This window comes from Pseudomonas sp. 1L-B-1-E-C1 (genome assembly GCF_057291835.1).
On record NZ_JBXAWN010000015.1, the window covers coordinates 1 to 167,537 of the forward strand.

General features: G+C 60.7%; 150 protein-coding genes, 4 tRNA genes and 1 pseudogene. 109 read left to right on the plus strand and 46 right to left on the minus strand.

Annotated features, from left to right (window positions below):
• Positions 1-619 precede the first annotated feature (619 nt).
• Positions 620-3,514 carry a ribonucleoside-diphosphate reductase subunit alpha gene (locus AC0Z4S_RS23455; protein ID WP_024013986.1) on the minus strand — a complete coding sequence of 965 codons (2,895 nt, stop codon included), beginning with the start codon at positions 3,512-3,514 and terminating at the stop codon, positions 620-622.
• Positions 3,515-4,376: 862 nt separating this feature from the next.
• Between AC0Z4S_RS23455 and AC0Z4S_RS23460 the strand changes: the two genes are divergently transcribed.
• Positions 4,377-5,099 (plus strand): response regulator, encoded by a 723-nt coding sequence (locus AC0Z4S_RS23460; RefSeq protein ID WP_056788095.1) that lies wholly within the window; start codon positions 4,377-4,379, stop codon positions 5,097-5,099.
• Positions 5,096-6,706, plus strand: a complete 1,611-nt coding sequence (locus AC0Z4S_RS23465) for an ATP-binding protein (protein ID WP_253504519.1) — start codon at positions 5,096-5,098, stop codon at positions 6,704-6,706. Before AC0Z4S_RS23460 ends, AC0Z4S_RS23465 begins: the two co-directional genes overlap by 4 nt.
• 106 nt (positions 6,707-6,812) lie before the next feature.
• Here AC0Z4S_RS23465 and AC0Z4S_RS23470 read toward each other — a convergent pair whose 3' ends face one another.
• Together AC0Z4S_RS23470 and AC0Z4S_RS23475 are read right to left on the minus strand one after the other, a co-directional pair.
• Positions 6,813-7,538, minus strand: coding sequence for a 4'-phosphopantetheinyl transferase family protein (locus tag AC0Z4S_RS23470; protein ID WP_485624773.1), 726 nt, complete (start codon positions 7,536-7,538; stop codon positions 6,813-6,815).
• Positions 7,539-7,688: 150 nt separating this feature from the next.
• A complete protein-coding gene (locus AC0Z4S_RS23475; RefSeq protein ID WP_485624774.1) occupies positions 7,689-8,480 on the minus strand; it encodes a dienelactone hydrolase family protein in 792 nt (263 codons plus the stop codon).
• Between the two features lie 142 nt (positions 8,481-8,622).
• Here AC0Z4S_RS23475 and AC0Z4S_RS23480 point away from each other — a divergent pair, with 142 nt between their 5' ends.
• The 3 genes from AC0Z4S_RS23480 to AC0Z4S_RS23490 all read left to right on the plus strand — a co-directional run bounded on the left by AC0Z4S_RS23480 (position 8,623) and on the right by AC0Z4S_RS23490 (position 11,397).
• Positions 8,623-9,228, plus strand: a complete 606-nt coding sequence (locus tag AC0Z4S_RS23480; RefSeq protein WP_039757849.1) for a membrane protein — start codon at positions 8,623-8,625, stop codon at positions 9,226-9,228.
• Between the two features lie 148 nt (positions 9,229-9,376).
• The gene (locus tag AC0Z4S_RS23485; RefSeq protein WP_253504510.1) at positions 9,377-10,054 is read left to right on the plus strand and encodes a response regulator transcription factor; all 678 of its coding nucleotides are present in this window, start codon (positions 9,377-9,379) and stop codon (positions 10,052-10,054) included.
• Positions 10,051-11,397: an ATP-binding protein gene (locus AC0Z4S_RS23490; RefSeq protein ID WP_485624775.1), complete on the plus strand. Its 1,347-nt coding sequence runs from the start codon at positions 10,051-10,053 to the stop codon at positions 11,395-11,397. The genes AC0Z4S_RS23485 and AC0Z4S_RS23490 overlap by 4 nt, the downstream gene beginning before the upstream one ends.
• 213 nt (positions 11,398-11,610) lie before the next feature.
• Here AC0Z4S_RS23490 and AC0Z4S_RS23495 read toward each other — a convergent pair whose 3' ends face one another.
• Positions 11,611-12,609, minus strand: coding sequence for an AraC family transcriptional regulator (locus AC0Z4S_RS23495; RefSeq protein ID WP_485624776.1), 999 nt, complete (start codon positions 12,607-12,609; stop codon positions 11,611-11,613).
• A 346-nt stretch (positions 12,610-12,955) separates the two neighbouring features.
• On the opposite strand from AC0Z4S_RS23495, the gene AC0Z4S_RS23500 reads away from it, so the two are divergent.
• Complete coding sequence (locus AC0Z4S_RS23500) at positions 12,956-14,290, plus strand: dicarboxylate/amino acid:cation symporter (protein ID WP_485624777.1); 1,335 nt, start codon at positions 12,956-12,958, stop codon at positions 14,288-14,290.
• Positions 14,291-14,435: 145 nt separating this feature from the next.
• Entirely contained in the window at positions 14,436-15,617 is a 1,182-nt protein-coding gene (locus AC0Z4S_RS23505; RefSeq protein ID WP_485624778.1) for a CaiB/BaiF CoA transferase family protein, read from the plus strand.
• A gap of 108 nt (positions 15,618-15,725) precedes the next feature.
• Here AC0Z4S_RS23505 and AC0Z4S_RS23510 read toward each other — a convergent pair whose 3' ends face one another.
• Together AC0Z4S_RS23510 and AC0Z4S_RS23515 are read right to left on the minus strand one after the other, a co-directional pair.
• A complete protein-coding gene (locus AC0Z4S_RS23510) occupies positions 15,726-16,220 on the minus strand; it encodes a SprT family zinc-dependent metalloprotease (protein ID WP_024013976.1) in 495 nt (164 codons plus the stop codon).
• 147 nt (positions 16,221-16,367) lie between these two features.
• Entirely contained in the window at positions 16,368-16,970 is a 603-nt protein-coding gene (locus tag AC0Z4S_RS23515) for a Yip1 family protein (RefSeq protein ID WP_253504494.1), read from the minus strand.
• Positions 16,971-17,343: 373 nt separating this feature from the next.
• Here AC0Z4S_RS23515 and ttcA point away from each other — a divergent pair, with 373 nt between their 5' ends.
• A complete protein-coding gene (ttcA, locus tag AC0Z4S_RS23520) occupies positions 17,344-18,168 on the plus strand; it encodes a tRNA 2-thiocytidine(32) synthetase TtcA (protein ID WP_485624779.1) in 825 nt (274 codons plus the stop codon).
• 135 nt (positions 18,169-18,303) lie between these two features.
• Positions 18,304-18,978: a DNA-3-methyladenine glycosylase I gene (locus AC0Z4S_RS23525; protein WP_016773632.1), complete on the plus strand. Its 675-nt coding sequence runs from the start codon at positions 18,304-18,306 to the stop codon at positions 18,976-18,978.
• 89 nt (positions 18,979-19,067) lie between these two features.
• Here AC0Z4S_RS23525 and AC0Z4S_RS23530 read toward each other — a convergent pair whose 3' ends face one another.
• From AC0Z4S_RS23530 to arsC, 3 genes are read right to left on the minus strand one after another with little or no spacing between them, the layout of a single operon-like run.
• Entirely contained in the window at positions 19,068-19,493 is a 426-nt protein-coding gene (locus tag AC0Z4S_RS23530) for a DUF2069 domain-containing protein (protein WP_485624780.1), read from the minus strand.
• On the minus strand, positions 19,493-20,089 hold the full coding sequence (gene wrbA, locus AC0Z4S_RS23535) for an NAD(P)H:quinone oxidoreductase (RefSeq protein ID WP_137213924.1): 597 nt from the start codon (positions 20,087-20,089) through the stop codon (positions 19,493-19,495). Before wrbA ends, AC0Z4S_RS23530 begins: the two co-directional genes overlap by 1 nt.
• Positions 20,086-20,439, minus strand: coding sequence for an arsenate reductase (glutaredoxin) (arsC, locus tag AC0Z4S_RS23540; protein ID WP_485624781.1), 354 nt, complete (start codon positions 20,437-20,439; stop codon positions 20,086-20,088). Before arsC ends, wrbA begins: the two co-directional genes overlap by 4 nt.
• A 113-nt stretch (positions 20,440-20,552) precedes the next feature.
• Here arsC and AC0Z4S_RS23545 point away from each other — a divergent pair, with 113 nt between their 5' ends.
• Positions 20,553-21,020 carry a TlpA disulfide reductase family protein gene (locus AC0Z4S_RS23545; protein ID WP_471880113.1) on the plus strand — a complete coding sequence of 156 codons (468 nt, stop codon included), beginning with the start codon at positions 20,553-20,555 and terminating at the stop codon, positions 21,018-21,020.
• A 261-nt stretch (positions 21,021-21,281) separates the two neighbouring features.
• Here the strand turns inward: AC0Z4S_RS23545 and AC0Z4S_RS23550 are convergent, their stop codons facing one another.
• Entirely contained in the window at positions 21,282-21,686 is a 405-nt protein-coding gene (locus AC0Z4S_RS23550) for an META domain-containing protein (protein WP_471880114.1), read from the minus strand.
• Positions 21,686-22,120 (minus strand): hypothetical protein, encoded by a 435-nt coding sequence (locus AC0Z4S_RS23555; protein ID WP_471880115.1) that lies wholly within the window; start codon positions 22,118-22,120, stop codon positions 21,686-21,688. Before AC0Z4S_RS23555 ends, AC0Z4S_RS23550 begins: the two co-directional genes overlap by 1 nt.
• Positions 22,121-22,254: 134 nt before the next feature.
• Here AC0Z4S_RS23555 and AC0Z4S_RS23560 point away from each other — a divergent pair, with 134 nt between their 5' ends.
• Positions 22,255-22,713 (plus strand): hypothetical protein, encoded by a 459-nt coding sequence (locus tag AC0Z4S_RS23560; RefSeq protein ID WP_042607168.1) that lies wholly within the window; start codon positions 22,255-22,257, stop codon positions 22,711-22,713.
• Positions 22,714-22,719: 6 nt separating this feature from the next.
• Here the strand turns inward: AC0Z4S_RS23560 and AC0Z4S_RS23565 are convergent, their stop codons facing one another.
• Together AC0Z4S_RS23565 and AC0Z4S_RS23570 are read right to left on the minus strand one after the other, a co-directional pair.
• On the minus strand, positions 22,720-23,709 hold the full coding sequence (locus tag AC0Z4S_RS23565) for a 2-hydroxyacid dehydrogenase (RefSeq protein WP_485624782.1): 990 nt from the start codon (positions 23,707-23,709) through the stop codon (positions 22,720-22,722).
• An 81-nt stretch (positions 23,710-23,790) separates the two neighbouring features.
• A complete protein-coding gene (locus tag AC0Z4S_RS23570) occupies positions 23,791-26,544 on the minus strand; it encodes a response regulator (RefSeq protein ID WP_485624783.1) in 2,754 nt (917 codons plus the stop codon).
• Between the two features lie 206 nt (positions 26,545-26,750).
• Here AC0Z4S_RS23570 and AC0Z4S_RS23575 point away from each other — a divergent pair, with 206 nt between their 5' ends.
• From AC0Z4S_RS23575 to AC0Z4S_RS23610, 8 genes are all read left to right on the plus strand, one after another.
• Positions 26,751-27,473 (plus strand): response regulator transcription factor, encoded by a 723-nt coding sequence (locus AC0Z4S_RS23575; RefSeq protein WP_485624784.1) that lies wholly within the window; start codon positions 26,751-26,753, stop codon positions 27,471-27,473.
• Entirely contained in the window at positions 27,460-28,884 is a 1,425-nt protein-coding gene (locus AC0Z4S_RS23580) for a histidine kinase sensor domain-containing protein (RefSeq protein ID WP_485624785.1), read from the plus strand. The genes AC0Z4S_RS23575 and AC0Z4S_RS23580 overlap by 14 nt, the downstream gene beginning before the upstream one ends.
• Before the next feature lie 185 nt (positions 28,885-29,069).
• Positions 29,070-30,113: a PDDEXK nuclease domain-containing protein gene (locus tag AC0Z4S_RS23585; protein ID WP_485624786.1), complete on the plus strand. Its 1,044-nt coding sequence runs from the start codon at positions 29,070-29,072 to the stop codon at positions 30,111-30,113.
• A gap of 88 nt (positions 30,114-30,201) precedes the next feature.
• The gene (gene cysM / locus AC0Z4S_RS23590; RefSeq protein ID WP_041479583.1) at positions 30,202-31,104 is read left to right on the plus strand and encodes a cysteine synthase CysM; all 903 of its coding nucleotides are present in this window, start codon (positions 30,202-30,204) and stop codon (positions 31,102-31,104) included.
• A complete protein-coding gene (gene rlmD / locus AC0Z4S_RS23595) occupies positions 31,104-32,480 on the plus strand; it encodes a 23S rRNA (uracil(1939)-C(5))-methyltransferase RlmD (protein WP_485624787.1) in 1,377 nt (458 codons plus the stop codon). The genes cysM and rlmD overlap by 1 nt, the downstream gene beginning before the upstream one ends.
• A 101-nt stretch (positions 32,481-32,581) precedes the next feature.
• Positions 32,582-34,825: a GTP diphosphokinase gene (gene relA, locus AC0Z4S_RS23600; RefSeq protein WP_039757831.1), complete on the plus strand. Its 2,244-nt coding sequence runs from the start codon at positions 32,582-32,584 to the stop codon at positions 34,823-34,825.
• Between the two features lie 109 nt (positions 34,826-34,934).
• A complete protein-coding gene (mazG, locus tag AC0Z4S_RS23605; RefSeq protein ID WP_485624788.1) occupies positions 34,935-35,768 on the plus strand; it encodes a nucleoside triphosphate pyrophosphohydrolase in 834 nt (277 codons plus the stop codon).
• Positions 35,769-35,794: 26 nt separating this feature from the next.
• The gene (locus tag AC0Z4S_RS23610) at positions 35,795-36,337 is read left to right on the plus strand and encodes a DUF2058 domain-containing protein (RefSeq protein ID WP_016773645.1); all 543 of its coding nucleotides are present in this window, start codon (positions 35,795-35,797) and stop codon (positions 36,335-36,337) included.
• Between the two features lie 67 nt (positions 36,338-36,404).
• On the opposite strand, the gene AC0Z4S_RS23615 is transcribed toward AC0Z4S_RS23610, so the two are convergent.
• The 6 genes from AC0Z4S_RS23615 to AC0Z4S_RS23640 form a co-directional block, all read right to left on the minus strand.
• Positions 36,405-36,593, minus strand: a complete 189-nt coding sequence (locus tag AC0Z4S_RS23615) for a hypothetical protein (RefSeq protein WP_016773646.1) — start codon at positions 36,591-36,593, stop codon at positions 36,405-36,407.
• Between the two features lie 411 nt (positions 36,594-37,004).
• Positions 37,005-38,225 carry a beta-ketoacyl-ACP synthase I gene (fabB, locus tag AC0Z4S_RS23620; protein WP_485624789.1) on the minus strand — a complete coding sequence of 407 codons (1,221 nt, stop codon included), beginning with the start codon at positions 38,223-38,225 and terminating at the stop codon, positions 37,005-37,007.
• A gap of 11 nt (positions 38,226-38,236) precedes the next feature.
• Positions 38,237-38,752 carry a 3-hydroxyacyl-[acyl-carrier-protein] dehydratase FabA gene (fabA, locus tag AC0Z4S_RS23625; RefSeq protein WP_024013962.1) on the minus strand — a complete coding sequence of 172 codons (516 nt, stop codon included), beginning with the start codon at positions 38,750-38,752 and terminating at the stop codon, positions 38,237-38,239.
• A 247-nt stretch (positions 38,753-38,999) separates the two neighbouring features.
• Complete coding sequence (locus AC0Z4S_RS23630; RefSeq protein ID WP_485624790.1) at positions 39,000-40,904, minus strand: ATP-binding protein; 1,905 nt, start codon at positions 40,902-40,904, stop codon at positions 39,000-39,002.
• Positions 40,901-41,833, minus strand: coding sequence for an ABC transporter substrate-binding protein (locus AC0Z4S_RS23635; RefSeq protein WP_485624791.1), 933 nt, complete (start codon positions 41,831-41,833; stop codon positions 40,901-40,903). The genes AC0Z4S_RS23630 and AC0Z4S_RS23635 overlap by 4 nt, the downstream gene beginning before the upstream one ends.
• A 1-nt stretch (position 41,834) precedes the next feature.
• Positions 41,835-43,958, minus strand: a complete 2,124-nt coding sequence (locus AC0Z4S_RS23640; RefSeq protein ID WP_485624792.1) for a TonB-dependent receptor plug domain-containing protein — start codon at positions 43,956-43,958, stop codon at positions 41,835-41,837.
• Between the two features lie 197 nt (positions 43,959-44,155).
• On the opposite strand from AC0Z4S_RS23640, the gene AC0Z4S_RS23645 reads away from it, so the two are divergent.
• The 5 genes from AC0Z4S_RS23645 to AC0Z4S_RS23665 all read left to right on the plus strand — a co-directional run bounded on the left by AC0Z4S_RS23645 (position 44,156) and on the right by AC0Z4S_RS23665 (position 48,306).
• Entirely contained in the window at positions 44,156-45,181 is a 1,026-nt protein-coding gene (locus AC0Z4S_RS23645) for an NAD(P)H-dependent glycerol-3-phosphate dehydrogenase (protein ID WP_485624793.1), read from the plus strand.
• Positions 45,182-45,211: 30 nt separating this feature from the next.
• Positions 45,212-45,559: a DUF4389 domain-containing protein gene (locus tag AC0Z4S_RS23650; RefSeq protein ID WP_485624794.1), complete on the plus strand. Its 348-nt coding sequence runs from the start codon at positions 45,212-45,214 to the stop codon at positions 45,557-45,559.
• Entirely contained in the window at positions 45,556-46,008 is a 453-nt protein-coding gene (gene sixA, locus AC0Z4S_RS23655; RefSeq protein WP_485624795.1) for a phosphohistidine phosphatase SixA, read from the plus strand. Before AC0Z4S_RS23650 ends, sixA begins: the two co-directional genes overlap by 4 nt.
• Positions 46,009-46,175: 167 nt before the next feature.
• A complete protein-coding gene (locus AC0Z4S_RS23660) occupies positions 46,176-47,831 on the plus strand; it encodes an AMP-binding protein (RefSeq protein ID WP_485624796.1) in 1,656 nt (551 codons plus the stop codon).
• 31 nt (positions 47,832-47,862) lie between these two features.
• Positions 47,863-48,306, plus strand: coding sequence for a hotdog fold thioesterase (locus AC0Z4S_RS23665; RefSeq protein WP_485624797.1), 444 nt, complete (start codon positions 47,863-47,865; stop codon positions 48,304-48,306).
• Between the two features lie 30 nt (positions 48,307-48,336).
• On the opposite strand, the gene AC0Z4S_RS23670 is transcribed toward AC0Z4S_RS23665, so the two are convergent.
• Positions 48,337-51,342, minus strand: coding sequence for an RHS repeat-associated core domain-containing protein (locus AC0Z4S_RS23670; protein ID WP_485624798.1), 3,006 nt, complete (start codon positions 51,340-51,342; stop codon positions 48,337-48,339).
• A 225-nt stretch (positions 51,343-51,567) separates the two neighbouring features.
• Here AC0Z4S_RS23670 and AC0Z4S_RS23675 point away from each other — a divergent pair, with 225 nt between their 5' ends.
• The 5 genes from AC0Z4S_RS23675 to pyrF all read left to right on the plus strand — a co-directional run bounded on the left by AC0Z4S_RS23675 (position 51,568) and on the right by pyrF (position 56,533).
• The gene (locus AC0Z4S_RS23675) at positions 51,568-52,374 is read left to right on the plus strand and encodes an alpha/beta fold hydrolase (RefSeq protein WP_253504428.1); all 807 of its coding nucleotides are present in this window, start codon (positions 51,568-51,570) and stop codon (positions 52,372-52,374) included.
• Positions 52,371-53,225 carry an alpha/beta hydrolase gene (locus tag AC0Z4S_RS23680; RefSeq protein WP_485624799.1) on the plus strand — a complete coding sequence of 285 codons (855 nt, stop codon included), beginning with the start codon at positions 52,371-52,373 and terminating at the stop codon, positions 53,223-53,225. The genes AC0Z4S_RS23675 and AC0Z4S_RS23680 overlap by 4 nt, the downstream gene beginning before the upstream one ends.
• Positions 53,226-53,340: 115 nt before the next feature.
• Positions 53,341-54,147 carry a DUF4892 domain-containing protein gene (locus AC0Z4S_RS23685; RefSeq protein WP_485624800.1) on the plus strand — a complete coding sequence of 269 codons (807 nt, stop codon included), beginning with the start codon at positions 53,341-53,343 and terminating at the stop codon, positions 54,145-54,147.
• 69 nt (positions 54,148-54,216) lie between these two features.
• Positions 54,217-55,257: an AI-2E family transporter gene (locus tag AC0Z4S_RS23690; protein ID WP_042607148.1), complete on the plus strand. Its 1,041-nt coding sequence runs from the start codon at positions 54,217-54,219 to the stop codon at positions 55,255-55,257.
• 577 nt (positions 55,258-55,834) lie between these two features.
• Positions 55,835-56,533 carry an orotidine-5'-phosphate decarboxylase gene (gene pyrF / locus AC0Z4S_RS23695; RefSeq protein ID WP_253504416.1) on the plus strand — a complete coding sequence of 233 codons (699 nt, stop codon included), beginning with the start codon at positions 55,835-55,837 and terminating at the stop codon, positions 56,531-56,533.
• 85 nt (positions 56,534-56,618) lie between these two features.
• Here the strand turns inward: pyrF and AC0Z4S_RS23700 are convergent, their stop codons facing one another.
• The gene (locus AC0Z4S_RS23700; RefSeq protein ID WP_471880135.1) at positions 56,619-57,623 is read right to left on the minus strand and encodes an NADP-dependent oxidoreductase; all 1,005 of its coding nucleotides are present in this window, start codon (positions 57,621-57,623) and stop codon (positions 56,619-56,621) included.
• A gap of 236 nt (positions 57,624-57,859) precedes the next feature.
• Between AC0Z4S_RS23700 and AC0Z4S_RS23705 the strand changes: the two genes are divergently transcribed.
• The 4 genes and pseudogenes from AC0Z4S_RS23705 to AC0Z4S_RS23720 all read left to right on the plus strand — a co-directional run bounded on the left by AC0Z4S_RS23705 (position 57,860) and on the right by AC0Z4S_RS23720 (position 62,283).
• A complete protein-coding gene (locus tag AC0Z4S_RS23705) occupies positions 57,860-58,621 on the plus strand; it encodes an SDR family oxidoreductase (protein WP_485624801.1) in 762 nt (253 codons plus the stop codon).
• A gap of 187 nt (positions 58,622-58,808) precedes the next feature.
• Positions 58,809-60,209 carry an aminotransferase-like domain-containing protein gene (locus AC0Z4S_RS23710; RefSeq protein ID WP_485624802.1) on the plus strand — a complete coding sequence of 467 codons (1,401 nt, stop codon included), beginning with the start codon at positions 58,809-58,811 and terminating at the stop codon, positions 60,207-60,209.
• 1,015 nt (positions 60,210-61,224) lie between these two features.
• Positions 61,225-61,422 (plus strand): annotated as a pseudogene (locus AC0Z4S_RS23715) (HAMP domain-containing protein); the annotation flags it as partial.
• Entirely contained in the window at positions 61,420-62,283 is an 864-nt protein-coding gene (locus AC0Z4S_RS23720) for a methyl-accepting chemotaxis protein (protein ID WP_371699606.1), read from the plus strand. The pseudogene AC0Z4S_RS23715 and the gene AC0Z4S_RS23720, both read left to right, overlap by 3 nt.
• A 621-nt stretch (positions 62,284-62,904) precedes the next feature.
• Here the strand turns inward: AC0Z4S_RS23720 and AC0Z4S_RS23725 are convergent.
• Positions 62,905-63,663 (minus strand): hypothetical protein, encoded by a 759-nt coding sequence (locus AC0Z4S_RS23725; RefSeq protein ID WP_039764159.1) that lies wholly within the window; start codon positions 63,661-63,663, stop codon positions 62,905-62,907.
• Between the two features lie 384 nt (positions 63,664-64,047).
• On the opposite strand from AC0Z4S_RS23725, the gene AC0Z4S_RS23730 reads away from it, so the two are divergent.
• The 4 genes from AC0Z4S_RS23730 to AC0Z4S_RS23745 all read left to right on the plus strand — a co-directional run bounded on the left by AC0Z4S_RS23730 (position 64,048) and on the right by AC0Z4S_RS23745 (position 64,460).
• Positions 64,048-64,123 (plus strand) — tRNA-Glu (locus tag AC0Z4S_RS23730).
• Between the two features lie 2 nt (positions 64,124-64,125).
• A tRNA-Gly gene (locus tag AC0Z4S_RS23735) sits at positions 64,126-64,201 on the plus strand.
• A gap of 104 nt (positions 64,202-64,305) precedes the next feature.
• Positions 64,306-64,381: transfer RNA gene (locus tag AC0Z4S_RS23740), tRNA-Glu, on the plus strand.
• 3 nt (positions 64,382-64,384) lie between these two features.
• Positions 64,385-64,460: transfer RNA gene (locus AC0Z4S_RS23745), tRNA-Gly, on the plus strand.
• Positions 64,461-64,588: 128 nt separating this feature from the next.
• Here AC0Z4S_RS23745 and aceE read toward each other — a convergent pair.
• Positions 64,589-67,258 (minus strand): pyruvate dehydrogenase (acetyl-transferring), homodimeric type, encoded by a 2,670-nt coding sequence (aceE, locus tag AC0Z4S_RS23750; protein ID WP_485624803.1) that lies wholly within the window; start codon positions 67,256-67,258, stop codon positions 64,589-64,591.
• A gap of 171 nt (positions 67,259-67,429) precedes the next feature.
• On the opposite strand from aceE, the gene AC0Z4S_RS23755 reads away from it, so the two are divergent.
• Positions 67,430-67,882 carry a MarR family winged helix-turn-helix transcriptional regulator gene (locus tag AC0Z4S_RS23755; protein WP_186546939.1) on the plus strand — a complete coding sequence of 151 codons (453 nt, stop codon included), beginning with the start codon at positions 67,430-67,432 and terminating at the stop codon, positions 67,880-67,882.
• Between the two features lie 9 nt (positions 67,883-67,891).
• On the opposite strand, the gene AC0Z4S_RS23760 is transcribed toward AC0Z4S_RS23755, so the two are convergent.
• From AC0Z4S_RS23760 to AC0Z4S_RS23780, 5 genes are all read right to left on the minus strand, one after another.
• Positions 67,892-68,992, minus strand: coding sequence for a transketolase-like TK C-terminal-containing protein (locus AC0Z4S_RS23760; RefSeq protein WP_485624804.1), 1,101 nt, complete (start codon positions 68,990-68,992; stop codon positions 67,892-67,894).
• A gap of 223 nt (positions 68,993-69,215) precedes the next feature.
• A complete protein-coding gene (locus AC0Z4S_RS23765; protein ID WP_485624805.1) occupies positions 69,216-70,955 on the minus strand; it encodes a dipeptidase in 1,740 nt (579 codons plus the stop codon).
• A 187-nt stretch (positions 70,956-71,142) separates the two neighbouring features.
• Positions 71,143-71,781: a LysE family translocator gene (locus tag AC0Z4S_RS23770; RefSeq protein ID WP_485624806.1), complete on the minus strand. Its 639-nt coding sequence runs from the start codon at positions 71,779-71,781 to the stop codon at positions 71,143-71,145.
• A gap of 1 nt (position 71,782) precedes the next feature.
• A complete protein-coding gene (locus tag AC0Z4S_RS23775) occupies positions 71,783-72,553 on the minus strand; it encodes a 2OG-Fe(II) oxygenase (RefSeq protein WP_485624807.1) in 771 nt (256 codons plus the stop codon).
• 90 nt (positions 72,554-72,643) lie between these two features.
• On the minus strand, positions 72,644-73,270 hold the full coding sequence (locus AC0Z4S_RS23780; RefSeq protein ID WP_253504386.1) for an alanyl-tRNA editing protein: 627 nt from the start codon (positions 73,268-73,270) through the stop codon (positions 72,644-72,646).
• A gap of 89 nt (positions 73,271-73,359) precedes the next feature.
• Between AC0Z4S_RS23780 and AC0Z4S_RS23785 the strand changes: the two genes are divergently transcribed.
• Positions 73,360-74,358, plus strand: a complete 999-nt coding sequence (locus AC0Z4S_RS23785; RefSeq protein WP_485624808.1) for a LysR family transcriptional regulator — start codon at positions 73,360-73,362, stop codon at positions 74,356-74,358.
• Between the two features lie 684 nt (positions 74,359-75,042).
• Here the strand turns inward: AC0Z4S_RS23785 and AC0Z4S_RS23790 are convergent.
• Both AC0Z4S_RS23790 and AC0Z4S_RS23795 read right to left on the minus strand, forming a co-directional pair.
• Complete coding sequence (locus tag AC0Z4S_RS23790) at positions 75,043-75,450, minus strand: PA2817 family protein (protein ID WP_039760212.1); 408 nt, start codon at positions 75,448-75,450, stop codon at positions 75,043-75,045.
• 73 nt (positions 75,451-75,523) lie between these two features.
• On the minus strand, positions 75,524-77,971 hold the full coding sequence (locus AC0Z4S_RS23795; RefSeq protein WP_485624809.1) for an acyl-CoA dehydrogenase: 2,448 nt from the start codon (positions 77,969-77,971) through the stop codon (positions 75,524-75,526).
• A gap of 247 nt (positions 77,972-78,218) precedes the next feature.
• Here AC0Z4S_RS23795 and AC0Z4S_RS23800 point away from each other — a divergent pair, with 247 nt between their 5' ends.
• From AC0Z4S_RS23800 to AC0Z4S_RS23815, 4 genes are all read left to right on the plus strand, one after another.
• Positions 78,219-78,878: a transglutaminase-like domain-containing protein gene (locus AC0Z4S_RS23800; protein ID WP_485624810.1), complete on the plus strand. Its 660-nt coding sequence runs from the start codon at positions 78,219-78,221 to the stop codon at positions 78,876-78,878.
• A 43-nt stretch (positions 78,879-78,921) separates the two neighbouring features.
• Positions 78,922-79,545 carry a glutathione S-transferase family protein gene (locus tag AC0Z4S_RS23805; protein ID WP_485624811.1) on the plus strand — a complete coding sequence of 208 codons (624 nt, stop codon included), beginning with the start codon at positions 78,922-78,924 and terminating at the stop codon, positions 79,543-79,545.
• Between the two features lie 133 nt (positions 79,546-79,678).
• On the plus strand, positions 79,679-80,611 hold the full coding sequence (locus AC0Z4S_RS23810) for an ABC transporter ATP-binding protein (protein WP_042610685.1): 933 nt from the start codon (positions 79,679-79,681) through the stop codon (positions 80,609-80,611).
• Positions 80,608-81,387, plus strand: coding sequence for an ABC transporter permease (locus AC0Z4S_RS23815; protein WP_039760202.1), 780 nt, complete (start codon positions 80,608-80,610; stop codon positions 81,385-81,387). The genes AC0Z4S_RS23810 and AC0Z4S_RS23815 overlap by 4 nt, the downstream gene beginning before the upstream one ends.
• A 149-nt stretch (positions 81,388-81,536) precedes the next feature.
• On the opposite strand, the gene AC0Z4S_RS23820 is transcribed toward AC0Z4S_RS23815, so the two are convergent.
• Complete coding sequence (locus tag AC0Z4S_RS23820) at positions 81,537-82,055, minus strand: DUF2062 domain-containing protein (protein ID WP_485624812.1); 519 nt, start codon at positions 82,053-82,055, stop codon at positions 81,537-81,539.
• A 136-nt stretch (positions 82,056-82,191) separates the two neighbouring features.
• Between AC0Z4S_RS23820 and AC0Z4S_RS23825 the strand changes: the two genes are divergently transcribed.
• The 12 genes from AC0Z4S_RS23825 (at position 82,192) to AC0Z4S_RS23880 (ending at position 93,654) form a co-directional block, all read left to right on the plus strand.
• Complete coding sequence (locus AC0Z4S_RS23825) at positions 82,192-84,426, plus strand: DNA internalization-related competence protein ComEC/Rec2 (RefSeq protein WP_485624813.1); 2,235 nt, start codon at positions 82,192-82,194, stop codon at positions 84,424-84,426.
• A gap of 101 nt (positions 84,427-84,527) precedes the next feature.
• Entirely contained in the window at positions 84,528-85,163 is a 636-nt protein-coding gene (locus AC0Z4S_RS23830; RefSeq protein ID WP_007908216.1) for a MotA/TolQ/ExbB proton channel family protein, read from the plus strand.
• Complete coding sequence (locus AC0Z4S_RS23835; RefSeq protein ID WP_042610688.1) at positions 85,160-85,588, plus strand: ExbD/TolR family protein; 429 nt, start codon at positions 85,160-85,162, stop codon at positions 85,586-85,588. The genes AC0Z4S_RS23830 and AC0Z4S_RS23835 overlap by 4 nt, the downstream gene beginning before the upstream one ends.
• On the plus strand, positions 85,588-86,598 hold the full coding sequence (gene lpxK / locus AC0Z4S_RS23840; RefSeq protein WP_485624814.1) for a tetraacyldisaccharide 4'-kinase: 1,011 nt from the start codon (positions 85,588-85,590) through the stop codon (positions 86,596-86,598). The genes AC0Z4S_RS23835 and lpxK overlap by 1 nt, the downstream gene beginning before the upstream one ends.
• 24 nt (positions 86,599-86,622) lie before the next feature.
• On the plus strand, positions 86,623-86,808 hold the full coding sequence (locus tag AC0Z4S_RS23845) for a Trm112 family protein (protein WP_003179363.1): 186 nt from the start codon (positions 86,623-86,625) through the stop codon (positions 86,806-86,808).
• Complete coding sequence (gene kdsB / locus AC0Z4S_RS23850; protein ID WP_253504366.1) at positions 86,805-87,569, plus strand: 3-deoxy-manno-octulosonate cytidylyltransferase; 765 nt, start codon at positions 86,805-86,807, stop codon at positions 87,567-87,569. Before AC0Z4S_RS23845 ends, kdsB begins: the two co-directional genes overlap by 4 nt.
• Positions 87,569-88,033 (plus strand): low molecular weight protein-tyrosine-phosphatase, encoded by a 465-nt coding sequence (locus tag AC0Z4S_RS23855; protein WP_116658088.1) that lies wholly within the window; start codon positions 87,569-87,571, stop codon positions 88,031-88,033. Before kdsB ends, AC0Z4S_RS23855 begins: the two co-directional genes overlap by 1 nt.
• Positions 88,030-89,049, plus strand: coding sequence for a UDP-N-acetylmuramate dehydrogenase (gene murB, locus AC0Z4S_RS23860; RefSeq protein WP_485624815.1), 1,020 nt, complete (start codon positions 88,030-88,032; stop codon positions 89,047-89,049). Before AC0Z4S_RS23855 ends, murB begins: the two co-directional genes overlap by 4 nt.
• Before the next feature lie 249 nt (positions 89,050-89,298).
• Positions 89,299-89,769, plus strand: coding sequence for a (2Fe-2S)-binding protein (locus tag AC0Z4S_RS23865; protein WP_485624816.1), 471 nt, complete (start codon positions 89,299-89,301; stop codon positions 89,767-89,769).
• Positions 89,766-92,087 (plus strand): xanthine dehydrogenase family protein molybdopterin-binding subunit, encoded by a 2,322-nt coding sequence (locus tag AC0Z4S_RS23870; RefSeq protein ID WP_485624817.1) that lies wholly within the window; start codon positions 89,766-89,768, stop codon positions 92,085-92,087. Before AC0Z4S_RS23865 ends, AC0Z4S_RS23870 begins: the two co-directional genes overlap by 4 nt.
• Positions 92,087-93,067, plus strand: a complete 981-nt coding sequence (locus AC0Z4S_RS23875) for an XdhC family protein (protein WP_485624818.1) — start codon at positions 92,087-92,089, stop codon at positions 93,065-93,067. Before AC0Z4S_RS23870 ends, AC0Z4S_RS23875 begins: the two co-directional genes overlap by 1 nt.
• Positions 93,064-93,654: a nucleotidyltransferase family protein gene (locus AC0Z4S_RS23880; RefSeq protein ID WP_485624819.1), complete on the plus strand. Its 591-nt coding sequence runs from the start codon at positions 93,064-93,066 to the stop codon at positions 93,652-93,654. Before AC0Z4S_RS23875 ends, AC0Z4S_RS23880 begins: the two co-directional genes overlap by 4 nt.
• A gap of 149 nt (positions 93,655-93,803) precedes the next feature.
• On the opposite strand, the gene rne is transcribed toward AC0Z4S_RS23880, so the two are convergent.
• On the minus strand, positions 93,804-97,076 hold the full coding sequence (gene rne, locus AC0Z4S_RS23885; protein WP_485624820.1) for a ribonuclease E: 3,273 nt from the start codon (positions 97,074-97,076) through the stop codon (positions 93,804-93,806).
• Positions 97,077-97,775: 699 nt separating this feature from the next.
• Between rne and rluC the strand changes: the two genes are divergently transcribed.
• Genes rluC through sppA form a run of 3 tightly spaced genes read left to right on the plus strand, consistent with a single transcriptional unit; the run spans position 97,776 to position 100,398 of the window.
• Entirely contained in the window at positions 97,776-98,735 is a 960-nt protein-coding gene (rluC, locus tag AC0Z4S_RS23890) for a 23S rRNA pseudouridine(955/2504/2580) synthase RluC (protein WP_485624821.1), read from the plus strand.
• On the plus strand, positions 98,722-99,384 hold the full coding sequence (locus AC0Z4S_RS23895) for an HAD-IA family hydrolase (RefSeq protein ID WP_083352208.1): 663 nt from the start codon (positions 98,722-98,724) through the stop codon (positions 99,382-99,384). Before rluC ends, AC0Z4S_RS23895 begins: the two co-directional genes overlap by 14 nt.
• A 24-nt stretch (positions 99,385-99,408) precedes the next feature.
• Entirely contained in the window at positions 99,409-100,398 is a 990-nt protein-coding gene (gene sppA / locus AC0Z4S_RS23900) for a signal peptide peptidase SppA (protein ID WP_485624822.1), read from the plus strand.
• An 86-nt stretch (positions 100,399-100,484) separates the two neighbouring features.
• Here the strand turns inward: sppA and AC0Z4S_RS23905 are convergent, their stop codons facing one another.
• Positions 100,485-101,063, minus strand: coding sequence for a Maf family protein (locus AC0Z4S_RS23905; protein ID WP_485624823.1), 579 nt, complete (start codon positions 101,061-101,063; stop codon positions 100,485-100,487).
• Positions 101,064-101,168: 105 nt separating this feature from the next.
• Between AC0Z4S_RS23905 and AC0Z4S_RS23910 the strand changes: the two genes are divergently transcribed.
• The 27 genes from AC0Z4S_RS23910 (at position 101,169) to AC0Z4S_RS24040 (ending at position 126,242) form a co-directional block, all read left to right on the plus strand.
• Entirely contained in the window at positions 101,169-101,696 is a 528-nt protein-coding gene (locus tag AC0Z4S_RS23910) for a YceD family protein (RefSeq protein ID WP_003204262.1), read from the plus strand.
• A 13-nt stretch (positions 101,697-101,709) separates the two neighbouring features.
• A complete protein-coding gene (gene rpmF, locus AC0Z4S_RS23915) occupies positions 101,710-101,892 on the plus strand; it encodes a 50S ribosomal protein L32 (RefSeq protein WP_003179396.1) in 183 nt (60 codons plus the stop codon).
• A gap of 4 nt (positions 101,893-101,896) precedes the next feature.
• Positions 101,897-102,907 carry a phosphate acyltransferase PlsX gene (gene plsX, locus AC0Z4S_RS23920; protein WP_485624824.1) on the plus strand — a complete coding sequence of 337 codons (1,011 nt, stop codon included), beginning with the start codon at positions 101,897-101,899 and terminating at the stop codon, positions 102,905-102,907.
• Between the two features lie 123 nt (positions 102,908-103,030).
• Entirely contained in the window at positions 103,031-103,969 is a 939-nt protein-coding gene (gene fabD / locus AC0Z4S_RS23925) for an ACP S-malonyltransferase (protein WP_024013921.1), read from the plus strand.
• A gap of 16 nt (positions 103,970-103,985) precedes the next feature.
• Positions 103,986-104,729, plus strand: coding sequence for a 3-oxoacyl-ACP reductase FabG (fabG, locus tag AC0Z4S_RS23930; protein ID WP_016770989.1), 744 nt, complete (start codon positions 103,986-103,988; stop codon positions 104,727-104,729).
• A gap of 197 nt (positions 104,730-104,926) precedes the next feature.
• Positions 104,927-105,163, plus strand: a complete 237-nt coding sequence (acpP, locus tag AC0Z4S_RS23935; protein ID WP_003175607.1) for an acyl carrier protein — start codon at positions 104,927-104,929, stop codon at positions 105,161-105,163.
• 108 nt (positions 105,164-105,271) lie between these two features.
• A complete protein-coding gene (gene fabF, locus AC0Z4S_RS23940; RefSeq protein WP_253504348.1) occupies positions 105,272-106,516 on the plus strand; it encodes a beta-ketoacyl-ACP synthase II in 1,245 nt (414 codons plus the stop codon).
• Positions 106,516-107,331 (plus strand): aminodeoxychorismate lyase, encoded by an 816-nt coding sequence (gene pabC, locus AC0Z4S_RS23945; RefSeq protein ID WP_485624825.1) that lies wholly within the window; start codon positions 106,516-106,518, stop codon positions 107,329-107,331. Before fabF ends, pabC begins: the two co-directional genes overlap by 1 nt.
• Before the next feature lie 3 nt (positions 107,332-107,334).
• Positions 107,335-108,516, plus strand: a complete 1,182-nt coding sequence (mltG, locus tag AC0Z4S_RS23950) for an endolytic transglycosylase MltG (RefSeq protein ID WP_485624826.1) — start codon at positions 107,335-107,337, stop codon at positions 108,514-108,516.
• 19 nt (positions 108,517-108,535) lie between these two features.
• Complete coding sequence (gene tmk, locus AC0Z4S_RS23955) at positions 108,536-109,168, plus strand: dTMP kinase (protein ID WP_253504342.1); 633 nt, start codon at positions 108,536-108,538, stop codon at positions 109,166-109,168.
• Positions 109,161-110,144 carry a DNA polymerase III subunit delta' gene (locus AC0Z4S_RS23960; RefSeq protein WP_485624827.1) on the plus strand — a complete coding sequence of 328 codons (984 nt, stop codon included), beginning with the start codon at positions 109,161-109,163 and terminating at the stop codon, positions 110,142-110,144. The genes tmk and AC0Z4S_RS23960 overlap by 8 nt, the downstream gene beginning before the upstream one ends.
• A gap of 42 nt (positions 110,145-110,186) precedes the next feature.
• The gene (locus AC0Z4S_RS23965) at positions 110,187-110,543 is read left to right on the plus strand and encodes a PilZ domain-containing protein (protein WP_016770983.1); all 357 of its coding nucleotides are present in this window, start codon (positions 110,187-110,189) and stop codon (positions 110,541-110,543) included.
• A gap of 15 nt (positions 110,544-110,558) precedes the next feature.
• A complete protein-coding gene (locus tag AC0Z4S_RS23970; protein ID WP_485624828.1) occupies positions 110,559-111,350 on the plus strand; it encodes a TatD family hydrolase in 792 nt (263 codons plus the stop codon).
• Between the two features lie 351 nt (positions 111,351-111,701).
• Complete coding sequence (locus AC0Z4S_RS23975; RefSeq protein WP_016770981.1) at positions 111,702-112,340, plus strand: TetR/AcrR family transcriptional regulator; 639 nt, start codon at positions 111,702-111,704, stop codon at positions 112,338-112,340.
• A gap of 138 nt (positions 112,341-112,478) precedes the next feature.
• Entirely contained in the window at positions 112,479-113,447 is a 969-nt protein-coding gene (locus tag AC0Z4S_RS23980; protein WP_485624829.1) for a GTP 3',8-cyclase MoaA, read from the plus strand.
• Between the two features lie 172 nt (positions 113,448-113,619).
• On the plus strand, positions 113,620-114,225 hold the full coding sequence (locus AC0Z4S_RS23985) for a DUF4823 domain-containing protein (RefSeq protein ID WP_253504334.1): 606 nt from the start codon (positions 113,620-113,622) through the stop codon (positions 114,223-114,225).
• 14 nt (positions 114,226-114,239) lie between these two features.
• Positions 114,240-114,800 carry a DUF1285 domain-containing protein gene (locus tag AC0Z4S_RS23990; protein ID WP_485624830.1) on the plus strand — a complete coding sequence of 187 codons (561 nt, stop codon included), beginning with the start codon at positions 114,240-114,242 and terminating at the stop codon, positions 114,798-114,800.
• A gap of 194 nt (positions 114,801-114,994) precedes the next feature.
• The gene (locus tag AC0Z4S_RS23995; protein ID WP_485624831.1) at positions 114,995-115,711 is read left to right on the plus strand and encodes a FadR/GntR family transcriptional regulator; all 717 of its coding nucleotides are present in this window, start codon (positions 114,995-114,997) and stop codon (positions 115,709-115,711) included.
• A gap of 130 nt (positions 115,712-115,841) precedes the next feature.
• The gene (locus tag AC0Z4S_RS24000; protein ID WP_485624832.1) at positions 115,842-116,717 is read left to right on the plus strand and encodes an SMP-30/gluconolactonase/LRE family protein; all 876 of its coding nucleotides are present in this window, start codon (positions 115,842-115,844) and stop codon (positions 116,715-116,717) included.
• A gap of 270 nt (positions 116,718-116,987) precedes the next feature.
• On the plus strand, positions 116,988-117,806 hold the full coding sequence (locus AC0Z4S_RS24005; protein WP_485624833.1) for an SDR family oxidoreductase: 819 nt from the start codon (positions 116,988-116,990) through the stop codon (positions 117,804-117,806).
• Positions 117,807-117,943: 137 nt separating this feature from the next.
• A complete protein-coding gene (locus AC0Z4S_RS24010) occupies positions 117,944-118,948 on the plus strand; it encodes a substrate-binding domain-containing protein (RefSeq protein ID WP_253504326.1) in 1,005 nt (334 codons plus the stop codon).
• 53 nt (positions 118,949-119,001) lie between these two features.
• Positions 119,002-120,549: an L-arabinose ABC transporter ATP-binding protein AraG gene (gene araG / locus AC0Z4S_RS24015; RefSeq protein ID WP_485624834.1), complete on the plus strand. Its 1,548-nt coding sequence runs from the start codon at positions 119,002-119,004 to the stop codon at positions 120,547-120,549.
• A gap of 12 nt (positions 120,550-120,561) precedes the next feature.
• Entirely contained in the window at positions 120,562-121,530 is a 969-nt protein-coding gene (gene araH, locus AC0Z4S_RS24020) for an L-arabinose ABC transporter permease AraH (RefSeq protein WP_042610738.1), read from the plus strand.
• A 404-nt stretch (positions 121,531-121,934) separates the two neighbouring features.
• On the plus strand, positions 121,935-122,648 hold the full coding sequence (locus AC0Z4S_RS24025; protein WP_253504322.1) for a GntR family transcriptional regulator: 714 nt from the start codon (positions 121,935-121,937) through the stop codon (positions 122,646-122,648).
• Positions 122,645-123,643 (plus strand): ADP-ribosylglycohydrolase family protein, encoded by a 999-nt coding sequence (locus AC0Z4S_RS24030; RefSeq protein WP_485624835.1) that lies wholly within the window; start codon positions 122,645-122,647, stop codon positions 123,641-123,643. The genes AC0Z4S_RS24025 and AC0Z4S_RS24030 overlap by 4 nt, the downstream gene beginning before the upstream one ends.
• A 210-nt stretch (positions 123,644-123,853) precedes the next feature.
• Positions 123,854-125,320 carry a purine-cytosine permease family protein gene (locus tag AC0Z4S_RS24035; protein WP_485624836.1) on the plus strand — a complete coding sequence of 489 codons (1,467 nt, stop codon included), beginning with the start codon at positions 123,854-123,856 and terminating at the stop codon, positions 125,318-125,320.
• Positions 125,313-126,242, plus strand: a complete 930-nt coding sequence (locus AC0Z4S_RS24040) for a PfkB family carbohydrate kinase (RefSeq protein WP_485624837.1) — start codon at positions 125,313-125,315, stop codon at positions 126,240-126,242. Before AC0Z4S_RS24035 ends, AC0Z4S_RS24040 begins: the two co-directional genes overlap by 8 nt.
• A 145-nt stretch (positions 126,243-126,387) precedes the next feature.
• Here the strand turns inward: AC0Z4S_RS24040 and AC0Z4S_RS24045 are convergent, their stop codons facing one another.
• The 4 genes from AC0Z4S_RS24045 to AC0Z4S_RS24060 all read right to left on the minus strand — a co-directional run bounded on the left by AC0Z4S_RS24045 (position 126,388) and on the right by AC0Z4S_RS24060 (position 128,275).
• On the minus strand, positions 126,388-126,768 hold the full coding sequence (locus AC0Z4S_RS24045; RefSeq protein ID WP_485624838.1) for a Rho termination factor N-terminal domain-containing protein: 381 nt from the start codon (positions 126,766-126,768) through the stop codon (positions 126,388-126,390).
• A gap of 104 nt (positions 126,769-126,872) precedes the next feature.
• The gene (locus AC0Z4S_RS24050; RefSeq protein ID WP_253504312.1) at positions 126,873-127,127 is read right to left on the minus strand and encodes a hypothetical protein; all 255 of its coding nucleotides are present in this window, start codon (positions 127,125-127,127) and stop codon (positions 126,873-126,875) included.
• Between the two features lie 44 nt (positions 127,128-127,171).
• Positions 127,172-127,513 (minus strand): hypothetical protein, encoded by a 342-nt coding sequence (locus tag AC0Z4S_RS24055; protein ID WP_485624839.1) that lies wholly within the window; start codon positions 127,511-127,513, stop codon positions 127,172-127,174.
• A 108-nt stretch (positions 127,514-127,621) separates the two neighbouring features.
• A complete protein-coding gene (locus tag AC0Z4S_RS24060) occupies positions 127,622-128,275 on the minus strand; it encodes an HD domain-containing protein (RefSeq protein ID WP_485624840.1) in 654 nt (217 codons plus the stop codon).
• A gap of 225 nt (positions 128,276-128,500) precedes the next feature.
• Here AC0Z4S_RS24060 and AC0Z4S_RS24065 point away from each other — a divergent pair, with 225 nt between their 5' ends.
• The 6 genes from AC0Z4S_RS24065 to AC0Z4S_RS24090 all read left to right on the plus strand — a co-directional run bounded on the left by AC0Z4S_RS24065 (position 128,501) and on the right by AC0Z4S_RS24090 (position 134,357).
• On the plus strand, positions 128,501-128,983 hold the full coding sequence (locus AC0Z4S_RS24065) for a GNAT family N-acetyltransferase (RefSeq protein ID WP_485624841.1): 483 nt from the start codon (positions 128,501-128,503) through the stop codon (positions 128,981-128,983).
• A 177-nt stretch (positions 128,984-129,160) separates the two neighbouring features.
• Positions 129,161-130,150 (plus strand): 2-dehydro-3-deoxygalactonokinase, encoded by a 990-nt coding sequence (locus AC0Z4S_RS24070; RefSeq protein WP_485624842.1) that lies wholly within the window; start codon positions 129,161-129,163, stop codon positions 130,148-130,150.
• 19 nt (positions 130,151-130,169) lie between these two features.
• On the plus strand, positions 130,170-130,790 hold the full coding sequence (locus AC0Z4S_RS24075; RefSeq protein ID WP_485624843.1) for a 2-dehydro-3-deoxy-6-phosphogalactonate aldolase: 621 nt from the start codon (positions 130,170-130,172) through the stop codon (positions 130,788-130,790).
• Between the two features lie 62 nt (positions 130,791-130,852).
• On the plus strand, positions 130,853-132,001 hold the full coding sequence (gene dgoD, locus AC0Z4S_RS24080; protein WP_016770960.1) for a galactonate dehydratase: 1,149 nt from the start codon (positions 130,853-130,855) through the stop codon (positions 131,999-132,001).
• Between the two features lie 180 nt (positions 132,002-132,181).
• On the plus strand, positions 132,182-133,492 hold the full coding sequence (locus AC0Z4S_RS24085; protein ID WP_485624844.1) for an MFS transporter: 1,311 nt from the start codon (positions 132,182-132,184) through the stop codon (positions 133,490-133,492).
• 61 nt (positions 133,493-133,553) lie between these two features.
• Positions 133,554-134,357 (plus strand): IclR family transcriptional regulator, encoded by an 804-nt coding sequence (locus AC0Z4S_RS24090; RefSeq protein ID WP_016770958.1) that lies wholly within the window; start codon positions 133,554-133,556, stop codon positions 134,355-134,357.
• A gap of 9 nt (positions 134,358-134,366) precedes the next feature.
• Here AC0Z4S_RS24090 and AC0Z4S_RS24095 read toward each other — a convergent pair whose 3' ends face one another.
• Positions 134,367-135,419, minus strand: a complete 1,053-nt coding sequence (locus AC0Z4S_RS24095) for an NAD(P)-dependent alcohol dehydrogenase (RefSeq protein WP_485624845.1) — start codon at positions 135,417-135,419, stop codon at positions 134,367-134,369.
• Between the two features lie 190 nt (positions 135,420-135,609).
• On the opposite strand from AC0Z4S_RS24095, the gene AC0Z4S_RS24100 reads away from it, so the two are divergent.
• Positions 135,610-136,500 (plus strand): AraC family transcriptional regulator, encoded by an 891-nt coding sequence (locus tag AC0Z4S_RS24100; protein WP_485624846.1) that lies wholly within the window; start codon positions 135,610-135,612, stop codon positions 136,498-136,500.
• Between the two features lie 184 nt (positions 136,501-136,684).
• On the opposite strand, the gene AC0Z4S_RS24105 is transcribed toward AC0Z4S_RS24100, so the two are convergent.
• A complete protein-coding gene (locus tag AC0Z4S_RS24105; RefSeq protein WP_485624847.1) occupies positions 136,685-138,349 on the minus strand; it encodes an electron transfer flavoprotein-ubiquinone oxidoreductase in 1,665 nt (554 codons plus the stop codon).
• 551 nt (positions 138,350-138,900) lie between these two features.
• On the opposite strand from AC0Z4S_RS24105, the gene AC0Z4S_RS24110 reads away from it, so the two are divergent.
• The 10 genes from AC0Z4S_RS24110 to AC0Z4S_RS24155 all read left to right on the plus strand — a co-directional run bounded on the left by AC0Z4S_RS24110 (position 138,901) and on the right by AC0Z4S_RS24155 (position 148,331).
• Positions 138,901-139,650, plus strand: a complete 750-nt coding sequence (locus AC0Z4S_RS24110) for an electron transfer flavoprotein subunit beta/FixA family protein (protein WP_253504288.1) — start codon at positions 138,901-138,903, stop codon at positions 139,648-139,650.
• A 2-nt stretch (positions 139,651-139,652) separates the two neighbouring features.
• Complete coding sequence (locus AC0Z4S_RS24115; protein ID WP_485624848.1) at positions 139,653-140,582, plus strand: electron transfer flavoprotein subunit alpha/FixB family protein; 930 nt, start codon at positions 139,653-139,655, stop codon at positions 140,580-140,582.
• Between the two features lie 80 nt (positions 140,583-140,662).
• The gene (locus AC0Z4S_RS24120) at positions 140,663-141,484 is read left to right on the plus strand and encodes a substrate-binding periplasmic protein (protein WP_485624849.1); all 822 of its coding nucleotides are present in this window, start codon (positions 140,663-140,665) and stop codon (positions 141,482-141,484) included.
• A 9-nt stretch (positions 141,485-141,493) separates the two neighbouring features.
• A complete protein-coding gene (locus AC0Z4S_RS24125; RefSeq protein ID WP_172667940.1) occupies positions 141,494-141,856 on the plus strand; it encodes a DUF4398 domain-containing protein in 363 nt (120 codons plus the stop codon).
• Positions 141,853-142,665 (plus strand): OmpA family protein, encoded by an 813-nt coding sequence (locus tag AC0Z4S_RS24130; protein ID WP_485624850.1) that lies wholly within the window; start codon positions 141,853-141,855, stop codon positions 142,663-142,665. Before AC0Z4S_RS24125 ends, AC0Z4S_RS24130 begins: the two co-directional genes overlap by 4 nt.
• Before the next feature lie 201 nt (positions 142,666-142,866).
• On the plus strand, positions 142,867-144,306 hold the full coding sequence (locus AC0Z4S_RS24135) for an aminotransferase-like domain-containing protein (RefSeq protein ID WP_024013893.1): 1,440 nt from the start codon (positions 142,867-142,869) through the stop codon (positions 144,304-144,306).
• A gap of 79 nt (positions 144,307-144,385) precedes the next feature.
• Positions 144,386-144,859, plus strand: a complete 474-nt coding sequence (locus AC0Z4S_RS24140; RefSeq protein ID WP_253504273.1) for a translation initiation factor 2 — start codon at positions 144,386-144,388, stop codon at positions 144,857-144,859.
• Between the two features lie 163 nt (positions 144,860-145,022).
• Complete coding sequence (locus AC0Z4S_RS24145; protein WP_253504271.1) at positions 145,023-145,277, plus strand: YkgJ family cysteine cluster protein; 255 nt, start codon at positions 145,023-145,025, stop codon at positions 145,275-145,277.
• A 40-nt stretch (positions 145,278-145,317) separates the two neighbouring features.
• Complete coding sequence (locus AC0Z4S_RS24150; protein ID WP_471878212.1) at positions 145,318-145,923, plus strand: START domain-containing protein; 606 nt, start codon at positions 145,318-145,320, stop codon at positions 145,921-145,923.
• Between the two features lie 314 nt (positions 145,924-146,237).
• Positions 146,238-148,331, plus strand: a complete 2,094-nt coding sequence (locus AC0Z4S_RS24155) for an LTA synthase family protein (RefSeq protein WP_485624851.1) — start codon at positions 146,238-146,240, stop codon at positions 148,329-148,331.
• Positions 148,332-148,403: 72 nt separating this feature from the next.
• Here the strand turns inward: AC0Z4S_RS24155 and AC0Z4S_RS24160 are convergent, their stop codons facing one another.
• Entirely contained in the window at positions 148,404-148,556 is a 153-nt protein-coding gene (locus AC0Z4S_RS24160) for a DUF3309 family protein (protein WP_003183939.1), read from the minus strand.
• A gap of 331 nt (positions 148,557-148,887) precedes the next feature.
• Here AC0Z4S_RS24160 and AC0Z4S_RS24165 point away from each other — a divergent pair, with 331 nt between their 5' ends.
• The 3 genes from AC0Z4S_RS24165 to csrA all read left to right on the plus strand — a co-directional run bounded on the left by AC0Z4S_RS24165 (position 148,888) and on the right by csrA (position 150,418).
• The gene (locus AC0Z4S_RS24165) at positions 148,888-149,703 is read left to right on the plus strand and encodes an SDR family oxidoreductase (protein WP_485624852.1); all 816 of its coding nucleotides are present in this window, start codon (positions 148,888-148,890) and stop codon (positions 149,701-149,703) included.
• Between the two features lie 63 nt (positions 149,704-149,766).
• Positions 149,767-150,099: a YnfA family protein gene (locus AC0Z4S_RS24170; protein WP_485624853.1), complete on the plus strand. Its 333-nt coding sequence runs from the start codon at positions 149,767-149,769 to the stop codon at positions 150,097-150,099.
• Between the two features lie 133 nt (positions 150,100-150,232).
• A complete protein-coding gene (gene csrA / locus AC0Z4S_RS24175) occupies positions 150,233-150,418 on the plus strand; it encodes a carbon storage regulator CsrA (RefSeq protein WP_024013891.1) in 186 nt (61 codons plus the stop codon).
• Between the two features lie 6 nt (positions 150,419-150,424).
• Here csrA and AC0Z4S_RS24180 read toward each other — a convergent pair whose 3' ends face one another.
• The 4 genes from AC0Z4S_RS24180 to AC0Z4S_RS24195 all read right to left on the minus strand — a co-directional run bounded on the left by AC0Z4S_RS24180 (position 150,425) and on the right by AC0Z4S_RS24195 (position 155,701).
• Positions 150,425-150,652, minus strand: coding sequence for a YheU family protein (locus tag AC0Z4S_RS24180; protein WP_003199186.1), 228 nt, complete (start codon positions 150,650-150,652; stop codon positions 150,425-150,427).
• Between the two features lie 167 nt (positions 150,653-150,819).
• Entirely contained in the window at positions 150,820-152,010 is a 1,191-nt protein-coding gene (locus AC0Z4S_RS24185; RefSeq protein ID WP_329515498.1) for an osmoprotectant NAGGN system M42 family peptidase, read from the minus strand.
• 166 nt (positions 152,011-152,176) lie between these two features.
• The gene (ngg, locus tag AC0Z4S_RS24190) at positions 152,177-153,925 is read right to left on the minus strand and encodes an N-acetylglutaminylglutamine synthetase (protein WP_485624855.1); all 1,749 of its coding nucleotides are present in this window, start codon (positions 153,923-153,925) and stop codon (positions 152,177-152,179) included.
• Between the two features lie 3 nt (positions 153,926-153,928).
• Entirely contained in the window at positions 153,929-155,701 is a 1,773-nt protein-coding gene (locus tag AC0Z4S_RS24195) for an N-acetylglutaminylglutamine amidotransferase (RefSeq protein ID WP_253504251.1), read from the minus strand.
• A gap of 363 nt (positions 155,702-156,064) precedes the next feature.
• On the opposite strand from AC0Z4S_RS24195, the gene AC0Z4S_RS24200 reads away from it, so the two are divergent.
• Positions 156,065-160,888 (plus strand): NEL-type E3 ubiquitin ligase domain-containing protein, encoded by a 4,824-nt coding sequence (locus tag AC0Z4S_RS24200; protein WP_485624856.1) that lies wholly within the window; start codon positions 156,065-156,067, stop codon positions 160,886-160,888.
• Between the two features lie 3 nt (positions 160,889-160,891).
• Here AC0Z4S_RS24200 and mnmC read toward each other — a convergent pair whose 3' ends face one another.
• Positions 160,892-162,871, minus strand: coding sequence for a bifunctional tRNA (5-methylaminomethyl-2-thiouridine)(34)-methyltransferase MnmC2/FAD-dependent 5-carboxymethylaminomethyl-2-thiouridine(34) oxidoreductase MnmC1 (mnmC, locus tag AC0Z4S_RS24205; protein WP_485624857.1), 1,980 nt, complete (start codon positions 162,869-162,871; stop codon positions 160,892-160,894).
• A gap of 227 nt (positions 162,872-163,098) precedes the next feature.
• Between mnmC and pap the strand changes: the two genes are divergently transcribed.
• Together pap and AC0Z4S_RS24215 are read left to right on the plus strand one after the other, a co-directional pair.
• Complete coding sequence (gene pap / locus AC0Z4S_RS24210; protein ID WP_485624858.1) at positions 163,099-164,613, plus strand: polyphosphate:AMP phosphotransferase; 1,515 nt, start codon at positions 163,099-163,101, stop codon at positions 164,611-164,613.
• A 103-nt stretch (positions 164,614-164,716) separates the two neighbouring features.
• Positions 164,717-165,901, plus strand: coding sequence for a thiolase family protein (locus AC0Z4S_RS24215; RefSeq protein WP_485624859.1), 1,185 nt, complete (start codon positions 164,717-164,719; stop codon positions 165,899-165,901).
• A gap of 123 nt (positions 165,902-166,024) precedes the next feature.
• Here the strand turns inward: AC0Z4S_RS24215 and AC0Z4S_RS24220 are convergent, their stop codons facing one another.
• Positions 166,025-166,228 (minus strand): DUF6316 family protein, encoded by a 204-nt coding sequence (locus AC0Z4S_RS24220; RefSeq protein WP_485624860.1) that lies wholly within the window; start codon positions 166,226-166,228, stop codon positions 166,025-166,027.
• A gap of 210 nt (positions 166,229-166,438) precedes the next feature.
• On the opposite strand from AC0Z4S_RS24220, the gene AC0Z4S_RS24225 reads away from it, so the two are divergent.
• The gene (locus AC0Z4S_RS24225; RefSeq protein ID WP_485624861.1) at positions 166,439-167,392 is read left to right on the plus strand and encodes a DMT family transporter; all 954 of its coding nucleotides are present in this window, start codon (positions 166,439-166,441) and stop codon (positions 167,390-167,392) included.
• Positions 167,393-167,537: the final 145 nt, after the last annotated feature.

The following is a 167,537-nucleotide window of genomic DNA, read 5'->3' on the forward strand; positions in this document are numbered from 1 at the left end:
CGAGCCAAATGCACAAACTCTGTACGAAGTTGCATGGTGGATGCCTCTTGCCAGGACACAGGTCATCTCCTTGATGATGAGCAATGTGCCTATTAAAAAGTGTCCACCATGTCTCCGAACACCTGTCCACCATGTGTCCGGTACATACAGGGAGAGGGTTAGGGTGAGGGGCTCTTGATCTGGCTTTTGCTTTTGCTTTGGCTCTTGATCTTTTGCCCCTTCGGCAGGCTTCGTTACGGGATCGATCCGGGGGTGGGAGCGCAGCGACCGTACGACGCAGTCGTACACAGCGAGTGTAGGTGCAGCGAAGCAAACCGGAGACGCTGCGCCCGGATCGATCCCGGAACGAAGGAACCCCGAGCCCCAGCGAGCGGGCCGTACGCCGGGGCAAAGCCTTTTGCTTACTTTTTGGCGTTTGAAAAAGTGAGTCGCTGTAAGAGCGAAACCGCCAGCCGCAGCACCGAGAAAACGGATATTCACCCAAAACCCCAATAGCCTGGTCGGCCCAGAGGCCGCCAAGGCCCGCAAAAAACAAAACCCCCAACAAACCAGAAGTCTGTCGGGGGTTTCTTTTGCCTGAAGATCCCAGGCGTCTCGCAACGCCTGAAATCAGCTCAGCTTATTGGCAAGCTTCGCAATCCGGCTCGTCAATCGCGCAAGCCTTTGGCACGGGCGCCGGACCTGCCGGAGCGGCCAGAACCGAATCGTCGCCATGGTTGCCGCCGCTGGAAACAGCGTTCAGCTTGCCGGTGTTGATGGTCGACTTCTCGGTGCTGGTCGCGGCCAGGGCACGGAGGTAGTAAGTGGTTTTCAGACCACGGTACCAGGCCATGCGGTAGGTCACGTCAAGCTTCTTGCCCGATGCGCCGGCGATGTACAGGTTCAGCGACTGGGCCTGGTCGATCCACTTCTGACGACGGCTGGCGGCGTCAACGATCCACTTGGTGTCCACTTCGAACGCGGTCGCGTAGAGCTCTTTGAGTTCTTGCGGGATGCGCTCGATCTGCTGCACCGAACCGTCGTAGTACTTCAGGTCGTTGATCATGACCGAGTCCCACAGACCGCGAGCTTTCAGGTCGCGAACCAGGTACGGGTTGATCACGGTGAATTCGCCCGACAGGTTCGATTTCACATACAGGTTCTGGTAGGTCGGTTCGATCGACTGCGAGACGCCAGTGATGTTGGCGATGGTCGCGGTCGGTGCGATGGCCATGATGTTCGAGTTACGGATGCCTTTCTGTACACGGGCGCGAACCGGTGCCCAGTCGAGGGTTTCCTTCAGGTCGACGTCGATGTACTTCTCGCCACGCTGCTCGATCAGGATCTGTTGCGAATCCAGCGGCAGGATGCCCTTGGACCACAGCGAGCCGTTGAACGTCTCGTAGGCGCCGCGCTCGTCGGCCAGGTCGCAGGAAGCCTGGATCGCGTAGTAGCTGACTGCTTCCATCGACTTGTCGGCGAACTCGACGGCAGCGTCGGAGCCGTAGGCGATGTGCTGCAGGTACAGAGCGTCCTGGAAGCCCATGATGCCGAGACCTACCGGACGGTGGCGGAAGTTGGAGTTCTTCGCTTGCGGCACCGAGTAGTAGTTGATGTCGATCACGTTATCGAGCATGCGCACGGCGGTGTTCACGGTGCGTTGCAGCTTGGCGGTGTCGAGCTTGCCGTCGACGATGTGGTTCGGCAGGTTGATCGAGCCCAGGTTGCAAACGGCGATTTCGTCCTTGTTGGTGTTCAAGGTGATCTCGGTGCACAGGTTCGAGCTGTGGACCACGCCGACGTGCTGCTGCGGGCTGCGCAGGTTGCACGGGTCTTTGAAAGTCAGCCATGGGTGGCCGGTTTCGAACAGCATGGACAGCATCTTGCGCCACAGGTCTTTGGCCTGGATGGTCTTGAACAGCTTGACCTTGCCCGGGTACTCGGTCAGCGCCTCGTAGTACTCGTAGCGCTCTTCGAAGGCTTTACCGGTCAGGTCGTGCAGGTCCGGTACTTCGGATGGCGAGAACAGGGTCCACTTGCCGTCATCGAAGACGCGCTTCATGAACAGGTCAGGGATCCAGTTGGCGGTGTTCATGTCGTGGGTACGACGACGATCGTCACCGGTGTTCTTGCGCAGCTCGATGAACTCTTCGATGTCCATGTGCCAGGTTTCCAGGTAGGCACACACAGCGCCTTTGCGCTTGCCACCCTGGTTCACGGCCACAGCGGTGTCGTTCACCACTTTGAGGAACGGCACCACGCCTTGCGACTTGCCGTTGGTGCCCTTGATGTACGAACCCAGCGCACGAACCGGCGTCCAGTCGTTGCCCAGGCCGCCGGCAAATTTCGACAGCATGGCGTTGTCGTGGATCGCGTGATAGATGCCCGACAGGTCATCCGGCACGGTAGTCAGGTAGCAGCTCGACAGCTGTGGACGCAGGGTGCCGGCGTTGAACAGGGTCGGGGTCGAAGCCATGTAGTCGAACGAGGACAGCAGGTTGTAGAACTCGATCGCACGGTCTTCTTTCTGCTTCTCTTCGATCGCAAGACCCATGGCCACGCGCATGAAGAAGATCTGCGGCAGTTCGAAACGCACGCCATCCTTGTGGATGAAGTAGCGGTCGTACAGGGTCTGCAGGCCGAGGTAGGTGAATTGCTGATCGCGCTCGTGGTTGATCGCCTTGCCCAGTTTTTCCAGGTCGAAGGTGGCCAGCACAGGGTTCAGCAGTTCGAACTCGATACCTTTGGCGATGTAGGCCGGCAGTGCCTTGGCGTACAGGTCGGCCATTTCGTGATGGGTGGCGCTTTCGGCGACTTCAAGGAAGTTCAGGCCTTCGGCACGCAGGGTGTCCATCAGCAGGCGGGCTGTGACGAACGAGTAGTTCGGCTCGCGCTCGACCAGGGTACGGGCGGTCATTACCAGCGCGGTGTTGACGTCGGTCAGGGCCACGCCGTCGTACAGGTTCTTCAGGGTTTCGCGCTGGATCAGGTCGCCGTCGACTTCTTCCAGACCTTCACAGGCTTCGGTAACGATGGTGTTCAGGCGGCCCATGTCCAGCGGCGCGAGGCTGCCGTCGGCGCGGGTGATGCGGATCGACGGGTGCGCGTTGACTGCTGCTTCGGCAGGAGCGTGAGCTGCGCGCTCTTTCGAACGGCCGTCGCGGTAGATCACGTAGTCGCGAGCGACTTTCTGCTCACCGGCACGCATCAGGGCCAGTTCGACCTGGTCCTGGATTTCTTCGATGTGGATGGTGCCGCCCGATGGCATGCGGCGCTTGAAGGTCGCGGTGACCTGTTCGGTCAGGCGCGCAACAGTGTCATGGATTCGCGACGAAGCGGCAGCGGTGCCGCCCTCAACTGCGAGAAACGCTTTGGTGATAGCGACGGTGATCTTGTCATCGGTGTAAGGAACGACAGTGCCATTACGCTTGATCACGCGCAGCTGGCCAGGCGCGGTGGCTGCCAGATCCGAAGTCGAATCGGCGGCCTGCGGCAAGGTGCCCTGCGGGTTCTCGCGAGTTGTGTCGGTTTGCATGGGGGGTGGTCTCCACATTCTCTATGTTTGTTTGGCACCGTCATGGTGCTCACCGTTCTGTACCGAAGCACTGCAACCGACGGGCGTCGGCATTACAAACTTCGGAACAGTAGGAAAAAGGCTGCAACGCCGCATCCTTGCCGAAGTTTTGGTTACGAGCCGAAGCTCGCCACCGGATTCCTTCGCGGGTCGCAGTCATGACTGCAACACCCATACCGTTCTGGCCGTTTCGGACCAAATAAAACGGTGCCATCCGCCAGTGCGGTTTGGGCTTGAAAAAACTCGCTTGTTCTACCGGAAACTGGCCATAAAGCACTTGAGTTTCAGGTCTGAAATGTGGTTGGGCGTTTTAGGTGAAAACCCTATATGTAGGGTCTCCGTTTTCGCCGTGCTACAAGATAATGCGTTTCAGGGGGGGATTGCAACGTACTACCTGTGGATAAGCCTGTGCGTAATTTGTGTAAGAAACAGGGAAAACGCGTGTAGGCCGCGAACCTGCTGAGCCAGACCGTTTGTCACTGATTTTTTGCCTGGAAAAACGCTTCAGCGGTTTTTTAAGGGCGCGAACCCTATCACAGAATTCCGCCTTGTCCGAACGCATTTACCGACTTGTTTTCCGGGTGATCGGCGTTTATACAATCGCTGGCTGCACGGGCATATTTATCCTCCATGAACATGACAAATGATCGGGAGGACTCATGTAGGAGCTGACGAGTGAAACGAGGCTGCGATCTTTTGATCTTGCTCTTGAAAACCACGATCAAAGGATCGCAGCCTCGTTTCACTCGTCAGCTCCTACAGGGAACGCGTTCATTCAGCAGAGCCTTCTCATATCAATAAAAACAGCAAGCAGAGGTCACCGGTGGAGCAACAAACCTGGCAGGTATTGATCGTCGAGGATGACCAGCGACTGGCCGAGCTCACCCGCGATTACCTGCAAGCCAATGGCCTGCGCGTGGAGATCGAAGGCAATGGTGCGCTGGCGGCGGCGCGGATCATCAAGGAGCAGCCGGATCTGGTGATTCTCGACCTGATGCTGCCCGGCGAAGATGGCCTGAGCATTTGCCGCAAGGTGCGCAGTCAGTATGACGGGCCGATCCTGATGCTCACCGCGCGCACCGACGATGCCGATCAGATCCACGGCCTCGACCTCGGTGCCGACGATTACGTGTGCAAACCGGTGCGCCCGCGCTTGTTGCTGGCGCGCATCCAGGCGTTGCTGCGACGCAGCGACACGCCCGAGCCGGTCGCGGAAAAATCCCGTCGTTTGCAATTCGGTCCACTGGTGGTCGACAACGCCTTGCGCGAGGCGTGGCTGAGCGACAACGGCATCGAGCTGACCAGCGCCGAGTTCGACCTGCTCTGGCTGCTGGTGTCCAACGCCGGGCGGATTCTGTCCCGCGAAGAAATCTTCACGGCCCTGCGCGGCATCGGCTACGACGGCCAGGATCGCTCGATCGACGTGCGCATCTCGCGCATCCGCCCGAAAATCGGCGACGACCCCGACCATCCGCGCCTGATCAAGACCATCCGCAGCAAAGGCTACCTGTTCGTCCCTGAAGCCTGCGCAGACCTGGCGCTGTGAATTCGATCTTTCTGCGCATCTACGGCGGCATGTGCGCCGCGCTGATTCTAGTGGCGGTGCTCGGCGTGCTGGCGCTGAACCTGCTCAATCAGGTGCGCAGCGAGCAATACCGCGAGCGTCTGGCCCACGGTACCTTCTCGCTGATGGCCGACAACCTGCAACCGATGAACCAGACCGAGCGCCATCGCGCGCTGCTGGTGTGGGAGCGCCTGCTGGGCATTCCGCTGACACTGAAGAAATTCGCCGAAAGCGATCTCGATCTGGCCCAGCGCACCCGCGTGCTGCGCGGTCAGGCGCTGGTCGAGCAGACCGGCCCGCACGCGGCCAAGGTCTATCGACTGGTCAGTGAGAAAGAGCAACTTGTACTGGTAGGAGAGGTGCAACAGATCAGCGAGCAACTGGCCCGGGCGACTATTTATCTACTTGCCGATGAGCTGGTGCGGGTGCCGGTCGGCGAACAGCCCAGACGTCTGGCGCAAATAAAGCAGGAAAAGGGTTTTGGTTTCGATCTGCGTCTGGTCACGGTGAATGATGCCGACATGGACGAAGACCAGAGCCGCCGCGTGGCCGAGGGCGACACGGTGATGGCGCTGGGCAAGGGCGGCGATTCGATTCGCGTGTTTGCCGGCATGGTCGGTACGCCGTGGGTGCTGGAAATCGGACCGCTGTATCAGATGAATCCGTACCCGCCGGAATGGCTGGTACTGATTGCCGCGCTCGGTCTGACCCTGATCGGCCTCATCGTTTATCTGCTGGTGCGTCAGCTCGAGCGGCGTTTGCGTGGTCTCGAAGCGGCGGCCACGCGCATTGCCAAGGGCAGTCTGGAAACCCGCGTGCCGGCGCGTGGAGCCGACTCGGTCGGGCGTCTGGCATCGGCGTTCAATGGCATGGCTGAGCACCTGCAACAACTGCTGGCGATCCAGCGTGAACTGGTGCGGGCGGTGTCCCATGAACTGCGCACGCCAGTGGCGCGGCTGCGTTTCGGTCTGGAAATGATCGGCACCGCGACCACCCCTCAAGCGCTGGAGAAATACCGCGAAGGCATGGATCACGACATCGAGGACCTCGATAAGCTGGTCGACGAAATGCTCACCTACGCGCGACTGGAACAGGGCTCGCCGGCGCTGACTTTCCAGCGCATCGATCTGGATGCGCTGGTCAATCAGGTGATCGAGGAATTGGCGCCGCTACGCGCCGAGGTCTCGGTGCAGCGCGGGTTGTGCCTGTCATCCGCCGACAACGACGGTGCCTGGGTCGAGGCCGAGCCGCGTTATCTGCATCGGGCGCTGCAGAACCTGGTGGGCAACGCGATGCGCCATGCCCATTCGCAGGTGACGGTGAGTTATCAGGTCGGCCAGTTGCGCTGTCGCATCGACGTCGAGGACGACGGGCCGGGAGTGCCGGAGGTCGCGTGGGAGCGGATCTTCACGCCGTTCCTGCGCCTCGACGACAGCCGCACGCGGGCCTCGGGTGGACATGGTCTGGGGCTGTCGATTGTGCGGCGGATCATTCACTGGCACGACGGCCGGGCGATCATTGGCAAGAGCAAGAGTCTGGGCGGGGCGTGTTTCAGTCTGAGTTGGCCGAGGAATCAGGAGCGCCGTTGAGATTCGGATTACCGCCTTCGCGAGCAGGCTCGCTCCCACATTTGCAATGCAATCCCTGTGGGAGCGAGCCTGCTCGCGAAGGGGCCATTACAGGCAGTACAAATCCTCAGGCAGGAATACTGACCAGACTCAACAACTGCCCATCCCCAACCGCAAACTGCGCCGCCAGCTCCGAACCGTTGCGCCATTCGCTCGACAGATCCGTCAATAACCGCAGCCTCACCTGACCCGCCTCAGTCCATTCCAGCACTTCGGCATGCTCGAAATAAAAGCGCTGCTGCACAATCGGGTAGAGCGCCTTGAACAAACTCTCTTTGACCGAAAACGTCAGGGTCACCCGCAGCGCCAGTTGCTCCGGAGAACCCGCCGCCATGCGTTGCAGTTCCGCTGGCGTGAGGATTTCCCCGGCCAAGCGTTCGGCGCGCTCGTGGCTCAACAGGTTTTCCAGATCCATGCCCAAGCCGCGCCAGTGTTGCTTGTTGGCGACAATCGCTGCGGCGCGGCCGGTGCTGTGGGTGATCGAGCCGCAGATATGCGCCGGCCACACCGGGGCGCGGTCTTCGCCGATTGGCGGAACGACGTTCAAGCCATCCAACTGCTGCAGCGCGGCACGGGCGCAGATGCGCCCGGCGAGAAACTCGGCCTGGCGTTTGGCTACCGAGCGCTGAATGCTCGGCGGCGCCGGCACAGCGCTGCGCTGGAAGTCATCGCCAAGCAGGCGTGCCGGGTCGAAGTGGGTACTGAGCAGCACGGTATCGGCCAGGACCGTCGGCAACGGCCAGTGGCTGTCGAGCGCGGTGCAGCAGGCGGGCAGGGCGGGGATGGTATGCATGGCGGGCATTTTGCCGGTTAGTCGGGGCAAGGTCGAGAATCGCGGTGAAGCTTTTCGCGAGCAGGCTCGCTCCCACACTGGATCTGCGTCGCGCAGAAAATCCCTGTGGGAGCGAGCCTGCTCGCGAAAGCCGCGCCGCGGTGTCTCTGATCAGCCGAAAATCTTCTTGAAGAACGCCTGCATGTCCGCCCAGGATTTTTCATCCGCCGCCTTGTTGTACCCAATGTCCGGCCCGCCATGCTCGCCATGACTCAGGCGATCGGCATCCGGATTGCTGAAACCATGCTTGGCGCCATCCAGACTGACGAACTGGTAGTCCGCCCCGGCCTTGTCCATCTCAGACTTGAAAGCGGTGACGTTGTCCTGAGTGACCATGCTGTCCAACGCACCATGCTCGACCAGGATTTTCGCCTTGACGCTGCCCGGCGTCGCCGGGGTCTTGGTCGCCAGCGCGCCATGGAAACTCACCACACCGGCCAGCGGCACGCCCTGACGCGCTGCATTCAGCACCACGGCGCCACCGAAGCAATAGCCGATGGCGGCAATCCGGTTCGGGTCGGTCTGCTTTTGCTGCTTCAGCAGATCGAGCCCGGCGGCGAAGCGTTTACTGGCGGCATCGGCGTCCTTGGTCGCCGCCTGCATGAAGGCCATGGCGTCTTTCGGGTGCTCGGTGTTCTTGCCTTCGCCATACATGTCGATGGCCAGCGCGCTGTAGCCGAGTTCGGCGAGATCCCGCGCGCGGCGCTTGGCGTAATCGTTCAGCCCCCACCATTCGTGGACCACGACAACGCCGGGGCGTGGGCCTTTGATCGCGTCGTCATAGGCGTAGTAGCCGATCAGCTTGCTGCCGTCGGCGCTTTGATAAGGGATTTCTTCAGTCTTGATCGCAGCCTGGGTGAAGCTGCTGACCGCCAGCAAAGCAAGGGCGAGGAACAGGCGCATGGTGGGTCTCCTTGTTGAACGTGGTCCGAACAGCCTAGTCGATCTGGTTCAGGTCAGGTTCAGAGACGGTTCAGGGGCCGTACAGGGGCGCCTCAGTAACCTTGCGCCATACCCAAACAGCACTGTGAAAGAGGAAATACCCATGACTCGTATCAACAAACTGCTGCTGGCTTTTACCCTGTTAGGCTCCAGCATCGCGGCCAACGCCGACGACACCAGCAACTTCGCCGGGCTGACGTTCGGCCAGACCAGCGACAAGATCGACAAGTCCCACGCACTGAACAATAACCTCGGCCACCCCAACGCCACCGGAGCCATCGACGGCAACAACACCTACGGCATGCGCCTCGGTCAGCAAAACAGCCAGGGCCGCTACTACGCCACCTACGACAACGTTTCCGGTTCGCACAATGGCGTTAAACTGCGCCAGGAAAACCTGCTCGGCAGCTATGACCTGTTCTACCCGGTGGGCGGCAGCACCAAGTTGTTCGGGGGCGCCACGGCCGGTCTGACCAAACTGACTCAGGATTCGCCAGGCTTCAGCCGAGACAGCGACATCGGTTACGCCATCGGTGGCCAGGTCGGTGTCTTGCAGCAAGTTTCGCAGAACACCTCGGTGGAACTCGGTTACCGTTACCTGCGCAGCAACGCCAGCACCGAAATGAAAGAGAGCGGCGGCAGCAAACAGGGCTCGCTGGACTTGACCAGCAGCGCGCAGACCTACCTGTCGGCCAACTACTATTTCTAAGCAGTCGCCGCCGATTGAATAGTGGGAGCGAGCCTGCTCGCGAAAGCGATGTCTCATTCAACATCATCGTTGGCTGAATAACCGCATTCGCGAGCAGGCTCGCTCCCACAGGTTGTGTCTGGAGTGTTCAAGGGATGGGGAGAAAGGTATGAAACTGTTGGTCGTCGAAGATGAGGCGCTGTTGCGTCATCACCTGCAAACCCGCCTGACGGAAAGCGGTCACGTGGTCGAGTCCGTGGCCAATGCCGAGGAGGCGCTGTACCAGACCGGCCAGTACAACTTCGATCTGGCGGTGATCGATCTCGGCCTGCCGGGCATGGGCGGCCTCGACCTGATCCGCCAGTTGCGTTCGGGCGGCAAGACCTTCCCGATCCTGATCCTCACCGCGCGCGGCAACTGGCAGGACAAAGTCGAGGGCCTTGCCGCCGGTGCCGACGATTACGTGGTCAAGCCGTTTCAGTTCGAAGAGCTCGACGCACGCCTCAACGCACTGTTACGCCGCTCCAGCGGTTTCACCCAGTCGACCATCGTTGCCGGGCCGTTGCTGCTCGACCTCAATCGCAAACAGGCCAGCCTCGATGAGCAACCGCTGGCGCTGACAGCCTACGAATACCGCATCCTCGAATACCTCATGCGCCATCATCAGCAAGTGGTGCCCAAGGATCGCTTGATGGAGCAGCTCTACCCGGATGACGACGAGCGCGATCCGAATGTCATCGAAGTGCTGGTCGGCCGTCTGCGCCGCAAACTGGAAGGTCCGGGCGGGTTCAAACCGATCGACACCGTGCGCGGCCTCGGTTACCTGTTCAATGAGCGCTGCACTTGATCCGTTCCCTTCGCGTTCGTTTGATGCTTGCCGCCACCACGTTGGCGGTGTTGTTCATGCTCGCTTTGCTGCCGGCAATGCAGGGCGCGTTCAGCCTCGCGTTGCAGGATTCGATCGAGCAACGCCTGGCTTCCGACGTCACCACACTGATTTCCGCTGCACGGGTGGAAAACGGTCATTTGGTGATGCCCTCGCAATTGCCGGACGAGCGCTTCAACCTCACCGATTTCCGCTTGCTCGGCTATATCTACGACCGCGACGGCAAGCTGGTGTGGCGTTCGAAAGCCACTCAGGAAGAGCAGATCAACTACAAGCCGCGTTACGACGGCCTCGGCAACGAGTTCGCGCGGATCCGTGAAGCCAGCGGTCAGGAATTCTTCGTCTACGACGTCGAAGTCAAACTGCTCGGCGGCAAAAGCGCAGCGTTCAGCATCGTCGCTCTGCAACCGGTCCGTGAGTACGAAACCACCCTGGAAGGCCTGCGCGAAAATCTCTATCTGGGCTTCGGCGCGGCATTGCTGGTACTGCTGGCATTGCTGTGGATCGGCCTGACCTGGGGCCTCAAGGCTCTGCGGCGATTGAGCCAGGAACTCGACGAAATCGAAGGCGGCACCCGCGAAAGCCTGACGGAAAAACACCCTCGCGAACTGCTGCGTTTGACCGGCTCGCTCAACCGCCTGCTGCTCAGCGAACGCCAGCAGCGCAGCCGCTATCGCGATTCCCTAGACGACCTCGCCCACAGCCTGAAAACCCCGTTGGCGGTGCTGCAAGGCGTCAGCGAAGACATGGCCCAACGCCCCGAAGACCGCGATCAGGCCTGGGTCCTGCAAAGCCAGATCGAGCGCATGAGCCAGCAGATCAGCTACCAGCTGCAACGGGCCAGCCTGCGTAAAAGTGGTCTGGTGCGCCATCAGGTGCGCCTGCAACCGGTGCTCAAAAGCCTGTGCGATACGCTGGACAAGGTCTATCGCGACAAGCACGTGCGGGTGACCTTTGATCTGCCCGAGCATTGTTATGTGCCGATCGAGCAGGGCGCCTTGCTGGAAATGCTCGGCAACCTGCTGGAAAACGCCTATCGCCTGTGTCTTGGCGAGGTGCGCGTCAGCGTGCGCGAATCGCTGGCCGGGGTCGAATTGTGCGTCGAGGACGATGGGCCGGGTGTGCCGCTCGATCAGCGAGCGCGGATTCTCGAGCGCGGCGAACGCCTGGATGCCCAGCATCCGGGACAGGGGATCGGGCTGGCGGTGGTCAAGGACATCATCGAAAGCTACAACGCCCGCTTGGCCCTGGGCGATTCGCCGATGGGCGGGGCGGCCTTCAGGATTCATTTTCCTGCGGTGTGAATGAAGCGGCCCTCACCCTAACCCTCCCGAAACGTCGGACCGCCCAGAGGGAGAGGGGACTGACCGAAGTGTCTTGAGATATTTATCGACCTGAGCAATTTGCAGCGAATATGGATTCACCGGATAGCTGTCAGGTCGGGCCAGATCTTCAGCATCCCCCAATCAGTCCCCTCTCCCTCCGGGAGAGGGTTAGGGTGAGGGGCTTTTGATCCTTCACAGCTCCTGCGCCCGGTAAGCCCCCGGTGTCAGCCCCGTCCATTTCTTGAACGCCCGATGAAACGCCGACGGTTCGGAAAATCCGAGCTGCTCGGCAATCTGCTGCAACGACAGATCCGCCCGGCCCAGATGATAGATGGCGATATCCCGCCGCAGCTGATCCTTCAGCTCCTGAAAACTCGTGCCTTCCTCGCGCAAGTGCCGGCGCAAGGTTTGCGGGCTGATGTGCAGATGCGCCGCGACAGCTTCCAGATCCGGCCAACTCGCAGCGTCGCGACTGAGCAAGCGGCGCAGGCGGCTGCTCAGGCTGTCGCCGTCGTCCGGGCGTGAGAGCAGGTCGGCGGGGGAGCGTTCGAGGAAGTGCTTGAGCGTGCGTTCGTCCTGCAACAGCGGCATGGACAGGTAGCGACTGTGAAACAGCAGGCTGCTCCGGGCGCCGTCGAAGGTCAGCGGGCAGGGGAACAGCAGGTCGTATTCGCTGCCGTGAGCGGGGCGCGGATAGCTGAAGGTTGCCTGCTCAAGGCGAATCCGCTGGCCGATCAGCCAACTGCCGAGGCGGTGCCAGATCACCAGCAAACTCTCGGTGAGAAAGTGATCCGGATCCCACAACTGCGCGTCATCCAGGCTCAAACGCACCCATTCGTCTTCGCGGCTCAAGCTCAGGCGCGGGGCATCAGGGAACAGGCTATAAAACAATAAACCGCGTTGCAGGGCCTTCTCCAGGTTGCGGCAGTGAATTGCGGCGTGACACATCATGGCGAAGCTGCCGGGCTTGCTCGGGGCGTTACCGAAGCCGAGGTATTCGTCGTCCAGCGCCAGCCACAACCCTTGGATCAAGCGGGTGAACTGCTCCGGCGCGATGCGTGCGCGGGGCTCGTCGAGCAACTCCGGGCTGATCCCCAGTTGCTGCAACAGCTGTGAATGATCGAAACCGCGCCGGCGTGCACCACCAAGGGCGGCACGGGCGAAATGGCTGGCGATGGTGCGTTCGCGCATAAGCGGCAATCCTTGTTCAGGCGACGATCGTAACGGCGGGCCTGCAACGCAACAAGGCGGATTTCCGCCAAATTGCAGGATGAGGGGCGGTGAGTTGGCGGAAATCCGCCATGCTCAAGTAACCGATTGGTGACAGGAAAATCCCGCAGCCCCTGATATCAAAAGGCTTGCTGCCCATCGCACCAATCTGGCACGACGTTTGCGATACAAGCGACAGAAGCGTGCATTTCACCCGCCCGGGAAGATGCCGTTCCAACAACAAATCCCTCCAGTGCAGGAGGGTTCGCAATTAAGGTTCAGCGCTCGACAGATGGATGTTGCCGCTGGACGCTTGAGGAAACCTGCAATGACGACTCGTCAGCCACTGTACAAATCCCTGTATTTCCAGGTGATCGTTGCCATCGCGATCGGCATCCTGCTCGGTCACTTCTACCCGCAGACCGGCGTGGCCCTCAAGCCACTGGGTGACGGCTTCATCAAGCTGATCAAAATGGTCATCGCCCCGATCATCTTCTGTACTGTTGTCAGCGGCATCGCCGGCATGCAGAACATGAAGTCGGTGGGCAAAACCGGCGGCTACGCGCTGCTGTATTTCGAAATCGTTTCCACCATTGCCCTGCTGATCGGTCTGATCGTGGTCAACGTTGTGCAACCGGGCGCCGGCATGCACATCGACGTCACCACCCTCGACGCCTCGAAAATCGCCACCTACGTGACGGCCAGTAAAGACCAGAGCATTGTCGGCTTCCTCCTCAATGTGATCCCGAACACCATTGTCGGCGCGTTTGCCACCGGTGACATCCTGCAAGTACTGATGTTCTCGGTGATCTTCGGCTACGCCCTGCATCGCCTCGGTGCTTACGGTCGTCCGCTGCTGGACATGATCGATCGCTTCGCCCACGTGATGTTCAACATCATCAACATGATCATGAAACTGGCGCCGATCGGTGCGTTCGGTGCCATGGCGTTCACCATCGGTGCCTACGGTGTCGGCTCGCTGGTGCAGCTGGGTCAACTGATGATCTGCTTCTACATCACCTGCATACTGTTCGTCGTGCTGGTGCTGGGTGCGATCTGCCGGGCCCACGGTTTCAGCGTGTTCAAACTGGTGCGCTACATCCGTGAAGAACTGTTGATCGTACTGGGTACGTCCTCGTCGGAATCGGCACTGCCACGCATGCTGATCAAGATGGAGCGTCTGGGCGCGAAGAAATCGGTGGTCGGTCTGGTGATTCCGACCGGTTACTCGTTCAACCTCGACGGTACTTCGATCTACCTGACCATGGCCGCCGTGTTCATCGCCCAGGCGACCGACACGCACATGGACATCACCCACCAGATCACGCTGCTGCTGGTACTGCTGCTGTCTTCCAAAGGCGCGGCGGGTGTGACCGGTTCGGGCTTCATCGTGCTGGCCGCGACCCTGTCGGCGGTAGGTCACCTGCCGGTGGCCGGTCTGGCGCTGATCCTCGGCATCGACCGCTTCATGTCCGAAGCCCGCGCGCTGACCAACCTGGTCGGTAACGCGGTAGCGACCATCGTCGTGGCCAAGTGGGTCAAGGAGCTGGATACCGATCAACTGCAAACCGAGCTGGCTTCCGGCGGTCGCGGTATCTCCGACGAGCGTGAAGAAGACGACCTGGGTGTGGCTGAAGGCCCAACCCCGAGCAATGTGAAGTAAGCATCGCTTGCACAGAAAAGCCCGCTTCGGCGGGTTTTTTCTTGCCCGCAATTTGAGCGCAACGGTCACACCTGCTGACATTTGCGGTGATTGCCGCATCGGCGATGGCTGCCTAGGCTGAGTGCATCGCCCAAGGAGTTCGCCCATGTCCGCACCGCTGGCCTCACTGAAGATTCTCGATTTCTCGACCTTGCTGCCGGGGCCGTTCGCCTCGTTGCTGCTGGCGGACATGGGCGCCGAAGTGCTGCGCATCGAATCGCCGACGCGTATGGATCTGCTGCGGGTGCTGCCGCCGCACGATGGCGGGGTATCGGCCAGCCACGCTTACCTGAACCGCAACAAGCGCAGTCTGGCGCTGGATCTGAAACAGCCCGAAGCGCTGCAGATCATCAAGCAGTTGCTGGGTGAGTACGACATCGTTCTCGAGCAATTCCGCCCCGGGGTGATGGAGCGTCTGGGTCTGGGTTATGAGGCGTTGAAGGCGATCAACCCGCGGCTGATTTACGTGTCGATCAGCGGTTACGGCCAGACCGGGCCGTATAAAGAGCGCGCCGGGCATGACATCAATTATCTGGCGCTGGCCGGGCTGGCCAGTTACACCGGACGCGCCGACAGCGGGCCGTTGCCGCTGGGCATGCAGGTGGCGGATGTGGCTGGCGGCTCGTTGCACGGGGTGATCGGCTTGCTGGCGGCGGTGATCGCTCGCCAGCAGAGCGGGCAAGGCACTCATCTGGATGTGAGCATGACCGATTGCGCGTTCAGCCTGAACGCCATGGCCGGCGCGGGATATCTGGCCTGCGGCGTGGAGCCGGGTTGGGAGGACCAGGTGCTCAATGGCGGCAGTTTCTATGATTATTACCGCACCCGGGATGGGCGCTGGATGTCGGTGGGCAGTCTTGAGCCGGCGTTCATGCAGCAACTGTGCACGGCGCTGGGCCGGCCGGAGCTGGCGGCGCAGGGATTGTCGCCCAGGCCTGAGCAGCAACAGGCGCTGAAAGAGGCATTGCGGATCGAATTCGAACGACATGATTTTGCTGAACTGTGTGAGCTGTTCGCCGGAGTCGATGCCTGTGTCGAACCGGTATTGAATCTGGGCGAGGCGTTGCGCCATCCGCAGTTACAGGCGCGGGAGTTGGTGACCCAAGTGCCGCGCGGCGATCGCACGACGCAGGTGCAGATGGCTTGTCCGTTGAAATTCTCTGAAGCGCTGCCGGCGCCGAGGCATGTCGGCGCGGGGTTGGGGCAGCATACGGATGAGGTGCTGGGGGAGTTGGGGCTTGGTGCTGAGCGAATTTCCGAGCTGCGTTCCGCCAAGGTGATTTTGTAGCGACCATACTGGCGCCTTCGCGAGCAGGCTCGCTCCCACATTTGAAATGCATTCCCCTGTGGGAGCGAGCCTGCTCGCGAAGGGGCCAGCCGATGCTCTACAAATCTGTCATTCCACCCGCATCTCACCACTGAACACCAGGGTACTGCGGCAGCGCCGGCACAAATACCGCCGCCCTTGCCGTACCAGGCCATGGCGCTGGGCGGTAAACGGGAAGTCACTGTCGGGGCACGGGCATTTGTAGATATAGCGGGTCACGCTGCGCCGCTTGATCTCATAGGTATGGCAGCGGTCGGGCGGCAGTTCGTAGACGCCGCGCATGATCAATTGCCACTCCTCGCCATGGGGCTGAATGCGGTCGCCGAACAGTTGGTGAGCGATCAGGTGCGCGACCTCGTGGGCCACGGTCTGCTTGAGGAAATGTTCGGTGTTTTCCCGGTACAGCTGCGGGTTGAAGCGCAGCAGGTTCTCGTGCAGATGCGCGACACCGGCTTTCTGCCCGCGCAGCTTGAGACTGACGACGGGGCGTTTGAAGGAACGTTTGAAAAAGGATTCAGCGAGTTGGTAACAATCTTCGACGCGGGTATTGAGTTGCTCGGGCATGCTTGATGGATCTCCAGAGAAGCCGAGTATGCCGCAACCCCGGCGACTTGCGAATCGCCGACCTGCCGAATGGTCGTCGCCCAACGAGAAGGCCGCCTTGCGGCGGCCTGTATTGGCAGATGTTGTTTTTCTCAGGGAGGAAACGGGTCAATTGGTATAGACGGGCCCGACACCCAGCCCCCAGATGATCACGGTAAACGCCATGATCGCCACCAGCACCACCAGCCCGACCGCGAGCACTGAGCTGGAAAACAGAAAACCTTCATCCGCAGGAATGTTCATGAATGTCGGCAGGCCGACGTACAGCAGGTACACCGTGTAGCAGATGGCCGCCGTGCCGACGATCATCCCCAGCCACATGTGCGGATACAGCGCCGCCAGGCCGCCGACGAACAACGGAGTCGCGGTGTAGGTGGCAAACGCCACGCAACGGGCCAGGCTCGGATTGGCGTCATAGGTGCGCGCCATCCAGTGCACGAAGGCGCCCATCACCGCGACCCCGCCGAGCATCGCCAGGTACGACATGATGGTCATCCACAAGGCGCTTTCGAACGTCAGCATCACCGGCGCGCGGTTGCCGATTACCCAGCCGACCTGGGTCGTGCCGATGAACGCCGAGACAGCGGGGATCGCCGCCAGAATCAGCGTGTGGGTCAAGTACATGTGGCTGATGCTTTCCTCTTGGTCGCCACGGATCTCCTTCCATTCCTGATCGGGGTGGGTAAACAGTCCCACTACGTGATGGATCATGCCATTCACTCCTCTTGTCATTGCCATCGCCCCCCAACGGAGCGCCTACGGGCCAAGGTGGCCGAGCAAATACAGGTCTAAACACGTGTGCGACCTTATGTCGCAGTATAGAAAGGACTCCAGCGCACCGGTATGCCGGGCTTAGAGCAAATCGCGCTGTAAACAAGGGGCTTAATCGCAGTTGTAGTTGTTGGAGCTGCGGCGGGCTGCGATCTTTTGATCGGGTTTTTTACAAGCAAAAGATCGCAGCCTTCGGCAGCTCCTACGTTCAAGGCAGCATTCCAGGTTACGGACGGTCGGGATCCATGCTTCGCGCTACTGGGGTTTTTGCGTAAAATGCCGGCCTTTCGTCACACCTCACGGATTTCGCGTCATGGGCACTCTTACGGTCAACCAGAACAAACTGCAAAAGCGCCTGCGCCGCCTGGCCGGCGAGGCGGTCGCCGATTTCAACATGATCGAAGACGGCGACAAGGTCATGGTCTGCCTGTCCGGGGGCAAGGACAGCTACACCATGCTCGACGTGCTGATGCACCTGCAGAAGGTTGCACCGATCAAGTTCGACATCGTCGCGGTGAACATGGACCAGAAACAGCCGGGCTTTCCCAAGCACGTGCTGCCGGCCTACCTGAAAGAACTGGGCATCGAGTATCACATCGTCGAGAAAGACACCTACTCGGTGGTCAAGGAGCTGGTGCCGGAAGGCAAGACCACCTGCTCGCTGTGCTCGCGCCTGCGTCGCGGCACGCTGTACACCTTTGCTGACGAGATCGGCGCGACGAAAATGGCCCTTGGTCATCACCGCGACGACATCGTCGAGACATTTTTCCTCAACATGTTCTTCAACGGCACCCTGAAAGCGATGCCGCCGAAACTGCGCGCCGACGATGGCCGCAACGTAGTGATTCGTCCGCTGGCGTACTGCAACGAGAAGGACATTCAGGCCTACTCGGACTTCAAGCAATTCCCGATCATTCCGTGCAATCTCTGCGGCTCGCAGGAAAACCTGCAGCGCCAGGTGGTCAAGGAAATGCTTCAGGACTGGGATCGCAAGACCCCGGGCCGCACCGAATCGATTTTCCGCAGCCTGCAGAACGTGGTGCCGTCGCAACTGGCCGACCGCAACCTGTTCGACTTCACCAGCCTGAAGATCGACGAGACCGCAGCTTCGCGTTTCGTCAATGTCGTCAATCTGTAAACCCGATCCAGATGTGGGAGCGAGCCTGCTCGCGAAAGCGGTGTGTCATTCAGCCCAAGTGTTGACTGATCCAACCCCTTCGCGAGCAGGCTCGCTCCCACAGGGATCTGTTCGTTTCATTCAATAGGAGAGGGCATGCGCGATTACAAGTGGCTGCACGAATACTGTCTGAACCGTTTTGGTTCGGCGGCTGAACTGGAAGCCCATCTGCCCGTTCCCAAGACCCCCGCACAATTGCGCAAGATCCGCGACGATCGCTACCTGTCGACCATGGCCCTGCGGGTGTTTCGCGCCGGGCTCAAGCACAGCCTGGTTGACGCCAAGTGGCCGGCGTTCGAAGAAGTGTTCTTCAAGTTCGATCCGGAGAAAGTCGTGCTGATGAGCGCCGAGCACCTGGAGCGGCTGATGCAGGACGCGCGGATCATCCGCCATCTCGGCAAGCTGAAAAGCGTGCCGCGCAACGCGCAGTTCATCCTCGATGTGGAAAAGGACAAGGGCAGCTTCGGCGCGCTGATCGCCGACTGGCCGGTGACCGATATCGTCGGCCTGTGGACGTACCTGAAGAAGCATGGCCATCAACTCGGCGGGCTGTCGGCACCGCGGTTTTTGCGCATGGTCGGCAAGGACACGTTCGTGCCGAGCTACGACGTGGTCGCGGCGCTGAATGCGCAGAAGATCGTCGACAAAGTGCCGACCAGCCAGCGTGATCTGGCAACGGTGCAGAACGCCTTCAATCAATGGCACGAACAAAGTGGCGGACGGCCGATGAGCCAGATCTCGATGATGCTGGCCTACACCGTGAACCATTAAGACCGAGTCGCTGCATTCGCGAGCAGGCTCGCTCCCACAGGGGAATGCATTCCAGATGTGGGAGCGAGCCTGCTCGCGAAAGCGGTTGTTCAGGCGACGCTGATCTCGCCTTCACCCGCCAATTTGCGATTCAGCTGATAGCGCCAGCGCACATACAGCAACGCCGAGCAGAACACCGCCAGGCTCGCGGCCATTTCCAGCAGGCCGAACAGCTGCCGGTTGGGGTCGTACGCCGCCAGTGCACCCTTGATGAAATACAGGTTCACCACAAAACACATCCACGAATGGCCACGGGCGCTGCCCATGATCATCGCCGGGGCGAGGACCAGCCACGGGATCAGTTCGACCAGCAGAATCACCCACGGCCGCGCGCCATGCAGGTCGGCGAACACCAGGTAATAAACAGCGAGCAACCCGGCGAGGGCGAAAAAGCTCAGCAGGCTGAGCACGCGCATCGCCTTCACCCGTGGCTCAAGCCACTCTATCGAAGGCAGGATTTTCGGCTTCTTCGCCATCAGCCCACCAGCTTCTGCGCGGTTTTCGCCAGACGCAGACCGAGTGCGCGGCACAGCGCCACTTCGTGCTGATCGAGACCGTTCTTGCCGTCAGCACCAGCGTGATGGCTGGCGCCGTAAGGCGTGCCGCCACCTTCGGTTTCGAGCAGCGCCGATTCACTGTAGGGCAGGCCGGTGATCAGCATGCCGTGGTGCAACAACGGCAACATCATCGACAGCAGCGTGGTTTCCTGACCGCCGTGCAGGCTGGCGGTGGAAGTGAACACACCGGCGGGTTTGCCGACTAGCGCGCCGGTCAGCCAGAGGTTGCTGGTGCCGTCCAGAAAATATTTGAGCGGCGCGGCCATATTGCCGAAACGCGTCGGACTGCCCAGGGCGAGACCGGCGCAGTTCTTCAGATCGTCGAGGCTGGCGTAGAGCGCGCCTTCATCGGGAATGTCCGCGGCCACCGCTTCGCACTCGGTGGAAATCGCCGGCACTGTGCGCAAACGCGCTTCCATTCCGGCCTGTTCGACACCTCGGGCGATCTGCCGGGCCATCTCGTTGGTCGAACCGCTGCGGCTGTAATAGAGCACCAGAATGTACGGCGTGCTCATGGCAACAACTCCAGCACGTTTTCCGGCGGGCGACCGATGACGGCTTTGTCGCCGGCCTCGAGAATCGGCCTCTCCATCAGTTTCGGATGCGCAGCGATGGCTTCGATCAATTGCTGCTCGCTGAGGCTGGCGTCGGCCAGGTTCAGGGTTTTGTATTCCTCTTCACCGCTGCGCAGCAGCTGCCGCGCGCTGATCCCGAGCTTGCCGAGCAGGGTCTTGATCTGCGCGGCGCTGAGCGGCGTTTCCAGGTAGCGCACGATGGTCGGATGCAAGCCGCGGGCTTCGAGCAGTTCCAGCGCGCCGCGGGATTTCGAGCAGCGCGGATTGTGATAAAGCGTCAGATCGGTCATGGCGGGTCGCTTCTGGCGTAAAGTGGCGGCTATTCTAACTGTGCGGCGCGCAATCCAGAACCGTCAGAGGCGATGGGTCGCAGGCGCTTTCGAATTTTCACAAGGAACACGACATGACAAGGCGATTGGCAGCGGCATTGACCATTATCGGGGCGTTGATGCTGGGGGGCTGCGGCAATGATTACGGGATCGACCAGAACGGCCAGAAGGTAGCGTCCGAACGTCTCGACAAACATTGGATTGTGCTTAATTACTGGGCCGAATGGTGTGGCCCTTGCCGCACGGAAATCCCCGAGCTCAACCATTTGGCTAACGAACTCAAGAGCAAGAACGTTGGTGTTTTCGGGGTCAATTTCGACAATGTGCAGGGCGCGGAGCTGAAAGAAGCCAGCGAAAAACTCGGCATCAAGTTCACCGTGCTGGCGCAGGATCCGGCAGAGCTGTTCGACCTGCCGCGCAGTGAGGCGCTGCCGGTGACCTTCATCATCGATGACAAGGGCAAGGTGCGTGAACAGTTGCTGGGTGAGCAGACGGCGGCGGGGGTGATGGCCAAACTCGAGTCGTTGCAGGCTACGCAGTAAACCGCCAGAAGCCCCTCACCCCAGCCCTCTCCCCGAGGAGAGGGGGCCGACCGAGGTGTCTTGCGTCATACGTCGACCTGAGACACCGAGTCGATCATGCATCCGCCAAAGACGATCTGATCGATTGGGGATCTGCAGAAAACAAGTCGATCAGGGATTCAGCGAGAAGCTTCCACGTCGGCGTATCTCTTCAATATTCCCCAATCGGTTCCCTCTCCCTCTGGGAGAGGGCCAGGGTGAGGGGCTTGACGATTCAAGCCATCAACCCTCTTCCAGCCACCAACGCAACGGCTTGCCTTCAGCCGGCCAGAAGCGCACCTGCTCGATCGGCGAAATGTCCCAGCGCTCGACTTTTTCCAGCGCCTGTAAAAATCGCTGTTCCTGCTCCATCAGCGCCGGGGCGCAGAGCTTGCGGGTTTTGCCGATCTTGCCGAAGGTCAGCTTGTCGCCGTCCTGCGTATAGGGCGCGAACCAATGGTTGCAGCCGCCGTTGCCGTAGGCGCGGCCGTCATCGCCGAGGGTTACGGTCAGATGGCTGTAATCCATCAACGGCCGCTCGCCGATCCATTCCAGAATGTAGCTGCGGTTGTGCTGCAGTTGCACCGGCTCTGCGGCGCAACCGACCAGGCCGACACCGATCAGTGCGGTCAGGGCAAAGCGTTTCATCACGCGGGCTCCTGGCATTTCGGGCACAGGTGTTTGTCGCCAACGGCTTTCCAGCCCAGCTCGGCGATGCGTGCGGTGGCAGCCGGTTTTTCTGCGGTTTTGCCAAGTTTGGCATCCACGGCAAATTCGAAGCTCAGCTCTTTCGCGCAGCTGTCGCAGTGGACCTGCCAGGTGTGAATGGCCAGTTCGCCGAACACCGGGCCTGTGGTCATCGCGGTCCATTGACCCGGCGGGTTGATCAGATGGCGGACTGTGTCGACGGTCAGGCGCATGGACAAATCCTTGCTGCCTTTGAGCGTGACCAACAGGGCATCGCCGATGCGGATCGAGCCACCGTTGCCGGTCACCTGATAGCGGCCCGGAACCAGGGCGCGGCATTCGGTGAGGGTGTGTTGCGGGTTCATCAGGGTGTAGCGGAAATCGTGTTCGACCATGGGTCCTCCAAATATGCGCGACATGCTAGCACGGGCTCGATTGCAGAATGATGCACGCGTGCGACCTTCGATCCGGTTCAAATGCACCGACAGTCATGGCAAACTGCCGGCCCCCGAATCTGAAGGAACGGAACATGGCGCTGATCGAATGTTATGAATGCAAGCGGAGCATCAGTTCCGAAGCGCTGGTGTGCATTCACTGCGGCGCCCCGATGGCCGAGCACGCCGCCATGCAGGCGCAGTCCATTGCGGCATCGGCGCAGACCTCGACGATTTCCTTCGGCAGCCTGCCACGCAACAAGGCTGTGCCCGAAGCGGTTGTACCGCCAGTGGCCGAGCCGTTACCGAAAGTGATGCCCGCAGCAGCAGGGCGCCGTCGTCGTCAGCAGGCGGCAGAACAGGCTCGCCAGGCACAACAACCGCTCAACGCCGATGGCAGCCGTCCGGTGGAAGGCTGGCTAAAAATCATGGTGTTTCTGTTGCCGGCGTTTTTCGTCTGGTTCTTGCTGCGCAGCGGCCATTCGAGCAAGCAGCGCCTGCTCGGTTTCGGTTGGCTGGGCTTGCTGATCCTGGCGTCTTCGCTGCCCAAGTAAGGCGCTTCAACCCTCGACCTGGTTCTGCGGCGCACCTGCCGCCCAGGTCGCGATGTTGTGCAGCGTGGTCGCGGCAATCGCGCCCAGTGCTTCGCGGGTCAGAAAGGCCTGATGCGCGGTGATGATCACGTTGGGAAACGTCAGCAGGCGTGCCAGCACATCATCCTGCAACGGCAGGTCGGAGCGATCCTCGAAAAACAGCTGCGCCTCTTCCTCGTAAACATCCAGCCCCAGATACCCCAGTTGACCGTCCTTCAGCGCGTCGATCAGCGCCGGGGTGTCCACCAGACCACCGCGCCCGGTGTTGATCAGCATCGCCCCCGCCTGCATGTGCGCCAGTGACTGGCGATTGATCAGGTGCTTGCTCTGCTCGTTGAGCGGGCAATGCAGGCTGATGATCCGCGACTGCGCGAGCAACTCCGGCAGGCTCAGATAACGCGCGCCCAAGGCCAGCACCTCGGGATTGGGATACGGGTCACAGGCCAGCAGTTCACAGCCGAATCCGTGCATGATTTTCGCGAAGGTTGCGCCAATCTGCCCGGTGCCAACGATGCCGACAGTTTTGCCGACCAGATCGAAACCGCTCAGGCCATGCAGGCTGAAATCACCTTCGCGGGTGCGGTTGTAGGCGCGGTGCAGGCGACGGTTGAGGGCGAGGATCAGCGCCACCGCGTGTTCGGCCACGGCGTGCGGTGAGTAGGCCGGCACACGCACGACGGCCAGGCCGAGGCGCTTCGCCGCCGACAGGTCGACATGGTTGTAACCCGCCGAACGCAGGGCAATCAGCCGCGTGCCACCAGCCGCGAGGCGTTCCAGCACCGGGGCGCTGAGGTCGTCATTGATGAACGCGCAGACCACTTCGTGCTGCTCGGCCAGCGCCGCCGTATCTACGCTCAGTCGCGCCGCTTGAAAGTGCAGTTCGAGCCCGGCCGGGCAGTCGGCGCCAAGGAAGCTGTCGCGGTCGTAGGTCTGACTGCTGAAAAAGATCGTGCGCATGAATCCTCCTGGAACATCGACGCGGGCCGCAATCGCCCGCGACAACTGTAGCGCTTTGCGCGCACCGTGCCTTGCCGTGGATCAGGCGCTGATACGCGCCTGCGCCGCGAGTCGGTTGATCGAGCGCTCCAGTTCATCCAGCGCGGCAGCGGCTTTCGGATCGTCCTGCTTGAGCAGGGTTTCACTGCGCTGGCAAGCCGCACGCAGTTGCGGCACGCCGCAATAACGGGTCGCGCCGTGCAGGCGGTGCACGCGTTCGAGCAAGGCATTCTGGTCGTGACTGTCACGCGCGGCGCGAATCGCTTCGCGGTCGGCTTCCAGCGAGGCCAGCAGCATTGCCAGCATGTCCGCCGCCAGATCCGCCTTGCCGGCCGCCAGACGCAAGCCCTCTTCGTGATCGAGTACCGGCAGTTCCTGCTGACTTGCCGCGCTGTCACCGCTGCGATCCGGCGCCTGATTGCGCAGGGCCAGTCCGGTCCACTTCAACACCACCTGCGCCAGTTGCCGCTCGCTGATCGGTTTGGTCAGGTAGTCGTCCATGCCGCTTTGCAGCAGCGCGCGTTTTTCGTTGGCCATGGCGTGGGCGGTAAGGGCGACGATCGGCAGCGGTGTGCAGTGCCGCTCGCTTTCCCATTGGCGAATGGTTTCGGTGGTCTGGCGACCGTCCATGCCCGGCATCTGCACGTCCATCAGCACCAGATCGAAAGATTCGCTCTGCACCGCTTTCACTGCTGCGTAACCACTTTCCACCGCGAGCACGCGGGCGCCCATGTCTTCGAGCAGGGTCTGCACCAGCAACAGATTGGCCGGGTTGTCGTCGACACACAGCACGCGCGGCGCACGACTCGACAGCGGCTCGCCCGGTTCGCTGCGGGTCTGGCGCGGATTGACCAGATCGGCCAGCGCCCGGCGCAATTTGCGCGTACACGCGGGTTTGGCTTGAAGCTGGCTGTGCGGGTTGGGCACCGACAGATGGAACAGCGTCTGCTCGGTGGTCGGGCACAGCACCAGCACTTTGCAGCCCAGGTGTTCGAGGTCCCAGATGTGCTGGTTCAAACGTTCCGGGAGCATGTCGTTGCTGGTGATGCCGATGACCGCCAGATCGATCGCCTGATCGGTCTGATGTGCGCCGGTGACGCCATTGCTCAGGCTTTCCAGGGTATTGAACGGCGTGACGTCGAGGCCGCAGTCCTCCAGTTGATGCTGCAAGGCCTGACGCGCCAGTTCGTGATTTTCCAGTACCGCCACGCGGCGCCCGAGCAATGGCGCGGCAGGCAGGTCTTCGGCGTCGTCGCGAGTCTTTGGCAGGCTCAGGCTGATCCAGAATTCCGAGCCTTCGCCCGGGGTGCTGTCGACGCCGATCTCGCCGCCCATCTGCTCGATCAGACGCTTGGAAATCACCAGCCCCAGCCCGGTGCCGCCGGGCTGCCGTGACAGCGAGTTGTCGGCCTGACTGAAGGCCTGGAACAACGCACGCACGTCCTGGCTCGACAGGCCAATGCCGGTGTCCTGAATGCTGATGCGCAGTTGCACACTGTCATCGTGTTCTTCTTCAAGCATCGCCCGGGCGACGATGGTGCCTTCGCGGGTGAACTTGATCGCATTGCTCACCAGGTTGGTGAGGATCTGCTTCAGACGCAGCGGATCACCGACCAGCGACAGCGGCGTGTCGCGATAGACCAGACTGACCAGCTCAAGCTGCTTGGCATGCGCCGCCGGGGCGAGAATGGTCAGGGTGTCCTGCAACAGATCACGCAGGTTGAACGGAATGTGATCGAGTACCAGTTTGCCGGCCTCGATCTTCGAAAAATCGAGAATCTCGTTGATGATCCCCAACAGACTGTCGGCCGACTTTTCGATGGTGCCCAGATAGTCGAGCTGGCGCGGAGTCAGTTCGCTTTTCTGCAACAAGTGAGTGAAGCCGAGAATGCCGTTGAGCGGGGTGCGGATCTCGTGGCTCATGTTGGCAAGGAATTCGGATTTGATCCGGCTGGCTTCCAGCGCCTCTTTGCGCGCCAGGTCCAGTTCGATGTTCTGGATCTCGATGGTTTCCAGATTCTGCCGCACGTCTTCGGTGGCCTGATCGACGCTGTGCTGCAGCTCTTCGCGAGCGTTCTGCAGGGTGCCGGCCATGCGGTTGATGCCGGAGGCCAGTTCGTCCAGTTCCTGACTGCCGAGGGGCGGCAAGCGGGTTTCCAGATGACCGTCCTTGAGTTGGGCGACGGCCTGTTTGATCTGGCTCAGCGGACGGTTGATGGTGCGGCCCATGCGCAACGCGAGGAGGGCGGCGCCGGCAAGTCCGGCGGCGATCAGCAGCAGGCTGGCGAACAGGCTGCGATAGCCGCGCAGCAACATGCCGTTGTGCGACAGTTCCAGCTCGACCCAGCCCAGCAGCCGTTCGGATTCTTCGGGGATGATTTCACCGGCAAGGTTGCGGTGCTTGCCGAACACCGGCATCAGGTAACGCGTTGCGTCATTGCCGCTGCGCCGTTGCAACAGAGCGCTGTCGCCGCTCGGCGCCTGATTGAGCATGGTCGGGCCAGCGTGGGCCAGTGGCGAGCGGTCCGCCGCGAGGAAGGTCACCGCACGCACATCCGGTTGTTCAAGGGATTGGGTGGCGACGCGTTCGAGCAGCTCGGCATCGCCGTGGCCCATTGCCGGTGCCACCAGCGGCGCCAGTTGCTCGGCAATCATTTCGCCGCGCTGCAGCAATTGGCTCTGCAGGTCGGTCTGCTGCGTCCAGGTGAAATAGCCACCCAGCACCAGCGCCATCAGGCTGGTCGGCAACAAGGTCAGCAACAGCACGCGACCTTTGATTCCCAGTTTCTTGAGCACGCCTATCTCCCGCATCCCGCTGATCTGTTGACACATGCGTGCATCCGGCACGCGACATGGGCGCAGTGTAGCGATTTGCAGGCGGGCAATCTTGCGGAAAATGCAGCGCCGCCCAAGCACGCGTTCGTCCGACAGGCCAAGCTTGTGTTGCCCGCTGTCGGACAATCTTGAATAATCCGCCAACTGAGAATTACTTGCAGATACTCATGACTCCTGTTTCCGCTGGCCAGCCACGCATCCTTTCCATTGAAGACGATCCGGTCCTCGGCGCCTATGTGCACGAGCATCTGGGCCGCAGCGGTTTTCAGGTGACCTGGTGCCAGAACGGCCAGGAAGGTCTCAATATCGCCCAGCGCCAGCCTTTCGACGTGGTGCTGATGGACATTCTGCTGCCCGGGCTCGATGGTCTGAAACTGTTGACGCAACTGCGCCAGAGCCATTCGACGCCAGTGTTGCTGATGTCCGCGCTGGGCGCCGAGGCCGATCGCATCAGCGGCTTCCGTCTCGGTGCCGATGACTACCTGCCCAAGCCGTTCAGCATGGCCGAGTTGCACGTGCGCATCGAAGCGATCCTGCGGCGAGTCGCACTGGATCGGCGCCCACCTGTGGTGGCTGCCGCGCAGGTCGGTGGCACCCTGCGTTTCGATGACCCACAGTGCGACGTGTTCTTCCGCGAGCAAGCGGCCGGGCTGACCCGCAGCGAATTCCGTTTGCTGGAAACCCTGCACCGCAACCACGAGGAAGTGCTGAGCAAAGCCTTCCTTTATCAGCACGTTCTGCAACGCGGTTTTGCTGCCCACGACCGCAGCCTCGATATGCACATCAGCCAGATCCGCCGCAAACTCAAAGCCATCGGTTACACCGAACGCGAAGTGCGCACGGTGTGGGGCAAGGGCTATGTCTTGAGCGGTGCCGATGAGATTGTCTGAGCTGCCGGGGCGGCATTCGCTGTTCTGGAAACTGGCGTGCCTGCTGGTGGCGTTCTGTCTGTTGATGATCTGGCTGAGCTGGTCGTGGGGGCGCTACATGGAAGAACGCAACCAGTTCCTCTCCAGTGAAGCGCGCCACACCCTCGGCCGTTATGCCGCACAAGCCGAACAGGCGTGGCAGCGCGGCGGGCGCGATGGTGTCGATGACTGGTTGCGAAGCATGGAATTGCGCGAGGCCAGTTGGGTCGGGGTGATCGGCGCTGATTTGCAGTCGCTGAGCAGCCAGCCGTTGAACGCCGCGGAGGTGCAGCACCTGACCTTTCTGCGTGGCCTCGACTGGCCGATCCACAAGAAGGGCCGGCCGTGGCTGCGCGTACCGTTTCCCGAGGATCCGGCGGCCGGCATTCTGGTCATCGAATTGCCCGAGCGCTTTGTTCCGGGCAAGTACCGGGTGTTCTGGCGCGTGATCACCAACGGCGTGATTCCCGGACTGTTCACCCTGTTGCTGTGTGTCGGCCTGTATCGCCTGCTGGTGGTGCCGCTGAACAACCTGCGCGAACAGGCCAACGCCTGGCGCGCCGATCAGTTGAACGTGCGCCTGTCGAGCGGCATCACCCAGCGCACGGATGAACTCGGTGAGCTGGCGCGGGCCTTCGATTCCATGTCCGAACGCCTGCAAACCACCGTCGCCCTGCAACAGCAGTTGTTGCGCGACCTGTCGCATGAGTTGCGCACGCCGCTGAGCCGCTTGCGCGTGGCCAGCGAGAGCGAACAGGGCCTGCCGCAACTGCGCGAACGCATCGGCCGCGAGGTGGACGGCATGCAACGCTTGGTCGAAGACACTCTGCAACTGGCCTGGCTCGACACCGACCGCTCGCCGTTACCAGAGGAAGCGATCCAGATTCAGGCACTGTGGGAAATGCTCACCGACAACGCCTGTTATGAAAGCGGCTGGCCGAGTCTGCAATTGCGATGCTCGGTCGAGGCATCGTGCTGGGTGCGCGGCAACCTCAATACCCTGGCGCAAGCGCTGGAAAACATCCTGCGCAACGCCATTCGTCACTCGCCTGAGGGCGGGATTGTGCGGCTGGATGGCCGGCGCGATGGTGAGTATTGGCATTTGTGGCTTGAAGATGAGGGCGGCGGCGTGGCTGAAGAGGATCTGCAGCGGATTTTTTCGCCGTTCATTCGACTGGACGGATCGCGGCCGGGGGATGGCGGGTTTGGGCTGGGGTTGAGCATTGCGCGTAACGCGGTGCAGCGCCAGGGCGGGTTGCTCTGGGCGGAAAATACCGGGGCGGGGTTGCGGTTGAATTTGCGGTTGTTGGCGGATGATGGTGTCGCCCATACGGACGCCTTCGCGAGCAGGCTCGCTCCTACAGTGGATTTACGTTCACCGCAGATTATTTGAACAACATAAATCCCCTTGTAGGAGTGAGCCTGCTCGCGATGTAGTCCATTCGCGCTCCCAATCCTGCTGACTTGCCGGAGTGGTCGTCTTTTTCTGTATGACATTTCCCAAGCTGCACCAGCGGTCATTTCAAGCCTCCTGAACGGTTTAGGCTCGTGCTTCACCAAACCTTCAAGGAATTGCGCATGAATGCATCCAGCCTTACCGGCAGCTCAGATGGCGATCGTTTCAATGAAGTGCTCGCGCTGATCCACAGTTCCAGACACAAGGCCATGCAAGCGGTCAATACTCACCTGATCGAGCTTTACTGGCAGGTGGGCGCGCATATCAGTCGCAAGATTGAGCGGGCGGAGTGGGGGGATTCGGTGGTTGGCCAATTGGCTGAGCATCTGGCTAAAACGCAACCGGGGTTGCGAGGTTTCACTAGGCGAAATTTGTTTCGGATGCGCCAGTTTTACGAGGCCTATCGGGGCGATGAGAAAGTGTCAGCACTGCTGACACAATTGCCGTGGACCCATAATTTGCTCATTTTGACGCAGAGTAAGCTCTCCCAAGAGCGCGAGTTTTATCTGCGGATGGCCATTCAGCAAAGGTGGTCTACTAGAGAGTTGGAGCGCCAATTCAAAACGGCGCTTTTTGAGCGAACCATCGCCGACCCAGCGAAAGCCTCCGCCGCGCTCAAACAAACGCACCCGGCAGCGCTTGATATATTCCGCGACTCCTACATGGTCGAATTTCTCGACCTGCCTTCTGCTCATTCTGAAACCGATCTGCACCAAGGGCTTTTGACGAGGCTGAAAGACTTCCTGATCGAGTTGGGTCGGGACTTCTGCTTTGTCGGCTCCGAATATCCGCTGCAAGTCGGCGGTCGGGATTTCGCTCTGGATCTTCTGTTCTTCCACCGGGGGCTCAATTGCCTGGTCGCTATCGAACTCAAGGTCGGGCGTTTCGAGCCAGAGTATCTGGGCAAGCTGGATTTCTATCTGGAGGCGCTGGATCGCAATGTCCGCAAGCCCCACGAAAATCCGGCGATCGGTGTGTTGCTCTGTGCCAGTAAAGAGGACGAGGTTGTCGAGTACGCCCTCAACCGCAGTCTTTCGCCCGCATTGATTGCGCAATATCAAACATGCTTGCCGGATAAACAGTTGCTGCAAGCCAAGCTCCATGAGTTTTATGCCTTGGATACGGCCCATATGGAAAACCCGACCAGCGATCCCTTATTCCCATAAACCATAAGCACCGCACTTTGCGTGATATGGCCTGCGCGGGTTTGCCGGTATGATAGGCGCCCCCGCACGTCTGGATTGCGAATACGCCATGACCCTGCAGTACCCAACCATCGCCGATTGCGTCGGCAACACGCCGCTGGTGCGTTTGCAGCGCCTGCCCGGCGCCACCAGCAACACCCTTTTGCTCAAGCTCGAAGGGAACAACCCGGCGGGTTCGGTCAAGGACCGGCCGGCGCTGTCGATGATCACCCGCGCCGAGTTGCGCGGGCAGATCAATCCCGGCGATACGCTGATCGAGGCGACCTCCGGCAACACCGGTATCGCTCTGGCGATGGCCGCTGCGATCAAGGGTTACAAGATGATCCTGATCATGCCGGACAACTCCAGCGCCGAGCGCAAAGCGGCGATGACCGCTTACGGCGCCGAGCTGATTCTGGTCACGCAGGAAGAGGGCATGGAAGGCGCCCGCGATCTGGCCCAGCGTATGGAAGCCGAAGGCCGTGGCAAGGTGCTCGACCAGTTCGCCAATGGCGACAACCCGGAAGCGCACTACACCACCACCGGCCCGGAAATCTGGCGTCAGACCCAGGGCAGCATCACCCATTTCGTCAGTTCGATGGGCACCACCGGGACCATCATGGGCGTCTCGCGCTACCTCAAAGAACAGAGCGACAGCGTACAGATCGTCGGCCTGCAACCGATGGAAGGTTCGGCCATTCCCGGCATCCGCCGCTGGCCGCAGGAATACCTGCCGAAGATCTATCAGGCTGACCGCGTCGATCGCATTGTCGACATGGCGCAAAGCGAAGCGGAAGACGTCACCCGGCGCCTGGCCCGTGAAGAAGGCATCTTCTGCGGCGTGTCCTCCGGCGGTGCGGTAGCAGCGATGCTGCGCCTGTCCCGAGAAGTTGAAAACGCGGTGATCGTTGCGATCATCTGCGACCGTGGCGACCGTTACCTGTCGACCGGCATTTTCGACGCGCCGAACTGATGGCCAGGCACGAACGAGGCCTGCGTTTCCAGCCCACGGGTGGCAGCAAGGCGCCGCAAATTCCGACCGGTAAAAAGCAGCGCTTGAGCATCGAGCGCCTGGCCAATGACGGTCGCGGTATCGCGTTTTTCGAAGGCAAAACCTGGTTCGTCCTCGGCGCCCTTGCCGGTGAAGAGGTCGAAGCGCGGGTGCTTGGCGCCCACGGCAAAGTGGTCGAAGCGCGCACCGAGCGTGTGTTTACCGCAAGCGACCTGCGTCGTCCGGCAGCGTGCGCGCACTTCGGCCGCTGTGGCGGTTGCAGCGTCCAGCACTTGCCCCATGCAGAACAACTCGCCCTGAAACAGCGCATGCTCGCCGAGCAGTTGTCGCGGGTCGCCAGTGTCGAACCTGAAGAGTGGGCAGCGCCGCTGACCGGCCCGGAATACGGCTACCGCCGGCGCGCACGCATCGCCGTGCGCTGGGACATGAAAGCGAAGAAGCTCGAAGTGGGTTTTCGCGCCGCCGGCAGTCAGGACATCGTCGCGATCAGTGAATGCCCGGTGCTGGTACAGCCCTTGCAGCCGATCATGACCCGTTTGCCGGAGATGTTGCGGCGCTTGAGCAAGCCCCAGGCGCTGGGTCATGTCGAGCTGTTCAGCGGTTCCTCATTGGCGGTGTTGCTGCGGCACATGGCGCCGTTGTCCGAAGCGGATCTGAGCATCCTCAAGGATTTCTGCCAGTTCCACGAGGCGCAGTTGTGGCTGCATGGCGAAGGTGAACCGCAACCGGTCGAGGCCGGTCAGAGCCTCGGTTATCGCCTGGAACAGTGGAATCTCGAGCTGGCTTATCGGCCGGGTGACTTCGTTCAGGTCAACGCCGGGGTCAACGAAGCGATGATCGCCCAGGCGCTGGAATGGCTGAGGCCGACGGCTGACGAGCGCGTGCTCGATCTGTTCTGCGGGCTGGGCAATTTTGCCCTGCCGCTGGCCAAAAGCGTACGTGAAGTGGTGGCGGTAGAGGGCGTGCAGACCATGGTCGAGCGTGCCGCTGCGAATGCCGTCAGTAACAATTTGCATAACACAAAGTTTTTTCAAGCCGATTTATCCCAGCCTTTGACCGATGCTCAGTGGATCGGAAACGGCTTTTCTGCGGTACTCTTGGACCCACCGCGTGACGGTGCTTTCGAGGTGGTGCGCAAGCTCGCGACCCTGGGCGCCAGACGGTTGGTATACGTGTCGTGCAACCCGGCTACGCTGGCGCGCGACACGCAGGAATTGATCAAGCAGGGCTACCGGTTAAAACGTGCCGGGATTCTCGATATGTTTCCTCAGACGGCACATGTCGAGGCCATGGCGTTATTTGAAGCGAGCCAGGACGGCTCGTCTGAATCCGTCTGATCTGTCCGCGCAGCGCTCGCCTGAGCCCCGCGAGCGCGAACGGACCCTGAGGATCAGCGATTTGACGCATTGAATCTGCGTCGTAGGGAAGGTAAAGCAGCATGGTACAGGTGAGAGCACACCAGCCGATCAACACCGACGGCAGTATCAATCTCGAGGCCTGGCTCGATCACGCGGTCAGTGTCGATCTGGCACTGGATCGCGAGGCCTTGAAAGAAGCCTGCGAGTTCGCCCGCGAGGCCGAACAGCAGTCCAACGCGAAGAAGAACCTGTGGGCCGAAGGCTCCGGCAGTTTCAGCACTGGCCTTGAGATCGCCGAAATCCTCGCCGACCTCAAGCTCGATCAGGATTCACTGGTCGCCGCCGTGTTGTATCGCGGGGTGCGCGAAGGGCAGATCGAACTGGCAGCAGTCGGCCAGCGCTTCGGCCCGGTGGTGGCCAAGCTGATCGACGGCGTGCAGCGCATGGCCGCCATCAGTGCCAGTCTCAGCCCACGGCAGTCAATGGTCATGGGCACGCAAGGGCAGGTCGAGAACCTGCGCAAGATGCTCGTGGCGATGGTCGATGACGTGCGCGTTGCGCTGATCAAACTGGCCGAACGCACCTGCGCCATTCGTGCGGTGAAAACCGCCGACGATGAAAAGCGCAACCGTGTCGCTCGCGAAGTCTTCGACATCTATGCGCCACTCGCGCATCGTCTCGGCATCGGTCATATCAAATGGGAGCTGGAGGACTTGTCCTTCCGCTATCTCGAACCCGATCAATACAAGCAGATCGCCAAGTTGCTCCACGAGCGGCGGCTGGACCGCGAGCGCTTCATCAGCGACGTGATGACCCAGCTCAAGGACGAACTGCAGGCCACCGGTGTCGACGCCGACATCAGCGGTCGCGCCAAACACATCTACTCGATCTGGCGCAAAATGCAGCGCAAGGGTCTGGAATTCAGCCAGATCTACGACGTTCGCGCCGTGCGTGTGCTGGTGCCGGAAATGCGCGACTGCTACACCGCGCTCGGCATCGTCCACACCCTGTGGCGGCATATCCCGAAAGAATTCGACGACTACATCGCCAACCCGAAAGAGAACGGCTACCGCTCGCTGCACACGGCGGTGATCGGCCCGGAGGGCAAGGTCCTCGAGGTGCAGATCCGCACCCATTCGATGCACGAAGAAGCCGAACTTGGCGTCTGCGCGCACTGGCGCTACAAGGGCACCGACGTCAAATCCGGCTCGAACCATTACGAAGAGAAAATCTCCTGGCTGCGTCAGGTTCTCGAATGGCACGAAGAGCTCGGTGATATCGGTGGTCTGGCTGAACAGTTGCGCGTCGACATCGAGCCTGATCGGGTTTACATCTTCACCCCCGACGGACACGCCATCGACTTGCCGAAGGGCGCGACGCCGCTGGATTTCGCCTACCGGGTGCACACCGAAATCGGCCACAACTGTCGCGGCGCGAAGATCAACGGCCGTATCGTGCCGCTGAACTACAGCCTGCAGACCGGCGAGCAGGTCGAGATCATCACTAGCAAACACGGCACGCCGAGCCGCGACTGGCTGAACCCGAACCTCGGTTACGTCACCACCTCCCGGGCGCGGGCGAAGATCGTTCACTGGTTCAAGTTGCAGGCTCGCGATCAGAACGTTGCGGCCGGGAAAACCCTGATCGAGCGCGAACTCAATCGCCTCGGCCTGCCGGCGGTGGATTTCGACAAGCTGGCCGAAAAGGCCAACATGAAAACCGCCGAAGACATGTTCGCCGCCCTCGGTGCCGGCGATCTGCGTCAGGCGCATCTGGTCAACCTTGCGCAGCAACTGGTCGAACCGGAGCGCGGCAACGAACAGTTGGAACTGATCCCGCGCAAGGCGACAGGTTACAAGCCGGGCAAGCGCGGCGATATCCAGATCCAGGGCGTCGGCAACCTGATGACGCAGATGGCCGGCTGCTGCCAGCCGCTGCCGGGCGATGCGATCGTCGGTTACATCACTCAGGGCCGTGGCGTGAGCATTCACCGTCAGGACTGCGCCTCGGTGCTGCAACTGGGCGGGCGCGAGCCGGAGCGGATCATTCAGGTCAGTTGGGGCCCGGTGCCGGTGCTCACCTATCCGGTGGACATCATCATCCGCGCCTACGACCGTTCCGGGCTGCTGCGTGACGTCTCGCAGGTGCTGCTCAACGAGCGCATCAACGTGCTCGCGGTCAACACCCGCTCGAACAAGGAAGACAATACCGCGCTGATGTCGCTGACCATCGAGATTCCCGGTCTGGATGCGCTCGGGCGGCTGCTGGGGCGGATTTCGCAATTGCCGAACATCATCGAAACGCGGCGTAACCGTACCCCTTGATGCGATCTCCTGTAGGAGCCGCCGAAGGCTGCGATCTTTTGATTTTGGTTTTTCAAGATCAAAAGATCGCAGCCTTCGGCAGCTCCTACATGGGTATATAGAGGCCTTTATGTACACCCTCGAAGACCTGCTTCATCTGATGTCCCGCCTGCGCGATCCGCAGTTCGGTTGTCCGTGGGACATCAAGCAAACCTACGCGACCATCGTCCCGCACACCCTCGAAGAAGCCTATGAAGTGGCCGATGCCATCGAGCGTGGCGATCTCGATCACTTGCAGGGCGAGTTGGGCGATCTGCTGTTTCAGGTGGTCTATTACAGCCAGTTGGCCAAGGAAGAGGGCCGGTTCGAATTCGCCGGGGTGATCGACAGCATCACGCGCAAACTGGTCCGCCGCCACCCCCACGTCTTCCCCACCGGCGATCTGTACGCGCCGCTCGACGTGCCGCGCTTGAGCGAAGAGCAGGTCAAGCAGCGCTGGGAACAGATCAAGGCGGAAGAGCGCGCCGAGAAAGCTTCGGCGCCCGAGCAGTTGTCGCTGCTTGACGATGTGCCGGCCACGTTGCCGGCACTGTCGCGCTCAGCCAAGTTGCAGAAGCGCGCCGGGCAGGTCGGTTTCGACTGGCCGGACGCCTTGCCGGTGCTCGACAAGGTCCGCGAAGAGCTCGATGAAGTGCTCGAAGCCATGTCGGAAAACGATCCGCTGGCGGTGGCCGACGAGATCGGCGACCTGCTGTTTTCCGTGGTCAATCTGGCCCGGCATCTGAAGGTCGATCCGGAAACCGCCTTGCGCGGCGCCAACGGCAAGTTTGAAAGACGTTTCCGTTTTATCGAACAGGCATTGCGCGACACCCACCGTCCCATGGAAGATTGCACCCTCGAAGAGTTGGACGCCCTCTGGGGCGAAGCCAAACGCCAGGAAAAGAATGAGCCCAGCTGCGGCTGAGCCGTTGCCCAAGTGAGTAAGCATTGATGAGCCTTTCCCTTCGCGACCAGTTGCTCAAAGCAGGCCTGGTCAACCAAAAGCAGGCCAAGCAGGTCAGCAAAGACAAGCAGAAGCAACAGCGTCTGGCGCACAAAGGCCAGGCCGAGCTGGACGATTCGCAGCAGCGCGCCGCCCAGGAAGCCATGGCCGAGAAGGTCAAGCGCGACCAGGAACTCAATCGCCAGCAGCAGGAGAAGGCCGAGGCCAAGGCCCGCGCCGCGCAGGTCAAGCAATTGATCGAGGTCTCGCGTCTGCCCAAGCTGACCACCGAGGACTACTACAACTTCGTCGACGACAAGAAGGTCAAGCGCATCTCGGTCAACACGCTGATGCGCAACAAGCTCAGCAGCGGTTCGCTGGCGATCGTGCATCACAACGGCGGCTACGAAGTGATCCCCCGTGAAGCGGCGCTGAAGATCCAGGAGCGCGACCCGCAGCGCATCGTCCAGCTCAACGTGCAGACCGAAGAGGTCAACGCCGAGGACGATCCGTACGCGGCCTACCAGATCCCTGACGATCTGATGTGGTAAATCCACGGCTGTAACAACGACGAACCCCGCTCATGGCGGGGTTTGTCGTTTTCAATGCTGTGTTGTTTCAAGCGGATTTCAATTCTCTTTGCTGTTCCTGCACTTCCAGCTCGGCCTTGTAGTTGTGGGCATCGATCTCGTTGTGAAACATGCCGACCAGCAAGTCTTGTTGATGCACGTCCCAGATACGGATACCGGCGGCCAGGCCTTCGTGGGACATATGTGAATCGTCGCGTTCAGTTACTTTTACAGTCATCTGCTAGCTCCAGATCTCAGGTTATCTGCACCAAGGCATGTGCAGGACTCTGTTATAGAATTTGTTAGCCAGCTAAGTAAACCGTTGATTGGCGCAAGGTGTTGTTGCGGATTTCGCAACAGTGCTGCAGGCCGCATAAACCGCGACATTCGGTCGCAGGGCGATTGGTTTCATGACAAAGGTTTCATTTTCAGGACACCGCAAACCCTGTGTAGGAGCTGCCGAAGGCTGCGATCTTGATCGTTCCCATGCGGAGCGTGGGAACGATCAGAGAATCAAAGTCAAAAGATCGCAGCCTTCGGCAGCTCCTACCCAGAGGATTTTTGTTGAGTCATGAGGTTTTCTGCAGGCCAAAAAAAAAACGCCCCGAACCAGTCGGGGCGTTTTCATGTGTGGCTCAGCTGCGGGGACTTACTTGCCTTCCCAGCGCTTCAGCACCAGCGTGGCGTTGGTGCCGCCGAAGCCGAAGCTGTTGCTCATCACGGTGTTGATGGTGGCGTTCTCGCGGGTCTTGGTGAGCACCGGCAGATCGGCCACTTCCGGGTCGAGCTCGTCGATGTTGGCGGAGCCGGCAATGAAGTTGCCTTCCATCATCAGCATGCAGTAGATCGCTTCGTGAACGCCGGCGGCGCCCAGCGAGTGACCGGACAGGCTCTTGGTCGAGCTGATCGCTGGAGCCTTGTCGCCGAACACTTCACGCACACCTTTCATTTCCGCGACGTCGCCGACCGGAGTCGAAGTGCCGTGGGTGTTCAGGTAGTCGATCGGGGTGTTGACGGTGGACAGCGCCTGCTGCATGCAGCGGATAGCGCCTTCGCCACTTGGGGCAACCATGTCGTAGCCGTCGGAGGTTGCGCCGTAGCCAACGATCTCGGCGTAGATCTTCGCGCCGCGGGCCAGAGCGTGTTCCAGCTCTTCGACGACAACCATGCCGCCGCCGCCAGCGATGACGAAACCGTCGCGGTCCTTGTCGTAGGCGCGGGAAGCTTGTTCCGGGGTGTCGTTGCGCTTGCTGGACAGAGCGCCCATCGCGTCGAACAGGAACGATTGGCTCCAGTGCTCTTCTTCACCGCCACCGGCGAAGACGATGTCCTGCTTGCCCATCTGGATCTGTTCCATGGCGGTACCGATGCAGTGAGCACTGGTAGCGCAGGCAGAAGCGATGGAGTAGTTCAGGCCCTTGATCTTGAATGGCGTGGCCAGGCAAGCGGAAACGGTGCTGCTCATGGTCCGCGTGACGCGGTACGGGCCTACGCGTTTCACGCCTTTCTCACGGAGGATGTCCAGCGCTTCCATCTGGTTCAGCGTGGAGGCACCGCCGGAGCCGGCGATCAGGCCGGTGCGCGGGTTGGACACCTGCTCTTCGGTCAGGCCGGAATCAGCGATGGCGTCTTTCATGGCCAGGTAGGCGTAAGCCGCTGCATGGCCGACGAAGCGATAGATCTTGCGATCGATCAGCTCTTCAAGGTTGAGGTCGATGGAGCCGGAAACCTGGCTACGCAGACCCATTTCAGCATATTCCGGGTTGAACCGGATGCCAGGGCGGCTTGCACGCAGGTTAGCGGAGACGGTCTCTTTGTCATTGCCCAGGCACGAAACGATGCCCAGACCAGTGATAACGACGCGGCGCATGCGAATAACCCTTAGAAGTTGTCAGTGGAGGTGAACACGCCGACGCGCAGGCCTTCGGCGGTGTAGATTTCGCGTCCGTCGACACTGACCGAACCATCGGCGATGGCCATGTTCAGCTTGCCCTTGAGGACGCGTTTGATATGAATGTTGTAAGTGACTTTCTTGGCGGTCGGCAGCACCTGACCGAAAAATTTCACTTCACCCGAACCCAGCGCACGGCCGCGGCCCGGCAGGCCTTGCCAGCCCAGGAAGAAACCGACTAGTTGCCACATGGCATCCAGACCCAGGCAGCCCGGCATCACCGGATCGCCTTCGAAATGGCAGGCGAAGAACCACAGGTCAGGGTTGATATCCAGCTCGGCGACCAATTCACCTTTGCCGTACTTGCCGCCTTCTTCGCTGATATGGGTGATGCGATCCACCATCAGCATGTTCGGGGCGGGCAGTTGCGCGTTACCTGGGCCGAACAGCTCACCGCGACTGCAGCGCAGCAGGTCTTCCCGAGTAAAGGCGTTTTGTTTGGTCATGCGAGCTCCTCAATAATCCCATGCGGCAGGTGGGGCAGATCTTCCCGACCGTTCAAGGCGTTCATGCCTCGAACCGGCAGCCTACTCATAGACTATTGCGTTGTGGTGAAAGTCACAGCACCAAGGACATGAATGTACACTTGTGCACTGAAATTTTTAATCAAGCCCCTTTTGGGGCTCGTTCGGGTGCCTAAGACTGCCGCACTTTCGCTTTTCACGCCAGTCGCAGATGGTCGAAAGGCCCACACTACGACACCCAGCGCTGCAAAATCTGCTGCAGGTCATTGCGTTTGAACGGCTTGGCCAGGTAATCGTTCATCCCCGCTGCCAGACAGGTTTCGCGATCGCCCTGCAAGGCGTTGGCGGTCAGCGCGATGAGCGGCACATCGCGGCGTCCGGGCAGGTCCCGGATCTGCCGCGTGGCCTCGTAGCCGTCGATGATCGGCAGCCGGCAATCCATCAGAATCACTTCGAATTCGCCCCCCTCGGCACTGCGCACCGCTTGCGCGCCATCGGTCGCCACGCTGACGGCAAAACCCAGACTGCGCAGCATCGCTTCGATCACCGTCTGATTGACCGGATTGTCTTCGACCAGCAACACATGGCGTCCCTCGCCCTGACCACTACCGTTCAGGGTGCGCGGCGCGGCCAGCGCTGGCATTGCCTGTTTATACAGTGCCAGCGGGATTTCCAGGGTGAACACCGAGCCACGACCTTCTTCGCTCTGCGCGCGCAACGTACCGCCCATTCGTTCGGCCAGGGTCCGTGCGATCGGCAGACCAAGCCCGGTGCCACCGTAACGACGGGAGATCGAACTGTCGGCCTGCTGGAAGGCATTGAACATCAGCTCCAGACTCTCAGAAGAAATGCCGATGCCGCTGTCGCGCACCGAGCAGGTGAACCACAGCAGTTCATGATCCAGCGACTGCCATTGCGCTTCGATGCTGACCCGGCCCTGCTCGGTGAACTTCAAGGCATTGCCGACCAGATTGACCAGAATCTGCCGGATCCGCGTCGGATCGCCCTGGACCTGCAAGCCGCGCATGTCCTCGGGAATGCGCAGATTCAGCGCCAGGTCTCGCTGCACCGCGCTGTGCTGGAACGACTGCGCGCAGGCGCCGATCAGCTCGGCGAGGTTGAACGGGATATGCTCAAGCTCCAGCTCCGAACGCTCGATTCGCGAGAAGTCGAGAATGTCATTGATGACCTTGAGCAAGTGCTCGGTCGACTCCGAAGCGAGAGCGGCGTATTCCACCTGCTCGTCGGTCATCTCGGTGGTTTCGAGCAACTGCAGCATGCCCAGCACGCCGTTCATGGGCGTGCGCAGTTCGTGGCTCATCATCGCCAGAAAGTCGGATTTGGCGTTGTTGGCCTTTTCCGCTTCTTCGCGGGTCTGGATCAGTTGCGCCATCGCCTGTTGCTGTTCACGACTGGCCTGTTCCAGCGCCTGGGCGAGGTTATTGATGTGCTGCGACAGCGCGCCCAGTTCGGTGTCGTCGACAATCGGCAGCGGGGTTTTGTAGTCGCCTTCCTGAATCGCCTTGACTGCGTCGCCGATGTCGCGGATCGGTTGCGACAGACTGCCGGCCAGACGCCGGGCGACGACGAAGGTGAAGAGCAGGGCGAACAGCGCGAGAATCCCGGCCTTGAACAGGATCTCCTGCTGGCGCTGACTGAAGGCATCGTTGGACAGGCCGACAATCACCCGCCCCAGATAATCTTCGCCGGCGGCGCTGTTGCTGACTTTGCCGTCCTGGAAAAAATCGTTGTGCAAGGCGATCCGCTGCAGGCGCACCGGGGCCTGGAACACTTCGACCTGATGCGGGCGGCTGTGGCTGTCGGCCGGTTGTTCGACGTACACCAGAATCCGGTTGGCGCTGTCCTGCACTTCGAGAAAACGCACATTGGGCGTGGCCAGCGTCGCTTTGAGCAGGCTTTCCAGCACTTCGTTGTTGCCGGAGATCACCCCGTACTCCGTGGCCGGGGCCAGTTGGTTGGCGATCAACTGGCCGGTGTGGTTCAGCTCCTGACGCAAATCCTGGATGCGCACGAAGGTAAAGAAGCTGATCAGCAGCAACGTCAGCAACAGCGCCGGGCCGAGGCTGATCAGCTGCGTGCGGGTGTTGATGTCCCAACGGCGACGGAAATTCATGGGCGGCGCTCTCCTTCGGCCAAGGCACTGGCGACAGATGCTTCATTCAACGGTTCGATGCCTAAGGAACGAGCCACCTGCGCATTACTTGAGACTTTGAAACGAGCGGGGTAAAGCGTTCGTGGCCATGCGCTGGTCGGCTGATCGAGCAAATGGTCGAGGATCGCGAGCCAGTCGCTTTGATCGCTGTAGGTACTGGCGAGGCTGCCAGCGCGAACGAATGCAATGTTGGGGCCGATCAGCGCAACCTGCCGCGAGTAGCTGCTGAGCAAGAGGTTTTTCGCCGTCTGCGAGTTGTACAGATCGGGATCGTCGAGGCCGAGCAAGACGTCGCTGCTTTTCAGCACGGCTTGCAGCGGACGGCTGTCGTGAATGTTGTCCCAGCGCTGGCTGACAATCTGCAGATTCAATGGCCGCGCAGCCGCGCGCAATTCGTCGATGAGGAACTCGCCGTGCTCATCGAACAGCACACCGACCCGCCGGGCCTGCGGCAGAATCCGCCGGATCAGTTGCAATTGCCGGCTCAGCGGCGGGTCGCTCCAGAGCAGGCTCAGCCGCGCCGGGTGGGTATCGGCGAAACGCTGGCGCGCCTGCAAGCGGCTGATGCGCAACACCAGCGTCGACGGGCCTTGTGAGTCTTGCAGGCGCCAGTCGAGGCTCGGCAGATCGAGCAGGATCAGGCGCAGGCTGGCCGGCAGTTTGCCCGGCGCCGGCAGGCTCGCCAGGGGCTGAAACCGCACGTTGTCGGTCGGGCGCAATTCACTCAATGCTTGTACGAACGCCTGAACGCCGGGGCTTTCCTCGGCGCCGGTCAGGAGAATGTCGGCGGCCTGCACCGCGACCCCGTGCAGCCACGCGGTCAAGAACAGGCAGAGCCCCGCCAGCCAGTGGCCAAGGGTTGGCGTCTTCCGTGACGAGCCGTTGCGCATTCTAGAACTCCAGCTCGGCGCTGAAATACATCACCCGGCGCTCGTCATAATTGTTATCGACGAAGGTGTTTGGCTGATGGTCGAGACGCTGTTGCAGCACGCCGGCCAATTGCAGCTGAGCTTTGCCAATGGCGATGCGTTTGGCGATGCGCGTGTCGACGCGTTCGAAGCGATAGCCGTTGAGCGCGTTGTCGCCGTAATAGAAGAGGGCGCTGTTCCAGCCATGGCCCCAATTGCGCAGCCAACCGGCGGAACCGCTGTGGCGCGAGGTGAACTGCCGATCCAGCGGATTGCTCGCCTCGGCGTCGACGAAGGCGTAGGTGAAACGCAAACGGTCGGCGCTGCTGAGGCGCCAGTCGAGTTGCGTTTCCGTGCCGCGAAAGCGCGAACGGTTGGCGTTGCTGGCGATGTACTGATTGTTGCGCAGCGGCTCGCTGATCATCCCGGTGATTTCGTCGTAGAACAGCTTCACGTCCACCGCCAGACCCAGCTCGGCGAAGTAGCCGTTGTAGCCCAATTCCCGCGAGCGCATGTGTTCCTGATCGAGATCGCCGGGGCCGCGGGTCTTGACGAAATAGCGCGCCGACGACTGACCATACGCCGAAGGTCGCAGGTTGTTGACCTGATAGCTCCAGTTGACGTTATTCTCGAACATGTCCGGTGAACGGATCGCCTCCGAGTACACCGCGCGCAGGCCGTGACGTGGGTTGATCAGGTAATTGACCGCGAAGCGCGGGGTCAGTGAACTGCCGATCAGTTGCGTATCTTCGAACATCGCACCGCCCTGCAGTAGCCAGTGCTCGGTAGCACGCCATTCCAGTTGGCCGAAGGCGCGCCAGGTGGTGTCGTCGAGGGTGCCGTTGAAGTAGGTCTCGGAATCGGCGCGGTCGTAGCGGTAGTTGAGGCCGCTGACCAGACGCAGGCTGTCGGACAGGCTGAGGGTGTCCTGCAGTTCGAGGTCGTAGCGCGATTCGCGGGCGCTCTGATCGATGTCGCCGCACAGGGTTCTGCTCGCGCCGTTACGCCATTGTTCGAGCACCTGATTGGCCAGGGCCATTTCCTGCGGCGTGCCGGGTGCCGCGCCGGGGCCGGTGAACTGGTTGATGTTGCGCGCCAGCCGTTCGGTGTAATTCGGGTTGAGCTGCCACAATTGCGTCAGTTCAGGGCTGAACGACACCTCGGCATCGCAGGCGCGCCAGACTTGCTGGCGATCCCAGTGCTGCGCCGAGCCTTGCACATACAGGCTGTGTTCGGGGTTGATATCAAGGTTCCAGCGCACCGAGCCGGCGTAATCCTTGGCGACCACGTCGGAATTGTTCCCGGCGTCGGTAATCCCCGAGAACACCGGGCGGTAGGTATAAGGCCGCTGATTGCTGCCGTCCTTGGCGTTGAACTGCCAGTCGAGGCTTTGTCCTTCATTGAGGTCGTGGCTGACCGCCAGACTCAGACGATTCAAGCGGCGACTGTCGCGATAATCGGTGCCGTTGCGGTCGCTGTCGAAACCGTTATCTTCCTGACCGGACAGCGACAGGCGCAGATCGCCGCCATCCCAACCGGTGCCCTGGCTGGCATAAAAGTCGTGGATGCCGCGCTGGCCGCGAGTGATTTTCAGGCGCGTGCCGTGGCTGTCGGCCGGGTGGCGAGTGATGATGTTGATCACCGCCATCAGCGCGTTGGCGCCGTAGCTGACGGTGTTCGGGCCGCGAAATACCTCGATCCGCTCGATGTCTTCCATGGCCACTGGAATATCGCTCCAGTCCACCGTGGCCAGACCGGCGCGATACACCGAGCGGCCGTCTATCAGCACCTGCATGCGCCGTGCTTCGCTGGCGTTGGTGCCGTGGTAGTTCACCGCCGGCTGATTGCCGTTGATGTTGCCGACCATCATCCCCGGCACCAGCCGCAGCAGTTCGCTGATGTCGCGGGCACCGCTGGCGCTGATCAATTCACTGTCGAGGACGGTCATGCTCCCCGGCACTTCCGCTGGCGTCTGTTTCAGGCGCGTGGCTGTCAGCACCTGCGGCAGCGCTTCGCTGTCGACGAACAGGTCGTCCGCCAGCACCAGCGGGCTGAACAGCAGCGCCAGTAGCAGGGGCGAGCGCGGGGAAGGAGGGCCAGAAAACACGACACAGCCTGTAGATAGAAGAATTGGCGCGCATGTTAACCGAGGGCGGCGACTTTTCCAGTGACGTTACAGGCATTTTCCTAGGCTTTATTGGTCTTCTTCCTACAAGTGTCGGTAATTGTTGCTGGGACTGGCCGCGGCCGGGGCGCCCCGTATAATGCCCGGCATCGCCACTGGTATGGATTAACGGATTGCATATGACTGAACAGCGCCCGATTGCGGTCCTGGGAGGCGGAAGTTTTGGTACCGCCGTGGCCAATCTGCTGGCCGAGAACGGCCATCAAGTCCTTCAGTGGATGCGTGATTCCGAGCAGGCCGAGGCCATCCGGGTCAATCGTGAAAACCCGCGTTACCTCAAAGGCATCAAGATTCTGCCGGGGGTGACCGCCGTCACCGATCTGCAAGCCACCCTCGATGCCTGCGATCTGTGCTTCGTCGCGCTGCCGTCCAGCGCCTTGCGCACGGTGCTTGTGGCCCACGCCGAGCGTTTGAGCGGCAAGATGCTGGTCAGCCTGACCAAAGGCATCGAAGCGCAGACCTTCAAGCTGATGAGCCAGATCCTCGAAGAAATCGCCCCGCAAGCGCGCATCGGCGTGTTGTCCGGGCCGAACCTGGCACGGGAAATCGCCGAACATGCGCTGACTGCCACGGTGGTCGCCAGCGAAGACGAAGAGCTGTGCAAAGCAGTGCAAGCCGCGCTGCACGGGCGCACCTTCCGCGTTTACGCCAGTGCCGACCGTTTCGGTGTCGAGCTGGGCGGGGCGTTGAAAAACGTTTACGCGATCATCGCCGGCATGGCGGTGGCGCTGGAGATGGGCGAGAACACCAAGAGCATGCTGATCACTCGCGCCTTGGCCGAGATGACCCGCTTCGCCGTGAATCAAGGCGCCAACCCGATGACCTTTCTCGGCCTGGCCGGGGTCGGCGATCTGATCGTGACGTGTTCGTCGCCGAAGAGCCGCAACTATCAGGTCGGTTTCGCCCTCGGCCAAGGCTTGAGCCTCGACGAAGCGGTGTCGCGTTTGGGCGAAGTCGCCGAAGGCGTCAACACCCTGAAAGTGCTCAAGGCCAAATCTCAGGAAGTCGGCGTGTACATGCCGCTGGTCGCCGGGCTGCACGCAATCCTGTTCGAAGGACGCACGCTGGAGCAGGTGATCGGTCTACTGATGCGTGCCGAGCCGAAAACCGACGTCGACTTTATTTCCACCAGCGGTTTCAACTGATTCAGCTGTTACACGGACAGGAAGCAAGCCATGAACGATCCGAAAACCGAAACCCAGTACGAATCCATCCTCCTGCGGGTGTTGTGGATGATCGTTTATCTGCTGGTCTGGCAAGTCGCGCAGTTCATGCTCGGCGCGGTGGTACTGGTGCAACTGATCTACCGACTGATCTACGGCGCACCGAGCGCCAGCCTGATGAATTTTGGCGACAGCCTCAGCCAGTTCCTCGCGCAGATCGGCCGCTTCGGCACGTTCCACAGTGACCAGAAGCCCTGGCCGTTCGCCGACTGGCCAGCGCCGCGCACCCCGGAAGGGGAAGCGCCGCACACCGTTGCCCCGGCCGCGCATCCAGTGCGCGATGAGGAGCCCAAACTATGAAACTGTGGGTATTGCGTCATGGTGAGGCGGTGCCTCACGGCTCGAAAATCGATTCCGAGCGCGAGCTGACCGAGCACGGCCGCAAGGAAGTCCTCAGCAGCGCTGCGCATCTGATGGGCCAGCCGCTGACAGCGATTTACGCCAGCCCTTATTTGCGTGCGCAGCAGACGGCGCAGATCGTTCGTGAAGCACTCGGCTTCGAGCCGGAGATTCGCACGGTCGACTGGCTGACGCCGGATACTGATCCCGACAAGGTGGCCGAGCAATTGGTTGCGGTGAGCAATGTACTGCTGGTCAGCCACAACCCGTTGGTGGGCCATCTGCTCAGCTACCTGCAACATGGCGCCGGGCATCCACCGGAGCGAGTCAGTACAGCGGGACTGGCGGAACTCGAGCACAGTGAACTGCTGATTGGCTCGATGAAGCTCAATAGCCTCAAGCATCCTTAAAAGCAAAGATCGCAGCCTTCGGCAGCTCCTACATTGGAATGCATTCCTCTGTAGGAGCTGCCGAAGGCTGCGATCTTTTGATCTTGTTTCTTTTGGTAAAAAATTCAACCAAGCACTTGCTTGGTTGACTACGCTTGCTCCAGACCAAAAAAACAGGAGCGAGTCGCATGTCTGCCGCCTTCCGTTTGCCGCTGGACGTGTTCTACGAACGGGAAGCCCGGCACCCGCGCCAGCGCTTTCTTGTGCAGCCCACCGGTGGCGGCCAGGTCGAGACGCTGAGCTGGGCCGATGTCGGCCATCAGGCACGCTGCGCCGCGCACTGGTTGCGCGCGCGGGAGCTGCCGCCCGGCAGCCACATCGCTCTGATCTCGAAAAATTGCGCGCACTGGATCATCGCCGACCTGGCGATCTGGATGGCCGGGCATGTGTCCGTGCCGCTGTACCCCAATCTCACCGCCGAGTCCGTGGCGCAGGTGCTGACTCACTCGGAAAGTGTGTTGGCATTCATCGGCAAGCTTGATGACTGGGCGGGCATGTCCCAAGGTGTGCCGGCGGGCCTGCCGACCATCAGCCTGCCGCTGCATCCTCCAGGCGAGTTCAATTACAGCTGGGCGGACCTGCAGAGCTGTTCGCCGATCCAGGACGATCCGCGTCCGGCCGCCGGGCAACTGGCGACGATCATCTACACCTCCGGCACCACTGGCCTGCCCAAAGGCGTGATGCACAGTTTCGCCAATCTTGGTTTCGCCACCAGTCGCGGCACGCAGCTGTTCGGGCTCAACGAGAACGATCGGCTGCTGTCGTATCTGCCGTTGTGCCACGTCGCCGAGCGCATGTTTGTCGAACTGGCCTCGATCTACACGGGACAGACGGTGTTCTTCGCCGAAAGCCTCGACACCTTCATCACCGATCTGCAGCGCGCGCGGCCGACCGCGATGTTCGGCGTGCCGCGCATCTGGACCAAATTCCAGATGGGTGTGTACGGCAAGATCCCGGCGCAGCGTCTCGATTTCCTCCTCGGGTTGCCCTTCATTGGCAAGCGGGTCGGACACAAAGTGCTGGCCGGGCTCGGGCTGGATGCCTTGCGCGTGGCGTTGTCCGGCGCCGCACCAGTGCCGCAGACCTTGCTCGCCTGGTATCAGAAACTCGGCCTCGATGTGCTGGAGGTGTATGGCATGACCGAGGGCTGCGGTTATTCGCACATCTGCCTGCCGGGCCAGTACAAGCAGGGCTGGATTGGCCAGCCGTGCCCCGAAGTCGAGGTGCGTATCGATGAGTCGGGCGAAGTGCAGGTGCGCAGCCAGGCGAACATGCTCGGTTATTTCAAGGAGCCGCAGAAGACCGCCGAGACGCTGACCGCCGACGGCTTTCTGCGCACCGGCGACAAGGGCGAGCAGGATAGCGAAGGGCGCCTGCGCCTGACCGGGCGCCTCAAGGAAATCTTCAAGACCAGCAAAGGCAAATACGTCGCGCCGGCGCCGATCGAAAATCGCCTGGCCGTGCATTCACGCATCGAACAGGTGTGCGTGGTTGGCGATGGCCTGAGTGCGCCGCTGGGGTTGTGCGTGCTGTCGACAGTCAATCAGCAAGAACCTCGTGCGAGTCTGCACGCGAGCCTGGAAAAACTTCTGGAAGAGGTCAACGCCGCCCTCGACAAACACGAACGCCTGCGCCGGCTGGTGGTGGTCAAGGACAACTGGGCGGTGGACAACGGCTTCCTCACGCCGACCCTGAAAATCAAACGCAACGTCATTGAGGACCGCTACGGCGCGCGCTTCGAAGAATGGAGCGCGCGCAGCGAGGTGGTGCTGTGGCAGGATTGAGCATCGATCAAAACAACAAAGGAAGTCTGCGATGAGCTTGTGGCGTACTACTCCCGACATCGAACAGTTGAACGCAATCCAGAAAAACACCATTGGCGAAGTGCTGGACATTCGCTTCGAAGGCTTCGACGAACAATCGCTCACCGCGAGCATGGTCATCGACCATCGCACCCATCAGCCCTACGGTCTGCTGCATGGCGGCGCATCGGTGGTGCTGGCGGAAACCGTCGGCTCGATGGCCAGTTATCTGTGTATCGATGCCAGCAAGTTCTATTGCGTCGGCCTGGAGATCAATGCCAACCACCTGCGCGGCTTGCGTAGCGGGCGAGTGACGGCAGTGGCCACGCCGATTCACATTGGCCGCACCACGCACGTCTGGGATATCCGTTTGACCAGCGATGAAGGCAAGGCCAGTTGCGTATCGCGCTTGACCATGGCAGTGGTGCCGCTGGGGCAACAGCCACCAGCACGATGATTGCGACGGCATCTGCACAACGCTTGTTGCTCAGAAATTCAGTCCTGATCGGGAATATTTTCGTTGTCCACGGCCTGTTTCACTGACGAAATTCAAGACTTCAGTGGCGGCCGGGTCAAATGCTGCGCTGCTCGAAGTCGGTGGGCTTTCTCGAACAATGCCGGCGCCGGCCTCGTTTTTCTCCAGGTCCCAGGAGGTTCGGCCCAGTTCTGCACTCAGGCCGGGCATCGCGATCGTGACAAACGTCGAGCGTATATCGCCGACTGCGCTCATGACTGCGCGGCTCACCGCTGTTCGAGTATGCACGTCCAGGGCGTTGTATCCGGGAATCTGGGCAACCGCCAGGTTGGCGATTTGCCCCAGGGACAAAAAGAAGTGGCGGCTGCTGAAGCCCACCACGGCGTTTTCGGGGTTGAAGGTCGGTTCGCTGTTGCTCGAAGGCCTGGCCGGCGTTCCGCGCATACCTCTCACAACAGAGGCACCGGCAGCGCTGGTGGCCGTTACCGCCGAGACAGAAAGAATGGACTGCAGAGCGTTTCCGGTCACATCCGTGCCAAACAGCACTGATCCGGCAAAACCGGTGGCGCCTGCTGCGGCCCCGGCAGCCCCGACACTGGCCGCTCCCGTGACCAGGTCGACACGGCCGATGGAGGGATTGCTCGGGCCGACATTGGCGAGATACTGAGCAGACATCTCACGAAACAACGTACCGAAGGCGCTGCCAATCTGATTGGCAGCCGCTGTATTGCCTCTTGGATCGGCTATGCCGAGCAGGGAGGGCGCGGCGCCCAACGCCGCACCCAATGCAGCGCCACCGATTTTTGCCGCCAGGGGGCCCCAGCTTCCCGGATCATTCACGGAGACAGCGCTTTGCGCCCAATTGCTTGCGGCATAGCCACTGATGCCGCCCGAAATGGCCCCGGCCACCGCACCGCCAATCGTCACCGCTGTGTTCGCCGCCGGTAGAAAACCCACAAAAGCCGCCTGCACGGCTGCGCCAGCGGCTGCGCTCATGAACTCCCGACCGGCTGTCGCGCCGGCTGCGCTGGCGGTATCGAATCCCGCCAGCCCTTGTCGGTCGACAAATCTGACAGGATTGCTGCGCACCATCAAAAACAGGTTGAGACCATCGACGACGCCCGCCGGATCGGGACTGATCCAGCGCATCAACCAAGGTGCGTAGAAGCGTTGTCCATAGTAATAAAGGCCTGTGGCATCGCGCTCCTGACCTGCGTAGCGACGGGTCTTGTAGCGGGCCCGTGTCCGGTCGGGTCCTGCCCACCAAGCGGTGCCACCATAGGGAAAGTAGTTCTCTTCGCTGATGGCGTCTGCCTGATCATCAAGTAACAACAGGCTCGATCCCAGGTGATTACTGAAGCCGTAGTGGTACTGATCGGCAGCCCCGCTTTCATGGGGCCAATGCAGAACATCAACCGTACACCGACCCGCCTGAACGGAAATAACGTGCAGGGTCTCGTCGGGCACTTTGCGTATTTCCAGCCCTGGCAAATAGCGCGTCTCATGCGATTTCGCGATGCCCTGCGCGTAGACGAGGCGCACTTTGCGCTTACGCTGCCCTGCGCCGTCGTACACGTAGCGTTCGCAGTCATTCGCAGCCTGCGTGCGCAGGACCTGATCAACCTGACGCAATTGCCTGCCAGCGCTCCACTGCAGGATCTGGCCGTGCTGCAGCGTTTTCCGGTTGCCGTTGGGATCGAATGCTTCGGCGATTTCATCCTCATCGGGCGGGGCGCCATCAATCGTTTGTTCCAGTCCCCGATTGCTGTATCTGGAGATCGTCGTGCGCTGCGTCCAGCTGTGGCTGACCGCACTGTGAACGAGCGTCGTGAGATTACCCGCAGCGTCATAGGTGAAGGTCTGGTGATAGTTTTCCAGTTGCGCGGAGTCTGGAGGGGAGGTGAAGACGGGTTCCTGAGGCCCGTTCGATGTGTTGCTTCGTTGCCAGCCAGTGGCTGAAATCAGTTGGTAAAGGCTGTCGTAGGCAAACGTACAGAGCGGTTCTATTTTCTGGTTGCGAAAGAAGCGCGTGGCTTGCGCCCTGTCCAGGATGCTGAGGATATTGCCCACCGGGTCATAGCGATATACCAGATGCTGCAGAGCCGACCTGCCGGGTTTCCCGGCAGTGATTTCCTCAAGTCGGCCATTGCGCGGGTCGTACAGGTTTTGACTGATCACACCATTGGCGGCCACTTGGCGCACGACTTGGTTGGCGGGGTTGTACTGCATGTCCAGCAGTAACACGCGGTATTGCGGATCGGCCGCGAGTTTCAGGCTGATCTGCTTCAGTTGTCCGGCAGTATCCAGTTGCAACACCTGGTGGTTACCCATTGGGTCATGCTGGCCGACTGTTTCCCCCAATGCGTTGTAGACGATCCGGGTTGTCGCACCGCTACCGGTTTCATGTAGCAGGTCTCTTTCTGTCACGGTTTGTGGCCAGTCGGGCTCCTCGAGTTGATCAAGGAAATGCCGAACACAAACCAGTTGATCGCCGCGCAAGCTGTAGTCCGGAAAAAATTCGCTACCGGCGCCGTCGTCATGACGCACGATTCGACCGCACTGGTTGCGCGCTGCGGTTGATGGCGTGCTGTCGCCGTAACTGAAGAATCCGCTTCTTCGGGGATTTTCCCCCTGTGCCTGCTCGACGACACTGACCGGGCGCAGCATCGAGTCGTATCGGGTCTGTGTCTGGGTCAGCAGACCATCCCAATCAAGCACGCGTTGACCGGCCGCACCTGGCAAGGACAGGCGGCTTGTGCCGTCAACGCTGACGCTGTCAAGGGGAGCACCTGTCAGGCTGGAAAGCAGTTTCAGGTTGGGCCGGGCATTCGGTTCGCGCTCTTGCAGCTTGTGCAGGCGTTGATCGCAGACGTCGGTCAGACGACCGCAAGCGTCGTAGCGTTGACGGTATGTGCGCGGTTCGGGCGATGCACTGTGTGCATCACGACAATAAGACACTGTAGCGACGTTCAGCTTTCGCGAGTCTGTCACAAAAACCGTCGGAGTCTGACTGTGCATGAACGTAGCATTCCGTAGCCTGTTAACCGGCTTCAGTTATTCGGCAACAAACGCGCACGGTCAACTGTCAGAAATTACAGGCAGGTGAAGTTTGCGACGACTGGCGCAGTTTTCACCTATGGATAAAACAACATCGCCACCATTCCTGACAGTTACGGTCATTGCCGTAAGGCGAGGTCTTGCGGACAATCAACGCCATGTTTCCCGCTCATGGATTTGCCCCGCATGTCGCAACCGATCTTTTTCGCCCACGCCAACGGCTTCCCATCGGGCACCTATGGCAAGTTGTTTGCGGCGCTGGCGCCGGAGTATCGGGTCGTCCATCTGGAGCAGCATGCCCATGACCCGCGTTTTCCGGCGGACGACAATTGGTACAACCTCGTCGATGAGCTGATCCATCACCTGCAGCAGCAGGAGCAGCCGGTGTGGGGCGTCGGCCATTCCTTCGGCGGTCTGCTGCACCTGCACGCGGCGTTGCGTTGTCCCGAGCTTTATCGCGGCGTGGTGATGCTCGATTCGCCGGTGCTGACCCGCACCGATCAGTGGGTGATTCGCGCGGCCAAGCGCTTTGGTTTCATCGATAAGCTGACCCCGGCCGGGCGCACGCTCGGGCGCCGTGAAGAATTCGCCGATCTGGACAGCGCGCGCAGTTACTTTGCCGGCAAAACCCTGTTTCGTGGCTTCGACCCGGAATGTTTCGATGCCTACCTGCAACACGGGCTGCACCAGGTTGATGACAAGCTGCGCCTGCGTTTCGACCCGGCCACTGAAATCAGCATCTATCGCGGCGTGCCGCACACCAGTCCCGGGCGCACCCGGCAGTTGCAAGTGCCGCTGGCCATGGTGCGCGGGCACAAGAGCCGTGTGGTCATGCGCCATCACACACGTTTCGTCGCGCGCCTGCCGCAAGGCGAGGCGCTGAGCATGCCCGGCGGGCACATGTTTCCGCTGGAGCGCCCGCAGGACACAGCGCGCTTGCTCAAGAGTCTGTTCACACGCTGGGAGCAGCGACAGAACAAGGATTGCGCATGAGCCCGACTTGCGAAGAAGTACGCCTGAACCTGCCGCACATCGAGTTGGCCGCGCACCTGTTCGGCCCCGAGGACGGCTTGCCAGTGATCGCGTTGCACGGCTGGCTCGACAACGCCAACAGCTTTGCCCGGCTGGCCCCGAAGCTCCACGGCTTGCGCATCGTCGCGCTGGACATGGCCGGACATGGCCATTCCGGGCATCGGCCGAACGGCGCCGGTTATGCTCTGTGGGATTACGCCCACGATGTGTTGCAAGTCGCCGAGCAACTGGGCTGGAAGCGTTTCGGCCTGCTCGGGCATTCGATGGGGGCGATTGTCTCGATGGTGCTGGCCGGTTCGCTGCCGGAGCGCATCAGTCATCTGGCGCTCATCGATGGAGTGATTCCTCCTACAGACAAAGGGGAAAACGCCGCCGAGCGCATGGGCATGGCCCTGCAGGCGCAACTCGATCTGCGGGACAAGCGCAAACCGGTCTACACCACCCTCGAGCGTGCCATCGAGGCGCGGATGAAAGGCCTGGTGGCGGTCAGTCGTGAAGCCGCTGAACTGTTGGCCCAACGCGGCTTGATGCCGGTGCCCGGCGGTTACACCTGGCGCACCGACAATCGCCTGACGCTGCCATCGCCGCTGCGCCTGACCGAGGAACAGGCCATGGCGTTCGCTCTGCGCGTCAGTTGCCCGGCCCGTCTGGTGGTCGCGGCGGATGGCATGTTGGCCAGGCATCCTGAGCTGCTGGAGCTTCTGCCCTTCAGTCACGAACAGTTGCCGGGCGGGCATCATCTGCATCTGAATGACGAGGCTGGCGCAGGTCTTGTAGCAGACTGTTTCAATCGCTTCTTCGCCATGCCTTGACTTGCTGCGGGCAACTGCCGAGGCTGGGCGGGTTGAAACAGGAGACAAACATGATGGATTTCCATACCGCTGCGACCCCGACCCGCCCAGCCATGACCGTCCGGTGAGCCTGACTATGCGGTCACTCACTTTGTTGGCGCTGTGCTGCTTCAGCGCCTTTTCGTTCGCTGCCGATGTGCCAGGCAGCCATGATCTGCAAATCGTGCCGCGTCTGGCCGATGCGCAAATCGTCGACTATCGCCCGAGCGCCGAGCTGGAACGTATCTATCCGCTGGGCTCGATCCGCAAGATCAGCGGCCAGTTGCGGTTCGACGGTCAGGTCACCGCGCGAGGCCAGACCACCTCGGTGACATACGAACTACCGCCGGAACATTCCGCCACCGAAGCCTTCACCGCCGCCCGCGAAGCGCTGCAACAGCAGGACGCCGAATTGCTGTTCTGGTGCCAGGCTCGTGACTGCGGCGAAAGCAGCCTGTGGGCCAACGAGGTGTTCGGCAATGCCAAGTTGTACGGTTCCGATGAGCAACAGGCCTATCTGTTGCTCAGGCTGGCGGCGCCAAAGGACAACACACTGGTGGCGCTCTACAGCATCACGCGTGGCAATCGCAAAGCCTATCTGCATGTCGAGCAGTTCGAGGCGACTGCGCCGTTGGGCGAGTTGCTGCCAACCTCCGCGACCCTGTTGCGACAGTTGAAAAGCACTGGCGAGCTGGATTTCCCGAAACTGGCCGATGACCCCGATGCCACCTGGCTGCGCCTGATTTCCCGTGGCCTGAACCTCGACACGACCTTGCGGGTTACGGTTTCCGGGCCCAAGGCCGAAGCCTGGCGCCAGGCACTGATCACGCAGGGCGTGCGGGCGGCGCGGATGGAAACCGGCAATCTTGAAGGCTCTGGCCTGCGTATCGACCTGTTGCGATAAGCTGTGCCGGGCGAGCACGCAATGCGTGTTCGCCTACTCTTTCGCTGACTGACATTGCCGGGACTTTCCATGCTCAATAACGATCGCCTGCTGGTGCAGATTCTGCTGCTGGTGTTGTTTGGTGCCAGCCTGTGGGTGATGGCGCCGTTCTGGTCGGCGCTGTTCTGGGGCGCGGTACTCGCCTTCGCCAGTTGGCCGCTGATGCGATTGCTGACGCGGGCGCTCAATGGCCGCGAATCGCTGGCCGCGTTGATCCTGACACTGGGCTGGATGTTGCTCGTGGCAGCGCCGCTGGTGTGGTTGGGTTTCAACCTCGCCGATCATGTGCGCGATGCCACGGCCTTCATCAAGGACGTACAGGTCGACGGTTTGCCGGAAGCGCCGACCTGGCTTGGCAGCGTGCCTTTGGTGGGTGAGCGGCTGGTGGCGATGTGGGACAGTATCGACCAGCAGGGCGCAGCGTTGATGGTCTCGATCAAACCCTATCTGGGACAGGTCGGCAACTGGCTGCTGGCACGCAGCGCGCAGATTGGCGGCGGGATTCTCGAGCTGACGCTGAGTCTGGTATTCGTGTTCTTTTTCTACCGTGACGGGCCGCGCCTGGCGGCGTTCGTGCACAGTCTACTGCAGCGCTTGATCGGCGATCGTGCCGGTTATTACATCGAGCTTGTGGCCGGAACCGTTCAGCGGGTGGTCAATGGCGTGATTGGTACGGCGGCAGCGCAGGCGGTACTGGCATTGATCGGCTTTTTGATTGCCGGCGTTCCTGGGGCGCTGGTGCTGGGGATCGTCACGTTCCTGCTCAGTCTGATTCCGATGGGGCCGCCGCTGGTGTGGGTGCCGGCCACGGCGTGGCTGGCGTGGAAGGGCGATTACGGGATGGCGGTGTTTCTCGGGATCTGGGGGACGTTCATCATCAGTGGCGTGGACAACGTGCTCAAGCCGTATCTGATCAGCCGTGGCGGCAATCTGCCGTTGGTGATCGTTTTGCTTGGGGTGTTTGGCGGGTTGATTGCGTTTGGGTTTATCGGGTTGTTTATTGGGCCTACGTTGTTGGCGGTGGCTTATAGTCTGTTGACGGATTGGAGTAAGAGTCAGGCTCGGGTTTAGGGGGCTTGGCGGCCTTTGGGCCGACCATGCTGCTTGGGGTTTTGGGTGAATATCCATTTCTGCGGTAACGGCGACTTAGGGTTCCGCCCTTACGGCGGGTCACCTTTTTCAAACGCCAAAAAGGTAACCCAAAAGGCTTGCTCCTGCGTTCGGCCCTCGCAGGCTCGGGTTCCTTCGCTGCGGGATCGATCCGGGCGCAGCGGCTCCGGTTTGCTTCGCTGCACCTACACTCGCTGTGTACGACTGCGTCGTACGGTCGCTGCGCTCCCACGCCCGGATCAATCCCTCCGCTCAGCCTTCCGACGTCGCCGGTGGATCAAGATCAAAAGCCTTACTCGAGCTAACGCTCATCGTGGGTAGGAGCTGCCGAAGGCTCGGGCCGCGATCGGACGATCTTTTGATTTTGATTTTGCTGTTCTGTGGGAGTGAGCTTGCTCGCGAAGGCGGCCTGACAGCCAACCCATCTCTCCCTGAAGCGACACAACTCCTGGGGAGCTGGCTTGCCAGCGATGGGTCCTGGCAGTCAACCAACTCTGCTACAATGCGCGCCGTTTTCGTCCAGCCTGAGAGCCCATCCATGTCCGTCTGCCAGACTCCTATCATCGTCGCCCTGGATTTCCCCACCCGTGACGCCGCACTGAAGCTGGCCGATCAGTTGGACCCGAAACTGTGCCGGGTCAAAGTGGGCAAGGAACTGTTCACCAGTTGCGCGGCGGAAATCGTTGGTACCTTGCGTGACAAGGGTTTTGAAGTGTTCCTGGACCTGAAATTCCACGACATCCCCAACACCACCGCGATGGCCGTGAAGGCCGCTGCGGAGATGGGCGTGTGGATGGTCAATGTGCATTGCTCTGGCGGCCTGCGCATGATGGCCGCTTGCCGTGAGGAGCTGGACAAGCGCAACGGTCCGCAACCGCTGTTGATCGGCGTGACCGTGCTGACCAGCATGGAGCGTGAAGATCTCGCCGGTATCGGTCTGGATATCGAGCCGCAGGAGCAAGTGCTGCGTCTGGCGGCACTGGCCGAGAAGGCCGGGCTGGATGGTCTGGTGTGTTCGGCACTGGAAGCTTCGGCGCTGAAAACCGCGCACCCGTCGCTGCAGCTGGTGACTCCGGGTATTCGTCCGGCCGGTAGCGCGCAGGACGACCAACGGCGGATTCTGACTCCGCGTCAGGCACTGGATGCCGGTTCCGATTATCTGGTGATCGGCCGTCCAATCAGCCAGGCCGCGGATCCGGCGCAGGCGTTGGCCGCAGTCGTAGCCGAAATCGCCTAAAAGATCGCAGCCTTCGGCAGCTCCTACAGGGTCATGTGAACACCTGTAGGAGCTGCGGAACGCTGCGATCTTTTGATCTTCTGTCTTAAACCTTCAACACCAACTTGCCAAAGTTCTCGCCGTTGAACAGTTTCATCAGCGTCTCCGGGAACGTCTCCAGCCCTTCGACTACATCTTCCTTGCTCTTGAGCTGCCCGCCAGCCATCCAGCCGGCCATCTCCTGCGCCGCGCTGGCGAATTGTGCGGCATAGTCCATCACCACAAAACCTTCCATCCGCGCCCGATTGACCAGCAGTGACAGGTAATTGGCCGGGCCTTTGACCGCCTCTTTATTGTTGTACTGGCTGATCGCACCGCAAATCACCACTCGCGCTTTCATGTTCAAGCGGCTCAGCACCGCATCGAGAATGTCGCCGCCGACGTTATCGAAGTACACGTCAACGCCTTTCGGGCATTCGCGCTTCAATCCCGCCACCACGTCTTCAGCCTTGTAATCGATGGCGCCGTCGAAGCCCAGTTCGTCGATGAGGAATTTGCATTTGTCGGCACCGCCGGCAATGCCGACGACGCGGCAGCCTTTGATTTTGGCGATCTGCCCGGCCACGCTCCCCACCGCGCCTGCCGCACCGGACAGCACCACGGTGTCACCTGCCTTGGGTGCGCCGACATCGAGCAGGGCGAAGTAGGCGGTCATGCCGGTCATGCCCAGTGCAGACAGGTAGCGCGGCAATGGTGCGAGTTTCGGATCGACCTTGTAGAAACCGCGGGGCTCGCCGAGGAAATAATCCTGCACGCCGAGGGCACCGTTGACGTAATCGCCCACGGCAAAACCGGGATTGTTCGAGGCGATGACTTTTCCCACGCCCAGTGCGCGCATGACTTCTCCGAGGCCGACCGGCGGGATGTAGGACTTGCCTTCGTTCATCCAGCCGCGCATCGCCGGATCCAGGGACAAATATTCGTTCTTGACCAGGATCTGTCCGGCCTGTGGTTCGCCGACCGGTACTTCCTGATAAGTGAAAGTCTCGCGGGTCGCGGCGCCCACTGGGCGTTTGGCGAGCAGGAACTGGCGATTGGTCTGGTTGGTCATGACAGGCACTCGAACGGAATGAAGCCTTGTAGATAGACCCTCGGCGGCGATGTCGCAAGGTCGGCTGATGCGGCGAATGCAGGTCGATCCCGTGCAGTGATGGTTGTGGGCGGGGTTGTATCACTGCAACGCATGGACCCATAAACGGCTTCTGGATAGTGCTGACGCGCCGTCACCGCAGCTGGCTATGCTGCAACGTCAATATCCCCCGCTTCTTTGCCTTCGAGGACATATCCATGAGCATGACGTTTTCCGGTCAGGTGGTTGTAATCACGGGAGCGGCCCATGGCATCGGCCGGGCGACCGCTCTGGCGTTTGCCGCCGAAGGCCTGAAAGTGGTGGTAGCTGACCTGGATGCGGCTGGCGGCGAAGGAACGGTGGCGCTGATTCGTACAGCAGGTGGCGATGCGACTTTCGTTCGCTGCGACGTGACACTGGAACACGATGTAAAAAATCTGATGGACGAGGTGATCAATACCTACGGTCGTCTCGACTATGCGTTCAACAACGCCGGGATCGAAATCGAGAAAGGCAAACTTGCCGACGGTTCGCTCGACGAATTCGACGCGATCATGGGCGTCAACGTCAAAGGTGTCTGGTTGTGCATGAAGTATCAGTTGCCTCTGCTGTTGGCTCAGGGCGGTGGAGCGATCGTCAACACGGCATCGGTAGCCGGGCTGGGCGCAGCGCCGAAGATGAGCATTTACGCAGCGTCGAAACACGCGGTGATCGGCCTGACCAAATCGGCGGCAATCGAGTATGCGAAGAAGAAAATCCGCGTCAACGCAGTGTGCCCGGCGGTGATCGATACGGACATGTTTCGCCGTGCCTACGAAGCCGATCCGAAGAAGGGCGAATTCGCCAACGCCATGCACCCGGTGGGGCGCATCGGTAAAGTCGAGGAAATCGCCAGTGCGGTGCTGTATCTGTGCAGCGACGGCGCGGCGTTCACCACCGGGCACTCGCTGGCGGTGGACGGAGGCGTGACGGCATTCTGAATGTTGCGCTTATATGAAACCCGCCTTCGCGCGGGTTTTTTGTGCCTCGCGCTCAATGCCGTGAATCCAGTTAAACAATGTGTATCAAATAGTTAGAACCGCTGCATTTGACGGCGTTGTCGCACAGCCTATGCGGCGTGGCTGTGATTTACTGCTGCCAGCAAAACTGACAGGAGTTTGCGAGCTCATGGAACTGAGAATTGACCGACAGGCAATGGTGCCGGTCGTGCAGCAGATTGTGGACGGAATGACTGACTGGATTGTGCAAAGCGGCGTCCCGCCAGCCACCCGGTTGCCCTCCGTACGGCAAATCGCCCGGGGTAATCTGCTCAGCCAGTCGTGCGTCGTCGAAGCCTGCGAGCGTCTGGTTTCGCAGGGCGTTCTGACTACGCGTCAAGGCGCCGGGTTCATTGTTGCGGCATCGCCGACGGTACGTGGTGCAGACCCGGAACTGGCGGCCTTCGAGGGGCGCCACGCCTGGTGTGAAGAGGTGAACGCCACGAACAATCGCTTGAAGCTGGGGCAGGGCGGCTTGCCGCCGAGTTGGCGTGAGCCCGACGATCTCAGCTACGCATTGCGCGAGGTAGCACGCACCGATATGGACAGCCTGTTCAATTACAGCTCGCCGCTGGGCCTTCCAGCGTTGCGCGAGCAAATTGCCAAGCGTCTCAAGCTGCTGAATATCGAGGCTTGCAGCAGCCGCTTGATGAGCACGTGCGGTGCCAGTCATGCGCTGGATCTGATCGTGCGCACGTTGTTCAGGGCCGGCGACTGTGTGGTGGTGGAAACGCCCGGTTATGCACCGTTGTTTGACCTGTTGCAGATGCACGGTGTGCGTATGCTCGAAGTGCGTCGGACGCCGAGCGGGCCGGACATCGAAATGCTCGAGTCCATGCTTCGTCAGTTTCGCCCCGTCGCCCTGTTCATCGGAAGTCATCACCACAATCCCACTGGCAGTTGCCTGACACCCGCCGTGGCTCAGCGCATCGTACAGTTGAGCAAGACCTACGATCTGCGTGTGATCGAAGATGATGTCTATGCCGATCTGCACACCGGCAACGGCACGCGTCTGGCAGCGCTGGAGCATGAGGGGCGGGTCATTTATGTGGGCAGCTTCTCCAAGACACTGAGCAGTTCGTTGCGGGTCGGCTTTGTCTCGGCTGACAGCGAGCTGCTGACGCGCCTGGCCGAGGTCAAGATGATCAGCGGCCTCGGCTGTTCCAGATTGGCCGAGGCGGTCCTGGCCAGGCTGATGGCAACGGGCGCATATCGCAAACTGGTGCAGCGCCAGCGGCAGCGCTTGAATGCCGATCGCGCGGCAGCCTTACAGGCCCTGGAAGATGCCGAATGGGAAGTGTTCGGCAAGCCGGTTGGCGGGCTGTTCATCTGGGCGCGCTCACGATTGAGCGATCAGACGTTGGTGCGCAGGCAGGCGCAGCGCTGCGGGATCGTGTTATCAGCGGCGGATGCCTTCAGTCCCAGCGGTGAGTCCGGCGATTGGCATCGCATCAACGTTGCCTGTGCCTGCGACCCGCGCGCCCGGCAGTTCTTTCGCAATACGTGCGCGGATCGACCTCAATCATTCTGAAAACGACACGGGCGTAGCTTTTTGCCATTATTCCGCTGCCCGAGACTTGTGCTGGTTCGAGCCCGTTGCGAATCTGCGTCAACAGACTTTGGCTGGGGACTACGCAATGATTTCCGCCGTGCAAGGACATTTTGCCAACCTCGGTATGGCGAAAAAACTGGGTATCGGGTTTGTCCTGGTCTTGCTGCTGACTGCATTGGTCGCGGCGATTGGCGTCTGGTCCCTGCAAACCATCAGTCTGCGTTTTGACGGCTTGAAGCAGATGTCCACGCTCAACAACGGTCTGCTCAAGGTGCGCCTGCTCGAGCAGGAGTACGCCCTGCGCGGCAACCCGAAAACCGCTGATGCCTTGCGCGAAGGCGTCGATGCCCTGGTTGTCCTTGCCGGTGAACTCAAAGCACAAACGCCGGCCAATGTGCCGGTGATGAGCGAGGTCGAGCAAGCATTGGGCGCGTATCGCAAAGCGTTCGATGAGTTCGTTTCGCTGAGCCAGGCCAAGGACCTCGCACTGGAAATGGCCAGTTGGTCGGTATCCAGCGTGGCCAATAACCTCGACGTGTTGCAGAGCGGGCTGGCCGACGATGGCGCCTATACCCTCAAGGACACCGAGGGCAAGGATGGCGCGCAGTTCATCGAGCAGGCGAATCAGGTCAGCCAGGTTTCGCGGCTGATGCTGCAGGCAATGAATGAAGCGCGCGTGCGCCTTGATCAAAGCCGCAAGGGCGAGTCCGACAATGCCGGCCAGGGCAACATCGAGCAGGCCGCGCAGGCACAGGAGCAGGCCGAGACGCTGAAAACCACGGTCAAGGACGAAGGCTATCTGACCGTGCTCAATGAAGTGTCGGGGCACATCGCCGGGTTCAACGAAAAACTTGCTGAATACACCGGCCTGCTGGCTCAGGAAAAAACGGTCTACGACCAGCTGCATCAGCGTGCCGCGCAGGTGGTGGATCGAGTGAATCAGGCCTATGTCGCCGAGGACGCTTCGATGCAGGCCGAGCTGAAGAAGAACGCGATGCTGATCATCGGCTCTTCGGCGCTGGCGTTGCTGGTGGGATTACTCGCCGCATGGGTGATCACGCGGCTGATCGTGGCGCCGTTACGCAGCGTGATTCGCGTGGCTCAGCAGATTGCTGCGGGTGATCTGACGGCGAAGGTCGAGGTCACGCGCCGCGATGAAATGGGTCAGCTGATGCTGGCGATGCAGCAGATGGCTGCCGGGCTCGGCACGATTGTCAGTGGCTTGCAGGCCGGCATCGAGCGTCTGGCCGGTTCCGCGCAATCGCTGTCAGCGGTGACCGAGCAGACCAATCTGGAGGTCAACAGCCAGAAAGAAGAAACCGAGCAGGTGGCCACGGCCATGAATCAGATGACCGCCACTGTGCATGACGTCGCGCGCAATGCCGAAGAAGCGGCGCTGGCAGCGCAGACGGCGGATGACAAGGTCGAGAGCGGTCAGCAGGTGGTGCGCCAGAGCATGGCGCGGATCGAGCAGTTGGCTGATTCGGCGACGTCGGCCAGTTCCAGTATCGAGAGCCTCAGCGCCGAGATTCAGAATATCGGCACGGTGCTTGAAGTGATCAAGAGCGTAGCCGAACAGACCAATCTGTTGGCGCTGAACGCGGCCATCGAAGCGGCGCGGGCCGGTGAGCAGGGCAGGGGATTCGCGGTGGTCGCCGATGAAGTGCGCGCACTGGCACGGCGCACGCAGCAATCGACCGAGGAGATCGAGCGTCTGGTCAGTGCCTTGCGGGCGGCGGCGCAGTCGTCGGTGCAGCAGATTCGCAGCAGTGGCGAATTGGTGAAGCTGGCGGTCAGTGATGCGTTGCAGACCGAGAGTGCGCTGGGGAGTATTGCGGCGGCGGTGTCGTTGATTCAGCAGATGAATCAGCAGATTGCGGCGGCGGCGGAGGAGCAGAGTTCGGTGGCGGAGGAGATCAACCGCAGCGTTACGCAGATTCGTGCGAGTGCGGATCACTCTTCTGTGGCCATGCGCGGGAATGCGGCTTCGAGTGTTGAGCTGGCGCAGTTGGGGGGGGAGTTGCGCTCGATGGTTGGGCATTTTCGGCTTTGAGCCTTGGCGGCCTCTGGGCCGACCAGGCTCTTGGGGTTTTGGGTGAATATCCGTTGCTTCGGGGGTTGCTGATTACGGTTTCGCCCTTACGGCGAGTCCCTTTTTCAAACGCCAAAAAGGAACCAAAAGGCTGTGCCCTGACGTTCGGCCCGCTCGCTTGGGCTCGGGGTTCCTTCGCTGCGGGATCGATCCGGGCGCAGCGTCTCCGGTTTGCTTCGCTGCACCTCCTCCCGCTGTGTACGACTGCGTCGTACGGTCGCTGCGCTCCCACGCCCGCATCAATCCCTCCGCTCAGCCTGCCGACGGGCTCCAGGATCAAAAGCGGAACTCGAGCTAACGCTCATCGTAGGTAGGAGCTGCCGGAGGCTCGGGCCGCGATCGGACGATCTTTTGACTTTGCTTTTCCGTGGAAGCGAGCTTGCTCGCGAAGGCGGCCTGACAGCCGACCAGGTCTTGAGTGTTACCCGATCCAACTGTAGGAGCTGCCGGAGGCTGCGGTCTTTTGCTCTTGCTTTTCTGTGGGAGCGAGCCTGCTCGCGATGGCGATCTTCAAATCACACCCTCTTTAACCCCCCCACAAAGAAGCCACCGATTACGGTGGCTTCTTTCCCGGCATTCGCCTCAGTCGTAAATCACTTTCTTCTTCCAGTCCGCATCCGCTTCGACATCTTTCAAACCGGCGGTCAATTGGTTTTCTTCACCTTCAACCGGGGCAATTTTGTCCATGACCTGGGCATTGGCACGGGCGAGGAGTTTTTCCAGGTATTGCAGTTGCTCCGCGTACATCTGCGGATCCTGTTGTTTGCGCAGGTATTGCACGCCACGTTCGAAGGCGAGGCGGGCCTGGCCGGGTTGGTTTTGTTGCAGGGATTGTTGGCCCAGGTTATTGAAGAATTCGATGTGCAGCAGCACAAGGATGTGGCGCACTTCGCGAATCCACTGTTTGGCTTCGTTTGGTGGCAGGAAGCCGTCGTGGGCGGCGCGGGTGATCTGGCCGTGCAGGGCTTCGAGGAGGAAGCGCACGTCTTTGGCTTTGGCTTCGGTCAGGATAGGCGCGGGCGGGTTGTTCACCGGGATCGATTCGCCCTGGGCCACCAGGGCACTGAGTTCGGTGATGCGGGCCTTGGTGGTCGCGCTGGTTTTTTCCAGATTGAGCAGGCGCTGGCAGACGTTGAGTTCAAGGCGGGTCAGCAACAGCTTGAGCGCCGGGGTCATGAACTGGCCGGGGAAGGTTTCGGTCAGTTCGCCGCAGCGGCGCAGGCGGTCGTTGAGTTCGACTTTGGTGCGGGCCTTCTCCAGTTTGTTGTTTTCCACCACATGGTTCATGTAGCCAATGGCGATCAGAATTGCGATCCCGGCTACGACTAGCAGGGTGATCATGAGTGGTGTCACCGGTAAGACCTCTTTATAGGGTTCGCATGCGAGTGTAGTGGCTGGGCATTTAGGCGCCTAGCGCCGCTCGACGGGTTTGATCGGCTGCTGCAATCTGTATCGGCCGCCGGCTGTATAGATGAATGCTGGCGCTTGATGTGCAGATTGCCATCACTGTGCGGTGGACTATAACGTCTTGGCGAGTGGCGGAATATAGGCGTCAGGTTTCGGATGACGGAAAAGCCCTACGCGGCCCTTAATCCAGGTCGAAGTCATTGATTTAAATAAATTTATATCAAGGGGTTGACGACCTCTCAATCCATCCATAGAATGCGCGCCACTTGCAGCGTAAAGCACACAGCGAAACGCGGCAGGGAGTGAATGTTGTAGTGTGTCCCCTTCGTCTAGTGGCCTAGGACACCGCCCTTTCACGGCGGTAACAGGGGTTCGAGTCCCCTAGGGGACGCCAATGCGGGAATAGCTCAGTTGGTAGAGCACGACCTTGCCAAGGTCGGGGTCGCGAGTTCGAGTCTCGTTTCCCGCTCCAATTTTAAACAGCAGTGCTTTCGGGCGGTGCTGAGTGAAACCAGAACCAAGTCTTCGGATGCGGATCTGGACACCGAAACACACACCATGTGTTCCGGGTAGCGTGTCCCCTTCGTCTAGTGGCCTAGGACACCGCCCTTTCACGGCGGTAACAGGGGTTCGAGTCCCCTAGGGGACGCCATTTGCGGGAATAGCTCAGTTGGTAGAGCACGACCTTGCCAAGGTCGGGGTCGCGAGTTCGAGTCTCGTTTCCCGCTCCAATTTCACAAAAACGCCGATCAGCGATGATCGGCGTTTTTGTTTGTGCGCGTTTTGTGGTGGCAACGAAAAAGGACCCTGCCCTGGAACCAGTGCAGGGTGCCTTTCCAGTTTCAATGGAATCACCCAATCATACAGCTGCAGGATTCTGCTTCTCGGGGTCAATCCCATAGAGAACAATCGCTTCGGCCACTTTTTCCCGTGCCAGCGCTCCGTCATCGGCCAGCGCTTTCAGGGCCGCCAAGGCAATGAAATGGCGATCCACTTCGAAGAACCGACGCAACGATTCGCGGGTGTCCGATTGGCCGAAACCGTCAGTGCCCAGGGCGACGAAGCGGCGATTGGGCACGAACGGGCGGATCTGATCGGCGAATATCTTCATATAGTCGGTCGCGATCACTACCGGACCCTGTGCATCCTGCAGGCAACTTTCAACGTGGCTGATGCGAGGCGTCTGTTGTGGATGAAGCAGGTTCCAGCGTTCGGCATCCTGGCCCTCCCGACGCAGTTCGGTCAGGCTGGTCACGCTCCATACGTCACTGCTGACGCCAAAATCCCGCTCCAACAACTGGGCAGCGGCGACGACTTCCAGCAGGATCGAACCGCAACCCATCAGTTGCACATGCTTGCCTTCGGCGGGCTGCGCACTGGCGCTGAGCCGGTACATGCCTTTGAGGATGTCTTGCTCGACACCCTCGGGCATCGGCGGATGGGCGTAGTTCTCGTTGAGCAGCGTGATGTAGTAAAAGATATCCTCGTTTTCGACATACATCCGCCGCATCCCGTCCTGGATGATCACCGCCAATTCATAGGCGTAAGTGGGGTCATAGGACACGCAACAGGGGATGGTGGAGGACAGGACATGGCTATGGCCGTCGTCGTGTTGCAGGCCTTCGCCCATCAGCGTGGTCCGGCCGGACGTGGCGCCGAGCAGGAAACCCCGGGCGCGGGCGTCACCTGCCGCCCAAGCGAGGTCGCCGACGCGCTGGAAGCCGAACATCGAGTAGAAAATATAGAAGGGCACCGTCATTACGGCGTGGGTGCTGTAAGAAGTGCTCGCGGCGATCCAGGAAGAAATTCCGCCGGATTCGTTCAGGCCTTCCTGCATGATCTGGCCATCCCTGGCTTCCTTGTAATAACTCAGTTGGCCGGCGTCCTGAGGTGTATAGAGTTGGCCGACATGGGAGTGGATGCCAATCTGGCGGAACAGGCTTTCCATACCGAAGGTGCGTGATTCATCGGGGACGATCGGCACGATCAGTTTGCCGATATTCGGATCCTTGAGCAGCGTGCCGAGGATGCGCACGAACGCCATGGTCGTCGAGATCGCCCGCTCGCCAGTCCCTTTGAGCTGTGTATCCAGCGCCGACAAAGGCGGGACCTGCAATGGCGCCACGGCATTGAAACGGGCCGGGATGTAACCGCCCAACTGGCTTCGCCTGGCTTGCAGGTACAGCGTCTCGACGCTGTCCGCAGCCGGTTTGAGGTAAGGCATGTCGCCGAGCTGATCATCGCTGAGTTCGAGTCCGAACCGATCCCGGAAGGCCCTCACCGCTTCGTCGCCCATCTTCTTGAGCTGGTGGTTGATATTCTGGCCTTCACCGGCTTCGCCCATGCCGAAACCCTTCACCGTCTTGGCCAGGATCACTGTCGGTCCGCCGACGTGGCGCATGGCGGCGGCGTAGGCGTTGTGGACTTTCTCCGGATCGTGGCCACCACGGGACAGTTTCCAGATGTCGTCATCGCTCAGGTCACTGACCAGCTCCAGCAGCTCGGGGTATTTGCCGAAGAAATGCTCCCGCACATAGGCGCCGTTCTGCGACTTGTAGTTCTGATAGTCGCCGTCGACGCACTCCATCATCCGTTGGCGCAGCAGGCCGGTCCTGTCCTTCTCCAGCAGGGCATCCCAGCCGCTGCCCCAGATGACCTTGAGTACATTCCAGCCGGCCGCCCGGTACAGGCTTTCAAACTCCTGAATCACCTTGCTGTTGCCGCGAACCGGTCCGTCGAGGCGCTGCAGATTGCAGTTGACGACAAAGATGAGGTTGTCGAGCTTTTCCCGGCCCGCGAGCGAAATCGCCGCCAGGGATTCCGGCTGGTCCATTTCACCGTCGCCGAGGAATGCCCATACTTTTCGCCCCTGATGTTCCTTCAGCCCGCGGTCTTCCAGGTAACGCATGAACCGGGCCTGGTACGCGGCGGTAATTGGCCCGAGCCCCATGGACACCGTCGGGAATTGCCAGAACTCCGGCATCAGCCGTGGATGCGGATAGGATGAAATACCGTCACGGTCGGTTTCGCGGCGGAAGTTGTCCAGTTGCTCTTCACTCAGGCGTCCTTCCAGATACGCCCGTGCATAGATGCCAGGTGAGGAGTGGCCCTGGATGTACACCATGTCGCCGGCGAACTGCTCGGTGCGGCCACGGAAAAAATGCTCGAAGCCGACGTCATACAAAACCGCTGCCGACGCGTAGGACGCGATGTGACCGCCCACGTTCGAATGTTTGCCGGCGCGCAGCACCATGGCCAGCGCGTTCCAGCGAATATAGGCATTGATCCGGCGCTCCACGGCCAGGTCGCCGGGGTAGGGCTGCTGGCGGTCGACCGGGATCGTATTGACGTAGGGCGTCGTCACGCGCCCGTAGAAATCACCGTGACGGTTGGCGTCGAAATCAAGCATCTGATCGATCAGATAGTGGGCGCGAGGGCGTCCTTCGACGTTCGCCACCGACTCGATGGATTCGAGCCATTCGCGAGTCTCTTGTGGATCCTCGTCAAGAAAAGCGGGTTGTTGTGCCATCGTTGTCGTCTCCTGAACATTGCAGCAGCACCGAGTCGTTTGGTGCCTGACCAAGGGGCGTGGGTCAGCGCCAGCCTTCGAGTTTGTAGTTGCATTTGCAACTACGTGAAAGAACTTAGCCTGCCGTGCGCTACAATTGCAACTAAATCGATTTCATGAAAAAGGTGATGCATGTCTTCCAACGAGCCGGATACCTGGTTCAGATTCGTCAGGGCACACCGCTGCCTGATCCGCGAGATCGAACGCCGGCTGGCGGCCGCCGGGCTGCCGGCCTACGCCTGGTACGACGCGTTATGGGGGTTGGAAAGCGGCCCCGAAGGCACCCGGCGAATGAATGAACTGGCGGATGTGATGGCCATCGAGCGCTATAACCTCACTCGCCTGGTTGACCGCCTGGAGGCCGAAGGCCTGGTCACCCGCAGCCGCGCCAGCGATGACGGTCGCGGCGCGTATGCCAGCATCACCGAGCAGGGCAAGGCGCTACGCAAGAAAATGTGGGCGATCTATGAAGGCGCGGTGGACGAACTGTTCCTGTCGCAATTCGACGACACCCAGCAACGGCTTTTCAGCGATGCCCTCGAGCGCGCGGCCAGCGCGGCGCGCAGCAGTGGGCGGGCGAAGTGAGGGAACGTCTCATTGCAGCAGGTACCGATCCATGGCCTGCTTGATGAACTCCTCGCTGATGACGCCTTCCTGAGCCAGAACCTGCAGGGCCAGCACCACGATCCAGCGCTCATCCACCCGGCCCATGGCGGACCCGATCGAGTCGGCACCAAGGGCCACGAAACGTGACTTCACATGTGCACCGATCTGCTCGGCGACATGCCGGGCATATCCGGTCACGGCCACCACCGGCCAGTCCTCGGTGTCCAGGCAGTCGAATAAATGCGCTGACCTGCGCGGCATCTGCGGATGCAGGCGATTCCAGCGGTGCGCATTGTCCGCATCGCGGGCCAGGCGGGTATAGCTGGGGCAGCTCCACAGTTCGCTGGCCACGCCCCAGTCCTCGCGCAGCAGCTGCGCCGCCGTCGTCACCGACTGCAAAGCCAGCCCCGCCCCGAGCAAGCGCACTTTAGGGCGCGCTGAATCGATATCGATGCTGCTGAGCCGGTACATGCCCTTGAAAGCCTCGCTGGCGCTGAGTCGGCTGACGGGAGCGATGAAGTCACTGGGTTCATCGTGAAGCGCCATGTAATAAAAACCGTCATTGCCTTCCACATACAAACTTTGCAAAGCCGCCAGGGTAATGGCCTGCGCCTCGGCACCGCTGGCGGGGTCAAAGGGCAGGCAGTGCGCGTTAGCGACCAGCCAGAGTGGCACCCAGGGATGAGCCCCCTTGGGCCAGCGTGAAGGCAAGGTTTCGATGTCATTGCACAGAATGCCGCGATGGGCCGATTCATTGGAAAGCGCACACAACTCGGCCGATGTCGCCGAAGTGGTCAGGTACAGCAGCGGTTTTTCACTGGCGCGAGCTGTGGCGCTCAAACGCAGGGGCCAGGCGCTGATTCGGGTGTGGGCATTTGCGCTCTGGCTTTGCTTGTTGGAGCGGATGACCCAGATATGCCTGGCCGTTCCTGGATCCCTTTCCAGGCGATTGGCGATATCGATCATGGTGAGCAGCGGCGAGGAAGAACCCGCAGTCTGCTGCGGTGAAACTGTGCGGATCTTATCGATGCAGGCCTGAGCGGCCAGGCTGGTTTCTGGCGTTTTAGTGAAGCTGGAAAACCCGATCATTCCACAATCTCCGTGCGTTCCGTCGTGCCTGCACCTTACTCAAGGCTTGAATGTGATTGCAAGTGCAACGAAGTTGAGTGCCGGCTGCAGGTGATTGACGGCCGACCTGCTCAGGGGGCTGACAGCCTCGACGCGCGCGTTTTGTGGGGGCAAAAAAAGGACCCGATGCCGGGTCCTTTCGTATGTTTAACCCGGTCACAAGCGACCGGGTTAGAACTGCGCATCAGAGCTTCGGCAACTGCCCGACACGCCCGATCATTTCCGTGACGATCTGCAGATCCAGCAGGAACTGCTCGACGGTTTTGAATTCGCCATCGGTGTGGCCGGTGTATTTGGCCTCAGGTCGCGCCAGGCCGAACTGCACGCCGTTCGGCAATTCGTGAACCGAAGTCGCGCCAGCGGAAGTACCGAATTCCGACTTCATGCCGAGGTTTTCGCTGGCCACGGCGAGCAGCGCCTTGACCCATTCACCCTCGGGATTGCGATACATCGGTTCGGCCACCGAGTAGTCGAAGGCCACTGCGACGTTGGTCTTCTTGCTCCAGGCGTCCAGCTTTTCGGCGATCTCAGCCTTGAGCTTTTCCGGGGATTTGCCCTTCGGCACCCGCAGGTTCACCGCCAGTTTGAAAGCTTTGTCGTCCTCGCCGACATAGGTCAGCGACGTGGTCAGGGGGCCCATGAACGAGTCGGAGAAGCCCACGCCGAGTTTTTTGCCCAGGTAATCCAGGCCCCAGTTGTCATCGGCATAACGCGCGGCATCGGTGAACTGGTTGTGCTTGAGCGCGACTTTGCCGTCCAGGCTGTTGATGAAACTCAGCATCCGTGCGACCGGGTTGACGCCGGACTCTGGTTCGGAGGAGTGCGCAGACACCCCGGTGACGGTCAGTTTGACGTCTTTGCCGTCAACCTTTGCAGCGACTTCGAAGTCGCCGCCGTTGGCTTTGGCATAGGCGTCGCCGGCTTTTTGCAGACTGGCGGCGAGCTCGGCAGGCTTGTCGGTTACCAGCGTGACCACCGAAGCGGACGGAATCTGGTTGGTGGCTTTGCCGCCAGTCATCGAAACGATTTCCGCGCCGTTGCCTTCGCCTTTGCGTTTGGCAAAGTTGGCCATGACAGTGCCGTAGCCTTTTTCAGCGATCACTACCGGATAACCGCCGTCCAGCGCCATGTTGTACTTCGGCGTCGGGTTGCGCTCGAAGTAGTAGGGAATGGCGTCGCCGCTGGTTTCTTCGGTGGTGTCGACCAGCAACTTGAAGTTACGCGCCAAGGGCAGCTTCTCGTCCTTGATCACTTTCATGGCGTACAACGCGACGACGATAGCGTTTTTGTCGTCTTCGGTGCCGCGACCGTACATGCGATCGCCAATCAGCGTGACCTTGAATGGGTCAAGCTTGGTGCCGTCTTTCAGCACCCAGTTTTCCGGGGTCACCGGTACCACATCGGCGTGCGCGTGAATGCCGACGACTTCGTCGCCTTTGCCGTCCAGAGAGATTTCGTAGACACGGTTATCGATGTTGCGGAATTTCAGGTTGAAGGATTCGGCGAGTTTTTGGATTTCGCCGGCAATCTTGATGAACTCCGGGTTGTCATGCTGCGCCACGCCGTCCTTGCGGAAGGTCGGGATCTCGACGAGTTGACGCAGGGTTTCCAGCGCGGCCTTGCCGTATTTCACTCGGGTGTAGATACCCAGCAGGCGATGGATTTCGTTCTGCTGTTCGGCGTTCAGGGTCTTGTTGTCGAGGAAGGCGCTGATGGACGGGTTGAGGTTATCCGTCTTGGCCAGGTCGTTTTTCGCCAGGCTGCCAAGAAAACTGCGGAAATCCGTCAAGCTCTTGCCGTCGAAGGATTTCAGGATTGCTGTGCTTTGCTCGGCAGTGATGTTGGCTTGCGCGGCGCTGGTGAACGAGGCGAGGCTGGCCATGACCAGCGTGGCGGCGGCCAGTTTTTTCAGGGAAAAGAGCATGGAACAGGCATTCCTTTGCGAAGGGTTGGAGGAAATAATTCTGACGCTTGCGACAGAAACATTTTGCAACCTAACACTGTGGGCGGGTGAAGAGGGAGTCCCAAACTTGATCTGTCGCACAGAAATGCAAAAGAGGCGCACAAATGAAAAAGTCCCGGCGGGTGATGCCGGGACTTTTTTGTAAGGGTTACATCGACAGCATCAAGCGTCCGGCAAACAGAATCAGGATGACGCCCATGCTGCGCTCGAACCAGTGTCCGAGGCGCATGAACAGCAGGCGCACTTTGTTGCTGGAGAAAAACAGCGCGACGATCACAAACCATAGCGCGTTGACGAAGCACATCCACAACCCATAGAACGCCTGGATCTGCAGCGGTGTGCTCGCGCTGATGATCGTGGTGAAGATAGCCAGGAAAAACAGCGTGGCTTTGGGGTTGGTCGCATTGGTCAGAAAACCGGTGCTGAATGCTTTGAGCAGTGACTGTTCAACCAGCGGCTCATCAGCGTTTTTTTCGCCTTCGACGCTGGTCTTCGGTTTGCTGCGAATCAGGCTAACGCCCAGATAAAGGATGTAGGCACCGCCGACAACCTTGGCGACGGTGAGCAGCCAAGGCGTGGTGTGCATCAACGCACCGACGCCGAGCAGGGTGTACAGCACATGCACGGAAATCCCCGCGCCGATGCCTAGCGCGGTGCAGATGCCGACGAGGCGACCGAAGCGCACGCTCTGGCGGATGGTCACGGCGAAGTCCGGACCGGGTGCGACCACGGCGAGAAAGTGGATGGTGGCCAACGCTAGAAACTCGCCCAGGTAATTGGAAAACATGTCAGCTCCAGAAAGTCAGAGGGGAAGCATTGCCGCGATAGCCGACAAAGAACGACAGGCTCAAACGCGGATCCGCTACGCCCGGGGTCACCGAGTGCATGCGGCGCGAGTTGAACATGATGAAATCGCCTGGCTGCGGGCGTACTTCGAGCGCTGGCGGCCCCAGCAGCGACGGCTCGATGCCGTAACTGTCGCCACGCATTTCGTCGAACTGATCGGGGGTGATGTCGTCTTCCCACATCTGCAAAGCGCCACCTTCGGTGGGCATGTTCAGGTAGACGTTACAGGCAAATTGCGCTTCGAGGCTGCGCGCCTGAAAGCTCTCCGGGGCGTCCTTGGCGAAGATGTCGTGGTGGGCGAGAAAGCACACGCCGGGTTTGACCACCCGCGACAAGCCGACATACATCTTGCGCCCATAGAGGTTTTCCAGATGCGCACCGGCGGGCCAGGATTCGTCGAGCATGCAGCGCAGGGTGTCGATCGGTGAGGAGTAGGGCGCGCAGCGCTGGCGTAATTCGGCGATATTGCGGATGGCGCGTTCGAAGTAGTCCTCGATCAGCAGCGGCTGGTTTTCCGCCTCGTAAAAGGCCATGCCGATGCGGCCGATGCTCGGTGCGTTGATGTAGCCCTCAAAGCCCGGGGCGAGAATCTTGTCACCTATCTCGATCGCCAGCGGTTCGGGCAGAAAGCGTTTGACGCGGATGGCGAGGACTTCTTCGTTGGCCAGTTTTTTTATGCACGTCTCATCGAGACGCTCGACGTCTAGCATCATTTGTTTTAGGTCCATCTATCGATAGTCAACGGAACCGGCGATTGCGGCTCCCCGGCGGCGGACGCTGCGCGATGGCAACGTCCGAAATGCTCAATCCACGCTGTAGTGGACGGATAGCGTGCCCTTCTTCTGCGAAAGCGACGCGATCGTGACTGTGCCCAGATCCTTCAGGCTGCGTACATGGGTGCCACCGCAGCCATAGGCCGGCAGTTCACCAAAACTGATTTCCCGCGCGCCTTCGCGCAGGGAGGTCAGGCGCGGCAGATCGTGTTCGATCCACTGCTCGATGCCGGTTTGCACCCTTGGCACATCGACTTCTTCAGCGCCATCACCCGGCTTGAATTGCACCCGGCCTTCGTCCGGCCAGTGATGCGCCTTGATTGGCATCCAGCCCATGGCTTGAATGAAATGTCCGATCAAGTGCCCGGCCGAGTGCATGCGCGTGTTAAAGCGGCGGCGCTGTTCATCGATGCGGATAACGGTCATGCCCAACGGCACCGGTCGGTCGACGAAATGCACAATCCGCTCCGGCTCTTGCACCACTCGCGAGACCTGGCTTTCACCGATCCAGCCGGTATCGCAAGGCTGCCCGCCGCCCTGCGGATGGAACAAGGTGGCGCGCAGCACCACGGCGAATTCGTTGTCGTGTGGTGTGCAATCGAGGACTTCGACATTCGCCTTGAGGTCATCACTGTGAAAAAACAGGCGAAGCGTCATATTCAATGCCCTGATCGAAGTTCTGTTTTTATTATATGAATCGTGCAATAACGTGATAATCCATTCGAACATCAAAGGACTTGTGCGTTGTGAGCATCAATCTTCCGCTGCCGCTGCTGGGTGAAATGGCAATTTTCGTCAAGGTTGTCGAGACCGGCAGCTTCTCTGAAGCGGCCCGGCAGATGGGGTCGTCTCCCTCAGCGGTCAGCCGTAGCATTTCCCGCCTGGAGAAGGCCTTGGCCACGCGCTTGCTGCAGCGCACCACGCGCAAACTGCGCTTGAGCGATGGCGGCGAAGAGGTGTTCAAGCGTTGCCAGGAAATGGTCAGCGCGGCCAGGTCGGTGATGGAAATCAGCGGCCAGTTCACCCACGAAGCCGAAGGGCTGGTGCGGGTCAGCGTGCCCAAAGCGGTAGGGCGCTTTGTGATTCATCCGCACATGCCGGAGTTTCTGCGGCGTTACCCCAAGGTCGATGTCGAATTGCTGTTGGAGGATCGTCAGGTCGATCTGATCGATGATCACGTTGATCTGGCGATTCGTATCACTGATCGGCCGCCGGCCGGTCTGGTCGGGCGGCAGTTGCTGACGATCGATCATTTGCTCTGCGCCACGCCGCAATACCTGGCCGAACATGGCACGCCGACGCATCCTCACGACTTGCTCAATCACAGTTGTATTTATCTGGGTGAAACGCCGAGCGATGCGCGCTGGAAATTCAAGAAGGGCAGCAAGGCTGTGACGGTCGGTGTGCGCGGGCGCTATGCGGCCAATCACACGGGCGTGCGGCTGGGGGCGGTGTTGCAGCATATCGGCATTGGCAGTCTGCCGTATTTCACCGCGCGTTATGCGTTGGAGCAGAAGCTGATTGTGCAGGTGCTGCCGGAGTGGACGTTTCTGGCTTCCTATCATGGTGGGTTGTGGTTGTTGCATTCGCCGACGCGGTATTTGCCGCCGAAGTTGCGGGTGTTTATTGATTATCTGGTGGAGTGTTTGCAGAAGGAGCCGACGTTGGGCAGGCCCGGGAAGTCGGTGGGCGGGAGCAATGTGGCTGTGGCTTATGAGCTGCCGGAGAGTGAGGGGTTGCTTTGAAGTTTTGGGTGTATATCCGTTGCTTCGGGTGTTGCTGATGGCGGTTTCGCCCTTACGGCGAGTCACTTTTTCAGACGCCAAAAAGTAACCAAAACGCTTGCTCCTGCGTTCGGCCCTCGCAGGCTCGGGTTCCTTCGCTGCGGGATCGATCCGGGCGCAGCGGCTCCGGTTTGCTTCGCTGCACCTCCTTCCGCTGTGTACGACTGCGTCGTACGGTCGCTGCGCTCCCACGCCCGGATCAATCCCCCCGCTCAGCCTTCCGACGTCGCCCGTGGATCAAGATCAAAAGCACTCGAGCTAACGCTCATTGTTGAGTGGTGAAAAGCGTGTGGTCTGCTTTGGATCTGTGGTGGATTCGCCCCTCACCCCAGCCCTCTCCCGAGGGAGAGGGGGCCGGCTTGTGGGTTGTTCATAATCTGCATTCGACTCGGTAATTCCAGGTCGGCGTACCTCATCCAAACAGCGCGGTCAGTCCCCTCTCCCTCCGGGAGAGGGCTAGGGTGAGGGGCCTTTGATCTTGTGCATATTTGCATTCAACTCGATATCCCGGGCCGGCGTACTTCGCCCAATCACCCCGATCAGTCCCCTCTCCCTCCGGGAGAGGGCTAGGGTCAGGGGGCTTTTGATCTTGAAAAAAAGCCCGCATGGAATCTCCAATGCGGGCCTTTGATTACCTGTCGAAAATCAGTGCTTGCTGTCCTGTGCGGACATGGCCAGCAGTTGTTTTTCCTGGTTCCAGTCGAACGGTTCGTCGTTCTGTTCGGCTTCGTAGCGGCGTTCTTCGAGGGCCTGGTACAGGTCGATTTCTTCGTCGGAGAGGTAGTGCAGGCAGTCGCCGGCGAAGAACCACAGCAGGTCGCGGGGGATCAGGTGGGCGATTTGCGGGTAGCGGCTGATGACTTGGGTGAGGATGTCCTGACCCAGGTACTGGCTTTCGATAGGGTCGATCGGCAGGGAGGCCAGCAGTTCGTCGAAGCGCTCGAGGAACAGGGCATGGCTTTCTTCGGGCACTTGTTCGGCCTCACCTACGGCGACCAGGATACTGCGCAGGTGGTCGAGCAACACGAGATGATCGGCAACGACGTTGGACACGAGATAAGTCCTCAAGAGCAAAACGGGCGCGGGAGTATAAAGCTCTCGCGCCGTTTTTTCACAAAAACCGGGATCAGCGGACTTTGCCCGCTGCCTGGGTCAGTTCCTCTTTGTCGAAGTCATCGACGTCGATCACCTTGCGGCGGGCCGCTTCGGCGTCGCGCAGGCTTTGCGCTTCGACGGCTTGCAGCACACCGGCTTCCAGCGCGGCATCGATGGCGTGCTCGCCTGCTGCCGGTTTGACCTGGCCGCTTTTCAGTGCGATGTGCAGTTTTTTGTGCAGCGGTTGCGCAGCGTTAAGCAGGTCGCTGGCATGCTGCAGCGCGCCCACTGCATCGTCCGCCGATTGCGGGCGGTAGCAGCCGGCGAGCAGTTCTTCCAGTGCCGGATCGCCTTTGGCACGACCGATGACGGCAGCAACTTCGGCGCCAAGTTTGTCCGACGGGCCTTTGTGACGGCGGCCGAACGGGAACACGATAACCCGCAGCAGGCAGCCGAAGACCTTGTTCGGGAAGTTGCTCAGCAGTTCATCCAGCGCGCGCTCCGATTGGCCAAGGCTTTCTTCCATGGCCCAGCGGAACAGCGGTTCCATGTAGGCCGGCGAATCCAGGTCGTGATAACGCTTGAGCGCGGCGGAGGCCAGATACAGGTTGCTCAGCACATCGCCGAGCCGCGCCGACAGGCGTTCGCGACGTTTCAGTTCGCCACCCAGAAGCATCATGCTGAAGTCGGCAAGCATGGCGAATGCGGCAGCCTGACGGTTGAGCGCGCGGAAGTAGCCTTGGCTGATCCTGTCGCCCGGTGCATGTTCGAAGTGACCGAGCCCGAGGTTCAGCACCAATGTACTGGCGGCATTACTGACGGCGAAGCCGATGTGCTTGAGCAGCAGGCCATCGAACTCCTTGAGTGCCTGTTCCTTGTCCGCACGACCAGCCAAGGCCATTTCCTTGAGTACGAACGGATGGCAGCGGATTGCGCCCTGACCGAAGATCATCAGGTTGCGTGACAGGATGTTTGCGCCTTCGACGGTAATGAAGATCGGAGCGCCGTTCCAGCTGCGGCCGAGGTAGTTGTTCGGCCCCATGATGATCGCTTTGCCGCCATGCACATCCATGGCGTGGCTGATGCATTCGCGGCCGCGTTCGGTGAGGTGATATTTGAGGATCGCCGACAGTACCGACGGCTTTTCACCAAGATCCACTGCGTTAGCGGTAAGCATGCGGGCGGCGTCCATCATCCACGCGTTGCCGCCGATGCGCGCCATGGCTTCTTGGATGCCTTCGAACGCCGACAGCGGCACATTGAACTGTTCACGAATCTGCGCGTACTGGCCGGTCACCAGACTGGTGAACTTGGCCGCGCCGGTACCCACCGCCGGCAGCGAGATCGAACGCCCGACCGACAGGCAGTTCATCAGCATCATCCAGCCTTTGCCGAGCATTTCCTGACCACCGATGAGGTAGTCCAGCGGAATGAACACGTCCTTGCCGGAGTTCGGCCCGTTCATGAATGCGGCGCCCAGCGGCAGGTGGCGACGACCGATTTCCACGCCGGCGGTATCGGTCGGGATCAGCGCCAGACTGATACCGAGATCTTCCTCTTCACCGAGCAGGTGATCCGGGTCGTAGGCTTTGAATGCCAGACCGAGCAGGGTGGCGACTGGGCCGAGGGTGATGTAGCGCTTTTCCCAGTTCAGACGCAGGCCGATGACTTCTTCACCTTGCCACTGGCCTTTGCAAATGATCCCGGTGTCGGGCATCGCGCCCGCGTCGGAACCGGCCAGCGGTCCGGTGAGGGCGAAGCACGGGATATCGTCGCCACGGGCCAGGCGCGGCAGGTAGTGATTGCGTTGTTCGTCAGTGCCGTAATGCAGAAGTAATTCGGCCGGGCCGAGGGAATTCGGGACCATCACGGTGGATGCGAGGTCGCCGCTGCGAGTGGCGAGTTTCATTGCCACTTGCGAGTGGGCATAGGCAGAGAAGCCTTTGCCGCCGAATTCCTTGGGAATGATCAGGGCGAAGAAGCCGTGTTCCTTGATGTGCGTCCAGGCCTCGGGCGGCAGGTCCATCGACTGGCCGATCTGCCAGTCGCTGACCATCGCGCAGAGTTCTTCGGTCGGGCCATCGATGAAGGCTTGTTCTTCTTCGCTCAACTGCACCTTGGGATAGGAGAGTAATTTGTCCCAATCAGGACGGCCGCTGAACAGCTCGCCGTCCCACCACACGGTGCCGGCATCGATCGCGTCGCGTTCGGTCTGCGACATCGGCGGCAGGGTTTTCTGAAACCAGTTGAACAGCGGCGCGGTGAAGTGTTTGCGGCGCAGGTCAGGCAGCAACAATGGCGCGGCGACAACCGCAAGCAAGACCCAGAAGATTAACAGCAGCCAGCCCGGCGCATGACTGAAAATCCCCATCGCCACCAGATAGGCAGCAACGATGCCCAACGCGGGCAGCGGGGCGATGCGTCGATGGGCGAGATACGCCACGCCGACGATCAAAACCAGTATCCACAACAACAGCATATTCAGTCCTCCGTGAACCAAGGCAAATCGACCCTCCAGAGCTTAGACGGCATCTGTAAATCCGGGTGGTCAGAGCATGGTGATTGAAATCGTGGGAAACCCCGGATGGTTTTCGTAGGTTCGGTGGGCAACCCGTGTGGGAAATCGTTCGTTGCTGCGCAGCTTTGCTTTCAGGTTTGGCCGAAACGTCGTTATCTCTGTGCTCAGGCTGTCGCTAGACTCGTGGCTTACCCAGGAGATCGCCGTCATGCACGAGTATCTGAGCCCCGGCCGCTTCATCGATAGTGACCACCCGGCAGTGGTGGAGTTCGCCGAGCAGCATCGCGGCGCCAGCAATGATCCGCGTGAGCAGGCGATCAGTCTTTATTACGCCGTGCGCGAGGCGGTGCGCTACAACCCCTACACCTTCAGCCGTGATCCGCAAACCTTGCGCGGCAGTTACGCACTGACAGCGGGGCAGAGTTACTGCGTGCCGAAAGCCACGCTGCTCGCCGGTTGCGCGCGGCATTGCGGGATCCCGGCGCGCATCGGTCTGGCCGATGTGCGCAATCATCTGTCGACGCCGCGTCTGCTCGAGTTGCTCAAAAGCGATGTGTTTGCCATGCATGGCTACACCGAGCTGTTTCTCGATGGCCGCTGGGTCAAGGCGACGCCGGCGTTCAACCAGCAACTGTGCGAATTGTTCAACGTCGCCGCGCTGGAATTCGACGGGGTCCACGACAGCGTTTTCCACCCGTTCAACCGTGACGGCGCGCAGTTGATGGAGTACCTGCTTGATCACGGCCAGTTCACCGATGTGCCGGAAACTTTCTTCTTCGAGCACCTGCAAAAGTGCTATCCGCATCTGTTCAGTGAGCAGCTGCCGGTCTTGCTGGGCGATATGCAGACGGATTTGAGTCGCACCTGATCCGGCGTATGCTGGCCGTCCACTCATGTGCAAAGAGGCGGTCATGCTGAAGATCTGGGGACGGAAAAATTCATCGAACGTCAGAAAGCCCCTGTGGGCTGCCGAGGAGCTGAGCCTGGCTTACGAGGCCATCGATGCCGGGGGCGCGTTCGGTGTGGTCGACACCCCCGAGTACCGCGCAATGAACCCGAATGGCCGGGTGCCGGTGATCGAGGATGACGGTTTCGTGCTGTGGGAATCCAACGCAATCGTTCGCTATCTGCTGGCCAGACATGCACCGGGCAGCGCCTGGTATCCGGCGGATGCGCAAGCCCGCGCCACGGCGGACAAGTGGATGGACTGGACCACTTCCAGTTTCGCCGGGCCGTTTCGCACGGTGTTCTGGGGTGTGCTGCGCACGCCTGCGGAGAAGCAGGACTGGAAGGCGATCAACGCCGCGATCAAGGAATGCGATGAATTGCTGAACATGGCCGACCATGCCTTGATCAGCCAGCCTTATCTCTCCGGCAATGACATCGGCATGGGCGACATTCCGCTGGGCAGCTTCATTTATGCCTGGTTCGAAATGCCCATCGAGCGCGCCCCGCAACCCCATCTGCAAGCCTGGTATGAACGTTTGAAGCAGCGTCCGGCCTATCAGAAAGCGGTCATGACCGCGTTGACTTGATAATTACTATCGACACACTTGACTGTACTTGTGCGGCGGCGGCAAGCACCATTGCGAACTTGCGCCGCGGTTGTTTCCCTCGCCGCCCGCCCTTATTTATTCCTTTCCTTCCTTCTTGGTGCGTAAATCCGATATGAGTTCCGCTCTGTCCATCCGGCAGCTAACCAAAACCTACGGCAACGGGTTCCAGGCCTTGAGTGGTATCGATCTGGACGTCGCCGAAGGTGACTTTTTCGCCTTGCTCGGCCCCAACGGCGCCGGCAAATCCACGACCATCGGCATCCTCTCGACCCTGGTCAACAAGACCAGCGGCACGGTGAATATCTTCGGCCACGATCTGGACAAGAACCCGGCGGCGCTCAAGCGCTCGATCGGTGTGGTGCCCCAGGAATTCAACTTCAACCAGTTCGAGAAGACCTTCGACATCGTCGTGACTCAGGCTGGCTACTACGGCATTCCGGCGAAAGTCGCCAAGGAGCGCGCCGAGCAGTACCTGACCCAGCTCGGCCTGTGGGACAAGCGCGATGTGCCGTCGCGTTCACTGTCCGGCGGCATGAAACGTCGCTTGATGATTGCCCGCGCACTGGTGCACGAACCGCGTTTGCTGATCCTCGATGAGCCGACTGCGGGCGTCGACATTGAGCTGCGCCGTTCGATGTGGACCTTCCTCACCGAGCTGAATCAGAAAGGCATCACCATCATTCTGACCACGCATTATCTGGAAGAGGCCGAGCAGTTGTGCCGCAACATCGGCATCATCGACCACGGCACCATCGTCGAAAACACCAGCATGAAACAGTTGCTGGGCCAGTTGCACGTGGAAACCTTTTTGCTGGATCTGAAAAACGATCTGCATGCGGCGCCGCAATTGCTCGGTTACCCCGCCCGGTTGCTCGACAGCCATACCCTGGAAGTCCAGGTCGACAAATCCATGGGCATTACGGCGCTGTTCACCCAGTTGGCGCAGCAGAACATCGAAGTGCTGAGCCTGCGTAACAAAACCAATCGCCTCGAGGAGTTGTTCGTGTCCCTGGTGGAGAAAAATCTGTCGAAGGTGGCGGTATGAGTTCCGAATTCGGTCCCAACCTGGTCGCCCTGCAAACCATCGTCTACCGCGAGGTCAAACGCTTCATGCGGATCTGGCCGCAGACGCTGCTGCCGCCGGCGATCACCATGGTTCTGTACTTCGTGATCTTCGGCAACCTGATCGGCCGGCAGATCGGCGACATGGGCGGCTTCACCTACATGGAGTACATCGTGCCGGGCCTGATCATGATGTCGGTGATCACCAACTCTTACGGCAACGTGGTTTCGAGCTTCTTTGGCAGCAAGTTCCAGCGTTCGATCGAAGAGCTGATGGTCTCACCGGTGTCCCCGCACACGATCCTCATCGGCTTCACCATTGGTGGCGTATTGCGCGGTCTGGCGGTGGGTCTGATCGTGACGATTCTGTCGCTGTTCTTCACCGATTTGCAGGTCCATCACCTCGGCGTGACCATTCTGGTGGTGGTGCTGACCGCGACGATCTTCTCGCTGCTGGGCTTCATCAACGCGGTGTTCGCGCGCAACTTCGATGATATTTCGATCATTCCGACCTTTGTGCTGACCCCGCTGACCTACCTGGGCGGCGTGTTCTATTCGATCACTTTGCTGCCACCGTTCTGGCAGACCGTGTCGCTGGCCAACCCGGTGCTGCACATGGTCAACGCCTTCCGCTACGGCATCCTCGGGGTCTCGGATATTCGCATCGGCATCGCCATCACCTTCATGCTGGTGGCGACAGTGGTGCTGTATCTCGGCTGTGCGCGGTTGCTGGTGAGTGGGCGCGGGATGCGTACCTGAAGCACGCGATATCGTGTAGGAGCTGCCGAAGGCTGCGATCTTTTGATCTTGATCTTTTGTAGCAACATCAAAAGATCGCAGCCTTCGGCAGCTCCTACAGTCGACGTCCGACAAAAAAACGGCCTCCTATCGCGGAGGCCGTTTTGCATTCACTTCTGCCGACTTTGCCTGCGCCGCCGCCATTGCCGCGCCACCCACCAGCGCCAGTACAGCATCACCAGGAAGTAGGCGAGGATGCCCAGCACCAGGCCGACGACCACCGAGCCCAGCAGAAACGGTTGCCACAACGTCGACAATTCGCCGCTGATCCATTCCCAGGTCAACTCGTCCGGCAGATGCCGCGCCGGCACATCCATCAGGAACGCCCCGGCCTGATAGGTGCAGAAAAACACCGCCGGCATGGTGATCGGGTTGGTCAGCCAGACCAGACTTACCGCGATCGGCATGTTGCCGCGCACCATCACCGCCAACGCCGCCGCGACCAGCATTTGCGCGGGGATCGGCAAGAACGCCGCGAACAGGCCGACCGCCATCGCCCGGGCCACCGAGTGGCGGTTGAGGTGCCAGAGGTTCGGGTCATGCAGCAACTTGCCGAGAAAGCGTAAGGATTTGTGTTCCCTGATGCTCGTCGGGTCGGGCATGTAACGTTTGAATAAGCGCCGGGGCATAAGGCTTCTCGGTCGGTTAAGGCGGCAAGTATGTCTGGATTCTACGAACCGCCCATTCAGACTTTGTGACAATTGTTGACGACGGTGGTGCCGCATACCCGCTATGCCTAGGGAGGGGACTCTCAAGGACGGGCATATGCGCACAGGGATGATGGCGCTGGCAGTCGGTCTGCTGGCCCCGGTTTTTTTGCCGGCCTTGCCGCCGGTCGGTTGCTTGGTGGTACTGCCGGTGGTGGCGCTGATGCTCTTGCCGTTTCGCAGCTATCCACTGGCATTTTTGCTGTTTGGCTTCACGTGGGCCTGCATCGGCGCGCAGTGGGCCTTGAATGATCGTTTGCCGCCGAACCTGGATGGCGAAACCCGCTGGCTCGAAGGGCGCGTGGTCGGCTTGCCGCAGCACGGCGACGGTGTGGTGCGTTTCGAGCTGGCCGATGCACACTCACGGCACGAGAAACTGCCGTCGCTGCTGCGCCTGGCCTGGTTTGCCGGGCCGCCGGTCAACAGCGGCGAACGCTGGCGCCTGGCGGTGAAGTTGAAGCGTCCGAGTGGCTTGCTCAACCCTGACGCCTTCGATTACGAGGCCTGGCTGCTCGCCCAGCGCATCGGTGCGACCGGTACGATCAAGGATGGCCAGCGTCTGGCTGAGGCCCGACAGGCCTGGCGCGACGGTGTCCGTCAGCGCCTGCTAGCCGCCGATGCGCAGGGACGGGAGGGCGCGTTGGCGGCGCTGGTGCTCGGTGATGGCTCCGGGCTCAGTCGCGAGGACTGGCAGGTACTGCAAGACACCGGCACCGTGCATTTGCTGGTGATTTCCGGCCAGCACATCGGTTTGCTCGCCGCGGTGATGTATCTGCTGGTCGCCGGGCTTGCGCGGTGCGGTTTGTGGCCGTTGCGCTGGCCATGGCTGCCCTGGGCATGCGGCCTGGCCTTTGCGGCGGCGCTGGGTTATGGCTTGCTTGCCGGTTTCGATGTGCCGGTGCAGCGCGCCTGCGTAATGGTGGCTCTGGTGCTGTTGTGGCGCCTGCGTTTTCGCAATCTCGGCGCGTGGTGGCCGTTGTTGTTGGCGTTCAACGGCGTACTGCTATTTGATCCGTTGGCCAGTTTGCGTCCCGGTTTCTGGCTGTCTTTCGCGGCGGTGGCGGTACTGATTTTTACTTTCGGTGGGCGGTTGGGCGCCTGGCGCTGGTGGCAGACCTGGACCCGCGCGCAGTGGCTGATCGCGATTGGTTTGTGTCCGGTGTTGCTGGCGCTCAGCCTGCCGATCAGCGTCAGTGGCCCCGTGGCGAATCTGTTGGCGGTGCCGTGGGTAAGCCTCGTGGTGCTGCCACCGGCACTGCTTGGAACATTATTGCTGCCTGTGCCTTATGTTGGCGAAGGGTTGTTGTGGCTGGCCGGTGGTTTGATCGACTGGCTGTTTACCGGGCTGGCGCTGATTGCCGGGCAATGGCCGGCGTGGATACCTGCCGCCATTCCATTGTGGGCGCTGGCCCTGGGTGGCCTCGGCGCCTTGTTATTGCTGTTGCCCCGTGGTGTGCCGCTGCGTCCATTGGGCTGGCCGCTGATGTTGCTGTTGGTGTTGCCGCCCCGAGAGCGAATAGAAGAAGGGCGAGCCGATGTCTGGCAACTCGACGTCGGCCAGGGCCTGGCCATCCTTGTCCGTACTCGTCATCACGCGTTGCTCTATGACGCCGGGCCGCGTTTCGGCGAGTTCGATCTTGGCGAGCGGGTGGTGCTGCCAGCGCTGCGCAAACTGAATGTCCAAGCACTCGACCTGATGCTGCTCAGCCATGCCGACGCCGATCACGCTGGCGGCGCCGGGGCGGTGATGCGTGGATTGAACGTGCACCGAATCGTCAGTGGCGACCCGCCAAACCTGCCTCCGGAGTTGAGCGCCGAAGCCTGCGCAAGTGGCGAACAGTGGCAGTGGGATGGCGTGCAGTTCCAGCTCTGGCAATGGTCGGCGGCCGATGACAGCAACCAGCGCTCCTGTGTCTTGCAGATCGAAGCCAACGGCGAGCGCCTGCTGCTCACCGGCGACATCGACATTCACGCCGAGCGCGTTCTGCTCGACAGCCCAGTGGCGGTGCCGACGCAATGGCTGCAATCGCCGCATCACGGCAGTCGCAGTTCATCATCGATGGCCCTGCTCAAAACCTTGCAGCCGGAAGCGGTGCTGATCTCCCGCGGCCACGGCAACTCCTTCGGTCACCCGCATCCGACCGTACTTGCGCGCTACCGCAAGCAAGGCCTGCGCATCTATGACAGCGCCGAACACGGCGCCATCTTTCTGCAACTGGGCAGCTTCAAACCGCCGTGGACGATGCGTCACCAGCGGCGTTTCTGGCGCGAGCCGCCGGCGCCCGGCCGTTGATCGGTGCCAGCATGAGTGCCACCTCACGGTCGTCGGGGCGGCGGGTCTTAATCGCGGATCGGTATGGTAAAGTGGCGCACTTTTTCGAGGGGACTGTCACTGTGTGGGAATTGGTCAAATCCGGCGGCTGGATGATGTTGCCGATCATTCTGAGTTCCATCGCGGCCATGGCGATCGTCGCCGAGCGCCTGTGGACACTGCGCGCCAGTCGCGTCACCCCCGAGCATCTGCTGGGTCAGGTCTGGGTCTGGATCAAGGACAAGCAGCTCAACAAGGAAAAACTCAAGGAATTGCGCGCCAACTCGCCGCTGGGGGAAATCCTCGCCGCGGGCCTCGCCAACTCCAAGCATGGTCGCGAGATCATGAAGGAGTGCATCGAAGAGGCTGCTGCGCGGGTCATTCATGAACTCGAACGCTATGTCAACGCGTTGGGCACCATCGCCGCGATGTCGCCGTTGCTCGGTCTGCTCGGCACGGTGCTGGGCATGATCGACATTTTCAGTGCCTTCACCGGTTCCGGCATGACCACCAATGCCTCGGTCCTGGCCGGCGGTATTTCCAAGGCGCTGATCACCACGGCGGCGGGCCTGATGGTCGGTATTCCGGCGGTGTTCTTCCACCGTTTCCTGCAACGCCGTATCGATGAGCTGGTGGTCGGCATGGAACAGGAAGCGATCAAACTGGTGGAAGTGGTGCAGGGCGACCGTGATGTCGATCTGGCCGAGGGCCGCGCGTGAAATTCCGTCGCAAGCCTCGGGAAACCATCGATATCAACCTCGCGTCGCTGATCGACGTGGTGTTCATTCTGCTGCTGTTTTTCGTGGTCACTACCACCTTCACCCGTGAAACCCAGTTGCGCGTGGATTTGCCGGAAGCAGTCAGCGGTTCGCCGGCCGAGGATCAGCAAGTCAAACAACTGGACGTCGCGATCAGCGCCGAAGGCGTGTTCTCGGTGAATAACAGGATTCTGCCGAAGAATGATCTGCCGACACTGATGGAAGCCATGCAGAAAGAATCCAACGGTGATACCAGCATGCCGTTGTCGATCAGTGCCGATGGCAAGGCCCAGCATCAATCGGTGATCACCGCCATGGACGCGGCCGGCAAGCTCGGTTTCAGCCATCTGCGCATGACCACGGTCGAGGCGGCGCCGAAATCCTGATGAGCCTCTCCGATCGCCTGCTCGCCGCGTGGTATCAGGGGCACCCGGCCCTGACGCTGCTGAGACCGCTGGAAATGTTGTATCGCCGTGTGGTGATCAACAAACGTCAGCGCTTTCTCGATGGTGAGGGTGAAATTTATCAGTCGCCGGTGCCGTTGATTGTGGTCGGCAATATCACCGTCGGCGGCACCGGCAAGACACCGATGATTCTCTGGCTGATTGAGCATTGCCGACGCCGTGGACTGCGTGTCGGTGTGGTCAGTCGCGGCTATGGCGCCAAGCCGCCGCACCTGCCGTGGCGCGTCGAGGCTGCGCACAGCGCCGAGGTTGCCGGTGACGAGCCGTTGCTGATTGTCCAGCGCACCGGCGTGCCACTGATGATCGACCCTGATCGCAGCGCCGCCGTCAAAGCCTTGATCGCCAGTGAGCCATTGGACCTGATCCTGTCCGACGATGGCATGCAGCATTACCGCCTCGCGCGGGATCTGGAACTGGTGCTGATCGATGCCGCGCGCGGGCTGGGCAACCAGCACTGTCTGCCGGCCGGGCCGTTGCGTGAGCCGGTCGAGCGCCTGCAAAGTGTCGATGGCGTGCTGTTCAACGGTGCCTTGGCTGATCGCGACGATGGGTTTGCCTTTCGCCTGCAACCCACCGCGCTGGTCAATCTGCGCAGTGGCGAACGTCAGTCGCTCGAGCATTTTTCGCCCGGCCAGGCGCTGCACGCGGTAGCCGGGATCGGCAATCCACAACGTTTCTTCAATACCCTCGAAGCGCTAGACTGGCGCCCAGTCCCGCACGCGTTCGCCGATCACGCCGAGTACAGCGTGCAGGCCTTGAATTTCACCCCGTCATTGCCCTTGGTGATGACCGAAAAGGACGCGGTGAAGTGCCGTGCCTTCGCTGCTGCCGACTGGTGGTATCTGGCGGTCGATGCGCTGCCGTCGCCGGCCTTCGTGGCCTGGTTCGACACGCAGCTGATGCGCCTGTTGCCGGATCGTCTGTTGCCTTAACTGTTTTTATTTCTGGGAATGTTCATGGACACCAAACTGCTCGACATCCTTGCTTGCCCCGTGTGCAAAGGCCCGCTCAAGCTCAGCGCCGACAAGACCGAACTGATCAGCAAGGGCGCCGGCCTGGCCTACCCGATCCGCGACGGCATTCCGGTGATGCTGGAAAGCGAAGCGCGCACCCTGACCACCGACGAGCGCCTGGATAAATGACCACAGCCTTCACCGTTGTCATCCCGTCGCGTTTCGCCTCGACCCGTCTGCCGGGCAAGCCGTTGCTGGATATCGCCGGCAAGCCGATGATCCAGCATGTCTGGGAACAGGCGAGCAAAAGCAGCGCGACCCGCGTCGTGGTTGCTACCGATGACGCGCGCATCGTCGAGGCGTGCAACAGCTTTGGCGCCGAAGTGGTGCTGACCCGTGAAGATCACAATTCCGGCACTGATCGTCTGGCCGAAGTCGCGGCGAAACTCGGTCTTGCGCCTGATGCGATCGTGGTTAACGTGCAAGGCGATGAGCCGTTGATTCCGCCGAGCGTGATCGATCAGGTCGCCGCCAACCTTGCTGCCCATACCGAAGCGCGCATGGCCACGCTGGCCGAGCCGATCGAAGATGTGGAAACCCTGTTCAACCCCAACGTTGTGAAGGTTTCCAGCGACATCAACGGTCTGGCCCTGACGTTCAGTCGTGCAACCTTGCCGTGGGCTCGCGATGCGTTCGCCAAGAGCCGTGAGCAACTGCCGGAAGGCGTGCCCTATCGCCGCCACATCGGTATTTATGCCTACCGTGCCGGGTTCCTCCACGACTTCGTGAGCTGGGGCCCATGCTGGCTGGAAAACACCGAATCCCTTGAGCAACTGCGTGCCCTGTGGCACGGCGTGCGCATTCATGTGGCTGACGCGCTGATCGCGCCGCCGACCGGCGTCGACACCGTCGAAGACCTTGAGCGGGTTCGTCGCCTGCTGGGGGCCTGATGCGCGTTCTGTTTGTGTGCCTGGGCAACATCTGCCGTTCGCCCACCGCCGAAGGCGTGTTGCGCCACAAGTTGCGCGAAGCCGGATTGGCGGACGTGGTCGAAGTGGCCTCCGCCGGCACCGGTGACTGGCACGTCGGCAACCCGCCGGACAAGCGCAGCCAGGCCGCGGCGAAACTGCGCGGTTATGACCTGTCGACGCAACGCGCGCAGCAGGTCAGCCGGGCGGATTTCGCCAGCTACGACCTGATCCTCGCCATGGACAACAGCAACCTGCGCAACCTCAAGGCCTTGCAACCGTCTACTGGCAAGGCCGAGCTGGACCTGTTCCTGCGCCGTTATGCCGGGCTGGTCGATGAAGTGCCGGATCCGTATTACGACGGCGATCAGGGTTTCGAGCAGGTGCTCGATCTGATCGAAGCGGCCTGCGATCAACTGCTGATCGAAGTGAAGGGGCGCTTATGAGTTTGCAGGTCCAACCGCAGGTATCACTAAAAGCCTTCAACACTTTTGGCGTCGATGTGCGTGCGCAGCTGTTTGCCGAAGCCCACAGCGACGACGACGTCCGCGAGGCGCTGGCCTATGGCGCGTCCCATGACGTGCCGTTACTGGTGATCGGCGGCGGCAGCAACTTGCTGCTGACGGCGGATATTCCGGCGTTGGTGTTGCGCATGGCCACTCGCGGCATTCGCGTGCTCAGCGACGATGGCAGTCACGTGGTTGTCGAGGCGGAAGCGGGCGAGCCATGGCACCCGTTCGTCCAGCACACGCTGGCCCAGGGTCTGGCCGGGCTGGAAAACCTCAGCCTGATTCCCGGCACCGTCGGCGCCGCGCCGATGCAGAACATCGGTGCCTATGGCGTCGAGATCAAAGACGTGTTTGCCGGCCTGACCGCGCTGGACCGCGAGAGCGGCGAGCTGCGTGATTTCAGCCTGGAAGAATGCAACTTCGGCTACCGCGACAGCCTGTTCAAGCAGCAGCCGGGACGTTGGCTGATCCTGCGGGTGCGCTTCAAGCTCGATCGCGCCGCCCATCTGCATCTGGAATACGGCCCGGTGCGTCAGCGCCTGAGCGAGCAGGGCATCGAGCAGCCGACGCCCACTGACGTCAGCCGCGCAATCTGCAGCATCCGCAGCGAAAAACTCCCGGACCCGGCGGTGCTCGGCAACGCCGGCAGCTTCTTCAAGAATCCGCTGGTGCCGGCCGCGGTGGTCACGCAGATCAAAACGCAGCACCCGGATCTGGTGGCTTACCCGCAAGCGGACGGGCAGATGAAACTGGCCGCTGGCTGGCTGATCGAGCGCGCCGGCTGGAAGGGTTTCCGCGACGGCGATGCTGGCGTGCACAAGTTGCAGGCGCTGGTGCTGGTCAACTACGGCACGGCCACCGGCCTGCAACTGCTCGACCTGGCGCAACGTATCCAGAAAGACATCACCGAGCGCTTCCATGTCGAACTGGAAATGGAGCCCAACAGGTATTGAGGCTACGCTTGCCTGACGTCAACCAAAGCCCTGCACTGATGAAAAAGTGCAGGGCTTTTTTGTTAATGCTGGGTTAACTTAGCGACCTAACGATACCTACCATTTGCTCCACCCAAAGGCCCGGTGCAGACGTTCCCGTCGGCGCAAGAGAGCCTGATTAGCCTGAGTCGATCTGCGCGAACCCACCGCTGATTTTCCGGCGGCAGATTGCTCGACCCCATAACCACTAAAAAATATGCGGGCGTGCCCATGATTACCCTGAAACTCAACGGTCAAGACTACTCCCTCGATGTCACCGAAGACATGCCGCTGTTGTGGGCGATTCGTGACGTCGCCGGTTACAACGGCACCAAGTTCGGTTGCGGCATGGGCCTGTGCGGCGCCTGCACCATCCACATCGACGGCTTGCCGGCACGCAGTTGCATCACCCCGATCGGCTCGGTGATCGGCCAGAACGTCACCACCATCGATAACCTCCACGCCGATCCGGTGGGTAAGGTCGTTCAGCAAGCCTGGCTCGACAGCGCGGTCGCGCAATGCGGTTATTGCCAGGGCGGGCAGATCATGTCTGCCACCGCTCTGCTGAAAACCAACCCCAACCCGAGCGACGAGCAGATCGAAGAGGCCATGGTCGGCAACATCTGCCGCTGCGGCACCTACAACCGGATCAAAACCGCGATCCGCCAGGCCTCCACGCACCTGAAGGAGGTGAAGGCATGAGCCGCGTCCCGAATGATTTCGCCCTGAGCAACCTCAGCCGCCGTGGCTTTCTCAAAGGCGTCGGCGCCACCAGCGCGCTGGTTCTCGCCGCGAGCTGGGGCTGGCAGGATGCGCTGGCCGATAACGCGGCGAAGAAGTTCGGCGCCGACGGCATGCCCAATGGCTGGATCGACGACCCCAAGGTCTACGTGAGCATCGCCGCCGATGGCAGCGTCACCGTGGTGTGCAACCGTTCGGAAATGGGTCAGGGTGTGCGCACCAGTCTGAGCATGGTCGTTGCCGATGAACTAGAGGCCGATTGGGCGCAGGTCAAAGTGCAACAGGCGCCGGGTGACGAAGTGCGCTTCGGCAACCAGGACACCGACGGTTCGCGCAGCATGCGTCACTGGTACGAACCGATGCGTCGTTGCGGCGCGGCCGCGCGGACCATGCTCGAGCAGGCTGCCGCTGTGCAATGGAAAGTGCCGGTCGGCGAATGCCATGCGCAGTTGCACAAGGTCATTCACAAACCGTCCGGCCGCGAGCTGGGGTATGGCGAGCTTGCCGCTGCGGCCAGTGCGTTGGCAGTACCGGCGCGTGACAGCCTGCGTCTCAAGCAGCCGTCGGAATTTCGCTACATCGGTAAGGAAGGCACCAAGGCCATCGACGGTGCCGATATCGTCAATGGCCGCGCGGTGTACGGCGCCGACGTGCATTTCGACGGCATGCTCTACGCCACCATCGCTCGCCCGGCGGTGTATGGCGGCAAGGTCAAAAGCCTCGATGACAGCGCCGCACTGAAAGTCCCCGGCGTGCTAAAAGTCATTCAGATCGAAGGCCGGCCATTGCCGTCGGAGTTTCAGCCGCTGGGCGGCGTCGCTGTTGTCGCCAGCAATACCTGGGCGGCGATCAAGGGCCGCGAGGCGCTGAAGATCGAGTGGGACGACGGCCCTAACGCCAGTTACGACTCGATTGCCTATCGCAAGGAACTTGAAGCCGCGTCGCTGACAGCCGGCAAAGTGGTGCGCAACACCGGTGACATCGACAAGGCCTTGAGCAGCGCTGCCAGCACCCTCGAAGCCTCGTACTACCTGCCGCATCTGGCGCAGGCACCGATGGAACCGATGGTCGCCATTGCGCGGTTCAAGGACGGCGTGTGCGAAGCCTGGGCGCCGAGTCAGGCACCGCAGGTCACCCGTGAGCGCATCGCCGAGCGCCTGGGCGTACCGTTCGAAAAGGTCACTTTCAACGTGACGCTGCTGGGCGGTGGTTTCGGGCGCAAGTCGAAACCGGACTTCGTCGTTGAAGCGGCGATTCTCGCCAAGGAATTTCCGGGCAAGGCTGTACGGGTGCAGTGGACGCGTGAAGACGACATCCACAACTCGTATTTCCACACCGTCTCGGCGGAATACCTGAAGGCCGGCATCGATAAGAACGGCATGCCGTCCGGTTGGCTGCATCGCACCGTGGCGCCAAGCATCACTGCACTGTTTGCGCCGGACATGAACCATGAAGCAGCGTTCGAGCTGGGCATGGGCTTTACCAATATGGCCTACGCGATTCCCAGCGTGCGTCTGGAAAACCCTGAAGCCAAGGTGCACACGCGGGTCGGCTGGTATCGCTCGGTGTCGAACATTCCCCATGGCTTTGCGATTCAGAGTTTCGTTGATGAACTGGCGCACAAGGCCGGTGAAGATCCGCTCAAGTACCAGATCAAATTGCTCGGGCCGGATCGGCAGATCGATCCACGCACCTTGAGCGAAGAGTGGAACTACGGCGAATCGCCCGAGCGTTATCCGATCGACACCGGGCGCATACGCACGGTGCTGGAAACAGCCGCCAAGGCTGCCGGTTGGGGACGCAAACTGCCCAAGGGCCGCGGCCTCGGTCTGGCGGTGCATTACAGCTTCGTCACCTATGTGGCGGCGGTGATCGAAGTCGAGGTCAAGGACGACGGTTCGCTGATCGTGCACAAGGCCGACATCGCCGTGGACTGCGGGCCGCAGATCAACCCTGAGCGCATCCGTTCGCAGTTCGAAGGCGCGTGCGTCATGGGCCTGGGCAATGCCGTGCTCGGTGAAATCAGCTTCAAGGACGGCAAGGTGCAGCAGGACAACTTCCATATGTACGAAGTCGCGCGCATGTCGCTGGCGCCGAAGGAAGTCGCCGTGCATCTGGTCACGCCGCCGGGTGACGTGCCGTTGGGTGGCGTTGGTGAGCCGGGTGTGCCGCCGATCGCTCCGGCGCTGTGCAATGCGATCTTCGCCGCCACCGGCAAGCGTATCCGCAATCTGCCAGTGCGTTATCAGTTGCAAGGCTGGCAGAAGGCGGAGGCGTAATGGACAGCGTCGATCTCAACGTCCTGCGCAGCGTCCTCGAATGGCGCCGCGCCGGGCAGCGGGTGGTGCTGTTCAGTGTGGTGCAGACCTGGGGCACCGCGCCGCGCTCGCCCGGGGCCATGCTCGCCTTGCGCGAGGACGGCGTGGTGATCGGTTCGGTTTCGGGCGGCTGTGTCGAGGATGACTTGATCGCGCGGCTGCACGACGGCCGTATCGCCACCGATGGCCCGCCGGTGCAGATGATTACTTACGGCGTGACCCGCGAGGAGGCCGCGCGTTTCGGCCTGCCATGCGGTGGCACGCTGCGGCTGACCGAAGAGCGCGTCGGCGACCCGGCGTGGGTGGCCGAGTTGCTGCAGCGTTGCGAAAACCATGAAATCGTTGCCCGGGAACTGAACATTGAAACCGGCGAGGTGCTGTTAACTCCGGCGACTAAATCCGACTCACTGGTGTTCGACGGCAAAGTCCTGCGAGCGATTTATGGGCCGCGTTGGCGCCTGTTGTTGATCGGCGCCGGGCAGTTGTCGCGCTACGTCGCCGACATGGCGCGGCTGCTGGATTTCGAAGTGCTGATCTGCGATCCGCGCAGCGAGTTCGTCTACGGCTGGGAAGAGCAGCACGGCCGTTTCGTTCCCGGCATGCCGGACGAAGCGGTGCTGAACATCCAGACCGACGAGCGCACGGCGATTGTTGCCTTGACCCACGATCCTCGGCTGGACGACATGGCGTTGCTCACCGCGCTCGACTCGCCGGCGTTCTACGTCGGCGCGCTGGGCTCGCGGGTCAACAGCCAGAAGCGCCGGGAAAACCTCGCTCAGCTAGGCTTGTCGCAAACATCGATTGATCGCCTGCACGGGCCGATCGGCCTGCACATCGGCAGTCATTCGCCAGCGGAGATCGCTTTGTCGTTGCTGGCGGAAATTGTCGCGATTAAGAACGGTGTAGAGCTGAAACAGAAGAAACCGCTGGAGGGTGCATGAGCCAATCCATCGCAGTGATCGTGCTGGCAGCGGGCGAGGGCAAGCGCTTTCGCCAGATCGCCGGCCCCGACAAAGACAAATTGCTCGCTGACTGCACCGGGCGTGACGGCGCGGTGCGCTCGGTGATCGAGCAGGTGCTGGTCAATCTGCCGGCCAGTCTCGACAAGCGCGTACTGGTCACGACCGAAGCGCGACCGCAGGCGATGCGCATGGCTCAGGCCTACGGCTGCGACGTGGTGTCGATCGAGTCGACCGGCATGGGCGACAGCATTGCCGCAGGTGTTGCGGCCAGTGCTGATGCGGATGGCTGGTTGATTGTGCTGGGAGATATGCCGTTTATCTTGCCGTCGAGTATAGAAAGAGTGGTCGCGGCGCTGGCTGATGATGCGGTAAGCGTGCCGGTCCTGAACGGCGAGTTTGGCCATCCGGTGGGGTTTGGCCGTGGGTTTGGCGCGCAGTTGCAGGCATTGACTGGCGACAAGGGCGCCCGGCCGTTGTTTGCGCAGGGTCGGGTGGTGGAAGTGGCGGTGGATGATCCCGGGGTGTTGTGGGATATCGATGTGCCAGAGGCTTTGGTTTTCAAATAACAGCAAAATCAAAAGATCGCAGCCTTCGGCAGCTCCTACATTTATCTGTGTAGGAGCTGCCGAAGGCTGCGATCTTTTGATCTGATAAACAGACAATAAAAAGCCCCGCCAGGCTTTCACCAGGCGGGGCTTTTTAACGGCTTCAGGAATTACACGAGTGGTTTAGGCTCGTGCTCTTTTTCCTGAGCTTCTTCGCGCTGCTCGACCGCATCCTGAACGGAGCGGGGTGCTTCAGCGATCACCGCTTCAACCGATGCTTCTTCCGCGACCGGGGCAGGGGCTGCCTCGACCACTTCAGCCGCAGGGGCAGGTTCGGCAGCCACTGGCGCCGCAGCGGCAGCCAGTTCGGCTTCCTTCTGCAGACGCTCGGCTTCACGCTTGCGACGACGCACTTCACGCGGGTCGTTTGGCGCGCGGCCGTTTGGCGTCAGGGCGCTGACCGGTGCCGGAGCTTCAACCACTGGGGCTGGTGCTTCGACAATGGCTGGAGCTTCGACAGCCGGTGCTTCGACTGCTGGAGCTTCAACCGCAGGCGCTGGAGCAGGCTCGGCCGCTGCGACCACTGGCTCGGAAACCATGGCCTGCGGTACTTCGGCTTCAGCGACCGGCGCTGGAGTCTCAGTGACGGCTGGCTCGGCAACCCAGTTGAACGCAGTCTGCTCTTCGCGAACTTCACGCACGGTTTTGGTCACTTCTTCAGTGACGGTTTCAACCGCTGGCTCAGTGGCGGCAGCTGGCGCTTCAACGACAGTTTCCGGTTCAGCCGCTGCTTCAACCTGAGGCTGAGCTTCGCGGACCGGGGCGACTTCGATCTCCGGCGCAGCGGTCACTTCCACAGGAGTGGTGGCTTCGACAACCGGCGCTTCGACTGGAGCAGTTTCCAGTGTGGCGGCGGTAGCGCGCTCAGCCTGCTCGTGGGCCTGAGCTTCAGCCGGAGCGCTGATGGTGCTGCTGGCAACGGCGGCGGTGACGGCCAGGCCAGCGGCCAGATCGGCAGTGCTTGGCTCGCCAGCGTTTTCAGCGGAGTCGGATTCTTCCGAACCTTCGATCACATTGCCGTTGGCATCACGCTGACGCTCGCGGCGGTTGCTGCGACGACGCTGACCACGGGAGCGACGACGTGGACGATCGCCTTCGGCGTTGTCCTGACCGTCTTCCGGCAGTTGCTCTTCGTTATTGGTGTTCACTTCTTCTTCAGCGACGGCAGCAGCGGCTTGTTCGGCGCGCGGTTGACGTTCTTCACGCGGCGGACGCGGAGCGCGTTCTTCGCGTGGCTGACGGGCCGGACGCTCTTCAGTCGACACGGCAGCGGTGGCTGCGGCTGCGACTGGTGCGGCGTCCAGAGGCTCACGCAGTTCACGTACGCGTTCTTCACGCTCGCCACGCGGCTTGCGATCTTCACGCGGTGCGCGCGGTGCACGTTCTTCGCGCGGGGCACGTGGTGCGCGCTCTTCGCGGGCTACCGGCGCTTCGCTGCGGGTCTCACGCGGCTCACGGGCTTCACGTGGCTGACGCTCTTCGCGCGGCTCGCGTGGTGCGCGCTCTTCACGTGGAGCACGTTCTTCGCGCGGCTTGCGTTCTTCATCGCGACGACCGTTACGGTTGCGGCTCTGCTGACGACCGTTGCGACGTTCTTCGTTGCGGGCAGGACGCTCGGTGGCAGCCGGTTTCGCAACAGCGACCGGTGCGGCTGGCTCTTCCTTGGTGGCGAACAGGCTGACCAGCGACTTCACCAGACCCTTGAACAGGCTTGGCTCAGGCGCGGCAGCTGGTGCTGGAGCTGGTGCGGCAGGTGCAACTTCAGTCGGCACCGGTGCGTTGGCACGGGCCGGGGCAGTTTTCACCGCAGCTTCCTGGCGAACCAGAGTGCGGGTCGCAGCGGCAGGCTGGACTTCTTCGACTTCGGCAGCGGCGGCAGCGATTTCGTAGCTGGACTGGTTGGTCGCGGCTTCCGGGCTGTCGTCACGCAAACGCTGAACTTCGAAGTGCGGCGTTTCGAGGTGGTCGTTCGGCAGAATGACAATGCGGGCGCGGGTGCGCAGTTCGATCTTGGTGATCGAGTTGCGTTTTTCGTTGAGCAGGAACGCGGCGACAGGGATCGGCACTTGCGCGCGAACTTCGGCGGTGCGGTCCTTCAGGGCTTCTTCTTCGATCAGGCGCAGAATGGCCAGCGACAGCGATTCAACGTCACGGATGATGCCGGTGCCGTTGCAACGCGGGCAGACGATGCCGCTGCTTTCGCCCAGCGATGGACGCAGGCGCTGACGGGACATTTCCAGCAGGCCGAAACGCGAGATACGACCGATCTGCACACGGGCGCGGTCAGCTTCCAGGCATTCGCGGACTTTCTCTTCCACGGCGCGCTGGTTCTTGGCCGGGGTCATGTCGATGAAGTCGATGACGATCAGGCCGCCGATGTCGCGCAGGCGCAACTGACGGGCGATTTCTTCGGCGGCTTCAAGGTTGGTCTGCAGGGCGGTTTCTTCGATGTCGCTGCCTTTGGTGGCGCGCGCCGAGTTGATGTCGATGGACACCAGGGCTTCGGTCGGATCGATGACGATGGAACCGCCGGAAGGCAGTTCGACGACGCGCTGGAACGCGGTCTCGATCTGGCTTTCGATCTGGAAACGGTTGAACAGCGGCACGCTGTCTTCGTACAGCTTGATCTTGCTGGCGTACTGCGGCATCACCTGGCGGATGAAGGTCAGGGCTTCGTCCTGGGCTTCAACGCTGTCGATCAGCACTTCGCCGATGTCCTGGCGCAGGTAATCGCGGATGGCGCGGATGATCACGTTGCTTTCCTGATAGATCAGGAATGGCGCGGAGCGATCCAGCGAGGCTTCTTTGATGGCGGTCCACAGTTGCAGCAGGTAGTCGAGGTCCCACTGCATTTCTTCGCTGCTGCGGCCCAGGCCTGCAGTGCGCACGATCAGACCCATGTCGGCCGGAGCAACCAGACCGTTCAGCGCTTCACGCAGTTCGTTGCGCTCTTCGCCTTCGATGCGACGGGAGATGCCGCCGGCACGCGGGTTGTTCGGCATCAGCACGAGGTAACGACCGGCGAGGCTGATGAAAGTGGTCAGGGCGGCGCCCTTGTTGCCACGTTCTTCTTTCTCGACCTGGACGATGACTTCCTGGCCTTCGCTCAGGACGTCCTTGATGTTGACGCGGCCTTCGGGGGCTTTCTTGAAGTATTCGCGGGAGATTTCTTTGAGGGGCAGGAAGCCGTGGCGCTCGGAGCCGAAATCGACAAAGGCAGCCTCAAGGCTTGGTTCGATGCGAGTGATACGGCCTTTATAGATGTTGGCCTTCTTCTGCTCGCGTGCACCGGATTCGATGTCCAGGTCGTAGAGGCGCTGGCCATCTACCAGTGCAACACGCAACTCTTCGGGTTGAGTTGCGTTAATCAGCATTCTTTTCATGTAGTACCGTCGGTTTCCGGGCTGCCGGAAACGGCGTTCGGCACACACGACTTCTCACGGTCGGTGTCAGGTGCGTCGGGAGTGGTTGGCCATTCCCGTGTCCAGCGATGTGCGGCCAATTGGGCCGATACCGCGACGTACGCGTCCTGCTTGCTGTGGCTACTTAAGCACTCAGTCAGGAGGAGGAATCAACCAGCGGCTGTGGACGAGATGAAGCGTCTTGATCAAAGCTTGTTGCTACACAGTCCGGCGGTTGTGCATCTCCACCCTACACGTATCCCTGATAATTCGGGTGCTGCCGCGCGCAGAATCCGCAGCGGGTTGGCATTTACCGTGAGCTCCGAAAGGGGAGGTCACGCATCATGGCTAATTCAGGCGATGTTTCCGAAGCAATCGCTCGGGGTCATTCGCAGTCGACTGCACTTTGTGAACTGGCCTTGAATGTTGCCTGCCGGGCGAGTGAGAACTCTGCTCGGCGGTGTAATTCAGGCCTCATGTCACCTGCGCTCGTTACAACCGCAAACTCCACCGTTACGTAGCGAAAGCCCCGTAGGACGGCCTCGCGCCCTGGTGAATTGCGTTGGTCAGGGCCGGTCTTTGACCGTGGTTCCGCTGTCCAGGCCGCTTTTGGCGGCGTTCGCGACTATAGCAGCAATGATTAAGTGCTTCAATTCCATAAAAATTGTTATCATCCGCGGCATGACAACTACTGCCCCTTCGACTCCAGGCGTTCAACTGCTTGAAGTCTCGCCGGAGTATGCCGGCCAACGAATCGACAACTTTCTCCTCGCCCGGCTCAAGGGCGTGCCCAAGACCTTGATTTACCGCATTTTGCGCAAAGGCGAAGTGCGCGTGAACAAAGGTCGGATCAAGCCCGAATACAAGCTGCAGGCCGGCGATATCGTGCGTGTTCCGCCGGTTCGCGTGCCTGAGCGCGACGAGCCGGTGCCACTGGCCCAGGGGCTGTTGCAGCGCCTGGAAGCGTCGATTGTCTACGAAGACAAAGCCCTGATCGTGATCAACAAGCCCGCCGGCATTGCGGTTCACGGCGGCAGCGGGCTGAATTTCGGTGTGATCGAAGCCTTTCGTCAGTTGCGTCCCGATGCCAAGGAGCTGGAGCTGGTTCATCGTCTGGACCGTGACACCTCCGGCCTGCTGATGATCGCCAAGAAGCGCAGCATGTTGCGCCACCTGCACGAGCAACTGCGTGGCGATGGCGTCGACAAGCGCTACATGGCGCTGGTCCGTGGCAACTGGGCGACGTCGATCAAGCAGGTCCGCGCACCGTTGCTCAAAAGCAATCTGCGTTCCGGCGAGCGCATGGTCGAAGTCAATGACGAGGGCAAGGAAGCCCTGACGATGTTCAAGGTGCTGCGCCGCTTCGGCGATTTTGCCACCATGGTCGAGGCGAAACCGGTTACCGGTCGTACCCACCAGATTCGCGTGCACACCTTGCATGCTGGCCATTGCATTGCCGGTGACAGCAAGTATGGCGACGAGGATTTCACCAGGGAAATCCGCGAACTGGGCGGCAAGCGTCTGTTCCTGCACGCTTACATGCTGACCGTGCCGCTGCCCGATGGCGGCAAGCTGACCCTGCAAGCGCCGGTTGACGAAATGTGGGCCAAGACCGTGGAGCGATTGAGTGCGCCCATCTGATTACAAACTGCTGATTTTCGATTGGGACGGCACCCTTGCCGATTCCATCCATCGGATCGTCGAGGCGATGCACTCCGCGTCCGGGCGTTCCGGCTTCGAATTGCGCGATGACTTCGCCGTCAAAGGCATCATCGGTCTCGGCCTGCCGGAAGCGATTCGCACGCTATATCCCGAAATCAGTGACGCAGAGTTGCTCGCGTTTCGCGAGTACTACGCCGATCACTACATCGCTGCCGAAGCCGTGCCTTCACCGCTGTTCGAAGGCGTGGTCGAGTCGATGGCGTCGTTTCGCGAACAGGGTTATCACCTGGCGGTGGCGACCGGCAAGAACCGGCGCGGCCTTGATCGCGTACTCAAGGCCAATGGCTGGGAAGATTATTTCGATATCACCCGTGCGGCCGATGAAACTGCCAGCAAGCCGCACCCTCTGATGCTTGAGCAGATCGTCAGCCACTGCGGCGTACGCCCGGAGCAGGCGTTGATGGTCGGTGATTCGTCGTTCGATCTGCTGATGGCGCGCAATGCGGGAATGGATTCGGTGGCGGTCAGTTATGGCGCGCAATCGATCGAGTCTCTGCAGCAGTTCGAGCCGCGGCTGTCGATCGACCGTTTTTCTGAATTGCATGCCTGGCTGGGTCAGCGGGCTTAATACGTTTTTGCTGGGGTAGATGGCATGACCGACGAATGGAAAGCACCGGCCAAGGCAAGTGCCGACGACGGTGACGCGAAAAGCTGGAAGCTGTTGGAAAAAACTCTGCTGGCTGGCGTGCAGGAACAACGCCGTTCACGGCGCTGGGGGATTTTCTTCAAGCTGCTGACGTTTGTTTATCTGTTTGTTGCGCTGCTGTTGTTCACGCCGCTGATGGACATGGAAAAAAGCGCCACGCGCGGCCCGAACTACACGGCGTTGATCGAGATCGACGGCGTAATCGCCGACAAGGAACCGGCCAGCGCCGACAACATCGTGGGCAGCCTGCGCGCGGCCTTTGAAGACAAGAAGGTCAAAGGCGTCATTCTGCGCATCAACAGCCCGGGCGGCAGTCCGGTGCAGTCCGGTTATGTCTATGACGAGATCAAGCGTCTGCGTGCTCTGCACCCGGAGATCAAGCTCTACGCAGTGATTTCCGATCTAGGTGCCTCCGGTGCTTACTACATCGCCAGCGCGGCGGACCAGATCTACGCCGACAAGGCCAGTCTTGTGGGTTCGATCGGCGTCACGGCGGCGGGTTACGGTTTCGTCGGCACCATGGAAAAACTCGGGGTTGAGCGTCGCACCTACACCTCGGGCGAGCACAAGGCATTCCTGGATCCGTTCCAGCCGCAAAAGCCTGAAGAAACCGCCTTCTGGCAAAGCGTGCTCGACACCACGCACAAGCAGTTCATCAACAGCGTCAAGCAGGGTCGTGGTGATCGCCTGAAGGACAAAGAGCATCCGGAGCTGTTTTCCGGGCTGGTCTGGTCGGGTGAGCAGGCGCTGCCGCTGGGCTTGATCGATGGCTTGGGCAGTGCCAGTTCGGTGGCGCGTGATGTGATTGGCGAGAAGGAGCTGGTGGACTTCACCGTGCAGGAATCGCCGTTCGATCGCTTCTCGAAAAAGCTCGGCGCCAGCGTGGCCGAGCAGGTGGCCATGTGGATGGGTTTCCACGGGCCTTCGTTGCGGTAAGACGGTTCAAGATCAAAAGATCGCAGTCTGTGGAGGCTCTTGCACGGATCGGTGTAGGAGCTGCCGAAGGCTGCGATCTTTTGCATTTAAGGGATTTGCACACCTTCGACTAACAACATATCGATCAGGCGAATCAGCGGCAGGCCGATGAGGCTGGTGGCATCAGGGCCTTCGGTCGATTGAAACAGGCTCACGCCCAGTCCCTCGGCCTTGAAGCTGCCGGCGCAGTCGTACGGTTGCTCGATGCGCAGGTAGCGTTCGATGCGCGCCTGATCCAGCTGACGCATGTGCACGGTAAACGGCACGCAGTCGACCTGGCATTGCCCGGTCTGGCTGTTGAGCAGTGCCAGGCCGGTCAGGAAGGTCACGCTCGCGCCGCTGGCGGCCATCAGCTGATCACGGGCCTTCTCGAAGGTGTGCGGCTTGCCGATGATTTGTTCGCCCAGCACGGCAACCTGGTCCGAGCCGATAATCAGGTGAGCAGGGTGGCTGACCGCCAAGGCCCGGGCTTTTTCTTCGGCAAGACGTTTGACCAGATCGATCGCGGACTCGCCCGGGCGGTGACTTTCGTCGATGTCCGGCGAGCTGCAGACGAACGGCAGGTGCAGGCGGGCGAGTAATTCACGGCGATAAGTCGAGCTTGAAGCGAGTAATAGAGGCAGCATGGACGTCTCCTGAGGCAGGTGCGAATTCTAGCGGAGGCGCGCAAGTGACGGACAGGGCACAATTTCCTTTGACATGGGTGGGTGCATCCCTATAATGCTGCGCCTATGTTGAATGACCCGATTCCACCTCACGTTGACCCGCGCAAATTGGCTGACCGTGGCACCACCCTTCAAGGTGAACTGCTGCTGGCCGATTTGAAGAGACTCTGCGACCCGCTTTCCGACGATGTCGGTACGGTGCAGGCCAAATTCGTTTTTGAACGAGATGAACGTAAGTCTGTGGTCATCCACAGCTTTATCGACACCGAAGTCAAAATGGTTTGCCAGCGTTGTCTTGAGCTGGTCACCCTGCCGATCCACAGCGAATGCAGTTACGCGGTGGTGAAGGAGGGTGCGAATACCCAGTCGTTGCCGAAAGGTTATGACGTGCTGGAACTGGGCGAAGATCCATTGGATCTGCAGTCACTGATCGAGGAGGAGCTTCTGCTCGCCTTGCCCATTGTGCCTGCTCATCATCCGGAAGAATGCCAGCAGCCGGCGGGAGCAGATGAGCCCGAACCGAGCGAGGACGAGGTAACGCGGTCCAACCCGTTCAGTGTATTGGCGCAGTTAAAGCGTGACCCAAACGTTTAGGAGTTAATCAATTATGGCTGTTCAGCAGAACAAAAAATCCCGCTCTGCCCGTGACATGCGCCGTTCGCACGACGCTCTCGAGGCTAGCACCCTGTCTGTAGAAAAAACCACTGGTGAAGTTCACCTGCGTCACCACGTATCGCCAGAAGGCGTATACCGTGGCCGTAAAGTGATCGACAAGGGCGCTGACGAGTAATCACTTGTCCGCTCAAGTCATCGCGATTGACGCAATGGGCGGGGACTTCGGTCCCCGCAGCATTGTTCAGGCCAGTCTCGCTTGCCTGTCTGCTACGCCCTCGTTGCACCTGACCCTCGTCGGTCAACCCTCCCTTCTTGAAGAACTGATCCACGGCCAATCGGCTGCCGATCGCGCGCGCCTGACGATTGTTCCGGCCAGCGAAGTCATCACCATGGACGAAAAACCTGCCCAGGCCCTGCGTGGCAAGCCGGATTCGTCGATGCGTGTCGCCCTCGAATTGCTCCGCGATGGCAAGGTGCAGGCCTGTGTCAGTGCCGGCAATACCGGCGCGTTGATGGCGTTGTCGCGTTTTGTCCTGAAGACACTGCCCGGCATTGATCGTCCGGCCATGGTCGCGGCGATTCCGACGCAGACCGGTTATTGCCAGTTGCTCGATCTTGGCGCCAACGTCGATTGCAGTGCCGAGCACCTGTTGCAGTTCGCTGTGATGGGTTCGGTGGCTGCGCAGACCTTGGGGATTGCCCGTCCCCGTGTGGCACTGCTGAACATCGGCACCGAAGACATCAAGGGCAATCAGCAGGTCAAACTGGCCGCAACGCTGTTGCAGGCTGCGCGCGGGATCAACTACATCGGCTTCATCGAAGGCGACGGCTTGTATCGCGGCGAGGCCGATGTGGTGGTGTGTGACGGCTTCGTCGGCAATATCCTGCTCAAGTCCAGCGAAGGCCTGGCGACGATGATCGCGGCGCGCATCGAGGCCCTGTTCAAGAAAAACATCGCTTCTCGTGCTGTCGGCGCGCTCGCGATGCCGTTGATGAAGCGTCTGCAGGCCGACCTGGCTCCGGCGCGACATAATGGCGCAAGCTTTCTCGGCTTGCAGGGCATCGTCGTGAAGAGTCACGGAGCGGCCGGTGTTCAGGGCTTTCAGAGTGCGATTCAACGGGCACTGATCGAGATCCAGGAGAACCTGCCCGAGCGTCTCCACGGCCGTCTGGAGGATCTGTTGTCTTAGGCGTTTTCGTCGGACAATGCTTAAATGTGACCGCCCGGTTCAAAGGGCCATCCAAACTGTCAGTTTCTCCCGTCCCGAGCGGGACGATATTTTCCGACGACAAGATCATTAGGGGCTTGTTACATGTCTGCTTCCCTCGCATTCGTCTTTCCAGGACAGGGTTCGCAGTCCCTCGGCATGCTGGCCGAGTTGGGCGCGCAACACCCGCTGATCCTCGAAACATTTCAAGAAGCCTCTGCTGCGCTGGGCTACGACCTGTGGGCACTGACCCAGCAGGGCCCGGAAGAGTTGCTCAATCAAACCGATAAAACCCAACCGGCAATCCTGACCGCCTCGATCGCCCTGTGGCGTCTGTGGCTGGCCGAAGGTGGCGCGCGTCCGGCATTCGTCGCCGGTCATAGTCTGGGTGAATACAGTGCGCTGGTTGCCGCCGGCAGCCTGAGCCTGGCTGACGCGGTCAAGCTCGTCGAGCGCCGTGGCCAGTTGATGCAGGAAGCGGTGCCGGCCGGGCAGGGCGGCATGGCTGCGATCCTCGGTCTGGAAGACGCCGATGTGCTGGCAGCCTGCGCCGAAGCGGCGCAAGGCGAAGTCGTCAGCGCAGTGAATTTCAACTCGCCGGGCCAAGTGGTGATCGCCGGTGCCAAGGCGGCCGTCGAGCGCGCCATCGAGGGTTGCAAGGCCCGTGGCGCCAAACGCGCCATGCCGTTGCCGGTGAGCGTGCCGTCGCACTGTGAACTGATGCGTCCGGCTGCCGAGCGCTTCGCCGAATCCATCGCTGCAATCGACTGGCAAGCGCCGCAGATCCCGGTGGTGCAGAACGTCAGCGCACAAGTGCCGGCCGATCTGGAAACCCTCAAGCGTGACCTGTTGGAACAACTCTACAAGCCAGTGCGCTGGGTTGAATCGGTGCAGACCCTGGCGGCGAAGGGCGCCACGAATCTGGTCGAATGCGGCCCGGGCAAAGTCCTGGCTGGCCTGAACAAGCGTTGCGCCGAAGGCGTTTCGACTTCCAACCTCAATACCCCAGATGCCTTCGCTGCCGCTCGCGCAGCGCAGGCCTGAATCAGGAGAAACTTGCATGAGTCTGCAAGGTAAAGTTGCACTGGTCACCGGTGCAAGCCGTGGCATCGGCCAGGCCATCGCACTGGAACTGGGTCGTCAGGGCGCCATCGTTGTTGGCACCGCGACCTCCGCGTCGGGCGCCGAGCGCATTGCCGCGACCCTGAAGGAAAACGGCATCCAGGGTGCCGGTTTCGAACTCAACGTCACCAGCGACGAATCGGTCAGCGCCGTGCTGGCGGGCATTCAGGAGCAGTTCGGTGCGCCGGTGGCGATTCTGGTCAATAATGCCGGTATCACCCGCGATAACCTGATGATGCGCATGAAAGACGACGAATGGTACGACGTGATCGATACCAACCTGAACAGTCTGTATCGCCTGTCCAAGGGCGTTCTGCGCGGCATGACCAAGGCTCGCTGGGGTCGAATTATCAGTATTGGCTCGGTGGTGGGTGCCATGGGCAACGCCGGCCAAGTAAACTATGCAGCCGCCAAGGCCGGTCTGGAAGGTTTCAGCCGGGCGATGGCGCGTGAAGTCGGTTCGCGTTCGATTACGGTCAACTCGGTAACCCCAGGGTTCATCGACACCGATATGACCCGCGAGCTGCCTGAAGCACAGCGTGAAGCCTTGCAGACGCAGATTCCGCTGGGTCGTCTGGGACAAGCTCAAGAGATCGCGTCCGTGGTCGCTTTTCTTGCATCCGACGGTGCGGCATACGTTACCGGGGCTACAATCCCGGTGAACGGTGGGATGTACATGTAAGTAAAATGTGACGGATTGCTTCAAAAAAATGTCATACGAGCTGTCTAAAATCCGTTATAAAGCTGCAATCTATTTTATAGGCAGAGGGCCGCAGGGTTTGAGGAGTGAAGCTTTCAGTTGAAAAACTGAAAAGGCTTTCTATACACTTACCCACTGGCCAGCTGCCTGAATTTGTCCATTAGGAGTGAAAACAAGGTATGAGCACCATCGAAGAGCGCGTCAAGAAAATCGTTGCCGAGCAACTGGGTGTTAAAGAAGAAGAAGTGGTCAACACCGCTTCCTTCGTAGAAGACCTGGGTGCCGACTCCCTTGACACCGTTGAGCTGGTGATGGCTCTGGAAGAGGAATTCGAGACCGAAATCCCTGACGAAGAAGCTGAAAAGATCACTACTGTACAAGCTGCAATCGACTACGTTACCAGCCACCAGGCGTAACAGTTTGTAATCGTTGCTTGCTGTCATGGAAAAACCGCACTGCCATCATGGCGTGCGGTTTTTTCTTTAGGCCTGATGCAAAGTCGTCATTTGAAAAAGGAGAGTGCTGTGTCGCGTAGACGCGTCGTAGTCACCGGTATGGGTATGTTGTCGCCACTGGGCACGGATGTGCCGAGCAGTTGGCAGGGCATTCTGGCTGGCCGCAGTGGCATTGGTCTGATCGAACACACCGACCTTTCTGCCTATTCGACCCGCTTCGGCGGTTCGGTCAAAGGCTTCAATGTCGAGGAATACCTGTCGGTCAAGGAAGCGCGCAAGCTCGACCTGTTCATTCAGTACGGCCTCGCCGCAGGCTTTCAAGCCGTGCGCAATGCCGGTCTGGAAGTCACCGATGCCAACCGTGAACGCATTGGCGTGGCCATGGGCTCGGGTATCGGCGGTCTGACCAACATCGAAGAAACCAGCCGCACCCTGCACGAGACCGGTCCGCGACGGATCTCGCCGTTCTTTGTGCCTGGCTCGATCATCAATATGATTTCCGGCTTCCTGTCGATCCATCTGGGCGCACAGGGACCCAACTACGCCATCGCCACCGCGTGCACCACCGGTACGCACTGCATCGGCATGGCGGCGCGCAATATCATGTACGACGAAGCTGACGTGATGATTGCCGGCGGCGCGGAAATGGCCGCTTGCGGTCTGGGCATGGGCGGCTTCGGCGCGTCCCGTGCACTGTCGACCCGCAACGACGAGCCGACCCGCGCCAGTCGTCCATGGGACAAGGGCCGCGACGGCTTCGTCCTGTCCGACGGTGCCGGTGCTCTGGTTCTTGAAGAACTCGAGCACGCCAAGGCGCGCGGCGCGACGATCTACGCCGAGCTGATCGGTTTCGGCACCAGTGGCGATGCGTTCCACATGACCTCGCCACCCGCCGATGGCGCCGGTGCCGCGCGCTGCATCACCAATGCCCTGCGCGATGCGAAGATCAACGTCGACCAAGTGCAGTACATCAACGCCCACGGCACCTCGACCCCGGCCGGCGACCTTGCCGAAGCCAACGCGATCAAGTCGGTGTTCGGCGATCACGCCTACAAGCTGGCGGTGAGCTCGACCAAGTCGATGACCGGACACCTGCTGGGTGCAGCGGGCGCCGTCGAGGCGATCTTCAGCGTGCTGGCGATCAACAGCCAGGTGGCACCGCCGACCATCAACCTTGAGGAGCCTGACGAAGGCTGCGATCTCGATTTCGTCGCGCACACTGCGCGCAACATGGATATCGATGTCGTGCTGTCCAACTCCTTCGGTTTTGGCGGCACCAACGGCACTCTGGCGTTCCGCCGGTTCGCGGGCTGATGGAGAGCTGGGTCGACGGTCAACCGGCTGACACGCTGTCGCTGAAAGATCGCGGCCTGGCTTACGGCGATGGTCTGTTCGAGACCATTGCCGTGCACAGCGGTCGGCCGATCCTGCTGGATCGACACCTGACGCGTCTGGCCGATGGCTGTTCGCGTCTGGCCATCGCGACCGACTTCGAGCTGATTCGCCACGAGCTGCTCAGCTATGCGGCTGCGATGGGCGAGGGCGTGCTCAAGCTCATCCTCACTCGCGGTGACGGTCTGCGCGGTTATGCGCCCGATCCTGCGGCGCAGGGCCGACGCATTCTGCAAGGCAATCCGCCGGCGGCTTATCCCGCTGCCCACGCCGAGCACGGCATCCGCCTGTTTCCCTGCAACACCCGCTTGTCCACGCAACCTCTGCTGGCCGGGCTCAAACATCTGAACCGACTGGAACAGGTGCTCGCCCGCGGCGAATGGCAGGACAGCGATCACGCCGAGGGCCTGATGCTCGATCAGGCCGGGCGCGTCGTCGAAGGCGTGTTCAGCAATATTTTCCTGGTGCGCGACGGTGGTCTGATCACGCCCGACTTGAAGCGCTGCGGCGTCGCTGGTGTGATGCGCGCGGAAATATTGTTTCAGGCCGAGTCACTGGCCATCCCTGCGCAAATCGCCGATATCAGCCTCGATCATCTGCAATGGGCTGATGAAGTGTTTGTCTGCAACAGCGTTTATGGCGTCTGGCCGGTACGCGCCTGTGCTGCACTGAGCTGGCCGGTTGGCCCGCTCACCCGTAAACTGCAAACCATTGCCCGCGCGCTACTGGATGCTTGATTCGTGAGACGTAAACTTTTGCTGCTGCTGGAAACCGGACTGGTTCTGGCAGGGCTGCTGTTGGGCGCCAGCGCCTGGAAAATTCATTCGGCACTGGAACAGCCCCTGAACATCCCGCAGGAGCAACTGCTGGATGTGCCGAAAGGCTCCACTCCGACCCGTACCTTCCTTGAACTCGAAACCGATGGCGTCATCAAGGACGCGTTCTGGCTGCGCGTCTACTGGCGCTTCAACCTCGCCGGCACGCCGATTCACAGCGGCGAATACCGCATGCAGCCGGGCATGACCGTCAACGGTCTGATCGATTCGTGGAAGCGCGGCGACGTGGTTCAGTACAGCCTGACCCTGGTCGAAGGCTGGACTTTCCATCAAGTGCGCGCCGCCCTGGCCAAGGACGACAAGCTCGAGCAGACCCTCAACGGTCTGAGCGACGGCGATGTCATGGCGAAGATTGGCCACAAGGGCTTGTTCCCGGAAGGCCGGTTCTTCCCGGACACCTATCGTTTCGTGCGCGGCATGTCCGATGCCGAGCTGCTGAAGAAGGCCTTTGACCGTCTCGACGAAGTGCTTGCCAAAGAGTGGGCGCAGCGTTCCGCCGATGTGCCTTACACCGAACCTTATCAAGCGCTGATCATGGCCTCGCTGGTCGAGAAAGAGACCGGCGTACCGCAGGAGCGCGGCCAGATCGCCGGCGTCTTTGTGCGGCGCATGGCGCTGGGCATGCAGTTGCAGACCGATCCGACGGTGATTTATGGCCTCGGTGATCGCTACACCGGCAAACTGACCCGCGCCCATCTGAAAGAGCCGACGCCTTACAACACTTACGTGATTCCCGGCTTGCCGCCGACGCCGATTGCCATGGTCGGGCGTGAAGCGATTCATGCTGCGCTCAACCCGGTGGAAGGCAGCAGCCTGTATTTCGTCGCCCGTGGCGATGGCAGCCACGTGTTCTCCGATGATCTGGATGCGCACAACAACGCCGTGCGCGAGTACCAGCTCAAACGCCGTGCCGATTACCGCTCCAGCCCGGCGCCAGTGAACGCGCCGCAAACAGCGCCGGCCACCGATGAAGCGATTCCGGCGGCCTCGCCGAACACCGCGCCCGAGGTCCTGCCGCAGGTGTCGCCGCAAGAACCTGCGCCAGCCCCGGAACCCGACGCCGCTGCACCGCAGAACGCGCAATGACTTTGATGAAGGACTGCCTGTGACTGGCTTGTTTATTACCCTGGAAGGCCCGGAAGGCGCGGGCAAGAGCACCAACCGCGAATACCTCGCCGAGCGGCTGCGCGCCGCCGGTATCGAAGTGGTGCTCACCCGTGAGCCGGGTGGCACGCCACTGGCCGAGCGGATTCGCGAGGTGTTGCTGACCCCGGCCGACGAAGTGATGCACCCGGACGCCGAGCTGTTGCTGGTATTCGCTGCACGCGCGCAGCATCTGGCAGAGGTGATTCGCCCGGCGCTGACCCGTGGCGCGGTGGTGCTGTGTGATCGCTTCACCGACTCGACGTACGCCTATCAGGGTGGCGGTCGTGGTTTGTCGCTGGAACGCATCGCCACCCTGGAAACGTTCGTGCAGGGCGACTTGCGGCCCGACCTGACGCTGATTTTCGACCTGCCCGTGGAAATCGGTCTGGCCCGCGCCAGTGCCCGTGGTCGACTGGACCGTTTCGAACTCGAAGGCCGGGCGTTTTTCGAAAGCGTGCGCAATGCGTTCCTGAAACGCGCCGAAGCCGACCCTTCGCGCTATGTGCGCATCGATGCCGGTCAGCCGTTGGCCAAAGTGCAGCAATCGCTGGACACCCTGCTGCCGAACCTGCTGGAGCTGGCCCGTGGCTGAGGCCTATCCATGGCAGGCCAGCCTCTGGCAGCAACTGGCCGGACGCAGTCAGCATGCCCACGCGTATCTGCTGCACGGTCCGGCCGGGATCGGTAAACGTGCGCTCGCCGAACGCTTGATGGCCAGCCTGCTGTGTCAGCGCCCGACGCCTGAGGCCTGTGGCGAGTGCAAGTCCTGCCTGCTGCTCAAGGCCGGCAGTCATCCGGACAATTACATCCTCGAACCGGAAGAGGCGGACAAGGCGATCAAGGTCGATCAGGTCCGTGATCTGGTCAGTTTCGTCGTGCAGACCGCGCAGCTCGGCGGGCGCAAAGTGGTGTTGATCGAGCCGGTCGAGTCGATGAACATCAACGCTGCCAACGCCTTGCTCAAAAGCCTTGAAGAACCGTCCGGTGATACTGTGCTGCTGTTGGTCAGCCACCAGCCGAGCCGTTTGTTGCCAACGATCAAGAGTCGTTGCGTGCAGCAGGCCTGCCCGTTGCCGGGCGAGGCGATGAGCCTGCAATGGCTGGCTCAGGCGCTGCCGGATTGCGCTGAAGAAGAACGCGTCGAACTGCTGACGCTCGCCGCCGGCTCGCCGTTGATGGCGGTCAGCCTGCAATCCCAGGGCGTGCGTGAACAGCGCGCGCTAGTGGTCGAAGGCGTGAAGAAGCTGCTCAAGGGGCAGCAATCGCCAACGCAGCTTGCGGAAGAGTGGAAAAGCATTCCGATGCTGCGTCTGTTCGACTGGTTCTGCGACTGGTCCAGCCTGATACTGCGCTATCAGTTGACCCAGGACGAAGCCGGCCTTGGCCTGGCCGATATGCGCAAGGTCGTGCAGTACCTGGCGCAGAAAAGCGCGCAGGGTAAAGTGCTGGAGATCCAGGACTGGATTCTTGCCCAGCGGCAGAAGGTGCTGAGCAAGGCCAACCTCAATCCGGCCCTGTTGCTGGAAGCGTTGTTGGTGCAATGGGTGGGATTGCCTGGTCAAAGATAAGAATGTGTACCTAGACTCTGAAGATCAGCAGTGGAGGTGAACATGATTGAACCTGTCAGCCCGGGGCCGCGTAACGGCATCTTGTCCCTGACCATCAAGGACAAGTCGGTGCTCTATGCCGCGTACATGCCGTTCATCAAGAACGGTGGTCTGTTCATCCCGACCAATAAAAGCTACCGGTTGGGCGACGAGGTGTTCATGCTTTTGCACCTGATGGATGAAGCGGAAAAAATTCCGGTCGCCGGCAAAGTCGCCTGGATCACTCCCAAAGGCGCACAAGGCAATCGCGCCGCCGGCGTCGGCGTGCAATTCAACGACGGTGACGACACCGCGCGCAGTCGCATCGAAACTCATCTGGCCGGAGCGCTGAAATCCGACCGTCCCACTCATACGATGTAAGTTGCAGTCCTTTTTATGCTCGTAGATTCCCATTGTCACCTTGATCGTCTCGACCTCGCCGCCCATGACGGCTCGCTGGATGCCGCACTCGCTACGGCCCGCGAGCGCGGAGTCGGACACTTTCTGTGCATCGGCGTCAGTGCCGACAACGCCGCCGACGTCAAAGCCCTCGCCGAGCGTTATGCCGACGTCGATTGCTCGGTCGGCGTGCATCCGCTGGATGTGCAACCGGGCGCGGCACCAGCGCTCGACTGGTTGTTGCACGAGCTCAATCACCCGAAAGTGGTGGCGATCGGCGAGACCGGCCTCGACTATCACTACGAGCCGGAAGCCGCCGAGTTGCAGCAGGAATCGTTTCGCCTGCACTTGGAAGCGGCGCAGCAGACCGGCAAGCCGGTGATCATCCACACTCGCGGCGCGCGTGCCGACACCCTCGAACTGCTGCGCGAAGCGGCGTTGCCCCAGGCCGGCGTGTTGCATTGCTTCACCGAAGACTGGGACATGGCCAAAGCGGCGCTGGACATGGGCTATTACATTTCCCTGTCAGGCATCGTTACGTTCCGCAACGCCGACGCCCTGCGCGATGTGGCGAGCAAGGTGCCGGCCGATCGCCTGCTGGTGGAAACCGATTCGCCGTACCTGGCGCCGATCCCGTATCGCGGCAAGCCGAACCTGCCGCAATACGTGCGCGAAGTCGCGGAGTTTCTGGCGATGCTGCGTGGTGAGAACTACGAGCGCTTTGCCGAGCAGACCACGGAAAACTTCAAGCGCCTGTTCCCGCTGGCGAGTGTTAAATCTGCCCTGTGACGGCTGACTGAATCGCAGGCAAAAAAAACCCGGGTTCTGGGGGGTGAATCCGGGTTAAGACCATTAGGAGTAAAACAAAGGCACGCGGTCCGTTGGTACCTTTACCGGCGCGACACTTGGGGGAGATGTCGGCCGACAGTTCAAGTATTGATCAGTCTGGCGTTCAGTCCAGTGAGCCGGTCGGGGTTTTTAAACAAATTTGGAATACGTTTGCTTCAGTTGAGTTCTCATTGCAGTCCATTCGTTCTCAAAATGAACAAGAAACACAGATTTGGTCGATGAACCGTGCTTTTTTGCGCAAGTTAGGCATAATACGCGGCTTCGAATTTTGACCCTTCAGACCTTTTTCTTATGCATAAAGAACCTCGTAAGGTCCGTGAATTTCGTCGCCGTGAGCAGGAAATTCTCGATACCGCGCTCAAGCTGTTCCTCGACCAGGGTGAAGACAGTGTCACCGTCGAGATGATTGCTGATGCCGTGGGTATCGGCAAAGGCACGATCTACAAGCATTTCAAATCCAAGGCCGAGATCTACTTGCGCCTGATGCTCGACTACGAGCGCGATCTGAACGAGCTGCTGCATTCGGCCGATGTCGACAAGGACAAGGAAGCGCTGTCCCGCGCCTACTTCGAATTCCGCATGCGCGACCCGCAGCGCTATCGCCTGTTCGACCGCCTCGAAGAGAAAGTGGTCAAGGGCAATCAGGTGCCGGAGATGGTCGAGGAGCTGCACAAGATCCGTGCCTCGAACTTCGAACGCCTGACCCTGCTGATCAAGGGCCGCATCAGCGAAGGCAAGCTCGAAGACGTGCCGCCGTACTTCCACTACTGCGCATCCTGGGCGCTGGTGCATGGCGCGGTGGCGCTGTACCACTCGCCGTTCTGGAGCAATGTGCTGGAAGATCAGGAAGGCTTCTTCCAGTTCCTGATGGACATCGGCGTGCGCATGGGCAACAAGCGCAAGCGCGACCCGGAAACGCCGAGCACATAAGTCATTCAGCGCGATGATTGCGCCGTGTTTTCGCAACATGGCGCAATAGCGCAGGAATATACTCAGGCATAGGGCTTGCTAAAACCTGATTTGTCAGTCAAGTTTTGCGCGCTCGATTATCTTTCGCCGGAGTGTTTCATGATCGTTGACCGTCAAGGCAGGCGTTTTCGCAATCTGCGCATCAGCCTGACCTCTGCCTGCAATTACGCCTGTACCTACTGCGTGCCCAACGGCAAGCGGCTGGTGGCTGCGCAGGACGAACTGTCGGCCGAGGCCATGGCGCGCGGTGTCGAATATCTGATCGAAGCGGCCGGCATCGAGCGCCTGCGCATCACCGGCGGCGAGCCACTGGTTAGCCCCAAGCTCGAAGCGTTCATGAACGCCGTCGGCCAGATGGGCCTGGACGACATCAGCCTGACCACCAACGGGCAACTACTGGCAAAAAAACTCCCGCTGCTGGTGGACGCCGGTCTGCGTCGGATCAACGTCTCCCTCGATACCCTTGATGCTGCGGCCTTCCGCGGCATCGCCCGTGGCGGCGATCTGGCCAGTGTGCTCGATGGCATGGATCAGGCTGCCGCCGCCGGGATGAAGATCAAGGTCAACATGGTGCCGTTGCGCGGACAGAACCTCGATCAGGTCATGCCGCTGCTCGATTACTGCCTGGAGCGCGGCTTCGAGCTGCGCTTCATCGAGCTGATGCGCATGGGCCATCTGGCCAGGGATTCCAATGCCTTTCTGCAGCAGTTCGTCAGCCTTGAGCAGTTGCTCGGCCTGATCGGCGAGCGTTATGAATACGCTCAGACCGACGCGCCGGTGGACGCCACGGCCGTACGCTACGCGATTCCCGGTCGCGGCAACTTCGGGGTGATCGCCAACGAAAGCGTGCCGTTCTGCCGCACCTGTTCGCGCTTGCGCCTGTCGTCGACCGGTTGGCTGCATGGCTGCCTGTCGTCGAGCAACCGCCACTATGTCGGTGATCTGCTCGACAAGCCGCGGCATCAGGCATTACCGGCGCTGCAGCGTTTGCTGGTCAAGGCGTTGGGGGACAAGCAGGAGCTGGCGTTCTCTGGCGGCGCTACGGTCATGAAAATTATTGGCGGCTGATCGACCGCTTTCGCGAGCAGGCTCGCTCCCACCATTGAAAATGCATTTCAATTGTGGGAGCGAGCTTGCTCGCGAAGGCGATCTATCAAACGACGAAAATCCCGAGCTGGCGCAAAAGCTGCATCCAACGGCCATTCGCCGGTTTTCCGACACCGGCTTCTGGAGGAATAGGATGCGTAGCCTGGTTTTGCTGCTGGCCGTTTTGGCGCTTGGCGGCTGCATGAATGTCAGCGATATGGCCGAAGGCACGCGCTATCACATGAGCGATGCGGGACTTCTGGACCACAGCGACAGCCGCCGGGTGAACAATGTCCGCATTCAGCCGGACTCGTTCATCTTCATCGCCCAGGGCGCGTTTGCACCGCCCGGTGGTTCCTATCCACGGCCGAACGTGGTCGCCGAAGAAGCCTTCAAGGGCTTTGTCGAATACTTCCCGATGGTCCGCCGCGCCCGAGCCCCGGAAGGCCTCGATCAGGCCATGGGCGAAGCCCGCGATGCCGGCGCGCATTACCTGCTCTACACACGTTTCGCCAAGGCTGATGACCGCATCGGCAACTCCGACGAGTGGCTGGATCAGGAAGCCGTGGATCGCCTCGGTATCGACGGCGGCGTGATTCAGATCATGTTGATCGAGACCAGCACCCAGTATTTGATTGATACTGCACGGATCAAGAGTCGTGGCGGTTTACTGACGTTCCATGACTCCAAACCCGAAGACCTCATCGGTCCGCCACTGGCGCAATACGCACGCAGCCTGCTGGGGATCGGCGACCAGTAATCAAGGAGTACGCCATGAGTGACCCGCAAACAGCCAATGACCTGCTGGGGCAGATCCCCAAGACCAAAGGCCTGCCACCGGTGCATTTGTGGAACCCGGATTTCTGCGGCGACATCGATATGCGCATCGCCCGCGACGGCACCTGGTATTACCTGGGCACGCCGATCGGGCGCAAGCCGATGGTCAAATTGTTCTCCACCATCATCCGCCGCGACGGCGATGATTATTTTCTGATCACCCCGGTCGAGAAGGTTGGGATCAAGGTCGATGACGCGCCGTTCGTAGCGGTTGCCGTGGAAGTGGAAGGCGAGGGCGAGACGCAGCTTTTGCGCTTCACTACCAATGTCGAGGAAACCACCGAGGCGGGACCCGAGCATCCGATTCGCGTCGAGATTGATCCTGAGACCCGGGAGCCTGCGCCTTATGTGCATGTGCGCAGCAATCTCGAAGCGCTGATTCACCGCAATGTGTTCTATCAGTTGGTGGAACTGGCGGTGAGCCGCGAGATTGATGGCCAGCGCTGGCTCGGCGTGTGGAGTGGCGGCGAGTTCTTCCGCATCGGTCTCGAACCCTGACACAAAAACAAAATGTGGGAGCGAGCCTGCTCGCGAACGCGGTGTATCAGTCGCCAGCAATGTTGACTGACACGACGCTTTCGCGAGCAGGCTCGCTCCCACAATGGTTTGTGCAAACTGAAAAAAATCCCGGTTGACTGTTATTCATATGATGATTAGCGTAGGCACCCATCGCGATTCGCCTTGAGGTGTTCATGTCCAGCAGCTTTCATGCGTCGACCGTTGACTGGCTGGGCAGCTGGATTGCCGCTGGCCAGGTCAAACCGGGGCAGACCATCAAGGTCGAAGCGGATCTGGGCGAGCAGCTTGGTGTCAGCCGTACGGTGATTCGCGAAGCGATCAAAACCCTCGTCGCCAAAGGCATGCTTGAAGTCGGGCCGAAAGTCGGCACGCGGGTCTTGCCGGTACGGCGCTGGAATCTGTTCGATCCGCAAGTGGTTGGCTGGCTGTCGCGCAACGGCTTGCCGGAAAATTTCGTCGATGACTTGCTGGATTTGCGCCGCACCATCGAGCCGATGGCGGTGCGCTGGGCCTGTGAGCGGGCGACACCGGAGCAGATCGAAGCGGTGCAACTGGCCTTCAACGCACTGGAACGTGCGGTCGATAGTGGCATCGATTACAACCGCGCCGACCAGGCTTTCCACGAATGCATTCTTGCCGCCAGCCATAATCAGTTCATCGAACAAATGGTCCCGGCCCTCGGCGCGTTGCTCGCGGTGTCGTTCGAAGTCTCCGCCGCCGACCCCGATGAACTGCGCCGCACGTTACCGATCCACAGAGACATGGCCGATGCCATCGCCGCGCGCGATTCGACCCGTGGCGTTTGGGCGTGCATGACCTTGATCGACAATGCCGATCTGGCGATAAAACGCTTTTACCCGAAAGTCATGGCCAGTAAAAAAGCTAGCTGAATACACCGAGATATCCTGTGGGAGCGAGCTTGCTCGCGAATGCGTCAGGTCAGATGAATCATCATTGACTGACACTCCGCCTTCGCGAGCAAGCTCGCTCCCACAGTAAAACAACAAAGAAGGACTTGATATGCCGTTCACCGCCCTGACCCAACACCGCGCGCAACTCGGCGAAGGCCCGTTCTGGGATGCGCCGACCCAGGCGTTGTACTGGGTCGATATCGCCGGTAAACAAGCGCTACGGCTGATCGGCCAGAACGTGCAGATCTGGCAGATGCCCGAGCACATCTCGGCATTCATTCCCTGTGCCAGCGGCGATGCGCTGGTCACCCTGAGCAGCGGTGTCTATCGACTGGATCTCGATTCTCCGGGGCTTGAGCCACGCTTGACCCTGTTCTGCGTTGCCGACCCGCAACCCGGCAATCGACCCAACGAAGCCCGTTGCGATGCCTTGGGCCGGTTGTGGCTGGGCACTATGCAGAACAACATCGGCGAGCACGGCGATGACCTGCCGATCGTGCGGCGTTCCGGTGGCCTGTTCCGTATCGATGCCGATCAACGCGTAACGCCACTGCTGCTCGGTCTGGGCATTCCCAACACCCTGCTGTGGAGCGACGACGGCACAACGCTGCTGTTCGGCGAAAGTCTCGACAGCACACTCAATCGATATTTCATCCGCACCGACGGCAGTCTCGATGCGCCGCAGGTGTTTTACTCATCCGATCAGCACGGCGGCCCCGACGGCTCAGCCATGGATGCCGAAGGCTATGTGTGGAACGCGCGTTGGGACGGCAGCTGCCTGTTGCGCCTGACGCCGGACGGGCAGGTGGATCGCAAGATCGATCTGCCAGTCAGTCGCCCGACCAGTTGCGTATTCGGTGGTGAAGACCTGAAAACCCTATACATCACCAGCGCAAAAAGTCCGCTCAACCATCCACTGGATGGCGCAGTGCTGACCATGCGCGTCGATGTTGCAGGAAAACTCTGTACGCGTTTCGCAGGGTAAATCCCAAAATATGGGATGCAAAATTATATATTGAGATTATTTGGCGGTCGGGTTTATAGTCGGCTCCAGCAGTAACACGCACTCACACTTAAAAAGAACAAAACAGGTGAAGTGATGCAGCGAATTCTTGTCGCCCGCTTAGGCGGGATCCGCCTTTCGCCACGGCTCGATGCCGTTGGCGACGCTTGCCTGTTTCTTTTCCCAAGCGGTGAAAACCGGACATCGACCGATGCCCGGTTTTTTTGCGCCTGCGCGCGGGAGGCCTGAGTCATGCCTCAAGCGCTGACATTGCCTGCCGTGCCGCCACCGCCAAAAGGCGAGCGTCTGAAAAACAAGGTCGTGCTGCTGACCGGTGCCGCTCAGGGCATCGGCGAAGCGATTGTTGCCGCCTTCGCCTCGCAGCAGGCCAGATTGCTGATCAGCGATATCCAGGCCGACAAGGTCGAGCAGGTCGCCGCGCACTGGCGCGGTCAGGGCCATGACGTGCAAGCACTGAAGGTCGACGTGTCGAATCAGCAAGATCTGCACGCTCTGGCCAGACGCGCCGTGGAATTGCATGGCCGCATCGATGTGCTGGTCAACTGCGCCGGGGTCAATGTGTTCCGCGATCCGCTGCAGATGACCGAAGAAGACTGGCGCCGCTGCTTCGCTATCGATCTGGATGGCGCCTGGTATGGCTGCAAGGCCGTGCTGCCGCAAATGATCGAGCAGGGCGTGGGCAGCATTATCAACATCGCCTCGACCCATTCCAGCCACATCATTCCCGGCTGCTTTCCGTACCCGGTGGCCAAGCACGGCTTGCTCGGCCTGACCCGCGCGCTCGGCATCGAATACGCGGCCAAAGGCATTCGCGTCAACGCCATCGCGCCGGGCTACATCGAAACGCAGCTGAACGTCGACTACTGGAACGGCTTTGCCGATCCGCACGCCGAACGGCAGCGCGCCTTCGACCTGCACCCGCCCAAACGCATCGGCCAGCCGCTCGAAGTGGCGATGACTGCAGTGTTTCTGGCCAGCGATGAAGCGCCGTTTATCAACGCGTCGTGCATCACCATCGATGGTGGTCGCTCGGTGATGTACCACGACTGAATTGAACGGATTTCCAGCGCTGAACTACGCTTGAAATCCAATCATCATACGATATGACTATTTTCAAACAGCTTCACTGAGAACACGCTTCAACGCTTTTCAAACCTTGCTCAAAAAAAATAACAAGGAGTCATCTGATGAAACGTCGTTTCGGGATTCGTACCCTGTGCAGCACTGCCCTGGCGGTCACTGCGTTCAGCCTGAGCAGTGCGCTGCTCGCCGCCGACGCGGTGAAGATCGGTTTTCTGGTCAAGCAGGCCGAAGAACCGTGGTTCCAGACCGAATGGGCTTTTGCCGAAAAAGCCGCCAAGGACAAAGGCTTTGAACTGATCAAGATCGCGGTGCCGGATGGCGAGAAGACCCTCTCGGCGATCGACAGCCTGGCCGCCAACGGTGCCAAGGGCTTTGTGATCTGCCCGCCTGACGTGTCCCTCGGCCCCGCCATCATGGCCAAAGCCAAGATCAACGACTTGAAAGTGATTGCCGTCGACGATCGTTTTGTCGATGCCAACGGCAAGTTCATGGAAGACGTGCCGTACCTGGGCATGGCCGCGTTTGAAGTGGGCCAGAAGCAGGGCGCCGCCATGGCCGCCGAAGCGAAAAAGCGTAACTGGGACTGGAAAGACACCTACGCGGTGGTCAACACCTACAACGAACTCGATACCGGCAAGAAGCGCACCGACGGTTCGGTCGATGCCCTGAAAAAGGCTGGCATGCCGGCGGATCACATCCTCTTCGCCGCGCTGAAAACCCTCGACGTACCGGGCAGCATGGACGCCACCAACTCGGCGCTGGTGAAACTGCCGAGTGCGGCGAAGAACCTGATCATCGGCGGCATGAACGACAACACCGTGCTCGGCGGCGTGCGCGCCACCGAAGCGGCCGGTTTTGCCGCGAGCAACGTGATCGGCATCGGCATCAACGGCACCGACGCCATCGGCGAATTGAAAAAGCCTAACAGCGGCTTCTTCGGGTCGATGCTGCCAAGCCCGCACATCGAAGGCTACAAGACCGCCGAGATGATGTACGAGTGGATCACTGCCGGCAAAGAACCGCCGAAATACACCGCCATGGATGACGTCACCCTGATCACCCGCGAAAACTTCAAGCAAGAGCTGGAAAAAATCGGCTTGTGGAACTGAGGCAGCGACGGCCCGGGCAGCCGGGCCGTTTTTCGGTGTAAAGAGGTGGCTTTATGCACGCGCAAGTACAGACACAAGAACAACACGGCGCCAGCGGCAGCCTGCGCTTCAACGGGATCGGCAAGACCTTTCCCGGCGTGAAAGCGCTGGATGGCATCAGCTTCGTCGCTCACCCAGGCCAGGTTCATGCCCTGATGGGCGAGAACGGTGCGGGCAAGTCGACGCTGCTGAAGATCCTCGGTGGCGCCTATATTCCGAGCAGCGGCGAGCTGCAGATCGGCGAGCAGGCGATGGCCTTCAAATCGACTGCCGACAGCATCGGCAGCGGCGTCGCGGTGATTCACCAGGAACTGCATCTGGTTCCGGAAATGACCGTTGCCGAGAACCTGTTTCTCGGACATCTGCCGGCCAGTTTCGGTTTGATCAATCGCACTGAGCTGCGCCAGAAAGCCTTGAATTGCCTGAAAGGCCTCGCCGACGAAATCGATCCGCAAACCAAGGTCGGCCGCTTGTCGCTGGGCCAGCGGCAATTGGTGGAAATCGCCAAGGCGCTGTCGCGCGGTGCCCACGTGATCGCTTTCGACGAACCGACCAGCAGCCTCTCGGCACGCGAAATCGATCGTTTGATGGCGATCATCGGGCGCCTGCGCGACGAAGGCAAAGTGGTGCTTTACGTTTCCCATCGCATGGAAGAAGTGTTCCGCATTTGCGACGCCGTGACGGTGTTCAAGGACGGCCGCTACGTGCGCACGTTTGAAGACATGAGCCAGCTGACCCACGATCAACTGGTGACGTGCATGGTCGGTCGCGACATTCAGGACATCTACGATTACCGCCATCGCCCGCGTGGCGCCGTGGCGTTGAAAGTCGACGGTCTGCTTGGCCCGGGCCTGCGCGAGCCGATCAGCTTCGAAGCGCACAAGGGCGAAATCCTTGGCTTGTTCGGGCTGGTCGGGGCAGGGCGCACCGAGCTGTTTCGCCTGCTCAGCGGCCTGGAGCGCAACACTGCTGGCCGCCTTGAACTGCGCGGCCATGAGCTGAAACTGCGTTCGCCCCGTGATGCAATTGCCGCCGGCATTCTGCTCTGTCCGGAAGACCGCAAGAAGGAAGGCATCATCCCGCTGGCCAGCGTTGCCGAGAACATCAACATCAGCGCCCGCGGTGCGCATTCCGGGCTCGGCTGCCTGATCCGTGGCTTGTGGGAAAAGGGCAACGCCGACAAGCAGATCAAAGCCCTGAAAGTGAAAACCCCGCACGCCGGCCAGCAGATCAAGTTCCTTTCCGGCGGCAACCAGCAGAAGGCCATTCTCGGCCGCTGGCTGTCGATGCCGATGAAGGTTTTGCTGCTCGACGAACCGACCCGTGGCATCGACATCGGCGCCAAGGCCGAGATCTACCAGATCATCCATAACCTCGCCGCCGACGGTATTTCGGTGATCGTGGTGTCCAGCGATCTGATGGAAGTGATGGGCATTTCCGACCGCATCCTGGTGCTGTGCGAAGGCGCCCTGCGTGGCGAAGTCAGCCGCGATCAGGCCAATGAATCCAACCTGCTGCAACTGGCTTTGCCACGCCACCGCGCTGACGGCGTGGCGAACTGAGAGGTGACTATGATGACTACCCAAAACGAAACCCTGCCGACCGAGCGCAAACCGCTGGACATGCGGCGCTTCCTCGATGACTGGGTCATGCTGCTGGCGGCGATCGGCATCTTCGTCGCTTGCACGCTGCTGATCGACAACTTCCTCTCGCCGCTGAACATGCGCGGTCTGGGCCTGGCCATTTCCACCACCGGCATCGCTGCGTGCACCATGCTTTACTGCCTGGCGTCGGGGCACTTCGACCTCTCGGTGGGCTCGGTAATTGCCTGCGCCGGCGTGGTCGCGGCGGTCGTGATGCGCGACACCAACAGCGTGTTTCTCGGGGTCAGCGCGGCGCTGGTGATGGGCCTGATCGTCGGGCTGATCAACGGCATCGTGATTGCCAAGTTGCGCGTCAACGCGTTGATCACGACCCTGGCGACCATGCAGATCGTTCGCGGTCTGGCCTATATCTTCGCCAACGGCAAAGCGGTCGGCGTTTCGCAGGAATCGTTCTTCGTCTTCGGCAATGGCCAGCTGTTCGGCGTGCCGGTGCCGATCCTGATCACCATCGTCTGCTTCCTGTTCTTCGGCTGGCTGCTGAACTACACCACTTATGGGCGCAACACCATGGCCATCGGTGGCAACCAGGAAGCGGCGCTGCTGGCGGGCGTCAACGTCGACCGCACCAAGATCATCATCTTCGCGGTGCACGGTGTGATCGGCGCGCTGGCCGGTGTGATTCTGGCGTCGCGGATGACCTCCGGGCAGCCGATGATTGGCCAGGGTTTTGAACTGACGGTGATCTCGGCTTGCGTACTGGGCGGGGTTTCCCTTAGCGGCGGTATCGGCATGATCCGCCATGTGATTGCCGGGGTGTTGATTCTGGCGATCATCGAGAACGCGATGAACCTGAAGAACATCGATACGTTTTATCAGTATGTGATTCGGGGTTCGATTCTGTTGCTGGCTGTAGTGATTGACCGCCTGAAACAACGCTAACGTCAAGAGCTACCCTCACCCCAGCCCTCTCCCGGAGGGAGAGGGGGCCGACCGAGGTGTCTTGCGTAATCCGTCGACCTGAAAGCTCTGGTCGATTATGGATTCGGCGAAGCACTTTCAGGTCGGCATACCTCTTGAGCATCCCTTTCCCTTTCCCTTTCCCTCCGGGAGAGGGGGAGGGGGTCGACCGAGGTGTCTTGCGTAATCCGTCGACCTGAAAGCTCTCGTCGATTATGGATTCGGCGAAGCACTTTCAGGTCGGCGTACCTCTCGAGCATCCCCCATTCAGTCCCCTCTCCCTCCGGGAGAGGGCTAGGGTGAGGGTGCTTTTGACTTTCAACCTTCTGTCTCTTCCCCTAGATTTTCCTTGCTCGCCCGCACCCGTTTCGGTTATCAATTTGTACATGATTAGACAGGTACGATTCGACAAGAAACAAAGGGTGGTCGACGAGCTCGTCCGACGCATCGAAAGCGGCCTCATGGAGGACGGCTTTCTGTTGCCCGGCGAACATCAGTTGGCTCAAGAATTCCAGGTCAGCCGTGGCACCTTGCGTGAGGCGCTGGCCGAACTGAAGCGGCGCAAGTACATCGCCACGCAGAGCGGGGTCGGCTCCATCGTCACCTTTGACGGGGTTGCGCTGGATCAGCGCAGCGGCTGGGCACAGGCGCTGGCCGACAGCGGGGCGCTGATCAATACCGAAGTGTTGCGCCTCGAAGCCGTGACTCGCCCGGATCTGCTGGTGCGTTTCGGCACCGATCAATTCATCACCCTCGACCGTCGCCGGCGCGCCACCGACGGTACGCTGGTGTCTCTGGAGCGTGCATTGATGCCGGCCAACGGCGGCCTGGAAAGCCTGCCCCGCGTCGGTCTGATCGACAATTCCCTGACCATCACCCTGGCCGCCTACGGCTACATCGGCGAGCGCGGCGATCAGTGGATCGGCGCCGAGCCGCTGAATGCCGAAGACGCCGAGTTGCTCGGTCGCCCCGCCGGCACGGTGTTCCTCAAGGCCCTGCGCACCACCTACGACCGACAGAATCGTTTCATGGAACAGGTCGAAAGCCTGCTCGACCCGGTGCACTTTCGTCTGCACCTGCAATTCGGAGAATCGAAATGACCGCGCTCAACCGTGCGCTTGGCGCTTTCTACGGTCTGGCCCTGGGCGATGCGCTGGGCATGCCGACGCAGTCGCTTGATCGCGAAACGATCAAAGCGCGTTTTGACGAGATCACCGATCTGCAGGACGCAGGTCCCTTGCAACCGATCGCTGCAAACATGCCCAAGGGCTCAATCACCGACGATACCGAACAGGCGATTCTGGTCGGCGAGTTGCTGGTCGAAGGCCAAGGCCAAATCGAACCCGCCGTGCTTGCCCAGCGCTTGATCGAATGGGAAGCCGAGATGCAGGCCAAAGGCTCACAGGACTTGCTCGGCCCGTCGACCAAACGCGCCATCGAAATGATCCTCGCCGGCCATTCCCCGGAGGAAGCCGGGCGATACGGCACTACCAACGGCGCGGCGATGCGCATCACCCCGGTGGGGATCGCCGCGAACGTGGCCGATCCGCAGCGCTTCATTGCGGCGGTGGTGCAAGCCTGTCAGGTGACCCACAACACCACATTGGGAATTTCCAGTGCGGCTGCGGTGGCGGCGGTGGTCTCGGCCGGGATCAACGGCGTCGATCTCGGCGAAGCGCTGAACCTCGGTCAGCAGATCGCCCAGCAAGCCGAAGCCCACGGGCATTGGGTCGCTGGCGGGCGCATCGCCTCGCGGATCAGTTGGGCGCGCAGCATCAGCGTCGACAGCGACAAGGCGTTGCTCGCCGATCTGCTCTACGACGTGATCGGTACCTCGGTAGCCTCGCAGGAGTCGGTGGTGGTTTCATTCGCCCTGGCCCAGCAAGTGGCCATTGGCGAGATGACTGCATTCGAAGCGCTGTGCATGGCTGCCAGCCTGGGCGGCGACACGGATACCATCGCGGCGATTCTCGGCGCCATGCTCGGGGCCTGTCTGGGGCTTGAGTGCTGGCCGGTACAGATGATCGAGACGGTGAAAGCTGTTAATCAGCTGGAGCTCGAGCCGTTGGTGCAGGGGCTGTTGGCCCTGCGCTGATTGGGCTGCCGCCTTCGCGAGCAAGCTCGCTCCCACAGGGTATGTGAACGCCACAAATCCAATGTGGGAGCGAGCTTGCTCGCGAAGGCCGCACCGCATAGTCGAATACTTAACCCGCAATGGATCGCACAGACAGGCCTCGGAAGGCCGGTTGTCTTGTCGTTTTGCATCATTGCCACAACCACAAAAAAGGCAAACAGGAGCATCTTCATGAGTTCATCAACCGCCGGGCAAAGCGTCGGGCAACTGGAAACCCGCGGCATCGAGCCGGTGCCGGAAGCCGAGTGCAACGGTCATCCGCTGCAACTGTTCTGGGTCTGGTTTGCTGCCAATATTTCCATTCTCGGCTTGCCGCTGGGTGCCACGCTGGTAGCGTTTCGCGGACTGGCGATCTGGCAGGCGATCATTGTCGCCATCCTCGGTGCCGCCGGTTCGTTTGCGGTGGTCGGTATCATTTCGATTGCCGGACGTCGTGGCCGCGCGCCGAGCCTGACGCTGTCGCGGGCGATCTTCGGCGTACGCGGCAACATCGGCCCGACACTGGTTTCGCTGATGTCGCGTCTGGGTTGGGAAACCGTCAACACCACCACTGCGGCGTTCGTGCTGCTGTCACTGTGTTCGATTCTGTTCGGCTCGCCGGTCGAGGCGAAAAGTGCGCCGGTACTGACGCTGATCTTTATCGCTATCTTCGTCCTGCTGACGTTGGCGGTGTCCGGCCTCGGCCACGCGACGTTGTTGGTGATCCAGAAGTGGGCGACCTACGTGTTCGGTGCGCTGAACATTCTCGTCGGTGGTTTTCTCTGCGCAACCATCGACTGGAGTGCGGTGTTCAACGCCACGCCGGCGCCGCTGAGCGCGATGATCATCGGTATCGGCACCATGGCTGCCGGCACCGGCATCGGCTGGGCCAACGCCGGCGCCGACATGTCGCGCTATCAGCACCGCACCGTCAAGGCTGTGCGCCTGGTGGCGTCGGCAGCATTCGGCGCGGGCATTCCGCTGGTGCTGCTGATCACCCTTGGCGGCTTGCTCTCGGTGGGCAACAATGACTTGGCTTCGGCGACTGACCCGATCGTCGCGATCCGCGACATGCTGCCGACCTGGATGGCCGTGCCGTACCTGATCACCGCATTCGGTGGCCTGCTTCTGTCGAACAACCTGTCGGTGTACTCCGCCGGCCTGACCACGCTGACCCTGGGCCTCAAGGTCAAACGCGTCTATGCGGTGGTGGTGGATATCGTCGCGATCTTCGCCGGCTCGATCTACTTCATGCTGATCGCCGAGAGTTTCTACGGTCCGTTCATCACCTTCATTTCCCTGCTGGCGGTGCCGATCACAGCGTGGGTGGGGATCTTCGTCGTTGATCTGATTCACCGTCACTACTACAGCCCCAAAGACCTGCTCGACGTCAGCCCGAGCAGCGCCTACTGGTATCGCGGCGGCATCGAGTGGCGTGCGTTCGGCGCCTGGGCGATTGCTATTGTGCTCGGCTTCAGCTTCACCACCATCGGCACCACGGCGGAAAACGTCTGGTTCAAGGGCTTTCTGTCCGACTCCTGGCTGGGCCACAACGGCCTCGGCTGGATCGTGACCTTCGTCGTCGCCGGTGGCCTTTACCTGATACTCGGCGGCGCGAAAGATCGCCGCGCCGCGCAACCCGAGAATGCTCATGCCTAAGATGTTGCACACCGGCCAGGTGATCATCGACCTGGTCATGGCCGTGGATAAACTGCCGCAGATTGGCGGCGATGTGCTGGCGCAGTCGGCGGAATTCGAAGCCGGTGGCGGCTTCAACGTGATGGCCGCTGCGGTGCGCAACGGCTTGCCAGTGGTCTATCTCGGTCGCCACGGCAGCGGGCGTTTCGGCGATCTGGCACGGCAGGCGATGCAGGCGGAAGGGATCTGCATCGGCATCCGCGAACCGGCCGAGCGCGACACCGGGTTGTGCGTAGCGCTGACCGATGCCTCGGCCGAACGCAGTTTCATTTCCTACATCGGCGCCGAAGGCGAGGTGACCGCGGAGGATCTCAACAGTGTGCCTGCCGAGGCCGGCGATTACGTTTATCTGAGTGGTTACAGCCTGCTGCACGAGGGCAAGGCGCAGGCGTTGCTCGACTGGACGCTCGCGCTGCCGGGATCGGTCAATGTGGTGTTCGATCCGGGACCGCTGGTGGAATCGCCTGAGGCGCCGATGATGCAAATGTTACTGCCGCGCATCGATGTGTGGACCAGCAACAGTGTCGAAGCGCTGCGCTTTACCGGCGCAGATAAGATCGGCGTGGCAATGGATCGTCTCGCGAAATTTTTGCCTGAAGATGTGCTGATGGTGGTGCGCGACGGGCCGCAGGGTTGCTGGATTCAACAGCGTGGCGAGCGTCGACAAGTGCCGGGGTTTGCTGTGAAAGCAGTGGACAGTAATGGTGCTGGCGATGCGCATGCCGGGGTGTTTGTTGCCGGGCTGGCGCAGGGGCTGGATGCGCTGGAAGCGGCGCGGCGGGCCAATTCCGCGGCAGCGCTGGCGGTGACACGCTGGGGGCCGGCGACATCGCCGGGGGCGGCTGAGGTTGATGAGTTTATCGGTCAGTCCTGCGGCGACTGACCTGAGGCCTTCGCGAGCAAGCTCGCTCCCACAATGGATCTGTGTCGTACACAAATCTTCTGTAGGAGCTGCCGAAGGCTGCGATCTTTTGATCTTGAAAAGCAAAAGATCGCAGCCTGCGGCAGCTCCTGCAGTGGGCGTCGTTCTAGCCCGCTTTGCGCAACGCCTCGATCAATTCCTGCTTGCGCATCGACGAGCGCCCCGGAATGTTCTTCGCCCGGGCTTCCTTCATCAGGCTATCGACCGTCTGCGTATCCTTTGAGGTCTCGCTGTTGCGCGAGTGGCCCTTGCGACTGGCCACCGCACGGCGCGATGACTCTTTGCGATCTTGCGACTTGGAACTCGCAGGCTTCTTGCGCCCCGAGCCACCGGACTTCTCGCCGCCACCGGACTGTTTGTTCACTGTCGCCCAGGCGCGCGCCTCGGCTTCATCCTTCGACACGCCCTTTTTCTCGTAGCTGTCTTCGATGTGCTCGGCCTTGCGCTTCTGTTCTGTGGTGTATTTGTCTTTGCTTCCACGAGGCATGGGATTTCTCCTTGCGTCAGGATGTGGTGCGTTGCGCCGAAGGCTGCGAATCTCTCGAGACGAATCACACGTTCGAAGTCGGAAATCCGCAGCCCCAATCAGCGTCAGCTATCGAGTTTCTTCGCCGCTTCAACCCCGGCTGAACTGAGCTTGATCGGCAGGTTCAGCGAATGTTCGCCCGCTTCGCTCAGGGTCACATGACCATGGTGAATCAGCCCGCGATCCTGCAGGGCGGCGAGGGCGCTGGCCACGACTTTCTCGCCCCGGTAATTGTCCAGCACCTCCTTGCCCAGACCATTGGGATGCGCGTGGAGCAGGCGGGTGAGGACTTCTTTTTCCAGGTCTTTGTCGACGTTCATGGTTACCTCTTCATGGGAGTGAATAGGGCGCTCGCGTCGGCGAACTACTGACCGGCACCTTCGGAACCGGAGCCACCGGTGGTGGTTTTCGAGCCGACACCCGGGCCGGCATTGTCAGGCGTGGCGGCAGGGGAGTCTGGCGTGTTCATGCCGCCCTGACGTCCAGGATCGCTGCCCTGGGTGCGCGGGTCGGTGCCGGTAGCTGGCGGCTGATTGATCAGCGGCACGCCGGAGCCATCGGTGTTCACACCGGGGGCACTGTTGATGGCGGGCGCACGTGGCGGGGTCGGATCGGTAGGGCCAGTGCCTGCTGCCGTAGAGGCGGCGAACACCGCGGGGCAGAGCAGGGCGCTGAAGACTAAAGCGGTCAACCTTGACGAGATCATAGGGCTTCTCCAGTGATTGGAATCCATACACTTGGTTGGTCAGCCCTTGTGTCGGATTGGTGCCTGATGATCGACGAACGGTCTTCACTGATGTTGCGTGTGCGCCGTTCAGACGATGCCGATCTCTTCCTTGAACTGCTCCATGAAAGCCTTCAGTCGCTGATGACGAATCTGTGCCAGACGCTGGCCGGTCGCGGTCTGAAAGCCGTCGGCCAAATGCAGCAGTTTGGTCTGGAAATGATCGAGGCAAAAACGCGTGTCGTCGTACTCGCGTTCACGCGCTTCGGGATCCTGCGGATCGTACAGCGCCGAGCCCATGCGCCCGGCAACGTAGAATGTTCGGGCAACGCCGAGCATGCCCAGCGAGTCGAGGCGATCGGCATCCTGGACGATTTTCGCTTCGAGGGTCAACGGGGTGATGTTGGCGGAAAAACTGTGGGCTTCGATGGCGTGGGCAACGTTGCTGATTTTCTCGTCGGGCCAATTCATTTCCTTCAGCACGGATGAAGCTTTGTCCGCCGCCAGACGTGAAGCCTGCGAGCGCAGTGGCGAGTTTTTCTCGACCGCTACGCAATCGTGCAGCAGCACGGCGGCGAGCAACACTTCGAGATCGCCGCCTTCGGTTTCATGCACGGTGCGTGCGTTGTGCCAGACCCGTTGCAGGTGAGCGAGGTCGTGGGCGCCGTCGTTCGAGGGTTCAAGTGCGTGCCGAATCAGCGCTGATGCCAGTGTTTCCATCGGCGCAAAACAGTTAACGGTCATAAGCATCCTTTCAGAATGTGCGGTATCAATTGTGGGAGCGAGCTTGCTCGCGAAGACATTATGTCAGTTGACTCGAGGCTGACTGGAAGGACGCTTTCGCGAGCAGGCTCGCTCCCACAGGGGCAGCAGTGTTCACCAAATTGGGCAGGTCAGGATGTTTTGCCATGTGACGAGCGCCGCTGAGCGACTTAGTATGGCGCTTTAATTTGCAGACAAGGCCCGTCCATGACGATCGAAATCCGCGCGGCGACTCCCAGCGATGCGCCGCAAATCCTCGCCTTTATCACCGAACTGGCAGATTTCGAGAAGGCCCGTCACGAAGTCATCGCCAGCGTCGCCGACATCGAACGCAGCCTGTTCGGTGAAGGCGCTACCGCCCATGGCCTGATCTGTCTGCGCGACGGCTTGCCCATCGGCTTCGCGGTGTTCTTCTTCAGTTACTCAACCTGGCTGGGCAGCAATTGCCTGTACCTCGAAGACCTCTACATCACCCCCGAACAACGCGGCGGCGGCGCCGGCAAGACCCTGCTGCGCCACTTGGCGAAAATCGCCTGCGCCAACGACTGCGGCCGCTTCGAATGGAGTGTGCTGGAATGGAACACCCCGGCCATCGAATTCTACAAATCCCTCGGCGCGCAACCGCAGGAGGAATGGGTGCGGTATCGCATGGATGGCAAGGTGTTGCGCGAGTTCGCTGCAGGTAACTGACGCCTGAAAGATCGCAGCCGTCGGCAGCTCCTGTTCGCCTCTGTAGGAGCTGCCGAAGGCTGCGATCTTTTTTTGCTTTATCCCAAAATATGGGATTGATATTTATATATTGAGATTTTTGCCCGCCCGGGTTTATAGTCCGTCGCACTCACTGCCAAAAACAAAACAGGTGAAGCGATGCAGGCGCAATTGATCGCGCTCGATTGGGGGACAACCTCATTACGTGCTTACAAACTCGCGGCGGACGGTGTGGTGCTGGAGCAGCGTGCGCTGTCGTCCGGGATCATGCAGTTGCCCAAGACCCCGCGAATCATCCACGGTCATGAATGCGCCGATGGTTTTGAACTGGCCTTCGACGAGGCCTGCGGTGACTGGCTCGACGCTCAGCCGGATTTGCCGGTGATCGCTTGCGGTATGGTCGGCAGTGCCCAGGGCTGGCGCGAAGCGGCTTACTGCGAGACGCCGGCCGACGTCGCCCATCTCGGAAATTCCCTACAGACCGTTATCAGTCTTCGCGGCACGCCAGTGCATATCGTCCCGGGCGTGATCCAGCGTTCGCGCCTGCCGAATGTGATGCGTGGCGAAGAAACCCAGGTCCTCGGCGTGCTGCAAAGTCTGCCGGCCGAGGCGGGTAACGATCTGCTGATCGGCCTGCCCGGCAGCCACTCGAAATGGGTGGAAGTCGTCGATGGCCGCATCACGCATTTCGACACCTTCATGACTGGCGAAGTCTTCGCCGTACTCAGCGAACACAGCATTCTTGGCCGTACCCAACAGCCGAGCGCGACCTTCGATGCGCAGGCGTTCGATCGCGGCGTGCAAATCGCGCTGTCGGCGGATGCTGAGCTCGGTGTGCTGTCGACCCTGTTCAGCGCCCGTACTCTCGGCCTGACCGGCGAACTGAGCCCGAGCGCGCAGGCGGATTATCTGTCCGGTCTGATGATCGGCCATGAGCTGGCCGCGCTCGCCAGCGTGCAGCGGCGCCGGCGCAACCAAGCGAATCTTCCAGCGATCGTGCTCATCGGCAATGCGCAATTGTGCACGCGCTATCAACGCGCGCTCGATGCCTGCGGCTTTGCTCGGGTGACGCTGGCCGAGCAGGCGACCGAACGTGGCCTGTGGCAACTGGCGCGCGCCGCCGGACTGATCGATTCCTCATCCTGTTAACCCTGACTGGAGGCCTGACATGCTCAAGCAAGCACTGGCACAAAACGGTCTGATCGCGATTCTGCGTGGCCTGCAACCGCAGGAAGCGGCGGCTGTCGGAGAAGTCCTTTATTCCGCCGGATTTCGCGTCATCGAAGTACCGCTCAATTCCCCATCGCCGTACGAAAGTATCCGCATCCTGCGTGATGCGCTGCCCGCCGATTGCCTGATCGGTGCCGGCACGGTGCTCACCCCCGAGCAGGTCGAGCAGGTCAAAGCTGCAGGCGGGCAAGTGATCGTTATGCCCCACAGCGATGCCAAGGTGTTGCGCGCGGCGAAAGCGGCGGGGCTGTACCTGTCGCCGGGCGTGGCGACGCCGACCGAAGCCTTCGCCGCGCTGGCCGAGGGTGCGGACATTCTCAAGCTGTTCCCGGCCGAGCAGATGGGGCCGGCAGTCGTCAAAGCCTGGCTCGCGGTGTTGCCGGCCGGCACGGTGCTGGCGCCGGTCGGCGGCATTACCCCGGACAACATGCAGGCCTTTATCGACGCCGGCGTGAAAGGCTTCGGCCTCGGTTCCGGCCTGTTCAAACCGGGCATGACGCCGGAACAGGTGGCCGAGAATGCCAAGGCCTATGTGGCCGCATGGAAAGCCCTGCGTTAAAGACTTTTTGGCGCTGTGTGCGCTGCATCTAATAAAAGCTGCATTTACAAAAGAGAGCAGAGATGAAAATCACCAAACTCACGACCTTCATCGTTCCGCCGCGCTGGTGCTTCCTCAAGGTCGAAACCGACGAGGGCGTGACCGGTTGGGGCGAGCCTGTGGTCGAAGGGCGCGCGCACACGGTCGCCGCTGCGGTGGAAGAATTGTCCGACTACCTGATCGGCAAAGACCCACGCAATATCGAAGACATCTGGACCGTGCTCTATCGCGGCGGCTTCTACCGCGGCGGCGCGATCCACATGAGTGCGCTGGCCGGTATCGATCAGGCCCTGTGGGACATCAAGGGCAAGGCCCTCGGCGTCTCGGTCAGCGACCTGCTCGGTGGCCAGGTGCGCGACAAGATCCGTGTCTACTCGTGGATCGGCGGCGACCGCCCGGCCGACACCGCGCGTGCGGCGAAAGAAGCAGTGAGCCGTGGTTTCACTGCGGTGAAAATGAACGGCACCGAAGAACTGCAGTTCCTCGATACCTTCGAGAAAGTCGACCTCGCCCTGGCCAACGTTGCCGCCGTGCGTGATGCGGTCGGGCCGAACGTCGGTATCGGCGTCGACTTCCACGGCCGCGTGCACAAGCCGATGGCCAAGGTGCTGATGAAAGAGCTCGACCCGTACAAACTGATGTTCATCGAAGAACCGGTGCTCAGCGAAAACTACGAAGCATTGAAAGAACTGGCGCCGCTGACCAGCACACCGATTGCCCTGGGCGAACGGTTGTTCTCACGCTGGGACTTTAAACGGGTGTTGAGCGAAGGCTACGTCGACATCATCCAGCCGGACGCGTCCCACGCCGGCGGCATCACCGAAACCCGCAAGATCGCCAACATGGCCGAAGCCTACGACGTCGCGCTGGCGCTGCATTGCCCGCTGGGGCCGATTGCGCTGGCGGCGTGTTTGCAACTCGACGCGGCTTGTTACAACGCGTTTATCCAGGAGCAGAGCCTGGGCATCCATTACAACGAGAGCAACGACTTGCTCGACTATGTGAAGGATCCGCGCGTGTTCGACTACGACCAGGGCTTCGTCAAGATCCCGAACGGCCCGGGGCTGGGTATCGAGATCAACGAGGAATACGTGATCGAACGCGCCGCCGTCGGCCATCGCTGGCGCAACCCGATCTGGCGCCACGCCGATGGCAGCTTTGCCGAGTGGTGATCTCCTGATTCAGCACTGATCCCTGTGGGAGCGAGCCTGCTCGCGAATGCAATGTCACATCCGCCGTCGATGTGGACTGACCCGGCGCTTTCGCGAGCAGGCTCGCTCCCACAGTTTTTGATCTCCAGGGAGAGGAGATCTGCGTCATGACCTCAACAAACATAAAAAGAGGCATCTCTCATGCAAACGCATACCCTCTCCGGGCAGGCGTCTTTAGTCACGCCTAGCCGCAAGCGATTTTTCATCATGGTGTTGCTGTTCATCACCGTGGTCATCAACTACCTGGACCGCAGCAACCTGTCGATTGCCGCGCCGGCGCTGACCAGTGAGCTGGGCATCGATCCGGTTCACGTCGGTCTGATCTTCTCCGCCTTCGGCTGGACGTACGCCGCGATGCAGATCCCCGGCGGCTGGCTGGTCGATCGCGTGCCGCCACGGATCCTTTACAGCGTCGCGCTGCTGCTGTGGTCGGTGGCCACGGTGATGCTCGGTTTCGTCAGCAGCTTCATCGCACTGTTCGTGCTGCGCATGGCCGTCGGTGCGCTGGAAGCGCCGGCCTATCCGATCAACAGCCGCGTGGTCACCACCTGGTTCCCTGAGCGCGAGCGCGCCACGGCGATCGGTTTCTACACCTCCGGGCAGTTCGTCGGTCTGGCCTTTCTGACCCCGGTGCTGGCGTGGTTGCAACATGAATTCGGCTGGCACATGGTGTTCGTCGCCACCGGCGCAATGGGTATTCTGTGGGCGCTGATCTGGTACGCGGTGTATCGCGAGCCGCGCGATTTCAAAGGCACCAATCAGGCGGAAATCGACCTGATCCGCGAAGGCGGCGGGCTGGTCGATATCCAGGCCGAGGCGGCCAAGGTCAAGGCCAGATTCAGCTGGACCGATCTGGGCATCGTCCTCACCAAGCGCAAGTTGTGGGGCATCTACCTCGGCCAGTTCTGCCTGAACTCGACGCTGTGGTTCTTCCTCACCTGGTTCCCGACCTATCTGGTGAAATACCGCGGCATGGACTTCATCAAGTCCGGCCTGCTTGCATCGCTGCCGTTTCTCGCCGCGTTCGTCGGTGTGTTGTGTTCGGGATTCTTTTCCGACTTCCTGATCCGGCGCGGCTACACCGTGGGCTTTGCGCGCAAATTGCCGATCATTGGCGGTCTGTTGATTTCGACCTCGATCATCGGCGCCAACTTCGTCGAGTCGACGCCGCTGGTGATCGCCTTCCTCGCCCTGGCATTTTTCGGTAACGGTCTGGCGTCGATCACCTGGTCGCTGGTGTCGACGCTGGCACCAGCGCGCTTGCTCGGTCTGACCGGTGGCGTGTTCAACTTCATCGGCAACCTCTCGGCGATCGCTACGCCGATCGTGATCGGCTTCCTCGCCAGCGGTGATTCGTTCGCCCCGGCGATCACCTACATCGCCGTGCTCGCGCTGGTCGGTGCCTTGTCCTACGTGCTGCTGGTGGGCAAGGTCGAGCGTATCGAGTTGTAGTGCTCAGCGTCGGGCGACCATAATGCCGCCCGTTTCTTCGCTCAACGGTAAAAGGCTGGATATGCAGGAAGACGCCCCGGAAAAAACCAAGGACGCCGCGCCCACCGGCACCCAGACGCTGTTGCGCGGCCTCGGTGTAGTCCAAGCGGTGGCCAGCGGCGCGCGTGATCTCAAGGAGATTGCCCGGCTGATCGGCACCACGCGCAGCACCACCCATCGTCTGGCCAGTTGCCTGGTCGATGAGCGCTATCTGCGCGTGGTCCCGCAAATCGGATATCTGCTTGGGCCGAAGCTGATCGAACTGGGCTTTCAGGCCCGCGAAGAGTTGCCGCTGGTGACCCTGGCCGGGCCGTATCTGGATGAGTTGTCGGCGCTGACCGGCGATACCGTGCATCTGGGCATTCGCGAAGGCGACGAGGTGTTGTATCTGCTGAAGAATCCTGGGCGCAACGGCCCGGAAATGCGCTCGCGGGTTGGCCATCGCATGCCGCTGGTGCGCACCGGGATCGGCAAGGCGTTGATGCTCGATGATTCGCCGCAGGATTGGCGGCGGCTGTATGACATCAGCCTGCCGGCGGGTGGCAAAAGTCAGTTCTGGCCGCAGCATCCCCAGCAGTCGTGGGAACAGCTCGAACAGCGCATGGGCGAGTACGTCGCCGGTGGCTACGCCTTCGATCTGGAAGACAACGAACCGTCGATCCGCTGCGTGGCGGCGCCGATTCGCGATGCGAGCAAGGGCATTGTCGCCGCGATCAGTATCGCCAGCACCGTGCCGTACATGCCGCTGGAAAAAATGGCCGAGTTGATCCCCCTGCTCAAAGGGGTCACAACCCGGCTGTCGGCGGAGCTTGGCTTGAAGGTCTAGCCTTGAGGTTCAGGCCCTCAGCGTCGCCATGTCGATGACGAAGCGGTACTTCACGTCACCGGCAATCATCCGCGCGTAGGCTTCGTTGATATTGCGGATGTCGAGCATTTCGATGTCGCAGGTGATGTTGTGCTCGGCGCAGAAATCCAGCACTTCCTGGGTTTCGGCGATACCGCCAATCAAGGAGCCGGCCAGCACGCGACGGCTCATCACCAGTTTGCCGGCGTGGACGGGCGGGTTCACTGGCTCGATCAGGCCCACCAGGATGTGCACGCCGTCGAAACGCAAGGTGTCGAGGTACGGGTTGAGGTCGTGCTGCACCGGAATGGTGTCGAGCAAAAAGTCGAAGTAACCGGCCGCGGCCTTCATCTGCTCGGCGTCGGTGGAGACGATCACATGATCGGCGCCCTGACGACGACCTTCTTCCGCCTTGCTCGCCGAACGCGTGAACAGTGTCACTTCCGCGCCCATGGCCTTGGCGAACTTGATGCCCATGTGGCCGAGGCCGCCCATGCCGAGAATCCCGACCTTGTCACCGGCCTTGACGCCGTAGTGCTTGAGCGGCGAGTAGGTGGTGATGCCGGCGCAGAGAATCGGTGCGGCGCTGGCCAGTGCCAGGCGTTCCGGGATACGCACGACAAAGTGTTCGCTGACCACGATGCTGTCGGAATAACCGCCCATGGTGTTGCTGCCATCGACCCGGTCCGGGGTGGCGTAAGTCATGGTCGGGCCTTCGAGGCAATATTGCTCGAGGTTCGCCTGGCAGGCTTCGCAACTGCGGCAGGAGTCGACCATGCAGCCGACGCCAACCAGATCGCCTACCTTGTGACGGGTGACATTCGCACCGACAGCGGTGACTTTTCCGACGATCTCATGGCCGGGCATCAGCGGATAAACGGCGATGCCCCATTCATTGCGCGCCTGATGGATGTCGGAATGGCAGACGCCGCAGTAGAGAATTTCGATCGCCACGTCGTCCGCGCGCGGGCTGCGGCGTTCGAATTTCATCGGGGCGAGGGGAGTGGTGGCCGATTGGGCGGCATAGCCGATGGCGGTATACATGGGTGACCTCGCAAAAACAGTGACAAGTGAGGCGGTGAATTCTGGGCGCCAGACGCGGGTGCGGCCATGACGATTTCTCCGGGTCTCATGCCTAATCCTCCGGGATGCGGGTTGCGGCGGTCGCATTGGTCAGCGGATCTGCGATGATGTTTTCATCCCTTTTTCTCAGATTTTTACGAAGACCTATTCGATGCAGTTGACCCGTCATCTTGATGCCAATGCCCGCCTGGTTTCGCTGATCGAACCGCTGGCGCTGCGCGATGGCTACAGCCAGACCGGCCTGCCCGGTGTGCAGATCTTGCGCGCCAGTTGCGACGTCGCCCGTGGCCCGCATATCTACGAGCCGAGCCTGATGATCATCGCCCAGGGCAGCAAACTGGCGTTTCTCGGCCCACGCACCATGGAATACGGCGCCGGGCATTACCTGATCCAGGCGCTGCCGGTGCCGTTCGAATGTGAAACCTTTGCCTTGCCCGATGCGCCATTGCTCGGCGTGTCGGTGGCGATCGATCGCGTGCTGCTCGGCGAGCTGGTGCTAGCCATGGGATTGGCGTCGGGGCGGCATATTCCGGCGCAGACGCCGGAGTCGATGACCTCGGTGGTGCTCGATGATGGCATGCGCGGTTGTGTCGAACGGCTGCTCAGCTGTCTGCACGATCCGCTGGAATGCCAGATTCTCGGCCCGGCGCGGGTCCGCGAGTTGTTGTTCGTTGCGCTGCGCGGGCCGCAGGCGGATGTATTGCGTGCGCTGGTCGAGCAACAAGGGCAATTCGCCCGGGTGGCGGCGTCGATCAGCCACCTGCATGCGCACTACACCGAGCCGCTGAATGTCGAGACGCTGGCCGGATGCGCGAACATGAGCGTGTCGACCTTCCACGAGCATTTCAAACGCAGCACATTGTTGTCGCCGGTGCAGTATCTCAAGCGCTTGCGCTTGTTGAAGGCGCAGACGCTGCTGGTGGCGGAAGGGCTGGGTGTGGCACAGGTGGCGCATCGGGTGGGGTATCAGAGCACGTCGCAGTTCAGCCGCGAGTACAAGCGTTACTTTGAACGCAGCCCGGGAGATGAACGCGCTGCCTGATCCGCCGATAATCCCCTGTGGGAGCGAGCCTGCTCGCGAAGGCGGTGTATCAGTCGACATCATCTTTATATGACACACCGCTTTCGCGAGCAGGCTCGCTCCCACAGTTGTTTTGTAGTGTCAGAGGAATTTTGAGCAACAAAAAGGCCCCCATTGTGGGAGCCTTGTTGTTCAGCGTGTCGACTTACATGTTCGGATAAGTCGGGCCGCCGGCGCCTTCCGGCGCTACCCAGGTGATGTTCTGCGCAGGGTCCTTGATGTCACAGGTCTTGCAGTGCACGCAGTTCTGGGCGTTGATCTGGAAGCGCTTCTCGCCATCTTCCTTGGTGATCACTTCGTATACGCCGGCCGGGCAGTAGCGCTGCGCCGGTTCGTCGTACAGCGGCAGGTTCTTGCTGATCGGGATGCTCGGGTCGGTCAGCTTCAAATGGCACGGCTGTTCTTCTTCGTGGTTGGTACCGGAGATGAACACCGAGCTGAGTTTGTCGAAACTCAGTTTGCCGTCGGGTTTCGGATAGTCGATCTTCTTGCAGTCGGCCGCGAGCTTGAGGCAGGCGTAATCCGGCTTGGTGTCGCGCAGGGTAAACGGCAGTTTGCCGCCGAAGATGTTCTGGTCCAGCCAGTTGAAACCGCCGCCGATGATCGCGCCGTACTTGTGAATCGCCGCGCCGAAGTTGCGACTGGCGAACAGTTCTTCGTGCAGCCAGCTATTCTTGAACGCGTCGACATAAGTTGTCAGTTCGACCGTGCAATCCTGCTCGGCGACCAGCGCATCGGCTACCGATTCAGCCGCGAGCATGCCGGACTTCATCGCGGTATGGCTGCCTTTGATCTTGGCGAAGTTCAGGGTGCCGAGGTCGCAACCGATCAGCGCGCCGCCCTTGAAGACCATTTTCGGCAGCGAGTTCAGGCCGCCCTTGGCGATGGCGCGGGCGCCGTAGCTGACGCGCTTGCCGCCTTCCAGGTATTGCTTGAGCACCGGGTGATGCTTGAGGCGCTGGAATTCGTCGAATGGCGACAGGTAAGTGTTGCTGTAGGACAGGTCGACGATCAGACCGACCACCACCTGATTGTTTTCCAGGTGATAAAGGAACGAGCCGCCGGTGTTCTCGGTGCCCATGATGTCCAGCGGCCAGCCTGCGGTGTGCACCACCAGGCCTGGCTGATGCTTGGCCGGGTCGATTTCCCAGATCTCTTTCAGACCGATGCCGTAATGCTGGACGTCGGCATCGCTGTCGAGGTTGTAGCGCTTGATCAGTTGCTTGCCGATGTGGCCACGGCAGCCTTCGGCGAACAGCGTGTACTTGCCACGCAGTTCCATGCCCGGGGTGTACAGGCCTTCTTTCGGCTGGCCTTCACGATCGACGCCCAGATCACCGGTGATGATCCCGCGCACCACGCCGTTTTCATCGATCAGCGCTTCCTGAGCGGCGAAGCCCGGGTAGATTTCCACACCGAGGTTTTCGGCCTGCTGAGCCAGCCAGCGGCACAGGTTGCCGAGGGAGATAATGTAGTTGCCTTCGTTGTGCATGGTCTTGGGCACAAAGAAGTCAGGAATCTTCTGCGCGCTGTCGGCGTTTTTCAGCACGAAAATGTCATCGCGTGTTACTGGCGTGTTCAGCGGCGCGCCGAGTTCTTTCCAGTCCGGGAACAGCTCGTTCAGTGCGCGCGGTTCGAACACCGCACCGGAGAGGATGTGCGCGCCGACTTCGGAGCCTTTTTCGACCACGCAGACGCTGATTTCCTTACCGGCGTCAGCGGCCTTCTGCTTCAAGCGGCAGGCGGCGGACAGACCAGCGGGGCCGGCACCGACGATGACGACGTCGAATTCCATGTATTCGCGTTCCACAGGCTATCTCCTACTCAAGGCTCAACAGTTTTTTTTCTAATATGGAGGTTTGATCTCGCATCCGTATTGCCTTTACGTTAACGTCAAAGGGAATATTGGCGAATCCACCTTTCTCTCTAGGCGGCGCATTATATCTACACCACTCCCAGCGTCCAATACAAACGTTTGTTTGAATCGCCTCCAGCCCTGATAAATCAAAGAAGCGCGGCTTATGACAGGGCATTTTGGCGTATTGACCAGAATGGGCGTTCCGGTCAAGATACGGGCGGTTTTGCGCTCGCCGTAGGCAGACTGGCGGTTTCAAGAGCACCTCTAAAGACAGGGCACAGGCAGTAGACGGTGATGCGCAGCGCAAGTCCGGCGCGCAGTTTACACAGCGTGGGAATGAATGACCCGGCAGTCACCCCTGACGAACGGTCATCAGCCTTCGCCAAAGTGAATCACCTCACATTCAAGCCGGCGTTTTTAGAGGTGCCCTTGTCGCCCGATGAGCATCATCCGCCAGGTTCGCCTAGGCGACTTTCTTTTCACCGGAGAGTAACGAGGAATCCATGAAGGTTCTTGTAGCTGTCAAACGCGTTGTGGATTACAACGTCAAGGTCCGCGTCAAGGCGGACAATTCCGGCGTCGACCTCGCCAACGTCAAGATGTCGATGAACCCATTCTGCGAAATCGCCGTGGAAGAAGCCGTACGCCTGAAAGAGAAGGGCGTTGCGACTGAAATCGTCGTCGTCTCCATCGGCCCGACCACCGCTCAGGAGCAGCTGCGTACCGCACTGGCTCTGGGTGCCGACCGCGCCATCCTCGTCGAATCTGCTGAAGACCTGACTTCGCTGGCCGTGGCCAAGCTGCTCAAGGCCGTCGTCGACAAGGAACAGCCTCAGTTGGTGATCCTTGGCAAACAGGCGATCGACAGCGACAACAACCAGACCGGTCAGATGCTCGCTGCACTGAGCGGCTACGGCCAGGGCACGTTCGCTTCGAAAGTCGAAGTCTCCGGCGACAGCGTTGCCGTGACCCGCGAAATCGACGGCGGCGCGCAGACCGTTTCGCTGAAACTGCCGGCCATCGTCACCACCGACCTGCGTTTGAACGAGCCGCGCTACGCGTCCCTGCCAAACATCATGAAAGCCAAGAAGAAGCCTCTCGAAGTGCTGACTCCGGACGCTTTGGGCGTTTCCACCGCCTCCACCAACAAGACTCTGAAAGTCGAAGCGCCGGCAGCACGCAGCGCAGGCGTCAAGGTCAAATCGGTGGCTGAATTGGTCGAGAAACTGAAAAACGAAGCGAAGGTAATCTGATCATGACTATCTTGGTAATCGCCGAACACGACAACAAAGTGCTGGCCCCGGCCACACTGAACACCGTGGCCGCTGCTGCCAAAATCGGCGGCGACATCCACGTTCTGGTGGCAGGTCAGGGCGCTGGCCCGGTGGCCGAAGCCGCAGCGAAAATCGCTGGCGTGAGCAAAGTCCTGAATGCTGACAACGCCGCTTACGCGCATCAGTTGCCAGAGAACGTAGCGCCGCTGGTTGCAGAGCTGGGCGCTGGCTACAGCCACATCCTCGCTGCCGCCACTTCCAACGGCAAAAACATCCTGCCGCGCGTGGCTGCTGCGCTGGACGTTGACCAGATCTCCGAGATCATCTCGGTCGAAAGCGCTGACACCTTCAAGCGTCCGATCTACGCCGGTAACGCCATCGCTACCGTGCAATCGACTGCTGCGATCAAAGTGATCACCGTGCGTGCCACCGGTTTCGACCCGGTTACCGCTGAAGGTGGTTCGGCTGCCGTTGAAGCGGTTGGTGCTGCCCACGACGCCGGTACGTCGAGCTTCGTCAGCGAAGAGCTGGCCAAGTCCGATCGTCCTGAGCTGACCGCTGCCAAGATCGTCGTTTCCGGCGGTCGCGGCATGCAGAACGGCGACAACTTCAAACATCTGTACGCTCTGGCCGACAAGCTCGGCGCGGCTGTTGGTGCTTCGCGTGCCGCGGTTGACGCAGGTTTCGTACCGAACGACATGCAGGTCGGTCAGACCGGCAAGATCGTTGCGCCACAGCTGTACATCGCCGTCGGTATCTCCGGCGCGATCCAGCATCTGGCCGGTATGAAAGACTCCAAAGTGATCGTTGCGATCAACAAGGACGAAGAAGCACCGATCTTCCAGGTGGCCGATTACGGTCTGGTGGCGGATCTGTTCGAAGCAGTACCTGAGCTGGAGAAGCTGGTCTAATCCGGCGGCTTCACTTATAAAGAGCCCGGCCTGTTGGTCGGGCTTTTTTTGTCTCGGATTTGAGTGGGGAGCGGTTGGCCATGGATCTGCGCTGCGGATGGTTGTTGGGATTGGCGCTGTTGCCAGGTTTGGCCACGGCCGCTGGCAAGTGCGAGCGCCTGGTCGTCACCGGCAGCCCGGATGCGCCGCCGTACCTGTGGCAGGACCCGCAAAACCCCAAGCGTTTGATCGGCGCCAGTGCCGATCTGTTGCAGCAAGTGGCCAAGGACCTCGGCATCAAAGTCGATCTGCTGTATGCCGGCAAACGCTCGCAAGCGCTCGACGAAGTGCGCAGCGGGCGCATGGACATGCTGGCCGACGCACCGCTGACCGTGAATGAGCTGGAAAACCTCGACTACATTCATCCGCCCCTGCTGGAAAACGACTATCTGGTGTGGACACGCAAAGGCTCGACGCTGACCTATGCCGAGGCGGCCGATCTGAAAGGCCATGCCGGCGCGGTGTCGGAAAAGTCTCGGATGACCCAGGCATTCGGCGCTTTCGCCGAGCAGAATCTGACCCTGACGCGGACGGCCAACCTTACCCAGGCCTTGCAGAAATTGCTCTTGGGCGAGGTGGAATATGTACTCGCCGGGCGCTACTCAGGGCTCGCCGCCGCGCAGGCATTAGGCATGAGCAACGATCTGTTGACGTTCGAGCAACCCATCGACCGGCCGGGTCTGTTCCTCGCGGTTTCCCATAACTCGGCCTGCAACGATCCGTGGTTGCGCGGACAGCTCGCCAAAAAGATGACAGAATTGCCCGCGTCCGGACTGACGGAAGCCGCGCTGCAACGCAACATCGAGCGCTGGAAGGCGCAACAGCAACAGCCGCCACAACCTGTCAGTGCCCCAAAACAGTAGGGATTCTTAGTGAGTATTCGACCTCTTTTCGCGGCTGTGGCCGTTCTGGCCCTGGCCGGGTGCGCAACCGATCCGGCACCCAGTGAACAAATGCGCTTGACCGAACAAGCCATCGTGCAGGCCAAGGCAGTCGGCGCCACCGCTGACGAAGTGCCGGAAATGCAGCTGGCCGAAACCAAGTACAACCGTGCCAAGGGCAATATGGCGGACGAGTCCTATCGCAACGCGCGCATGCGTGCCGAGCAGGCCGAACTGGATGCGCGTCTGGCCGAAGCCAAGGTGCTGACGAAAAAAAGCGAAGAGCAACTCAATGTGCTCAATACCCGCATTGTCCGCCTGCGCAAGCAGCTGCAACTGGGGGAAGCGCAATGAGCCTCAAGTCCTACGCTTTCGGCATTCTGCTTCTTGCCGGTTGCGCCAGCCTGTACGGCTGCGCCGGCCAGCATAGCGAGGCGGCGCTGCAACAGGCCGGCGCTGATTTCCAGAAGGTCAAGGAAGATTCCAACGTGCTGCGCATCGCGCCGAAAGACGTGATCCGTGCCGGTGAATCCCTGGCCCGCGCCGATCGTCTGTCGACATATTGGGGCAGCGGTGCCGACGTGGTGCATTACGCCTACCTGAGTCAGCGCTACAGCGAAATCGCTCGCGAGCATACCAATCAGGCGCTCAATGAGGAACGCGCAGCCAAGCTCGAGCTGGAGCGGCAACGTCTGCAACTGGCCCTGCGCGAATCGAAGCTGCTCAGCGTGCAGCAGCAGGGCAAGTGGCTGGAGGAACAGATCGTCGCGCTGGCCACCACGCAGACCGATCGCGGTCTGGTGATGACCCTCGGCGATGTGTTGTTCGACACCGGCGAAGCGGAACTGAAGAACTCGGCCAACCGTGTCGTGTTGAAGATCGTTCAGTTCCTGCAGCTGAACCCCAAGCGCGTGGTGCGCATCGAGGGTTATACCGACAGCACCGGCGGTAAACAGGAAAACCTCAAACTGTCCCGCGACCGCGCGCAATCGGTGGCTGACGTGCTGGTCGATCTGGGCGTCGATGAAAAACGCATTCAGGTCGAAGGTTACGGTGACCAGTTTCCAGTAGACGCCAATGCTTCCGAGCGCGGCAGGGCGCAGAACCGCCGGGTGGAAATTGTTTTCTCCGACGAAAAAGGCCAGCTCGGCGCCGCCCGCTGAGGGTTGCGTCTCTGGAAAGCCCGGCCTGTCATGCAGCGCCGGGCTTTTTTACATCTGTCGATTGCCGCGCAAAACCGTACAGATAGGGCAGACACCACACTGTACGGTCGAGTAATCTGGCAACTGTCCCAGTACACTTCTAAACTGTTCCGGTATTGTTTCAGACAAGAATAAAACGCCCGTGAAATCGAGTGCTGCGTCATGACCAATCTCTTGCTCTACCAACGTATTGCTCAGCAACTGGCCGAGGACATCCGCCGTGGTGTCTATCAACCCGGGGAGCGCGTGCCTTCGGTGCGCAAGATGAGTTCGCAGCTCAACGTCAGCCATGCGACGGTGTTGCAGGCCTACGCCAACCTCGAAGATCAGGGCTTGATCCGCGCTCGTCCGCAATCGGGTTATTACGTGCACCAGACCCCCGCGCTGACCGCGCCGACGCCGGACATCGCCCGGGTCGAGCGGCCGGGGCTGGTCACCCGCAGCAGCATCATCCAACAGGTATTGGTCGAGTCCCGGCGTGAAGGCGTGTTCCCGCTTGGCGCTGCGGTGCCGAGTGTCGATTATTTGCCGGTAAGGGCACTGCATCAGCAGCTCGCCAAGGTCACCCGGTTTCACAGTCCACGGGCGTTCAGCTACATGTTCAGCCCCGGTTTCGAACCGCTGCGCCGGCAAGTCGCGATCCGCATGCGGGACGCCGGCGTGGTGGTCGATCCGTCGGAAGTGGTGATCACCCACGGCTGTGTCGATGCCCTGCAGATGTCATTGCGCGTGCTGACCCGGCCGGGCGATCTGATCGCGGCGGAATCACCGACCTATTACGGCCTGCTGCAACTGGCTGATCTGCTCGGTCTGAAAGTCATCGAAATCCCCAGTGACCCCGCCACGGGCATGAGCCTGGAAGCCTTGCAACTGGCCGCCAACCAATGGTCGATCAAGGCGCTGGTGCTGACCACGCGCCTGAGCAATCCACTCGGCGGAACCATGCCGGAAGAGCGGCAGAAACAGTTGCTGCGCCTGGCCTCGGATTTCGACATTCAGATTGTCGAAGACGATATCTACGGCGAACTGATGTTCGAGCAAGGCCGCACCAAAGCGCTGAAAGCCTACGACCGACTGGATCGGGTGATCTACTGCTCGAGTTTCTCCAAGACCCTGTCACCGGGTGTGCGCATCGGCTGGATGATCGCCGGCAAATACCAGCAGGAAATCCAGCGCCTGCAAACGTTCAGTACCCATTCGGCGTGCAGCGTCACGCAGATGGCGATTGCCGCGTATCTGGAAAACGGCGGTTATGACCGGCATTTACGGTACATCCGTCAGGAATACCGAAAAAATCTCAGTGCGTTTCAGCTCGCGGTGCAGCAACATTTCCCCGAAGGCACGCAAATGTCCCGGCCCACCGGCGGTTTCATCCTGTGGGTGAGCTTGCCGGGACGGGTCAACACTCAGGAATTGCATGTCCGCGCGCTGCAACAAGGCATCAGCATCGCGCCGGGGCTGATCTTCAGTAACACCGAGCAGTTCAACCACTGCATCCGCCTCAATTGCGGCATTCCGTGGAACCGCGAGGCGGAGCGGGCACTGATGACGCTGGGTCTGTTGGCGACGCAACTGTGTCAGGAAACCGCTGGCGGATTCTGAACGAGGAGGGAGGTGATGCTTGTCATGTGACGCACAACAGGCGAGCATGTGGCCCTCTGCCGTTAGTCTCGTTGGGTCCATGAAAGCGATTGTTCCTGCCGCGTGGGTATTGCTGGGTTTGCTGATGATCGGTCAGGTACCGGGTGTCATGGCGGCCGCAGCCCAGGAAAAACCGGCAGCGACGGGTACGGCGAACAAAGCCGTGAAAACCGCGGTTCCCGCGAAGAAAGCCCAGGCCAAAAAAAACGCCACGGTGAAGAAGCGCCGCCCGGTTGCGTCGAAATCGAAATCCGCCAGCGAAGTGGCGAAAACCAAATTGCCGCCGGCAAAACTCGATCTCAGCCTGCCCAAGGATATGGTTGAAGAGTTGAAGCCCAAGGGTACCGTGGAGCTGCCCAAACGCGAGGCGATCCTGCCGCAGATGTTTGGCGAGAAAGACAACGGTTTTCAGCTCAACGGCCGCTTGCTCAGCAACGAAATGCAGTTGCAACTTCGCAACGAAGCGCGACGCGATGTGGAAGGCGCGGCGCTGGATTTCGAATTCAAACAATAGAACAGGCCATCTGTGATGCGCAGGGCAGACGCTTCGTCGGAGACTGCCCGGTCACTTTTACTTATCGTTGAAAACCCGCTTCCAGCAATTTGAAACAGCCGTTTTAGCGGTTACTCTGTTCCCCGTCTCTTTACACATCGCCCGTCGCGAGGATCTGTACGTCATGAAATGCCGCGAAGGCTGTGGCGCTTGCTGCATTGCCCCCTCTATCAGTTCGCCAATCCCCGGCATGCCCGACGGCAAACCCGCCGGCGAACGTTGCGTGCAACTGTCGGTCGATAACCTGTGCAGCATTTTCGGCCGCCCGGAACGTCCGGCTGTTTGCTCGGGCTTCGCTGCGGATGTCGAGGTCTGCGGCGGCAGCTCGGAAGAAGCGATCAGATTGATCGGCTGGTGGGAGCAGATGACGGCGGCGTGATGTGTTCACCAACGGAACTTCAACAATAAGGAATAACACTATGGGTTCGCTGCACCGTATCGCTGTGTTGTGTGGTCTGACTGCCGTACTCGCCACTTCGGTCGCGCAGGCTGAAGATTGGAAGGTCGCCAAGAACGAAGACGGTATCAAGGTTTCCCTGAGTGAAATACCCGGTTCAGACTACAAGTCCTATCAGGGCGTCGCGCTGATGAAGACCACCATCGCCAAATTGCGCGCCTTGCAGGAAGATGTCTCCGGTGCTTGCGCCTGGATCTACGAGTGCAAGTCCCAGAAGCTGCTCAAACATGAGGGCGATCAGAGCTGGACCTATACTCAGTTCAATACGCCGTGGCCAGTGACCTCGCGTGATTCGGTGTTGAAGATCACTACCGTTGAAGGCACCGATGGAAGCCTGACCCGCAACCTTGAAGGCGTGCCGACCTATCTGCCGGAAGAAAAAGGTTTCGTGCGGGTTCAGCAGGTCAAGGGTTTCTGGAAGTTTGTGCCTAAAGGCGATCAGGTCGAAGTGACCTATCAAGTGCACACCGAGCCAGGCGGCAGCGTTCCAGCGATGGTCGCCAACAAGTTTGTCGTTGATGCGCCATTCAATACCCTGAAAGCGCTGAAACAACGCGCCGAGAAATAATCAATTCGCTGTAGACAAAACGCCCCGACCGGTTCGGGGCGTTTTGTTTTGTCTCTAAATTGTATTTCCAGATATGCGTTGCACGAAATTTTCACAAAGCCTTCAAGACAATTCGCCCGCACTTGTTGCCTGCTACAGCGCTGCCTGCCCTTTGAATGAAAGTCTCGAAGAGCAGGGCAGTAATCAATGGCAATGGTGTGAACGATCGTGCAACATTTGCGCACCGCGCACGCCCCGGGGTCTGGAATGACCAATAGAGGGCCTGGCGCCGCTGTATTTTTGCAACTTCAACTTCCAATGGGTCCTAAAACGACATGGCAAACCCGGACGCCCTGAATCAGCAGCGATCTTCTGCTCGCCTGCTGCAACCGACCGTCAAATCGCATCTGGCCTACACGCTGCTGTGCGCACTGGTCATGATGGTCATGTTTTCCGCGCTGCGCCTCGCGCTGCTGGTCTACAACCGCGAGATGATCCTCGACACCCCGGCCGCGACCTTCCTTGAAGCGTTCGTCAATGGCTTGCGTTTCGACCTGCGCCTGGTGGTTTACCTGAGCATTCCGCTGGTGCTGGCGCTGTTCAGCGCCCGGGCCATGGCCGCGCGCGGCTTCTTTCGCCTGTGGCTGACCATCGCCTCGAGCATCGCGCTGTTCCTCGGCCTGATGGAGATGGACTTCTACCGCGAGTTTCACCAGCGCCTCAACGGTCTGGTGTTCCAATATGTGAGAGAAGATCCGAAAACCGTGATGAGCATGCTCTGGTACGGTTTCCCGGTGGTGCGCTACCTGCTGGCGTGGGTGATCGGCACGGTGATTCTGACCCTGGCGTTCAAAGGCGCCGACCGTGCCACCCGTCCGCGCGGGCCGTTCAGCGGCGGCAGCGTCAGCTCCCGGCAGGTTGCACCGTGGTACACGCGTCTGGCGGTGTTCGTGGTCTGCCTGTTGATCTGCGTGGTCGCCGCCCGTGGCACCCTGCGTCAAGGCCCGCCAATGCGCTGGGGTGACGTGTACACCACCGATTCCAACTTCGCCAACCAGCTCGGTCTCAACGCCACGCTGTCGTTGATCGAGGCCGCCAAGTCGCGCATGGGCGAAGATCGCGACAATATCTGGAAAGCCACGCTGCCGCAGGAACAGGCGCAGAAAATCGTGCGTGACATGCTGCTGATGCCTGACGACAAACTGGTCGACGCCGACATTGCCGCCGTGCGCCGTGATTACATGCCGCCAGCCGACAAGACCCTGCCGATCAAGAATGTCGTCGTGATCCTCATGGAAAGCATGGCCGGTCACTCGGTTGGCGCCCTGGGTGCTCCGGGCAACATCACGCCTTACCTGGACAAACTGTCCAAGGAAGGCCTGCTGTTCGACCGCTTCTTCTCCAACGGTACGCACACCCACCAGGGCATGTTTGCGACCATGGCCTGCTTCCCGAACCTGCCTGGCTTCGAATACCTGATGCAGACCCCGGAAGGCAGCCACAAGCTGTCCGGTCTGCCGCAGGTGCTCAGTGCCCGCGACTACGACGACGTGTACGTCTACAACGGCGATTTCGCCTGGGACAACCAGTCGGGCTTCTTCAGCAACCAGGGCATGACCAACTTCGTTGGCCGTAACGACTTCGTCAATCCGGTGTTCTCCGATCCGACCTGGGGCGTGTCCGACCAGGACATGTTCGATCGTGGCCTGCAGGAGCTCAAGGCGCGGGAAAACGGCAAGCCGTTCTACGCGTTGCTGCAAACCCTGTCCAACCACACGCCGTACGCCTTGCCGACACCGTTGCCGGTCGAGCGCGTGACTGACCGTGGCAGCCTCAACGAACACCTGACCGCCATGCGTTACTCCGACTGGGCGCTCGGCCAGTTCTTCGAGAAGGCGCGCAAAGAGAAGTACTTCAACGAAACCCTGTTCGTCATCGTCGGCGACCACGGCTTCGGCAACGAGCGCCAGATCACTGAAATGGACCTGGGTCGCTTCAACGTGCCGATGCTGATGATCGCCCCGGGCATTCAGCAGAAGTTCGGTGCCCGTGACCACACCGTGGGCACGCAGATCGACATCGTACCGACCATCATGGGCCGTCTCGGTGGTGAAGTGCGTCACCAGTGCTGGGGGCGTGACCTGCTCAACCTGCCGCAGGGCGACACCGGTTTCGGTGTGATCAAGCCATCGGGCAGCGAGCAGACTACCGCCATCGTCACCGCCGACCAGATTCTGGTGCTGCCGCGTGACAAGGACATGGGCCCGAAAATCTGGCAATACCAACTCGGTGCCAATCCGCACGCTGAAGTCGTGCCGAATGCGCCGCGTACTGCCGAACTTAAACTCAAGCTCGAGGCGTTCCTGCAAACCGCGACCAAGAGCCTGCTCGACAACACCGCCGGTGTGATTCACGGCAAGCCGGACTGATGACTCGGTAAATTCCGCGCAATAAAAAAGAGGCCCTTGAAAAAGGGCCTCTTTTTTTACAGCTTCAAATCGTCATATCTTGCCGAGTAACAACAGCACCAGCAGCACGACCAACACCACGCCAATAATGCCCGACGGGCCATAACCCCAACTTCTGGAGTGCGGGAAGACCGGCAGACCACCGATCAGCAACAGGATCAGGATGATGATTAGAATTGTGCCCATGGGTGATTTCCTTGTTCAGAGTCTGGAAGAGTCTTGACGCTCAGTGGGCAGCTGGATAGCAACTAAATTCCAGCCGGCTTACATGTTCCGACTTGCGCGAATGAAAAAAAATTCAATGTTTTTTTAATGTATTTGGATTGCTCTGTTATTTCCTTTCCAGCGAAAAGATCGCAGCCTCGTTGCACTCGTCAGCTCCTACAGGATTGGATGGTGAAGTTGGCGGGGGCAGCAATCTTTTGATCCTCCATTCAGCAATTGGATGGAGCGTGGGCGGCAGTGGAACCTTCGCTACACTCGGCGCATCTCTCCCGGAACAACAAGGCTGTCCGCTATGCAAAATCGCATGATGATCACTGGTGCAGGCTCAGGCCTGGGTCGCGAAATCGCGCTGCGCTGGGCCCGTGAAGGCTGGCGGCTGGCCTTGTCCGATGTCAGTGAGCCCGGCCTGCAGGAAACCCTGAAACTGGTGCGCGAGGCGGGCGGTGAGGGTTTCATCCAGCGCTGTGACGTGCGCGATTACAGCCAGCTCACCGCCTTCGCTCAGGCCTGTGAAGAGAAGCTCGGCGGCATCGACATCATCGTCAACAATGCCGGGGTCGCCTCGGGCGGATTCTTCAGCGAACTGTCCCTGGAAGACTGGGACTGGCAGATCGCGATTAACCTGATGGGCGTGGTCAAAGGCTGCAAGGCGTTCCTGCCGCTGCTGGAACAGAGCAAGGGCAAGATCATCAACATCGCCTCCATGGCCGCACTGATGCAGGGCCCGGCGATGAGCAACTACAACGTGGCCAAGGCTGGCGTGGTGGCGTTGTCGGAAAGTCTGTTGATCGAACTGGCGCAGCAGGAAGTGGCGGTGCATGTGGTTTGCCCATCGTTCTTCCAGACCAACTTGCTCGATTCTTTCCGCGGCCCGACCCCGGCGATGAAAGCGCAGGTCGGCAAGTTGCTGGAAAGTTCGCCGATCAGTGCAGCGGACATCGCGGACTACATCTTCCAGCAAGTCGCCATCGGCGAATTCATGATTCTGCCCCACGAACAAGGGCGCATGGCCTGGGCGCTGAAACAGAAGAGTCCGCAACTGCTCTACAACGAGATGACTTCAATGGCCGAGAAAATGCGCGCCAAGGCCAAACAAAACAACGCTTGATCTTGTTCGTGACCCGCCGCGTGGTTAGGGTGGCCGCCATGGTCACCCTGTCGAGACGCGTTCATGCTCAATTACTTGTGGTTCTTCCTTGCGGCGCTGTTTGAAATTGCCGGCTGTTTTGCTTTCTACCTGTGGCTGCGCCAGGGCAAGAGTGCGTTGTGGGTGATTCCCGCGCTGCTCAGTCTGACCGTGTTCGCGCTATTGCTGACCCGTGTTGAAGCGGCCTACGCCGGGCGCGCCTATGCCGCGTATGGCGGCATCTACATCGTTGCTTCGATTGGTTGGCTGGCGGTGGTCGAACGGGTACGCCCGCTGGGCTCGGACTGGATCGGCATGGTGCTGTGCGTGATCGGTGCCAGCATCATTCTGTTCGGGCCGCGCTTTTCCGCCGCCTGATATTTTTGTGCGAAGCGTCTGACGGCTGCGGGCGTGGGAGGCTGTAGGGCAAGACTGATTTGCTCGTCGTGCATTGTGAAGCCGCTGTAAGCCGCGCATCTTCAGGGTTTGCCAGTCCTGAAGGATGAATCCCATGCTTGTACTCAGCCGTGTGGTCGGTGAGTTGATTTCAATCGGTGACGACATCACCCTGCGTGTTCTGTCGGTAAACGGCTCCAGTGTGCGCTTCGGCGTCGAGGCGCCGAAAAAAGTCCATGTGCACCGCGCCGAGGTCTATGACCGGATCAAGCGCAAGGAGGCCGCCGCGAAGGCTGGCTGACGACTATCAGTCGAACAGATGCTTGGGCACGTCGTGTTTGAGCATCAACTGGCACTGCTCGCTTTCCGGGTCGAACACGATCAGTGCCTGGCCTTTGGTCAATGCCTGGCGCACGCGCAGTACGCGGGTTTCCAGCGGGGTGTCATCGCCGTTGTCAGTACCGTCGCGGGTGACGAAATCCTCGATCAGGCGGGTGAGGGTGTCGACTTCAAGCTGGTCGTGGGGAATGAGCATGGGCACCTCGGTCAAATCGATGTCGGGATGCTACGGGGATTGAGTTTTGCCTGCCAGTTCTGTATTGGTTGTGCCGGCCCATTCGCGAGCAGGCTCGCTCCCACATTTGATGCGATCCCTGTGGGAGCGAGCCTGCTCGCGAAGACGGTTATGTGATCACCGAAGATTCAACTGTCGGAACGCTGCCCCACCAGACTGTCCACCGGCGGCACCCGGGTTTCGCTTTCCATCTGCGTGTCATGCTCGATCTGATGACTGAAGCGATCCAGTGAGGCATTGGCCGGGGCCGCGTCGCTGGCGAACACCGGCGGGCTCAGAATGTACGCGCCGAGCAAGCGGCTGAGCGCCGCCAGGCTGTCGATGTGCGTGCGTTCGTAACCGTGCGTGGCATCGCAACCGAAGGCGAGCAGGGCGGTGCGGATGTCGTGGCCGGCGGTGACCGCCGAGTGCGCATCGCTGAAGTAATAGCGGAACATGTCGCGGCGCACCGGCAATTCGTGTTCACCCGCCAAGCGCAACAGATGCCGTGACAAGTGATAGTCATACGGCCCGCCGGAATCCTGCATCGCCACGCTCACCGCGTGTTCGCTGGAATGCTGGCCCGGCGCTACCGGCGCAATGTCGATGCCGACAAATTCACTGACGTCCCACGGCAATGCCGCCGCCGCACCACTGCCGGTTTCTTCGGTGATGGTGAACAGCGGATGGCAATCAATGTTCAGTTCCTGGCCGCTGTCGACAATCGCCTTGAGCGCGGCGAGCAGCGCGGCAACGCCGGCCTTGTCGTCGAGGTGGCGCGCGCTGATATGGCCGCTTTCGGTGAACTCCGGCAGCGGGTCGAACGCCACCACGTCACCGACATGAATGCCCAGCGATTCGCAATCGGCCTTGGTCGCGCAGTAAGCATCCAGACGCAGTTCGACGTGATCCCAACTGATCGGCATTTCATCGACCTGAGTATTGAACGCATGCCCGGAGGCCATCAGCGGCAGCACGCTGCCGCGAATCACGCCGGTGTCGGTAAACAGGCTGACCCGGCTGCCCTCGGCAAAGCGGCTCGACCAGCAACCGACCGGGGCGAGGGTCAGGCGACCGTTGTCTTTCACCGCACGGACGGCGGCACCGATGGTGTCCAGGTGCGCAGACACCGCGCGGTCAGGGCTGCTCTTTTTGCCCTTCAGTGTGGCGCGAATGGTGCCGCGCCGGGTCATTTCGAACGGAATGCCCAGCTCTTCAAGACGTTCGGCGACGTAGCGCACGATCGTGTCGGTGAAGCCGGTGGGGCTGGGAATCGCGAGCATTTCCAGCAGGACTTTTTGCAGGTAAGCCAGATCGGGTTCAGGGATTTGTGTGGTCATGGTCATGGAAACTCCTGATGGGTTGAGCACACCGATGGTTTCGATGAGAGAAAGATTTGTGGCGCCTGATGCAACCCTTTCGCGAGCAAGCTCGCTCCCACATTTGGAATGCATCCCCTGTGGGAGCGAGCTTGCTCGCGAAGGCGTCAGTGGAGGCGCTGCATAATCAAGAAACAGCCGGCTGACTGTGCGGAAACAACAGATCGACAAAGCGCTCCGCCGTCGGCTGCGGTTCATGGTTGGCCAGGCCGGCACGTTCGTTGGCTTCGATGAACACGTACTCGGGCTGATCCGCCGCCGGCACCATCAGATCGAGGCCGACCATCGGAATATCCAGCGCCCGCGCCGCCCGCACTGCCGCGTCGACCAGGGTCGGATGGAGAATGTCGGTCACGTCTTCCAGCGTCCCGCCGGTGTGCAGATTGGCCGTGCGCCGCACGAACAGATGCTCGCCGGCCGGCAGAATGCTGCTGTAGTCATAGCCGGCAGCATGCAGCGTGCGTTGGGTTTCGTGGTCCAGCGGGATCTTGCTTTCGCCGCTGGTGGCCGCTTGTCGACGGCGGCTTTGCGCTTCGATCAGCGCACCGATCGAATGCTGACCGTCGCCAACCACTTCCGCCGGACGGCGAATCGCCGCCGCTACCACTTCAAAACCAATCACCACAATCCGTAGATCGAGGCCTTCGTGGAAGCTTTCCAGCAGCACGCGACTGTCGAACTGCTTGGCGGTTTCGATGGCCTTCTGCACTTCTTCAATGGTGCGCAGATCCACGGCGACGCCATGGCCCTGTTCGCCGTCGAGAGGCTTTACCACTACCCGTTGGTGTTCATCGAGAAAGGCCAGACTATCGTCGGCATTGCCTGCCAGTTGTTGCGCCGGCAGCTTCAGACCAGCGGCTTTCAGCACCTTGTGGGTCAGGCTTTTGTCCTGGCACAGGGTCATGCTGATCGCGCTGGTCAGATCGCTCAGCGACTCGCGACAGCGCACGCGACGGCCGCCATGGCTGAGGGTGAACAGCCCGGCGTCGGCGTCATCCACTTGCACGTCGATGCCGCGTCGATGCGCTTCTTCGACGATGATCCGCGCGTAAGGATTGAAATTCGCCTCAGGCCCCGGGCCGAGAAACAGCGGTTGATTGATGCCGTTCTTGCGCTTGATGGCGAAGGTCGGCAGGTTACGAAAACCCAGTTTGGCGTAGAGGTTTTTCGCCTGACGATTGTCGTGCAATACCGACAGGTCGAGATACGCCAGGCCGCGGCTCATGAAGTGCTCGACCAGATGTCGCACCAGCACTTCGCCAACGCCTGGACGCGAGCAATGCGGATCGACCGCCAGGCACCACAGGCTGCTGCCGTGTTCCGGGTCGTTGAAGGCGTTCTGATGATTGAGGCCCATGACACTGCCGATCACCGCGCCGCTGTCCTCGTCTTCCGCCAGCCAGTACACCGGGCCGCCCTGATGATGCGGGGTGAGCAGTTGCGGGTCGATCGGCAACATGCCGCGCGCCTGATACAAACGGTTGATGCCTTGCCAGTCGGTTTCGCTCTGCGCACGACGAATGCGGAAGCCGCGAAACACTCGCGTGGCTTGCCGGTAATCGCTGAACCACAGGCGCAGGGTGTCGGACGGATCGAGAAACAGCTGAGTCGGCTCGAGGCCGAGAATCTGCTGCGGTGCGGCGACATACAGGGCGATGTCGCGCTCGCCGGGCTGCTCGTTGAGCAGTTCCTGCGCCAGTGACGCCGGGTCGGGAAAAGTGTGACCGATCAGCAGCCGGCCCCAACCGCAATGCACGGCAATCGGGGCGGTGGCAGGTTCGCTGCCGTCTTCGGCCAGGCGCGCCTGCAAACGTTCATACGAGGGGGCCTGACCACGCAACAGGCGTTGGTTGATGGACGTGGCATGGGGTTTCATCAATCAGATTCCTTGTTCACTGAGCCACAGGTTCAGGGCCGCCAGTTGCCACAGTTTCGAACCGCGCAATGGGGTCAGTTGGCCTTGCGGATCAGTCAAAAGCTTGTCGAGCATGGTCGGGTTGAACAGGCCGCGATCCTGACTCGGATCGAGCAGCAGCTCGCGCACCCAATTGAGCGTGTCGCCCTGCAAATGCTTGAGGCCCGGCACCGGGAAATAACCTTTCTTGCGGTCGATCACTTCGCTTGGAATGACTCGACGCGCGGCTTCCTTGAGCACTTGTTTGCCGCCATCGGGCAGCTTGAATTGGCCTGGCACCCGAGCCGAGAGTTCGACCAGTCGATAGTCGAGGAACGGCGTGCGCGCTTCCAGGCCCCAGGCCATGGTCATGTTGTCGACGCGTTTGACCGGGTCATCGACCAGCATCACCGTGCTGTCCAGACGCAAGGCTTTGTCCACCGCGGCATCAGCGCCAGGCTGGGCAAAATGCTCTTTGACGAAGTCGCCGGCCGCGTCGTGGTCGACCAGCCATTTCGGCTGCACGGTTGCGGCATAGTCGTCATAGCTGCGGTCGAAAAACGCATCGCGATAGGCCGCATAAGGATCCGCCGCGCCGTCGACTTGCGGATACCAGTGATAGCCGGCAAACAACTCGTCGGCACCCTGGCCGCTCTGCACCACTTTGCAATGTTTGGCCACTTCCCGAGACAACAGGTAGAAGGCAATGCAATCGTGGCTGACCATCGGCTCGCTCATCGCGCGGAACGCGGCAGGCAGTTGCTCGATGATTTCTTTCTCGTCGATGCGCAACTGATGGTGGCGGGTGCCGTAGTGCTTGGCGATCAGGTCCGAATACTGGAATTCATCGCCGCGTTCACCGCCGGCGTCCTGGAAACCGATGGAAAAGGTCGACAGATTCTCTACGCCGACTTCGCGCAACAGGCCGACGAGCATGCTCGAATCGACACCGCCGGACAGCAACACACCGACATCAACCGCCGCGCGCTGACGAATCGCCACCGCTTCGCGGGTGCTGTCGAGGACGCGATCGACCCAGTCTTCAAGGTTGAGGTTTTTCTCGTCCTCATGCGGGCCGTAGGGCAGGGTCCACCAGGTTTTCTGTTCGGTGCGGCCATCGGCTTCAACGCGCATCCAGGTGGCGGGCGGCAGTTTTTCGATACCGGCCAGCAACGTGCGCGGCGCAGGTACGACTGCGTGGAAATTCAGGTAGTGGTTAAGCGCTACCGGATCAAGGATCGGGTTGATATCGCCGCCCTTGAGCAGGGCCGGCAATGCCGAGGCAAAGCGCAGCCGCTGGCCGGTGCGCGACAGGTACAGCGGCTTCACGCCGAGACGGTCGCGGGCGATGAACAGGCGCTGGGCATCGCGCTCCCAGATGGCAAAGGCGAACATGCCGTTGAGTTTCGGCAGCAGCGCCTCGCCCCAGGCGTGATAACCCTTGAGCAGCACTTCGGTGTCGCCGCCCGAATAGAAGGCATAACCGAGCGCTTCGAGCTCTTCGCGCAATTCCGGGAAGTTGTAGATCGCGCCATTGAAGGCCAGGGACAGACCCAGTTGGCTGTCGATCATCGGCTGCGCCGAGCCGTCCGACAGGTCCATGATTTTCAGGCGTCGATGGCCCAGGGCAATCGGCCCTTGGGCATGGAAGCCCCACGCGTCTGGGCCGCGAGGGGCAAGGTGATGGGTGATTCTCTCGATCGCTGCAAGGTCTGCAGGTTGTTGATCAAAACGTAACTCGCCAGCTAATCCGCACATAAGGTCCTTACCGGTTTTTCCGTTGGGGAAGGTCAAGCCGTACCGCGCAAAAAGTGCGGGTACTCAGAAACTGACCTGTCGCGGTAAGTGGAGTTTTAGATCGATAAGTTATAAGCCAGCCGCCACGTCGCTTTGCCGGCAGTCAGGCGCGGCATCCGCAACACGCGTTGGGCGTGCGCGCCGTTACGCTTTTTCAAGTAAGCGGTTCACTGCAAAGGTTTGTGCTGGCCGGGTGGTGCAGGCGTATTTTTTCCATGACAAAAGGTGCTTGATAAGTGCGGATTGCCCACAGGATTTTGAATTGTTAATTGCTGCGCGGGATCGCTAAGGTCAAGGGCTCAACCGCAATAAAGGACTATTGCCATGCCCACCCAAGACAAGACAGATCCACAGATTAAAACGTCGATCCTGAGCACTTTGTTCGACGCAACCGGCGACCTTGAAATCGCCGAAACCCTGGAAAAGAATCTCTCGACGCATTTGCTCCAGGCTTCGCCCGCCAGCCTGGCCAGGCTGGATGAAATCAATCGTGAACTGCACGCCAAACAGTTGAAGGTCGATAAGGACCTGACCCGGCTAAAACCCTTGAACAGCTTCTGTATCAATGAGCTTGAGGCGGCGTTGAGCAAAAAATGGCCAGCGCTTTATGACGCAGGCGCGGATGTAATCAGTCTGCCGGGCGTTGATTGTGGCTGCGACGCGACCGCGACCGATCAGCCCGGGACAGATATCGTCAAACACGCTTCGCAAACCCTCTTGCAGGTAGCCATGCAGAACTTCACCGAAGACGAAGAGCAGGCTGACGCGTTTCCCGATGGCAGTCAGGTGCGCCTGACAAGCGCGCCGCAGGGCGTGAACGGCCTGACCCCGGCGGCATTTGCCGCGTTTTGTCGCCAACTGGATCTGGGCAAAAGATATCAGGAGCATCTGCAGCAAGTGTTCGGGCTGCGTGATGACAGCGGCACAGTCGTGGCGACCAGTGCAATGACCCGCGATATCGCCGCTTTAAAGCAATCGCTGCTGGAACTGGATACGCATATGGCCGCGCTCAAGGGCCATATCACCGCGACAGGTTTGCGCATGCTGCAGGATCTGATGGTGGCCGAGGGCGTGGCATCGGCGCAAACCCTGCGCTACGGCAAAGACTCGTGGATCATGCAGGGCATCAAGGTCCTCGACAGCTGCGTGTGGGGCGTGGTCGTATTTTCCAGACGCTCCGTGGAACAACACCCCGAGGACGGATGCATGGTGTATATGCCCGGCGAACCTGAGCGGCCGGTGTATGAATACCCGAGTTTCAATGCGTTCAAGCGCTACCTCGTGCAGCAACTCAAAACTCCCGAGTATCAGGAGTACTTTGCCCGCAGCCTCGACGAAGATGACAAGGCCGATTTCTTCAAGACGTTCGCTGAAAACGGCGATCTGGGCTTCGTCCAACAGTGGCCGATCAGCGTGCCACTCTTCGAGTTCATGGTGCAAAGCCATGTCGGCAAGTTGCAGATCGACGCCCGTAAACTGGCCGTGCCAACCGCGGATATCGATGAAGAGACGCGCCGCAAGCGCCTGCTGGATTTTGTTCAGCGCGGGGTGAGCATTGCCTCGGTGGCCGGGCTGTTCGTGCCGGTGCTCGGGCAACTGATGATGGGCGTGGCGGTAGGGCAACTGCTCGGTGAAGTGTACGACGGTGTCGAGGACTGGCAGCGCGGCGATCATCAGCAAGCCCTGTCGCATCTGCTCAGCGTGGTCGAGGACATCGCCTTGATGGGCGTCTTTGCCGGCGGTCAAAAAGTGCTCGGGACGCTGGGGCGCAAATTGTTGCGCGCGCACCCGGAATTCTTCGGACAATTCACCGCGATACTCAATCGGGCCGGCAAGCCGCGCCTGTGGAAAAACGATCTCAGTCGGTACGAGCATATCCTCCCTTCCGGTTTTACCATCAGTGCCGGCTCCAAAGAGCTGTACCTGATTGGCACCAAAACCGTCGCTCGTGTTGACGATCGCGTGCTGGCCGGCCGTTTTGATGCCGATGCCCGGCGCTTGTTCCTGGAGCACCCGCAACGCGCGCAAGCCTATGTTCCCGAGCTGAACCGCCACGTCGAAGGTGGCTGGCGATTGCCCGCCGAAGAACCCGAAGAATGGGGCAGCAGTGCCTATACGCTCAAACGCATCGATCCGCACTTGCACGAATTTGTCGACAGTGACCTGGACATGCTGCGTCGGCTCAGTGGCACTTCGCAGCAGGCATTGCTCGAGACGTTCAACGACAATCTGAAGCTTCCAGTGCGCCTGCGCGATACCGTCGAACGTGTACGCATCGGGCGCCAGTTACGCGAACTGACCACGGAGCTGCAGAGCGGTGAGATCCACTCTGGGCAACCTGTCGAGGAGCAGATGCATGCCCTGCCGAAATTGCCGGGCTGGCCCACTGACCGCTATCTCGAGGTCACCAATGACGAGGGCATCGTCGAGGCGACTTATCCCGCAAACAGCGTGATCGACGAGACGCTGGGGGTGGTCGTTACCCGCAGCCAGTTGGCCCGGGGCCAATTGCTGCGCACGGTTATCGATGGCCTGTACCAAAGCGAGGTCGATGCGTTGCTTGGCGGCAACGTCACGAAAAGCACCGAGGAAACCGCGCTGGCGAAAAAGCTCGGTGCGGCGCTCCAGTCGGATTACCGCGCAGTGGTCGAACGCCTGTATCAGCGCTACGACCAGAGTCAGGCGGATGATTTGCTCAAACTGCGCGCGGTTTTTCCTGACATCCCCGCGCGCTATGGACAGCGGCTGATCGACCGCGCACCCAGTGTCGAGCGTCAACACCTGCGCACCAGCGCACGGGTGCCATTGCAACTGGGGCAGCGAGTCCGGGCCGGTGCCGCCGAGGTGCGGCATGACCGCGCGCTGAGCGGATTTCACTGGCCAAGGCTGGCGAATGCCGATACCGACAAACTGGCCATTCAGTTGCTGCCACGCCTCAGCGGCTGGGATAAACAACTGCGCCTGGAGGTACGCGACAAAGCCTTGACCGGCCCGGTACTGGAAGCCATCGGCGATGCGTCGGCAACCTCTGGCAATACCTGCTATCTGGTGAAATCCACTGACGGCTATGAAGCGTTTGGCGGCGACAAAATATCCCTTGGCAAAGTAACGTCGGGGCCCAACGCCTTGTATACCGCCATCCTCAAAGCACTGCCATCACGTCAGCGTAACGCGATCGGATTTGTCGATGTCGGGCAGACCAGCAGGCAGCGCTTGCGCAGCAAATTGCTCGACGCAGGGCTGGAGCAACGCGAAGCCACCGGGCGAACACTGATCAGTGGCGAGTACGAAGCGCTGGTTGTCGAGCCTGCCTGCGTGCAAGGCGATCAGGCCCCTGCGACGAATCACCCACGCAGATTGATGCGCGCAGTGCGCAAACTCTATCCACGCCTGGACGACGCCCAGGTCCGGCAATTGCTCGATGAACTGGGCGATGATCCGCTCAGCCAGGCGATCCGGCTCAAAGCCTTGCGTCAGGATCTGCAAACCCTGCGGGACGTTCTCTTCGTCTGGAGCGAGGATGGCGTTGCCCTGAAGGCGATGGGGGGCGATCTGGCCGAAGCGCGGCACAGCCGCAAGATGGCAGCCGAGCTGATCGAGGAGAGTTTTCGGCGGTTTCACTGGATCAAGGATGAACAGGGCAGATCGGTCTGTGCCCTCGACCTTGACGGCATGCGCATCGGCAAGCTGCCGACCTTTTCACCGGGTCTGAGCTTCGCCCATGTGCAGCACTTGTCGATGCGCAACATGGCGCAGGGCGATGATGTCGCGCACTTTCTCAAATCCTTCAAACAGCTTGAGTCGCTGCAACTCGACACCAATAACATCACCCGGCTGCCCGAAGTGCTGTCGTATATGCCCAACCTCAAACGATTGAGCCTGGCCAACAACCAGCTGAAACTGACCGAGCAGACGCTGGCGAAGCTGAACCGGCTGCGCACGTTGTGGTTTCTGGATCTGAACAGGAACGCGCTGGGCGCCACCCCGGATGTCAGTCAGATGAGCAACCTGCGTCGGCTATTGCTGCGCAATACGGGGATTACCGAACTGCCTGAAGGTCTGCGCAATTGCGTCTATATCGAATGGATGGATATGGGCGAGAACAAAATCAGGGAGTTGCCCGATTGGCTGTTTCAGAAACCGCGAAAATTCACCCAGGCCCTCAACGTGGGGCTCAATCCCTTTACTGAAACCACCAAAACGTATCTGGATAACTACCGCAACAATTTCGGTATAGGAATGGGTTATCCCGCAGACGACATTGCCCGTTTCAACGAGAGCACCGCGCGCTCGTTATGGTTTACCAAAAACAGCGGAGAAGACTGGGCCGAGCAGGCGCGCATCTGGGCGGCATTTCGCGACGATACGCGTGCAGAAGGCCTGTTTCATTTGCTCGCGCAACTGGGCGATACCGCCGACGCCGCAAAGAGCAGGGCTGACATGCAGCGACGGGTCTGGGTGGTTCTGAAGGCGGCGGAGGCCGATCGCGCCCTCTGCGCTCAGTTGCTCGATGAGGCCGCCAACCCGATCAATTGCATTGACAGCGCGGCGGTCAACTTCAGTCATCTTGAAGTGACCGTTGAGGTCGACCGTATCACCAGGAGATCCGGCGGCACGGTCACTGCCAGACCACTGCTCAACCTCGGCCGCGGCCTGTTTCGGCTGGAACAACTGAACGCGATTGCCCGGGAACACGCCATCAGGGTGCCGAAACTGGATCCGCTGGAGGTCAACCTGGCTTATCGCGTCGGGTTGGCAAAGGCCCTGGACCTGCCCGGCCAGCCGCAGAATATGCTGTTCGAGGCGCAGAGCGGCGTGACTGCCACTGATCTGGACACGGCAAAACACCGGATCACCACGGCCGAACTCTCGCCCCGGTGGCTGAAATTCATCCAGGAGCAAACCTTCTGGCGTGACTACTTGAAACGTACTTTTACCCGCAAGTTCTCGCTGATCGATGAATCCTTCGCACCGCGCATGAGTGCGCTGGATGAGCAGGCGGACACACTGCCCAGTGCCGACTATTTGAGTCAGGGGGAAGCCCTCAGACTCGAAAAGGAGCAGGCGCAGGAGGCCGTGTACAAGCGCCTGTCGGAGGAGTCGATTCGCCTGATGGACCTGGGCCTCTGCGTGATGCCGGACCCGTGAAACTCACTTGCCGCGAATCAACTGGCGCAATGCGAAACGGTTGGGATGGCAGGCTTCGGCCACGCTGCGTGGTAACGGCAGCGGCTCGTTGTCCAGCCACGCGGCGAGCAGTTCGCCGGACAGCGGCGCGGTGATCAGCCCGCGAGAACCGTGGCCGCTGTTGATGTACAGGCCATCGAGCCACGGGCAAGCGCTGTCCGGCACTTGCCGGGCGTCCTTGCTCAGGGCCGCGTAGGTCTGAACGAAGGCCGCGCGGTCGGCGAGCGGGCCGACGATCGGCAGATAGTCAGGGCTGGTGCAACGGAAGGCGGCGCGGCCCCCAAGGTTCTCAAGTGGCTGCTCGCTGATGTTCAGACGTGTCAGCAGATCGCTGGAAATCTCTTCGAGCATCGCCAGATTGCCTTGGTGCTCGGCGGTCGTGGGCGTCAGGTCGTCACTGTTGAAGTCGAAACTGGCGCCCAGCGTGTGCTCGCCCAGGCGTGCCGGGGCGACGTAGCCTTCGGCGCACACCACCGTGGCCAGCGCACGACTGTCTGCGGTTTCAGCCAGGCGAGTGATCTGCCCGCGAATGCGCTTGAGCGGCAATTCGGCACTCTGCGCGAAACGTTTGATTTCCGCGGCGCCGGCCAAGACCACAACGGGTGCACTGGCGAGCAAACGCTCGCCGTCGAAGGCTTGCCACTGGTCTGCGGCTTTGCGCAGTTGCAAAGCTTCCTGATGATTGAGCAATTCAACATTGGCGTGCATCGCCTGGGCCTGACACAGCGCCGGCGGATGCACCCAGCCACCCTCGGGATAGAACAGACCGCCATGGACCACGCCGACACCGGCGCGCGCCTGCGCTTGCGGCTGGTCCAGCCATTGCAGAAGATCCTCGGGAAACGCCTCCGCCAATTGCGCATGACGCTCGGCTTCCTTGGCGTTGAACGCCAGTTGCAGCACGCCGCAGTCGTCCCAATCAGTGCCGCGTTGCAGGCTTTCCAGCAGGCGCCGGGTGTAACCGAAGCCGCTGACAATCAATTGCGACAACGCGGTGCCATGGGCGGACAGCTTCAGATAGAGCACGCCTTGCGGGTTGCCCGAGGCTTCTTGGGCTACCGCAGCGTGACGTTCCAGCAGGCTCACCCGCCAGCCGCGCGCCGCCAGGCTCGACGCCGTCGCGCAGCCGGCCAGACCCGCGCCGATCACCAGCGCCCGGCGTTCGCCGGTGAACGGAGCAGGGCGGGCGAACCAGGGTTTTGCCGGCACTGGCGCAGCCACCTCGGCGGGCCAGCCGAGAAATTCGCCACGCAGGATTTCCCATTTGTGGCCAATGCCCGGTGTGCGCTTCATCTTGAACCCGGCAGCGTTGAGCAAACGCCGGACCCAACCGGTGCTGGTGAAGGTGCTGATGGTCGCGCCCGGCGCGGCCAGACGCGCCAGTTCGGCGAACAGCTCCGCGGTCCACATGTCGGGGTTTTTCGCCGGGGCGAAACCGTCGAGAAACCACGCGTCGATCTGTGCATCGAGTTGCGGCAGTTGCTCCAGCGCATCGCCAATCAGCAAGGTCAGCGTCACCCGACCTTCGGCCAGGGTGATGCGCTGAAAGCCTGGATGAATCGCTACGTATTGCTTGAGTAATTGATCGGCCAGTGGCTTGAGCTGCGGCCACAGGACCAAGGCCCGACGCAGGTCCGCAGGTGCCAGCGGGTACTTCTCGACGCTGACAAAATGCAGGCGCGCGCCGGCCACCGCGTGCTGTTCGAACAACTGCCAGGCGCAGAGAAAATTCAGTCCGGTGCCGAAACCGGTTTCGCCAATGACCAGACGTCCATCCGCCGGCAGCGCAGCGAAACGCTCGGCCAGACAGTTCTGTTCGAGAAACACGTAACGGGTTTCCTCCAGCCCCGACTGGTCGGAAAAATACACGTCATCGAACACCCGCGAACGTGGGCGTCCCTGATCGTCCCAGTCGAGTTGGGCGTGGGGCATTTCGGCTTTCATGGCAGGCTCGGCAAACACAAGGCGGCCATTCTAGCCGATCGCGCGCGAGCTGCCTGATCCAGCACAAGACGGGATTTGGGCGTATTAGGGAAAATTTCAAAAGATCGCAGCCTTCGGCAGCTCCTACAGGGAAACGCATTGCAAATGTAGGAGCTGCCGAAGGCTGCGATCTGTTCAGGTGCTGCAATCATCCGCTAGTCTTGCTGAACCCTGGAAGGAGCCGTCCCATGTTTGAATCCGCTGAAATCGGTCACGCCATCGACAAAGACACTTATGAGGCGGCGGTCCCTGCGCTGCGTGAAGCCTTGCTGGAAGCGCAGTTCGAGTTGCAGCAGCAGAAGCGTTTCCCGGTGATCATCCTGATCAACGGCATCGAAGGGGCGGGCAAGGGCGAGACGGTCAAACTGCTCAATGAATGGATGGACCCGCGCCTGATCGAAGTGCGCACCTTCGACCAGCAAACCGATGAAGAACTCGCACGGCCACCGGCGTGGCGCTACTGGCGCATGCTGCCGGCCAAGGGGCGGATGGGGATTTTCTTCGGCAACTGGTACAGCCAGATGCTCCAGGGCAGGGTCCATGGGCTGTTCAAGGATCCGCGTCTGGACCAGGCCATTGCCGGCGCCGAGCGTCTGGAAAAGATGCTTTGCGATGAAGGCGCGCTGATCTTCAAGTTCTGGTTTCACCTGTCCAAAAAACAGATGAAAGCGCGGCTCAAGTCATTGGCTGACGACCCGTTGCACAGCTGGCGCATCAGTCCACTGGACTGGCAGCAATCACAGACCTACGACAAGTTCGTCAAATACGGCGAGCGGGTGTTGCGCCGCACCAGCCGCGATTACGCGCCGTGGCACGTCATCGAAGGCGCCGACGCCAATTACCGCAGCCTGGCGGTGGGCAAGATTCTCCTCGAAGGCCTGCAAAATGCGCTCAAGCGTGCCGAGGTCAATCCCCACGAAGTCAGTGCCGCGCCGCTGGGTACGCCGGTCGATCAGTTGAACCTGCTCGACAGCCTCGACCTGACACAGCGTCTGGACAAGAAAGACTACGAAGAACAGCTGATCACCGAGCAGGCGCGCCTGTCCGGGCTGATGCGCGACAAACGCATGCGTCGCCATGCGCTGATCGCGGTGTTCGAAGGCAATGACGCGGCGGGCAAGGGTGGAGCGATCCGCCGCGTCGCCGCCGCACTCGACCCGCGTCAGTACAGCATCGTGCCGATCGCCGCGCCAACCGAAGAAGAACGCGCGCAACCCTACCTGTGGCGGTTCTGGCGGCACATTCCGGCGCGGGGCAAATTCACCGTATTCGACCGCTCGTGGTATGGGCGGGTGCTGGTCGAGCGCGTGGAAGGCTTCTGCACCCAGGCCGACTGGCTGCGCGCTTACGGCGAGATCAACGACTTCGAAGAGCAACTGGCCGACGCCGGCGTGATCGTCGTCAAGTTCTGGCTGGCCATCGATAAGGACACGCAAATGGAGCGCTTTCAGGAGCGTGAAGAGATCTCCTTCAAGCGTTTCAAGATCACCGAGGACGACTGGCGCAACCGCGAAAAGTGGGACGCCTATCGCGCGGCAGTGGGCGACATGGTCGATCGCACCAGCACCGAGATCGCGCCGTGGACGCTGGTCGAGGCCAACGACAAACGCTGGGCACGGGTGAAAGTCCTGCGCACGATCAACCGTGCGCTGGAAGACGCGTTCGAGAAATCCGACAAGAAGGCCAAAAAACACAAGGACTGAAGCGATGGCCGCGCATACGCCGGGTGAATGATCCTCACGGTCGGCAAGAAGGTGGACTTATGCTCAGGTCCACTTTCAACCGACAACAACAATGAGGTATGCCATGCGTGAAGTGGTGATCGTCGACAGCGTGCGGACCGGCCTGGCCAAATCCTTTCGCGGCAAGTTCAACCAGACCCGCCCCGATGACATGGCGGCCCACTGCGTCAATGCGCTGCTGACACGCAACGATATCGACCCGGCCAGCGTCGAGGACTGCATCGTCGGCGCCGGCTCCAACGAAGGCGCGCAGGGCTACAACATCGGCCGCAACGTCGCGGTGCTCTCGCGATTGGGCACCGGCACCGCCGGCATGACCCTCAACCGTTTCTGCTCCTCGGGCTTGCAGGCGATTGCGATTGCCGCCAACCAGATCGCCTCCGGTTGCAGCGAGATCATCGTTGCCGGCGGCGTCGAGTCGATCAGCCTGACCCTGAAAAGCGTCAACACCGATCACCTGATCAACCCGCTGCTCAAGCAACAGACCCCCGGCATCTACTACACCATGGGCCAGACTGCCGAAGTGGTCGCCCGGCGTTACGGCGTCAGCCGCGAGGCGCAGGATCGCTATGCGCTGCAAAGCCAGATTCGTACGGCGCAGGCCCAGGCTGCCGGTCTGTTCGATGATGAAATCGTGCCGATGGCGGTGAAATACCGCGTCGAGGACAAGAACAGCGGTGAAGTGCAGATTCTCGATGGCGTGGTCGAGCGCGACGACTGCAACCGCCCGGACACCACCTATGAAAGCCTCGCCGGTTTGAAACCGGTATTTGCCGACGACGGTTCGGTGACGGCCGGCAATTCATCACAGCTGTCCGACGGTGCGTCGATGACGCTGGTGATGAGTCTGGACAAGGCGCTGGAACTGGGCCTCAAGCCGAAAGCGTTCTTCCGTGGCTTCACCGTGGCCGGTTGCGAGCCGGACGAAATGGGCATCGGCCCGGTGTTCTCAGTGCCAAAGCTGCTCAAGGCCAAGGGCCTGCAAGTGGCGGATATCGATCTGTGGGAATTGAACGAGGCGTTCGCTTCGCAGTGTCTCTACAGCCGTGATCGGCTGGAAATCGACAACGAGAAGTACAACGTCAATGGCGGCTCGATTTCCATCGGCCACCCGTTCGGCATGACCGGCTCGCGCCAGGTCGGGCATTTGATTCGGGAATTGCAGCGACGCAATCTGCGTTACGGCATCGTCACCATGTGTGTGGGGGGCGGGATGGGGGCGACGGGGTTGTTTGAGGCGGTGCGTTAACCGCTTAAAGATTTGTTGGATGATCTACCGCATTCGCGAGCAGGCTCGCTCCCACAGGGTTCAGGGTGTACATAATTTCAATGTTCACCGAATCCTGTGGGAGCGAGCCTGCTCGCGATGAAATCACCGTGGACTCTGCCTGGAACCCTGCTGCTGCATCCGCGCGATGTAAGCCTTTATTTCCTGCTCCGCCTTCTCGGGACTGTCAAACGGCCCCTCAAGGGTATTTTCCCGGGTGCTGAAATACAGTTCGCCATTGACCCGACACACGCGGTCGCTGCGAAAACGGGTGGCGGGGGCGCTGTCCTCGGCGCGCATGGCGTACATGTCGGTCTCCCTGATCAGTGTGTGGAAAAGTCTGCAATCAGCTTATGCCTGAAGGACTTGGCGCGCCCGTCCGGCCGATCAACGGCGGCGCGGCGGTTTACTGCTGCGACCTGCACAGTTTCATTCGCGGCCTGCCGGCAACTGTCCCTGTGTTGTGCGCAGCCGGACGCCTAGAATGAACGCTCTTGTCAGCAGGCTTTTGGGGTTCGCATGCACATTTCATCGGGGCGCTGGGTGTACGGACTGTTCCTGGCGCTGCTGACCGCGTTTCTGTGGGGCATCCTGCCGATCAAGCTCAAACAGGTGCTGCAGGTGATGGACCCGGTCACGGTGACCTGGTTTCGCCTGTTGGTGTCCGGCGGCTGCTTGTTTATCTATCTGGCCTCGGTCAAGCGCCTGCCGAGTCGCAAGGTGCTCGGGCCCAAGGGCGGCTGGCTGGTGCTGATGGCGGTGTTGGGGCTGGTCGGCAATTACGTGCTGTACCTGATGGGCCTCAACCTGCTCAGCCCCGGCACCGCGCAACTGGTGGTGCAAATGGGCCCGATCATGTTGCTGATTGCCAGCCTGTTCGTGTTCAAGGAACGCTTCAGCATCGGCCAGGGCATCGGCTTGCTGGTGCTGCTGATCGGCTTTGGCCTGTTCTTCAATCAGCGCCTGGCCGAGCTGCTGACCTCGCTGTCCGATTACACCGCTGGCGTGCTGTTGGTGCTGCTGGCGTCGACGGTCTGGACTTTTTATGCGCTGGGGCAGAAGCAATTGCTGACGGTGTGGAATTCGTTGCAGGTGATGATGGTGATCTATCTGTTCTGCGCGCTGTTGCTGACGCCTTGGGTGCATCCGCTGGAAGCGCTGGAGCTGAGCCCGCTGCAGGGCTGGCTGTTGCTGGCGTGCTGCATGAATACCTTGATCGCTTACGGCGCATTTGCTGAAGCGCTGGCGCATTGGGAAGCCTCGCGGGTGAGTGCGACGCTGGCGATCACGCCGTTGGTGACATTCGTTGCGGTGGCGATTGCGGCGCGGATCTGGCCCGAGTATGTGCATGCCGAGCAGATCAATGCGCTGGGCTATGGCGGGGCGGTGCTGGTGGTGCTGGGTTCGGCGCTGGTGGCGTTGGGGCCGTCGTTGATTGCCGGCCTCAGGGCGCGGCGGATGCGCATGGCCTGAAGATCAAAAGATCGCAGCCTGCGGCAGCTCCTACAATTGGAATGCGTTTCCCTGTAGATACCGTCTTGAGCCTCACCGGGCAAGCGCAAGTTGCGGGTCATATGGCAGTCCTGACTTGAGCACTCCGTAAACGAAGTGCAGCAGC

What these genes read in the sequence shown, in the direction of transcription:
- mazG (WP_485624788.1), top strand. Translation starts at nt 34,935, where the DNA reads ATGTACACCCTCGAAGACCTGCTTCATCTGATGTCCCGCCTGCGCGAT.
- AC0Z4S_RS23670 (WP_485624798.1), bottom strand. Translation starts at nt 51,342, where the DNA reads ATGCACAGTCAGACTCCGACGGTTTTTGTGACAGACTCGCGAAAGCTG.
- sixA (WP_485624795.1), top strand. Translation starts at nt 45,556, where the DNA reads ATGAAACTGTGGGTATTGCGTCATGGTGAGGCGGTGCCTCACGGCTCG.
- AC0Z4S_RS24065 (WP_485624841.1), top strand. Translation starts at nt 128,501, where the DNA reads ATGACGATCGAAATCCGCGCGGCGACTCCCAGCGATGCGCCGCAAATC.
- AC0Z4S_RS23480 (WP_039757849.1), top strand. Translation starts at nt 8,623, where the DNA reads ATGACTCGTATCAACAAACTGCTGCTGGCTTTTACCCTGTTAGGCTCC.
- rpmF (WP_003179396.1), top strand. Translation starts at nt 101,710, where the DNA reads ATGGCTGTTCAGCAGAACAAAAAATCCCGCTCTGCCCGTGACATGCGC.
- AC0Z4S_RS24165 (WP_485624852.1), top strand. Translation starts at nt 148,888, where the DNA reads ATGCAAAATCGCATGATGATCACTGGTGCAGGCTCAGGCCTGGGTCGC.
- AC0Z4S_RS23635 (WP_485624791.1), bottom strand. Translation starts at nt 41,833, where the DNA reads ATGCGCAACGGCTCGTCACGGAAGACGCCAACCCTTGGCCACTGGCTG.
- AC0Z4S_RS23985 (WP_253504334.1), top strand. Translation starts at nt 113,620, where the DNA reads ATGCGTAGCCTGGTTTTGCTGCTGGCCGTTTTGGCGCTTGGCGGCTGC.
- AC0Z4S_RS23685 (WP_485624800.1), top strand. Translation starts at nt 53,341, where the DNA reads ATGCGGTCACTCACTTTGTTGGCGCTGTGCTGCTTCAGCGCCTTTTCG.
- AC0Z4S_RS23485 (WP_253504510.1), top strand. Translation starts at nt 9,377, where the DNA reads ATGAAACTGTTGGTCGTCGAAGATGAGGCGCTGTTGCGTCATCACCTG.
- AC0Z4S_RS24140 (WP_253504273.1), top strand. Translation starts at nt 144,386, where the DNA reads ATGAAAGCGATTGTTCCTGCCGCGTGGGTATTGCTGGGTTTGCTGATG.
- AC0Z4S_RS23615 (WP_016773646.1), bottom strand. Translation starts at nt 36,593, where the DNA reads ATGACTGTAAAAGTAACTGAACGCGACGATTCACATATGTCCCACGAA.
- AC0Z4S_RS23575 (WP_485624784.1), top strand. Translation starts at nt 26,751, where the DNA reads ATGACTCCTGTTTCCGCTGGCCAGCCACGCATCCTTTCCATTGAAGAC.
- fabB (WP_485624789.1), bottom strand. Translation starts at nt 38,225, where the DNA reads ATGCGCCGCGTCGTTATCACTGGTCTGGGCATCGTTTCGTGCCTGGGC.
- AC0Z4S_RS24075 (WP_485624843.1), top strand. Translation starts at nt 130,170, where the DNA reads ATGCTCAAGCAAGCACTGGCACAAAACGGTCTGATCGCGATTCTGCGT.
- dgoD (WP_016770960.1), top strand. Translation starts at nt 130,853, where the DNA reads ATGAAAATCACCAAACTCACGACCTTCATCGTTCCGCCGCGCTGGTGC.
- rlmD (WP_485624787.1), top strand. Translation starts at nt 31,104, where the DNA reads ATGGCCAGGCACGAACGAGGCCTGCGTTTCCAGCCCACGGGTGGCAGC.
- AC0Z4S_RS24185 (WP_329515498.1), bottom strand. Translation starts at nt 152,010, where the DNA reads ATGACCACACAAATCCCTGAACCCGATCTGGCTTACCTGCAAAAAGTC.
- AC0Z4S_RS23975 (WP_016770981.1), top strand. Translation starts at nt 111,702, where the DNA reads ATGCATAAAGAACCTCGTAAGGTCCGTGAATTTCGTCGCCGTGAGCAG.
- AC0Z4S_RS23610 (WP_016773645.1), top strand. Translation starts at nt 35,795, where the DNA reads ATGAGCCTTTCCCTTCGCGACCAGTTGCTCAAAGCAGGCCTGGTCAAC.
- AC0Z4S_RS24040 (WP_485624837.1), top strand. Translation starts at nt 125,313, where the DNA reads ATGCCTAAGATGTTGCACACCGGCCAGGTGATCATCGACCTGGTCATG.
- AC0Z4S_RS23550 (WP_471880114.1), bottom strand. Translation starts at nt 21,686, where the DNA reads ATGAAACGCTTTGCCCTGACCGCACTGATCGGTGTCGGCCTGGTCGGT.
- AC0Z4S_RS23705 (WP_485624801.1), top strand. Translation starts at nt 57,860, where the DNA reads ATGAGCATGACGTTTTCCGGTCAGGTGGTTGTAATCACGGGAGCGGCC.
- AC0Z4S_RS23880 (WP_485624819.1), top strand. Translation starts at nt 93,064, where the DNA reads ATGAGCCAATCCATCGCAGTGATCGTGCTGGCAGCGGGCGAGGGCAAG.
- fabA (WP_024013962.1), bottom strand. Translation starts at nt 38,752, where the DNA reads ATGACCAAACAAAACGCCTTTACTCGGGAAGACCTGCTGCGCTGCAGT.
- AC0Z4S_RS23475 (WP_485624774.1), bottom strand. Translation starts at nt 8,480, where the DNA reads ATGCGCCTGTTCCTCGCCCTTGCTTTGCTGGCGGTCAGCAGCTTCACC.
- wrbA (WP_137213924.1), bottom strand. Translation starts at nt 20,089, where the DNA reads ATGAGCACGCCGTACATTCTGGTGCTCTATTACAGCCGCAGCGGTTCG.
- csrA (WP_024013891.1), top strand. Translation starts at nt 150,233, where the DNA reads ATGCTTGTACTCAGCCGTGTGGTCGGTGAGTTGATTTCAATCGGTGAC.
- AC0Z4S_RS23455 (WP_024013986.1), bottom strand. Translation starts at nt 3,514, where the DNA reads ATGCAAACCGACACAACTCGCGAGAACCCGCAGGGCACCTTGCCGCAG.
- AC0Z4S_RS23820 (WP_485624812.1), bottom strand. Translation starts at nt 82,055, where the DNA reads ATGCCCCGGCGCTTATTCAAACGTTACATGCCCGACCCGACGAGCATC.
- AC0Z4S_RS23725 (WP_039764159.1), bottom strand. Translation starts at nt 63,663, where the DNA reads ATGATCACCCTGCTAGTCGTAGCCGGGATCGCAATTCTGATCGCCATT.
- AC0Z4S_RS23650 (WP_485624794.1), top strand. Translation starts at nt 45,212, where the DNA reads ATGAACGATCCGAAAACCGAAACCCAGTACGAATCCATCCTCCTGCGG.
- AC0Z4S_RS24005 (WP_485624833.1), top strand. Translation starts at nt 116,988, where the DNA reads ATGCCTCAAGCGCTGACATTGCCTGCCGTGCCGCCACCGCCAAAAGGC.
- AC0Z4S_RS23815 (WP_039760202.1), top strand. Translation starts at nt 80,608, where the DNA reads ATGAGTTCCGAATTCGGTCCCAACCTGGTCGCCCTGCAAACCATCGTC.
- rne (WP_485624820.1), bottom strand. Translation starts at nt 97,076, where the DNA reads ATGAAAAGAATGCTGATTAACGCAACTCAACCCGAAGAGTTGCGTGTT.
- fabD (WP_024013921.1), top strand. Translation starts at nt 103,031, where the DNA reads ATGTCTGCTTCCCTCGCATTCGTCTTTCCAGGACAGGGTTCGCAGTCC.
- AC0Z4S_RS23680 (WP_485624799.1), top strand. Translation starts at nt 52,371, where the DNA reads ATGAGCCCGACTTGCGAAGAAGTACGCCTGAACCTGCCGCACATCGAG.
- AC0Z4S_RS23525 (WP_016773632.1), top strand. Translation starts at nt 18,304, where the DNA reads ATGCGCGATTACAAGTGGCTGCACGAATACTGTCTGAACCGTTTTGGT.
- AC0Z4S_RS24095 (WP_485624845.1), bottom strand. Translation starts at nt 135,419, where the DNA reads ATGTATACCGCCATCGGCTATGCCGCCCAATCGGCCACCACTCCCCTC.
- AC0Z4S_RS24150 (WP_471878212.1), top strand. Translation starts at nt 145,318, where the DNA reads ATGGGTTCGCTGCACCGTATCGCTGTGTTGTGTGGTCTGACTGCCGTA.
- AC0Z4S_RS24145 (WP_253504271.1), top strand. Translation starts at nt 145,023, where the DNA reads ATGAAATGCCGCGAAGGCTGTGGCGCTTGCTGCATTGCCCCCTCTATC.
- AC0Z4S_RS24225 (WP_485624861.1), top strand. Translation starts at nt 166,439, where the DNA reads ATGCACATTTCATCGGGGCGCTGGGTGTACGGACTGTTCCTGGCGCTG.
- AC0Z4S_RS24010 (WP_253504326.1), top strand. Translation starts at nt 117,944, where the DNA reads ATGAAACGTCGTTTCGGGATTCGTACCCTGTGCAGCACTGCCCTGGCG.
- lpxK (WP_485624814.1), top strand. Translation starts at nt 85,588, where the DNA reads ATGAGCCTCTCCGATCGCCTGCTCGCCGCGTGGTATCAGGGGCACCCG.
- AC0Z4S_RS23855 (WP_116658088.1), top strand. Translation starts at nt 87,569, where the DNA reads ATGCGCGTTCTGTTTGTGTGCCTGGGCAACATCTGCCGTTCGCCCACC.
- AC0Z4S_RS23660 (WP_485624796.1), top strand. Translation starts at nt 46,176, where the DNA reads ATGTCTGCCGCCTTCCGTTTGCCGCTGGACGTGTTCTACGAACGGGAA.
- AC0Z4S_RS24000 (WP_485624832.1), top strand. Translation starts at nt 115,842, where the DNA reads ATGCCGTTCACCGCCCTGACCCAACACCGCGCGCAACTCGGCGAAGGC.
- AC0Z4S_RS23970 (WP_485624828.1), top strand. Translation starts at nt 110,559, where the DNA reads ATGCTCGTAGATTCCCATTGTCACCTTGATCGTCTCGACCTCGCCGCC.
- AC0Z4S_RS24025 (WP_253504322.1), top strand. Translation starts at nt 121,935, where the DNA reads ATGATTAGACAGGTACGATTCGACAAGAAACAAAGGGTGGTCGACGAG.
- AC0Z4S_RS24170 (WP_485624853.1), top strand. Translation starts at nt 149,767, where the DNA reads ATGCTCAATTACTTGTGGTTCTTCCTTGCGGCGCTGTTTGAAATTGCC.
- AC0Z4S_RS24070 (WP_485624842.1), top strand. Translation starts at nt 129,161, where the DNA reads ATGCAGGCGCAATTGATCGCGCTCGATTGGGGGACAACCTCATTACGT.
- AC0Z4S_RS23755 (WP_186546939.1), top strand. Translation starts at nt 67,430, where the DNA reads ATGTCTTCCAACGAGCCGGATACCTGGTTCAGATTCGTCAGGGCACAC.
- AC0Z4S_RS23645 (WP_485624793.1), top strand. Translation starts at nt 44,156, where the DNA reads ATGACTGAACAGCGCCCGATTGCGGTCCTGGGAGGCGGAAGTTTTGGT.
- fabG (WP_016770989.1), top strand. Translation starts at nt 103,986, where the DNA reads ATGAGTCTGCAAGGTAAAGTTGCACTGGTCACCGGTGCAAGCCGTGGC.
- AC0Z4S_RS24045 (WP_485624838.1), bottom strand. Translation starts at nt 126,768, where the DNA reads ATGCCTCGTGGAAGCAAAGACAAATACACCACAGAACAGAAGCGCAAG.
- AC0Z4S_RS24110 (WP_253504288.1), top strand. Translation starts at nt 138,901, where the DNA reads ATGAAGGTTCTTGTAGCTGTCAAACGCGTTGTGGATTACAACGTCAAG.
- AC0Z4S_RS24035 (WP_485624836.1), top strand. Translation starts at nt 123,854, where the DNA reads ATGAGTTCATCAACCGCCGGGCAAAGCGTCGGGCAACTGGAAACCCGC.
- AC0Z4S_RS24200 (WP_485624856.1), top strand. Translation starts at nt 156,065, where the DNA reads ATGCCCACCCAAGACAAGACAGATCCACAGATTAAAACGTCGATCCTG.
- AC0Z4S_RS23630 (WP_485624790.1), bottom strand. Translation starts at nt 40,904, where the DNA reads ATGAATTTCCGTCGCCGTTGGGACATCAACACCCGCACGCAGCTGATC.
- AC0Z4S_RS23800 (WP_485624810.1), top strand. Translation starts at nt 78,219, where the DNA reads ATGCACGAGTATCTGAGCCCCGGCCGCTTCATCGATAGTGACCACCCG.
- AC0Z4S_RS23700 (WP_471880135.1), bottom strand. Translation starts at nt 57,623, where the DNA reads ATGACCAACCAGACCAATCGCCAGTTCCTGCTCGCCAAACGCCCAGTG.
- AC0Z4S_RS24195 (WP_253504251.1), bottom strand. Translation starts at nt 155,701, where the DNA reads ATGTGCGGATTAGCTGGCGAGTTACGTTTTGATCAACAACCTGCAGAC.
- rluC (WP_485624821.1), top strand. Translation starts at nt 97,776, where the DNA reads ATGACAACTACTGCCCCTTCGACTCCAGGCGTTCAACTGCTTGAAGTC.
- AC0Z4S_RS23675 (WP_253504428.1), top strand. Translation starts at nt 51,568, where the DNA reads ATGTCGCAACCGATCTTTTTCGCCCACGCCAACGGCTTCCCATCGGGC.
- AC0Z4S_RS24215 (WP_485624859.1), top strand. Translation starts at nt 164,717, where the DNA reads ATGCGTGAAGTGGTGATCGTCGACAGCGTGCGGACCGGCCTGGCCAAA.
- ttcA (WP_485624779.1), top strand. Translation starts at nt 17,344, where the DNA reads ATGGGCACTCTTACGGTCAACCAGAACAAACTGCAAAAGCGCCTGCGC.
- AC0Z4S_RS24180 (WP_003199186.1), bottom strand. Translation starts at nt 150,652, where the DNA reads ATGCTCATTCCCCACGACCAGCTTGAAGTCGACACCCTCACCCGCCTG.
- AC0Z4S_RS23515 (WP_253504494.1), bottom strand. Translation starts at nt 16,970, where the DNA reads ATGATCCATCACGTAGTGGGACTGTTTACCCACCCCGATCAGGAATGG.
- AC0Z4S_RS23990 (WP_485624830.1), top strand. Translation starts at nt 114,240, where the DNA reads ATGAGTGACCCGCAAACAGCCAATGACCTGCTGGGGCAGATCCCCAAG.
- AC0Z4S_RS24050 (WP_253504312.1), bottom strand. Translation starts at nt 127,127, where the DNA reads ATGAACGTCGACAAAGACCTGGAAAAAGAAGTCCTCACCCGCCTGCTC.
- AC0Z4S_RS23710 (WP_485624802.1), top strand. Translation starts at nt 58,809, where the DNA reads ATGGAACTGAGAATTGACCGACAGGCAATGGTGCCGGTCGTGCAGCAG.
- AC0Z4S_RS23690 (WP_042607148.1), top strand. Translation starts at nt 54,217, where the DNA reads ATGCTCAATAACGATCGCCTGCTGGTGCAGATTCTGCTGCTGGTGTTG.
- AC0Z4S_RS24030 (WP_485624835.1), top strand. Translation starts at nt 122,645, where the DNA reads ATGACCGCGCTCAACCGTGCGCTTGGCGCTTTCTACGGTCTGGCCCTG.
- AC0Z4S_RS23510 (WP_024013976.1), bottom strand. Translation starts at nt 16,220, where the DNA reads ATGCCCGAGCAACTCAATACCCGCGTCGAAGATTGTTACCAACTCGCT.
- AC0Z4S_RS23770 (WP_485624806.1), bottom strand. Translation starts at nt 71,781, where the DNA reads ATGTTTTCCAATTACCTGGGCGAGTTTCTAGCGTTGGCCACCATCCAC.
- AC0Z4S_RS23780 (WP_253504386.1), bottom strand. Translation starts at nt 73,270, where the DNA reads ATGACGCTTCGCCTGTTTTTTCACAGTGATGACCTCAAGGCGAATGTC.
- AC0Z4S_RS23545 (WP_471880113.1), top strand. Translation starts at nt 20,553, where the DNA reads ATGACAAGGCGATTGGCAGCGGCATTGACCATTATCGGGGCGTTGATG.
- AC0Z4S_RS23720 (WP_371699606.1), top strand. Translation starts at nt 61,420, where the DNA reads ATGGCTGCCGGGCTCGGCACGATTGTCAGTGGCTTGCAGGCCGGCATC.
- AC0Z4S_RS24120 (WP_485624849.1), top strand. Translation starts at nt 140,663, where the DNA reads ATGGATCTGCGCTGCGGATGGTTGTTGGGATTGGCGCTGTTGCCAGGT.
- AC0Z4S_RS23565 (WP_485624782.1), bottom strand. Translation starts at nt 23,709, where the DNA reads ATGCGCACGATCTTTTTCAGCAGTCAGACCTACGACCGCGACAGCTTC.
- AC0Z4S_RS24135 (WP_024013893.1), top strand. Translation starts at nt 142,867, where the DNA reads ATGACCAATCTCTTGCTCTACCAACGTATTGCTCAGCAACTGGCCGAG.
- AC0Z4S_RS23555 (WP_471880115.1), bottom strand. Translation starts at nt 22,120, where the DNA reads ATGGTCGAACACGATTTCCGCTACACCCTGATGAACCCGCAACACACC.
- aceE (WP_485624803.1), bottom strand. Translation starts at nt 67,258, where the DNA reads ATGGCACAACAACCCGCTTTTCTTGACGAGGATCCACAAGAGACTCGC.
- AC0Z4S_RS23825 (WP_485624813.1), top strand. Translation starts at nt 82,192, where the DNA reads ATGCGCACAGGGATGATGGCGCTGGCAGTCGGTCTGCTGGCCCCGGTT.
- AC0Z4S_RS24100 (WP_485624846.1), top strand. Translation starts at nt 135,610, where the DNA reads ATGCAGTTGACCCGTCATCTTGATGCCAATGCCCGCCTGGTTTCGCTG.
- AC0Z4S_RS23665 (WP_485624797.1), top strand. Translation starts at nt 47,863, where the DNA reads ATGAGCTTGTGGCGTACTACTCCCGACATCGAACAGTTGAACGCAATC.
- ngg (WP_485624855.1), bottom strand. Translation starts at nt 153,925, where the DNA reads ATGAAACCCCATGCCACGTCCATCAACCAACGCCTGTTGCGTGGTCAG.
- pabC (WP_485624825.1), top strand. Translation starts at nt 106,516, where the DNA reads ATGGAGAGCTGGGTCGACGGTCAACCGGCTGACACGCTGTCGCTGAAA.
- arsC (WP_485624781.1), bottom strand. Translation starts at nt 20,439, where the DNA reads ATGACCGATCTGACGCTTTATCACAATCCGCGCTGCTCGAAATCCCGC.
- AC0Z4S_RS24090 (WP_016770958.1), top strand. Translation starts at nt 133,554, where the DNA reads ATGCAGGAAGACGCCCCGGAAAAAACCAAGGACGCCGCGCCCACCGGC.
- AC0Z4S_RS24055 (WP_485624839.1), bottom strand. Translation starts at nt 127,513, where the DNA reads ATGATCTCGTCAAGGTTGACCGCTTTAGTCTTCAGCGCCCTGCTCTGC.
- AC0Z4S_RS23560 (WP_042607168.1), top strand. Translation starts at nt 22,255, where the DNA reads ATGGCGCTGATCGAATGTTATGAATGCAAGCGGAGCATCAGTTCCGAA.
- AC0Z4S_RS23775 (WP_485624807.1), bottom strand. Translation starts at nt 72,553, where the DNA reads ATGATGCTAGACGTCGAGCGTCTCGATGAGACGTGCATAAAAAAACTG.
- AC0Z4S_RS23865 (WP_485624816.1), top strand. Translation starts at nt 89,299, where the DNA reads ATGATTACCCTGAAACTCAACGGTCAAGACTACTCCCTCGATGTCACC.
- AC0Z4S_RS23795 (WP_485624809.1), bottom strand. Translation starts at nt 77,971, where the DNA reads ATGCTGTTGTTGTGGATACTGGTTTTGATCGTCGGCGTGGCGTATCTC.
- AC0Z4S_RS23585 (WP_485624786.1), top strand. Translation starts at nt 29,070, where the DNA reads ATGAATGCATCCAGCCTTACCGGCAGCTCAGATGGCGATCGTTTCAAT.
- AC0Z4S_RS23910 (WP_003204262.1), top strand. Translation starts at nt 101,169, where the DNA reads ATGTTGAATGACCCGATTCCACCTCACGTTGACCCGCGCAAATTGGCT.
- AC0Z4S_RS23905 (WP_485624823.1), bottom strand. Translation starts at nt 101,063, where the DNA reads ATGCTGCCTCTATTACTCGCTTCAAGCTCGACTTATCGCCGTGAATTA.
- pap (WP_485624858.1), top strand. Translation starts at nt 163,099, where the DNA reads ATGTTTGAATCCGCTGAAATCGGTCACGCCATCGACAAAGACACTTAT.
- murB (WP_485624815.1), top strand. Translation starts at nt 88,030, where the DNA reads ATGAGTTTGCAGGTCCAACCGCAGGTATCACTAAAAGCCTTCAACACT.
- acpP (WP_003175607.1), top strand. Translation starts at nt 104,927, where the DNA reads ATGAGCACCATCGAAGAGCGCGTCAAGAAAATCGTTGCCGAGCAACTG.
- AC0Z4S_RS23965 (WP_016770983.1), top strand. Translation starts at nt 110,187, where the DNA reads ATGATTGAACCTGTCAGCCCGGGGCCGCGTAACGGCATCTTGTCCCTG.
- AC0Z4S_RS23845 (WP_003179363.1), top strand. Translation starts at nt 86,623, where the DNA reads ATGGACACCAAACTGCTCGACATCCTTGCTTGCCCCGTGTGCAAAGGC.
- AC0Z4S_RS23765 (WP_485624805.1), bottom strand. Translation starts at nt 70,955, where the DNA reads ATGCTCTTTTCCCTGAAAAAACTGGCCGCCGCCACGCTGGTCATGGCC.
- AC0Z4S_RS23980 (WP_485624829.1), top strand. Translation starts at nt 112,479, where the DNA reads ATGATCGTTGACCGTCAAGGCAGGCGTTTTCGCAATCTGCGCATCAGC.
- AC0Z4S_RS24115 (WP_485624848.1), top strand. Translation starts at nt 139,653, where the DNA reads ATGACTATCTTGGTAATCGCCGAACACGACAACAAAGTGCTGGCCCCG.
- araG (WP_485624834.1), top strand. Translation starts at nt 119,002, where the DNA reads ATGCACGCGCAAGTACAGACACAAGAACAACACGGCGCCAGCGGCAGC.
- kdsB (WP_253504366.1), top strand. Translation starts at nt 86,805, where the DNA reads ATGACCACAGCCTTCACCGTTGTCATCCCGTCGCGTTTCGCCTCGACC.
- mnmC (WP_485624857.1), bottom strand. Translation starts at nt 162,871, where the DNA reads ATGAAAGCCGAAATGCCCCACGCCCAACTCGACTGGGACGATCAGGGA.
- pyrF (WP_253504416.1), top strand. Translation starts at nt 55,835, where the DNA reads ATGTCCGTCTGCCAGACTCCTATCATCGTCGCCCTGGATTTCCCCACC.
- AC0Z4S_RS23805 (WP_485624811.1), top strand. Translation starts at nt 78,922, where the DNA reads ATGCTGAAGATCTGGGGACGGAAAAATTCATCGAACGTCAGAAAGCCC.
- AC0Z4S_RS24160 (WP_003183939.1), bottom strand. Translation starts at nt 148,556, where the DNA reads ATGGGCACAATTCTAATCATCATCCTGATCCTGTTGCTGATCGGTGGT.
- AC0Z4S_RS23500 (WP_485624777.1), top strand. Translation starts at nt 12,956, where the DNA reads ATGACGACTCGTCAGCCACTGTACAAATCCCTGTATTTCCAGGTGATC.
- sppA (WP_485624822.1), top strand. Translation starts at nt 99,409, where the DNA reads ATGACCGACGAATGGAAAGCACCGGCCAAGGCAAGTGCCGACGACGGT.
- cysM (WP_041479583.1), top strand. Translation starts at nt 30,202, where the DNA reads ATGACCCTGCAGTACCCAACCATCGCCGATTGCGTCGGCAACACGCCG.
- AC0Z4S_RS23870 (WP_485624817.1), top strand. Translation starts at nt 89,766, where the DNA reads ATGAGCCGCGTCCCGAATGATTTCGCCCTGAGCAACCTCAGCCGCCGT.
- araH (WP_042610738.1), top strand. Translation starts at nt 120,562, where the DNA reads ATGACTACCCAAAACGAAACCCTGCCGACCGAGCGCAAACCGCTGGAC.
- AC0Z4S_RS23530 (WP_485624780.1), bottom strand. Translation starts at nt 19,493, where the DNA reads ATGGCGAAGAAGCCGAAAATCCTGCCTTCGATAGAGTGGCTTGAGCCA.
- AC0Z4S_RS23810 (WP_042610685.1), top strand. Translation starts at nt 79,679, where the DNA reads ATGAGTTCCGCTCTGTCCATCCGGCAGCTAACCAAAACCTACGGCAAC.
- AC0Z4S_RS23505 (WP_485624778.1), top strand. Translation starts at nt 14,436, where the DNA reads ATGTCCGCACCGCTGGCCTCACTGAAGATTCTCGATTTCTCGACCTTG.
- AC0Z4S_RS24060 (WP_485624840.1), bottom strand. Translation starts at nt 128,275, where the DNA reads ATGACCGTTAACTGTTTTGCGCCGATGGAAACACTGGCATCAGCGCTG.
- AC0Z4S_RS23995 (WP_485624831.1), top strand. Translation starts at nt 114,995, where the DNA reads ATGTCCAGCAGCTTTCATGCGTCGACCGTTGACTGGCTGGGCAGCTGG.
- AC0Z4S_RS24130 (WP_485624850.1), top strand. Translation starts at nt 141,853, where the DNA reads ATGAGCCTCAAGTCCTACGCTTTCGGCATTCTGCTTCTTGCCGGTTGC.
- AC0Z4S_RS23495 (WP_485624776.1), bottom strand. Translation starts at nt 12,609, where the DNA reads ATGCGCGAACGCACCATCGCCAGCCATTTCGCCCGTGCCGCCCTTGGT.
- AC0Z4S_RS24155 (WP_485624851.1), top strand. Translation starts at nt 146,238, where the DNA reads ATGGCAAACCCGGACGCCCTGAATCAGCAGCGATCTTCTGCTCGCCTG.
- AC0Z4S_RS23875 (WP_485624818.1), top strand. Translation starts at nt 92,087, where the DNA reads ATGGACAGCGTCGATCTCAACGTCCTGCGCAGCGTCCTCGAATGGCGC.
- AC0Z4S_RS24085 (WP_485624844.1), top strand. Translation starts at nt 132,182, where the DNA reads ATGCAAACGCATACCCTCTCCGGGCAGGCGTCTTTAGTCACGCCTAGC.
- AC0Z4S_RS23580 (WP_485624785.1), top strand. Translation starts at nt 27,460, where the DNA reads ATGAGATTGTCTGAGCTGCCGGGGCGGCATTCGCTGTTCTGGAAACTG.
- AC0Z4S_RS24220 (WP_485624860.1), bottom strand. Translation starts at nt 166,228, where the DNA reads ATGTACGCCATGCGCGCCGAGGACAGCGCCCCCGCCACCCGTTTTCGC.
- AC0Z4S_RS23470 (WP_485624773.1), bottom strand. Translation starts at nt 7,538, where the DNA reads ATGCATACCATCCCCGCCCTGCCCGCCTGCTGCACCGCGCTCGACAGC.
- relA (WP_039757831.1), top strand. Translation starts at nt 32,582, where the DNA reads ATGGTACAGGTGAGAGCACACCAGCCGATCAACACCGACGGCAGTATC.
- AC0Z4S_RS23760 (WP_485624804.1), bottom strand. Translation starts at nt 68,992, where the DNA reads ATGATCGGGTTTTCCAGCTTCACTAAAACGCCAGAAACCAGCCTGGCC.